206 protein-coding genes, 5 tRNA genes, 3 rRNA genes, 3 pseudogenes, 1 CRISPR repeat array and 3 riboswitches (2 of these 221 only partly in view) are annotated in these 228,857 nt (G+C 69.2%); of the genes and pseudogenes, 116 read left to right on the top strand and 101 right to left on the bottom strand.

Going from position 1 to position 228,857, the window contains the following annotated elements:
* Positions 1-930: the 3' portion of an O-succinylhomoserine sulfhydrylase gene (locus QM809_RS02050; RefSeq protein ID WP_415044183.1), read on the top strand. It extends 351 nt beyond the left edge of the window; 930 of the gene's 1,281 nt are visible here — the last part of the coding sequence; its start codon lies off the left edge, out of view; its stop codon occupies positions 928-930.
* Between the two features lie 240 nt (positions 931-1,170).
* Positions 1,171-1,284: riboswitch (SAM riboswitch) on the top strand.
* Positions 1,285-1,301: 17 nt separating this feature from the next.
* Positions 1,302-2,591, top strand: coding sequence for an aminotransferase class V-fold PLP-dependent enzyme (locus QM809_RS02045; RefSeq protein WP_415044182.1), 1,290 nt, complete (start codon positions 1,302-1,304; stop codon positions 2,589-2,591).
* A 532-nt stretch (positions 2,592-3,123) separates the two neighbouring features.
* Here the strand turns inward: QM809_RS02045 and QM809_RS02040 are convergent.
* On the bottom strand, positions 3,124-3,603 hold the full coding sequence (locus tag QM809_RS02040) for an inorganic diphosphatase (protein WP_415044181.1): 480 nt from the start codon (positions 3,601-3,603) through the stop codon (positions 3,124-3,126).
* A 70-nt stretch (positions 3,604-3,673) separates the two neighbouring features.
* Between QM809_RS02040 and dacB the strand changes: the two genes are divergently transcribed.
* The 3 genes from dacB (at position 3,674) to tilS (ending at position 7,394) form a co-directional block, all read left to right on the top strand.
* Positions 3,674-5,116, top strand: a complete 1,443-nt coding sequence (gene dacB / locus QM809_RS02035) for a D-alanyl-D-alanine carboxypeptidase/D-alanyl-D-alanine-endopeptidase (protein ID WP_415044180.1) — start codon at positions 3,674-3,676, stop codon at positions 5,114-5,116.
* A 90-nt stretch (positions 5,117-5,206) separates the two neighbouring features.
* Positions 5,207-6,334, top strand: a complete 1,128-nt coding sequence (locus tag QM809_RS02030; protein WP_415044179.1) for a zinc-dependent metalloprotease — start codon at positions 5,207-5,209, stop codon at positions 6,332-6,334.
* Positions 6,335-6,431: 97 nt separating this feature from the next.
* Positions 6,432-7,394 (top strand): tRNA lysidine(34) synthetase TilS, encoded by a 963-nt coding sequence (tilS, locus tag QM809_RS02025; RefSeq protein ID WP_415044178.1) that lies wholly within the window; start codon positions 6,432-6,434, stop codon positions 7,392-7,394.
* Between the two features lie 3 nt (positions 7,395-7,397).
* Here the strand turns inward: tilS and QM809_RS02020 are convergent, their stop codons facing one another.
* Complete coding sequence (locus tag QM809_RS02020; protein ID WP_415044177.1) at positions 7,398-8,096, bottom strand: hypothetical protein; 699 nt, start codon at positions 8,094-8,096, stop codon at positions 7,398-7,400.
* 332 nt (positions 8,097-8,428) lie between these two features.
* Here QM809_RS02020 and hpt point away from each other — a divergent pair, with 332 nt between their 5' ends.
* The 13 genes from hpt to QM809_RS01955 all read left to right on the top strand — a co-directional run bounded on the left by hpt (position 8,429) and on the right by QM809_RS01955 (position 19,868).
* A complete protein-coding gene (gene hpt / locus QM809_RS02015; RefSeq protein ID WP_415044176.1) occupies positions 8,429-8,989 on the top strand; it encodes a hypoxanthine phosphoribosyltransferase in 561 nt (186 codons plus the stop codon).
* Between the two features lie 159 nt (positions 8,990-9,148).
* Positions 9,149-11,617, top strand: coding sequence for an ATP-dependent zinc metalloprotease FtsH (ftsH, locus tag QM809_RS02010; protein ID WP_415044175.1), 2,469 nt, complete (start codon positions 9,149-9,151; stop codon positions 11,615-11,617).
* Positions 11,618-11,699: 82 nt separating this feature from the next.
* On the top strand, positions 11,700-12,302 hold the full coding sequence (gene folE, locus QM809_RS02005) for a GTP cyclohydrolase I FolE (protein WP_415044174.1): 603 nt from the start codon (positions 11,700-11,702) through the stop codon (positions 12,300-12,302).
* Positions 12,303-12,346: 44 nt separating this feature from the next.
* Positions 12,347-13,171, top strand: coding sequence for a dihydropteroate synthase (gene folP, locus QM809_RS02000; RefSeq protein ID WP_415044173.1), 825 nt, complete (start codon positions 12,347-12,349; stop codon positions 13,169-13,171).
* Positions 13,164-13,547 (top strand): dihydroneopterin aldolase, encoded by a 384-nt coding sequence (gene folB, locus QM809_RS01995; protein WP_415044172.1) that lies wholly within the window; start codon positions 13,164-13,166, stop codon positions 13,545-13,547. Before folP ends, folB begins: the two co-directional genes overlap by 8 nt.
* A gap of 35 nt (positions 13,548-13,582) precedes the next feature.
* The gene (gene folK / locus QM809_RS01990) at positions 13,583-14,095 is read left to right on the top strand and encodes a 2-amino-4-hydroxy-6-hydroxymethyldihydropteridine diphosphokinase (protein ID WP_415044171.1); all 513 of its coding nucleotides are present in this window, start codon (positions 13,583-13,585) and stop codon (positions 14,093-14,095) included.
* On the top strand, positions 14,095-14,628 hold the full coding sequence (locus tag QM809_RS01985) for a DUF3180 domain-containing protein (protein ID WP_415044170.1): 534 nt from the start codon (positions 14,095-14,097) through the stop codon (positions 14,626-14,628). Before folK ends, QM809_RS01985 begins: the two co-directional genes overlap by 1 nt.
* Before the next feature lie 80 nt (positions 14,629-14,708).
* Positions 14,709-15,977: a DUF6779 domain-containing protein gene (locus QM809_RS01980; RefSeq protein ID WP_415044169.1), complete on the top strand. Its 1,269-nt coding sequence runs from the start codon at positions 14,709-14,711 to the stop codon at positions 15,975-15,977.
* A 300-nt stretch (positions 15,978-16,277) separates the two neighbouring features.
* Positions 16,278-17,189, top strand: coding sequence for a Rossmann-like and DUF2520 domain-containing protein (locus QM809_RS01975; protein WP_415044168.1), 912 nt, complete (start codon positions 16,278-16,280; stop codon positions 17,187-17,189).
* Positions 17,186-18,133, top strand: coding sequence for a pantoate--beta-alanine ligase (gene panC, locus QM809_RS01970; protein WP_415044167.1), 948 nt, complete (start codon positions 17,186-17,188; stop codon positions 18,131-18,133). Before QM809_RS01975 ends, panC begins: the two co-directional genes overlap by 4 nt.
* A gap of 15 nt (positions 18,134-18,148) precedes the next feature.
* On the top strand, positions 18,149-18,610 hold the full coding sequence (gene panD, locus QM809_RS01965; RefSeq protein WP_415044166.1) for an aspartate 1-decarboxylase: 462 nt from the start codon (positions 18,149-18,151) through the stop codon (positions 18,608-18,610).
* Positions 18,610-19,440, top strand: coding sequence for a type III pantothenate kinase (locus QM809_RS01960; protein ID WP_415044165.1), 831 nt, complete (start codon positions 18,610-18,612; stop codon positions 19,438-19,440). Before panD ends, QM809_RS01960 begins: the two co-directional genes overlap by 1 nt.
* Positions 19,437-19,868: a MaoC/PaaZ C-terminal domain-containing protein gene (locus QM809_RS01955; RefSeq protein ID WP_415044164.1), complete on the top strand. Its 432-nt coding sequence runs from the start codon at positions 19,437-19,439 to the stop codon at positions 19,866-19,868. Before QM809_RS01960 ends, QM809_RS01955 begins: the two co-directional genes overlap by 4 nt.
* Positions 19,869-19,899: 31 nt before the next feature.
* Here the strand turns inward: QM809_RS01955 and QM809_RS01950 are convergent, their stop codons facing one another.
* From QM809_RS01950 to QM809_RS01930, 5 genes are all read right to left on the bottom strand, one after another.
* A complete protein-coding gene (locus QM809_RS01950) occupies positions 19,900-20,670 on the bottom strand; it encodes a glucose 1-dehydrogenase (RefSeq protein ID WP_415044163.1) in 771 nt (256 codons plus the stop codon).
* 840 nt (positions 20,671-21,510) lie between these two features.
* A complete protein-coding gene (locus QM809_RS01945; RefSeq protein WP_415044162.1) occupies positions 21,511-22,119 on the bottom strand; it encodes an MBL fold metallo-hydrolase in 609 nt (202 codons plus the stop codon).
* The gene (locus QM809_RS01940; protein WP_415044161.1) at positions 22,119-23,234 is read right to left on the bottom strand and encodes an S-(hydroxymethyl)mycothiol dehydrogenase; all 1,116 of its coding nucleotides are present in this window, start codon (positions 23,232-23,234) and stop codon (positions 22,119-22,121) included. The genes QM809_RS01945 and QM809_RS01940 overlap by 1 nt, the downstream gene beginning before the upstream one ends.
* Before the next feature lie 34 nt (positions 23,235-23,268).
* Entirely contained in the window at positions 23,269-24,036 is a 768-nt protein-coding gene (locus tag QM809_RS01935; RefSeq protein WP_415044160.1) for an SDR family NAD(P)-dependent oxidoreductase, read from the bottom strand.
* A 16-nt stretch (positions 24,037-24,052) separates the two neighbouring features.
* A complete protein-coding gene (locus tag QM809_RS01930; RefSeq protein WP_415044159.1) occupies positions 24,053-25,357 on the bottom strand; it encodes a flavin-containing monooxygenase in 1,305 nt (434 codons plus the stop codon).
* Positions 25,358-25,472: 115 nt separating this feature from the next.
* Between QM809_RS01930 and QM809_RS01925 the strand changes: the two genes are divergently transcribed.
* From QM809_RS01925 to QM809_RS01905, 5 genes are all read left to right on the top strand, one after another.
* Positions 25,473-26,414 (top strand): LysR family transcriptional regulator, encoded by a 942-nt coding sequence (locus QM809_RS01925; RefSeq protein ID WP_415044158.1) that lies wholly within the window; start codon positions 25,473-25,475, stop codon positions 26,412-26,414.
* A 187-nt stretch (positions 26,415-26,601) separates the two neighbouring features.
* Positions 26,602-28,527: an APC family permease gene (locus QM809_RS01920; protein WP_415044157.1), complete on the top strand. Its 1,926-nt coding sequence runs from the start codon at positions 26,602-26,604 to the stop codon at positions 28,525-28,527.
* Positions 28,524-29,222 (top strand): SDR family NAD(P)-dependent oxidoreductase, encoded by a 699-nt coding sequence (locus QM809_RS01915; protein WP_415044156.1) that lies wholly within the window; start codon positions 28,524-28,526, stop codon positions 29,220-29,222. Before QM809_RS01920 ends, QM809_RS01915 begins: the two co-directional genes overlap by 4 nt.
* Before the next feature lie 46 nt (positions 29,223-29,268).
* Complete coding sequence (locus tag QM809_RS01910) at positions 29,269-31,113, top strand: putative nucleotidyltransferase substrate binding domain-containing protein (protein WP_415044155.1); 1,845 nt, start codon at positions 29,269-29,271, stop codon at positions 31,111-31,113.
* A complete protein-coding gene (locus QM809_RS01905) occupies positions 31,110-31,907 on the top strand; it encodes a metallophosphoesterase (protein WP_415044154.1) in 798 nt (265 codons plus the stop codon). Before QM809_RS01910 ends, QM809_RS01905 begins: the two co-directional genes overlap by 4 nt.
* A 28-nt stretch (positions 31,908-31,935) precedes the next feature.
* Here the strand turns inward: QM809_RS01905 and QM809_RS01900 are convergent, their stop codons facing one another.
* Entirely contained in the window at positions 31,936-33,630 is a 1,695-nt protein-coding gene (locus tag QM809_RS01900) for a TIGR03767 family metallophosphoesterase (protein WP_415044153.1), read from the bottom strand.
* A 214-nt stretch (positions 33,631-33,844) separates the two neighbouring features.
* Between QM809_RS01900 and QM809_RS01895 the strand changes: the two genes are divergently transcribed.
* The 5 genes from QM809_RS01895 (at position 33,845) to rrf (ending at position 42,009) form a co-directional block, all read left to right on the top strand.
* The gene (locus QM809_RS01895; protein WP_415044152.1) at positions 33,845-34,267 is read left to right on the top strand and encodes a rhodanese-like domain-containing protein; all 423 of its coding nucleotides are present in this window, start codon (positions 33,845-33,847) and stop codon (positions 34,265-34,267) included.
* Positions 34,268-34,499: 232 nt separating this feature from the next.
* Positions 34,500-36,005 (top strand): lysine--tRNA ligase, encoded by a 1,506-nt coding sequence (lysS, locus tag QM809_RS01890; protein ID WP_415044151.1) that lies wholly within the window; start codon positions 34,500-34,502, stop codon positions 36,003-36,005.
* A gap of 585 nt (positions 36,006-36,590) precedes the next feature.
* Positions 36,591-38,113, top strand: a 16S ribosomal RNA gene (locus QM809_RS01885).
* 521 nt (positions 38,114-38,634) lie between these two features.
* Positions 38,635-41,777, top strand: a 23S ribosomal RNA gene (locus QM809_RS01880).
* A gap of 115 nt (positions 41,778-41,892) precedes the next feature.
* Positions 41,893-42,009: ribosomal RNA gene (gene rrf, locus QM809_RS01875) — 5S ribosomal RNA — on the top strand.
* Together the 16S, 23S and 5S rRNA genes form the textbook arrangement of a ribosomal RNA operon.
* 532 nt (positions 42,010-42,541) lie before the next feature.
* Here the strand turns inward: rrf and QM809_RS01870 are convergent.
* The 3 genes from QM809_RS01870 to QM809_RS01860 all read right to left on the bottom strand — a co-directional run bounded on the left by QM809_RS01870 (position 42,542) and on the right by QM809_RS01860 (position 44,620).
* Complete coding sequence (locus tag QM809_RS01870; protein WP_415044150.1) at positions 42,542-43,021, bottom strand: DoxX family protein; 480 nt, start codon at positions 43,019-43,021, stop codon at positions 42,542-42,544.
* Positions 43,022-43,112: 91 nt separating this feature from the next.
* The gene (locus tag QM809_RS01865; RefSeq protein WP_415044149.1) at positions 43,113-44,027 is read right to left on the bottom strand and encodes a DMT family transporter; all 915 of its coding nucleotides are present in this window, start codon (positions 44,025-44,027) and stop codon (positions 43,113-43,115) included.
* On the bottom strand, positions 44,024-44,620 hold the full coding sequence (locus tag QM809_RS01860) for a TetR/AcrR family transcriptional regulator (RefSeq protein WP_415044148.1): 597 nt from the start codon (positions 44,618-44,620) through the stop codon (positions 44,024-44,026). Before QM809_RS01860 ends, QM809_RS01865 begins: the two co-directional genes overlap by 4 nt.
* A 166-nt stretch (positions 44,621-44,786) precedes the next feature.
* Between QM809_RS01860 and QM809_RS01855 the strand changes: the two genes are divergently transcribed.
* The 4 genes from QM809_RS01855 (at position 44,787) to QM809_RS01840 (ending at position 48,994) form a co-directional block, all read left to right on the top strand.
* Entirely contained in the window at positions 44,787-46,295 is a 1,509-nt protein-coding gene (locus QM809_RS01855) for an aldehyde dehydrogenase family protein (protein WP_415044147.1), read from the top strand.
* A 120-nt stretch (positions 46,296-46,415) separates the two neighbouring features.
* Complete coding sequence (locus QM809_RS01850; RefSeq protein ID WP_415044146.1) at positions 46,416-46,916, top strand: hypothetical protein; 501 nt, start codon at positions 46,416-46,418, stop codon at positions 46,914-46,916.
* Positions 46,917-47,100: 184 nt separating this feature from the next.
* Positions 47,101-47,817: an ATP-binding cassette domain-containing protein gene (locus tag QM809_RS01845; protein ID WP_415044145.1), complete on the top strand. Its 717-nt coding sequence runs from the start codon at positions 47,101-47,103 to the stop codon at positions 47,815-47,817.
* A 43-nt stretch (positions 47,818-47,860) separates the two neighbouring features.
* Positions 47,861-48,994: a SufD family Fe-S cluster assembly protein gene (locus tag QM809_RS01840; protein WP_415044144.1), complete on the top strand. Its 1,134-nt coding sequence runs from the start codon at positions 47,861-47,863 to the stop codon at positions 48,992-48,994.
* Between the two features lie 31 nt (positions 48,995-49,025).
* Here the strand turns inward: QM809_RS01840 and QM809_RS01835 are convergent, their stop codons facing one another.
* Together QM809_RS01835 and QM809_RS01830 are read right to left on the bottom strand one after the other, a co-directional pair.
* Entirely contained in the window at positions 49,026-50,174 is a 1,149-nt protein-coding gene (locus QM809_RS01835) for a class I SAM-dependent methyltransferase (protein ID WP_415044143.1), read from the bottom strand.
* 242 nt (positions 50,175-50,416) lie between these two features.
* Positions 50,417-50,677 carry a hypothetical protein gene (locus QM809_RS01830; RefSeq protein WP_415044142.1) on the bottom strand — a complete coding sequence of 87 codons (261 nt, stop codon included), beginning with the start codon at positions 50,675-50,677 and terminating at the stop codon, positions 50,417-50,419.
* On the opposite strand from QM809_RS01830, the gene QM809_RS01825 reads away from it, so the two are divergent.
* Positions 50,676-50,855, top strand: a complete 180-nt coding sequence (locus QM809_RS01825; RefSeq protein ID WP_415044141.1) for a hypothetical protein — start codon at positions 50,676-50,678, stop codon at positions 50,853-50,855. The genes QM809_RS01830 and QM809_RS01825 overlap by 2 nt on opposite strands.
* Before the next feature lie 3 nt (positions 50,856-50,858).
* A complete protein-coding gene (locus tag QM809_RS01820) occupies positions 50,859-51,224 on the top strand; it encodes a hypothetical protein (protein WP_415044140.1) in 366 nt (121 codons plus the stop codon).
* A gap of 38 nt (positions 51,225-51,262) precedes the next feature.
* On the opposite strand, the gene QM809_RS01815 is transcribed toward QM809_RS01820, so the two are convergent.
* The 7 genes from QM809_RS01815 to QM809_RS01785 all read right to left on the bottom strand — a co-directional run bounded on the left by QM809_RS01815 (position 51,263) and on the right by QM809_RS01785 (position 58,653).
* Positions 51,263-52,336 carry a phosphomevalonate kinase gene (locus QM809_RS01815; RefSeq protein ID WP_415044139.1) on the bottom strand — a complete coding sequence of 358 codons (1,074 nt, stop codon included), beginning with the start codon at positions 52,334-52,336 and terminating at the stop codon, positions 51,263-51,265.
* Positions 52,333-53,310 (bottom strand): diphosphomevalonate decarboxylase, encoded by a 978-nt coding sequence (gene mvaD, locus QM809_RS01810; protein WP_415044138.1) that lies wholly within the window; start codon positions 53,308-53,310, stop codon positions 52,333-52,335. Before mvaD ends, QM809_RS01815 begins: the two co-directional genes overlap by 4 nt.
* Positions 53,307-54,302, bottom strand: coding sequence for a mevalonate kinase (mvk, locus tag QM809_RS01805; protein WP_415044137.1), 996 nt, complete (start codon positions 54,300-54,302; stop codon positions 53,307-53,309). Before mvk ends, mvaD begins: the two co-directional genes overlap by 4 nt.
* A complete protein-coding gene (locus QM809_RS01800) occupies positions 54,299-55,480 on the bottom strand; it encodes a hydroxymethylglutaryl-CoA synthase (RefSeq protein WP_415044136.1) in 1,182 nt (393 codons plus the stop codon). The genes mvk and QM809_RS01800 overlap by 4 nt, the downstream gene beginning before the upstream one ends.
* Positions 55,477-56,541 carry a hydroxymethylglutaryl-CoA reductase gene (locus QM809_RS01795; protein ID WP_415044135.1) on the bottom strand — a complete coding sequence of 355 codons (1,065 nt, stop codon included), beginning with the start codon at positions 56,539-56,541 and terminating at the stop codon, positions 55,477-55,479. The genes QM809_RS01800 and QM809_RS01795 overlap by 4 nt, the downstream gene beginning before the upstream one ends.
* Positions 56,542-56,763: 222 nt before the next feature.
* Positions 56,764-57,822 carry a type 2 isopentenyl-diphosphate Delta-isomerase gene (fni, locus tag QM809_RS01790; protein WP_415044134.1) on the bottom strand — a complete coding sequence of 353 codons (1,059 nt, stop codon included), beginning with the start codon at positions 57,820-57,822 and terminating at the stop codon, positions 56,764-56,766.
* Positions 57,823-57,996: 174 nt separating this feature from the next.
* Positions 57,997-58,653, bottom strand: a complete 657-nt coding sequence (locus QM809_RS01785; protein ID WP_415044133.1) for a GNAT family N-acetyltransferase — start codon at positions 58,651-58,653, stop codon at positions 57,997-57,999.
* A gap of 367 nt (positions 58,654-59,020) precedes the next feature.
* Between QM809_RS01785 and QM809_RS01780 the strand changes: the two genes are divergently transcribed.
* Positions 59,021-59,488 (top strand): SRPBCC family protein, encoded by a 468-nt coding sequence (locus QM809_RS01780; RefSeq protein WP_415044132.1) that lies wholly within the window; start codon positions 59,021-59,023, stop codon positions 59,486-59,488.
* A gap of 34 nt (positions 59,489-59,522) precedes the next feature.
* On the opposite strand, the gene QM809_RS01775 is transcribed toward QM809_RS01780, so the two are convergent.
* Positions 59,523-59,945: a DoxX family protein gene (locus tag QM809_RS01775; RefSeq protein WP_415044131.1), complete on the bottom strand. Its 423-nt coding sequence runs from the start codon at positions 59,943-59,945 to the stop codon at positions 59,523-59,525.
* 147 nt (positions 59,946-60,092) lie between these two features.
* On the opposite strand from QM809_RS01775, the gene QM809_RS01770 reads away from it, so the two are divergent.
* Entirely contained in the window at positions 60,093-60,713 is a 621-nt protein-coding gene (locus tag QM809_RS01770; RefSeq protein WP_415044130.1) for a hypothetical protein, read from the top strand.
* Between the two features lie 12 nt (positions 60,714-60,725).
* Here the strand turns inward: QM809_RS01770 and QM809_RS01765 are convergent, their stop codons facing one another.
* From QM809_RS01765 to mrf, 7 genes are all read right to left on the bottom strand, one after another.
* Positions 60,726-61,661, bottom strand: a complete 936-nt coding sequence (locus QM809_RS01765) for a ribonuclease HI (protein WP_415044129.1) — start codon at positions 61,659-61,661, stop codon at positions 60,726-60,728.
* A gap of 227 nt (positions 61,662-61,888) precedes the next feature.
* Positions 61,889-62,709: direct repeats of the CRISPR family, unit length 29 nt; unit sequence GGGACTACCTCCGCGTGCGCGGAGCGAAC.
* A 160-nt stretch (positions 62,710-62,869) separates the two neighbouring features.
* Positions 62,870-66,532, bottom strand: a complete 3,663-nt coding sequence (gene cas3u, locus QM809_RS01760; protein WP_415044128.1) for a type I-U CRISPR-associated helicase/endonuclease Cas3 — start codon at positions 66,530-66,532, stop codon at positions 62,870-62,872.
* A complete protein-coding gene (gene csb2 / locus QM809_RS01755) occupies positions 66,529-67,821 on the bottom strand; it encodes a type I-U CRISPR-associated protein Csb2 (protein WP_415044127.1) in 1,293 nt (430 codons plus the stop codon). Before csb2 ends, cas3u begins: the two co-directional genes overlap by 4 nt.
* A 2-nt stretch (positions 67,822-67,823) precedes the next feature.
* Entirely contained in the window at positions 67,824-69,137 is a 1,314-nt protein-coding gene (locus tag QM809_RS01750) for a type I-U CRISPR-associated protein Cas7 (RefSeq protein WP_415044126.1), read from the bottom strand.
* Between the two features lie 9 nt (positions 69,138-69,146).
* The gene (locus tag QM809_RS01745) at positions 69,147-69,563 is read right to left on the bottom strand and encodes a type I-E CRISPR-associated protein Cas6/Cse3/CasE (protein ID WP_415044125.1); all 417 of its coding nucleotides are present in this window, start codon (positions 69,561-69,563) and stop codon (positions 69,147-69,149) included.
* Between the two features lie 532 nt (positions 69,564-70,095).
* Positions 70,096-70,341 carry a type B 50S ribosomal protein L31 gene (locus QM809_RS01740; protein ID WP_415044124.1) on the bottom strand — a complete coding sequence of 82 codons (246 nt, stop codon included), beginning with the start codon at positions 70,339-70,341 and terminating at the stop codon, positions 70,096-70,098.
* Positions 70,338-71,654: a ribosome hibernation factor-recruiting GTPase MRF gene (gene mrf / locus QM809_RS01735; RefSeq protein ID WP_415044123.1), complete on the bottom strand. Its 1,317-nt coding sequence runs from the start codon at positions 71,652-71,654 to the stop codon at positions 70,338-70,340. The genes QM809_RS01740 and mrf overlap by 4 nt, the downstream gene beginning before the upstream one ends.
* Positions 71,655-71,751: 97 nt before the next feature.
* On the opposite strand from mrf, the gene rpmB reads away from it, so the two are divergent.
* From rpmB to QM809_RS01665, 14 genes are all read left to right on the top strand, one after another.
* Positions 71,752-71,988 carry a 50S ribosomal protein L28 gene (rpmB, locus tag QM809_RS01730; protein WP_415044122.1) on the top strand — a complete coding sequence of 79 codons (237 nt, stop codon included), beginning with the start codon at positions 71,752-71,754 and terminating at the stop codon, positions 71,986-71,988.
* On the top strand, positions 71,985-72,155 hold the full coding sequence (gene rpmG / locus QM809_RS01725; protein WP_415046986.1) for a 50S ribosomal protein L33: 171 nt from the start codon (positions 71,985-71,987) through the stop codon (positions 72,153-72,155). Before rpmB ends, rpmG begins: the two co-directional genes overlap by 4 nt.
* 9 nt (positions 72,156-72,164) lie before the next feature.
* Entirely contained in the window at positions 72,165-72,470 is a 306-nt protein-coding gene (rpsN, locus tag QM809_RS01720) for a 30S ribosomal protein S14 (RefSeq protein ID WP_415044121.1), read from the top strand.
* Positions 72,470-72,697, top strand: coding sequence for a 30S ribosomal protein S18 (rpsR, locus tag QM809_RS01715; RefSeq protein ID WP_415044120.1), 228 nt, complete (start codon positions 72,470-72,472; stop codon positions 72,695-72,697). The genes rpsN and rpsR overlap by 1 nt, the downstream gene beginning before the upstream one ends.
* 237 nt (positions 72,698-72,934) lie before the next feature.
* Entirely contained in the window at positions 72,935-73,699 is a 765-nt protein-coding gene (locus QM809_RS01710) for an MlaE family ABC transporter permease (RefSeq protein ID WP_415044119.1), read from the top strand.
* Entirely contained in the window at positions 73,699-74,550 is an 852-nt protein-coding gene (locus tag QM809_RS01705) for an MlaE family ABC transporter permease (RefSeq protein ID WP_415044118.1), read from the top strand. The genes QM809_RS01710 and QM809_RS01705 overlap by 1 nt, the downstream gene beginning before the upstream one ends.
* 4 nt (positions 74,551-74,554) lie before the next feature.
* Entirely contained in the window at positions 74,555-75,727 is a 1,173-nt protein-coding gene (locus QM809_RS01700; protein WP_415044117.1) for an MCE family protein, read from the top strand.
* Positions 75,720-76,817, top strand: coding sequence for an MCE family protein (locus QM809_RS01695; protein ID WP_415044116.1), 1,098 nt, complete (start codon positions 75,720-75,722; stop codon positions 76,815-76,817). Before QM809_RS01700 ends, QM809_RS01695 begins: the two co-directional genes overlap by 8 nt.
* 122 nt (positions 76,818-76,939) lie before the next feature.
* Positions 76,940-78,118 carry an MCE family protein gene (locus tag QM809_RS01690; protein ID WP_415046985.1) on the top strand — a complete coding sequence of 393 codons (1,179 nt, stop codon included), beginning with the start codon at positions 76,940-76,942 and terminating at the stop codon, positions 78,116-78,118.
* A 1-nt stretch (position 78,119) separates the two neighbouring features.
* Complete coding sequence (locus tag QM809_RS01685; RefSeq protein ID WP_415044115.1) at positions 78,120-79,421, top strand: MCE family protein; 1,302 nt, start codon at positions 78,120-78,122, stop codon at positions 79,419-79,421.
* Positions 79,421-80,728, top strand: coding sequence for an MlaD family protein (locus tag QM809_RS01680; RefSeq protein WP_415044114.1), 1,308 nt, complete (start codon positions 79,421-79,423; stop codon positions 80,726-80,728). Before QM809_RS01685 ends, QM809_RS01680 begins: the two co-directional genes overlap by 1 nt.
* The gene (locus QM809_RS01675) at positions 80,725-82,155 is read left to right on the top strand and encodes an MCE family protein (protein WP_415044113.1); all 1,431 of its coding nucleotides are present in this window, start codon (positions 80,725-80,727) and stop codon (positions 82,153-82,155) included. Before QM809_RS01680 ends, QM809_RS01675 begins: the two co-directional genes overlap by 4 nt.
* A gap of 71 nt (positions 82,156-82,226) precedes the next feature.
* A complete protein-coding gene (locus QM809_RS01670; protein WP_415044112.1) occupies positions 82,227-83,063 on the top strand; it encodes a hypothetical protein in 837 nt (278 codons plus the stop codon).
* Positions 83,064-83,065: 2 nt separating this feature from the next.
* A complete protein-coding gene (locus QM809_RS01665; RefSeq protein ID WP_415044111.1) occupies positions 83,066-83,662 on the top strand; it encodes a hypothetical protein in 597 nt (198 codons plus the stop codon).
* Positions 83,663-84,049: 387 nt separating this feature from the next.
* Here the strand turns inward: QM809_RS01665 and QM809_RS01660 are convergent, their stop codons facing one another.
* Positions 84,050-84,355 (bottom strand): antibiotic biosynthesis monooxygenase family protein, encoded by a 306-nt coding sequence (locus QM809_RS01660; RefSeq protein WP_415044110.1) that lies wholly within the window; start codon positions 84,353-84,355, stop codon positions 84,050-84,052.
* Positions 84,356-84,429: 74 nt separating this feature from the next.
* Between QM809_RS01660 and QM809_RS01655 the strand changes: the two genes are divergently transcribed.
* Positions 84,430-85,242, top strand: a complete 813-nt coding sequence (locus QM809_RS01655) for an alpha/beta fold hydrolase (RefSeq protein ID WP_415044109.1) — start codon at positions 84,430-84,432, stop codon at positions 85,240-85,242.
* A gap of 24 nt (positions 85,243-85,266) precedes the next feature.
* On the opposite strand, the gene QM809_RS01650 is transcribed toward QM809_RS01655, so the two are convergent.
* Both QM809_RS01650 and QM809_RS01645 read right to left on the bottom strand, forming a co-directional pair.
* The gene (locus QM809_RS01650; RefSeq protein WP_415044108.1) at positions 85,267-86,835 is read right to left on the bottom strand and encodes a DHA2 family efflux MFS transporter permease subunit; all 1,569 of its coding nucleotides are present in this window, start codon (positions 86,833-86,835) and stop codon (positions 85,267-85,269) included.
* Between the two features lie 29 nt (positions 86,836-86,864).
* Positions 86,865-87,362, bottom strand: a complete 498-nt coding sequence (locus tag QM809_RS01645) for a MarR family winged helix-turn-helix transcriptional regulator (RefSeq protein ID WP_415044107.1) — start codon at positions 87,360-87,362, stop codon at positions 86,865-86,867.
* Between the two features lie 83 nt (positions 87,363-87,445).
* Between QM809_RS01645 and QM809_RS01640 the strand changes: the two genes are divergently transcribed.
* From QM809_RS01640 to QM809_RS01625, 4 genes are read left to right on the top strand one after another with little or no spacing between them, the layout of a single operon-like run.
* Positions 87,446-87,943, top strand: coding sequence for a glutathione peroxidase (locus QM809_RS01640; RefSeq protein WP_415044106.1), 498 nt, complete (start codon positions 87,446-87,448; stop codon positions 87,941-87,943).
* A gap of 36 nt (positions 87,944-87,979) precedes the next feature.
* Positions 87,980-88,219, top strand: a complete 240-nt coding sequence (gene purS, locus QM809_RS01635; protein WP_415044105.1) for a phosphoribosylformylglycinamidine synthase subunit PurS — start codon at positions 87,980-87,982, stop codon at positions 88,217-88,219.
* A 2-nt stretch (positions 88,220-88,221) separates the two neighbouring features.
* Positions 88,222-88,902: a phosphoribosylformylglycinamidine synthase subunit PurQ gene (gene purQ / locus QM809_RS01630; RefSeq protein ID WP_415044104.1), complete on the top strand. Its 681-nt coding sequence runs from the start codon at positions 88,222-88,224 to the stop codon at positions 88,900-88,902.
* 40 nt (positions 88,903-88,942) lie between these two features.
* Positions 88,943-90,208 (top strand): M18 family aminopeptidase, encoded by a 1,266-nt coding sequence (locus QM809_RS01625; RefSeq protein WP_415044103.1) that lies wholly within the window; start codon positions 88,943-88,945, stop codon positions 90,206-90,208.
* Positions 90,209-90,293: 85 nt separating this feature from the next.
* Here QM809_RS01625 and QM809_RS01620 read toward each other — a convergent pair whose 3' ends face one another.
* The gene (locus tag QM809_RS01620) at positions 90,294-91,604 is read right to left on the bottom strand and encodes a hypothetical protein (RefSeq protein ID WP_415044102.1); all 1,311 of its coding nucleotides are present in this window, start codon (positions 91,602-91,604) and stop codon (positions 90,294-90,296) included.
* Positions 91,605-91,793: 189 nt separating this feature from the next.
* Here QM809_RS01620 and QM809_RS01615 point away from each other — a divergent pair, with 189 nt between their 5' ends.
* From QM809_RS01615 to QM809_RS01600, 4 genes are all read left to right on the top strand, one after another.
* Complete coding sequence (locus tag QM809_RS01615; RefSeq protein WP_415044101.1) at positions 91,794-94,337, top strand: ATP-dependent Clp protease ATP-binding subunit; 2,544 nt, start codon at positions 91,794-91,796, stop codon at positions 94,335-94,337.
* A 164-nt stretch (positions 94,338-94,501) separates the two neighbouring features.
* Positions 94,502-95,551, top strand: coding sequence for an alpha/beta hydrolase (locus tag QM809_RS01610; protein WP_415044100.1), 1,050 nt, complete (start codon positions 94,502-94,504; stop codon positions 95,549-95,551).
* A gap of 88 nt (positions 95,552-95,639) precedes the next feature.
* Positions 95,640-96,209, top strand: a complete 570-nt coding sequence (locus QM809_RS01605) for a hypothetical protein (RefSeq protein ID WP_415044099.1) — start codon at positions 95,640-95,642, stop codon at positions 96,207-96,209.
* 178 nt (positions 96,210-96,387) lie between these two features.
* Positions 96,388-97,293 (top strand): SGNH/GDSL hydrolase family protein, encoded by a 906-nt coding sequence (locus tag QM809_RS01600; protein ID WP_415044098.1) that lies wholly within the window; start codon positions 96,388-96,390, stop codon positions 97,291-97,293.
* Positions 97,294-97,613: 320 nt separating this feature from the next.
* Here QM809_RS01600 and QM809_RS01595 read toward each other — a convergent pair whose 3' ends face one another.
* Positions 97,614-99,044, bottom strand: coding sequence for an acyltransferase (locus tag QM809_RS01595; RefSeq protein WP_415044097.1), 1,431 nt, complete (start codon positions 99,042-99,044; stop codon positions 97,614-97,616).
* Between the two features lie 215 nt (positions 99,045-99,259).
* Between QM809_RS01595 and QM809_RS01590 the strand changes: the two genes are divergently transcribed.
* Complete coding sequence (locus QM809_RS01590) at positions 99,260-100,984, top strand: SulP family inorganic anion transporter (RefSeq protein WP_415044096.1); 1,725 nt, start codon at positions 99,260-99,262, stop codon at positions 100,982-100,984.
* Positions 100,985-101,007: 23 nt separating this feature from the next.
* Here QM809_RS01590 and QM809_RS01585 read toward each other — a convergent pair whose 3' ends face one another.
* Positions 101,008-101,901 carry a LysR substrate-binding domain-containing protein gene (locus QM809_RS01585; protein ID WP_415044095.1) on the bottom strand — a complete coding sequence of 298 codons (894 nt, stop codon included), beginning with the start codon at positions 101,899-101,901 and terminating at the stop codon, positions 101,008-101,010.
* Positions 101,902-102,028: 127 nt separating this feature from the next.
* Here QM809_RS01585 and QM809_RS01580 point away from each other — a divergent pair, with 127 nt between their 5' ends.
* Both QM809_RS01580 and QM809_RS01575 read left to right on the top strand, forming a co-directional pair.
* Complete coding sequence (locus QM809_RS01580) at positions 102,029-103,156, top strand: FUSC family protein (RefSeq protein ID WP_415044094.1); 1,128 nt, start codon at positions 102,029-102,031, stop codon at positions 103,154-103,156.
* A gap of 57 nt (positions 103,157-103,213) precedes the next feature.
* Positions 103,214-103,363 carry a hypothetical protein gene (locus QM809_RS01575; protein ID WP_415044092.1) on the top strand — a complete coding sequence of 50 codons (150 nt, stop codon included), beginning with the start codon at positions 103,214-103,216 and terminating at the stop codon, positions 103,361-103,363.
* A 176-nt stretch (positions 103,364-103,539) separates the two neighbouring features.
* Here QM809_RS01575 and QM809_RS01570 read toward each other — a convergent pair whose 3' ends face one another.
* From QM809_RS01570 to QM809_RS01560, 3 genes are all read right to left on the bottom strand, one after another.
* Positions 103,540-103,962 carry a DUF6918 family protein gene (locus QM809_RS01570; RefSeq protein ID WP_415044091.1) on the bottom strand — a complete coding sequence of 141 codons (423 nt, stop codon included), beginning with the start codon at positions 103,960-103,962 and terminating at the stop codon, positions 103,540-103,542.
* 108 nt (positions 103,963-104,070) lie between these two features.
* Complete coding sequence (locus tag QM809_RS01565) at positions 104,071-104,757, bottom strand: type 1 glutamine amidotransferase domain-containing protein (protein ID WP_415044090.1); 687 nt, start codon at positions 104,755-104,757, stop codon at positions 104,071-104,073.
* Between the two features lie 78 nt (positions 104,758-104,835).
* A complete protein-coding gene (locus tag QM809_RS01560; protein WP_415044089.1) occupies positions 104,836-105,456 on the bottom strand; it encodes a TetR/AcrR family transcriptional regulator in 621 nt (206 codons plus the stop codon).
* A gap of 65 nt (positions 105,457-105,521) precedes the next feature.
* Here QM809_RS01560 and QM809_RS01555 point away from each other — a divergent pair, with 65 nt between their 5' ends.
* On the top strand, positions 105,522-106,787 hold the full coding sequence (locus tag QM809_RS01555) for an NADH:flavin oxidoreductase/NADH oxidase family protein (protein ID WP_415044088.1): 1,266 nt from the start codon (positions 105,522-105,524) through the stop codon (positions 106,785-106,787).
* Positions 106,788-107,236: 449 nt separating this feature from the next.
* Here QM809_RS01555 and QM809_RS01550 read toward each other — a convergent pair whose 3' ends face one another.
* The 9 genes and pseudogenes from QM809_RS01550 to QM809_RS01510 form a co-directional block, all read right to left on the bottom strand.
* Entirely contained in the window at positions 107,237-108,025 is a 789-nt protein-coding gene (locus QM809_RS01550; RefSeq protein ID WP_415044087.1) for a VOC family protein, read from the bottom strand.
* 262 nt (positions 108,026-108,287) lie between these two features.
* On the bottom strand, positions 108,288-109,259 hold the full coding sequence (locus tag QM809_RS01545) for a transglutaminase family protein (RefSeq protein WP_415044086.1): 972 nt from the start codon (positions 109,257-109,259) through the stop codon (positions 108,288-108,290).
* A complete protein-coding gene (locus tag QM809_RS01540) occupies positions 109,256-111,856 on the bottom strand; it encodes a circularly permuted type 2 ATP-grasp protein (RefSeq protein ID WP_415044085.1) in 2,601 nt (866 codons plus the stop codon). Before QM809_RS01540 ends, QM809_RS01545 begins: the two co-directional genes overlap by 4 nt.
* Positions 111,853-115,301, bottom strand: a pseudogene (locus tag QM809_RS01535) (DUF2126 domain-containing protein). Before QM809_RS01535 ends, QM809_RS01540 begins: the two are co-directional and overlap by 4 nt.
* A 173-nt stretch (positions 115,302-115,474) precedes the next feature.
* Positions 115,475-116,260, bottom strand: a complete 786-nt coding sequence (locus tag QM809_RS01530) for an ABC transporter ATP-binding protein (protein WP_415044084.1) — start codon at positions 116,258-116,260, stop codon at positions 115,475-115,477.
* Positions 116,257-117,315 (bottom strand): FecCD family ABC transporter permease, encoded by a 1,059-nt coding sequence (locus tag QM809_RS01525; protein WP_415044083.1) that lies wholly within the window; start codon positions 117,313-117,315, stop codon positions 116,257-116,259. Before QM809_RS01525 ends, QM809_RS01530 begins: the two co-directional genes overlap by 4 nt.
* Positions 117,312-118,070, bottom strand: coding sequence for a class I SAM-dependent methyltransferase (locus tag QM809_RS01520; RefSeq protein ID WP_415044082.1), 759 nt, complete (start codon positions 118,068-118,070; stop codon positions 117,312-117,314). Before QM809_RS01520 ends, QM809_RS01525 begins: the two co-directional genes overlap by 4 nt.
* Complete coding sequence (locus QM809_RS01515) at positions 118,067-119,068, bottom strand: ABC transporter substrate-binding protein (RefSeq protein ID WP_415044081.1); 1,002 nt, start codon at positions 119,066-119,068, stop codon at positions 118,067-118,069. Before QM809_RS01515 ends, QM809_RS01520 begins: the two co-directional genes overlap by 4 nt.
* Positions 119,069-119,123: 55 nt before the next feature.
* Positions 119,124-119,308: riboswitch (cobalamin riboswitch) on the bottom strand.
* A gap of 412 nt (positions 119,309-119,720) precedes the next feature.
* Positions 119,721-120,605, bottom strand: a complete 885-nt coding sequence (locus tag QM809_RS01510; RefSeq protein ID WP_415044080.1) for an NAD-dependent epimerase/dehydratase family protein — start codon at positions 120,603-120,605, stop codon at positions 119,721-119,723.
* A gap of 94 nt (positions 120,606-120,699) precedes the next feature.
* Here QM809_RS01510 and QM809_RS01505 point away from each other — a divergent pair, with 94 nt between their 5' ends.
* A complete protein-coding gene (locus QM809_RS01505) occupies positions 120,700-121,404 on the top strand; it encodes a ScbR family autoregulator-binding transcription factor (RefSeq protein ID WP_415046984.1) in 705 nt (234 codons plus the stop codon).
* Here QM809_RS01505 and QM809_RS01500 read toward each other — a convergent pair.
* Positions 121,307-122,338 (bottom strand): ScbA/BarX family gamma-butyrolactone biosynthesis protein, encoded by a 1,032-nt coding sequence (locus QM809_RS01500; RefSeq protein ID WP_415044079.1) that lies wholly within the window; start codon positions 122,336-122,338, stop codon positions 121,307-121,309. The genes QM809_RS01505 and QM809_RS01500 overlap by 98 nt on opposite strands.
* Positions 122,339-122,570: 232 nt before the next feature.
* Between QM809_RS01500 and QM809_RS01495 the strand changes: the two genes are divergently transcribed.
* From QM809_RS01495 to QM809_RS01465, 7 genes are all read left to right on the top strand, one after another.
* Positions 122,571-123,206: an MspA family porin gene (locus QM809_RS01495; RefSeq protein ID WP_415044078.1), complete on the top strand. Its 636-nt coding sequence runs from the start codon at positions 122,571-122,573 to the stop codon at positions 123,204-123,206.
* A gap of 111 nt (positions 123,207-123,317) precedes the next feature.
* The gene (locus QM809_RS01490; RefSeq protein ID WP_415044077.1) at positions 123,318-123,449 is read left to right on the top strand and encodes a hypothetical protein; all 132 of its coding nucleotides are present in this window, start codon (positions 123,318-123,320) and stop codon (positions 123,447-123,449) included.
* Between the two features lie 10 nt (positions 123,450-123,459).
* Complete coding sequence (locus tag QM809_RS01485; RefSeq protein WP_415044076.1) at positions 123,460-123,669, top strand: hypothetical protein; 210 nt, start codon at positions 123,460-123,462, stop codon at positions 123,667-123,669.
* 1,383 nt (positions 123,670-125,052) lie between these two features.
* Positions 125,053-126,978, top strand: a complete 1,926-nt coding sequence (locus QM809_RS01480; RefSeq protein ID WP_415044075.1) for a hypothetical protein — start codon at positions 125,053-125,055, stop codon at positions 126,976-126,978.
* Between the two features lie 13 nt (positions 126,979-126,991).
* Positions 126,992-127,510, top strand: a complete 519-nt coding sequence (locus QM809_RS01475; RefSeq protein WP_415044074.1) for a hypothetical protein — start codon at positions 126,992-126,994, stop codon at positions 127,508-127,510.
* 230 nt (positions 127,511-127,740) lie between these two features.
* Complete coding sequence (locus QM809_RS01470) at positions 127,741-128,781, top strand: hypothetical protein (RefSeq protein ID WP_415044073.1); 1,041 nt, start codon at positions 127,741-127,743, stop codon at positions 128,779-128,781.
* Positions 128,778-129,230: a hypothetical protein gene (locus QM809_RS01465; protein ID WP_415044072.1), complete on the top strand. Its 453-nt coding sequence runs from the start codon at positions 128,778-128,780 to the stop codon at positions 129,228-129,230. Before QM809_RS01470 ends, QM809_RS01465 begins: the two co-directional genes overlap by 4 nt.
* A 944-nt stretch (positions 129,231-130,174) precedes the next feature.
* Here the strand turns inward: QM809_RS01465 and QM809_RS01460 are convergent.
* Both QM809_RS01460 and QM809_RS01455 read right to left on the bottom strand, forming a co-directional pair.
* Positions 130,175-130,903: a methyltransferase domain-containing protein gene (locus QM809_RS01460; protein ID WP_415044071.1), complete on the bottom strand. Its 729-nt coding sequence runs from the start codon at positions 130,901-130,903 to the stop codon at positions 130,175-130,177.
* The gene (locus QM809_RS01455; RefSeq protein WP_415044070.1) at positions 130,878-132,026 is read right to left on the bottom strand and encodes a GTP-binding protein; all 1,149 of its coding nucleotides are present in this window, start codon (positions 132,024-132,026) and stop codon (positions 130,878-130,880) included. Before QM809_RS01455 ends, QM809_RS01460 begins: the two co-directional genes overlap by 26 nt.
* Before the next feature lie 109 nt (positions 132,027-132,135).
* On the opposite strand from QM809_RS01455, the pseudogene cysD reads away from it, so the two are divergent.
* Both cysD and cysC read left to right on the top strand, forming a co-directional pair.
* Positions 132,136-133,092, top strand: a pseudogene (cysD, locus tag QM809_RS01450) (sulfate adenylyltransferase subunit CysD); the annotation flags it as partial.
* Positions 133,092-134,930: an adenylyl-sulfate kinase gene (cysC, locus tag QM809_RS01445; RefSeq protein ID WP_415044069.1), complete on the top strand. Its 1,839-nt coding sequence runs from the start codon at positions 133,092-133,094 to the stop codon at positions 134,928-134,930. The pseudogene cysD and the gene cysC, both read left to right, overlap by 1 nt.
* 182 nt (positions 134,931-135,112) lie before the next feature.
* Here the strand turns inward: cysC and QM809_RS01440 are convergent, their stop codons facing one another.
* The 3 genes from QM809_RS01440 to eccA form a co-directional block, all read right to left on the bottom strand.
* A complete protein-coding gene (locus QM809_RS01440; RefSeq protein WP_415044068.1) occupies positions 135,113-135,469 on the bottom strand; it encodes a hypothetical protein in 357 nt (118 codons plus the stop codon).
* A 2-nt stretch (positions 135,470-135,471) separates the two neighbouring features.
* Complete coding sequence (locus QM809_RS01435; protein ID WP_415044067.1) at positions 135,472-135,927, bottom strand: hypothetical protein; 456 nt, start codon at positions 135,925-135,927, stop codon at positions 135,472-135,474.
* Positions 135,928-136,054: 127 nt separating this feature from the next.
* The gene (gene eccA, locus QM809_RS01430) at positions 136,055-137,815 is read right to left on the bottom strand and encodes a type VII secretion AAA-ATPase EccA (RefSeq protein WP_415044066.1); all 1,761 of its coding nucleotides are present in this window, start codon (positions 137,813-137,815) and stop codon (positions 136,055-136,057) included.
* A gap of 621 nt (positions 137,816-138,436) precedes the next feature.
* On the opposite strand from eccA, the gene QM809_RS01425 reads away from it, so the two are divergent.
* The 3 genes from QM809_RS01425 to QM809_RS01415 all read left to right on the top strand — a co-directional run bounded on the left by QM809_RS01425 (position 138,437) and on the right by QM809_RS01415 (position 140,388).
* On the top strand, positions 138,437-139,243 hold the full coding sequence (locus QM809_RS01425) for a hypothetical protein (RefSeq protein WP_415044065.1): 807 nt from the start codon (positions 138,437-138,439) through the stop codon (positions 139,241-139,243).
* 378 nt (positions 139,244-139,621) lie between these two features.
* On the top strand, positions 139,622-140,020 hold the full coding sequence (locus QM809_RS01420) for a hypothetical protein (RefSeq protein ID WP_415044064.1): 399 nt from the start codon (positions 139,622-139,624) through the stop codon (positions 140,018-140,020).
* Between the two features lie 95 nt (positions 140,021-140,115).
* Positions 140,116-140,388: a hypothetical protein gene (locus QM809_RS01415; protein ID WP_415044063.1), complete on the top strand. Its 273-nt coding sequence runs from the start codon at positions 140,116-140,118 to the stop codon at positions 140,386-140,388.
* A gap of 15 nt (positions 140,389-140,403) precedes the next feature.
* On the opposite strand, the gene eutC is transcribed toward QM809_RS01415, so the two are convergent.
* Genes eutC through eat form a run of 3 tightly spaced genes read right to left on the bottom strand, consistent with a single transcriptional unit; the run spans position 140,404 to position 144,040 of the window.
* Positions 140,404-141,189: an ethanolamine ammonia-lyase subunit EutC gene (gene eutC / locus QM809_RS01410; RefSeq protein WP_415044062.1), complete on the bottom strand. Its 786-nt coding sequence runs from the start codon at positions 141,187-141,189 to the stop codon at positions 140,404-140,406.
* Positions 141,186-142,604, bottom strand: coding sequence for an ethanolamine ammonia-lyase subunit EutB (locus tag QM809_RS01405; protein ID WP_415044061.1), 1,419 nt, complete (start codon positions 142,602-142,604; stop codon positions 141,186-141,188). The genes eutC and QM809_RS01405 overlap by 4 nt, the downstream gene beginning before the upstream one ends.
* On the bottom strand, positions 142,601-144,040 hold the full coding sequence (gene eat / locus QM809_RS01400; protein WP_415044060.1) for an ethanolamine permease: 1,440 nt from the start codon (positions 144,038-144,040) through the stop codon (positions 142,601-142,603). Before eat ends, QM809_RS01405 begins: the two co-directional genes overlap by 4 nt.
* 128 nt (positions 144,041-144,168) lie before the next feature.
* On the opposite strand from eat, the gene purL reads away from it, so the two are divergent.
* From purL to QM809_RS01380, 4 genes are all read left to right on the top strand, one after another.
* The gene (purL, locus tag QM809_RS01395; RefSeq protein WP_415044059.1) at positions 144,169-146,454 is read left to right on the top strand and encodes a phosphoribosylformylglycinamidine synthase subunit PurL; all 2,286 of its coding nucleotides are present in this window, start codon (positions 144,169-144,171) and stop codon (positions 146,452-146,454) included.
* A 268-nt stretch (positions 146,455-146,722) separates the two neighbouring features.
* Entirely contained in the window at positions 146,723-147,082 is a 360-nt protein-coding gene (locus tag QM809_RS01390) for a CD225/dispanin family protein (RefSeq protein WP_415046983.1), read from the top strand.
* Between the two features lie 8 nt (positions 147,083-147,090).
* Positions 147,091-147,561: a DUF2752 domain-containing protein gene (locus QM809_RS01385; protein WP_415044058.1), complete on the top strand. Its 471-nt coding sequence runs from the start codon at positions 147,091-147,093 to the stop codon at positions 147,559-147,561.
* A gap of 1 nt (position 147,562) precedes the next feature.
* Entirely contained in the window at positions 147,563-148,381 is an 819-nt protein-coding gene (locus QM809_RS01380) for a CD225/dispanin family protein (protein ID WP_415044057.1), read from the top strand.
* Between the two features lie 179 nt (positions 148,382-148,560).
* On the opposite strand, the gene QM809_RS01375 is transcribed toward QM809_RS01380, so the two are convergent.
* The 6 genes from QM809_RS01375 to QM809_RS01350 all read right to left on the bottom strand — a co-directional run bounded on the left by QM809_RS01375 (position 148,561) and on the right by QM809_RS01350 (position 154,870).
* A complete protein-coding gene (locus QM809_RS01375; protein ID WP_415044056.1) occupies positions 148,561-148,806 on the bottom strand; it encodes a hypothetical protein in 246 nt (81 codons plus the stop codon).
* A gap of 57 nt (positions 148,807-148,863) precedes the next feature.
* Positions 148,864-149,883 (bottom strand): DUF4236 domain-containing protein, encoded by a 1,020-nt coding sequence (locus QM809_RS01370; RefSeq protein WP_415044055.1) that lies wholly within the window; start codon positions 149,881-149,883, stop codon positions 148,864-148,866.
* Positions 149,884-149,902: 19 nt separating this feature from the next.
* The gene (locus tag QM809_RS01365; RefSeq protein WP_415044054.1) at positions 149,903-150,895 is read right to left on the bottom strand and encodes a CD225/dispanin family protein; all 993 of its coding nucleotides are present in this window, start codon (positions 150,893-150,895) and stop codon (positions 149,903-149,905) included.
* A 459-nt stretch (positions 150,896-151,354) separates the two neighbouring features.
* Entirely contained in the window at positions 151,355-152,989 is a 1,635-nt protein-coding gene (locus QM809_RS01360; RefSeq protein ID WP_415044053.1) for an Hsp70 family protein, read from the bottom strand.
* Positions 152,986-153,624 (bottom strand): hypothetical protein, encoded by a 639-nt coding sequence (locus QM809_RS01355; protein ID WP_415044052.1) that lies wholly within the window; start codon positions 153,622-153,624, stop codon positions 152,986-152,988. The genes QM809_RS01360 and QM809_RS01355 overlap by 4 nt, the downstream gene beginning before the upstream one ends.
* A gap of 388 nt (positions 153,625-154,012) precedes the next feature.
* Entirely contained in the window at positions 154,013-154,870 is an 858-nt protein-coding gene (locus QM809_RS01350; protein ID WP_415044051.1) for a PHP domain-containing protein, read from the bottom strand.
* Positions 154,871-155,397: 527 nt separating this feature from the next.
* Between QM809_RS01350 and QM809_RS01345 the strand changes: the two genes are divergently transcribed.
* The 3 genes from QM809_RS01345 to purM all read left to right on the top strand — a co-directional run bounded on the left by QM809_RS01345 (position 155,398) and on the right by purM (position 158,848).
* Positions 155,398-155,748 (top strand): sterol carrier family protein, encoded by a 351-nt coding sequence (locus QM809_RS01345; protein ID WP_415046982.1) that lies wholly within the window; start codon positions 155,398-155,400, stop codon positions 155,746-155,748.
* 201 nt (positions 155,749-155,949) lie between these two features.
* On the top strand, positions 155,950-157,506 hold the full coding sequence (purF, locus tag QM809_RS01340) for an amidophosphoribosyltransferase (RefSeq protein WP_415044050.1): 1,557 nt from the start codon (positions 155,950-155,952) through the stop codon (positions 157,504-157,506).
* Positions 157,507-157,753: 247 nt separating this feature from the next.
* On the top strand, positions 157,754-158,848 hold the full coding sequence (gene purM, locus QM809_RS01335) for a phosphoribosylformylglycinamidine cyclo-ligase (RefSeq protein WP_415044049.1): 1,095 nt from the start codon (positions 157,754-157,756) through the stop codon (positions 158,846-158,848).
* Between the two features lie 432 nt (positions 158,849-159,280).
* Here the strand turns inward: purM and QM809_RS01330 are convergent, their stop codons facing one another.
* Both QM809_RS01330 and QM809_RS01325 read right to left on the bottom strand, forming a co-directional pair.
* Positions 159,281-159,466 (bottom strand): DUF3073 domain-containing protein, encoded by a 186-nt coding sequence (locus QM809_RS01330; protein ID WP_415044048.1) that lies wholly within the window; start codon positions 159,464-159,466, stop codon positions 159,281-159,283.
* A gap of 168 nt (positions 159,467-159,634) precedes the next feature.
* Positions 159,635-160,861, bottom strand: a complete 1,227-nt coding sequence (locus QM809_RS01325) for a YgfZ/GcvT domain-containing protein (protein ID WP_415044047.1) — start codon at positions 160,859-160,861, stop codon at positions 159,635-159,637.
* Between the two features lie 24 nt (positions 160,862-160,885).
* On the opposite strand from QM809_RS01325, the gene QM809_RS01320 reads away from it, so the two are divergent.
* The 9 genes from QM809_RS01320 to QM809_RS01280 all read left to right on the top strand — a co-directional run bounded on the left by QM809_RS01320 (position 160,886) and on the right by QM809_RS01280 (position 172,291).
* Entirely contained in the window at positions 160,886-161,764 is an 879-nt protein-coding gene (locus tag QM809_RS01320; protein WP_415044046.1) for an aminodeoxychorismate lyase, read from the top strand.
* Positions 161,765-162,284: 520 nt separating this feature from the next.
* Positions 162,285-163,841 carry a cytochrome ubiquinol oxidase subunit I gene (locus QM809_RS01315; RefSeq protein ID WP_415044045.1) on the top strand — a complete coding sequence of 519 codons (1,557 nt, stop codon included), beginning with the start codon at positions 162,285-162,287 and terminating at the stop codon, positions 163,839-163,841.
* A 13-nt stretch (positions 163,842-163,854) separates the two neighbouring features.
* On the top strand, positions 163,855-164,943 hold the full coding sequence (gene cydB / locus QM809_RS01310) for a cytochrome d ubiquinol oxidase subunit II (protein WP_415044043.1): 1,089 nt from the start codon (positions 163,855-163,857) through the stop codon (positions 164,941-164,943).
* Positions 164,940-166,664: a thiol reductant ABC exporter subunit CydD gene (gene cydD / locus QM809_RS01305; RefSeq protein WP_415044042.1), complete on the top strand. Its 1,725-nt coding sequence runs from the start codon at positions 164,940-164,942 to the stop codon at positions 166,662-166,664. Before cydB ends, cydD begins: the two co-directional genes overlap by 4 nt.
* A gap of 19 nt (positions 166,665-166,683) precedes the next feature.
* Positions 166,684-168,414: a thiol reductant ABC exporter subunit CydC gene (gene cydC, locus QM809_RS01300; protein WP_415046981.1), complete on the top strand. Its 1,731-nt coding sequence runs from the start codon at positions 166,684-166,686 to the stop codon at positions 168,412-168,414.
* Positions 168,415-168,418: 4 nt separating this feature from the next.
* Positions 168,419-169,828, top strand: a complete 1,410-nt coding sequence (locus tag QM809_RS01295; RefSeq protein WP_415044041.1) for an AAA family ATPase — start codon at positions 168,419-168,421, stop codon at positions 169,826-169,828.
* Entirely contained in the window at positions 169,825-170,337 is a 513-nt protein-coding gene (locus tag QM809_RS01290; protein WP_415044040.1) for a hypothetical protein, read from the top strand. Before QM809_RS01295 ends, QM809_RS01290 begins: the two co-directional genes overlap by 4 nt.
* Positions 170,334-171,017 (top strand): RNA ligase family protein, encoded by a 684-nt coding sequence (locus tag QM809_RS01285; protein WP_415044039.1) that lies wholly within the window; start codon positions 170,334-170,336, stop codon positions 171,015-171,017. The genes QM809_RS01290 and QM809_RS01285 overlap by 4 nt, the downstream gene beginning before the upstream one ends.
* Positions 171,018-171,322: 305 nt before the next feature.
* Complete coding sequence (locus tag QM809_RS01280) at positions 171,323-172,291, top strand: acyl-CoA thioesterase (RefSeq protein ID WP_415044038.1); 969 nt, start codon at positions 171,323-171,325, stop codon at positions 172,289-172,291.
* A gap of 528 nt (positions 172,292-172,819) precedes the next feature.
* Here QM809_RS01280 and QM809_RS01275 read toward each other — a convergent pair.
* Together QM809_RS01275 and QM809_RS01270 are read right to left on the bottom strand one after the other, a co-directional pair.
* A complete protein-coding gene (locus QM809_RS01275; RefSeq protein ID WP_415044037.1) occupies positions 172,820-173,440 on the bottom strand; it encodes an FABP family protein in 621 nt (206 codons plus the stop codon).
* Between the two features lie 160 nt (positions 173,441-173,600).
* Entirely contained in the window at positions 173,601-174,122 is a 522-nt protein-coding gene (locus tag QM809_RS01270; RefSeq protein WP_415044036.1) for a hypothetical protein, read from the bottom strand.
* Positions 174,123-174,198: 76 nt separating this feature from the next.
* Here QM809_RS01270 and QM809_RS01265 point away from each other — a divergent pair, with 76 nt between their 5' ends.
* Complete coding sequence (locus tag QM809_RS01265; RefSeq protein WP_415044035.1) at positions 174,199-174,786, top strand: flavin reductase family protein; 588 nt, start codon at positions 174,199-174,201, stop codon at positions 174,784-174,786.
* 137 nt (positions 174,787-174,923) lie between these two features.
* On the opposite strand, the gene QM809_RS01260 is transcribed toward QM809_RS01265, so the two are convergent.
* The 3 genes from QM809_RS01260 to QM809_RS01250 form a co-directional block, all read right to left on the bottom strand.
* On the bottom strand, positions 174,924-175,229 hold the full coding sequence (locus QM809_RS01260; protein ID WP_415044034.1) for a DUF1416 domain-containing protein: 306 nt from the start codon (positions 175,227-175,229) through the stop codon (positions 174,924-174,926).
* A 17-nt stretch (positions 175,230-175,246) separates the two neighbouring features.
* Positions 175,247-176,074 (bottom strand): sulfurtransferase, encoded by an 828-nt coding sequence (locus QM809_RS01255; protein WP_415044033.1) that lies wholly within the window; start codon positions 176,072-176,074, stop codon positions 175,247-175,249.
* A 99-nt stretch (positions 176,075-176,173) separates the two neighbouring features.
* The gene (locus QM809_RS01250; RefSeq protein ID WP_415044032.1) at positions 176,174-177,055 is read right to left on the bottom strand and encodes a DUF2993 domain-containing protein; all 882 of its coding nucleotides are present in this window, start codon (positions 177,053-177,055) and stop codon (positions 176,174-176,176) included.
* An 89-nt stretch (positions 177,056-177,144) separates the two neighbouring features.
* Here QM809_RS01250 and QM809_RS01245 point away from each other — a divergent pair, with 89 nt between their 5' ends.
* From QM809_RS01245 to pstB, 6 genes and pseudogenes are all read left to right on the top strand, one after another.
* Entirely contained in the window at positions 177,145-177,867 is a 723-nt protein-coding gene (locus QM809_RS01245; RefSeq protein WP_415044030.1) for a winged helix-turn-helix domain-containing protein, read from the top strand.
* Positions 177,868-177,997: 130 nt separating this feature from the next.
* Positions 177,998-178,908: pseudogene (gene mshD, locus QM809_RS01240) on the top strand (mycothiol synthase).
* Between the two features lie 165 nt (positions 178,909-179,073).
* Positions 179,074-180,144, top strand: coding sequence for a phosphate ABC transporter substrate-binding protein PstS (gene pstS, locus QM809_RS01235; protein ID WP_415044029.1), 1,071 nt, complete (start codon positions 179,074-179,076; stop codon positions 180,142-180,144).
* Between the two features lie 29 nt (positions 180,145-180,173).
* On the top strand, positions 180,174-181,181 hold the full coding sequence (gene pstC, locus QM809_RS01230) for a phosphate ABC transporter permease subunit PstC (protein ID WP_415044028.1): 1,008 nt from the start codon (positions 180,174-180,176) through the stop codon (positions 181,179-181,181).
* Between the two features lies 1 nt (position 181,182).
* Positions 181,183-182,079 (top strand): phosphate ABC transporter permease PstA, encoded by an 897-nt coding sequence (gene pstA, locus QM809_RS01225; protein ID WP_415044027.1) that lies wholly within the window; start codon positions 181,183-181,185, stop codon positions 182,077-182,079.
* Between the two features lie 30 nt (positions 182,080-182,109).
* Positions 182,110-182,886 carry a phosphate ABC transporter ATP-binding protein PstB gene (pstB, locus tag QM809_RS01220; protein ID WP_415044026.1) on the top strand — a complete coding sequence of 259 codons (777 nt, stop codon included), beginning with the start codon at positions 182,110-182,112 and terminating at the stop codon, positions 182,884-182,886.
* A 258-nt stretch (positions 182,887-183,144) separates the two neighbouring features.
* Here pstB and phoU read toward each other — a convergent pair whose 3' ends face one another.
* The 4 genes from phoU to QM809_RS01200 form a co-directional block, all read right to left on the bottom strand.
* Positions 183,145-183,807, bottom strand: a complete 663-nt coding sequence (phoU, locus tag QM809_RS01215; RefSeq protein WP_415044025.1) for a phosphate signaling complex protein PhoU — start codon at positions 183,805-183,807, stop codon at positions 183,145-183,147.
* Positions 183,808-183,893: 86 nt separating this feature from the next.
* Positions 183,894-186,773 carry an LCP family protein gene (locus QM809_RS01210; protein ID WP_415044024.1) on the bottom strand — a complete coding sequence of 960 codons (2,880 nt, stop codon included), beginning with the start codon at positions 186,771-186,773 and terminating at the stop codon, positions 183,894-183,896.
* A 73-nt stretch (positions 186,774-186,846) separates the two neighbouring features.
* Positions 186,847-188,040: a tRNA dihydrouridine synthase DusB gene (dusB, locus tag QM809_RS01205; protein ID WP_415044023.1), complete on the bottom strand. Its 1,194-nt coding sequence runs from the start codon at positions 188,038-188,040 to the stop codon at positions 186,847-186,849.
* A gap of 73 nt (positions 188,041-188,113) precedes the next feature.
* The gene (locus QM809_RS01200; RefSeq protein WP_415044022.1) at positions 188,114-189,112 is read right to left on the bottom strand and encodes an acyl-ACP desaturase; all 999 of its coding nucleotides are present in this window, start codon (positions 189,110-189,112) and stop codon (positions 188,114-188,116) included.
* Positions 189,113-189,444: 332 nt separating this feature from the next.
* Between QM809_RS01200 and QM809_RS01195 the strand changes: the two genes are divergently transcribed.
* The 3 genes from QM809_RS01195 to QM809_RS01185 are packed head-to-tail and all read left to right on the top strand — an operon-like array spanning position 189,445 to position 193,729.
* Positions 189,445-191,007, top strand: a complete 1,563-nt coding sequence (locus QM809_RS01195; protein WP_415044021.1) for a WS/DGAT/MGAT family O-acyltransferase — start codon at positions 189,445-189,447, stop codon at positions 191,005-191,007.
* Between the two features lie 48 nt (positions 191,008-191,055).
* Positions 191,056-192,720: an HsdM family class I SAM-dependent methyltransferase gene (locus tag QM809_RS01190; RefSeq protein ID WP_415044020.1), complete on the top strand. Its 1,665-nt coding sequence runs from the start codon at positions 191,056-191,058 to the stop codon at positions 192,718-192,720.
* Between the two features lie 7 nt (positions 192,721-192,727).
* A complete protein-coding gene (locus QM809_RS01185; protein ID WP_415046980.1) occupies positions 192,728-193,729 on the top strand; it encodes a hypothetical protein in 1,002 nt (333 codons plus the stop codon).
* Between the two features lies 1 nt (position 193,730).
* On the opposite strand, the gene QM809_RS01180 is transcribed toward QM809_RS01185, so the two are convergent.
* Positions 193,731-195,749 (bottom strand): NAD(+) synthase, encoded by a 2,019-nt coding sequence (locus QM809_RS01180; RefSeq protein ID WP_415044019.1) that lies wholly within the window; start codon positions 195,747-195,749, stop codon positions 193,731-193,733.
* 35 nt (positions 195,750-195,784) lie between these two features.
* On the opposite strand from QM809_RS01180, the gene QM809_RS01175 reads away from it, so the two are divergent.
* From QM809_RS01175 to QM809_RS01165, 3 genes are all read left to right on the top strand, one after another.
* Positions 195,785-196,321: a copper resistance CopC family protein gene (locus QM809_RS01175; RefSeq protein ID WP_415044018.1), complete on the top strand. Its 537-nt coding sequence runs from the start codon at positions 195,785-195,787 to the stop codon at positions 196,319-196,321.
* 10 nt (positions 196,322-196,331) lie between these two features.
* Positions 196,332-197,258 (top strand): CopD family protein, encoded by a 927-nt coding sequence (locus tag QM809_RS01170; RefSeq protein ID WP_415044017.1) that lies wholly within the window; start codon positions 196,332-196,334, stop codon positions 197,256-197,258.
* Positions 197,259-197,402: 144 nt separating this feature from the next.
* Positions 197,403-198,308 carry an alpha/beta fold hydrolase gene (locus QM809_RS01165; RefSeq protein WP_415044016.1) on the top strand — a complete coding sequence of 302 codons (906 nt, stop codon included), beginning with the start codon at positions 197,403-197,405 and terminating at the stop codon, positions 198,306-198,308.
* Positions 198,309-198,634: 326 nt separating this feature from the next.
* On the opposite strand, the gene QM809_RS01160 is transcribed toward QM809_RS01165, so the two are convergent.
* The 19 genes from QM809_RS01160 to QM809_RS01070 form a co-directional block, all read right to left on the bottom strand.
* Positions 198,635-198,916, bottom strand: coding sequence for a hypothetical protein (locus tag QM809_RS01160; RefSeq protein WP_415044015.1), 282 nt, complete (start codon positions 198,914-198,916; stop codon positions 198,635-198,637).
* A 247-nt stretch (positions 198,917-199,163) separates the two neighbouring features.
* Positions 199,164-199,718 carry a recombinase family protein gene (locus QM809_RS01155; protein WP_415044014.1) on the bottom strand — a complete coding sequence of 185 codons (555 nt, stop codon included), beginning with the start codon at positions 199,716-199,718 and terminating at the stop codon, positions 199,164-199,166.
* A 143-nt stretch (positions 199,719-199,861) separates the two neighbouring features.
* Entirely contained in the window at positions 199,862-200,053 is a 192-nt protein-coding gene (locus QM809_RS01150; RefSeq protein ID WP_415044013.1) for a hypothetical protein, read from the bottom strand.
* Between the two features lie 16 nt (positions 200,054-200,069).
* A complete protein-coding gene (locus QM809_RS01145; protein WP_415044012.1) occupies positions 200,070-200,360 on the bottom strand; it encodes a hypothetical protein in 291 nt (96 codons plus the stop codon).
* Between the two features lie 109 nt (positions 200,361-200,469).
* Positions 200,470-200,643 carry a hypothetical protein gene (locus QM809_RS01140; RefSeq protein WP_415044011.1) on the bottom strand — a complete coding sequence of 58 codons (174 nt, stop codon included), beginning with the start codon at positions 200,641-200,643 and terminating at the stop codon, positions 200,470-200,472.
* Positions 200,640-201,548, bottom strand: coding sequence for a hypothetical protein (locus QM809_RS01135; protein WP_415044010.1), 909 nt, complete (start codon positions 201,546-201,548; stop codon positions 200,640-200,642). The genes QM809_RS01140 and QM809_RS01135 overlap by 4 nt, the downstream gene beginning before the upstream one ends.
* The gene (locus QM809_RS01130) at positions 201,541-202,038 is read right to left on the bottom strand and encodes a hypothetical protein (RefSeq protein WP_415044008.1); all 498 of its coding nucleotides are present in this window, start codon (positions 202,036-202,038) and stop codon (positions 201,541-201,543) included. The genes QM809_RS01135 and QM809_RS01130 overlap by 8 nt, the downstream gene beginning before the upstream one ends.
* On the bottom strand, positions 202,035-202,310 hold the full coding sequence (locus tag QM809_RS01125; protein WP_415044007.1) for a hypothetical protein: 276 nt from the start codon (positions 202,308-202,310) through the stop codon (positions 202,035-202,037). Before QM809_RS01125 ends, QM809_RS01130 begins: the two co-directional genes overlap by 4 nt.
* Before the next feature lie 3 nt (positions 202,311-202,313).
* Positions 202,314-202,637: a hypothetical protein gene (locus tag QM809_RS01120; RefSeq protein WP_415044005.1), complete on the bottom strand. Its 324-nt coding sequence runs from the start codon at positions 202,635-202,637 to the stop codon at positions 202,314-202,316.
* Entirely contained in the window at positions 202,634-203,116 is a 483-nt protein-coding gene (locus QM809_RS01115; protein WP_415044004.1) for a hypothetical protein, read from the bottom strand. Before QM809_RS01115 ends, QM809_RS01120 begins: the two co-directional genes overlap by 4 nt.
* On the bottom strand, positions 203,113-203,553 hold the full coding sequence (locus QM809_RS01110) for a hypothetical protein (RefSeq protein WP_415044003.1): 441 nt from the start codon (positions 203,551-203,553) through the stop codon (positions 203,113-203,115). Before QM809_RS01110 ends, QM809_RS01115 begins: the two co-directional genes overlap by 4 nt.
* On the bottom strand, positions 203,550-203,900 hold the full coding sequence (locus QM809_RS01105) for a hypothetical protein (RefSeq protein WP_415044002.1): 351 nt from the start codon (positions 203,898-203,900) through the stop codon (positions 203,550-203,552). The genes QM809_RS01110 and QM809_RS01105 overlap by 4 nt, the downstream gene beginning before the upstream one ends.
* Positions 203,897-205,597 carry a hypothetical protein gene (locus QM809_RS01100; RefSeq protein ID WP_415044001.1) on the bottom strand — a complete coding sequence of 567 codons (1,701 nt, stop codon included), beginning with the start codon at positions 205,595-205,597 and terminating at the stop codon, positions 203,897-203,899. Before QM809_RS01100 ends, QM809_RS01105 begins: the two co-directional genes overlap by 4 nt.
* Complete coding sequence (locus QM809_RS01095) at positions 205,594-206,166, bottom strand: hypothetical protein (protein ID WP_415044000.1); 573 nt, start codon at positions 206,164-206,166, stop codon at positions 205,594-205,596. The genes QM809_RS01100 and QM809_RS01095 overlap by 4 nt, the downstream gene beginning before the upstream one ends.
* Positions 206,167-206,234: 68 nt before the next feature.
* Positions 206,235-206,450: a helix-turn-helix domain-containing protein gene (locus QM809_RS01090; protein ID WP_415043999.1), complete on the bottom strand. Its 216-nt coding sequence runs from the start codon at positions 206,448-206,450 to the stop codon at positions 206,235-206,237.
* 128 nt (positions 206,451-206,578) lie between these two features.
* Positions 206,579-207,502: a hypothetical protein gene (locus QM809_RS01085; RefSeq protein ID WP_415043998.1), complete on the bottom strand. Its 924-nt coding sequence runs from the start codon at positions 207,500-207,502 to the stop codon at positions 206,579-206,581.
* Positions 207,499-207,762, bottom strand: coding sequence for a hypothetical protein (locus QM809_RS01080; protein WP_415043997.1), 264 nt, complete (start codon positions 207,760-207,762; stop codon positions 207,499-207,501). The genes QM809_RS01085 and QM809_RS01080 overlap by 4 nt, the downstream gene beginning before the upstream one ends.
* The gene (locus QM809_RS01075; protein WP_415043996.1) at positions 207,762-207,884 is read right to left on the bottom strand and encodes a hypothetical protein; all 123 of its coding nucleotides are present in this window, start codon (positions 207,882-207,884) and stop codon (positions 207,762-207,764) included. Before QM809_RS01075 ends, QM809_RS01080 begins: the two co-directional genes overlap by 1 nt.
* A 29-nt stretch (positions 207,885-207,913) precedes the next feature.
* On the bottom strand, positions 207,914-208,132 hold the full coding sequence (locus tag QM809_RS01070; protein ID WP_415043995.1) for a helix-turn-helix transcriptional regulator: 219 nt from the start codon (positions 208,130-208,132) through the stop codon (positions 207,914-207,916).
* Between the two features lie 111 nt (positions 208,133-208,243).
* On the opposite strand from QM809_RS01070, the gene QM809_RS01065 reads away from it, so the two are divergent.
* Positions 208,244-208,894, top strand: a complete 651-nt coding sequence (locus QM809_RS01065; protein ID WP_415043994.1) for a helix-turn-helix domain-containing protein — start codon at positions 208,244-208,246, stop codon at positions 208,892-208,894.
* Positions 208,884-210,047, top strand: a complete 1,164-nt coding sequence (locus tag QM809_RS01060) for a tyrosine-type recombinase/integrase (protein ID WP_415043993.1) — start codon at positions 208,884-208,886, stop codon at positions 210,045-210,047. Before QM809_RS01065 ends, QM809_RS01060 begins: the two co-directional genes overlap by 11 nt.
* Positions 210,048-210,128: 81 nt before the next feature.
* Here the strand turns inward: QM809_RS01060 and QM809_RS01055 are convergent.
* A tRNA-Lys gene (locus QM809_RS01055) sits at positions 210,129-210,201 on the bottom strand.
* A 206-nt stretch (positions 210,202-210,407) separates the two neighbouring features.
* On the opposite strand from QM809_RS01055, the gene QM809_RS01050 reads away from it, so the two are divergent.
* The 7 genes from QM809_RS01050 (at position 210,408) to QM809_RS01020 (ending at position 219,244) form a co-directional block, all read left to right on the top strand.
* A tRNA-Glu gene (locus tag QM809_RS01050) sits at positions 210,408-210,480 on the top strand.
* 39 nt (positions 210,481-210,519) lie between these two features.
* Positions 210,520-210,596 (top strand) — tRNA-Asp (locus tag QM809_RS01045).
* Positions 210,597-210,646: 50 nt separating this feature from the next.
* Positions 210,647-210,720: transfer RNA gene (locus QM809_RS01040), tRNA-Phe, on the top strand.
* A 62-nt stretch (positions 210,721-210,782) separates the two neighbouring features.
* A tRNA-Asp gene (locus tag QM809_RS01035) sits at positions 210,783-210,859 on the top strand.
* A 221-nt stretch (positions 210,860-211,080) separates the two neighbouring features.
* A complete protein-coding gene (locus QM809_RS01030) occupies positions 211,081-214,839 on the top strand; it encodes a hypothetical protein (protein WP_415043992.1) in 3,759 nt (1,252 codons plus the stop codon).
* Positions 214,839-217,361 carry a hypothetical protein gene (locus tag QM809_RS01025; RefSeq protein ID WP_415043991.1) on the top strand — a complete coding sequence of 841 codons (2,523 nt, stop codon included), beginning with the start codon at positions 214,839-214,841 and terminating at the stop codon, positions 217,359-217,361. Before QM809_RS01030 ends, QM809_RS01025 begins: the two co-directional genes overlap by 1 nt.
* Positions 217,362-217,486: 125 nt before the next feature.
* On the top strand, positions 217,487-219,244 hold the full coding sequence (locus QM809_RS01020; RefSeq protein ID WP_415043990.1) for an adenylate/guanylate cyclase domain-containing protein: 1,758 nt from the start codon (positions 217,487-217,489) through the stop codon (positions 219,242-219,244).
* Between the two features lie 14 nt (positions 219,245-219,258).
* Here QM809_RS01020 and QM809_RS01015 read toward each other — a convergent pair whose 3' ends face one another.
* The 3 genes from QM809_RS01015 to QM809_RS01005 all read right to left on the bottom strand — a co-directional run bounded on the left by QM809_RS01015 (position 219,259) and on the right by QM809_RS01005 (position 224,641).
* Positions 219,259-220,554, bottom strand: coding sequence for a pyridoxal phosphate-dependent aminotransferase (locus QM809_RS01015; protein ID WP_415043989.1), 1,296 nt, complete (start codon positions 220,552-220,554; stop codon positions 219,259-219,261).
* Between the two features lie 7 nt (positions 220,555-220,561).
* Positions 220,562-222,208: a DNA repair helicase XPB gene (locus QM809_RS01010; RefSeq protein ID WP_415043988.1), complete on the bottom strand. Its 1,647-nt coding sequence runs from the start codon at positions 222,206-222,208 to the stop codon at positions 220,562-220,564.
* 90 nt (positions 222,209-222,298) lie between these two features.
* Positions 222,299-224,641: a helicase-associated domain-containing protein gene (locus QM809_RS01005; protein WP_415043987.1), complete on the bottom strand. Its 2,343-nt coding sequence runs from the start codon at positions 224,639-224,641 to the stop codon at positions 222,299-222,301.
* A gap of 52 nt (positions 224,642-224,693) precedes the next feature.
* Here QM809_RS01005 and QM809_RS01000 point away from each other — a divergent pair, with 52 nt between their 5' ends.
* Positions 224,694-224,885 (top strand): hypothetical protein, encoded by a 192-nt coding sequence (locus QM809_RS01000; RefSeq protein ID WP_415043986.1) that lies wholly within the window; start codon positions 224,694-224,696, stop codon positions 224,883-224,885.
* 365 nt (positions 224,886-225,250) lie between these two features.
* Here the strand turns inward: QM809_RS01000 and QM809_RS00995 are convergent, their stop codons facing one another.
* From QM809_RS00995 to QM809_RS00985, 3 genes are all read right to left on the bottom strand, one after another.
* Positions 225,251-225,859 carry a transglycosylase family protein gene (locus QM809_RS00995; protein ID WP_415043985.1) on the bottom strand — a complete coding sequence of 203 codons (609 nt, stop codon included), beginning with the start codon at positions 225,857-225,859 and terminating at the stop codon, positions 225,251-225,253.
* 7 nt (positions 225,860-225,866) lie between these two features.
* Positions 225,867-226,052, bottom strand: a riboswitch (cyclic di-AMP (ydaO/yuaA leader).
* 261 nt (positions 226,053-226,313) lie between these two features.
* Complete coding sequence (locus QM809_RS00990) at positions 226,314-226,865, bottom strand: flavin reductase family protein (RefSeq protein WP_415043984.1); 552 nt, start codon at positions 226,863-226,865, stop codon at positions 226,314-226,316.
* On the bottom strand, positions 226,862-227,071 hold the full coding sequence (locus QM809_RS00985) for a hypothetical protein (RefSeq protein WP_415043983.1): 210 nt from the start codon (positions 227,069-227,071) through the stop codon (positions 226,862-226,864). Before QM809_RS00985 ends, QM809_RS00990 begins: the two co-directional genes overlap by 4 nt.
* A gap of 141 nt (positions 227,072-227,212) precedes the next feature.
* On the opposite strand from QM809_RS00985, the gene QM809_RS00980 reads away from it, so the two are divergent.
* Entirely contained in the window at positions 227,213-227,626 is a 414-nt protein-coding gene (locus QM809_RS00980) for a cold-shock protein (RefSeq protein WP_415043982.1), read from the top strand.
* A 150-nt stretch (positions 227,627-227,776) separates the two neighbouring features.
* Here the strand turns inward: QM809_RS00980 and QM809_RS00975 are convergent, their stop codons facing one another.
* Both QM809_RS00975 and QM809_RS00970 read right to left on the bottom strand, forming a co-directional pair.
* Positions 227,777-228,388, bottom strand: coding sequence for a DUF2771 family protein (locus QM809_RS00975; protein WP_415043981.1), 612 nt, complete (start codon positions 228,386-228,388; stop codon positions 227,777-227,779).
* A 13-nt stretch (positions 228,389-228,401) separates the two neighbouring features.
* Positions 228,402-228,857, bottom strand: partial view of an MFS transporter gene (locus QM809_RS00970; protein WP_415043980.1) — the 3' end only. 1,470 nt of this gene lie beyond the right edge of the window; only the last 456 of its 1,926 coding nucleotides appear in the window; its start codon lies beyond the right edge, outside the window — the gene reads right to left on this strand; it ends in the stop codon at positions 228,402-228,404.

Here is a 228,857-nt window from a genome sequence, read left to right as displayed (position 1 = left end):
TTCGTGATCTGCAACGAGATCCTGCCCGCGTGGGGCGTGGAGACCGTGTTCGTCGACGGCGAGGACCTCACCCAGTGGGAGGAGGCGCTGTCGGTGCCGACCACCGCGGTGTTCTTCGAGACGCCGTCGAACCCGATGCAGACCCTGGTGGACGTGCGCAGGGTGTCCGAGCTGGCGCACGCGGCGGGTGCCCGGGTGGTGCTCGACAACGTGTTCGCGACACCGCTGCTGCAGCGCGGTCTGGACATGGGCGCCGACGTGATCGTCTACTCCGGCACCAAGCACATCGACGGCCAGGGCCGGGTGATGGGCGGCGCCGTGATGGGCACCGAGGAGTACATCACCGGTCCGGTGCGCGAACTGATGCGGCACACCGGACCGGCGCTCAGCCCGTTCAACGCCTGGGTGATGCTCAAGGGCCTGGAGACCATGAAGCTGCGGGTGGACCAGTCGGTCGCGACCGCGCTGAAGATCGCCGAGTTCCTCGACGCCGATCCGCGGGTGGCCCGGGCGATCTACCCGTTCCTGCCCTCGCATCCGCAGTACGAGCTGGCCAAGGCGCAGATGGCCGGCGGCGGCACGGTGATCACCTTCGAACTCGGCGCCGCAGACGGCGGCGGCTCCTCGAGCTCCCCGGACCGATCCCCGAGTTCCCCGGACCGCTCCATGGGTTCCCCGGATCGCTCCCTGAGCTCCGTCGAAGGGAAACAACGCGCCTTCGAGGTGCTCAACCGCCTCCAGGTGATCGACATCTCCAACAACCTGGGTGACGCCAAGAGTCTGATCACGCACCCGGCCACCACCACGCACCGTGCGATGGGTCCGGAGGGGCGTGCCGCGATCGGGCTCACCGACGCCATGGTGCGGCTGTCGGTGGGTCTGGAGAACGCCGACGACCTGATCCGGGATCTGGATCAGGCGCTGGGCTGACCGCGGGCCCTCGTCGGCTCGCCGCATTTTCTTTCCCGGCACCGGGCTCGGCTTTCTCACCCCGGCGTGTCGCGTCTCCTCTTCGGTGTCGCGTTCCATCGATGACGCGCGACACGGAAGAGGAGACGCGACACGCTGCGGGGGAGCGGGGACACGCTCGGCGGGGACCCCTCGCGGGGTTAAACCCGCGATGGTTTTATCTCTCGCGTCGCGGTGGGGGTCCCGTGCATAGTGGTCGCAGGTCACGAGCACCAGCGCTAAGCCCCGGCTAGCTGGTCGGCAACCCTCCTTCGCGGTGGGGTGCTCCGGGTGACGACCTGGCCGCCGGCCGACCGGTCGCGGCAAGCGCGGATTCGCTGAGGAGCATCGCCATGACTGCTGTCCTGGACACCACCGTCACCGTCACTGCCGACGTCGTCGCCGAGCAGGGCACCCCGATCTTCGACGAGGGGCACTGCCCGGGGACCACCTCCCTCGCCCCGGTCGTCGGCGGCACGCAGACCGTCCCGGTCTCGGGCGGTCGGGAGGTCCGGTACGCCAACTTCGACTACGCCGCCAGCGCCCCGGCCCTGACGGAGGTGGCCGAGGCGTTCACCGCGGCGCTCGGTCAGTACGCCAGCGTGCACCGCGGCGCCGGTCACCTCTCGCAGGTCACGACCGCTCGCTACGAGCAGGCCCGGGAGACGGTGCGCCGCTTCGTCGGCGGCCGCGCCGACGACACCGTCGTGTTCACCCGCAACACCACCGACTCGATCAACCTGGCCGCGCACATCCTGCCCGCCGACGGCGAGGTGGTGGTCCTCGACATCGAGCATCACGCCAACCTGCTGCCGTGGCAGCGGACGGGGCGGGCGCGTGTCGTCGTCGCCCGGTCGACGTTCGCCGAGACCCTGGCGGCGCTGGAGGCCGAACTGGCGGCCAGGCCCGCCGCGCTGCTGGCGATCACCGGTGCGTCGAACGTGACCGGTGAGGTGCTGCCGATCCGGACGCTCACCGCGCTCGCGCACCGGCACGGCGCCCGGATCCTGGTCGACGCCGCGCAGCTGGTGGCGCACCGGGCGGTGTCGCTGGCCAGCCACGGGATCGACTACCTGGTGTTCTCCGGCCACAAGGTCTACGCGCCGTTCGGCGCCGGGGTGCTGGTGGGCCGCAGCGACTGGCTCGACGCGGCGCAGCCGTACCTCGCCGGCGGCGGGGCCACGCAGAACGTGGCACTGGAGGAGACCACCTGGCACACGGGTCCCGCACGCCACGAGGCCGGCAGCCCGAACGTCCTGGGCGCCGTGGCGATCGCCGCAGCCGCGGACGCGATCGACCACCTCGGCTACGAGCTGATCGGTTACCACGAGCGTGACCTGCTGACCCGCCTCGACGCGGGCCTGGCCGGACTCGAGGGCGTGACCCCGCTGCGGATCTTCGACGACGTCGACGAGCGCGTCGGGATCGCGGGCTTCGTGGTGGACGGCCGCACCGCCCGCGAGGTAGCCGAACATCTGAGCGAGCACCACGGGATCGGCGTGCGCGACGGCAAGTTCTGCGCGCACCCGGTGCTGCGCCGCCTCGGTCACGCGGACGGCGCGGTGCGCGCCAGCTTCGGCCTGGGTACCAGCTCCGACGACGTCGACCGCCTGATCGCGGCGCTCGCCGAGCTCACGCGCTGAACCTGCGGGGTGTTCGAACCGGCTCTTCGAGCGGGGAGCCGGTTCGAACCGCTCGGGGAGGCTTCGACGGAGCTCAGCCGTCGGCTGGGAACTCAGCTGTCGGGCGGGAACTCAGTCGTCGGACAGGGCGCATCCTTTCCCGATTTCGAGTACCCCCGAACCGGGCGAACCGGAGTGCGGACTCGGCCTGCGGATGCGAGCGTGGCGCACAGGGTTGTCTCTGAGCCCTCCGCAGCCCTTTCCGGGGGCGAGTGCGCTATCTCGCGATAGCGGCGAGGACTGCCGAAGAGACGACCCTGTGCGCCACGCGCCCACGAGACGAGGGAAGAGCAGACGACGGAACTCAGCCGGCGGAGGGGCGTACTGGAGTGCGGACTCGGCCTGCGGATGCGAGCGTGGCGCACAGGGTTGTCTCTGAGCCCTCCGCAGCCCTTTCCGGGGGCGAGTGCGCTATCTCGCGATAGCGGCGAGGACTGCCGAAGAGACAACCGTGTGCGCCACGCGCCCACACAGAAGCGGGAAGAGCAGACGATCAGCCCTGGTAGCGCGCCACCGCAGCCTCGGCGACCTTGGCGGCCTCGTCCTTGCCGACCCAGCCGCCGGGGGTGACGGACTTGCCGGGCTCGAGGTCCTTGTAGCGCTCGAAGAAGTGCGAGATGGCCTTGAGCTCGAACTCGTTGACGTCGCCGACGTCCTGGATGTGATCCCAGCGGGGATCGCCGGCGGGGACGCAGAGCAGCTTGTCGTCGCCGCCGGCCTCGTCGGTCATGGTGTACATGCCGATGACGCGCGACTTGACGATGACGCCCGGGTACACCGACTCCGGGAGCAGCACCATCGCGTCCAGCGGGTCGCCGTCCTCACCCAGGGTGTGGTCGATGTAGCCGTAGTCGGCCGGGTATCCCATGGAGGTGTAGAGGTAGCGATCCAGGTAGACCTTGCCGGTCTCGTGGTCGACCTCGTACTTGTTGCGGGCTCCCTTGGGGATCTCGACGGTGACCTCGAACTCCATGCGTGTGTCTCCTCGTTGGTCGTGCGCAGTGGTCTCAGCCGTCAACGATACTGTGGATGTGGTCAGCGCCATGCGCGCAGCCCGATTTTTCGGGTGCCGAGCCGATCGACACGAAGGGGACCACGTGGCTTCGACGACGACGCCGGGACGAAGCAGGCGCCGGACCTGGATCGTTCTGGCGCTGAGTCTGCTCTTGATCGCGGCGCTCGTCGTCGGCGGTCTGTTCGCCTATCGCTGGTATCACCAGCGGCCCGAGCCCGTTCCCGCGGGCACGCCCGCCCGGCCGGCGGCCGCGACCGTGGATCCGAGTCTCCTCCCGGTGGAGCCGAACGCGCCGAAACCGACGAAGGCCGGTGTCGCGGCCGCGTTGCGGACGGGGTTGAAGGACAAGGCGCTGGGCAAGCTGACCGGCATGGTGTCCGATCCGTTGACCGGCGAGGTGTTGTGGTCCCGGAGTCCGGACACCCCGCGCACCCCGGCGTCGAACGCGAAGATCCTCACCGCGGCGGCGGTGCTCGCCCGGCTGGACCACGACATCCGGCTCAAGACCACCGTCGTGCAGGGGGCGGACGGTCAGGTGATCCTGGTGGGCGGTTTCGATCCGACGCTGTCGGCGCAGGATCCGAAGGACGACACCTTCTATACGGATGCGCCGCGCATCGCGTCCCTGGCCGATCAGATCCGCAAGTCCGGGGTGGAGGTCACGTCGGTGGCGGTGGCGCCCAGCGCCGTCGAGGGCCCGGCGATGGAGAAGTCGTGGGACGACGCCGACATCAAGGGCGGCGACATCGCGCCGATCACCTCTCTGATGCTCGACGGCGCCCGTGAGGATCCGCTCGACGAGTACTCGCCCCGGTCCGCGGAGTCCGCCCTCGATGCGGGGCGGGCGTTGGCCCGGGCGCTCGGGGTGAACAGCCGTGTGGTGGAGGCTCGGCCTCGGGCGTCCGCGCGGGAACTGGCGTCGGTGCAGTCGGCGCCGCTCTCGACCCGTGTCGGAGACATGATGCGGCTCAGCGACAACATCATGGCCGAGACCCTGGCGATCGAGCTGTCGACGGAGATGGGCGGTCCGGCCAGCATCGCCGGCGGCACGGAGGCCGTGGTGAAGGTGCTGCGGGAGAAGGGCTTCGACGTGAACGGCTTGACGTTGCACGACGGCTCCGGACTGTCGTCGTCGAACAAGGTTCCCGCGCGGCTGCTCGACGAGGTGGTGTCGGCGGCGGCCGGTGACAAGCAGCCGAAGCTGCGGCCGATGCTCGACACCTTCCCGGTGGCGGCGGGCACGGGCACCTTGGCGGAGCGTTTCCCGGTCGGCGAGAATCCCGGTGCCGGATGGGTTCGTGCCAAGACCGGCACCCTGACCGGTGTCAGTTCGCTGACCGGCATCGTGCAGACCGTCGACGGCCGGGTGCTGGCCTTCGCGCTGATGTCCGGCGGCACCTCGCCCGCGGACGCGCGTCCGGCGCTGGACGACCTGGCCGGGGCGTTGCGCGAGTGCGGTTGCCGCCGCTGACCGTAGTCTGGCGGAGAGAGATTTCGGCATCGGCCCCGACGCGGCGGTGCCCGTGAGACGTCCGGGCCGGGCGGGACGCCCGCCGGCGTGATGAGGGGAGCAGACCCGGTGACCACCGCGGACACGCACGACGACCGGACCCGGAACGATCCGGACCGGAACGACGCACCCGGCGACGAGACCGGCGCGCAGAAGCCGCTCGCCTCGATCGACTGGGGGCTGGCGGCCTCGCTCGGGGGCCGGATCGCCCGACCGGGGCCCCGGGTCACGCGGTACACGATGGATCTGGCGCACGCCGAGCTGATCGAGGCGTCGGCGCGCGCCGAGGGACCGGTGCGCGAGGTGACGATGCTGGCCGACGGTCTGCGGGTCCCGACCGCCCGGGTCCTCGACCGGTCCGGCTGGATCGAGGCCGCCGCGGCCTCCATGCCCGCCATGCTCGGCGACGACGTGGAGCGCACCGGCCACGGGATCGCGGGCAAGGTGGGCGGGGTCCAGGCCGCGGGCCTGCTGGCCTTCCTCTCCAGCGCGATCCTGGGCCAGTACGACCCGTTCTCCACGGATCCGGAGACCGGGGAGCCGGGCGTGCTGATGCTGGTGGCGCCCAACATCATCGGCGTCGAACGGCAGTTGCGCGTGGTGCCGTCGGACTTCCGCTACTGGGTCTGCCTGCACGAGGTGACGCATCGGGTCCAGTTCTCCGCGAATCCGTGGCTGGCCGACTACATGCGGACCAATGTCGGGCTGTTGACCGGCGATTCGGGCGAGTCGACCGCCGAACTGGTCGGCCGGATCGCCGAGACGCTGCGCAGCGGCCGCAAGAGGGAGAACGGCGTCCTCGGGCTGATGCAGCTGGTGCAGACCCCGGAGCAGTCGGAGGCGTTCGAGCGGGTGATGGTCCTCGGCACGCTCCTGGAGGGGCACGCCGACCACGTGATGGACGCGGTGGGTCCGGCGCACGTGCCGACCGTCGAACAGATCCGCTCGGCCTTCGATGCACGACGCTCCCGTCCGCAGAACCCGCTGCAGCGCCTGATCCGCGCCCTCATCGGCATGGATGCGAAGCTCGCCCAGTACGTGCGCGGCAAGGCCTTCGTCGACGCTGTGGTGGACCGGGTGGGGATGGCCGCCTTCAACACGGTGTGGACCTCCCCGGACACCATGCCGACGATGGCCGAGATCGACGATCCCGAGCAGTGGATCGCCCGCGTCCTCTGACCGGCGTCGTGCCCCGGGCCGCCTCTCCCCGCCGGCTGAGCCGGGCCGTGAACGAAGTGAGCGACCCGTGTCGAAGCCCCACGCGTCACGGACGACGGTGAGATCCCGCGCACAGCAGGAGCTGATCGGCGCGGTCGGCGGGTTCGCCCGCCGACATCTCGGCACCGGGAGGGGGATCCCGGTCTGCGTCGCCCTCTCCGGCGGCGCCGACTCGCTCGCCCTGACCGCCGCGTCGCTGCGGGCCGGTCTGCGGGTGCGCGCGCTCGTCGTCGACCACGGTCTGCAGGACGGTTCCGGCGAGGTCGCCGAGCGGGCCGCGGCCGCCGCCCGGGACCTCGGCGCCGCCGCGCGGGTGCTGACGGTGACGGTCGACGGCCCCGGCGGACCCGAGGCGGCCGCGCGCACGGCCAGGTACGCCGCGCTGGACGAGGCCCGGGAGGGGCTGCCGGTGCTCCTCGGACACACCCTCGACGACCAGGCCGAGACCGTGCTGCTCGGCCTCGGCCGCGGTTCGGGCGCCCGCTCACTGGCGGGCATGGCGGCCTGGAACGCCCCGTGGGGTCGCCCGCTGCTCGGCATCCGGCGGTCGCAGACCCGGCGGGCGTGCACCGAGTGGGGGTTGAGCGCGTGGGACGATCCGCACAACGCGGATCCGCGCTACACCCGGGTCCGCGTGCGCCGCGAGGCGCTCCCGCTGCTCGACGACGTGCTGGGCGGCGGCGTCCCGGAGGCGCTCGCCCGCACCGCGGAGCAGTTGTGTGACGACGCCGACGTGCTCGACGACCTCGCCGCCGAACTGCTGGCGCGGGCCCGGACGCCCGACGGGCTCGCCGCGTCGTCGCTGCGGCGGGCGCCGCGGGCGCTGCGGACCCGCGCGCTGCGGGCCTGGCTGGTCGAGATCGGGGCCGTCGAACCGTCGTCGAAGGTCGTCGCCCGGGTCGACGCGCTGGTCGCCGACTGGCGCGGCCAGGGCGGGGTGGCCGTCGGCGGAGACGACGAAGCCCGCCTCGTCGTGACGAGGCGGGCTTCGGTCGTGGTCGCGCTGCGGCAGCAGCGGTGACGATCAGTTCTTGTCGTCCTTCTTCTCCGAGGTCTTGCTCGGCTTCTTCTTGTCGTAGATGGAGCACTTGATCGGCTTGAACGGGGAACGGACCGTCCTGTTGTAGCGGTCGAAGGCTCCGGCGGACACCGCGCCGCCGAGGCCGAGGCCTGCGCCGACGAGTGCTCCGACCGCTGCGCCGATCGGAACCGTGACGATTCCGACGAGCCCGATGATCGCGCCGATGGCGGTGCCCACCAGTGCGCCGATGGTCACCGAGGTGCCGAGCTCGCTGTTCAGTCGGGCCTGTGCCTCGGAGTCGCGCTGAGCCCGGGTCATCGGGCCGCAGATGTCGTCGCGGCCGGCGTCCTTCTTGAGGGCGGTCTTCGACGGCACCAGGGTGGCGGTGTCGCCGTCGACGGTCGCGGCGACCGGGAACTCGCGCTTGTCCGGGGCGACGAAGGTGAGGTTGTGCTGGTAGACCACCTCGTCGGCCTCGTTCTTGAAGACCAGGTAGCCGTCGTCGACGGAGAGGCTGCCGTCCTTGATCCGGATCTTGATGTCCTTCTCGCTCCGCTGGATCGTCGTGGAGGGCTCGGCGGTCTTCGCCTTGGAGTCGGACGGCTCGGCGGCGGCCTTCCCCGCCATGAGGGGCAGGGCGGCGACGAAGGCCAGCAGGACGACGAGGACACGTTTCCAGGTCGCGTGGAAGGAGGGGTGCATGATCTTTTCCCTAAGGGTCGGTCCCGGCGGGCGCCGAGGGACGGATAGGGCCAGGTCAAGGCCCCTGTTCGGTCCTCATGCTAGGAGGATAGGGGGACCTATGTAATCCCGGATCGGGCTTCTCCGCAGGGTTCCGGAGAAGTTCAACCGAACGTTTGTCACCGGGTTCTCTGTCACCCGTTCGGGGGACAAGACGTGTGGTTCCGCCGCGGTGGTCGTCGTCGTGCATCGTCGATCTCCGGGGTGCGGACGGCCGGGTCGACGGGGCGGCGGGAGCGCGGACGAGGGGGCTGCCGTCCACGGGGCGCGCTCGGATGTGACAAGGTGAATTCGTGGCGTACGGGTATTCGCAAGACGACATCGAGAAGGTCCTCATCTCCGAGGAGCAGATCGCGGAGCGCACCGCCGAGATGGCGCAGGCCGCCGCGGAGCGGTACAAGGATTCGCCCGACGATCTGCTGCTCATCGGCGTGCTGAAGGGCGCGGTCATGTTCATGACCGATTTCGCGCGGGCGCTGCCGATCGCCAACCAGATGGAGTTCATGGCGGTCTCCAGCTACGGGTCGTCGACGTCGTCGTCGGGCGTGGTCCGGATCCTCAAGGACCTCGACCGCGACATCGCGGGCCGCGACGTGCTGATCGTCGAGGACATCATCGACTCCGGCCTCACCCTCACCTGGCTGATGAAGAACCTCGCGACGCGCAATCCGCGTTCACTCGAAGTGGTGACGCTGCTGCGCAAGCCGAAGGCAGTCCAGCTGCCGGTGGAGGTGGCCGACGTGGGTTTCGACATCGAGAACGAGTTCGTCGTCGGCTACGGCCTCGACTACGCCGAGCGTTACCGCGACCTGCCCTACATCGGTCGGCTGAACCCCAGCGTCTACAGCGACTGACGCCGCCCGGGTCGCTCCCGGGTTACGCCGTGCGGGAACAAAAGACGGGTCCCGCGCCGTTGAAAGGTAGCCTCGTTAATCGAGTGAGACGGGAAGGACAACGGCGCGCCCCGCACGCATCCCCGCCGGATGCGGTGTGTGGAGCCCGCGTGTAACAGCATGGATCGAAAGAAGCTGTACCGAAACCTGGCCATCGTGGCCGTGATCATCCTGGCCCTGTGGGGTTTCAGTGCGCTGCGCAGCGACGACGGCGAGTGGACCGGGGTTGACACCTCCGTCGCCATGACGCAGATGAACGTCAAGAACGCCGAGTTCATCCAGATCGACGACAAGGAGCAGCGGCTCCGGATCACGTTGAAGAAGCCGGTCAAGGTCGACGGCAAGAACGTCACCAAGATCGAGTCGCAGTACCCGTCCGGCGTCTCGGCCCGCATGTTCCAGGCGGCGACGACGACGGGTGCGCCCTATCAGACCAACATCACCCGCGAGTCCGGGATCTGGCAGACGCTGCTGATCTTCGTGCTGCCGATGGTGATCCTGTTCGGTCTGTTCTACTTCGTGATGAGCCGCATGCAGGGCGGCGGTCGCGGCGGGGTGATGGGCTTCGGCAAGTCCAAGGCCAAGCAGCTCAGCAAGGACATGCCCAAGACCACCTTCGCCGACGTCGCCGGCGCGGACGAGGCGGTCGAGGAGCTCGACGAGATCCGCGACTTCCTGCAGAACCCGGCCCGGTACCGGGCCCTGGGCGCCAAGATCCCCAAGGGCGTGCTGCTCTACGGTCCGCCCGGCACCGGTAAGACCCTGCTCGCGCGGGCCGTGGCCGGTGAGGCGGGGGTGCCGTTCTACACGATCTCCGGTTCGGACTTCGTCGAGATGTTCGTCGGTGTGGGCGCCTCGCGGGTCCGCGACCTGTTCGAGCAGGCCAAGGAGAACAGTCCCTGCATCATCTTCGTCGACGAGATCGACGCCGTCGGCCGCCAGCGCGGGGCGGGCATGGGCGGCGGTCACGACGAACGCGAGCAGACCCTGAACCAGCTGCTGGTGGAGATGGACGGCTTCGGCGAGCGTTCCGGGGTGATCGTCATGGCGGCCACCAACCGTCCCGACATCCTGGATCCGGCGCTGCTGCGTCCGGGACGCTTCGACCGGCAGATCCCGGTCACCAACCCGGACATCGCGGGTCGTCGCGCCATCCTCGCCGTGCACGCCAAGGGCAAGCCGATCGCCCAGGACGCCGACCTCGACGGTCTGGCCAAGCGCACCCCGGGCATGTCCGGCGCCGACCTGGCCAACGTGATCAACGAGGCCGCGCTGCTCACGGCCCGCGAGAACAAGAACGTGATCACCGGCGAGACCCTCGAAGAGGCCGTCGACCGCGTGGTCGGCGGTCCGCGCCGCAAGAGCCGCGTGATCAGCGAGCACGAGAAGAAGGTCGTCGCCTACCACGAGTCGGGTCACACCCTGGCGGCCTGGGCGTCGCCGGACCTGGATCCCATCTACAAGGTGACCATCCTGGCCCGCGGACGGACCGGCGGCCATGCGCTCGCCGTGCCGGAGCAGGACAAGGACATCATGACGCGGTCGGAGATGCTCGCGCGCCTGGTGATGGCGATGGGCGGTCGTGCGGCCGAGGAGCTGGTCTTCCACGAGCCGACCACCGGCGCCAGCTCGGACATCGACCAGGCGACCAACATCGCCCGCGCGATGGTCACCGAGTACGGCATGAGCGCCCGCCTCGGCGCGGTCCGCTACGGCCAGGAGCAGGGCGATCCGTTCCTGGGACGCGGCGGGATGGGGACCACCCCGGACTACTCGGTCGGCGTCGCCGCCGAGATCGACGAGGAGGTGCGGCGGCTGATCGAGGCGAGCCACACCGAGGCGTGGGCGATCCTGGACCAGCATCGCGACAAGCTCGACGAGCTCGCCGGGGCGCTGCTGGAGAAGGAGACCCTGGTCCGCAAGGATCTGGAGGAGATCCTGGGCGACGTCGAGAAGCGTCCCCGGATGACCGAGTTCAGCGAGTTCGGCGACCGCACGCCGAGCTCCAAGCCGCCGATCAAGACGCCGGGCGAGCTGGCGATCGAGCGCGGGGAGCCGTGGCCCCCCGTGCCGGAGCCGGTCGGTGCGGCGGCCGGCGGCCCGAACGGCGCGGTCCCGAACGGCGCGGTCCCGAACGGCGCGGTCCCGAACGGCGCCGTTCCGGTCGGTGGGGTCGCGACCGGTCCCGCGCAGTCGTACGAGGGCGATCCGCACGACACCGAGCCGAACGACACGCAGCCGAACGACACCCGGCCGCAGGCGGGGCAGCCTCCGGTGATGCAGCCCGGCTACGGCCCGTCCTACCCGGGAGCGCCCCAGAACTGGCAGCCGTACGCGCCGCCGCAGTACGGCCATCCGCAGCAGTACGGGATGCCTCCCGCGCACACGGGTGCGCATCCGGTGGTGCCGGGGACGCAGTACCCGGCCCCCGAAGGCGCTCCGGGCCAGACCCCCGGTCCGGTGCCGGGACCGTACGGCGGCCCCGCACAGCAGGCCGGTCAGCGAGGCGGGACCTGGCCCGACTACGGCGCCCCGCGGGACTGGCAGGCTCCCGGGTGGCCGCCGGCCGACGACCCGCGCAACCCCTGACCGGGGTCACCGACCAGGACGCACCGTCCAGTACCCATCGACCAGGCGCCAGCCGAGCCTTCCGGAAGGACTTCCACCAGTCATGAGCGACGACGAGCCGCTGATCACCGCAGACGGTCGCCCGTTCGACCAGGCACGGGCCGAGGCCGCGGTCCGTGAGCTGCTGCTCGCGGTCGGCGAGGACCCCGACCGCGAGGGCCTGCGCCGGACTCCGGAGCGGGTGGCGCGCGCCTACCGGGAGATGTTCGGCGGGCTCTACACCGAGCCGGACGAGGTGCTCGCGACCGTGTTCGACGAGGACCATCGCGAACTGGTGCTGGTCAAGGACATCCCGATGTACTCCACGTGCGAGCACCACCTGGTCTCGTTCCACGGGGTGGCGCACGTCGGATACATCCCCGGCGACAGCGGTCAGGTGACGGGCCTGAGCAAGCTGGCCCGACTGGTGGACCTGTACGCGCGGCGCCCGCAGGTGCAGGAGCGCCTCACCAGCCAGGTCGCGGACGCGCTGATGCGCAGGCTGGAGCCGCGCGGGGTGATCGTGGTGATCGAGGCCGAGCACCTCTGCATGGCGATGCGCGGCATCCGCAAGCCGGGCGCCAGCACCACCACCTCGGCGGTGCGCGGGATCTTCCAGACCAGCGCCGTCTCGCGCGGCGAAGCCCTCGACCTGATCGCACGCTGATGCGGGCGGGCGGGTCGGCCGGGCCCACCCCGCGCACGCTCGTCATGGGTGTCCTCAACGTCACCGCGGACTCGTTCTCCGACGGCGGGCGTTATCTCGACGTCGACCGGGCCGTCGCCCACGGGCGGGCGCTGGCCGACGACGGCGCCGACATCGTCGACGTCGGCGGCGAATCGACCCGGCCGGGGGCCGATCGGGTGGACCCGGAGATCGAGGCGCGAAGGGTCGCCCCGGTGATCTCCGCGCTGAGCGCCGAGGGCATCGCGGTCTCCGTCGACACCATGCGGGCGAGCGTCGCCGCGGCGGCGATCGAGGCCGGGGCGGTCTACGTCAACGACGTCTCGGGCGGTCGGGCGGATGCGGACATGGCGCGGGTCGTCGCCGACGCCGGACTGCCGTGGATCCTGATGCACTGGCGGCCGTCGAACGACGCCGGCGCGGGGGAGCGACACTTCACCCACCGGGCCGAGGACGCCGTCGAATACCGCGACGTGGTCGCCGAGGTCTCGGGCGAACTGCTCGGCCAGGTCGACGCCGCGGTGGCGGCCGGGGTGGATCCGGACCGGATCATCCTGGATCCGGGCCTGGGCTTCGCCAAGACCGCCGAGCACAACTGGGCGCTGCTGCACGCGCTGCCCACCCTGATCGGTCTGGGGCTCCCGGTGCTGGTCGGGGCCTCGCGCAAGCGCTTCCTCGGGTCGTTGCTCGACGACCGGGACCCGGCGGGCCGGGACGTCGCGACGGCCGCGATCTCCGCGCTCGCGGCGGCGGCCGGAGCCTGGGGCGTGCGCGTGCACCACGTCGCGGCGAATCGAGACGCCGTGGCGGTGGCCGCGGCCTGGCGAGAAGGCGGAGGCCGACATGGCTGATCGGATCGAACTGCGCGGCCTGCGGGTCCGCGGCAACCACGGGGTCTTCGACCACGAACGGCGGGACGGTCAGGAGTTCCTGATCGACCTCACGCTCTGGCTGGATCTGCGGCCGGCGGCGGTGAGCGACGACCTCGCCGACACCGTGGACTACGGGGCGCTGGCCCAGCTGGCCCACGACGTCGTCGCCGGCACCCCGCGCGACCTGATCGAGACCGTCGGCGCGGAGATCGCCGATCGGGTCATGACCGACGACCGCATCCACGCCTGCGAGGTGACCGTGCACAAGCCGTCGGCACCCATCCCGCTGACGTTCGACGACGTCGCCGTCGTGACCCGGCGTTCGGGCAAGAGCGGTCCCACGAGGCAGTCGTGACCCCCGCGGCGGTGACTCCTGCGGCGGTGGCTTCTGTGACGTCGACCAGCCGCGTCGTGCTCTCGGTCGGATCCAATCTCGGCGACAGCCGGGCGCGGCTCGCGGAGGTGGTCGACGCCCTCGGCGATCGACTGGTCGCGGCGTCGGGCGTGTTCCGCACCCCGCCGTGGGGCGGGGTGGAGCAGGACGACTTTCTGAATCAGACCCTGATCGCCGAGGCGGCTCTGACCCCGCGGGAGTGGCTCGGTTTCTGCCGCGAACGCGAGGCGGCCGCCGAACGCGTCCGCGAGGTCCGGTGGGGGCCGCGGAGTCTGGATGTCGACGTGGTGTCGGTGCAGGTGGACGGGGTCGAGGTGGTCGACGACGACCCCGAGCTGACGCTGCCGCATCCGCGGGCGGCGCTGCGGGCCTTCGTGCTGGCGCCGTGGCTCGACGTCGATCCCGAAGCGGAGCTGTGGACGCCCGACGGGGTGCGCCGCGTCGTCGATCTGCTCGCCGGACTGGCTCCGGACGAGCGGTCGGGTGTGGTCCGGGTGGAGGACTCCTGATGGTCGGCCGCACGCGGACACCGGGGGGACGGGGCGACGACGAACCGGCCCTGGGTCCGACGCGGGTCCGCGACCTGCTGGCGATCGCCGCGGTGACCGGTGTGCTGCTGTGGGTGGTGGCCCGCTACTACTACGGCGGGTTCCCGTCGCTGCCGTGGCCGGCGAGCCTGATCCTCTATCTCCTCGCCGGACTGGAGGTGATGATCGCGTTCCTGGTGCGCAGCCGGGTCGCGAATCGGAAGGTGGGGCCGGGGGAGGGACAGCTGCACCCGATCAACGTGGCGCGGTCGGCGGCGTTGGCGAAGGCCTCGGCGGTGCTCGGGGCGATCGCTCTCGGCGGCTGGTCGGGTCTGCTGGTGTTCCTGCTGTCGCGGCGGTACCTGGACGTGGCCGTCGCCGATCTGCCCGCAGCGGTCGTGGGGGCGGTGGGCGGTCTGCTGCTGGCCGCCGCGGCGCTGTGGCTGGAGTACTGCTGCCGGGCGCCGGACGATCCGGATCCCGAGATCACCGATACCTCACCGAATCCCGCATGATGCAGGGATTGGCCCTTTCGTGACCGACTTTTCGCGGCCGGTGCAGGTCCGAGGCCGCTCGGCCAGGTAAGTTGACTGTCATGGCCAGCACCAACAGCAACACCAGTAACACCCGTCGCGCGCCGCGCCGGAGAGCGACGAAGCCGGCCGGCCCCGACGAGTCGGATAAAAGCGATAAACGATCGGCGGTGCGCGCGGCCGCGTCGTCGACCGGGTCGACGCAGGTCGCCCAGTGGTTGCTCGGACTGTTCATCGTGCTGGCGGTGATCGCGAGCCTGCTGATGGTGTTCGGCGACGACATCTCGCTGACCGGTTCGATCGCCGTCGTCGCCGCGCTGTGGGCCGCGGTGATCGGTGCGATCCTGGTGACCAAGTACCGCCGCCAGGCCGATGTGGCCGAACTGCGCGGCCGGGACCAGCGCGACATGTACGAGCTGCAGCTGGAGAAGGAGATCTTCGCGCGGCGACAGTACGAGTCCGAGGTGGAGAACGCGATCCGCCACGAGGTGGCGGAGGAGACCAGCGAGGAGTTCGAGGCGCTGAAGGTCCAGGTGCTGGCGCTGCGTGCGAGCCTGGAGGAGCTGCTGGGCAAGCCGCTTCCGGAGGTGCCGCCGGCGTTGCGTCCGGAACGTCGTCGCGAACTGGGGTCGGGACTGTCGGGGGTCGGCTACGTTCCGGTGACCGACGATCGGGTGGCCGCCGATCTGGACTTCGAATACACCGCGCCGCCGGCGGACACCGGGCGGCACGCGCCGGAACCGGTCGAGGCGACCGGCGAACTGGAGGTGGAGGCGCCGGGCGACGTCGAGATGACCGAGATCATCCCGGTGGTGACCGGCGAGGAGCCCGCCGAGCGGGAGTACGCCCCCGAGTATCACGAGAGCGACTACTACGAGGTCCCGGCCGAGGTGCGCCCGTTGACGGGGTCGCCGGATCCGGCGGACTACACCGCCGACGACTACGACTACCCGTCCGGCGAGTACACCGAGGCGCCGGTGCCCCCCGCGCAGCAGTACGGGGGACGACGCCGGCACGACGACGGCGAGCAGTACACGCAGCAGCTGCCCCAGTACGACGACGACCCCCGGTACGAGGAGCAGCCGCAGGCGTACGACGCCGCGGCGTATCAGCCGCCCGCGGTGCCGGGCCGCCCGGCGTACACCAGGCCCGCGCCGCAGCCGCACCAGGTGCCGCAGGTCCCGGAGGTCCCGCCGATGCCGCAGCGGGGTCGGCGCGCCTCGACGCACGACGACGGCGCCCACACCGACGGCCTGTCGGTGAACGACCTCCTGGGTCGGCTGAACGAGGGGCGCGGCCGGCGCGGCGGCGGTCGCCGCCGCCGCGACTGAGCCCCTTCGACGCGCAGGCTCGCTGCGCTCGCATGCGGCTCAGGGAGCGGTTGGGCGTCGCCGGGAGTAGACGGTGGGGTGCTTGTTCATGCGCTGGCTGAGCCGCCGGAGGAACGAAGTGACGGAGGCGTGTCGAAACCACCCCTTCCCCGACCAGACGCCGCCGCGGTGAAGCCGCCCCGTCGATCGGTGAAGCGGGTCACAAGATCTGGTGCGACGTGTTAGGCGGGCCTACTCTTGCGGGGTGAAAGTCTGGTACCCGGCCCGTGCCGGGACTGGAACTGACCTTGGAGGACTCCGGTGACCGCATCCACCCCTGCTCCGCGCCTGAACGTCGGCATCGTGTCGGCGGGCCGCGTGGGCACCGCGCTCGGCGAGGCGCTCGCCGCCGCCGGACATCGGGTGGTCGCCGTCCACGCCCGTTCCGAGGCCTCCCGTGAGCGTGCCGAGCGCCGCCTCCCGTCCGCCCGTCCGGGCTCCGTCGACGACGTGGTCGCCGCCGCCGACCTGGTGCTGCTGGCCGTCCCCGACACCGAACTCCCCACCGTGATCGACCGGGTGGCCGTCTGCCTGCGGCCCGGCCAGATCGTGGTGCACACCGCGGGCGCGCACGGCACCGCGATCCTCGATCCCGTCGCGCGGCGCGGCGGCATGGTGCTGGCGATCCACCCGGCGATGACCTTCGTCGGCGGCGACGAGGACACGCCGCGCCTGGCGTCGTCGTGCTTCGGCATCACCTCCGCCGACCCCTTCGGCGACGCGGTCGCGGCCTCGCTGGTGCTGGAGATCGGCGGGACGCCGGTCCGGATCGACGAGTCGCAGCGCACGCTGTACCACGCCGCCCTCGCGCACGGCGCGAACAATCTGATCGCCCTGGTCACCGACGCCGTCACCGCGCTGCGGGCCGCGATCGACGGACCCCACCGCCTGGCCGAGCAGGCGACGGTCGACGGCGGTGCCGCCGGCCTTCCCGAGCAGATCCTCGGCCCGCTGGTCCGGGCCTCCCTGGAGAACGTGCTCGCACTCGGTCCCTCCGCCCTCACCGGTCCCGTCGCCCGAGGCGACCGCGCGACCGTGCAGCGGCATCGCACCGCACTGGAGGGTCTGCCCGACCCCGGTGTGGCACTCGGCTATCGCGTGCTCTCAGCCCGAGCCGCGACGCAGGCCGGCGCTCCCGCCGACCTGCTCGACTCCATCGAGGGGAATCCATGACAGAGATCATCGAGGCCGCGCAGGCCCCGTACACCCCCGGTGCGCTGACCGTGCACCGCGACCCGGCCGAACTCCACCGGGTCAGCAAGGCCCTGCGTGCCACCGGCAGGCGGGTCGCCCTGGTCCCGACCATGGGCGCACTGCACGAGGGACACCTCGAGCTGATCCGCGCCGCCGAGGGGTGGGGCAACACCGTCGTCATCGTCTCGATCTTCGTCAACCCGCTGCAGTTCGGCGCGGGCGAGGACCTCGACGCCTACCCGCGCACGTTCGACGAGGACTGCGCCAAGCTCGCCGCGCTCGGGGTCCCGCTGGTGTTCGCGCCGACCGTCGACACCGTGTACCCGAACGGGCCGCGGACGACGGTCCACCCCGGCCCGGCCGGGGTCGGCCTGGAGGCCGCCGCCCGCCCGACGCATTTCGCGGGCATGCTGACCGTGGTCAACAAGCTCCTCAACATCGCCGCCCCCCACGCCGCCTACTTCGGGGAGAAGGACTACCAGCAGCTGGTCCTGATCAACCAGATGGTCGCGGATCTGAACATGGACGTCGAGATCGTCGGCGTCCCCACGGTCCGCGAGGCCGACGGGCTGGCGATGAGTTCGCGCAACCGCTATCTCACGCCGGAGCAGCGTGAGCTGGCGACGACGCTCTCGGCCGCGCTGCTGGCCGGGACTCATGCGGGGGAGCACGGGCGCGACGCGGTGCTGGCCGCCGCGCGTGCGGTGCTCGAAACCGAGCCCGGCATCGACGTCGACTATCTGGAACTGCGCGGCCGCACGCTCGGCGATGCGCCGGAGCAGGGCGACGGTCGGCTGCTCGTCGCGGCCCGCATCGGCGACACCCGTCTGCTCGACAACGTCGGCGTCGACATCGGCGGCGTCCGCCGACAGTACGACGACGCCGCCAAGGAAGCGTTCTTCACCGACGGTGAAGACAACTAGAAAGAGGGGTACCCCATGTTCCGCACCATGATGACGTCCAAGATCCATCGCGCTCGCGTGACCCAGGCCGACCTGCACTACGTCGGCTCGGTGACCGTGGACCAGGATCTGCTCGACGCCGCGGGGCTGCTCGAAGGCGAGCAGGTCCACATCGTCGACATCGACAACGGCGCCCGCCTGGAGACCTACGTGATCGCCGGCGAGCGCGGGACCGGCGTGATCGGCATCAACGGTGCGGCCGCACACCTCGTGCACCCGGGCGATCTGGTGATCCTGATCGGCTACGGGATGCTGAACGAGGAGGAACTGAAGAGCTACTCGCCGAAGGTGGTCTTCGTCGACGAGCACAACCGGCAGATCTCGCTCACCGACGACCCCGCGGACGTGCCCGCCGATTCGGGTCTCAAGGACCCGCGTCAGCTCGCCGACGCCGGGAGCGAAGCGAGCGGGTCTGTTCTCGCCGACGCCGTCGTCTGATGCTCCTCACGGTCAGCGTCGGCAACACGAACATCCATCTCGGGGTGTTCGCGGGATTCGGCGACCATGCGGCGCTGGTGCGCGACTGGCGTATCCACACCGATCCGCATCTGACCGCTGACGAGCTCGCGCTGACCCTGCGCGGACTGCTCGGCGACGACATCGAGCGCGTGACGGCGGTGGCAGCCCTCTCCACCGTCCCGTCGCTCCTGCGTGAGATCCGAGTGATGCTGCCGCGCTACTTCGGCGCCGGGAGTCCGGGCGCGGGCCGATCGGAGACGAGCCCGCATGTGCTGCTGGAGCCCGGGGTGCGCACCGGGATCCCGCTGCTCGTGGACAATCCGAAAGAAGTCGGGACCGATCGCGTCGCCAACGCTCTGGCGGCGCACGCGAACTTCCCCGGCCGACCGTGCATCGTCGTCGCCTTCGGGACGGCGACGGTGGTGGACGCGGTCTCGGCCAAGGGAGAGTTCCTGGGCGGCGCGATCGCCCCCGGCGTCAACCTCGGGGTGCAGGCGTTGAGCGACCACACGGTGACGGTCCGCAAGGTGGAACTGCAGCCGCCGCGCAGCGTGCTCGGCAAGAACACCGTCGAAGCACTGCAGTCCGGCATCCTCTACGGTTTCGCCGGCCAGGTCGACGGCCTGGTGGAACGGATCAAAGCCGACGTGCCCGGCTTCGCGGGGCGCGACGTCGTCGTCGTGGCGACCGGTTATCAGGCGCCGATGATGTACGACGAATGCCGCACCCTCACCGACCACGCCCCGTTTCTGACGTTGGACGGTCTCCGCCGCGTCCACGAGCGCGCCAAAGCCGGGAGGAATCGATGACCGTCGGCGGGAAAGACCTGATCACAGGCACCACGTACACGTTCGGGGAGTACGCGTTGACTCTCGACGACGTGCTGTCGTTCGCGGAACGGTGGGATCCGCAGTACTTCCACACCGACGAGGCCGCGGCCGCCCGCGGGCTGTTCGGCGGGGTCATCGCCAGCGGCATCCAGACGATCGCGGTGATGCAGCGACTCACCGTCGACGCGGTCTACCGGCAGTGGCGGGTGATCGCCGGTCGGGATCTGCGCGAGGTGGTGTTCGTGCGGCCGGTGCGCCCCGGCGACGTGCTCACCGGGTGGGCGCGGATCGACGAGGTGCGGCTCGACGAGCGACGGGGTCGCGCGGACGTGGTCCTCACGAGTGCGTTGACGGTCGACGGCGAGTCGGTGCTGACGGCGGTCGCCGACGTCGTCGTGTTCGCCTGAGCACGACGACGTCGGAGAACGAGCCGGTCGTCTACAGAAGCGAGCCGACCATGCCGCCGTCGAGCACCAGGCTGCTGCCGGTGCACCACGACGACTCGCCGGAGGCGAAGAACAGCACTGCGGCGGCCACCTCCTCCGGCGTCCCGTAGCGGCCCTGCTTCTGCTCGATCAGTCCGTCGAAGCCGCCGGCGGGCAGGCCCAGAGCGGCCTCGAACTGCGGCGCCGCGGTGGTGACCAGCGCGGTGTCGACGAAGCCGGGAAGCACCGCGTTCACCCGGACGCCGGCCGGACGGAACTCGATGGCGGCGGTCTCGGTGAGGTTGCGCACGGCGGCCTTGGCCGCGGCGTACGGGGCGAGCAACGGGGAACCCGCGGTGGACGTGATGGAGCTGATCGTGACGACGGCGCCGCCGCCGCATTCGGCGATCACCGGCGCCGCGTAGCGGATGGACAGGAACACGCCGTCGAGGTTCACCGAGGTGGTCTTGCGCCAGTCGTCGTACGACATCGCCGCGATCGGTTGGACGAACCCGACCCCGGCGTTCGGCACCATGATGTGCAGGGCGCCGAAGTGCTCCCGCGCCTGCTCCACCAGTGCCTTCACCTCGGCCTCCGAGGTGACGTCGGTGGTGACCGCGAGGGCGTCGTCGAGCGAGTCCGCCACCGCCTGCGCGGCGGCGCCGTTGATGTCGGAGACGACGACCTTCGCGCCCTCGGCGGAGAGTCGTCGTGCGATGGCTTCGCCCAGACCCGCACCGGCTCCGGTGACGATCGCGACCTTGCCGTCCAACTGCTTGCTCATACCGTGTGTTCCCTCTCCGTCCGGACACGGGGATGTGTCGTGGGTCTCAGTCAACCCTGTGTCGGAAGGGTCGCACCATGGTCTGCGGGGACAACATCGGGCCGGATCGTTGTGCGCGCGGGCGGTCGCGCGTCTCGCGTTCGACGGTCGGTCGGGTGTGGGCGGGTCGTCGCGGGCGGGGGCTTCGACACGTACTCGTCACTTCGTTCCTCGCACGGCTCAGCCGGCGGAAAGGACGGTCGCCGACGTCGTCGTGTTCGCCTGAGCACGACGACGTCGGAGAGCGGCATTGTCGAGATATGTGATTTCCGGTGGTCGGGTGTTCTCAGCGCGGTGATCTCGCACCGGTCGTCGCCCGACAGCGCCGCGATCGGCTGGAGGAACTCTCCCTCGACGTCCGGAACCGGGCTGTACAGGGCACCGAACCGCTCTCTCGCACACTCGACCGGTGTCGTGGCCCGGCCTCCGAAACGGCGTCGACGTCGGAGACGACGACCGTCGCACCCTGGCCGTCCAACTGTTCACTCATACCGTGTGCTCCTTCTTCGTCCCGACACCGACGTGTCGTGGATCTCATTCAACTGCCGACGATTCGGTCACACCATGGCCTGTGGGGACAAGGATGCGCCGGGTCGTTGTGCGCGGGGATCGAGGGTCTCGGGTCGGTGAGGGGAGTCCGCCTCGTCTACGGCCGGTGTTCGGTGTGGCTTCGACGGAGCTCCGCCGGCGGAAACGAAATCCATTCGGCGGGAACAGATTTCACTTTCTGGGAGCGGATTTCAGCCGTCGGGGGACGATTCCCGCCGGTGGAGCCGGGTTCCCGCCGGTGGGAGTCGGTGTTCAGCCCAGGAGGGTCTTCTCCGCGGCGATCGTGGTGTCGGCGCCGTGACCGGTGTGCACCACCGTGTCGGCGGGCAGGTCGTACAGACGCGCCCGGATCGAGTCCTCCAGGACCTCGCGGCTGGAGAACGACCGTCCCGTCGCCCCCGGACCACCACAGAACAGGGTGTCACCGGTGAACACACACCCCAACTCCGGCGCATACAGACACACCCCACCCGGCGCGTGACCGGGCGTGTGCAACACCCTCAACACCGTCCCGCCCACCGTGATCTGTTGACCATCGGCCAGGTCCGCATCCCACCTGCGCCCCGGATGCGTCAGCTCCCACAGCGGGGCGTCGTCGGGGTGCAACCAGATCGGCGCCCCCGTGGCCTCGGCCAACTCCGGCGCGTACCGGACATGATCATCATGAGCGTGCGTACACACGATCGCTTTCACTTCCCGGCCGCCGACGACGTCCAGGATCGCTTCGACCGAGTGGGGGGCGTCGAGCACGACGCACTCGGTGTCGTCACCGATCACCCACACGTTGTTGTCCACGTCGAAGGTCTCCCCGTCCAGACTGAACGTCCCGGAAGTGACCGCGTGATCGACCCGCACCCCCATCACAACACCACCACGCTGCGCAGCACCTGGCCGTGGTGCATCTTCTCGAACGACGCCTCCACCTCGTCGATCCCGACCTCCTCGGTCACGAACGCATCCAGATCCAACTGACCATTGCGATACAAGTCCACCAGCATCGGGAAATCCTTCTCCGGCAGACAATCCCCATACCACGACGACTTCAACGCGCCGCCGCGTCCGAACACGTCCACCAGGGGGATCTCCGGGACCCTCATCTCCGGGTTCGGGACCCCGACCAGCACCACGGTGCCGGCCAGGTCCCGGGCGTAGAACGCCTGCTTCCACGTCTCCGGACGGCCCACGGCCTCGACCACCACATCGGCCCCCTCCGCACCCGGATAATACTGGTCGCAGATTTCGGCGACCGCAGTGACGGGATCGACCTGCGAGGAGTCGATGACGTGGGTGGCACCCATCTCCCGGGCCTTCTCTAGTTTCTTGGCGTCGATGTCGATCGCGATGATCGGCAACGCCCCGGCCAACTTCCCGCCCGCGATCGCCGCGACGCCGACGCCGCCGCACCCGATCACGGCCAGGGACTTGCCGCGGCCGGCCTGGCCGGTGTTGATGGCCGCGCCCAGGCCGGCCATCACCCCGCAGCCGAGGAGTCCGACCGCGGCCGGCCGCGCTCCCGGATCGACCTTGGTGCACTGTCCCGCGGCGACCAGGGTCTTCTCGGCGAACGCCCCGATCCCCAACGCCGGACTCAACTCCACACCCGCGTCCTCGCCGTCGGCGATGGTCATCTTCTGCGTCGCGTTATGGGTGTTGAAACAGTATTTGAGGTCGCCGCGTTTGCAGGCGCGGCACTGCCCGCACACCGCACGCCAGTTCAAGATCACGAAATCACCCGGGGCCACCGAGGTCACCCCCTCACCGACGGATTCGACGATCCCGGCGGCCTCGTGACCCAACAGGAACGGGAACTCGTCGTTGATCCCGCCCTCCCGGTAATGCAGATCGGTGTGACACACCCCGCACGACTGCACCTGCACCACCGCCTCCCCGGGTCCCGGATCCGGGATGACGATGTCCACCGTCTCCACCGGCGCCCCCTTCACCCGAGCGATGACTCCCTTGACGACCTGACTCATGAAGAACTCCTTGTCTCGTGATGGATTCGGGGGGTCATCGGGCGCGGAATCCGCCGTCGACCACCAGTTCGCTGCCGGTCATGAAGCGTGCGTCGTCGGACGCCAGGAAGGCGACCGCCGCGGCGAGCTCGGCCGGATCGGCGCGTCGTCCCAGCGGGGTCTCGGGGACCACGCCGGTGCCGGGCTCGTTCGCGTTCAGCGGCGTCGCGACACCGCCGGGGACCAGCGCGTTGACCCGGATGCCGTCGGCGGCGAACTCGAGGGCGGCGGTGCGGGTGAGCCCCAGCAGCCCCGACTTGCTCGCCGCGTAGGCGGCGTACCCGATCGCTCCCGACGGGCCGAAGATCGACGAGGTGTTGATCACCGAGGCGACCGACGACGCCCGCAGCAGCCCGAGCATGGTCCGGAGGCCGAGGAAGGCGCCGGTGAGGTTCACCGCCAGGAGACGGTTCCAGGCCTCGGCCGTCTCCTCTTCGAGCGGGGTGACGTGCACGATCCCGGCGTTGTTGACCAGGACGTCGAGGCGGCCGTGGTCGCCGGCGATGCGGTCGTGCGCGGCCGTCCACTGCTGCTGGTCGGTCACGTCGAGACGGAGGTAGGTCACGTCCGCGCCGGATTCGCGGAGCGCGGCGGCGGTCGCCTCGCCCTCGTCGTCGAGCACGTCGGCGAGGTAGACGGTCGCGCCCTCGGCGGACAGCCGCGCCCCGTGCGCGGCGCCCTGGCCGCGGGAGCCTCCGGTGATCAGTGCGATGCGCCCGTCCAGCCGACCGGGGCAGGGGGCGATGGTCGATGCGGAATTCATCTCGGCAGGTCTCCCGTCAGTTTCCGGCCGAACCGGCGGCGACCGGCGCGGGGGTGGCCGCGAGCGAACGGAGCAGCCGCTCGGTGTCGCGCATCTGCTCCTCCCAGATCGCGCGGACGATGTCGATGCGCAGCTCCGCCTCCTGCATCACCGAGAAGTAGTTGGCCAGGGCCATCCCGAGCGGACCCGCCTGCTCCTGGAGCGCGATCATGTCGAGGACCAGCTTGGACTGCACGCCGTAGATCGGGATCTGCGGTCCGCGCGGCGCGATGAGGCCGACGAAGTACAGCTTCTCGGCGCCCTCGGGCAGGATCCCGCCCGCGTACCGGCGGGGCACGCCGGCCTCGCCGGCGAGCAGGTCTGCGTCCAGGAAGGGCAGTGCGACGTCGAACCCGGTCGCGTAGACGATCGAGTCGTACTCGGCGCTCGTGCCGTCGGAGAAGTGGACGGTCTTGCCGTCGAAACGCTCGATGCCCGGCCGCACCGTGACGCGTCCGTGCTGGATCCAGTACAGGAGCAGGTCGTTGACGGTGGTCGCGCCGCCGGCGAGGTCGTGCGATTCGGGCTCCGGCAGACCCGGGTAGGCGCTGTTCGGTCCGATCGCCACCTTGGCGAGCAGGCGGGCGAGGAGGTCCTGCTCGGCGGCGGTGTACTCGCTCAGCCACGGCACCTGCTGGCGCGGCACGCCGAAGTACATCTTGGGCTGGAAGTGGATCCCCTTGCGCACCACCACATCGGCTTCGAGCCGATGCTGGGCGACGTCGACGGCGATGTCGCATCCGGAGTTGCCCGCACCGACCACCAGGACCCGGTTCCCCTCGAGGTCTCCGACGTTGTCGTACTCGCTGGAATGGAGTGCGGTGCCGGTGAACGTGCCGGGCACCTCGGGGATCCTGGGGCTCCACAGGTGCCCGTTCGCCACGACGAGGGCGTCGAAGACCCCTTCGTCACCGCGGCTGGTGACCACGCGCCATCCGGCGCTGCCGACGGGCGCGTCGCCCGCGGGGACCGGCTCGGCCGAGAGCACCTCGGTGGAGAAGGCGATGCTCCGGCGGAGGTCGGCGTGGTCGGCGTACGACTCGATGTACCGGCGGACCTGGTCGCGCCGGGGGAAGTGCGGGTAGTCCGCGGGCATCGGGAAGTCTTCGAAATGGGTGGCGTCCCGGGCCGTGATCAGGTGCAGCGCCTCGTAGTCGGTGTGCCAGTGGCCGCCGACCCGGTCGGTCTTCTCGAAGCATTCGACGTCGTGCCCCGCGGGACGGAGTTGAGCGATGGCGGACAAGCCGGCCGCGCCGGCGCCGATGATGCAGATACGAGCCATGTCGCGTCCTTTCGGATCTGGCGGATCCTCCGGTGGGATCCCTCGCCTCGATTGTTCGGTCGACCGGGTCATCGGGTCCATAACCATTAGCTGCACCCTCATCAAGGATTAACCTATGGTGATGTCGAGGACGCCGATCACGCTGCAGCAACTGACCTATTTCCTCTCGGCGGTGGAGCACGGTTCGCTCTCCGCCGCGGCCGAGGCGAACTACATCGCGCAGCCGAGCCTCTCCGACCAGATCCGCCGTCTGGAACGGGCGCTCGGGGTCTCGCTCTTCACCCGGACCAACCGCAGACTGATCCTCACCGAGGCGGCGCGGATGCTCGTCCCCTACGCCGAACGCACGCTCGCCGCGGCGGAGGAGGCGGTGACCGCGGTCGACCCGATCCGCAACCTCACCGGGGGCAGCGTCTCGTTCGGCACCTTCTCGAGCGCGCACGACCTGATCAACGTCGACCTGATCGCCGAGTTCCGTGCGCTGTACCCGGGGGTGTCGCTGCGGATCGAGGAGCTCAACTCGGTGCAGGTCGCCGAGGCGGTGCGCAGCGGCGATCTGGAGGCGGGCGTCGTGGCCCTTCCGGTGGACGATCGCGGTCTGGAGATCAGCCCGGTGATCTGGCGGTCGGAGGCGTGCTACTACACCGCTGCACCCGAGCGCGCCGCCGGACCGATCGGCATCGAGGCGATCGCCCGGGCGACCCTGATCCTGCCCGAAGCGCGCTGGGGCGACATGGACCCGACCCGGCTGCAGCTCAATGCGCGCGCCCAGGCCTCCGGCCACGTGATCCGGCCGGCCATCGAGGTGGAGTCGTACGCCGTCGCCCTCGAACTGGCGCGCCGCGGCGTGGGCGACACGATCGCCTCGCCGCCCGTCGCGGAACGACTGGGATTCACGCGCGGGCTGCGTTCGGTCTCGCTCGACCCGCCGCTGATCGAGCAGTACGGGTTCGTGTGGCGGCGGAACGCGGTGCTGTCCCCGGCGGCATCGGTCCTGGTCGGCCTCACTCGAGCGCTGCTGGAGGCGATCCCGATGCCGGCGGCCCCGGAGGTCTAGCCATAGCTTAAAACTTTGACCGATCATTTGATTCATGCCTTTACCTAGTCCTGCGAGGTGAATCACACTCGGAAAACGCTGATCGTCAACGTCGACGGTCGGTCCCGGTTCACCGACTGCTCTTGGAGGGGCCATGTCGACGTCACCACCTGTCACATACGAATCAAATGCGAAATTCCAACGCCGGATGTCGCTGCAAGCCGCGATGTTCATCGCGATCGGCGGCCAGATCGGCTCCGGATGGCTGTTCGCCGCGCTCTCCGCGGCCGGCGTCGCGGGTCCGTCCGCGGTGCTGTCCTGGGTGATCGGCGGCGCACTGACCCTGGTGATCGCCCTCGCCTGGATGGAAGTGGGAACCGCGCTGCCGTTCTCGGGCGCGATCGTGCGTTACCCGTACCTGTCGCACGGCGGCCTCACCGGCTGGATCCTCGGGCTCTCGTACTGGCTGGCGAACGTCTCGCTGCCGGCCATCGAGGCGATCGCCGCGATCACCTACGTCGGCGGCCTGTTCCCCGACCTCGGGCTGCTCACCACCGTCGACGGCGTCTCGATGCTGTCGTGGCCGCGCGGCATCCTGGTCGGCCTGGCGATGATGGTCTTCTTCCTGCTGATCAACCTCTTCGGCGTGAAGCTGCTCAGCGAGGCCAACCGCTGGGTCACCTGGTGGAAGATCATCATCCCGACGGTGACCTTCCTGATGCTGTTCTTCGTCTTCCGCGCCGGGAACTTCACCGACTACGGCTTCTTCGGCAACGGCGGGGGCAGTCACTCGGGCTTCTCGTCGACGCTCCAGGCGGTCGCGGTCTCCGGTATCGCCTTCGCGATGATGGGATTCCGCGGCGTGATCGACTTCGCCGGCGAGGTGAAGAACCCCAAACGCAACATCCCGCTCGGCACGGTCGGCTCCGTGCTGATCCCGCTCGGCATCTACATCGGACTCCAGGTGGCGCTGATCGGCGCCCTCGACTGGGCCGACGCCGGTGTCGCCGCCGGAGACTGGTCCGCCCTCGAAGGCAGCACCTGGGCGGACGGGCCGCTGAACTCGGCGCTGAAGGCCACCGGCATGGCGCTGCTCGGCGCGTTCGTGTCCGTGCTCCTGCTGGACGCCATCCTCTCGCCCAGCGCCGCCGGATACCTGTACCTCGGCGGCGGAGCGCGCGTCGGCTACGGCCTGGCCACCAACAAGTACTTCCCGCGGGCGCTGACCTCGATGAACAAGCACGGCATCCCGGTGGCGTCGGCGGTCGTCGCCTTCGTCGTCGGCTGTTCGTTCTTCGCTCCGGCGCCGAGCTGGTACCGGCTGGTCGGGTTCATCAGCTCCGCGCTGGTGCTCAGCACCCTCGCCGCCTCCGTCGCGCTGATGGTGTGGCGTCGGACGGCCCCGGATCTGGTGCGGCCGTACCGGCTGCCCGCCGCCCGGGTGCTCGCGCCGGCCGGCTTCCTCGCCGCCTCCCTGATCATCTACTGGTGCGGATTCGTCACCCTGGTCAACCTCATCACGATCCTGCTGGGTGCGCTGTGCGTCTACGCCGTGTGCTTCTCCACCTACAACGGCTGGGTCAAGCGCGGTCCGGCCGCCCTGCTGGCGACGCTCTTCCTGGTCGGCTGGATCTTCGTCGCCGGCCGGAGCGGGTTCGTCCTCGCCGCACCGGGCACCACGACCGATCTGTCGACCATGCTCGCCTACCTGGGCGGCACCATCGGGCTCTGCATCGTCTTCCTGGCGGTGCTGCGACTGCTGACCAGCGAACCGGGAGTCCCGCACCTGCGCGGCGGATACTGGCTGGTGTTCCAGCTCCTCGCCTTGCTGACGCTCGGCGGACTGGGATCGTACGGCCCCCTGGACGAGCCGATCCTCGCCTTCCCGTGGGACATCCTCGCGGCGATGATCGTGTCGCTCATCGCCTACTTCTGGGCGGTCGCCACCGGTTTCGCACCGCCCGAGATGACGATGCTCGAAGCCGAGTCGGTCGCGGCCGCCGAACTCGAAGCCGCGGGCGACACCGAGGGCGCCGAGGCGATGAAGGACGAGATCGTGCACACCGCGGTCGATCCGCTTCCCGATGCTCACCCCGAACCGAACCAGAACCCCGAACGAAAGGCAGATCTGTGAGAACCGCTGTCGTCACCGGCGCCGCGAGCGGCATGGGCCGCGCCACCGCCGAACTGTTGACCTCCTCCGGCTGGCAGGTGCTCGCGCTCGATCGCGTCGAGACCGAGTACCCCGTCGGCACCGAGACCGTCCGCACCGTCGCCGTCGACGTGACCGACCGCGAGGGCGTCGGCCGGGTGCTCGACGCGCACCTCGCCGCCGACGGCGCGCCGATCGCCCTCGTCGCGAACATCGCGGGCGTGTACCCGCCCACCACCCTGGAGACCTTCGACGAGGCGACCTATCGGCGGGTGTTCGACGTCAACGTCCTGGGCACCCTGAACGTGACGGCCGAGGCCGTGGCCCGGATGGACGGCGGCGCGGTGGTGAACTTCGCCTCGGTCGACGCCTTCACCGTCTCGCCCGGTCAGCTCCTCTACTGCGCCTCGAAGGCGGCCGTGGTGATGCTGACCAAATCGCTGGCGCTCGAACTCGCCGGCCGGGGGATCCGGGTCAACGCGATCGCCCCGGGCTGGGTGGACACCCCCGGCAACGCGGCCACCGGACGGATGGCCGAGGCCGCCGCGTCGGTACCGCTGGGCAGGGTCGCCCAGCCGGCGGAGATCGCGCGCTGGGTCGAGATCCTCGGCTCCGGCGACGCGGGCTTCATGACCGGTGAGACGATCGTCCTGTCCGGTGGCGACGTGATCCGGTGAGCACCCGGGTCGGTGCGGCAGAGGTGCGACGAACGGGAGTCCGACGATGAGCGACCTCGACCTGGAGACCTTCCTCGTCGAACAGCCGCCCTTCAGCGCGCTCTCCGACGAGACTCGCGCGCGGGCCGAGGAGTCCGCGGTGATCACGGCCTACCCGGCCGGGGCTCTCATCGTCGACGCCTTCGCCGCACCGACCCACGAGGTGTTCGTGGTGCTGACGGGCACCGTGGACCTGTGGTTCGACGCCGACCGGCTGCACCAGGGCGCGGCCCACCGCGCGGGGGCCGGGGAGATCTTCGGCTATTCCGCGCTGCTCGCGGCCCGTCCGATCGGGCCGCGAGCGGTCGCCGTCACCGAGACGACCGCGGCGCGGATCCCGCTCGACATCGTCGAGGAGGCGTTCGCGACGCGGGTCGGAGCCCGATTCCTCGCGGAGTACATCGGCACCGCGCACCGGAGCGACTCCACGCGGCCCGAGTTCGTGTCGGTGAGCGATCTGGTGCTCTCGTCTCCCGTACGGGTGTCTCCGGGCACCCCGATCGCCCGGACCGCCGCCCTGATGACCGAACGCGATCTGCCGTACGCGGTGGTGGATGCGACCGGCGGGTTCGGGCTGGTGACGGATGCCCGCCTGCGCAGCCGGGTGCTCGGTGCCGGACTGGCGGCGACGACCCCGGTGTCGGAGGTCATGACGTTCCCGGCGCCGGTGATCGCCTCGGACAGCCCGGTGTCCGAGGCGGTGCTGCGCCTCCTCGACCAGGAGGACGAGATCCTGCTGGTGACCGGTCCGGGCGGGGCCCTGCGCGGCGCCGTGAACAGCCGGGACTTCGTGTCGGCGCCGGTCTCGGCGGGCGTCGGTCTGCACGAGCAGCTGCGTCGTTCGGAGACCGCGGACGCGCTGGTCACCCGGGCACGGAAGATCCCGGGCGTCGTCGAGGAGAGCTGGCGCGGCGGCCTCACCGTCGACCGCGTCGTCTCGCTGTACTCCGCGATGGTCGACACGCTGATCCGGCGGGCGATCCGGTTGGTGTTCGAGCGTCACCCGGACCTCACCGCGGACCGGTTCGTCTGGCTGTCCCTGGGGAGCAACGGGCGCCGCGAGGCCCTGCTGTCGTCCGACGTCGACGCCGCGGTGGTCTTCGACGACGACGTCTCCGACGAGGAGGCGCATCGCTACCGGTCCGCGTTCGCCGAGGTGAACCGGATCCTCGCCGATTCCGGGATCCCGACCGACACGCACGGGGCGAGCACCGCCGCCCCCGCGTTCTCGCGCACCAACCGGCAGTGGCTCGCCGCCGCACGACGCTGGCTGGCCGAGCCGTACGCGGACAAGGGCATCCTGATGATCTCGCTGCTGCTCGACGGTCGGCCGATCCACGGCGACCCCGGGCTGTCCGACGTCGCCCGGACGCTCGGCCGGGTCCGCAGGCACCCGAAGACCCTGGAACTGCTCCTCGAGGAGGCCCTCGCGCATCCGGCCCGGCGCCCCGGCCTGCGCGGCCTCGTCTCGCCGACGGCGAGCGCGTTCGACGCCAAGACCCGGGGGCTGCTGCCGATCGTGAACATCGCGAGATGGGTGGCGCTCTCCGAGGCGTCGACCGATCTGCGGACCGTCGACCGGCTCCGGAACCGATCCGGCTCGGACCTGCTGACCCGCGTCGACGCGGAGCGACTGACCGAGGTCTTCGAACTGATGCAGCAGCTGCGGTTGCGGCACCAGCTGCATCAACTCGATCGGGGGGAGCCGCCCGGCGACCTCATCGAGCAGGACGAGCTGACGCCGATCGAACGCCGGATGATCGGTCAGGCGATCCGGGAGGTCGACGCGATCCGCCGCCGGATGGGCCGTCGTGCGGAGATCGGCGCCGCCGCCGGCAGCTGGACGCCGTGAGGATCGCGGTGCTCGGCGACGTCGCCGGCCACGCCGATCAGCTGCGGGCCGAGCTGGACCGGCTCGGCGTCCGCGACGGGCGCCTGCCCGACGACCTCGTCGTGATCCAGGTGGGCGACCTGATCCACCGCGGCCCGGATTCGGAGGCGGTGATCGAGTTGGTGGATCACCACCTGGAGCGGTCCGGGCGGCGCTGGGTGCAGTTGATCGGCAACCACGAGGCGCAGTACGTGCATCAGCCGGTGTTCGCCTGGCCGCAGAAGCTGAGCCGTCGTTCCGCGAAGACGCTGCGCCGATGGGTGGCCCGCGGCGATGCGCGGGTCGCGGCGGCGATCTCGACGCCGACGCGCGAATATCTGGTGACGCACGCCGGACTCACCGAACCGTTCTGGCGCCGGATCCTCGGCGGCCCGACGACGGCGGCGGACGCGGCGTCCGCACTGAACGGCCTGCTGCGCGGGCGGGATGCGTCGGTGTTCGCGGCCGGTGTCCTGCTGAACCGGAGCAGTCCGATCGTCGGACCGCTGTGGGCGCAGACCGCGACGGAGCTGGTTCCGGGCTGGCTCGCGACGCGGGTCCCGTTCAGCCAGATCTACGGCCACTCCACGATCACCGACTGGGCCGACCCGGTCGCGCCGCCGCCGACGCTCGCCGGACGTCTCGTCGTCGACCACGTGTTCAAGCACGAACGGATCGCCGTCGGGGACCAGGAACTCGTCGGCATCGACCCCGGTCACGGCAGTCACCCGGTGCTGCCGTGGCGGGCGTTCGAGGTGACCGGGACGGTGTCGTAGACGCGTCGGAGCGGACGTGTCGTGGGGGTCAGCGCAGCGGATGCGCCAGGAGCAGCTCGCAGTTCCGGTCCGTCATCTTGCCGAGCGCCTCGTCGTTGCGATGGATGTCGTTGTACGAGAGCTCGCGGTAGAGGCTGGCCAGCCCGGTGGGGGAGAGGTCGGACTCGTCCGCGGTGTACGGGCTCTCGGCCTCGATGAGCGGGGTGAAGATGCTCAGGGTGCCGTCGCCGTTGTCGGTCACCTCCAGGATCCGCGCCAGCTGCGGGAAGTCGATGTGGCTGGCGGTGTTGATCTCCCAGAAGCTGTGCTTCGGCGAGCTGCCGCGGTGGGGCGTCATCTCGTTCCGGTGGGTGTGCCCGTTGACCCAGGCGATCAGATTCGGGTGCTTCTTCAGCACCGACACCAGATGCTCGCCGCCGTACTGGGCCTGGCCGGGCGTCTCCGGGTTGGGCAGCTTGGCCGTCATCGTCGTGGACGTGTGGTGGCTGAACACGATCACCAACCGGTCGCGGTGGCGGCGCAGTTCACGTTCCATCCAGTCCAGCTGCACCCGGCTGATCGAGCCGTCGGCGATGCCGAGCGAATTACAGGTGTTCAAGGCGATGCCGCGCAGTCCCGGAGCGATCTCGAAGCCGTAGTAGGTGGGGCCGTCCGGCGCGCTGAACCCGTGGCCGACCGGACCGGGACCGGTGACGGACGGGTGGAAGTGCCTGCGCACGAACTCGGCGTTGCCGAACGGGCGTCGTCGTGCGTCGGGGGTCACCGGGTACGACGGCCCCGTGACCCGCAACTGCGCCAACTGCGGCCCCAGCGCCGCCGGATTCGACTGGAACGCGCTGCTGATCGCCGCCGCGGCCGGATGGTCCGCCGGCAGATCGAACTTCACCCCGGCCGTGTACATCCAGTCGATGACGTTGTTCGGGACGGTGCCGAGGAACTGGTCGTCGTGGTTGCCGAAGACCGCGAACCAGCGGGTGTCGAGGCCGGGACTGCGATGCGTGCGGATCGCCGCGCGCAGGAACCCGGGGATCTGCACGAAACCGCGGTCCTTGTAGATGTCGGCGCGGTCGGACTCCGGCTGCCAGTACAGCGACGACCCGAACGACTGGACGCCCTCGTAGCGGTCGCGGGCGCCGGTGTTCGGGGTGATGTCGCCGCCGGACATCACCCGCTGGAACCAGGTGAGCTCCACGTCCTCACGGTTGTCGGTGTTGTCGCCGGTGGTCACCACGGCGTCGAAGGCCCGGCCGGTGAACGGCCCGCACTTGAGCGCGTTGACCCGCTCGACCAGCGAGACCGCGCCCTGCGTGGTCAGCGTCTCGTGCGGCCGGAACGCCGAAGGCGCCTGCCGGTGGACGTACTCGAAACGCGCCGGGCTCTGCACGTCGGTGATGTGCATGTCGGTGAACTGCACGAACGATGCGACGGCCGTACGACGATCCGCCCGCGACCCCTTCGCCGCGGCCAGGTCCTGGCGGACGTACAACGGCCAGCCGGGCCCCGCGGTCAACTTGCGGTAGCCGCCCTTGCGGGCCTTGCCGGGCACCCCGACCCGGGCGAGCGTGGTCCCCTCGATCCGGGCGCCGCCGAGCGCCCCGGGATCGGCCCTGACCTCGCCGGCGCCCACGGCGAGCGCGCCTGCCGCCGCGGCACCCGCGGCCAGGAAGGAGCGGCGGGAGAGCGCCGTCCGTGCGTCATCGGACCCGGGACATGAACACGACATGGCCCTCACAGTAACGGCAGTCGCAGGCGATATGAACGAGACGGGTTCTGTGCGGCCGTGCACAAAACTCTTCGTCGGCGCTGCGGGCTGTGGCAGAATCGTCGTCGTGATCGAGAGCTGTCGGGAGTGTTGTCAGAGCTGAAACCGCCTTTCGCGGTCGGCTCCCTCGTTCGACTCTCCCCGCTCCACCCGATCATTCCTGAGGACCCTTGCGATGACCCTCGCCTTCGACGTTCCCGTCACCACCTCCTTCGGCACCCTCTCCGAGGAGCCGACCCCGCTGTCCGTGCAGACCGCGCAGTACCGGTCCCTGATCGACGACGGCGCCGTCGTCGTCGATCTCCGTTCGGCGCAGGCGCGTCATGCCGACGGCGCCCTGCTCGGGGCGATCGCGCTCGACCTCGACGACGCCCTCACGCTGCTCACACCCGGAGCCCCCGGGGCGCTGCGCTCGGCGTCGTACGAGGCGCGGTGGCTGCTGATCACCGAGGACGGGTACGACGCCGAGCAGCTCGCCTGGCATCTGCAGGCGCGCGGCGTGCGCGGTGCGCGGTTCCTGGTCGGCGGCCATCGCGCGCTGCGGGCCGCCGGGATCACCGGTGCCGTCGACGCCGCCGCCCACCACCTGTTCTCCTGAACGCCTCGGCCGTCCCCGTCTGCTTCGTCCCAGCCTGCCTCGTCCCCGTCTGTTCGTCCGGGAGTGCATTGCGCCGATGGCCGAGCCGGTCGTGGACCGCACTCCTACCGATGGCTGAGCCGGTCGAGGAACGCAGTGACGAGACCGTGTCGAAGCCTCCCGCCGTTCGGGGCCGTCGTGATTGGCGGGACCCGCGGGACCGGGCCTAATCTTGATCCTCGTGAATGAGCAGGTGGCAGAGACCGACGACCAGACCCCCGAACAGCTGCGAATCCGGCGTGAGAAGCGCGAGCGGATCCTGAGCGAGGGCCGCGAGGCCTACCCGGTGGGCGTCGGGCGGACGCACACCCTCGCCGAGCTCCGCGCGCAGTACGGCGACCTGGAGGCCGGCACCGAGACCGGTGTCGAGGCCGGGATCGCCGGGCGCGTGATCTTCCTGCGGAACAAGGGCAAGCTGTGCTTCGCGACCCTGCAGGAGGGCGACGGCACCAAGCTGCAGGCGATGGTCAGCTTCAACGGCGTCGGCGAAGAGGCCCTGGCGCGGTGGAAGGCCGACGTCGACCTGGGTGACATCGTGTTCGTGCACGGCCAGGTGATCAGCTCGCGGACCGGTGAGCTCTCGGTGATGGCCGACGGCTGGGAGATGGCGTCGAAGGCGCTGCGCCCGCTGCCCGTCGCCCACAAGGAGATGAGCGAGGAGTCGCGCGTTCGGCAGCGGTACGTCGACCTGATCGTGCGGCCGGAGGCCCGCGAGATCGCCCGCACCCGCATCAAGGTGATGGCCGAGCTGCGCAGGTACATGACCGACCGGGGCTTCCTCGAAGTGGAGACCCCCATGCTGCAGACGCTGCACGGCGGCGCCGCGGCTCGGCCGTTCGTGACCCGCTCGAACGCGTTCGACATGGACCTGTACCTGCGGATCGCGCCGGAGCTGTTCCTCAAGCGCTGCGTGGTGGGCGGGATCGACAAGGTCTTCGAGGTGAACCGCAACTTCCGTAACGAGGGCGCGGACTCCACGCACTCCCCGGAGTTCGCGATGATGGAGACCTACGAGGCCTACGGCGACTACAACACCTCGGCGACGATGATCCGCGAACTCATCCAGTCGGTGGCGATGGGGGCGCTCGGCACCCTGACCCCGACCATGCCGGACGGCTCGGAGTACGACCTGAGCGGGGAGTGGCTGAGCATCGAGATGTACCCGTCGCTGTCGGAGGCGCTGGGCCGGGAGATCGTTCCCGAGCAGACCTCGGTGGAGGAACTGCTCGCGATCGCCGACGAGGTGGGACTCGAGGTCCCCGAGGGCAAGGGTTACGGCCACGGCAAGCTCGTCGAGGAACTCTGGGAGCACATGGTCGGCGCGAAGCTCGACCAGCCGGTGTTCGTCCGGGACTTCCCGGTGGAGACCTCGCCGCTGGTGCGTGCGCACCGCAGCGTGCCCGGCGTGGTGGAGAAGTGGGACCTGTACGTTCGCGGCTTCGAACTGGCCACCGGCTACTCCGAGCTCGTCGACCCGATCATCCAGCGGGAGCGGTTCGTCGACCAGGCACGCCTCGCCGCCGCCGGTGACGACGAGGCGATGGTTCTGGACGAGGAGTTCCTCGCCGCGATGGAGTACGCGATGCCGCCGACCACCGGAACCGGCATGGGCATTGATCGTCTGCTGATGGCTCTGACCGGCCTCGGCATCCGTGAGACCGTGCTGTTCCCGCTGGTGAAGCCGCGTATCGACGGTTGATCGACCCGGCGCCGGCTGCGCGGCGGACGGTGACTCGTTCACTGGTCCGCAGTGCGGCCGGCGTGGGGGTTGTGTGCTTGTTCAGTGTGGTGACCTGCGGGTTTGTGTTCGTGTTGACGTGTGTGTAACTTAGTTCAGGTCGCCAGCGACGAACTTTCGAAAGAAAAACTTCTGCTGCTGGTTGCGAACAGGTTCTAGATTCTGCTAGAGTTTAGGGCCTGGGTGGTTGGACGCCGGATGTTTCACGCGGTTCCTGCTTCTCTCACTTCGTGAGGGCGCGGGACTGGGAGGAAAAATCCGGGTTTGACTTCCGACTGCCGGTCTGGTTAGGCTGGTGGAGTTGCCCGCGAGTCGGGCGGCAAGGCTCCGGTTCACCGAAGTTCGCATGCTGTTTTTACGGGGTGTGGTGTTGGTGGGTGTGTGTTTTTTGAGAACTCGATAGTGTGTGATGGATTTTCTTGTGCCAACTATTTTCGGCTGGCATTTGAGGGAGTCTGTCATGTTTTTGACAAGATGATTTTTTGCCAGTTGATTCTTTTGAATTTGGATTATTTTTTGGTCAGGTCTATTTCTCTGATTGGTTTTTTGTTGGAGAGTTTGATCCTGGCTCAGGACGAACGCTGGCGGCGTGCTTAACACATGCAAGTCGAACGGAAAGGCCCTGCTTGCAGGGTACTCGAGTGGCGAACGGGTGAGTAACACGTGGGTGATCTGCCTCACACTTTGGGATAAGCCTGGGAAACTGGGTCTAATACCGGATAGGACCACCGGCTGCATGGTCGGTGGTGGAAAGCCTTGTGCGGTGTGAGATGGGCCCGCGGCCTATCAGCTTGTTGGTGGGGTAACGGCCCACCAAGGCGACGACGGGTAGCCGACCTGAGAGGGTGATCGGCCACACTGGGACTGAGACACGGCCCAGACTCCTACGGGAGGCAGCAGTGGGGAATATTGCACAATGGGCGCAAGCCTGATGCAGCGACGCCGCGTGAGGGATGACGGCCTTCGGGTTGTAAACCTCTTTCGCCAGGGACGAAGCTTTTGTGACGGTACCTGGAGAAGAAGCACCGGCCAACTACGTGCCAGCAGCCGCGGTAATACGTAGGGTGCAAGCGTTGTCCGGAATTACTGGGCGTAAAGAGCTCGTAGGCGGTTTGTCGCGTCGTCTGTGAAATCCTGCAACTCAATTGCAGGCGTGCAGGCGATACGGGCAGACTTGAGTACTACAGGGGAGACTGGAATTCCTGGTGTAGCGGTGAAATGCGCAGATATCAGGAGGAACACCGGTGGCGAAGGCGGGTCTCTGGGTAGTAACTGACGCTGAGGAGCGAAAGCGTGGGGAGCGAACAGGATTAGATACCCTGGTAGTCCACGCCGTAAACGGTGGGTACTAGGTGTGGGGTCCATTTCACGGATTCTGTGCCGTAGCTAACGCATTAAGTACCCCGCCTGGGGAGTACGGCCGCAAGGCTAAAACTCAAAGGAATTGACGGGGGCCCGCACAAGCGGCGGAGCATGTGGATTAATTCGATGCAACGCGAAGAACCTTACCTGGGTTTGACATACACCAGACGACGGTAGAGATATCGTTTCCCTTGTGGTTGGTGTACAGGTGGTGCATGGCTGTCGTCAGCTCGTGTCGTGAGATGTTGGGTTAAGTCCCGCAACGAGCGCAACCCTTGTCCTGTATTGCCAGCGGGTTATGCCGGGGACTTGCAGGAGACTGCCGGGGTCAACTCGGAGGAAGGTGGGGATGACGTCAAGTCATCATGCCCCTTATGTCCAGGGCTTCACACATGCTACAATGGCGCGTACAGAGGGCTGCGATACCGTGAGGTGGAGCGAATCCCTTAAAGCGTGTCTCAGTTCGGATTGGGGTCTGCAACTCGACCCCATGAAGTCGGAGTCGCTAGTAATCGCAGATCAGCAACGCTGCGGTGAATACGTTCCCGGGCCTTGTACACACCGCCCGTCACGTCATGAAAGTCGGTAACACCCGAAGCCCATGGCCCAACCCCTCGGGGAGGGAGTGGTCGAAGGTGGGATCGGCGATTGGGACGAAGTCGTAACAAGGTAGCCGTACCGGAAGGTGCGGCTGGATCACCTCCTTTCTAAGGAGCAAACAACAACAAGTGGTTTCAGGTCTGTTCATGGCCGGCCGCGTGTTTGTTCGAGGGTGAAACACAAGAAAACCATCCGAGATACTGTTTCTGTCACTGTGACGGAAAACGGTGGGGTGGACTGATACCGGGTGACCGGGTCAGACGATGTCACACACTATCGGGGTTCTGAGAAAACACCCGCCGAACTCTTCCACTAGATGGAGGGGATTGGTTGTGGGGTTGACTCTAACTGTGCTCGCTGACTACCGCGCGCGATGTTTTCGTGTGTATGGGGTGGGTGGGTGTGTGTTGTTTGAGAAGTGCATAGTGGATGCGAAGCATCAATAATCAAGGCCCTGGAGATCAGGACTTCTGAGTTTTGGTGTTTGTACTGCAATTAAACATTTTGGTTTCTGTTGTTCAATTTTTTGGGCACAGTTTTTACTCATGTGTTTGTGGGACTCCACATTCGTATCCTTGTTGCTTGCTGGTTTTTGCTGGTGGGTGTGGGGGTGTGTTTGTGGGTGTTGTTGTAAGTGTTTTAGGGCGTTCGGTGGATGCCTTGGTACCAGGAGCCGATGAAGGACGTGGTAGGCCGCGATAGGCCTCGGGGAGTTGTCAAACGAGCTGTGATCCGAGGGTGTCCGAATGGGGAAACCCAGCACCAGTGATGTGGTGTTACCGCCCGGTGAATGTATAGCCGGTGCGGGGGGAACGTGGGGAAGTGAAACATCTCAGTACCCGCAGGAAGAGAAAACAATTGTGATTCCGTGAGTAGTGGCGAGCGAAAGTGGATGAGGCTAAACCGCGCGTATGTGATACTCGGCAGGGGTTGTGCGTGTGGTGTTGTGGGAGTGTCGTGGATCGGTCTGCCGGCTGGTCGGCCAGTTGAGAAAGTGTTGTGTTAGGTGAAGTGGCCTGGGATGGTCTGCCGTAGACGGTGAGAGTCCGGTAACTGAAAACGCAATGCCTGGTTTCGATGTTTCCCGAGTAGCAGCGGGCTCGTGGAATCTGCTGTGAATCTGCCGGGACCACCCGGTAAGCCTAAATACTTCCTGGTGACCGATAGCGGACGAGTACCGTGAGGGAAAGGTGAAAAGTACCCCGGGAGGGGAGTGAAATAGTACCTGAAACCGGACGCTTACAATCCGTCAAAGCCTGCGCAATCCTTGGGGTTGGTGGGTGATGGCGTGCCTTTTGAAGAATGAGCCTGCGAGTTAGTGCTCAGTGGCGAGGTTAACCCGTGGTGGGGTAGCCGTAGCGAAAGCGAGTCTGAATAGGGCGTTTTGAGTCGCTGGGTCTAGACCCGAAGCGGAGTGATCTACCCATGGCCAGGGTGAAGCCACAGTAAGATGTGGTGGAGGCCCGAACCCACTTCAGTTGAAAATGGAGGGGATGAGTTGTGGGTAGGGGTGAAAGGCCAATCAAACTCCGTGATAGCTGGTTCTCCCCGAAATGCATTTAGGTGCAGCGTCATGTGTTTCTTGCCGGAGGTAGAGCTACTGGATGGCCGATGGGCCCCACTAGGTTACTGACGTCAACCAAACTCCGAATGCCGGTAAGTGAGAGCATGGCAGTGAGACTGCGGGGGATAAGCTTCGTAGTCGAGAGGGAAACAGCCCAGATCGCCGGCTAAGGCCCCTAAGCGTGTACTAAGTGGAAAAGGATGTGGGATTGCTTAGACAACCAGGAGGTTGGCTTAGAAGCAGCCATCCTTGAAAGAGTGCGTAATAGCTCACTGGTCAAGTGGTCCTGCGCCGACAATGTAGCGGGGCTCAAGTACACCGCCGAAGCCGCGGCAATCACACAAAACATCCATGAGGATCTACGGGTTCTTGTGTAGTGGTGTGGTTGGGTAGGGGAGCGTCCTGCACTCTGGGAAGCAGCCTGGTGATGGGTTGTGGAGGGTGTGGGAGTGAGAATGCAGGCATGAGTAGCGAAAGACAAGTGAGAAACTTGTCCGCCGAATGACCAAGGGTTCCTGGGCCAGGTTAATCCGCCCAGGGTGAGTCGGGACCTAAGGCGAGGCCGACAGGCGTAGTCGATGGACAACGGGTTGATATTCCCGTACCCGTGTATCCGCGCCCAGTGGCGAGGCAGTTGTACTAACCACCCAAAAACTTCTTCTCAGTCCTTCGGGATTGTTTGGGGGTGGCTGCGTGGGACCTCGGCTGTAGTAGTCAAGCGATGGGGTGACGCAGGAAGGTAGCAGGGCCACGCGGTTGGTTGTCGTGGTGTAAGCCTGTAGCCCGGAATATAGGTAAATCCGTGTTCCTTGAGGGTGAGGGGTGATGCGTAGCCGTTGAGGTGAATTCTGTGATCCTATGCTGCCGAGAAAAGCCTCTAGTGAGTTGGTGCACGGCCCGTACCCCAAACCGACACAGGTGGTCAGGTAGAGAATACTAAGGCGATCGAGAGAACTGTGGTTAAGGAACTCGGCAAATTGCCCCCGTAACTTCGGGAGAAGGGGGACCACACCTGGTGACGACATTTACTGTTTGAGCTGGGGGTGGTCGCAGAGACCAGAGAGAAGCGACTGTTTACTAAAAACACAGGTCCGTGCGAAGTCGTAAGACGATGTATACGGACTGACGCCTGCCCGGTGCTGGAAGGTTAAGAGGACCGGTTAATCATCTTTTGGGTGGTGAAGCTGAGAATTTAAGCCCCAGTAAACGGCGGTGGTAACTATAACCATCCTAAGGTAGCGAAATTCCTTGTCGGGTAAGTTCCGACCTGCACGAATGGCGTAACGACTTCTCTGCTGTCTCAACCACAGACTCGGCGAAATTGCAGTACGAGTAAAGATGCTCGTTACGCGCGGCAGGACGAAAAGACCCCGGGACCTTCACTATAGCTTGGTATTGGTGTTCGGTACGGTTTGTGTAGGATAGGTGGGAGACTGTGAAGCGGGCACGCTAGTGTTGGTGGAGTCGTTGTTGAAATACCACTCTGATCGTATTGGGCTTCTAACCTCGGACCCTGATCGGGTTCAGGGACAGTGCCTGGTGGGTAGTTTAACTGGGGCGGTTGCCTCCTAAAGTGTAACGGAGGCGCCCAAAGGTTCCCTCAGCCTGGATGGCAATCAGGTGTTGAGTGTAAGTGCACAAGGGAGCTTGACTGTGAGACGTACATGTCGAGCAGGGACGAAAGTCGGGACTAGTGATCCGGCACCGGCAAGTGGAAGCGGTGTCGCTCAACGGATAAAAGGTACCCCGGGGATAACAGGCTGATCTTCCCCAAGAGTCCATATCGACGGGATGGTTTGGCACCTCGATGTCGGCTCGTCGCATCCTGGGGCTGGAGTAGGTCCCAAGGGTTGGGCTGTTCGCCCATTAAAGCGGCACGCGAGCTGGGTTTAGAACGTCGTGAGACAGTTCGGTCTCTATCCGCCGCGCGCGTCTAGAAACTTGAGGAAACCTGTCCCTAGTACGAGAGGACCGGGACGGACGAACCTCTGGTGTGCCAGTTGTTCCGCCAGGAGCACTGCTGGTTAGCTACGTTCGGAAGGGATAACCGCTGAAAGCATCTAAGCGGGAAGCCTGTTCCAAGATGAGGTTTCTCACCCACTTCGGTGGGGTAAGGCCCCCTACAGATGATGGGGTTGATAGGCCAGAACTGTAAGCGCAGTGATGTGTTCAGGTGACTGGTACTAATCGGCCGAGGACTTACAATAACACCCGAACACCAAAAATTTTTGGTGTGTCGCATCCACTATGTGCTTCTGAAACAACACACGAGCATTCGACCCCCCTTCTGGGGTGGTTGGGTGTGGTGTTGTTTCGTATTGTTTCGGTGGTTTTAGCGGAGGGGAAACGCCCGGTCCCATTCCGAACCCGGAAGCTAAGCCCTCCAGCGCCGATGGTACTGCACTTTAGTCAGTGTGGGAGAGTAGGACACCGCCGAACACAACATTATGGGGAGACCCTCGAGACCTCGTGTCTCGGGGGTCTTTCCGCATCCCCGGGGGTTTTTCTTACTGGTCGGGTCTTCTCGCTGTCCGGGCCGCTTTCTTCTTTTTTCTTTGTTGGTCGGGCCTCTCTCTTCTCCTGACCGGGCCTCTCTTCTTCGGTGGTTGAGCCCCTTCGGTGGTTGAGTCCTTCCGCGGGTTGATCCGGGCCTTCTTCGTTGGTTGAGCCGGGGTCGTGAACGGAGTGAACGACCCCGTGTCGAAACCACTCTTTCTCGGGACTGGGGGGCTTCGACGCGAGTGTCGTCACTGCGTTCCGCCACTCGGCTCAGCCAGCGGGGCGGGATGCCGTCACTGTGTTCCATCGCTCGGCTCAGCCGGCGAGGGCACGACTTCTTCTCATCTTCGCGGAGCCCGACAAGGTGAGCGTGAACGCAGTGAACGATCCCGAGTCGAAACCATCTGATTCCGAAACGAGAACCGACCGGTGCGCGAGATCGCGCACCGGTCGGCCCGGCAGGTGCAAGAGGTCAGGCGTTGACCGGCTCCGGTGCGTCCGGCTCGGTCTCCTTGGAGGAGTCTTTCGCTGTCGGCGGGGTGTCGGCGTCGTCGTTGCGATCGGAGATCAGCGACGAGAGCGCCAGTCGTCCGGGGCCGATGAAGACCAGCAGGAACAGAGCCCAGCAGAAGAGGGCGGCGCTGTCGCCGTCGTTCTGGATGGGAAGCAGGCCGTCGGTGTGCATCCAGAAGTAGGCGACGGCCATCGCGCCGGAACCGATGAAGGCCGCGATGCGCGTGCCGATGCCGAGCATGATCGCCAGACCGCCCACGAACTCGATGATGCCGGCCCACCACGACGGCCAGGCGCCGATCTCGGCGGTGCCGCCGCCGTAGGGTTCCTTGAACCAGGCGAACAGAGTGGACGCGCCGTGGCAGAAGAAGAGGAAGCCGACGACGATGCGGAACGCGGTGATGACCCACGGTTGGGCCCGATTAAGAAAGGGTAGCATTACCTAATAATTACGGCATACGACCCGATGTGCGAGGCTTCGTGTCTCAACTCACATCGAATGGGGTTGCGGCGGATCGAAGGATCGCGTCTCAGGATGTGGACATCGGCGTCGTCTGTGGCCTTAGTCGATCGCCGCCGGGTCTGGTCAAGACCGCGAGTGCGGCGACGAGGAGCGCCATGCCGACCCATCCGGCCGCGGGGAGGTGCTCGTGGAGGATCGTCACCGCCAGTACCGTCGCCACCGCGGGCTCGATCAGGGTGAGGGTGGTGGCCGTCGTCGCGTCAATGCCGCCGAGTCCCCGGCTGAACAGCACGTAGCCGAGGAACATCGGAACCACGGCCAGGTAGGCGAGCATCCACCACGAGAGCGGTGCGGCCTCGGCGAGCCGACCGCCGTGTGCGGCGATCACCGGGAGCAGTGCCACGCCGCCCGCGCCGAGGACGACGCCCGCAAATGCCGAACGCGGAACTCCCCGTCGCATGAGTCGGCGCAGCGCCCACGAGTAGCCGGCGTAGGTGCCGCCGGCGACCAGGCCGAGCGCGACCCCGAGGAGCACCGAGCCGTCGCCGTCGCCCCCGTGCGACAGGCTGAGCAGTGCGCTGCCGGCGATACCCAGCGCGCAGGCCGTGAGCCATCGTGCGCCGAGGCGTCGCCGATCGGTGAAGCGTTCGATCACGGCGGAGGCCAGCGGTGCGGACGCGAGCGACACGGTGGTGCCGAGTGCGACGCCGCCGATCCGCATGGACGTGTAGAAGGCCAGTGGATAGGCGAACACGCAGAGGGCGCCGAGGACGACGACGCCGAGGTTCGCCCGGATCTCCCGGCCGTGGCGTCGGAGGGCGGGTGCGTTCACGGCCGCCTGGAGCAGTCCGCCCACGCCCATGGCCACCGCGCCGACGGTCGGCGGGCTGACGTCGGGGGCGAACGCCGCGGCCGTCCCGGTGGTGCCCCACAGCGCGGCGGCGGCGAGCACCGAGGCGCTCGCGCCGCGCTCGGTCGTCACGGGGCGTCCTGGGGCAGAGCCGAGAGAAGGGTCTCGGCGAGTGTGCGCGCATGCGTCAGCCGGTCCGGTCCGCCCTCCAGTCCGGCCCGCGCCATCGCCCCCTCCAGCAGGAAGGAGAGGTGTTCGGCCAGGCGGGCGGCCTCGTCGTCGACGACGAGGTGCGCGAGCTCGTCGTGCATGATCTGCTCGACCTCCTCCTTGTGGCGCCGGACCGCCTCGCGGCCGGGATCGTCCGCGGGGAGTTCGGCGGCGGCGTTGAGCAGTCCGCAACCCCGGAATCCGTGGTCGTAGGCGAGTTCCGCGTGGTCCCGGTAGGCGTCGAACACGGCCAGGACGCGGGCGGTCGGTGAGTCGGCGTCGGCGCGTCGTCGTGCGTAGAGGGCGAGCCATTCGGCGTGCCGCTCGGTCAGGTAGGCGTGCACCAGATCGGCTTTGGACGAGAAGTTGTTGTAGAGGCTCATCTTGGCCACGCTCGCGTCGGCGACGATCGCATCGATGCCGGTCGCGGCGATTCCGTGCGCGTAGAAACGGGTCGCCGCGGCATCGAGGAGTCGGCGGCGGGCGGGCGACGGGCGTCGTCGGGAAGGGGTCATGATCACTCTCCACTTGATAGGTAGACCAGTCTACCTATCAATGACGATCGTCACGGTCCGGGGCGTGTGACCCCAGTCATGCCTGCGGTAGCATGGCGGCACGAAGGCGGGCGCGTGTCCCGGATCCTTCGGTCGAACGATCTCATCGAAGAATGTGGAGGGTCTGATGACCAAGCCTGCAGCGGCCGGCGTGCGTGCCGGGGACAAGGTGTCGTCGGAGGCGCATTCCCTGACCGAACTGCTGGAGATCCAGAAGGCCGCGTTCCTGCGCGACGGCGTCCCGGATGCCGAGACCCGGATCGATCGCATCAACCGGCTCGGTCAGCTGCTGCTCGACAACGCCGACGAGATCGTCGCCGCTCTGAACGAGGATTTCGGTACCCGCCCGCGCGAGGTCTCCATCGCCACCGACGTCGCCGGCTGCTTGATCGACCTGACCGATCAGCGGCGCCACGTGTCGTCGTGGATGGGCGACACCGCGGTGGGTCGGATCCAGGGTCTGCTCGGGCTGAAGCAGCGTCTGCGGCACGATCCGCTCGGCGTCGTGGGCATCATGGGGCCGTGGAACTTCCCGCTCCAGCTCACCTTCGTCCCCGCGGGATCGGCGTTCGCCGCCGGTAACCGCGTGCTGATGCGCCCGTCGTCGGTCACCGCCAAGACCACCGAGGTGATCGCGCGCGTCGCGCCGGACTACTTCTCGATCGAGGAGCTGGCCGTCGTCACCTCGGCGCACGGCGGCGGTTCGGACTTCGCCAAGCTGCCCGTCGACCACATGTTCTTCACCGGATCGCCCGAGGTGGGCGCCTCGGTGGCGCAGGAGGCCGCCAAGAACCTGGTTCCGGTGACCCTGGAACTCGGCGGCAAGAACCCGGCCATCGTCGACTACGACACCGACATCACCGCCGCGGCGAACTTCCTCGCCGACGCGCGCATGATCAACGGCGGCCAGGTGTGTCTGTGCCCGGACTACGTGTTCGTGCCCGAGGGCAAGGTCGGCGAGTTCACCGAGAAGGTGCTCGCGCGCTGGACCGAGTCGTTCCCGACGATCAAGGACAACCCGCAGTACACCTCGACGGTCAACGAGAAGAACTACACCCGCATCGTCGGCCTGATCGACGACGCCGTGGACATGGGCGCCACCAAGCACCAGGTGATCCCGGCCGGCGAGTCCCTGCCCGACGCCGAGGCGCGCAAGATCCCGCCGACCCTGCTCACCGGGGTCAAGGCGGGCATGAAGGTCGAGGAGGACGAGGTCTTCGGTCCGGTGCTCACGGTGTACCCGTACCGCGAGCAGTCCGAGGCCGTCGACAAGATCAACTCCGCCGGGCATCCGCTGACCATGTACTGGGTGGGCAAGGACAACGAGCGTCTGCAGTACATCGCCGACCACACCCGCAGCGGCTCGATCAGCGGCAACGACTTCGCCATGCACCTGCTCACCGGGCACCTGCCGTTCGGCGGCGTCGGCCGGTCGGGCATGGGCAACTACCACGGCAAGTTCGGTTTCGACACCTTCACGCACGACCGCGCGGTGTTCGTCTCCCGTCTGCCGATCACCTTCGCGGACATCGTCTCACCGCCGTTCGGCAAGTTCGATGCCCGACTCAGCGACATCCAGATGACGATGTGGCGCTTCCTGAACGGTCGTGCGCTGCGGAAGTCGTCCAAGCGCTGACCCGCTGACGGTTCCCTCGGTGCCCCGGTGCTGTGCGCGCCGGGGCACCGTTGCGTCGTTCGCCGGTGCCGGAGGTCGGCATGCCCTAGGCTCGTCCTGACTCAGACGAAGGGGGACGACATGGTCGCGGTCGAGGACGAGGTGCCCGAGATCCAGTACCGATACGAGTGCGTCGAGGGGGACGCCCGGCGATTCGTCCGGGACGGCATGGCGCTGTGGCCCCGGCGGAATCGGGCGCTGTGGACGGTGATGGCGTTCGAATCGGTGGTGTTCATCTTTCTGGCGTGGGCCACTCGGATGCCGTGGTTCCTGCTCGGGATACCCGCGCTGTTCCTGTTCTTCGCCGCCCTCTCGTACTGGAATCTGCTGCGGAACTTCCGGCGTGTCGTGGCGCCCGGCGAGATCTTGGCGAGCGGATACGGGGACCGCGCTTTTCGTCTCGCCGACGGCGGAGTCCAGTTGACTCTCTCCTACGACCGGGTGGAGAGCGTGGTCCGTCGTCCCGGTTGTCTGGTCGTGAGGCTGAAGAAGGGGCGGTGGCTCCTGATCCCCGCCGAGAACGCCCCGGCCGAGGCCGAAGCCAGGATCCGCGCCGGAATCGGCGGTGCCGCGGAGTCGTGATCTCGGTGCGGCCGGACGTGGCGGGGTCCAAGGTCCCGACCTTCCGGCGAACCATCGACTTAGGGGACCCTAATCAATAGTCTGGACGTGCAGGTTGTTTCTGAATCTACTTCAGAAACGGCTCGGACAGGCGGTGCCCGATGCGTGTCGGGTGTCGTTCCGCGACGATTGAAAGGGTTCGACGATGAGCCGTCCCCCGCTGCTGGATCTGGTGAACGTGACCGTCGAGGTGGACGGAAAGACCGTCTGCCGGGAGGTCTCCCTGGCCATCGGGGAGGGGGAGACGCACATCCTGCTCGGGCCGAACGGATCGGGTAAGTCGTCGCTGCTCAACGCGATCATGGGCACCGGTCCCGGCGCCGTCGTCGACGGCACCGTCACATTCGACGGCGTCGACGTGACCGACGCCGACGTGACCGAACGCGCTCGCCTCGGCCTCGGCATCTCCGCGCAGCACCCGCCTGCGCTGCCGGGGGTCACGGTGCGCAGGCTGGCCCACGCGATGGGCGCCGACGACCGGCTCGCGGAGGCCACCGAAGCCCTCGAACTCGACCGGATGATCCCGCGCGACGTCAACGTCGGTTTCTCCGGCGGCGAGGTGAAGCGCTGGGAGGTGTGCAAGCTCCTGCTGCAGCAGCCGCTGCTGAGCCTGTTCGACGAGCCCGAGTCCGGTGTCGATCTGGAGCACGTGGCCGTCGTCGGACGGGCGGTGGGGCGGCTGCTCGCGACGCCGACCCCGACCGGCCGCGCCCGGTCGGCGCTGATGATCACGCACACCGGCTTCGTCCTCGACCACGTGACCCCGACGCGGGGGCACCTGATGGTCGACGGACGACTCGTCGCCGACGGCGATGCGCGCGAGATGTTCGACGCGATCCGTCGTGACGGCTTCGCCGCCTGATCCCCGACCTCACCACCCTCCCCGCTCGGTAAGGAGCCCGACGATGACCACCACCGTCTCCGACCTCGTCCCGGTGTCCGGCCTCGGCCGCGAATCGGTGTCCGGCGACCTGCTCGCCGGCATCGGTTTCGTCCCCGAAGACCGGTGCGCCGCCACCAGCATCATGGTCGATCACCACTTCGAGAAGACCGTGAGTCACGACGGCCAGGTGGAGGTGATGCCGCTCGCCGACGCCGTCGTGACCTACCCCTGGCTGCAGGACCTGATGTTCTCGCTGATCGACCCCGACTCGGACGAGACCCTGCGGCGCGCCTTCGAATCGACGCTGCGCCCGCTGGGCACGTTCACCTGGGTCAAACCGGGTGCCGTGCTCGACAAGCCGCTGCAGTCGTTCAGCTTCATGACCGTGCCCCAGGAACGACAGTTCGTCCACGACGTCACCGTGATCGGTGAGGGCGCGGTGGTCGACAGCCTCAGCGGCAACGGGGTGACCCCGGCGCTGACCCACGGCAGACACGTCTCGGTCTCGGAGACCTTCGTCGGCAAGAACGCCCGGATCCGGTCGCTCGACGTCGAACGGTGGGGGCGGCGGATGGACGTGCGCAGCTACACCGCGACCCGGCTCGACGAGGGCGCCGTGAGCAGCAGCGTGTCGGTCGCGGTGTCCGGCGTCCGGAACCACGTCTCCACCTCGCGCAGCGAACTGGCCGCCGGCGCCAAGGAGTCGGTGCACAGCGTCGTCTTCGCGCCGGCCGGCACCCACCGCGAGATGATCACCTGGACCGACCTGCGAGGCGAGGGTGCCCGGTCGGAGCAGGTGGCGCGGATGGTCTCCGACGGCGGCGAGGTGCTCAACGAGTCCACGCTGATCGGTTCGGCCGCGGGCGTCAGCGGGTTCCTCGAGTGCGACGGACTGATGCTGTCGGACCGGGGGTACATCGATTCGGTGCCGGCGCTGAAGGCCCGGACCGACAAGGCCCAGCTCTCGCACGAGGCGAGCGTCGGCATGGTCGACGAGGCCAAGCTGGACTACCTGATGGCCGTCGGCCTGGAGGCGGACGCCGCCCGCGACCTGATCGTGCAGGGTTTCCTGGACCTGGAGGATCAGAGCCTCCCGGCGTCGCTGAAGTCGACGGTGGAAGACCTGGTCAGCGCTGCGCGCGCCGCCGAGATGTAGCCGGTCGGGCACCAGCGGTACGCGCGGGCCGTCAGCGTCTCCGCGAGGCGGTCACGGTGAACTTCCGGTTCCGGGCGATCTGGCGCGTCGGTCCGACGATCCGCTCCAGCGCGGGCCGATAGCGCAGGTGGGAGTTCCACACGCACCACAACTCCCCGGCCGACGGTTCGTCCGAGGAGCCGCCGGGGGAGCGCAGCGTCCGCGCCGCCTCGGCGAACAGGTGCTCGGCGATCCCGGTGCTCAGCGCCGCATCGCTGTGGAACGGCGGATTGAGCAGGATCAGTTCCTGCGAATCGTCGGGCAGGGTCTCGAGGCCGTCGGCCTGCACGACGACCACCCGGTCGGCGACCCCGTTCGCCTCGGCGGTGGCCAGCGCCGAGGCCGCCGCCGCGGCCGACCGGTCCGTCGCGGTGACCCGCAACGCGGGATCGCGCCGCGCCAGCGCCGCCGCGACCGCCCCGGAACCGCAGGCCAGATCGACGGCCGTCGCGGCCGGCGGGAGCGCGGCGGACTGCGCGAGGAGGAACCGGGTGCCGATGTCGAGCGCGGCGCCCGCGAACACCCCGCCGTGCGCCGCGACGGTGAGCCCGACGTCGTCGTGCGTCTCCGTGCGCGGCCACCGGACGAGGGCGGCCGCGGCCGCGGCGGGATCGGGTCCGGAGGCGATCAGAACGCGCGACTTCTGGCGCGCATGCGTCACGTCGACGGTGTCGAAGACGGTGCGCAGGACGTCGTTCATCGAGACCGACATGTGTTTGATCCGCCCGCCCGCGAACACCCGCACCGACGGGTCGGCGTGCGCGGCGATCCACGCGGCCACCTCGGCCAGGCGGTCGAGCGAACGGGGGAGCCGCAGGAGGACGGTCGTCGCGCCGGCGACGAGTTCGGCGCTCAGCGGCAGGGAGTCGAACGCGTCGGAGAGCGCGAGTGCTGCGGCGTTGGCGGCCAGGGCGCGCTCGCCGGTGAGCAGGTCCTGGTGAACGCGGATCCCGCGGGCTCCGCATCGCGCGGCGCCCAGCGTGAGGGCGCCGTAGGCGTCGTCGATCACGACGAGTCGCCCCGGCGGGGTCGTGCGGAGTGCTCCGGCGGCCTCGTCGAGCAGGAGCCGGTCGGCGGCATCGACCGCGGTCAGACCGGGGCCGTCGACGTCGGGGAAGCGCCGGAGCGCGGTGAGATCCACGGATTGCAAGATTACCGATCGTTTCCGATTCACCCGTCCGACGTGGTGCACTGAACACCGATGCCGTCGTTTCTTGCACGGTGCGCCGCGACGCGGCAAGGTGGTCGGGTCACGATCGATGACGGAGAGATCGATGGCGGAGGGAAGGTCATGCGGAATTCGAGGCGGATCCGGACGGCGTTGCTGGCCGGGGTGTGTGCCGGAGCCCTGGCGCTGAGCGGATGCTCGACCGACGGCGCGGCCTATCGCGACGACGACACACCGGCCGAGACGACGGTCGCCGCGACGACGACGAACGTGTCGAAGGCGTCGAAGACCGGGGTGGAGTCCACGCGCGCCAAGGCGCCCGGCTCGTCGGCGGCGAGCGTCACCCCGTCGGAGAGCTCGGCGCCGAGGTCGCCCAGACGGAGCGCGGCGGCGAGCACTGCGGCGAGCACGGTCGCCTCCACGTCGGACCGGCCCGCGTCCACCTCGGGGGCGCGGACGGGGAAGGCCTGGAACATGTCGTGCTCCACCTACAACCAGTTGAGCCCGGACGAGGCGAAAGAGGTCACCGCCGAGCTCGGCAGGCTGATGAACAAGAAGCAGCTCCGGGAGAACGAGCGTTCGTGGGCGATCGTCAAGGAGTTCTGCCGGGGCGGACTCGTGCGGGACAGCCGGGGCGTGCGGGACTCGGGATAGGCCGTGCCCTCCGACGACGCCCGGCTGATCGCGGCGGCCCGCGCCTACGTCGATGCGCTGGTGTCGCACGATCCGTCCGCGGTGCCGCTGCACCCGGCGTGCACACGCACCGAACTCGGGGTGACGACCGGTCGTGACGGCCGTCACATCGCCCGCAGTCTCGCCCACGGCCCGCAGTTCCGGCTCATCCACGCCGTCGGCGACTTCACCGCGACCGTCTCCGGGCGTCGTGTCGAGACGACCTTCGTCGTGCATGTGCGGCCGAAAGCCCTCGGACTCGGTGCGCGGGTGGTCGAGAGCTTCGAGTTCGACGACGAGGACCTGATCACCCGGATCGTCGCGCGGTTCTCGCCGCCCCGTCGCGTCTGAACCGCGCGACGATCCGGGGCGCGGCGGGAGACCGCCTGTCAGAGGACGTGCAGATCCAGCGGGGTGACGTCCGCGTCGCGCCAGCGACGGTGCAGGTCGGCGCGCACGGCCGGGTCCACGAGCGCGATGCCGCAGTCGCCGCCGCCGGCACCGGAGGTCTTCGCGACCGCGCCCAGGGACTCGGCGACCGTGCGCAGGCGGGTGAGCGGCGGCGTCTCGATCGGGACCCCGGCGTCGTCGCCGATCTCCCGGAGCAGCCGGCCCGCCTCCGTGACGGCGGTGTCGACGTCGGCGCGGACGTCGCCGCGCAGGGCGTCGACGAGCCGCTGGACACAGGCATCGCTGCGTCGACCGAACTCGGCGAACCGCGCAGGCGACACGGCCGAGCGCAGGGACCGGACGAGTTCGGTCGAACTCGCGGGGCGGCCGGTCCACCCGACCGCCACCTCGCGTCCGCGCGGCGCCGGAAGCGGAGCCGCCGTGAATCCCGGCCACTCGCGGTCGACGGTCTCGGCGATGCCGACGCTCTCGCGCCACCGCGTGAGCTGTTCGCGGTCGGGGGACCGGTACTCCACCCAGCCGGTCGGCCAATGCGGCGAAGCGTCGCTGCGCGAGTTGAGCAACGACGTCGCCACGTCGCCGCCCGAGCCGCGGGGGTCGGCCGCGAACACGGCGAGCAGTGCGAGCTTCAGCTGCGTGTCCCGGCTCAGGCCGTCGGGGTGCAGTGCGGCCAGCGCCTGGACGACCCCCGCCGTCACGGCTCCCGACGAGCCGAGGCCGTACTTGGTTCCCGTCTCCGGGTCGTCGAGTTCGGAGACGATCTCGATGTCGGCGCCGATCGGGCCCCGACCGGTCTCCCGCGCGTACTGGCGGACCGCGTCGGCGGCGGCCGACACGTAGGGCAGCGCCGTCGAAGGGGCGTCGAGGAGCACCGGGGAACCCCCGGTGTGATCGCTGGTCACGGTGATCTCCTCCCGGTCGTTCGCCCGGGCGTGCACGGTGACGAACCGATCGAGGGCGATGAGCACCGCCGCGCCGCCGGGAGCGAGCACCGCGTATTCACCGGCGATGTACAGCTTGCCCGGAGCGGCGACGGAACACCTGCGGGTCATCTCGCTTGGACGCCTTCTCCCGGGCGCGCGATCCGCGTCGACGTAACCCCGGCGACCTCGCTCAGCGCGGCGTCGACGTCGGCGGCGTCGCCGCGGGCGCAGAGCACCTTGACGTTCGGGCCCGCGTCCATCGTCGCGTAGGCCGCGATGCCGTCCGACCGGAGCTGCTGGACCCGGTCGAGGACCGCCACGGAGGCCGGCGCGAGGTACCGGATCGGCGGCCTGGCGCCCAGCATCGTCGCGTGCATGCCGAGTGCGTTGGACTCGGCGATCTCGCCGACCGTGACGAGGTCGCCGTCGGCGAGGGCCTGCCGGATGGCGACGAGATCGAGTGCGGACGAATCCACCCACGGTCGATACAGGGGCGACGTCGCCACGGTGGAGCGCATGGCGGTCCGGCTCGAGACGGTCTTCTCCCGTGCGTCGACCACCGCGACGACCATGGCGGCGTCGAGGGCGGAGTCGACCGGTTCCGCGTAGCTGCTGAGGTCGCCTTCGGCGCCGGTTCCCTCGCCCCGGTACCAGACCGCGAAACCGCCGAAGACGGAGCGGGACGCACTGCCCGAACCTCGGCGCGCGAGCCGGGACAGCGCGCGTCGGTCGAGGTCGAGGCCGTAGGCGTTCGACGCGGCGAGGGCGAGGGCCGCGAAGCCCGAGGCCGAGGAGGCGAGTCCGGCGGCGGTCGGGACGGAGTTCACCGTGTCCACCCGGGCCCGCCGGTCGTCGCCGGCCAGCGTGCGCACCACGTCGAGGAATCCGGAGACCTTGTCGGCGAACGGCCCGGGGGCCGCGGCGCCGTTCAACGTCGTCGCGTCCTCACCGGCGTCGAGGAGCGTCACCGTGGTCTCGGTGGGGAAGACGTCCAGCGTCATCGAGAGGCTGGTGGTGGTGGGCAGGTGCAGCGCCTCGTCCCGTTTGCCCCAGTATTTGATCAGCGCGATGTTCGGGTGCGCGACGGCGGTCGAGTTCGTCATGAGAGCCGGATCTCCTTCGTCCATGCGGCTCCGGCTTCGGCGAGTGCGGAGCGCAGTCGCTGCGCGGCCGCGTCGTCGGCGGCGAGGGCGATGATGCAACCGCCGAGCCCGCCGCCGGACAGCTTCGCCCCCAGGGCGTCCGCGTCGAGAGCCGCGGCCACCAGCCCGTCGATCTCCGGCGAGCTGACGCCGAGTTCGACGAGGATCGCCTGGGCCCGACTCATGCCTCGGCCGAGACCGGGGAGGTCGCCCCGGCCCAGATCGGCGGCGGCCGTCTCCGTGAGCGCTCCGGCGCGGTCGAGCAGCGCCGCGCCCTCGGCGCCGAGGACTTCGAGACGTCGTCCGGCCTCGGCGACCGCCTCGCGCGTGCTGCCCGCGCGACCGGTGTCGGCGACCACGAGGATCCCCGAGGCCGCGTCGGCGCCCACCGGCAGCGGCTCGCATTCCCCCGCGGAGAACCACAGGGGGCCGCCGGGCCACAGCGCGGTCCGCGCGTCGACGCCGCTGGCCCGCCCGTGCGCGAACGACTCGGACCGCTGGACCAGTGCGAAGGCCTCGTCGTCGGTGAGCGTCCGACCGTGCAGATCGGCGGTCGCACGGACCACGGCGCCCGCGAGCGCGGCGCTCGAACCGAGACCGCGCCCCTCCGGGATGGCGCTGTCGACGGTCACCTCGAGCCCGGCGGCCGACACCCCGAGGTGCTCGCACGTGGCGGTCAGGGACAGGTCGGTGATCGTCTGCGAGTCCGAGCGCGGCGCCCCGGCGTCGTCGGCCGCGCCGACCGCCGGATCGCCGGCCGTCGCACCGCTGCGGTGAACGTGCGCGGTCACCGAGAACTCGGGGACGGGCAGCGCGATCGCGGGGCGTCCGTACACCACGGTGTGTTCGCCGATCAGGATCACCTTGCCGTGGGCACGGCCGATGCCGGTGCGGGCCGCCTCGGACGCCGGGGGCGCGTCCTGCGGAAGCGGCCGCTCGCCGACGTCGTTCACGGTTGCTTCTCGATCGCTTCGTAGATGCGCGAATGCCCGTCGATCGCCGCGAGCCGGTACGGGCCGGTGCCGCTCGCCGGAAGTTCGGCCCGGGAACCGTCGGTCGGCAGCGTCGCCTCGCGGAGGCCGCGGTACGTCGCGTAGTCGATGGGTTCCCGGCCGAACACGGCTTCGCGGTCCCGCTCCAGATCCAGGGTGTCCCGGTAACCGGGCACCACCGTCAGCGAGAAGAACTCGGAGACGCACCCGGATCCGTAGCTGAACATCCCGATCGTCTCGCCCGTCAGGTCCTCCTGCTGGTCGAGCACCCCGAAGAGGGCGATGTACAACGCCGCCGAATAGCTGTTGCCGATGATCCTGCCGTACCTGGTGGTCTGTGCCAGATCCGCGTCGAGGCGTTCGCGCGACGCTTCGATCCCGTTGATCTCCAGCAGGCGGGCGTGCGCCTTGTAAGCCATCCGGGAGAACGGCTGGTGGTAGCAGAATCCGTGGAACTCGCCGATGCCGTGCCCGCCGCGCGCGGTGTAGTCCGCCCAGGCGTGTTCGAGCGCCGACAGGTAGGTGTCGATGGAGAGCTTGCCGTCGACGACCGGGGTGGACCGGTAGTTGGGGCGCCAGAAGTCCTGGACGTCGCTCGTGTGGAGCCCGGCGACGGTGTCCAGCACGGCGACCTTCGGGTTCGCGGAGATCAGCATGGCGACGGCGGCGGCGCCCTGGGTGGCCTCACCGCTGCTGTCCAGGTCGTACCAGGCCACGTCGGAGGTGATCACCAGCACCCGTTCCTCGGGGTTGCGGGCGACGATCCCCGCCGCGAACTGGAGCGCCGAGGTGCCCGAGTAACAGGCCTGTTTGAGTTCGACGGCCCGGACGTCGGCCGGCATCCCCAAGAGGCCGTGCACGTAGACGGCGGCGGATTTGGACTGGTCGATCCCGGTCTCGGTCGCGAGCATGATCGTCCGGATGCCGTCCGTCCCGTTCCGGTCCAGGACGGGTCGTGCCGCCGCGGCGGCCATCGTCACGATGTCCTCGTCGGCCGCGACGATGCTCTGCTTCTCCTGGCCCAGGCCGATGTAGTACTTGTCGACGTCGACGTTCCCGTGTTCGGCGAGTTCGGCCAGATCCAGCGAATACCTGCCCGTCGCGACGGCGAGATCGTGGATGCCGATCGGGGTGCTCACGGCTGTGCTCCCTGCTGTTCGGTGGTGCGTTCGAATCGAAGATGGGCAGCCATGAGCTCCCCGGGGTTGGTCTGTGCCGCGAGCAGCGAGAGCTCGCCGCACAGGACCGTCGCCGCGATGATCGCGGCGAGTCGCCGGGAGTTGGCTCCCGGTTCGCGCTCTTCTCTGCAGCCGAGTCGCGTGAGGTTCTCCTCGACGAAGTCCAGGCCCTTGCCGTTGCCGACGGTGCCGACGATGAGGTTGGGGAGGGTGGCGGAGAAGTACAGGTCGCCGTCGCGGTTCTCGACGTGCGTGATGCCCTGGGAGCCCTCGACGATGTTCGCCGCGTCCTGGCCGGTCGCGAGATAGAGCGCGAGCAGCATGTTGGCGTAGTGGGCGTTGGCCGAACGGATCCCGCCCGCCAGGAGGGTGCCGATCAGGTTCTTCCGGACGTTCAGGTCGACCATCTTCTGGGCGGTGGTGTGCAGTCGCTGCTCCACCACCTCGCGGGGGATCAGCAGCTCGGCGACGACGTTCTTGCCGCGCCCCAGGATGCCGTTGACCGCGGTCGCCTTCTTGTCGGTGCAGTAGTTGCCCGAGATCGAGCCGTAGCGGACACCCGGAACGGTCGAGGTGATGTGGGCGGTCAGGGCGTCCGCGGCGAGCGTCGTCATGTTGTGGCCGGAGGCGTCGCCGCTGGTGAACTCGAACCGGACGAAGAGCAGATTGCCCGCGATCTGGTGGTGGATGTCGATGAGCCGCGCGAATCGACTCTGCGCGGTGACGATCTCGTTGAGCTCGTCGAAGCCGGTCTGCAGCAGGCGGACGGCGGCCAGGGCGGCGGCGGCGTCGTCGGCTTCGAGGAGGATCGAGCGCGTCATGCGCTCGTCGAGGAGGGTGGCGGAGATCCCGTTCTCGCACAGGCGGGAGATCTTCGCACCCCGCCCGACCGACGGCCACAGCGGCGACTCGTAGGTGGCCAGCGGCACCTCGACCTCGTCGTTCAGTACGTTGCCGCTGATGCGGATGGGACCGATCCAGCGTGTGGGCACCACTGTCGGTTTGTCGTCACTGTTCACCATGTGATTCTCTCTGCTCGTCGTCGCGGTCCGAAAGGGTCTGACGATCTGTCGTGTCCAGTAGACCCGAGCGCCTGAGACTATCGAACCCGCCACCCTCTGTTATCTTCCCAGCCTTCCAGATCGCCCGGTACACCCCATCGTGAACCACCGGTTCCGGGGTGTGTGCCGAACCTGTGATCCGGCCCGCCCCGGACTCCGGTCGACGCGGGCGCCGGCGGCGGTTCACGGTGCATCGCTGCGCGACGAATACTTCCGCCAGTCGATCCCGCGGGACTCGCAGAACTCGCGGACCCGACCGGTGATCACGAGATCGCTTCTCCGCAGTTCGCAGACGTTCCGGGCGCCGAGAACCGTCATCAGTGCGGTCAGATGCGAGAGCCACGTGCCGACCAGGGAGATCACGGTCTCGGGGCCGTCGTCGACGACGGCGGTGAGGAACGGTCCCGAGGCGCCCGCGGCGACACCGCCGAGCGCCAGTCCGCGCGCGACGTCCAGGGGGTTCCGGATTCCACCGGAGGCGATCAGGGGGAGCCCGCATTCCGCGGCGTCCAGCAGGCTGACCGGAGCCGACTGCCCCCACGACGTCAGATAGGAGTAGTCGCCCTCGGCCCGGCGGGAGTTCTCGATCGCGGCGAAGTTGGTGCCGCCGCGGCCGGCGACGTCGGCCGCGGTGACACCCAGGTCGGCGAGAAGGGCGACGGTCTCGGCGCTCATCCCGAAACCGACCTCCTTGACGATCACCGGGACGTCGACCCCGGCGGCGATCCGCTCGATCTGCGCGGGCCAGGAGCGGAACGCCCGGTCGCCTTCGGGCATCACGATCTCCTGCACCGAGTTGACGTGCACCTGCAGGGCGTTCGCCTGGAGGAGGTCCACCGCGCGGCGCGCGTCGTCCACCGACGCGGTCGCGTTGACGTTCGCGAGGACGAAGCCGTGTGGATTCTCCTCGCGGATCACGGCGAACGACGGTGCGGTCGCCGGATCGGAGAGGTAGGCGCTGAGCGACCCGCTGGCCATCGCCACCCCGGTCTCGCGCGCCGCGATCGCGAGGTCGCGGTTGATCGCTCCCGTCTTCGGCGTCCCGCCGGTCATGGCGTTGATGAAGATCGGCAGGGGCCAGTCGATCTCGCCGATGCTCGTCGCCAGCGAGACGTCGGCGACGTCGATCGCCGCCAGCGCGTGGTGCACGAAGGTGACGTCGTCGAACTCGTTCTCGCCGGGTCGTGCCCGCTGATGTTCCTCGGCGAGCCGGACGTGGTCGTCTTTACGACTGTTGGTCAAAATGCCGTTCCTTCGTGTCTCTCCGAGCTGCCCCGGCCTTGCCTTCAGAGGCTAACCGCGCTCTCTCCCGAGGCGTCGGTCCGGTCGCGGAACGGTCTGCGTGCACGACTGCGCCCGACCATCTCGGGATGATCGGGCGCAGTGGTCGTCTCCGACGGTTCCGGTTCCAGAACTTCAGAAGTTGGGTGCGCGCACCACGAGCGGAACGCCCGGGAAGAGCGCGGCCAGCTCGGAACGGGACTTGCGCAGCGCGGCGGTGCCGTAGCCCTGCTTGCGCTTCTCCGGACGGATCCAGATGCGGACGTCCACCTCGCCCTCGTTCAGTTCGCCGAACACCAGGCCCACCTTGGAGTCGCCCTCGACGGCGACCAGCCAGACCGCGTCCTCGTCGTCGACGCGCTGGACGCCCTGGGCGATCTCGTCGGACAGGGCGCCGGCCTCGTCGCCCGAGCCGTCGGCGGCGAGCCCGACCTCGGCGGTCCGCTCGGACAGCAGGTCGGCGTCGTCGTCCGGGGTGAACGGGCGCAGTCCGAGGGTGTCGCCCGCGGCGGCCGGGCGGTCGGCGGCGGTGAACGTGATCGCGGCGTTGAGGTCGTCGAGCTCGGCCTGGTTCTTCCGGCGCTGATCCTTGGTCAGCTGATGGAACGACATGTTCAGGACGGCTTCGACGCCCAGCGGCGACGTGCCGAGGAGTTCGGCGACCGCCGCGACGGCGGCTTCGCGGTCCTCGGCCTCGACGATCGCGTCGAGGACTTCGTGTCGCCGCTCGAGGGCGGTGAGCAGTGCTTCGGTCATCTCGCGGCGGGCGGTCGCCTTGTCCACATCAGTCATGTTCCCGATGGTAGGCGCGTTGCCGAGGTTACGGATGGGTAGCAACGAGATGTTTACGGCGCCGGACGTCGGGGGTTCTCGACCGGTCGGGAACCGAGCGTTCGGGCGGCGGGGGTGACTCGCGAGTTGACTCGTGAGTAGCTGGGAACGGTCCGGATCCGGCGGTTCGGCGGGGGTGGATCCGGGGTGCGATGCCCTCGCGGCGGTGTGTGTCAGATCACCGTCGACGAACGATCGCAGACGGCGGAGTTCTGTCGACTCGGTCGATGGAACCCCGCCGGATCGCGGGCGTTCGGGCTGTCGTCGGCGGGGTGGATCGGTCCGGGGCGGCGTCGACGGGGATCGAGGTCGTGGCACAGTGGTCGCCATGACCGACACCGCACCGACCGTCTCCGCCGACATCGTCATCTCCGCCGACCCCGCGAAGGTCTACGCGCTGATCACCGATCTGGACGTGATGTCCGGGATCGCCGCCGAGACCACCTCGATGGCCTGGATCCGCGGGCGCGGGGCGGCGCCGGGGGCCAAGTTCAAGGGCCGCAACGCCAACGGCGGCAAGAAGTGGACCACCACCTGCACGGTGACCGCGGCCGAGCCGGGCCGGGCCTTCGAGTTCGAGGTGAAGAGCGCGGTCCTGCCGATCGCGCGTTGGCGCTACGACATCGAGGCGGTCGACGGCGGCTGCCGTGTCACCGAGAGCACGTGGGATCGGCGGCCCGGCTGGTTCGTGCCGATCGGCGGCAAGGCCACCGGGGTCGTCGACCGTGCGGGGGCCAACGCCGACCACATCCGGATGACGCTGGCCGGCCTCAAGGCGCGGGCCGAGGCGGTCTGACGGGGTCCGCGTCCGCGTCGGACCGCGGGCCGGATCAGTGCCTTCCGCGTGCGGCGAGGACGTTGCCGTCGACCGACAGCTTGCCCTGCGAGGCGAATCCGACGGCGACGAGTCCGGCGATCAGCGCGAGGCAGAACTCGTAGCCGCCGTCGCTCGCCCAGAACCCCTGGTCGACGTGGGCGGTCAGGATGGCGCCGATCATGTCGATGATCAGCACGACGGAGACCAGCGGCACCGCGACGCCGACGATCAGCGCGGCACCGCCGACCAGCTCGGCGAGGCCGGCGAACCAGGCGGAGAAGGTGGGCATGGGGACGCCCATGGCCTCGAATCCGGTGGCGACGTTGTCGATGCCGTTGGTGAAGAACTTCTGCCAGCCGTGTGCGATGAAGATGATGCCGAGGATCACTCGGGCGATCGTGGTGGCGACGGATTGACCTTGCTGCAGCCGGTTCATGGCGATTCCTTCACTCGTGGTGGGCGGGGTGACGTCCAGTGTAAACGGACTGTGGTCCGTTACTGATCGACGATAGCAGGATTCACCCGGTGTTCATCTAGGCACATCTCACCTGCCACAGGGGTCTCTGCCGTTACTCTCGTCACCATGCGAAGCACTTCTGTCCCGGCCGGTGCCCTGGCCGCCCTCGCGCTGACCCTGACCGCCTGCGGAGGCGATTCCTCGGAGGCCTCGAACGCGTCGGTCTCCCTGACCGGATCGGATCGTTCGACGGCGTCGGCCGCGCCGGTGTCGTCCTCCGTGGAGCGGTCCGTGGAGTCGTCGGCACCGGGGAGCCGGGCGGCGACCACGGAGGCGAGTCGCAGCGAGCGTCCCGCGCCGGCGGTGCGGGTGACGCCCGGCGCGCTCGTGAGCGGTGAGGGCTTCCTGAAACCGGGCGACTACTCCACCTACCAGTTCACCGCCGGCGGCGGCCGATGGACGTGCGTGGTGACGCAGAAGACGGCCGGGTGCACGGGGCCGCTGGGGCGCGGCGCACAGGCCGGCGCCGACGGCGTCCAGGTGACCGAGGCCGGGAAGGTGAGCTTCACCGGGACCGGCGCGAAGGACTTCGTCGCGAAGGGCGGAGCCAAGGAGCTTCCGGCGGGGCGTTCGCTGCCCAACGGCAAGTTCGTGTGCGCCGCGATCACCGGCGGCGTCCAGTGCGAGACGGCGTCGTCGTCGGCGGGCTTCAAGCTCACCGAGGGCGAGAGCGCGCGCTGGGGGTAGCCGACTCCGCGTTCAGGACGCGGCGGCCAGGGACGAACCCGGGGCGGAGAACGCGGCGGCGAGGTCGGCGGCCCGGCGCCGGTGCTCCCGTTCGGTGAGCGCCTCCGGATGGTCGGCGCGGCGGGTGGCGAGCCTGGCCAGCGAATCGGCGCCCTCGTTGAGCGGCTGTCCGCGGTGCCCGGGCACCCACTCGTAGGCGACCTGCGAGTGCTCGGCGGCGACGTCGTCGTGCAGGGTGTGCAGGGCGGCGGGCAGATGCTTCCACGCGTCGTAGCCGTGCGGGAGAGCGCGTTCGCCGGTTCGCCAACGGTCCAGGAGGGCGAGGGCGTTCCGGGAGTCGCTCAGGATCTTCAGACGGCGGCCCCGGTGGGCGTCGACGGCCGCGGCGACGGCGCGCAACTCGGCCACGACGATGCGGTCGCGGTGTCTGGTGAGCCCGGTGTCGGCGTAGGCGGTCGAACCGTGGTCGCCGTGCTCGGAGAGCCACCCGTAGCCCGAGTGCCGGCGGGTGACCGAGCCGTCGGCGCCGATCGTGAGGACCGGGAGCCGGTGCGCGGCGACACGGATCTCGTGGGTGAGCCGTCGTTGGATCCGATCGAGGTCGGGGGCGTCGCGACCGCGCTCGATCTCGATTCGCACGCCCGGAAAGTGCGCCTCGAGGGCGGTGGCGTGCGGGTGGGTGACCGGCGGGCCGGGGAAGCGGGCGACCACCCGGAGCCCGGTGTCGGTGTCGATCTCGCGACGCACCGCGACGACGACGTCGAGCAGCGCGACCCGGGCGAACCCGGCCTGGATCTCGCCGTGCCACTGCTGCCCGCCGGCCTGCGCCCGATACCGGAAGCGCCCGTGACCGAACCGCATGACCACGAGATGCACGTCGACGACCGGTCGGATCCGCGGGAAGACGATGCCTGCGGCGAGTGGGCGTGCGGTGGGAATCGCGGTCATGATCGTCCCCTTCGATCTCGTCCCGTCCGCCCCGGTCGACGGATGTGTGGTCACCCTAGACCCGGGGTCCGACAATTTCAGGCTGAGCGGCGAGGCCGGGTCTTCGCCCATGCGCTCGGGTGACCTCCGCGTGTGCGGAGCGAACTCGCGCATCGTCAACTCGCGGCCCTGCGCGTTCGGACTACCTCCGCGAACGCGGTGAGGATCCGCACGACCTCGGCCTCAGCCGGACTACCTCCGCGTGCGCGGAGCGAACCCCATCGGCAGCTGCATCGCCTCGGGCATGTCCGGACTACCTCCGCGTGCGCGGAGCGAACGGGATGACCCGCTCACGGCTCAGCGTGCAGCGGGGACTACCTCTGCGTGCGCGGAGCGAACTTCGAGCTGCAGGGACGTCCCGGATCGTGGAAGGGACTACCTCCGCGTGCGCGGAGCGAACTTCTTCTGCACTACCTCGGCGAAGTCGAACGTGGGACTACCTCCGCGTGCGCGGAGCGAACACCGAGCTGGTGGTCCTCGTCGGCCCACATCACGGACTACCTCCGCGTGCGCGGAGCGAACGAAGTACGCGCGGATGCGCGGGGTCCTTACGAGGGACTACCTCCGCGTGCGCGGAGCGAACATCCCCACCAGGTCGAATTCGGCGTCGCTGGTGGGACTACCTCCGCGTGCGCGGAGCGAACCCTGGCCGCCGAACAGGCCAAGACCGGTATCGGGGACTACCTCCGCGTGCGCGGAGCGAACATTCCCGCCCTCATGGATGGACCAAACGCTGCGGGACTACCTCCGCGTGCGCGGAGCGAACTTCATCAAGTTTCCGTCGAGCTACCTCGATTCGGGACTACCTCCGCGTGCGCGGAGCGAACGGGGCGAGCGTCACCGTGGAGAACGCCACCGCGGGACTACCTCCGCGTGCGCGGAGCGAACCGCACTAAACTTCGTCAGATCCGTCAGAGATAGGGACTACCTCCGCGTGCGCGGAGCGAACACGGGGGCGGCACCGTGGCCGGTGACGTCGTCGGACTACCTCCGCGTGCGCGGAGCGAACACTTCATGACCTGCGAGGATGTCTTGCTCAGAAGGGATTCTCCTTCACTTTGTCGTTCTCGGCGCAGTATCGGCGCACCGGTCGATGACCGTGTTGAGGTCGAGTCGAGTATGCGGTCTCGTGTTGAGCACTCCTTTGATCGGTACTGACCCGAGCGGCGTCAGCGAGGTCCGGTGCGCCTTACGAACTCGAGGTCCCAGAACTTCTCGTAGTCGGTCGGTTGAAGAAATGATCCGTGCAGCATCCAACCGCAGTCGATCGATGCCCAGTCCCATCGTCCTCCGCTCTCCTGATCTCCGATGAGTGTCAGTGCCCGCAGCGCTGCGAGCGTGGTGAACCGGCCTGGAAGCGGCAGTGTGAGTGTCCGGTGGGCGACTCCGTAGCCGGCGGTCGGCGGTGTTCCCAGCGCGGCGAACGCGTGAAGGATGAATGGGGTGAGCAGTCCGCGGCTCTGGCGTCTACCGTGATCACCGAGGCCGTCGACGAGCGGCCGGATCGTGGGCGACCGGTCGAGGCCGCCATCGAAGTTCGCTTCGACGAAGCCTTCTGCGGGATCGAGTAACGCGGCCAGTCCGGCGCTCGACGGTTTGGCGAGTGCCGCAGCGGTGACGGAGCCGAACGACGAGTTGTTGGCCGCCACGGGCATGGCCAGTTCGAGTTTGGCGGCAGCGGGGGCGGCGTCGTTGACGACCCCGGTGATCAGCGGAGATCCGGTGTCGGCCTGCTTCAGCAGATCCCGGACGTTCTCCACGCTGCCGAGCTTGTGCGACTTGGCGAACAGGTCCTGACCGAGCCGGGCGCGCGTGAGATCGTCCGCCGTAGTGATGAGATCCGACTCCCAGAGGGCACGAACGAGGTCGTCGAGATCGGCGTCGAGCCGGATGACCGGCAGCGCGGGCCGATCATCACCGGCCGACATCGCACGCCAGCAGGCAGAAGCGGAAACCCCTTGTGACTCGGCGAACCCGAGTAACCCGACGACGGTGAACCAGCCGGCAGTCGGGCTGACGGTCAGCCCGGTCAGCGGTACCTCGTCACCGGACACGGTGTCGAAGGGGAGGACCGAAGGCCGTGTGGAACTGTCCAGAGGAGTGAGTTCTGTCGGCACATGCTCCGTGTCGACGGATTCACTCGGATACTCGGACGCTCGTCGGTCCGCGAGGCGAAGGACGGCTTCGAGGTGAGCCAACCCCCACGGGCCGTACGTCACGTTCAGTTCGTCGAACCGATCGGCATAGTCTGCACCGTAGCGTTGGCACAGCCGTTCGGCGTCCGGCAGATCGACGGTCGCATCGAGAAGATGTTTCAGTGGTGGAGCGAATGGGCGGAACCACCCGTGGTGCGCGGCGATGAGGTGGCAAGTGAGGGGGGATTCGCCGCGCTGGACCGCCAGCAGGTAACTGAGTGCTTCATGGCGCCAGCCCGGAGGAAACCCGAAGGCGTCGGCGAGTGCCCTCCATCTTCCTCGTGGCACCTGATACGAGTATTTCGCGATCGCAGATTCGGGTATGAGCCCGCGATTCGCCAGTCGTTGCCACACGTCGGCCCGCTTGCCTTCGTCATGGCCGTATCCGGCTGCGGTGATCTGCTCGGTGAGGTCGTCCGGCAGCCCGATGGCCGAGGCATCCGCGCCGGCCCACATCGCCACTTGGGAAAGATGCTCGTCGAGTGATTGGACCCGGCCGTGCACTGTGCGATTGTTCGTCGAACTCGTGATTCGTGCGATGAGCGGACCGTCATCGGACTCGACGATGTCGTCGAGTCGAGCCCGCGAGGATCCTTGTGTCTCCGCGTCCGCGAGCGCGGCATTGAAATCGGAACGCAGGTCTTTTCGGGTCTGCGGGTCGAACCCGTCGGGGTCGGCGATCCTGCGCCGGAACTCTTCGGCGAATCCGGTATCGACCCATCGCACGGCGACGAGCGCAGCCAAGGCCTTCTCGGTGATCGGGAAGGACCGCGGCCGAGGATCGTTCGCGGTCGCGAGAGCGGCGATCGCCGACACGTCGGGAACCGGGCGACGGCTTTCCGGGTCCCAACCGTCCTCAGGCGTGTATCCGCCGTCGGACGCATCGATGACGACTTCGCACCCCGGACTCAGATTCGCCAGCCCGCCCCACTCGGAGCCGCCGCTGCGGATGAGGAAGCCGGGCGCCGTCGAACCGGGGCGAACCCGAACGTCTTCCCCTCCGGCACCCGAGTCGGAGAGATCGTCGGTGCGGTCTCGATGTCCGTTGAGCAGGCGCCGCACGTCTCCGATCGGCACACCGACCGACTCTCCGTCGAGCGGGGGACAGTCGGGCACCAGGCCGATGTCCGCACGCCACGCGACTCGCACATCGGATCGGGGCTTGGCGTCGGGGCCGGTGATGAACGCATCGACGGGGAAGTCGGACGGGAGCGTCGGACTGGTCATCGTGAGAAACGGAACGACGGCGGAGGTGAGGGTGGCGTGCCGATCCCGGCGCGGCCAGAACTCCTCGTGATTCGGCCAGCTTCGCTGGGCATGGACGGAGGCGTCGACGATCCCGTCATGCCCGCTCAGGTCTCTCAACGCGGCGACGGTCTCGCGGACCGGTTCTTCTCCGTACACGGCGGCGGTGCCGGCTCGGACGATGTCGGCGCCTTTGGCGCGGCCGAAGACGAGGTAGCCGCTGCCCGCCGACCTCGAATCGCCGAAACGATTGAGTCGTCCCACCCGCTGCCGGAAAGAAGGCATGGGACAGGCTTCGGTGACCAGGTGATCGAACGAGAGGTCCATGCCGACCTCGATGCACTGGGTCGAGACGATGATGGAACCACGGGCATCCAATGCCGTCTCAGCGATCGAGACCCGATCGAGTGGACGCATCCGCGAGGTGATGACGCGGACGGGGAAACCTGCTTTTCGGACCAGACGAGCGACACCGTGTGCCATCGCGATCGTGTTGACGACGACACCGATCGAAGCGTCCGGATCAGCGGTTCTCAGTTCGCGGACATGTGTGGCTATCCGTTTGGCGAAGGCCGTGTCGCTCTTACTCGAGACTTCCGACAGAGTGATGCTTCGTTCGGCGTGGACGCGGACGTTCGCACGGTCGTCGGACACGAATGCGAACTCGCCCCGATCCGGATGGACCAGATCGGCGCCGAGGGCAGGCCGTCGCGTCGCTCCCAACATCGTCACCTGCAGACGCGGAATCCCGAGATCGAGGCTCCGACTCTGCAGGTCGACGATGTCTGACAGCGCGGTGAGCGACGGTTCGCTCAGATGAGGTTCGTCGAACAGCACGAGGCTGTCGACTCCGGCCAACCCCGCGTCGATCGAGCGGTTCTTGGCCCCGACGCCGAACCCGCGGAAGAGGATCCGGGACATGAACTGGTGGGCGCTCATCGAAGTGATCGAGCAGCCGTGCACCCGTTGCGGATCACCGACGCGGAGGGTTCCGTCGTAGCGAGCGAACCCGACGACCGGGCCTGCCTCATACGGGGACAGCGCCAGGGCCAGCGCATCGTGTACTGCCCGGAGGTGCTCGTCGGAGGGTTCATTGATCGCCGCGGCGAGGTCGTGGACGTCGGAGTACGACTGTGCGACGACGGTGTTCCGGTCGATCACATGGTGGATCCGCAGCGGTGCCGTCCGTGATTCGCCGGTGTGTAGTTGCCTGGCCAGTTCGTAGACCGCGACATGGATGCACGAGGTCTTGCCGAGGCCGGTGGGCACGTCGATCGCCCCGGGCCACCGTCCCTCTGTGCGGATTCTGTCGGCGAGAGCCGACTGCCACGCAAACGGTTCGTTGCCGGTGGCGGAGTGGAAGAACTCGGTGAACGACGGGAATCCGATCATCGGGATCCTCCTGTGTGGACGGGGACACAGAGACCGAAGCCGAGGTCGGTGCGAGCACCGATCGACAACGGCCCATCGATTGCCTCCGGTGTGGTGAACCGGACGAACCACTGGCTCAATCCGTCGGTGAGATCGAGATCGGGGAACCGCTGCTGCCATGCGTCGAGTGGTCGGGTGGATGCCTCGACGTCGATCGCTCCGGTCGGCAGCACTGAGGTCAGTGCTCGTTCGAGCATGCGGGGGTGGCCGAATGCGCGGATCGGGGTCGCCGTGATCCAGCGTCGACCGGCAGCCATGTCGGTGTAGCGGTGGAAGAGGGGACTCTCGACCCCCACCTCCTCGGAGGCGAGAGGACCGATGCGGTCCCGAATCAGTGCGGCCGCGGTCAGCCGTGGTTGGAGGGCCCCGGAGACGGCGAAGCCGTAGCACTTCGCCCCGGGGCGGTTGAAGTTCACCAGCGGGATCGCTCGGACACCCTCGGGCAGGGCCCCGACGAGGCGCAGTTGTCGGGGGACATCGCTCAGCCGGATTCCCCGGGTGAACATCACCGGTGTCAGCGGGTCGCGGCTCGTGTCCGGAGGCGCTGTCGGATTCGAGGAGGATCTGCGGTCGTAGCGGAGGCGAGTGAACACGCCGACCTCGGCGGGAAGCGGTCGGCCGGGATCGAGCATGATCGCGTGATGTCGTGCTTCGAACCATGAGACGGATTCCGGGGTCCATCCGCGCTGCCTGCCGAGCGGATCGGGGTGCGGTTCGTAGACGACCTCGCCGGGAAGTGCTTCCGGATCCGATGTGCTCACGGTGACGATCGCGTGGTCCTGCGATCGTCCGAAATAGCCGATCGCATCTGCGGCCCGTTGCAGGAGGGACGCATCCTCGTCGGACATCGCCCCGACGTCGAACCGGATCGTCGGTGCTTCCAACAGCACTCCGTGGACGGGTTTCGCCGTGCGGGAGGACGTCGACATGCCTACGACGGTCAGGTCGAGGAACTTGTCCAGCACACCGGCTGTAGCGCCGGCGGTGCCGGGCGCGGTCTTCTCGGTGTAGGTGCGCGGATGCCGGAGGTGGAGGTGCCCCGGAGCATGAATCACCGGTGCGGCTCGGAATGTCAGGCGCTCGACGGCCCCAAGGACCGACCTCCTCTCGTCATCGGATTCGAGCGTGTGCGCTCCGGCGATCAGGGCACCGAGGAGCCGGAGCGGGCTCGGTGGCCAGTCCGGGTCGTCGTTGCGCCCGAGACCGTGATATTCACGCCGGTGCAGAAAGTCGATGCGGATGTGTGCCACGATTACTCGCTGGAACCGGTGGACTTCGTCACCTCGCGAGCCACGCGCTCGGCGACGACGGCGGCCTGGGCTCGAGACAACTGAACGGTGACCGGGGCAGCGAATCGCAGGCCGACGTCTTCGGCAGCAGCCACCGCGGAGACGAGAGCCGCCGCCGCGGTATCCGCGTCGGGGACGTCGAACTCCTCCACACCTGCACCGCCTCGTGCCGAGGTCTGACGCCATCCCCACCGGACCTCTTCCCGGATGAGGCTGCACTCCGAACGCAGGAAGCCGTCTTCCGCGGCGAGCTCATGGCCGGTGATCGCGAGCAGAGTGAACACCGTTGCTGCGGCATCGCGTTTGCGATGGTCGTCGTCGGCGGCGAAACGGAACGTGCGGAAGACCGGGAGGGAGATCGAGGACTGCTGCAGGATGGATCCGCACACGAACGCGGCCTCGTGCGGTGACGTCGGGATCTGGCCGAACCCGAGATCGGACGGCTTGTGGCCCTTCGCCTCGACGAGTTCTCCGTCGGCGACGTTCAGGGTGGTCTCCTTCGCCGCACCTCCGCCGACGTCGAGCTTGGTCGCCGCCCGCCGGACGGGCATCGCTTCGAAACCGACGATCTCCGAGCTGTACGCACGGGGGATCCGGTGGCGGCGAGAGACGCCGGACGACAGCCACATGCCGTACACGCCGGCGTTGACGAAGTGCGAGTACAACTCGTCGGCGTGTTGGGAGCTGGCCGTCGTGATCAGGTCTCGAATGCTCCCGCCCTGCCAGATCTGTTTTCCGTCCGGAGTCGCCGCGTACTTGATCCAGGCGTCTGCCTGCCGGTGAGCGGCGGTCCACGTCGAGACCTCGAAGTCGCCGAGGATGGCTCCGGCCTCCGCGCGGATCTTCTCGGCCGTGCCCGGCCCGGCCCCGACCTTCTTGATCGCGGCGGCCACGACCTGGTCGATCGTCTCGGTGTCGGGGCCGCCGACGACGATTCCGGGGAGCGTGAGATCGGCGCAGATCCGGCGTTGAGACAGCCAGAGGGACTCCTCGGCGCGACCTGTTTCTGCCGGAGTCGAATTCACGACCACCTGGGTGGCTGTCATCGGCCGACCTGCATCGTCGCGCTTGATCTCCGTGTGCCACCCGTGTGCGTCGATCTCCGGGATGTACGCGTCCGGCGTGTACGCGAACTCGGCGGAAACGTCGCCGGCGTAGGTGGGCGGTGCGATCGGCTTGGCCCGGCCTCCTGCTGGTGTGTACGTGGACTCGCTCACGAGTGCCGCGGCGCGGGGGTTGCAGACGATGGATCGTACGGTGTCGTACAGAGCTGACATGGGAGTCTCCTAGTCGGTGAGAGGGGAGGTCTGGATGAGGCCCAGGCCGAAGTTCTTGCCCTTGCCGATACCGCCGGCCAGGGCATCGTTGAAACGGTCCTGGTCGACGGCGACTCCGGTGGCCGTGATCTCGACGTAGGGGATGGCCCCGCCTCGTCGGCGGCCGAGGTGCGCTCGGTACAAGGGCGAGAGGGTGAGCGAGCCGTCGTCGACGGCGAAGCCCGCATGGTGCAGAAGGCGCTTTCGAACCCAGTCGGGGCGATCCGCCTCGGGGACGACGACCAGTTTCGAGCGGAACGCGCGACCCCGCCCCGCCGCCGCGTTCGCGGCGCGCAGTTCCTCCTGGAGTTCTCTGGGAATTCGCGTCGGTGGGGTCTTCTGAACGTTCATCGCGAAGGTGATCCGCAGACGGCCTTCGCGCTCCACCTCGCGAAGCCCCGTGACGATGCCCGAGGTGGGTGGTCCCCGCGGGGATCCTCGCGGAGGGGTAGCGGACCACGAGGCGTTCGCCTGCCCGGTCGACGTGCCAGAGCACGCCTGCTTCGTGTCGAGGATTCGATCCCAGGCCTCCCGGAAGCGTCGACATCACGTGTGTGTGGCCGAGTGAGCGGTCGGACTCGATTGATCGGAGCAGCGGTGCGCTGAGTACGACGTGGACATCTGTGACTGGCGTCATGGATCGGGCCTCCCTGATGGTCTCGCTACCGTATGGCCTGGGTGTGACAGAACGCTCCAGAATGAAAAAATATATTATTTTTATGAGTAGAAATCCAAATATTACTTTCATATAGAATGAAGAGGCCTGCTGAGAGTTGCGGGGTCGACCGGCCATATTTGGTTTTCTGCGGTGATGTGTCGGTGCTACGCGCACGCGTAGGTGTCCGCCGCACCTGCGGGCTGGAACACGGGACGGCCCGTCCGCAGGTGCGAACGGGCCGTCGGTGTGGGTCGTGAAGAACTACTTCCGGCCGTACTTCCGGTTGAACTTCTCCACGCGTCCGGCGGTGTCCATCAGGCGCTGTGCGCCAGTCCAGAACGGGTGTGAGTCCGAGCTCACCTCCACCGTGATCAGCGGGTAGGTGTTCCCGTCCTCCCATTCGACGGTGTCGGTGGAGGTGGCGGTGGACCGCGTCAGGAAGGCGTTGCCGGTGTTGGCGTCGCGGAAGACGACGGGGCCGTAGGCGGGGTGGATTCCGGGTTTCATCGGGTGGTCTCCTCGGTGGTGATTTCGCGAGTCCCTTCGACGGAGCTCGGGGAGCCGTCGGAGTCTTCGCAGGGGTCGATGTGGACGTCGCCGAACGGCGACGGGAGGGCGGCGAGGTGGTCGGCGCCCAGGGCGATCTCCTCGTCGGTGAGCAGCGCCTCGCGCAGGGCCTGCTCGATCTCGACGGGGTCGGCGCGGTGGGTCACCGCGACGATCGACGAGTGGCGGTCGCCGTGCTCGTCGTTCCAGTGCAGCGAGGCCATGGCGTGCATCTCGGGCGTGATCGAGTCCATCTCGTCCTCGCCGCGTGCGGCGATCCAGCGTGCGACCCGGCTGACGCCGAGTGATTCGCCCGCCGACTCCAGCCAGAGCACGTCGTCCGGGCTGGAGGTGAGCCACAGCCGCCCGCGGGCGGTGATGACGCCGTCGAGCAGCACGTCGAGGGCGTCGTGCAGGCGTTCGGGGTGGAAGGCGCGATCGGCCTCGAACGTGACGATCTCGATGCCGCAGTCGGCTTCCAGCGGCGGGCAGCCGTCCAGCAGCGGGTCGAAGGCGGTGTGCAGCCGGCCGCGCCGGGACTCGGGGCGTACCGCGGCGAGCGAGACCAGCAGTTCCCGCGTGCCGAACTCCTGGTCCGGGCGCACGACGGTCTGGATGGCGGCCGGGTTCACCCGGCGCAGCGCCGCCTGCAGCCGGGCCAGTTCGTAGCGGGTCTCGGCGTTGCCGGAGTCCTCGATCACCATGACGTCGGCGAACCGGGTCTGCGCGACGGCGACCTGCGCCAGACTGCGCTCGTCCTCGACCTCGGAGAGTCCGGCCTCGTAGAGGGTGAGGTCGCCGGTGGCGTCGTTGAGCCAGGAGTCGCCGGTGACGGCGGTGACCGTCGCCCGCACCACCACGTGGTCGCCGACCACGCCCTCGGTGCCGCCGGGGAACTCCACGATGGTGCCGAGGATCTCGGCGACCACCGGTTCCGGTTCGAACGCCGGATCCAGCACCACCACGATCCGTTCGACGGTCTCGTCGCGGTGCAGCTCCCACAGCATGGGCAGCAGGTCGAGGCGGAGCGTGCAGGTGGCGCAGCCGTGTTCCAGCTGGACGCCCTCGATGGAGAACCGGTCGCCGTCGCCGGTGATCTGGCGGGTCTGCCGCACGACGTAGCCGAGCGGCAGCGCGCGCAGATCGTGCGAGATGAACGCGGTGCCGGGCACGGCCAGGGCGTTCGCGATCCGGGCGTTGGCTTCCCGGTTGAGTCCGGTCACCAGGGTCACCGGGGTGCGCCGGTCCGTGCGCTGATCGGTGCGTGGATCCACTCGATCTCCTCCTCATGGGAACGATTGCCATTACGGTGCCACGTACGGTACCGTCGCCGAAGTCTTAACGCCAATCATTATCAATAAAGGAGGACGCATGAGTGCGCGCTGTCAGGTCACCGGCAAGGTGCCGGGCTTCGGCAAGCAGGTCTCCCATTCGCACCGTCGCACGTCCCGCCAGTGGCGGCCGAACGTGCAGCGGCGGACGTACTGGGTGCCGAGCCTGCGCCGGAAGGTGACCATGCGGGTCAGCACCGACGGGATCAAGATCATCGACCGCGACGGGATCGATGCCGTCGTCACCCGCCGGCTGGCCGCGGGGGAGAAGTTCTGATGGCCAAGAGCACGGACCTGCGTCCGATCGTCAAACTCAAGTCCACCGCGGGCACCGGCTACACGTACGTGACCCGCAAGAACCGGCGGAACGACCCGGACCGGATGGTGCTGCGCAAGTACGACCCGATCGTCCAGCGGCACGTCGAGTTCCGCGAAGAGCGCTGAGGAGCAGCCATGGCCAAGAAGTCCAAGATCGTCGCGAACGAACGACGACGAGAGGTCGTCGCCCGGTACGCCGAACGACGCGCCGAACTGAAGAGGATCATCCTCGACCCGGCGAGCACGATCGAGCAGCGCGATGCCGCGCAGCGGGAACTGATGCGGCAGCCGCGCGATGCCAGCCCGGTGCGGCTGCGCAACCGCGACTCGGTCGACGGCCGCCCGCGCGGCTACCTGCGCAAAGCCGGACTCTCGCGGATCCGATTCCGCGAGATGGCGCACAAGGGCGAACTGCCCGGGATCTCGAAAGCGAGCTGGTGATGGGAACCAAGAGGAAGCCGGCCGAGCGCAAGCGGCCGAAGAAGACGGCCGATCCGAACCTGACCTTCGACTACAAGGACACCGCCACCCTGCGGAAGTTCCTCAGCGATCGCGGTCGTATCCGGTCGCGTGCGGTGACCGGACTCTCGCCGCAGCAGCAGAAACAGCTCGCGACGGCGGTCCGCAACGCCCGTGAGATGGCTCTGCTGCCGTACAGCACCCGCTGATCTCGCGCGTCCGGATCCCACGCGTCCACGCATCGCCGGGCGCCGTCGCCGCTTCCGCGGGTCGACGGCGCCCGGCGTCGTGTCGTACGGGGTGCGGAAGAACGGACAGGGTACGTCGTCGCCACGAGGTGTGGGACGTTTTCTATCGAAAATCTCAGGCGACGGCCTGATCTCGGGCGCATCGAGGGTGACACCGGCTCGTGATAGCTTCAGCCCCTGTCGGGACAAGGAGGGGACTTGCTGCAGAGGCTTGCCGCCCCGATGGGAGGAGTCGGCGACTTCGTCGCACTGTCCGTCGAGACGGCGCGGGAACTCTTCCGTCGACCCTTTCAGGCGCGCGAGACGGTGGAACAGGCATGGGCGATCGCCCGTGTCTCGCTGGTCCCTACCCTCCTGGTCGCCATCCCGTTCACCGTGCTGGTGAGCTTCACCCTGAACATCCTGCTCCGCGAGATCGGCGCACAGGACCTGTCCGGCGCCGGGGCGGCGCTGGGCACCATCACCCAGATCGGCCCCATCGTCACCGTGCTGATCGTGGCCGGTGCGGGAGCCACCGCGATCTGCGCCGACCTCGGCGCCCGCACCATCCGCGAGGAGATCGACGCCATGCGGGTGCTCGGCATCAATCCGATGCACCGCCTGGTGGTCCCGCGGGTGATCGCGTCGACCCTGGTGGCGCTGCTGCTCAACAGCCTGGTCTGCACCATCGGCCTGGCCGGCGGCTTCGTCTTCTCGGTGTACCTGCAGGACGTGAACCCGGGGGCGTTCATCGCCAACCTCACCCTCCTCACCGGACTCCCCGAACTGATGATCTCGATGATCAAGGCCGCGCTCTTCGGGCTCTTCGCCGGGCTGGTGGCCTGCTACCGCGGGCTCAACGTCCGCGGCGGCGCCAAGGGCGTCGGCGACGCGGTGAACGAGACCGTCGTCTACTCGTTCATGGCGCTGTTCGTGATCAACGTCGTCGTCACCGCCGTCGGCCTGAAAGCGACGGCCGGCTGATGGCGGACCCCGGCGAGACCGCCCTGGAGCGGGCGGGCGACGCCGCCCGACGAGCAGGCCGCGACTGGAACCGGACCGGCGACCAGGCGCTGTTCTACTGGGACGCGGTGATCGCGATCCCGCGCGCCCTGCGCCAGTACAAGAAGGAGACGCTCCGGCTGATCGCCGAGATCTCGATGGGCACCGGCGCCCTGGCGATGATCGGCGGCACCGTGGTGATCGTCGGCTTCCTCACCCTCTTCACCGGCGGCACCATCGCCGTCCAGGGCTACAGTTCGCTGGCCAACATCGGCGTCGAGGCGCTCACCGGATTCTTCTCCGCGTTCATCAACGTGCGGATCGCGGTCCCGGTGATCTCCGGCATCGCGCTGGCCGCCACCATCGGCGCCGGGGCGACCGCACAGCTCGGCGCGATGCGGGTGAGCGAGGAGATCGACGCCCTGGAGGTGATGGCGGTCGCGTCCGTCCCGTACCTGGTGAGCACCCGCCTGGTGGCCGGAATGATCGCGATCGTCCCGCTCTACTCGTTGGCCGCGCTGGCGTCGTTCCTGGCCAGCCGCTTCGCGACGGTGGTGCTCTACGGCCAGTCCGGCGGCGTCTACGACCACTACTTCGACACCTTCCTGATCCCGTCGGACATCCTGTGGTCGTTCGTCCAGGCCATCACCATGGCGATCGCCGTGATGCTCATCCACACCTACTACGGCTACACCGCGTCCGGCGGCCCGGTCGGCGTCGGCGTGGCGGTCGGCAACGCCGTGCGCGCCTCGCTGGTGGTGGTCGTCGTGATCACCCTGCTCACCTCCCTCGCCATCTACGGCGCGGACGGCAACTTCAACCTGGCGGGCTGAGGCGATGCGCAGACACCGCCCGCACCAGGTCCGCAAACTCGCCGCCGTCGTGATGGTCGCGCTGCTGGCCGGCATCGTCGTGCTGGCCGCCGGACAGTTCCTCGGCTGGTTCGCCGACACCCAGCGGGTCACGCTGGTGTCGCCGCGCGCCGGACTGGTGATGAGTCCGTCCGCCAAGGTGAGACTGCGCGGCGTCGAGGTGGGGCGGGTGGCGTCGATCCGGGACTCCGGCCGCCAGGCGGTGCTCGAACTCGACATGAACACCCGCGACCTGCCCCGGATCCCGGCGAACGTGCGCGCCGACATCACGTCGAACACCGTGTTCGGCGCCAAGAACGTCAACCTGGTGGTCCCCGCCGAAGGGCCGCACGGCAGCCTGCGCGGCGGGGTCACCATCAGCGCCGAGCGGGTCGTCGTCGAACTGGGCACCGTCTACCAGAATCTGGTGAACGTGCTCGCGGCACTCCAGCCCGAGAAGCTGAACGTGACCGTGAGCACGGTCGTCGAGGCGCTGTCGGGCAACGGCGCCGACGTGGGGAAGGCGCTGGTGCAGCTCGACACGGTCCTGGGCCGGACCGAGCCGCACCTGCCCGAACTCGACCGGCTGATCTCCGAGGCGGCCGGGGCGACGAACGTCTACGCCGACGCGATGCCGAACCTGCTCCGCACCCTCGACGACGCCACCGAGGTCGGCGACCTGCTGGTGGCGAACACGGCCAACCTCGACGCGCTGCTGCTCAACGTCACGTCCATGGCCGGCACCGGCGACCGGGTGCTCTCCCGATCCCGGAACGACCTGATGGCGACCCTGGCCGACCTGAACCCGCTGATGTCGCTGCTCGGCTACCAGTCGCCGGGTCTGCGCTGCTTCATCGTCGCGGCGTCGAACGCGTCCGACGTCGCCTACCCGCTGCTCGGCGGCCGCAACGGTATGCTGCTGCTCGACGCCGGGCTGATCCCCGGCCAGAACCCGTACCGCTATCCGCAGGATCTGCCCGCGGTCCGCGGCGACGCCCCGCCCACCTGCGAGGGCGGCCTGTCGGACATCGACGCGAAGAAACCCGTCAAGTTCCACGTGATCGACAACGCCGCACAGCCCTATCAGCCCCGGACCACCGCCAAGGTGCAGCCGTTCATGCTGTTCAACCTGCTCTTCGGAGGGCCGGCGCGTGGCTGAGGGCGAGAAGAAGGCCGACGATCTGGTCCGCAAACGCCGACGCGCGTTCCAGGCCACCGTCATCAAACTCACGACCTTCACAGTGGTGATGCTGCTGGTGATGACGGCCCTGGTGATGGTGTTCAGCCGCTACCAGCCGGGCAGCGCCTCGAAGTACAGCGCGTTGTTCACCAGCGCCTCGCAGATCGAGGCGGGGAGCGACGTGCAGATCGCCGGGGTCGACGTCGGCGTGGTCGACGAGGTGGCGCTCACCCGCGACAACGTCGCCGAGATCACGTTCACCGTCCGCGACGAGTACCGGCTGCCGACGTCGGTGCAGGCCCGGATCCGCTACCAGAACCTGACCGGCGACCGCTACCTCGAACTGACGCAGGGCACCGGGCCGGTGGGGCGGTATCTGGCGCCGGGCGCGCAGATCCCGGTGACCCGGACCGAACCCGCCCTCGACCTCGACACCCTCCTCGGCGGATTCAAACCGCTCTTCCGCACCCTGAACAGCGACCAGGTGAACGAGCTCTCCCAGGCCCTGATCGCGGTGTTCCAGGGGCAGGGGCCCGCGCTGCAGCGACTGCTCGCGGCGACCGACTCGTTCACGAACACCCTCGCCGACCGCGACCGGCTGATCGGTTCGGTGATCGACAACCTCAACAAGACCCTGGGTCTGCTCGAAGACGGCCACGAAGGACTCGACCAGAGCGTGGACCGCCTCCAACAGCTGATCAGCGGCCTGTCCGGCGACCGCGACGTGATCGGCCGTTTCCTCACCCACACGGCGAAGGCCACCGACAGCCTGTCCGGTCTGCTCGCGACCACGCGCCCGGACCTCAAGGGCTCCCTCGCCGCGCTCGGCAAGACCTCCGGCCAGGCGCTGGAGGCCGAGCCCTTCCTCCGCGACCTGCTCGGGGACCTGCCGGGCGACTTCAAGACGCTCTCGAACCTGGGCAGTTACGGCGCCTGGCTGCAGATCTACTTCTGCCGGATCCGCCTCCAACTGCCGGGCCCGGGCGACACCCAGTACTACTTCACCGCGATCGACGCGATGGGCGACACCACCAAGGCCGGGGGGAGGTGTGACGGATCGACACCGTGAACGAGGAACTCGGAAACAGCGGTCCCGGGAGCAGCGGTCCAGGAAACGACGACACCGGGAACGGGGCCCCGGCCGAGCGGCCCGCGCCCGCCCGGCCGCACCGCGGCGGCCGGCGCTCGCGCGTGTCCACGGGCACCATCGGCGTCGTGCTCACCGCGATGCTGGTGATCGTCGCACTGCAGATGGACCGCCTGCCCTACCTGGCTCAGGTGAGCACGTACGACGTCTACTTCGACGACGCCGGCGGACTGGTCACCGGCGACCAGGTGACCGTGGCGGGCATCGGCGTGGGGCAGGTGACCGCCATCGAGCTGGCGGCGACCCCGGACGGGACCAAGGCCAAGGCGACCTTCCGGCTCGACGACACCGTGGTGATCGGCGACCGCACCCGGGCCGCGATCAAGACCGAGACCGTCCTCGGCCGACGAAACCTGACGATCATGCCGCTGGGCGACCACCGGCTCCGCCCCGGAGGGTCGATCCCGGTGGACCGGACCCTCGCCCCGTACTCGCTGTCCGACGCGCTCGAAGACTCCGTCTCCACTCTCACCGAGACCGACACCGATCAGCTGAACACCGCGCTGCAGACGGTGACCGAGGCCTTCGCGGACACCCCGCCCGCCGTGCGCGGCGCGGTGGAGGGCGTCGGTCGACTGTCCCAGGTGATCGCCGGGCGCGACAACGCCCTCAACGAGCTGATGGAGCGGGCGCGCGGCGTCTCGTCGATCGTCGGCGCCCGCAGCGAGCAGATCCAGCGGATGCTGATCGACGCCAACCTGCTCCTGGGCGAGTTGAACCTGCGCCGCGACGCGATCCGGCGGATCATCGCCGGCACCGAAGCCCTGACCGCCCAGCTGATCGGCTTCGTCGACGACAACGAGGCCCAGCTCACCCCGGTCCTGCAGAAGTTCAACCGGGTCCTGGACATCCTCAACGACAACGCCCGCAACTTCACCGAGGCCATCGACAACCTGGGCCCGTACGCGAACATCCTCGGCGAGGCGGTGAGCAACGGACCGTACTTCTCGTCGCTCGTCGGACTCCCCACCTGGGGCGATTACACGGGCACGTTCCTGCGCATCCTGGGACAGAAGTATCCCGAGGCCGCCGAGTACTTCTTCAAGTTCTCCGGTTTCCCGCTGCTCCCGAACACGTGGAGCCAGGCGCCGTCGCGCACCGCACCGGACGTGCGCCGGCCGACGCCGTCGAACGAGCCCCCGCGCCCGCGGAGTCGCGGCGCCGCGCCGGCCGACACGACACCGACGGGTACGACACCGGCGCCGACGACGGGAGGCCGCTGACATGACCGCATCCGACCGCTTCCCCGGGCTCTCCCTGCCGCGCCGCGTGATCGCGTCGGCCGCGCTGATCCTGGTCGCCGTCCTGATCGCGCTGCTCGTCGTGCTGGGCAGGCAGCACGCCACCACCCGGCTGGTCACCGCCTACTTCCCGTCGGTCACCGGCCTGTACCAGGGCGACTCGGTCCGGGTGATCGGCGTCCCGGTGGGGAAGGTGGAGAAGATCGAGCCGCGCAGCCGCGACGTCCGCATCGTGATGCGGATCGACGACGACGTGTCCCTCCCCGCCGACGTGCGCGCGGTGATCGTCGCGCAGTCCCTGGTCTCCGGCCGGTTCGTGCAGCTGACCCCGACCTACGAGGGCGGGCCGAAGCTCGCCGCCGGCGCGAGCGACATCCCGATGGAGCGCACCGCCGTGCCGATGGAGTGGGACGACGTCAAGAAACAGCTCGACGAGCTGAGCGCGGTGCTCGGGCCGGCGACGAGCGAGGACGGACCGGTCGACCGGGGGACCGCCGCGAAGGCGGTCGACGTGGCCGCGGCCAACCTGGACGGCAACGGCCGATCGATGGCGCTCGCGATCCGGGAGCTGTCCGCCGTGACGGGGACGCTGGCGGAGAACCGCGACGACCTGTTCGCGACGGTGAAGAACCTGCAGAAACTCACCGAACTGCTGTCGAAGAACCAGCAGCAACTGGTGCAGTTCAACGGCCGGATGGCCTCGGTGAGCTCGGTGCTCGCCGACAGCGACGAGGCGCTCGGCGACGCGCTGAGCGGCCTCGACGAGGCGCTCGGCGACCTGAGACGGTTCCTGGATGCCAACACTGCCACGATGTCGGCGACCATGGCGAGACTGGCCCCGTTCACCACGACCCTGCGGAAGAACGACGAGGGGCTGCGCGGCCTGCTGCACTCGGCGCCGAACCAGCTCGCCAACTTCTACAACATCTACAACCCGCTGACCGGTTCGCTCGACGGCGTCTTCGGCCTCGGCATGGGCAACAACCTGATCACGCTGCTCTGCGGCTCGCTGGCCGCGACCGAACGCCCCCTGGACACCGAGGACGGGGTGGAGAAGTGCGTGGACCTGCTGGCGCCGATCCTCAAGGACCTCGCGGTGAACTTCCCGCCGTTCGTCGCCAATCCGCTGATCGGGCGGGCCGCGACCCCGGACATGATCACCTACCAGAACGAGAGCGTGAGACAGCGCGCCCGGACCGGTGTCGCCGAACGGGACGCCGCGAGCACCGAGCCGAACCCGCCCGACCCGATGCTCAAACTGCTCCTGCCGTTCGGGGGCAACTGATGGGCGCCGTCCGGAGGATCCCGGCCGTCGTCGTCGCGGCGACCCTGCTGCTGCCCCTCGCCGCCTGCGGCGACCACGTCGACGCGCTGTCGTCGATCGGCGCCCGCGGCACCGGCGAGGGCGCCTACCGGGTCACCGCGATCATCCCGTCGGCCGCCGACCTGGTGCGCAACGCCCCGGTGATGATGCGGGACACCACCGTCGGCAGCGTCGCCCGCATCGAGGTGGTGAACTGGTCGGCGAAGGTGACCGTCCGCCTGGAGAAGGACGTGAAGGTCCCCCGCGGCTCGCACGCGATGGTCTCGATGACGAGCGTGCTGGGATCGTCGCACTTGGAGATCGTGCCGCCGGAGCATCCGAGCGGCGAGCTCGTGGCGCCCGGCGGCGCCCTGGCCGCCACCGACTGCCCGGAAGCGGACGACCTGGCGCAGCCGCAGGGGAGACCGATCCCGGGCGTCACGCTGGCGCAGCACATCGATCCGTGCCGCTACCCGACCACCGAACAGGTCCTCAGCTCGCTGTCGGTGGTGCTCAACGGCGGTGGCCTGGGCCGGCTGGGCGACGTGGTGGCCGAACTCAGCGACGCGCTGGGCGGCCGCGGCGACGAACTCTCCTCCCTGATCCCGCGGCTCGACACGCTGATGACCGACCTGGAGAAGCAGACCGGCGACATCATCACCGCCACCCGCGGACTGGATCGTCTCACCGCGCGGATCGATGCGCAGGGACCGGTCGTCGCCCGAGCCCTCGACTCCGGTCCGCAGATCCTCCAGCTGCTGGTGGACCAGCGGAAGAACCTGATCGCCTCGCTCGACGCGGTGGGCAGGCTCTCGGCGACGGCGAATCAGATCATGGACCGCAGCACCGACGACATCGAGGTGATCGTGCCGAACATGCGGGCCCTGCTGGACCAGCTCTCCCAGACCGGTCCGGCGCTGACCAACTCGCTGCGGATCCTGCTGACCTTCCCGTTCCTGCAGGAACAGATCTCCACCCTCGTCAAAGGCGACTACGTCAACTCCGATCTGGTGCTCGACCTGACCTTCGACCGGTTGAACCGCACGATGCTCACCTCGGTCGGACTCACCGGGCCCGAAGGGCTGCTCGGCACGTCGGCCGGCAACGCACGACGTTCCACGGACCCGCTGACCGCGCCGTTCGGCCGGAACCGGCAGACCCCGCGCGGGCAGACCCCGAACAGCCGGGCGCCGGGTGCACCGCGGTCGTCGACGCCCGCGCGCACCGCACCGCACAGCAGCACGTCGACCGGCCCGACACCGACGAGCACCGGGGGAGGCCACCGATGAAGATCACGTCGTTCATCCGCGGCCAGCTGACGATCTTCGCGATCGTCGCGGTGGTCGCGATGCTCGCGGTGGCGGTGTTCTACGTCCGGATCCCGGCGATGTTCGGGATCGGCAGCTACCGGGTGACCCTGCAGATGCCCGCGACCGGCGGGCTGTACCAGAACGCGAACGTGAGCTTCCGCGGCGTGGACGTCGGCAAGGTGACCGGGGTCTGGCTCACCGCCGACGGCGTCGAGGCCGAACTCACCATCGGCAACGGCGCGGCCATCCCGAAGAACTCGAACGCCACGGTGCGCAGCATGTCCGCCGTCGGCGAGCAGTTCGTCACGTTCACCCCGCCGTCGAACCCGAGCGGGGACCTGCTGCACGACGGCGACCGGGTGGCCGTGCACGACGCCGACATGCCGGTCGAGATCTCCTCGATGCTCGACCAGGCCGACGCACTGCTGACCGCCGTCGACGACACCCGGCTGCGGCAGGTGCTCGACGAGACGTTCCTGGCGTTCAACGGCACCGGCCCGGAGCTCCGCCGACTGCTCGACTCGATGATCCTCTTCGTCGGCGCGGCCGAGGAGAACATCGGCGCGGTGACCGATCTGATCGACGAGGCCGGGCCGATCCTGGGCACCCAGAACCGCACCGCGGGCGAGATCCGGGAGTGGACCCGGAACCTGCAGATCACCGCCGACACCCTCCGCGAACACCGGACCAACATCAGCGGAGTGCTGCGGAAGGGGCCGGGGACCGCCGCCGCGGCGACCAGACTGTTCGACGACGTCGCCGAGACCTTCCCCGTCGCGATCGGGAACCTGCGGGTCAACGCGCGCACGATGGCCGTCTACCTGCCGAATCTGAAACAGACGGTGGTGCTGTACCCGCGGGTGCTCTCCGCGCTCATCACGGCCATCAACAACGGATCCAACCGGCACGGCCCGAACGTGAACTTCACCCTCGGCTTCCAGGATCCGCCGACCTGCACCGTCGGGTTCGTCCCGCCGTCGGACTGGCGGTTCCCGAACGCGCAGACCCCGCAGGACGTCCCACCCGGCACCCTGTGCCGGCTCCCGCAGAACGCGCAGACCTCGGTCCGCGGCGCGCGGAACTTCCCGTGCGTGCAGCAGCCGGGTCGTCGGGCGCCGACCCCGGCCGAATGCCGGACCGGTTACCGGCCGTCGCCGCGCGACAACGTGGCCTTCCCGAACGGGCTGCCCGGGACGGGCCTGCCGAGGCAGCCCGCCGGACATCTGGTGCCGGGGACCCCGACGACGCACGACCCCGCGCCCGCCGTCTACGCGACGACGTACGATCCTGACACGGGAGAGTTCATCGGTCCGGACGGCCGGGTCTACGACGCAGGACTGGGCGAGCAGGCGGGGTCGAAGAAGACGAAATGGTACGAACTGATCACGAAGACGGTGGAGTCCTGAACCCCGACGACCCAGGCCCCGACACCACAGACCGGGACACGGCAGACCCGGAGGACCGGGAGCCGAACGACGTGAACCGGGACGACGCGGACCGGGACGGCGCGGCCGCCCCGGGCCCGGCACCGGAGAAGCCGGCCGCACCTGTGGTCCGCAGGAGCAGCCCGCTGGACCGGGTGAAGAAGACCGCCCCCGCAGGCAAGCGCAAATCGGCGGAGTCCACCGCGGCGAAGAACTCTGCGGTGAAGAGTTCGGGGACGAAGAACTCCGGAATGAAGAGCGCTGCGAAGAAGGACGCCGAGAAGAAGCGCACCGCGGCAGCGCGGCCGGCGGTGCCCCGCACCACCACCCGCGTGCTCGTGTCGAGCGCGGGTGCGGTGGTCCTGGTGATCGGCACGGTGCTCTCGGTGTTCTTCGGCATGCGTTACGCGCAGCTCGCCGACCAGCGCGATCTGCGTGCCGAATACGCCGGTTTCGCCCGCGAGGTGGTGGTGCAGATGACCACGCTCGACGCCGACAACGCCGACAACATGTACAAGCTGGCCATGGAGAAGACGAGCGGCCGCGCGCAGCAGGTGTTCCGGGACAACATGAAGACCGTCGCGGAACTGATCCGCAAGGGCGATGCGGTCACGCGGACCACCGTCCTGACCGAGGCGGTGAGCAAGGCGACGCCGGAGGAGGGCGAGGTCCTGATGGTGGTCGGCTGGGAGCACCGCAGCAAGAAGACCGGTGGGAAGGCCGCAGAAGGGAAGAGCGCGGAAGGGACGAGCGCAGAAGAGAAGAGCGCGGAAGGGACGAGCGCGGAAGGGGCGAGCGAGGCTCCGCTGTTCCAGACCTTCCGCTACCAGGTGGGGATGACCCGGCTGAACGGCGAACTGAAGGTGACCGATCTGGAGTTCGTGTGGTGACGATGCGCAGGATCTCGACCGCGGTGTTCGCAGCGCTGGTGACGGCGGCGGTGGTCGTCGCCGTCGTGCTCGGCGTGCTGTACGGGCAGGCCCGGTCGGTGGAGAACGCCCGGACCAGTGCACTGGACGCCGCTCGTGAGTACGTCCAGAAGATGTACGCGTGGACCCCGGAGAACATCTCCGACAACATCACCTTCATGATGGGCGTGCTCACCGGTGCGGCCAAGGAGGAGTACGAGCGGAACGTCCTCGGGGAGCGGATCGCCGAGCAGGTCAAGGAGCAGAAGGTGGTCGCGACGGTCACCGACCAGGGGTCCGGCGTCGTCGAGAACACCCGGGACACCGCGAAGGTGCTGCTGTTCATCAACCAGTCGGCCTCGCGGTCGGGCACCGACGACATCCAGGTGAACCCCAGCCGGGTGCTCTACACGATGGAGCGGCGCGGCGAGAGATGGATGATCACCGAGGCGGAGATCATCACCGACGAGACGCTCGCCGACCTGGTGGCCGAACGCGACGGGACGCCGCAGGAGACGACGATGCGGGTCACCCCGCCGTCGACGACCGCCGAGACCCCGTCACCGGCCCCGACTCCGTGACTCGCGGCCCCGCTCCCCGAGCCGCGAACGCCTTTCTCGTCGGTCGAGTTCCCCTCTCGCCGGCCGAGTCCTCTTCGTTGGTCGAGTCCTCTTCGCCGGTCGAGTCCTCTTCGCCGGTTGAGTCCCCTTTGTCGGTCGAGCCTCCTTCGTTGGTCGAGCGAAGTCGAGACCATGGAGAGGGGGATCTCGACTTCGCTCGATCAGCGGGTTGAGACCGCGGAGAGGGAGGTCTCGACTTCGCTCGATCAGCGGGTTGAGGCCGCGGAGAGGGAGGTCTCGACTCCGCTCGATCAGCGGGCGGACGCTTTCTCGACACCGGTCGCGTGGCGAGGATCCGGTGAGACCGAAGATCGTCGTCCGGCCCCGCCCCGCACGGAGCCGGGCGCGTCAGACTCGAGGAGAGACGTCCAACACGACCTCGAACTCCAGCAGGTCGGCGCCGCTGGCGACCGGCTTGCGGTCGCTCTTGTGGGCGGCGCGGGCGTCGCCGCCGGCCCACGCCTGGAAGCTCTCCTCGTCCTCCCACTGGGTGACGACGAAGTAGCGGTCGTCGCCCTTGACCGGGCGCAGCAGCTGGAATCCGAGGAAGCCGGCCGACCCCTCGACCACACCGGCGCGCGCGGCGAAGCGCTTCTCCAGTTCCGGGCCCTGCCCTTCGGGGACATGAATCGCATTGATCTTCACAACAGCCATGCCCCGACACTACTCGGCCGCCACCGGCACCTCCGGTGAGGCGAAGAGCACATCCGGTGGTTACTCTCGGTGCCGTGGAATGCTCTGGGGGACTGCTCGATCACGGTGGCGACGACGACGGTTTCGGCGCGATCGTCCTGCTCCACGGATTGATGGGCCGGGGCCGCACCTGGCGGCGGCAGATCCCCTGGCTGCGCGATTACGGGCGGGTCTTCACCTTCGACGCCGCATTCCACCAGGGCGCGGACCGGGTGGGCGACCCGACCCCGGAGGAGCTGTCCACCGAGCGTTTCGTGGGCGACGTCGCCGAGATCCTCACCTGGATCGACCGCGGTCCGGCGGTGCTGATCGGCCATTCGATGGGCGGCCTGCACGCGTGGTGCACCGCGGCGGAGTTCCCCGAGCTGGTGTCCGCCGTCGTCGTCGAGGACATGGCGCCGGACTTCCGGGGGCAGACCACCGGGTCGTGGGCGCCGTGGTTCGAGTCCTGGCCCGAGCGGTTCGCGAGCCTGGACGAGGCCGTCGCGCACTTCGGGCCGGTCGCCGGACGTTACTTCTACGAGGCGTTCGACGACGGGCGGCTGCACGGCCGGATCCCGGTGTGGGCGGCGCTGGCCGAGGAGTGGGGCGGCCGGGACTTCTGGGATCGGTGGGAGCGGGTGGAGGCGCCGTCGTTGCTGTTGGAGGCCGAGTACTCGGTCACCCCGGCCGGGCAGATGGCCGAGATGGCGCGGCGCAATCCGCTCTCGACGCTGCTGCGCGTCCCGGGTGCCGGGCACCTGATACACGACGACGCCCCGGAGATGTTCCGGGGCGCCGTCGAAGCGTTCCTGTCGATGCACGCGAGCCTGGGGAAGGCGTCGGGCGAGAAGGCCCTGAGCCGCTGAGCCGCCCGCGTGCGGTCGCCGGGATCAGTGCATGATCACCGGGGCGGCGGGGCCGCCGTCGCCGTCGAGGTCGACGTCCTCGGAGTGTGCGGCGACGATCTTCTTGCGGGGCAGGAAGAAGGCCGGGACGAAGGTGATCGCGATGAGCACCACGGCGATGATGAAGGTGTCGGCGAACGCCGAGGCGGCTTCGTCCAGACCGGCCGCGATGGCCTGCTCCTGCGCCGGTGCGGGCAGCGAGGTGAACTGCTTCGGGAGCAGCGCGGGCATGGTGTTGGAGAGCTGGGCGAGCATGGCCGGCGCGGTCAGCAGGCCGGTGTAGATCACGGTGATCACGGCGGTGCCGATGGACGAGCTGGTCTGCTGGATCACGTTCACCAGCGTGGAACCGTCGGGCACCTGCGCGCCCTTCAGCGAGGCCAGCGCCGACGACATGATCGGCATCATCGTCATGCCCATGCCGAGGCCCTGGACGAACAGCGCCAGGCAGATGATCCAGTACGGGGTGTCCGCGGTGAGCTGGGTGAAGGTCGAGACGCCGATCAGGATCAGCACCAGGCCGCCGAGCACGAACTTGCCCGGTCCGATCTTGTCGGTCATCTTGCCGGCGATCGGCATGGTGAGCATGGCGCCGATGCCCTGCGGCGCCAGCAGCAGGCCGGCGATCAGCGTCGACTCGCCGCGCACGGTGATGAAGTACTGCGGGTACAGCAGCGATGCGCCGAAGAACGCGACCATGAAGGTGACCATGGTGATCACCGAGATGGCCAGGGTGCGGTTCTTGAACAGCCGCAGGTCCAGCAGCGGCTTCTTGCTGCGGAGCGCGTGCGCCACGAAGCCGACGATGAGGACGGCGCCGATGATCATCGGGATGTAGACGCCGGTGTGGTTGAAGGTCTTGTGCTCGGCGCTCGAGGAGACGCCGAACAGGAACAGCGCCAGACCGGGCGAGAGCAGGGCGAGGCCGAGGAAGTCGATGGACGACTTGGTCTTCTCGTCGTCGTCCTTCAGGGCGAACCACGCGTAGATCACGGCGACGACGCCGATCGGGATGTTGATCAGGAACACCCAGTGCCAGCTGGCGATCTCGATCAGCCAGCCGCCGAGGATCGGGCCGGCGATGGGGCCGAGCAGCATCGGGATGCCGAGCACGGCCATCACCGAACCGACCCGCTCGGGGCCGGCGGCGCGGGTCATGATCATCATGCCGACGGGCATCAGGAGGCCGCCGCCGAGGCCCTGGATCATGCGGAAGGCGACCAGCGTGCCGATGCTGGTGGCCATGGCGCACAGGATCGAGCCGATCACGAACAGCACCAGCGAGGTCATGTAGACCTTCTTGGCGCCGAAGCGGCCGACCGCCCAGCTGGCGATCGGGATCACGGCGGCCAGCGCGAGGGTGTAGCCGGTCATGGACCAGGCGGCGCCCGCGGCGGTGGTGCCGAAGTCGTTGATGAAGGTCGGTTGCGCCACCGCGACGACGGTGACGTCCAGGATGGACATGATGGCGCCGAGCACCACGACGCCGGCCACGACGAAGACGTCGCGTCCGAGCTTGTCGGGTGCCGCAGCGGCCGGAGTGGCCTGAGACATGGGATTCCTTCTCTGTGGAGGGCTGACGGTCAGCAGGTCGGAGGTCGGGGACCGCGGCAGATGCCGTGGTCGGGCAGGTAGGCGACGGCTGCGGCGAGCACGTCGCGGAGCCGACTGCGGAGGTCGGTGGGCAGCGGTTCGAGGAGCACTCGGACGTCCTCGTCGCGGAGCCGGACGTGATTGGCCATCAGGTCGCTGCCCGATTCGCTCAGCGAGAGCCGCTTCACGCGGCGGTCGCGCGGATCCTCGCGCCGGTCCACGAGACCGACCGCGACCAGGCGGTCGGCGGCGCGGCCGGTGGCGGCCAGCGAGAGGTTCACCTGTTCGGCCACCTCGTGGGTGGGGAGCCCGTCGTCGTTCTGCATCAGGACGAAGAGGACGCGTACCTGCGAGAACGTGAGGTCGGTGGACGCCAGCGTCTCGGCGGTCGCCGCCCGGGTCGCCGCGAGCACCCGTCCGACGAAGTCCGCCACGGCGGCGGCGGTGTGATCGTCGACGGGGGCGTCGAGTTCGGTAGGCGAAGGCACCGAGCAATGATCGCGTCCACGCAACTATTGTTGCAACACAATTATCGGTGACCTTGGTCACTGATCGTTCTAGGCTGAAGGTCATGACTGACACCGCACACGGCATCAAGGACATTCCGGTCGAGGCCCTCGACGGCTCCGACTTCTCGCTGGCCGATCTGCCCGGTCCGCTGCTGATCGTGAACGTGGCATCCCGGTGCGGACTGACGCCGCAGTACTCGACGCTGGTGGAACTGGCGAAGGGCTACCGGGATCGCGGCCTGACCGTGGTCGGGGTGCCCTGCAACCAGTTCATGGGACAGGAGCCCGGCACGGCCGAGGAGATCGCCGAGTTCTGCTCGACGACCTACGGCGTCGACTTCCCGCTGCTGGCGAAGGCCGACGTGAACGGCGAGGGGCGGCATCCGCTGTACGCCGCGCTCACCGAGAAGGCCGACGCGGAGGGGGCCGCGGGCGACGTCCAGTGGAACTTCGAGAAGTTCCTGGTCTCCGCCGACGGAGAGGTGCTGGCGCGCTTCCGGCCGCGGACCGCTCCGGACGCTCCCGAGGTGATCGCCGCGATCGAAGCCGCGGTAGGGTAGAGGCCGACATTCCAGCGTGTGAGGAGCGATGCCGAGATGGCGCGTGTAGTGGTCGATGTGATGCCCAAGGCCGAGATCCTGGACCCGCAGGGGCAGGCCATCGTCGGCGCCCTCGGGCGACTCGGTTTCGCCGGGGTCGCCGACGTCCGTCAGGGCAAGCGGTTCGAGCTCGAGGTGGACGACACCGTCGACGATGCCGCGCTCGAGCGGATCGCCGAGGAACTGCTCACCAACACGGTGATCGAGAACTTCGCCGTCCACCGCGTCTCGGAGTGACGATGAGCGCCAAGATCGGAGTCATCACCTTCCCCGGCACCCTCGACGACGTCGACGCGGCCCGCGCCGCGACACTGGCCGGCGCCGAGGCCGTGAGCCTCTGGCACGGCGACGCGGACCTGAAGGGCGTCGACGCCGTCGTCGTCCCCGGCGGCTTCAGCTACGGCGACTACCTGCGCTGCGGCGCGATCGCCAAGTTCGCGCCGGTGATGTCCGAGGTGATCGCGGCGGCCGAACGCGGCATGCCGGTCCTGGGCATCTGCAACGGCTTCCAGATCATCTGCGAGGCCGGACTGCTCCCGGGTGCCCTGGCCCGCAACGAGGGCCTGCACTTCCTCTGCCGGGACCAGTGGCTGCGCGTGGAGAACAACCAGACCGCGTGGACCACCCGGTACGACGAGGGCGCCGAGATCCTGATCCCGCTCAAGTCGGGCGAGGGCCGCTACGTGGCCTCCGACTACGAGCTGGAGAAGCTCGAAGGCGAGGGACGCATCGTGTTCACCTACGCCGGCGGTAACCCGAACGGCAGTCGTCTGGACATCGCGGGCATCACCAGCGAGAACGGCCGCGTCGTCGGTCTGATGCCGCACCCGGAGCACGCGGTGGAACCGCTGACCGGTCCGAGCGACGACGGCCTGGGCCTGTTCTACTCGGCGATCGACGCGGTGCTCGCGTCGGTCTGACACCCGTCTCCGTCGCCCCTCGGGCTCGTCGAAAGGCGCCATGATCACCACCTCCGCCACCGCCGAGGGGCTCGGCGCCTTCGTCGACGCGTCTCCGTCGCCCTTCCACGTCTGCGCGACGGTCGCGGCTGAACTGGAGGCCGCCGGCTACTCCCGACTGCACGAGACCGACGAATGGACGCAGGCGGCGGGCCGCCGCTATGTGATCCGCGGCGGCTCGCTCATCGCCTGGAACGGCGACGGCGCCGCCCTCGGGGCGGCGCTGCGGATCGTCGGCGGGCACACCGACAGCCCGAACCTGCGACTCAAACAGCATCCCGACCGGCGCAGCGCGGGTCTGGCGACCGTCGCCCTGGAGCCCTACGGCGGGGCCTGGCTGAACTCGTGGCTCGACCGCGACCTCGGCCTGTCCGGTCGGCTGGCCTACGAGGGGCCGAGCGGAGTCGAGTACGCGCTGGTGACGATCGACGAACCGGTGCTGCGGGTGCCGCAGCTGGCGATCCACCTGTCCGAGGACCGCAAGGGCGTGCACCTGGATCCGCAGCGGCACGTCGATGCGCTCCGCGGCGTGGAATCGGCCGAGCCGATCGTCGACTGGGTCGCCGCGCGCGCCGGTCTGGCGCCGGGCGGCGTGCTGGGCTGGGAACTGATGACGCACGACCTGGCGCCGTCCCGGCTGATCGGCACCGACGCCGAATTCCTCAGCGCACCCCGGCTGGACAACCAGGGCACCTGCTACGCGGGGCTGCGCGCCCTGCTCGATGCGGCGGCCGGCGACGCGGTCCCGATGCTGGCGCTCTTCGATCACGAGGAGGTCGGCTCCGGTTCGGAGCGCGGCGCGTCGTCGGACTTCCTGGTGACGGTGTGCGAGCGCCTGGTGGCCGGACTCGGCGGCGGTCGCGAGGACTTCCTGCGGACCATGGCGGCGAGCATCTGCGTCTCCGGCGACATGGCGCACGCCACCCACCCCAACTACCCGGACCGGCACGAGCCCGGTCACCTGATCGCCGTCGGCGGGGGACCGGTCCTCAAGGTGAATCAGAACCTGCGGTACGCCTCCGACGCGGTCGGCGAAGCCGAGTTCGCGTTGGCCTGTCGGGCCGCGGGGGTGCCGCTGCAGCGCTACGTCCACCGCGCCGACCTGCCCTGCGGTTCCACCATCGGCCCGCTCACGGCCACCCGCACGGGGCTGCGGACCGTCGACGTCGGGGCGCCGCAGCTGGCCATGCACAGCAGTCGTGAACTGATGGGCGCCGCGGACGTGCCCATGTACTCGGCGGCGCTGCAGGCGTTCCTCGCCGGCTGACCGGCCCCGGCGCCGCCCCGGCACGGCCGCCGATCGAGGCGGTCGCCGGGCGGTGCGGTCGTCGGGCAGGGGCGCCCGAGACGGGTCAGCTGGGCGCGAGCATCGTGATCGAGCGGCCCTGCGTGAGCACCACGTAACCGTTCACGGCGGCGGCGGTGCCGTTGATGTCCATCGTCCAGGCGGGCTTGCCGGTCTCGGCGTCGAACGCGGTCAGCCTGTCGCGGCTGGCGAACAGCGACGTCGTGCGCGACCGGCCGTCGCCGCTGGTGCCCACGCATTCCAGCAGGTCGAGGTTCTGGTCCGGGTCCAGGTACGACGGCGGAGCCATCGACCCGAGCGCGCGGCCGTCGGCCAGGGTGTAGAAGACCCGCGAGCGGTCCTTCTTGGCCAGCGCGACCACCGAGCCGCACGGCCGGGTGTTGCTCTTGGAGAGCTGCGCGTCGGCCACCTTCCACAGGCCGTGCCCGGTGGCCGGGTCGATCACCTCGTACCGGCCGACGGTCTCCATGATCTGACCCGAGCCGGTGCCGGTGAGGATCGGCAGGTTCGACGGTCCGGGCACCACGGTCAGGCCCTCCGCCTGTCCGGCGGGGGTCGACGAGATCTCCAGGCCCTGGCGTCGGTACACGGTGATCTCGCGGGCGTCGCCGGCCCCGCTCTGGGTCAGCACGCCCCCGGCGTAGACCAGGACGTCGCACGACTCGCATTCGACGATCGACGAGCCGGTGTCGGGGTCGAGGACGAAGCCGCGGCCGTCGGAGGTGTCGACCACCAGGGTGCCGAAGCTCATGCGCGGGGAGGCGGTGCCGGCGAAACTGCGGCTCCAGCGGACCACGCCCTCGGGGGTGCGCAGACTGGCCTGGCGGCCGAACTGGTTCACCCGCAGGAAGTCGCGGCCCACCGCGGTCACCGAGACCGAGTCGTCGAGCGGCCCGGCGTGCTTCGGGGCGCCCTCGTCGTCGATCATGTAGAAACCGTCGGGCACCGTGCCGTTCTTGATCGCGCAGCCCACCCGGTGGTCGACGTCGATGGCGCAGTCGCCGAGGCCCACGTGCACCGGCTCCTCCCAGCGGAACGTGCCGGTCGCGGCGTCGATCAGGAGGAACGCGCGGCCGTAGGCGGAGGGGTAGGCGACCAGCCAGTCCCGTTCCTGATGGTCGTCGACGGTGATCTGGCCCGATCCGGAGATCCCGGGCAGGTTCTCGTCGCTGAGGGTCCAGGCCGGCTGCGGCGTCGACGTGTAGACGCGCAGCTGGCCGTCGGAGGCGGTGTAGGCGGGCTCCGCCGGTCCCCACAGCACCGCGCCCGCGGTCAGCACCAGCACCAGCGAACCGAGCAGGCCCACGGCGGCGATCCCCAACGGACGACGACGGCCTCGGCTTTCCACACGCGACATGGCGACCAGTCTTTCACGACGTTCGCTCACGGCGTATCGGCCCGTGGAACATCGCTCCCGCGTGCGTCGTTGAGATCAGCAGAACCCCCGAGCGGCCGCAGGTACGACGTCGACCGGCGCACTTGTCGTGACGACCACTACAGTGGAGACAAGTGGCTCGCTGCCGGGGCCAGCTATGTGAGGAGAACAATGTTCGAACGGTTCACCGACCGCGCGCGTCGAGTCGTCGTCCTGGCGCAAGAAGAAGCGCGGATGCTCAACCACAATTACATCGGCACCGAGCACATCCTCCTGGGTCTGATCCACGAGGGCGAGGGTGTCGCCGCCAAGGCGCTCGAGTCGCTGGGGATCTCCCTGGAGGCCGTGCGCAGTCAGGTCGAGGAGATCATCGGGCAGGGCCAGCAGGCTCCGTCCGGGCACATCCCCTTCACCCCGCGGGCCAAGAAGGTCCTGGAGCTGAGCCTGCGCGAGGCGCTGCAGCTGGGCCACAACTACATCGGCACCGAGCACATCCTGCTCGGCCTGATCCGCGAGGGCGAGGGCGTCGCCGCCCAGGTCCTGGTGAAGCTGGGCGCCGACCTCAACCGCGTGCGCCAGCAGGTGATCCAGTTGCTCTCGGGCTACCAGGGCAAGGAGCCGGAGGCCGCGGGCACCGGCGGTCGTTCCTCGGAGTCGTCGGGCACCCCGTCGACGTCGCTGGTCCTCGACCAGTTCGGCCGGAACCTGACCGCGGCCGCGGGCGAGGGCAAGCTCGACCCGGTGATCGGGCGCGAGAAGGAGATCGAGCGGGTCATGCAGGTGCTGTCCCGCCGCACCAAGAACAACCCGGTGCTGATCGGCGAGCCCGGCGTCGGCAAGACCGCCGTCGTCGAGGGCCTGGCGCAGGCGATCGTGTCCGGCAACGTCCCGGAGACCCTCAAGGACAAGCAGCTCTACACCCTGGACCTCGGTTCACTGGTGGCCGGCAGCCGCTACCGCGGCGACTTCGAGGAGCGCCTGAAGAAGGTGCTCAAGGAGATCAACACCCGCGGCGACATCATCCTGTTCATCGACGAGCTGCACCAGCTGGTCGGGGCGGGCGCCGCCGAGGGCGCGATCGACGCCGCCAGCATCCTGAAGCCGAAGCTGGCCCGCGGCGAGCTGCAGACCATCGGCGCCACCACGCTCGACGAGTACCGCAAGTACATCGAGAAGGATGCCGCGCTGGAACGTCGTTTCCAGCCGGTCCAGGTGGGCGAGCCCTCGGTGGAGCACACCATCGAGATCCTCAAGGGTCTGCGCGACCGTTACGAGCAGCACCACCGCGTGTCCATCACCGACGGGGCGCTGGCCGCGGCGGCGACCCTGGCCGACCGCTACATCAACGACCGGTTCCTGCCGGACAAGGCGATCGACCTGATCGACGAGGCCGGGGCGCGCATGCGCATCCGCCGGATGACCGCTCCGCCGGACCTGCGCGAGTTCGACGACCGCATCGCCGACGCCCGCAAGGAGAAGGAGTCCGCGATCGACGCGCAGGACTTCGAGAAGGCCGCCAGCCTCCGCGACAAGGAGAAGCAGTTGATCTCTGAGCGCGCCGAGCGGGAGAAGCAGTGGCGGGCGGGCGACCTGGACGTGGTGTCCGAGGTCAGCGACGAGGAGATCGCCGAGGTCCTGGGCAACTGGACCGGCATCCCGGTGTTCAAGCTCACCGAGGAGGAGACCACCCGGCTGCTCCGTATGGAGGACGAGCTGCACAAGCGGATCATCGGCCAGGAGGACGCCGTCAAGGCGGTCTCGCGGGCGATCCGTCGTACCCGCGCCGGTCTGAAGGACCCCAAGCGTCCGTCGGGCTCGTTCATCTTCGCCGGCCCGTCCGGCGTCGGCAAGACCGAGCTCTCCAAGGCGCTGGCGAACTTCCTGTTCGGCGAGGACGATGCGCTCATCCAGATCGACATGGGCGAGTTCCACGACCGCTTCACCGCGTCGCGGCTGTTCGGCGCCCCTCCCGGGTACGTCGGCTACGACGAGGGCGGCCAGCTCACCGAGAAGGTGCGCCGCAAGCCGTTCTCGGTGGTCCTGTTCGACGAGATCGAGAAGGCTCACCCGGAGATCTACAACACCCTGCTGCAGGTCCTCGAGGACGGTCGTCTCACCGACGGTCAGGGTCGTACGGTCGACTTCAAGAACACCGTGCTGATCTTCACCTCGAACCTGGGCACGTCGGACATCTCCAAGGCCGTCGGCATCGGCTTCAGCAAGAGCGACGGCAGCGGCTCGAACTACGACCGGATGAAGCAGAAGGTCAACGACGAGCTGAAGAAGCACTTCCGTCCGGAGTTCCTGAACCGCATCGACGACGTGATCGTCTTCCACCAGCTCACGCAGGACGAGATCATCCAGATGGTCGACCTGATGATCGGCCGCGTCGAGGCGCAGCTGAAGGTGAAGGACATCGATCTCGAGCTCACCGACAAGGCCAAGAACCTGCTGGCCAAGCGCGGTTTCGATCCGGTGCTGGGGGCGCGGCCGCTGCGTCGCACCATCCAGCGCGAGATCGAGGACCAGCTCTCGGAGAAGATCCTCTTCAACGAGATCGGCGCCGGCCAGATCGTCCTGGTCGACGTCGAGGGCTGGGACGGCGAGGGCGACGGCGAAGACGCCACGTTCACCTTCGTCGGTACCGAGCGTCCGCGCGCGGTGCCGGACGCGCCGGTCGAGCTGACCAAGGCCGCCGAGGGCGAGGCCGGCTGAGCCCGATTCCGCCGGTCGGGTGACCGACCGGCGACCGGACGCAGGACCTGAACGCCGGGGTCCGACAGAACGCTCTGTCGGACCCCGGCGTTCTGCTGTTTCCGCGGACTGCCGCGAGGGCTGTTACCCTTGTGACTGTTGTTACTTGTGTGACGGGAGTCTTCATGCGTGCGAGGGCTGGTGACAGGCGCGGCCGGATCGGGATCAGGATCGCGCTCGCCGTGGCGGCGGTCCTGGGCGTGGTCCTCACCGTGCCCGAGTACGTCGGCGCGGGATTCGGACCCGCGCTGAAGGCCGATCGGACGGCGGCGTCCCGGATCGTCTCCGAACAGGTCATCGGTCCGCAGGAGCACTGGATCGTCGTCTATTCGGCGTCGATGGACCGGAACATCCCGCTCACCGTGCTGCGGCCGCGTGACCGTCGTCCGGCGCCGACGCTGTACCTGCTCAACGGCGCGGGCGGCGGCGAGGACGACGCCACCTGGCGGGCCAAGACCGGGTACGTGCAGTTCTTCGCCGACAAGCACGTCAACGTGGTGACCCCGATCGGCGGTGCGTTCTCGTACTACACCGACTGGATGCGTGACGACCCGGTGCTCGGCCGGAACAAATGGCAGACGTTCCTCACCGAGGAGCTCCCGCCGCTGCTCGACAAGCGGCTCCGGACCACCCGGGTCAACGCGATCGCGGGCATCTCGATGTCGGGCACGTCGGTGCTCAACCTCGCCATCGCCGCCCCGAATCTGTACCGGGTCGCGGCGTCGTACAGCGGTTGCGGCCGGACCAGCGACGGACTGGGGCAGGGCTACATCCGGACCGTCGTCGAGGACCGGGGCAAGGGCGACGTGACCAACATGTGGGGGCCGCTCGACGGTCCCGAGTGGAAGGCCAACGACCCCTACCTGCACGCGGCGAAACTGCGCCGGACCAAGGTGTACTTGACCACCGGCACCGGGCTGCCCGGCGAGTTCGACGTCCCCACCGCCCGCCTCATCGGCGGCGACCTGGAGGTGCTCGCCGACCAGATCATCACCGGCGGCGCCATCGAGGCGACCGTGAACGCGTGCACCCACCAGGTCCGGGATGCGCTGGTCCGGGCCAAGGTGCGGACCCGGCTGACGGCCCGCCCGAACGGCACGCACTCGTGGCAGTACTGGGAGCAGGATCTGTATCGCACCTGGCCGGCCATCGCCCGCGACCTGCGGCGGCGCTGACCCGGAGCCGACCGCCCTGACACCGGCCTCCGGCGCCCGGTGGCCTATCCTGCTCAAGCGAGGATTCTCGACCAGCGAAGGGTGATTCATGAGCGACCGTCGAACAGCGACCGAGGCGCCGGCGAAGGACCAGAGGCGGTTCGCCGCCGCGGTCGCCGCCGTCGCGGGGGTGCTGACGGTGGCCTTCAGCTTCCTGCCGTGGATGCACTACGCGCCCTTCGGCGAGAACGCGAAGTCGGGGCCCGCGTACCTGCGCGGCTGGCCCGGCACGCTGCCGGACGGACTGCCGTACGGCGGGGTGAGCCCGGCGGCCTGGACCGCGGTGCTCGGCGCGATCGTGGCCGTCTGCGGAGGACTGCTGTTGACCGTCGCCGGCCGGAATCGCCGGGTCGGCCGCATCGTCTCGGGGACGGCCGTCGTCGCGGCCGTCGCCGGATTCGGGGCGCTGTGCTTCTTCCTCTCCGATCCGCAGACCGCGTTCGACCTGCAGGCCGGCCGGATCGGCCTGAACGTCTTCCTCACCGCGGCCTGGGGGATGTGGCTCGAGTTCCTCTGCCTGAGTCTCGCGGTGGTCGCCTCGATCACCGCGGCGGTGCTGGCGATCCGCGGCGACGCCCCCGACGACACCTCCGACGACGACACCTCCGCCGACGCCTGAGCATCCGTCCTGAGCGTCGTCGTACGAGGCCTGCCGGGAGCACCGGAGCGGTCCCCGCAGAGGTCCGCGCACGATGTTCGACGACGCTCCCGATCCGGGTCGCCGCCGCGGCGAGATGTGAGCGACGACGCCGTGGCGCTTACGGAATTCACACGGGGTTCATGCGAAACTGGACGTCATGCGCGCAATCCCTTCCGGCCGCCTGGCGGTCGCCGTCATCGCTGCCCTGGTAGTGGTGGCGGTGGTGATCTCGGGCGTCCTGCTCGGTGGTTCGGACTCGAAGCCGACGACGGCCGATCCGGTCAAGAAGTCCAATCAGGTGAAGCAGCCCAAGTACGTGGCGCTGGGCAGTTCGTTCGCCTCCGGAGTCGGCGAAGGCAAGCCGGTCGGGTTCTGCGGCCAGACCCAGGACAACTACCCGCGGCAGGTCGCGCAGGAACTCGACATGAAGCTGGTGGACGCCAGCTGCGCGGGCGCGGTGATCGCCGACGTCCTCAACCCGAGCGTCAAACGACCGAAGCGGGTCGCCCAGATCGAGTCGGTGACTCCCGACACGTCGCTGGTGACCCTGACGATCGGCGGCAACGACCTCTCGTACATCGGGCGGCTGGTGACCTCGGTGTGCGCCAACCTCGCGGCCGGGCTCTACCTGCCTCCGCTGGGCAAGTACTGCCAGACCGCGAACTGGCCGACCCCCATCCCCGATCCGACGCGGTACGCGTCGGTGGAGAGTTCGCTGGTGCAGACCGTCGAGGCGATCCGGGCGCGCGCCCCCAAGGCGCGCGTGGTGCTGGTGAACTATCTTCCGGTGGTCTCGATGACGGAGCCGCCGTGCGAAGGACTGCCCCTGGAGCCGTGGCAGGTGATCGAGACGCACACCGTGGCGACCGAGCTCGCGGCCGCCACCGCGCGTGCCGCCAAGGCGACGAACGCGCAGTACGTCGACACGCAGGCGCTCGGCGCCGCACACACCACCTGCTCCCCGAAGCCGTGGATCATCAGCTACGGCAAGAGCATGCCGTTCCATCCGAACGCGGAGGGCAAGGCCGCCGTCGCCGACGCCGTGGTGGGCGCTCTGCGCTGAGCGCGGACGTCCGTCGGCGCGGACTGCGATGCCGGGCGTTCACGTCGTTCGCGGTCGGATCCGGCCGGCGGAAGGGGCCTCGCCGATCCCCGTAGTCGTCGGCTGAGGCGGCACCCGTCGGCGTCGGGCGGCGGCCGTCCCGGGCGCGCTCACCTCGTCCGCAGCCCCGGGCCGGGGTCGGCGGATCTTCGGGCGGCAGAAAGTGGATCTTCGGGCGGCGGAGGTGGAGCTCTGGGTGCCGACGAACACCGGCCGCCGACGCGGAGCGGACGGCGACATGCCCTCGGCGGTGCGTCGGCGGCCGGTGTGCGGCCGAACTCTCAGGCGGAGGCCTTCGATTCGAGGGGCTCGTAGGGTTCGGTGCGCTGCTTGCGCAGCACCGCGGAGGCGCCGATCAGCAGGATCAGGCCGCACCCGGCGAGGAAGGCTCCGGCGCCCTGGCCGGTCAGCCACTGGATGCCGACGCCGACGACGATCGCCGCCGCGGCCACCGCCGACTGTTTGCGCGGATTCTGGGTGCGCCAGTCGATGCGGTTGCGTCCCGTGGTGATCAGGCTGAACGGGCTCAGGCGCAGGATCTCGACCAGGAACACCGTGAGGACGCAGACCAGCAGGTACATGACGAAGACCTGCCAGCCGATGCCGATGCCCGAGCTCTTGAACATCGGGGTGACGGCGAAGATCGCGGTGACGTGCGCCAGATAGATGCCGAACGAGCGGTCGGAGGCCTTGGCCATCAACTGGTCCGGGATCGACTTGGGCGTGCGGCGGTTCTGCCAGGCGACGCCGCCGATCCACAGCAGCACGATGATGCCGAGGAACGCGAACATGTTGTGCGGCATGAACACGTTGGTCGCGCGGAAGACCTCCTCGCCGCGGCCCACCAGGACGTCGTAGTAGACCAGGGTGGCGACGATGGCGACCACCGAGGCGATGCCGAGCGGCCAGCGCCAGCGCTTCATGAAGGCGGTGAACGCCTCGAAGTGGAACGCCGCGAGACAGCCCGCGAGGATGAAGAACTGGTACGGCATCAGGGTGATGCCGATGTTGCGCCACACGAAGTTGGGGATGCCGTCGGCGAACAGCTCCAGCGGCGGGCGGACCCGGTGGTAGAGCAGCCACAGGTGGATCGTGAGCGAGGCCGCGAGCAGGTAGCGGTGGTAGCCCACGGTGCGGCGCAGCAGCCACAGCACGAACGGGAACACCAGGTAGATCTGCATGCTCACCGACAGGAAGTACAGGTGGTAGGTGGCGTTGCCGGTGAGCAGGTCGTAGGCGATGCTCTTGAACGATTCGGCGATGGCGGCGAGGTCGGAGAAGGCGGCGGTGATCGCTCCCCAACTGCCGTGGCGCCACCGGTTGAAGAACCAGTAGAAGAGCGACCAGGTGAGGAACGGCAGGCCGATCAGCTTGAAGCGGCGCCGCCAGAAGGTCGGCGCGTCGAGTTCGCGATGTCGGTACTGGTAGGTGAGCACGAAACCGGTGAGCGCGAAGAAGCAGTAGCGCGTGTACCTCAGCAGCAGACCGATGCCCTGGGCCACGATCTCGGCGTTGGTGGTGATCGCCAGGATCACGTGGTCCAGCACGACGCCGGCGAACGTGACCAGCCGGATGAGGTCGATCTGGTAGAGGTGCTTGTCCTTCTTGGGCGGCCGGGCCTGCGGCGGGGCGGCCTCGGTCTTCGCAGCGTTCTCAGCGGGCTGCGGCGCGGACACCCGAGCTTCGGTGCGCGAGTCGGCAGACGAATCCATGATCGCACACGTTACCGGTGATGCGCTCCATCTCTGCATTCGGCGATGGAGACGTCCCGCACGTTCGGCGGTCGAGCGGCGGGTCGGACACCGTCGTCGGACGGTCGGGTCCGGTCGCTCCGGATCACCGGCAGGGCGGACTCGCGGGCGGGCATTCGGTCCGCGGTCCGGCCGGACGGGCCCCGGTCGCGGCCGGGCTGCTGCATAATCGCCTGATGAACGGCGGGCGACGAGATCGCGAACACGCGGTGTCGCGCCGGCTGCCGGGGGTGCGGACCGCGCGGATGTACCGCCTCGGCTGGCTGCGCGGCGATCTGGTCGCCGGCGTCGCGGTGGCGGCGCTGATGATCCCGGCGGGTCTGGGCTACGCGGAGGTCGCCGGGTTGCCGCCGGTCACCGGGCTGTACGCCACGATCATCCCGATCGTCGTCTACGCGCTGGTGGGGCCGTCGCGCATCCTGGTGATGGGCCCCGACTCGGCGCTGGCGCCGATCATCGCCGCGGCGATCATCCCGCTGGCGATCACCGACGTCGACCGGCGCGTGGAGCTCGCCGGTGTGCTGGCGATCGAGGTGGGCGTGATCCTGCTGCTGGCGTCGGTGCTCCGGCTGGGTTTCGTCACGACGCTGCTGGCCAAACCCATCCGCATCGGCTATCTGAACGGGATCGCGCTGGTGGTGGTCCTCGGTCAGCTGCCGGGGCTGCTCGGCTTCCACGCCGACGGCGCGTCGATCGTCACGGTGGTGACCGAGGACGTGCGCGGGATCGCCGAGGGGCGGGTCGATCCGAAGGCGGCCGGGATCGGCATCACCTGTCTGGCGGTGATCCTGCTGATCAAATGGTGGCGCCGGGCGGTGCCCGGGGTGCTCGTCGCGGTGACGGGGGCGATGGTCTTCCTCGCGGTGAGCGGCTGGAAGGACGACGTCCCCGCGGTGGGCGCCATGCCCGCGGGGTTCCCGGCGCCCGCCCTGCCGTCGGTCGCGTTCGCCGACTGGGCGTCGTTGCTGGTTCCGGCGGTCGGCATCGCGTTGATCGCGTTCGCCGACACCAGCGTGCTCTCGCGCACCTTCGCCGCCCGCGCCGGTCACACGGTCGACGGGAACCAGGAGATGGGCGCGGTGGGGGTCGCGAACGTGGCGACCGGGTTCTTCGGCGGTTTCCCGGTGACCGTGTCGAGCACGCGCACCGCGGTGGCGGCGGCCACCGGCGCCCGGACGCAGCTGACGCCGGTGATCGCCGCGGCGGTGCTGCTGGTGGCGTTGCTGGCGCTGCCCGGGGTCACGGCGTATCTGCCGTCGGCGGCGCTGGCCGCGGTGGTGATGACGGCGGCGCTCTCCCTGGTGGACGTCAGCTCGGTGGTCGAGTTGTTCCGGACCGACCGCGTGGAGGGGCTGATCAGCATCGTCGCCTTCCTCGGCGTGGCCGTGCTCGGCGTGCTCGAGGGCATCCTGGTGGCGATCGGCCTGGCCTTCGTCGCGTTCATCTACTCGGTGTCGCGGCCGTACCGGACGGAGCTGGGCGACGTCCCCGGCCTGCGCGGCTACCACGACGTGACCGCGTACCCGCACGCGCGACTGATTCCCGGGACGCTGATCCTGCGGTTCGACGCCCCGCTGTTCTTCGCCAACGGCGCGATGTTCGCCAACTGGGTGCGCGACCAGGTGAAGCAGGCGCGGTCGGCGGGTCGGACGATCCACGTCGTGGTGCTCGCCTGCGAGCCGATCACCCACATCGACTCCACCGCGATCGACGAACTCGTCGAACTCGACGACTACCTCTCCAGTCACGGCATCGACCTGGTGTTCGCCGAGATGAAGGACCCGGTACGACGGCAACTGGAACGCTATCGGCTCAAGGTCGACGGCAAGCCGCGTTTCGGGCCGGGACACTTCGCCCCGACGGTGGGTTCGATGGTCGACGAGATCCTGGACGAGAGCTGACGCGTCGAGGCGAGGACGGCGGCCTATCCGTCGCCGTGGCTCAGCGCCTCCCGTTCGAAGGCCGCGGTCAGGACCGGTGCGGGTTCGACGTCGGCGCGCACCAGCGCGACATGCGTGCGGGCGGCGCCCAGCACCGTCGACTCGACCCTCGCGGATCCGGTCTCCGCGGAGACGACGGCGGGGAGCCACGTGCTCGGCACGATCGCCGCCCAGTTCCCGGTGCCGACCAGCGCGATCAGGCTGGCGATCGAGTCGGCCTCGATCCGCGGATCGAGCCGGACGCCGTGTTCGGCGGCGGCCTCGTCGATCAGCTCCCGTCCGCGCATGCCGGGCCGGAGCAGGCACAGCGGCAGGTCGGCGAGCGTGTCCCAGGGCGGCGGGCCCTCGCCGTCGACCATGCCGCGGGCCCCGATCAGGACCAGTTCCTCGGTGTAGAGCGGGGTCACGACGAGTCCTGCGGTGTCCAGGCCGCGCGGATAGACCAGGCCCGCGTCGAGTTCGAAGCGGCGGATGCGGTCGAGCACGTCGGCGGACTGCAGCCCGGTGGTCAGGCTCACCCGTACCGCGGGCCGGTCGGCGCAGAACCGGTCGGCCAGCGCGGCGACCGTCGTGACCGCTCCGGGGACGACGCCGAGGCGCAGTTCGCCGGAGAGTCCTTCGCGGAGCGTGGCGGCCTCGGTCCGCATCGAGGCGCGGTCGGCCAGCAGACGCCGCGCCCACCGCACCAGCTGTTCGCCCTCCGGGGTGAGTCCCTGGAAGCTCTGCGCGCGCCGGATCAGCGGCACCCCGAGCTCGTGCTCCAGCTTCCGGATCGCTTCGGACAGCGCGGGCTGCGACACGTAACAGGCCGCTGCGGCGCGCGCGAAGTGCCGTTCCTGGGCGACGGCGACGAAGTATTCGAGCTGACGGAACAGCATGATGACATGTCTACCAGTACTGATAGGCCGCACCGATCGGATGGTCGAAGACATGTCTTGGACGCCGAACAGCGCCCCGGCGACCATGGCGGGAGACGACCCGCGACGACCCCGAACGGAGCCACCGGTGACCGACGACCACGCGCACGCCCTCCGCGTCTCGGCGGCACTGGCGATCCCGGGGGCGGCGCTGATCGTCGTCGGCCGTCCGGAACTGCTGGTCTATGCGGTCTTCGGCTCGTTCGCCGGGATGTACGGGCGTGCGTACGGCGGCCGGGTCCGCAGCGTTCAGCAGGCGCGCGGCGCGCTGCTGCTCGTCGCGGGCGTGACCGTCGGGGTGACGCTGGCGCATCTGGAAGCGTCGCCCGCGGTGCTGGTGGCGACGGAGGTGGTGTTCGCGGCGGTCGCCTCGCTGTGGGCGGACCGGTGGCGGCTGCGGCCCGCGGGACCGTTCTTCCCGATCTTCGGGCTCGGGGCGACGGCGCTGGTCCCCCCGGCGATCGCGTCGCCGCAGGCCGGGATCGGGCTCTGTGCGGTCACCGCGCTCCTGGCGATCGGTCTCGGCCGGGTCGGCAGCGGGGGACTCCCCGGAGAGTTCACGACGCCGAGGGTGTCGCACCGGGCCGTGGTGATCCACGCGTCACGCTACGCACTCGCGGTGGGCGGGGCGGGCGGGTGCGCGGTGGCGTTCGGTTTCGCGAATCCGAACTGGGCGATGGCGGCGGCCGCGGTGCCGCTCGCGGCGATCGACGTCGGTCGGGCCGAGGGCTGGGAGATGCGGTCGGTGCTGGTGCGCGCCGGTCATCGGATCGCCGGTACCTATGCGGGCCTGGCGGTCACGGCGGCGATCCTCCCGATGCATCTCGCTCCGGGCGTCATGGCCGCGGTGACCATGGCGTTCCTGTTTCCGACGGAGCTGTTCATGACGCGCAACTACGCGATCGCGATCGGTTTCTTCACCCCGCTGATCATGCTGATGACCCAGCTCGGCGCACCGATGGACCCGGTCGAGATGCTGGTGATGCGCGGCCTGGACACCCTCATCGGGGTGGCCGCGGGGGTGGTCGTCGCCGGGGTGATCCGAAGGCGGAATCCGAGGATCGCGTCGTCGTCGGCGCGGGTCGCCGCCCCGCTAGGCCCGGTCGGGGAGGAGCGGCCGATGTCGCGCCGTCGTGCAGGCCCGGAGACGGAGGTCCCGGGTCCAGGGGCCCGGTCGGTCGGGCGCGATCATGCGATCTCCCACACGACCCCGTAACCTGACTCATAGCAACTCCTCAGGTGCGCGTAGAGCACCACCGAAAGTGATCCCGTCATGACTTCTCACAACATCACTCCCGCCCAGGTCGCCGTCGCCGACACGGCGCCGACCCGAGCCCGCGCCGCAGTGCTGCGCATGCTGGCGCTGCTGGCCGTGCTGGCAGGCCTGCTCACCCTCATCCTGCTCATCGCCACCGCGGCCTGAGCCGCCCGCGCGTCGCTGCGGTATGGCCGCGGCGTCGTCGTCGGGGCGGCGTCGTCGGGGCCTGGGCCGAACGACCCGAGCCCCGTGCGACCCGAGCCGGAAACCGACCGAGCCACCACCGCCCAGGGCGGTGGTGGCTCGGTTCCGGAGCAGATCCCGAAGGGTCGGGAAGGGGCTCAGGCGTGGCGCTCGATCGCGTCGCCGACCGGCTGCAGGGCCTCGGTCACGTAGTTCTTCGCCTTGCCGCGGAGGCTCTTGTAGGCCTTGTTGAGTGCGGACGGGGCCGACTCGGCGTGGCGGTCGGACACGGTGAGCAGCGCCTCGCTGGCGGCGTCGGAGTTGGCGGCCAGGTGCGCGCCGAACGAGGTGCCGGCCGGCTTGGTGTCCCACAGCGGCGAGAGCGCGTCGAGGAACTCCGGCAGCATCTTGTCGGTCGCGTGCACGACGATGCCCGGCTTGAACTTGTTGGCGGCGGCGTAGGCGGCCTTGACGGCGGCGCCGGACATGCCGGACTGAGCCTTCACCTGCTGGTCGATCACCTCGGCGAGGTCCTCGGACAGGGCGGCGCGATTGTTCAGCAGGGGGGCGAGTGACGACATTGGTGTTCTGTTCTCTTTCCTTAGACGACGTCTGGTCGTCATCCATCTTCCCAGGTCTGCGTCGGAGATGCCGCATGGGCTCACCCGGGTCCGCGTGTCAGACCCCCGTCAGCGCAGCAGTTCGGCGACCTTTTTCGCCGTCTCCTCGGCCGATCCGGGGTTCTGGCCGGTGACGAGGTTCCCATCGACCACGACGTGTGAAGTGAACGGCAGTAGTGCTTTTCGGTACTTCGCGCCGTGTTCGACGGCGCGGCTCTCGGCGTCGTAGGGGACCAGTTTCGCGACCCCGGCGAGTTGTTCCTCACGCCAGGAGAACCCGGTCATCTCGCGGCCCTCGATCAGGTATCGACCGTCGGACAGGCGGGTGTCGAGCAGCCCGCAGTAGCCGTGGCAGACCGACGAGACGATCTTGCCGCTCTCGAACAGTTCGCGGGTGATCCGCTGGAGCCCTTCGCTGCCGGGGAAGTCGTACATCACCGCGTGCCCGCCGGTGAAGTAGATCGCGTCGTAGTCGGCGGCGTCGATCGCGTCGGGGCTCGCGGTGTCCTCCAGCAGCGCCATCGCGGCGGGGTCGCGGTGCCACGACTTCGCCGACCTGTCGTAGTTCGGGAACTTCAGCGACCGCGGTTCCAGCGGCACCGCGCCGCCGGCCGGGCTGACCAGCGTCTGCTCCAGGCCGAGGGCGGCGAACCGGTGCCACGCGTGGGTCAGCTCGGACAGCCAGAGTCCGGTGGGGTGGGCGGGGTCGTCGTAGTGGGCGACGTTGGTGACGACGTGCAGGACGCGTTTGGGCATGGCGGGCTCCCGGGTCGGGCGACAGTGGATGTTGACGACGTTTACATACCCGAGGGTAGGGGATTCATGTAAACGATGTCAACACCCCGTTCGGGGTGAATCCTCGCTCGCGTGCTCCGGTGCGGGCGGCCGAATCGACAGCATGGCGGAGAACGCGGAGCGGACGTGGGCGGCGATCGCCTCGTCGGAGTCGGCGCGGAGCTTGCCGTCGAGGTACAGGCTCGCCATCCCGTGTGCGAAGGCCCAGCCCGCATCGGCCAGCGCGCCCGCCTCGGCGGCGGGGAAGGCCTGGGCGACGGCGGCCTCGAGGAGTCCGTGGATCCGGTCGGCGGCGGCGACGCGCTCGTCGTTCTCGGTGTCGCACGGTTTGCCGAACATCACTCGGAACAGGGCGGGTCGGCGCAGGGCGAAGGCGACGTAGGCGACGGCGAGGTCGGCGAGGTCGGCGGCGGTGGCCATGGGCTGCCGATCGGTGGCGAGGTCGGTCAGCAGGTCGCGCAGGCCCTCCGCGGCGAGCGCCGACTCCAGGGCGTCCCGGTCGGCGAAGTGGCGATAGAGCGCGGGGGCGGAGACGCCGACGTCGCGGGCGACCGCGCGCAGCGAGAACGGCTCGCCGGCTTCGAGCATCGCCATGGCGCTGGTGAGCGCGGAGGCTCGGAGGTCGCCGTGGTGGTAGCCGCTCCGCGAAGAAGTTGACACTGTTTACTTCCTTCCTTACGCTTTGATGTTATCAACGTAAACATGCTCGTCTCGAGGAGTTCCCCATGACATCCGCGCAAGCCGCACAGACCGCCTCCCCCGTCTTCGAGCCGTTCACCCTGCCCAACGGCACGGTGCTCGGCAACCGTATCGCCAAAGCGGCGATGGAGGAGAACATGGCGATCGCGGGACAACTGCCCGGTCGGGCCCTGTTTCGGCTCTACGAGCGCTGGAGTCGCGGCGGGGCCGGACTGCTGATCACCGGCAACGTGATGGTGCACGCGCAGGCGCTGACCGGTCCGGCCGGCGTGGTCCTGGACCGGCAGGCGCCGCTGGAACCGTTCCGGGAGTGGGCGCGCGCCGCCAAGAGCGGGGGAGCGCGCGTCTGGATGCAGATCAACCATCCCGGCAGGCAGGTCGGTTCCGACATGCCCGGCGTGGCCTGGGCGCCGTCGGCGATCGGGGTGGACGTGGGCCGCAACAGCGGACGTTTCGCGACGCCGGTCGCCATGACCGCCGCCCAGATCGAGGAGACCGTCGAGCGGTTCGCCACCACGGCCCGACGCGCCGAGGAGGCCGGATTCGACGGCGTCGAGATCCACGCCGCGCACGGGTACCTGCTGTCGCAGTTCCTCTCGCCGCGGGCCAACCGGCGCGACGACGAGTGGGGCGGGGACCTGGCCGGACGGGCGCGGCTGCTCCTGGAGACGGTGCGGGCGGTACGACGCTCCGTCGCCCCGGAGTTCGCCGTCGCCGTGAAACTCAACTCCGCCGACTTCCAGCGCGGTGGCTTCGGCGCCGACGACGCCGCGGCGGTGATCGAGATGCTCGCGCCGCTGGGCGTCGACGTCGTGGAACTGTCCGGCGGCAGCTACGAGGCGCCGGCGATGACCGGGCAGGCCGGCGACGAGCGGACCCGGGCGCGGGAGGCGTACTTCCTGACCCTCGCCGAGGAACTCGCCGCGACCAGTCCGCTGCCGCTGATGCTCACCGGCGGGGTCGTCCGGCGCCCGGTGGCCGAGGAGGTCCTGGCCGGCGGCATCGCGCTGGTCGGTATGGGCAGTGCGCTGGCCGTCGACCCGGAACTGCCGAACCGGTGGCGCTCGGACGCCGACGCCGCGGTGCGGCTGCGGCCGGTGACGCTGAAGGACAAGGCCGTCGCCTCGGCGGCGGGCATGGCCCGGATCCGGCGGCAGCTGCGCCGCCTGGGCCGGGGCCGGGCGACCCGGCCGGGGATCGATCCGCGGATAGCCCTGGCCCTGGAGACGCTGCGGCAGAAGGTCGCGCTGCGCCGGTACCGCCGGTGGCTGTCGGCGCGGAACTCTCGATGATTGAGTCTTCCCTCGATGATCGAGGCCTCCTTCGGTGATCGAGTCTTCCCTCGGTGATCGAGGCCTCCTTCGGTGATCGAGGCTTCCTTCGGTGATCGAGCGGAGTCGAGATCGTTCGGTGCTCGGAGCGCGGGCGGTGGTCTCGACTTCGCTCGACCAGCGTGAGGGGGCTCGACCAGAGTGAGGGGGCTCGACCAGCGAGGAGGGTATCGACCAGAGCGGAGGGGTCTCGACTCCGCTCGACCAGCGAGGAAGAAGCGTCTTGACCAGCGAGGAGGAAGGGGCTCGATCAGGGAGGAGGAAGGGGATCCACCTGCGAGACGGCGTGTCGAAGCCCACCGCCTCGGCGCCGCCGACTTGATGGTCGGCCGTTGCGAGATGACGGCTCACGAGGGCATATCTCCCTCGTACCCCTCTCCTGGCGCAACGGCCGACATCGGCCCGTCCGGCTATCCGGTGGGCGGGGCCGGTTCGTGGCCGAGACCGAACATCGCGCCCATCGGATCGGTGACCGCGGCCAGGGTTCCGTAGGGGCCGCTGTCCGGGCCCATCCGAAGGGCGCCGCCGAGTTCGACGGCCTTCGCCGCGGTGGCCGCGACGTCGTCCGCGCACAGGTAGATGCTCCACGACGAGCCCACCTCGGCGGGGATCATCGGCATCGCGTTCGCGTCGAGCACCCCGGCCCGAGCGGTGTCGCCGTAGAACAGCTGCGTGTAGTCCCCGGGTGCCCCGGGCACCGGTTCGGGCCGGGCGCCGAAGACGTCACGATAGAAGTTCAGCACCGCGGCGTGGTCGCGGCTCACGCCCTCGAACCAGTACGGCGCGCCGGGCACGTTCCACTCGGCGAAGCCGGTATGCGCACCGGACTGCCAGTAGCCGAACGCGGCCCCGGCCGGGTCGACGGCGTATCCGACCACTCCCATGTCGCCGACGGCCATCGGCGGAAACTGTTCCGCGCCGCCGAATCCGACGATCCTCGCCGCGGTGGCCTGCGCGTCGTCGGTCCGGAAGTACACGGTCCAGACGTTCGACGGTCCGCCGGCCTCGGCCATGTGCGGAACCAGTCCCGCCACGCGTCTGCCGTGCCGCAGGAAGTTCCGGTAGCCGGCGAAACCGGGATCGGGATCCTCCACCTCCCATCCGAACAGCTCGCCGTAGAACGCGGCGGCCCGATCAGGGTCGGAACTGGTGAGATCGAACCAGACGGGGGCGCCGTCGGGCGCGGAGTAGGAGGCCATGCGCTCGATTGTGCTCCGGCCGGGTCGTGCGGGGAAGGGTCGGCGCGGAGTCGAAACCTCTCTTCGGTGATCGAGCGTCCCTTCGGTGATCGAGCGGAGTCGAGATCTCTTGGTGCTCGACAGGCGGTGGTCTCGACTTCGCTCGACCAGCGAGGGGGCTCGATCTGCGAGGGGACTCGATTAGCGAGGGGGCTCGACCTGCGAGGGGGGTCGACCAGCGAAGGGGTGGTCGAGCGGAGTCGAGACCCGGCGTCGGGTCCGATCAGTCGAGGGGGGCGACGTCCACGGAGACGTCGATCGTCGAGCTCGTCGAATCGGTGTAGATCACGCCGCGCAGCGGGGCGACGTCGTCGTAGTCGCGGCCCCACGCCACGGTGACGTGCCGTTCGTCGACGAACTTGTTGTTGGTCGGGTCGAACGGCAGCCACAGGTCGCCGGGCATCCAGACCGCGGCCCAGGCGTGGGTCGCGCCGGCGCCGATCACCCGGTCTTGTCCGGGCGGCGGCTCGGTGGCCAGGTAACCGGAGACGTACCGGGCGGCGAGGCCCTTGGAGCGCAGGCAGGCGATCGCGACCCGCGCGAAGTCCTGGCAGACGCCCTCGCGGCGCTCCATGACGTCGGCCACCCGGGTGGCCACCGAGGTGGAGCCCGACCGGTAGGCGAAATCGGTGTAGATGGCGGTGGTGAGCTCCTCGACGGCGGTGACCAGGGGTTTCCCCGGCGTCAGGATCTCGTCGGCGTAGCGTCGGACGGCTTCGCCGATCTCCGGCGGCCGCAGATCGAGGACGTACTGGCAGGCCATCTCGTCGCCGAGCCCGGCCTGCCCCAGCGGGCGGGCGTCCTCCCACGGGGCGAGGGCGGCCGGGCAGCCGGTGATCTCCTCGTCGAGCGGATCCACCTCCACCAGCGACGAGGCGTTCACCGTCAGCTGGGTGTGCCGGGTGGTCACGTGGAAGAAGGTGTCGAGGTTCCCGAACGCGTCGGTGCCCTCGGACCGGTCGGTCGGCTCGGGGTCGATCATGATCTGCTGCTCCAGCACCCGCTGCCCGGGCAGATCGCGCGGGGTGAGGAAGCACCGCCCGTACGACGACGACACCGAATCGTCGTAGGTGTAGGTGGTGGTGTGCGTGACCCGGTAGGTGACGGTGTGCGACGCCGCGGTCCGCGCGCTGAACGCGAGCGGCGGCAGCGGCGCCGGGGTCTCCACCGGGTTCTCGACGGGTGTCTCGGTCATCGGGGTCCTCCCGGGACGGTGCCGGCCCACAGCGGACGCGCGGCGACCGGCGGGGCGAAGCGGGTGCGTTCGAGCACGTCGGACACCTCGTGCAGGCCGTCGCGCAGCGTGTCGAGCAGGCGCTCCAGTTCGGCGCGGCGGTCGTCGTCGACCACGTCGACGTCGTCGGTGTCGAAACGCCGCAGCGCGGTGATGAGTTCTTCGACGATCCGTTCGGCCGGGCCCGAGCGGAGCTCGTCGGGGAGCCCGGACAGGCTGGTGCGGAGCGCGGTGAGCTGGAAGACCGCCGAGCGCGGGTTGGTGTCGTCGAACAGCATGAGCGCCATCGCGGTGCGCGGCCGGGCCGGGCCCGGGTACAGCCTGCGGTAGGTCACCGACGACTCGCCCGCCACCAGGTAGGCGTCGACCAGGGCCGACTCGGTGTCCGGGTCGGACACCGGCACGACGGTCCCGCGGGTCATCTCGGCCAGCCCGAGGGTGCGCTCGATCCGGCGTCCGACGTCCATCATCAGCCAGCCCGCGTCGCGGACCAGCGCCTCGTGCGCCAGACCGGCGAAGGCGAGCAGCGAGACCAGCAGTTCGGTGAGCGTCTCGTCGAGCCGGACGCCGTCGTCGTCCTCGGTCGCCGCGAGCGCCGCGAGGGCGCGTTCACCGCCGCTGAGCACGCTCCAGGTGGTCACCGACATCTGGTCGCGCACCGCGCGGGCCGCTTCGGCGAGCGCCGCGACGGCGTACCCGACCGTGCCGGCGACGTGCGTGTCGGCGGTGAGCGAGGTGAGCCCGGCGAGCACGTCGGTGGCGTTCGGTCCCTCGGCGCGCAGCGGCGCGATCGCGGTCGGCGCACCGGCGACGGAGTACACCGTGTCGAGCAGCGGCTGCAGCGCCCGCGAACCGAGCTGCCACGGACGGTTCCGGTAGAACTCGTCGCGTTCGCGGGCCACCGCCAGCAGCCGCACCAGCACCTCGGCGCGGTCGGCGTAGCGGCCCATCCAGAACATGTTCGAGAGCATGCGCGGGGTGACGGCGGGGACGGCCGCCGACACGGTGCGCCGCGACGGCACGGTCGACACCCGCACACCGCTGCGCACCTCCTCGGACACCGGGACCCAGACGTCCTTGGCCGCCGACGAGTGCAGCAGCCGACCGGCGAGGCCGCCGGCCAGGACGTGGCCGAGGCCGCCGCTGAGCACCTTGTATCCCGACTCCTGCGCCACGGTGAAGGCGCGCAGGGAGAATCCGCGGGCGGTCACCACGCGGTCCCCGGGCACCATCGACGGCACCTGCGACACCTCGACGAGGCGCCGGGCGCACCACGACGCGGGGTCGGCGTCGATCCGGGCCCGGACCTGCTCCCGTTCGGGCGCGGTCAGCCGCGGTCCGACGACGCGTTCCCCGCTGGGGAGGTGGGTCAGCACCAGGTCGTCGAGGTCGTCGAGCGCGGCCCGGCCGCGGGCGGTCCCGAAGTGGTACGACGGCGCCGACGGCAGCAGCAGATCCTCGTCGAGCAGGGCCCGGCACAGATCCGGCAGGTAGGCGTGCAGCGCCGGGTTCTCCAGCAGTCCGGAGCCGAGGGTGTTGACCACGCCGACCGCGCCGCGCGTCATCAGTTCCACGAGGCCGGGCACGCCCAGCCGGGAGTCGGCGCGCAGATCGAGCGGATCGGTGTATTCGGCGTCGACCCGGCGCAGGACGACGTCGACGCGTTTCATCCGGCCGAGGGAGCGCATGTACAGGCCGCCGCTGCGCATGGTGAGGTCGTCGGCCTCCACCAGCGGCAGACCGAGCGCCGAGGCCAGGGTGGCCTGGTCGAACGCGGTCTCCGAGGCGGCGCCCGGACTCATCAGGACCAGGGTGGGGTCGCCGGCGTCCGGTGGGGCCGCGTCGAGCAGCGCCAGCCGCAGGTTCTGGGCGAACGACGACAGCGACCGGGGGGCGACGCCGCGATACATGATCGGGAGGGCCCGCGACATCACGCGACGCCCGGCCAGCGCGTACCCGATGCCCGAGGGCGCCTGGGTGTGGTCGGCGAACGCCGCGAACGAGCCGTCGGCGAGCCGTCCGACGTCGGTGGCGTGCAGGAAGAGCGATCGTGCGCCGGGGACCCGGACGCCGACCGCGCGCCGCACGAAACCGGGGTGCCCGAAGACCAGTTCGGGCGGGACCAGCTGTTCCCGCAGGGTGCGCTGCGCGCCGTAGAAGTCCTTCAACAGCATGTCGAGCAGCAGGGAGCGCTGGGCGAGCGCCCGGGCGAGCCGATCCCACTCCTCCGGTGAGATCACCATCGGCAGCGCGTCGAGCCGCCAGCGGACGGTGCGATGCGGCGGGGCGTCCGGATCGTCGTCGTCGGTGGGCACGTTGTAGGTGAGGTCGTCGTCGTCGACCAGTTCGCCGACGCGGGTGCCCAGACGCCGGGCGCCGGACTCGCCGAGTTCCCGGAGACGGTCGACGACGGGATCCCACTGCGGGCGGACGGCGCCCGCATCGTCGTACAGCTCGTCGTAACGGTCGCCCGTCCGGCCGGCGGGCGGGTATCCGGAGAACACGCTGCGGCCGGTCGACGCGTCGGCGTGACCTGCTGTCGGAGGCGCGGAGGTCATTCGAGCACTGTACGTGCCCGACGCAGGTCCAGGATGCCCGGCGACCCGTTGTCGGTGGCCAGCCGCGCGGCGAGCTCGCGGAGACGGCCGACGGCGACGGGCCCCGGGGTGTGTCCGAGCGCCTCGAACCGGCCGCCGCGACGCGATTCGGCCTCCACCGCGTTGACCGGCGGGACGTCGTAGGCGCGGCCGCCCGGATGCACCACGTGGTAGGTGGCGCCCCCGACGGAACGACCGTGCGCCAGGTCGACCAGATCGAAGCGCAGCGGCGAGTCGACGGTGAGCGTCGGGTGCAGCGCGCTCGGCGGCTGCCAGGCGCGGAACCGGACGCCGGCCACCGAGACGCCGGGCTGCCCGGCCGGGACGAAGGGCACCGGGTACCCGTTGCAGGTCAGCATGTGGCGGGCCGGGTCGAGGCCGCGGGCCAGCAGCTGCACGCGCTCGATCGACGAGTCGACGTAGCGGGCGGTGCCGCCGAGTGCGGACTCCTCGCCGAGCACGTTCCACGGCTCGATCGCACCGCGCAGCTCCACGTCGACCCCGGCGAGTTCGACGGTCCCCAGCCGCGGGAAGCGGAACTCGGTGAACGGGGCCAGCCACGCGGTGTCGAAGGGCAGACCCGCCTCGCGCAGGTCGGCCGCGACCTGGGCGATGTCGTGTTCGATGAAGTGCGGGAGCAGCCATTTGCCGTGCAGGTCGGCGCCGTGCCGGGCCAGCGGCCGCCGGTACGGCTCCCGCCAGAACCAGTCGACCAGGCAGCGGACCAGCAGCGACTGGACCATCGCCATCTGAGTGTGCGGCGGCATCTCCGAAGCCGCGCAGCTCCAGGATGCCCCAGGCGGCCGCGCGGCGAGTCCGGGCTGTAGAGCTTGTCGATGCAGAACTCGGCGCGGTGGGTGTTGCCGGTGATGTCGGTGAGCAGATGCCGCAGCGCGCGGTCGGCCACCCACGGGGGGACGTACGCGTCGGGATCGCCGTCCTTCCGGGCTTCGGCGGCCTCGCGGGTGAGGCGATCGATCTCGGCGAAGGCGATCTCCATCTCGTACAACGACGATTCGCGGCCCTCGTCGGCGCGCGGCGCCTGGCTGGTGGTGCCGATGAACTTGCCGGAGAACAGGTACGAGAGCGCCGGATGGCACTGCCAGTAGGTCAGCATGGACACCAGCAGGTCCGGGCGGCGCAGCAGCGGCGAATCGGCGGGGGTGGGCCCGCCGAGGGTCACGTGGTTGCCGCCGCCGGTGCCGCCGTGCGCGCCGTCGTGGTCGAAGGTCTCGGTGCCCAGCCGGGTGAGGCGGGCGTCGGCGTACAGGCCGTCGAGCACCTCGTTCTGTTCGGCGAAGGTGCGGGTGGGCTGCAGATTCACCTCGATCACACCCGGATCGGGGGTCACCGTCAGCGACCGGATCCGTGCATCCGACGGCGGCCCGTACCCTTCGACGACGATCGCCTCCCCGGTCTCCCGCGCCGCGGACTCGACGGCCGCCACGAGTTCGGTGAAGTGCGCGGCGTCGACGGTCGGCGGCAGGAACACGTGCACGACGTCGCCGCGCACCTCGACGACGACGGCGGTGCGCGGCAGCCACTCGTCGCGCTCGTCGTCGACCTCCGGCATGGCCTCCTCGGCGGCGCGCGGGGTGGTGGGCGGAACGGTCGGGGTCTCGTCTCGGGATCCGGGGGAGCCCAGGGGTTCGGCCGGGCGCAGCGGATCGGCGGGGAACTCGTGGGGCGGCGTACCCCAGGAGATGGAGTCCAGCGGGAGCCGCAGCCCGGCGGGGGAGGTGCCCTCGGTGAGGACCAGGCGGCCGCGGCGGGTGGCCCAGCGGTTGCCGGTCCAGTGCTGCTCGTCCTCGGTCCGGGACACCGGGAGCACGTGCGCGGTGGCGGCGGTGACCGACGCCTCCAGGCGCGCGAGCAGCGCGGCGCGGGTGTCGGGGGCGTCGTCGGCGAGGTCGTCGTCGAATCCGGCGGGGACGGGCGGATCGCCGACCGGCTGGGCGAGCCAGCCCGCGTACGCCGCGACCGGGTCCTCGAAGGCGGGCAGCACCAGGTCGGTCTCCAACGTCAGCGCCTGCGCCACCGCGGCGGTGAAGACGGCGCTGCGTTCGGCGTTCCGGGCCTGCTCGGCAGGGCCGTACACGGGGGTCGACAGGCTCGCCTCGGCGAGTTCGGCGTCGGCCCACGGGTCGGCGAGCAGCGTCGGATCCGACCACAGCGCCTCCCCGTCGGTGCGCCAGAGCAGGTCGATCTGCCAGCGCGGCAGCGGCTCGCCCGGATACCACTTGCCCTGGGCGCGGCGGACCAGCCCGCCCGGGGCGAACCGGTCGGCCAGGCGGTGCGCCAGCGCGGAGGCGAGGCGGCGCTTGTCGGGGCCGTCGGCGTCGGTGGTCCACTCGTCGGCGGTCTGGTCGTCGATCGAGACGAACGTCGGTTCGCCGCCCATCGTCAGGCGGACGTCGCCGTCGGCCATGCTCGCGTCGACGCGGGCGCCCAACGCCAGGATCGAGGCCCACTGGTCGTCGGTGTAGGGCAGGGTGACGCGCGGGTCCTCGTGGATCCGGGACACCGCGTTCCGGAAGTCCATGGTGGCGTGGCAGGGGGCGACGGCCCCGGTGATCGGCGCCGAACCGGACGGGTCGGGGGTGGCCGAGAGCGGGATGTGCCCCTCACCGGCGAACAGCCCGGAGGTGGCGTCCATACCCACCCAGCCCGCGCCGGGCAGGTACACCTCGGCCCAGGCGTGCAGGTCGGTGAAGTCGTTCTCCGGTCCGTCGGGGCCGTCGAGGGACTTGACGTCGGAGGTGAGCTGGACCAGGTAGCCGGAGACGAACCGGGCCGCGAGCCCGAGCCGGCGGAGCACCGAGATCAGCAGCCACGCCGAGTCCCGGCACGACCCGATCGCGCTGGTGAGCGTGTGTTCCGGAGTCTGGACGCCGGCCTCCAGGCGGACCGAGTAACCGACGGCCTGCTGGATCGCGGTGTTGATCCGGACCAGGTAGTCGATGGTGCGCTCGTCGACGGGGTCGCGGAACCGGTCGGCGAACTCCACGACGACGGGGGCGGGGCCTTTCCCCTCGTGGTCGTCGACCGGCCGCAGATACGGGGCGAGATCGGCGCGCAGCTCCTCCGGGTACTCGAAGCCGGCGTACTCGGCGTCGTCGTCGATGAAGAAGTCGAACGGGTTGACGGCGGTCATGTCCGCGACCAGGCCGACGGTGATGCTCAGGTGGTCGGTCGGCTCGGGGAACACGACGCGGGCCAGGAAGTTCCCGTAGATGTCCTGCTGCCAGTTGAGGAAGTGCTCGGCCGGTTCGATCCGCAGCGAGTAGGCCTCGATCGGGGTCCTCGAATGCGGTGCCGGGCGCAGCCTGATCACGTGGGGGAAGACCTTCACCGCGCGATCGAAGCTGTAGCCGGTGTGATGTTCGAGGGCCACTTTGATCGTCATCCGATCATCCCATCACGACGGCGGAGATCTCGCCGGGTGAGGGAGGTTCTTCGCCGTCCCGCCGATCCCTGAGCCGCACGCGAGCGTAGCGAGCCTGCGTGTCGAAGGGGCTCGGTGATCGTTCTCGGTGAGCCCCCTTCGACTTCGAGTCTCGGCTGACGCCTCGAATCGGCTCAGGGAGCGGAGGGGGTCCCGCTGGTCTCCGGCGGGAGGAACAGGATCGTCGGACGTCCGTCGCGGAGCCGGACCTCGGCGCGCACCCGGTAGACGCGGGCGATCAGGTCGGCGGTGAGGACCTCCGCCGGGGTGCCGGCGGCCACCACCCGGCCGCGGTCGAGGACCACGACGGCATCGCAGAACATCGCGGCCAGGTTGAGGTCGTGCAGGGCGACGACGGTGGTGGTCGGGAGCCTGCGGACCAGTGCGAGCAGGTCCAGCTGGTGGCTGATGTCGAGGTGGTTCGTCGGCTCGTCCAGCAGCAGTTCCCGGGGTTCCTGGGCGAGGGCCCGGGCGATCTGGACGCGTTGGCGTTCGCCGCCGGAGAGGGTGCGCCACGACCTGTCGAGCAGGTCGTGGAGGTCGGTGCGGGCCACCGCCGCCGCGATCGCGGACCGATCGTCGTCGGTCTCCCCGCCCCACACACCGCGATGCGGGGTGCGGCCCAGCGCGACGACGTCGGCGACGCGCAGGTCCACCTCGGTGTCGCTGTGCTGCTCCACCTGCGCCACCCGGCGGGCGACGTCCCGGCGGCGCAGCTTCTCCAGCGGGACGTCGTCGAGCGTGACGATGCCCGCCGTCGGCCGTCGGATGCCGGCCAGCAGTGTGAGCAGCGTCGACTTCCCGGAGCCGTTCGGGCCCAGCAGTCCGACCGTCGCGCCCGGTGCCGGGGTGAGGTCGACGCCGTCGACGATCAGGGACTCGCCCGCCCGCCAACTGACCGAGGCCGCATGCAGTGTCATCGGCCGGCCTTTCTTCTCCAGAGGATCACCGCGAAGGCGGGCACGCCGACCAGTGCGGTCACCACGCCGACCGGGAGCTCCTGCGGGGCCAGCGCGGTCCGCGCGACGGCGTCCACCCACACCAGGAAGATCGCACCGATCAGTGCGGTGGCCGGAAGCAGCCTGCGGTGGCCGGGTCCGACGATGGCGCGGGCCGCGTGCGGCAGCACCAGGCCGACGAAACCGATCGCGCCGGCGACGCTGACGACCGCCGCCGTCATCAGCGCGGTGGCGACGAACAGGCTCGCGCGCACCCGCCGGACGTCCACGCCGAGACCGGCGGCGGACTTCTCGCCGAAGGCGAAGGCGTCCATGGCGCGCGCGTGGATCAGGCAGACGGCGAAACCGGCGGAGAGGACGCCCAGCACCATCGCCACGTCGAACCAGTCGGCGCCGCCGAGCGAGCCGAGCAGCCAGAACAGGACGCCCCGCGTCTGTTCAGGGTCGGCGGCGGTGATGACGATGAACGAGGTGAGCGCCGAGAACAGCTGGGTGGCGGCGACGCCGGCGAGGATCACGTGCGCCGGGGCGCCGCCGGCCACGTGGGCGAGCAGCAGCACCAGGACGAAGGCGACGAGTGCGCCGACGAACGCGCCGCCGGACAGTCCGACGACCCCGGACCCGATGCCGAGGATCACGATCAGCACGGCGCCGGTGGAGGCTCCGGAGGAGACGCCGAGCACGTAGGGGTCGGCCAGCGGGTTGCGCAGCAGCGATTGCAGGATCGCTCCGCACAGGCCCAGTCCCGCGCCGCAGAGCGCGGCGAGGAGCGTCTGGGGCAGCCGCAGGTTCCACACGATGCCGTCGCGGATGTCGGTGGTGCCGGACGGCGGTCCGCCGAGGTGGTCGTAGACGACGGCCACGACCTCCCGCACCGACAGTCCCGCCGGGCCGAGGGTGATCGCGACCGCCACCGAGGCCGTGAGCAGCACCGCTCCGCCGATCCACAGGAGGACGACGGCGGGCAGCCGGGAGAGCGGGGGACGGGCGCCGGATCGGAGGGGCGCCCGGGTCACCGGACTCCGTAGACCACGTAGTCGTCGAGGAACTGCCATGCGGTGCCCGACTCGGCGAATCCGGCCTGCGCCAGCGCCGCGAGCTGGAAGTCGACCGCGGTGGGCGGGGAGGCGAGACGTTCGGCGAACCGCCGGTCGCGTTCGGCGGCCGCGGCGGCCATGCCGGGCGCCTCGCGCAGCCGCTGCCACCAGGAGTCCCAGGTGGGTGCGCCCGCGGCGAAGGCGTCGCGCTGCGTCCGCGCGTCGTGCCGGGCCGCCCAGTCGGCGATCACCGGGGTGCGGGAGTCGAACCGGAAGTGGTCGCCGTTGACCAGCAGGCCGCCGTCGGCCAGCAGGTCGCGGGTCTGCGCGTAGAGCGCGACCAGCTCGTGCGGGGCCGTCCAGTGCAGGGCCGTGGTCGACACCGCGGCGTGGACCGGCCCGCCGGCGCGTTCGGCGACCTCGCTCGTCCACGCGGGATCGAGCAGGTCGGCGTCGACGAGCCGGAGCCGGACACCGTGATGCGGCGACGTCCGCCGGGCCAGTTCGAGGAGGGTCGGGTCGTGGTCGACGCCGATCGCCGACGCCGCGTCGAACCGGTCCAGGATCCGGTTCGACAGCGATCCGGGACCGCACCCGAGGTCGACGACGGTGAACGGGGCGTCGCCGAAACGCAGCTCGAGCAGGTCGAGCATCGCCGCGAAACGCAGTTCGCGGTGGGCGATGTAGGCGCTCTGCTGCGCGTCCCAGTCGGCCAGGAGACGCGGAAACGTCACTTCACCACTCCGAGTCTGCGCAGCCCCGCCGCGACCTCCTCGGTGCCGGCGACGTTGCGGATCGACGGGTCCATCGTGGTGCCGTTGAGGATGATGTAGCGCTTGTTCTTCACCGCGGTCAGCCGGCTGGCCACCGGATCGGATTCGAGGAACTCGATCTTCGCGGCGGCGCTGTCGCCGTCGTCGCCGCGATCGAGGTCGGCGAGGATCAGGACGGTCGGGTCGCGGTCGAGCACGCTCTCCCAGCTGACCTCCGGCCAGTACTGCTTGCTGTCGGCGAAGGCGTTCTTCGCACCGAGCGCGGTGGTCATCAGGCCGGGAGCGCCGCAGCAGCCGGCGAAGTAGGGCGTCTTGGTCGAGGCGTACCACCAGCCGAGGGTCACGTCGTCGGCGTTCAGGTTCGACGTCGCGGCGTTCGCGCGGGACCGCAGGCTCTCGGTGAGCTCCTCGCCCTTCTCCGGCACCTGGAAGAGGGTGGCGATGTCGGAGACCTCGGAGTACAGGTCGTCGAGGGTCCACATGCGTTCGCGGTCGGCGTCCTGGCCGCCGCATTCGCTCGGCGACTGGTAGGTGGCCACGCCCATCTCGCCGAACTTCTCGCGGTCGGCGATGCCCTCGGAGGTGAACGCGTAGTCGAAGGTGGCGTACACGAAGTCGGGTTCGCGTTCCAGCACCGACTCGAAGGAGGGGAACTCGGTGTCGAACGGCTTCACCTCGCCGCGTGCGGCTTCGAGGTGCGGGAGCACGCCGTCGTCGCTCTGCGCGTAACCGACCATGCGGTCCTGCAGGCCGAGGGAGAGGAGGAGTTCGACGGCCGGCTGGTTCACGGCGATCGCCCGCTCGATCGGTGCGGAGACGGAGACTCTCTGGTCGCAGTTCTCGACCGAGGCCACCGCGTTCGACGAGTCGGAGTCGTCTCCGGAGGAGCACGCCGTGGTGGACAGCGTCAGGGCACAGGTCAGGGCGACCGCGGACAGTGCGGTCTTGGGGAATCGCATTGGTTCTCTTTTCGCCGGGACTCGTTCGCGGAGTCCGCACCGTCGGGGACGGCACCTTCTCGGTGCCGCTGCCAGCCGGTATTCGGACTCGAGATCGCTCCGCCGAGACGCCTTCCCGGATTCGTGTCCAGTGGCGTGGTGCCCCGGCGGTCCCTCTCACCGCTGCGCGTCAGTTCCGGATTCGCACCGGATTCCCCTGCCTCCCGGTGAGGGAGGCGCGCTGGCGCGAGTGAGCGTAACACGCGATATCGGAGGTCAGCGGAGTATCGGGCCGGGGACTCGGTCGGACGACGACGGGCGGTCGGCGACAGCGGTACGACGACGCCGAGTCGTCTCCTCCGCACCTTCGGGATGCGTTTCCCGCGGTGCGGACGGGTGTCGTCACGGCTCGGTTGGTCTCCGGGGCGGTGCGCGCATCATCGTGGGCGCGCATCACGGCGGGGATCACGATGTCCGGGCCGGGTCAGGCCCCTCGTCCTGACCCGGCAGCGGGGATGAGCGCAGTGCCTGCGCAAAACAAAACCATTCTACCGGTTACCTGAAAGAACTGTGGCACCCGAGCCCTGGATCCCGTAAGACGGCGGCCGTCCCGTCGGTGGGGCTTCGGCTTCCGAGGGGGCGGGTGAGCGTCTACGAAGGTCCAGGCTCCGCGTCATTTCCGTTTCAGGTCTTCCAGGACGGCCCTGATCCGGCGGGTGTCGAGGGTGTGATCGGCGGCGACGAGGTCGATGTGTCGCGGGGTGAGACCGAGTCCGGCGGCACGGTCGAGCGCCTCCGCGTATGAGATGCTCGGCAGCGGTCCGCCGGGGACGTCTGCATCGGAGGTGCGCCGCCACAGGTCTCGGATGGTCTGCGGGGTGTCGTCGGCGACGTTGACGACGGTTCCTCGCAGGTGGTCGGGAATCGGCGCCCCGGCCAGAGTGGTGGTGATCGCGGCGAGGTCGGCGGTGGAGACGATCGATTGGCGGGCGGCACCGTCGTCGACCAGGGCGCCGAGGGCCGTGATGATCCTCGCCAGTCCGGTCAAGAAGCTCTGCGGTCCTGGTCCGTGGACGAATCCGGGGCGCAGAACCAGCCCGCCGGTGCCTTGGACGATCTCTTCTCCGGCTCGTCGGCTTCGGCTGAGGTCGGTCACGGGGCGGGGCGCGTCGCGTTCGGTCCGCTCACGGAAAGGCCCGGCTCCGTAGACGCCGATGGTGCTCAGATGGATCAGGCTGTCGATACCCAGTGCTTGGACGGCCTCGGCGATTCGTGCGGTGCCGTGCTCGTTCGTCTCACGGGCGAGCGCGTGTTCGGTGCCGGTGTAGGAGGCGGCGTGGATCACCACGTCGGCGCCGTCGAGAGCGGGGGCGAGGGTTTCAGGGGCGGTGATGTCGGCGGCGATCGCGGTGACGGCGTCGTGATGCGCGGGCGCGGGATGTCGCGAGACGGCGCGTACGCGGTGTCCTCGTGCCAGGCAACGGTCGACGATACCGCTGCCGCAGAATCCGGTGGCGCCGATCACGGCGACGGTGCGGGGCGGTGGGGAGTCGTTCATGGATGAGGGGCCTTCTGCTGATGGGGTGGTTCTGGGAGTGCGTCTACGGTGGGAGACGACGAGAACTCGTCTCGAACGTGTGGAGGGAGTGCCGGTGGCCAAGCAGGCTCGCGCTGTGGTGACCTATGAGCAGATTCTGCGCGGTGCGGCGCAGGCGTTCGGCGAAGCGGGCTACGAGCGCGCGAAACTGAACGACATCGTCGAGGCGACCGGAGTGACGCGCGGTGCCCTGTACTTCCATTTCGAATCCAAGGAGGCGCTTTCCGCCGCCGTGATCGAGCGGCAACACGAGTTGTCGATGCGCACGGTGGCGGCGATCGCCGAGTCCGGTGCGCCGGCGCTGGCGCAGATCGTGATGCTGTGTCATGAGATGGGTCGGCAGATCGTCACCGACCCGATCGTGCACGCCGGAATCCGGTTGACGCTGGAATTGAACGCCGCGCAGGGCCCGAAGAGCCCGTACGAGGACTGGATCGAGGTGTGCCGCGCCTTGGCGGAGCGGGCGATCGAGGAAGGCGACCTGCTGTCGACGGTGTCGGCGGCCGAGCTCGGGGATTTCGTCATCTCGTCGTTCACCGGAGTACAGATGGTGGCGAACGTGCTGACCGGGAGGTCGGACCTGGAACAGCGCGTCGATCGCATGTGGGGTCTGCTGCTGCCGGCGGTCATGCGCCCGGACAGCACGCATCCGCTCGACGAGATCAGGCGGGCCCGCTGGACGTCGCCGGACGATCCGGCCACTCCGGTCCCCTCGAATACTCCGATTCCTGCTGCCGGCCCGACGGATTCTGCCGACTGACGCTGAGTCGGACGTCCGCGTCGGCGACGGGGTGGCCGTCCTGGACGCAGGTCACGGTGAACTCGTCGTCTGAGTCTGATCTCCGTTTCACGGTGACCGTCACCTCCGCATCGAGTTCGGCGAAACGCATGAATCGCGCATCGATCGAAGTCAGGATGGCTTGCGGGTCTTCTACGGCGAGTCGGACGGCCTGGCGGATGCCTTCCAGGATCAGCATTCCCGGTACATGGTCGCAGCTGTGGTCGAACAGCACCGGATGCGTCGGATCGATGCGCAGCGGCCACGAGTCTTCTCCGCGGCGCCGGCCGAGGACGACATCCTCCCGGTCGACCACGCCGACCGCATCCGGATCCACCGGAATCGGCATCGACGGCGATCCGGGAGTTCGGGGTTCGGCTCCGCCCCAGCGAACCTTCTGGTAGCCGGAGTCATCGAAGATCCGTGCGTCCCCGGTCCCGGTGGCCACGATCTTCCCGTCCCGCACGAATTCGAGGTCGACCTGGAGCGCGGCGACACGCGACTGCCGACGGTGGACGTTTCGGACGACGATGCGTACACGCAACTGTGCCGGAGCATCGTCGACGATCAAACCGGATGACCGCTCCGGCACGGCGATCCCGAGCAGCTGCATCGTGAACCGCGAGTTCAGAGGCACGTCGTAGAACGAGTGCGCGACCGCGATCACCGACTGCCGCAGCACTTCGGCCAACAGGAGCGTGTCGTGTCGGCCGTCGGTCGAACGATAGAACCCGTGCCGTCGGGGCAACTGCACACCGACGACGAACACGTCGTCGCGACCGGAGGCCACGACATCGGTCACGAACACTTCGGCCACGGCGGCGCGGTGGACGAGTGTGCGGTCGATGGTGCGGTCGTATCGGACTTCTGGAACCGGATGTTCGGCATGGTTGAGCGTGCTGAGGGTGGGCGTCACGGGGTAGATGCGTACCACATCGCCGGCCTCGACAGAGGGTGTGCACATCATGGTGGTCGGCTTCTGGCTGTCCTGCTGCCGCAGCGTTCCTGCCTGGTGGTTTGGGGTTCTTCGAGGTGGAGCGAGGGGCTTCGATGGTGGTGATGGTCACGTTGTGCGGCGTGCAGTGCGGTGTGTCATGATTCTGTTCAATAACCGGACAAACGGTTTTATTTGAGGTGGAGGATGTGTGATGGTGTCTCGCTGGTGGTGTGCGGGGGTGTGTGCCGTGGTCGGGGTGTTGGTCTCGGGGCCGGTGGTGGCTGCCGAGCCGGCCAAAGCCGATTCGTTCGCTGACCGGGCGGTGTCGAAGACGACTGCCGACGGGTGGCGGGTGTCGGCGGTCAAGGCGAGGGAACGGGTCCGTAGTGTGCCTCCGCTGAATCAGTCACCCTGGTCGCGGGAGGGGTTTTTGAGTCTGCGGGGTGAGGGGCGGATTGCGGGGACGAGCACGCTGCCGGTGAACGCGGGCACGGTCGCGACGGGTTTCCAGTTGGGGTGCAACACCGATGTGACTTCCGGGGCGACGGTGGGGGTGACCGGTGGTCCGACGGCGCAGATGTCGATCTCGTATCCGCCGGCGATGGTGATCGGTGGTCAGTTGATGCCGAGTATCTCGACGACGTTGCGGCCCGGGACGATCGCCGATGTGCCGTTCGGGACCAAGCAGATGGCCGGTGCTCTGGCGGGGATCGAGCTCGACGGCGTGCATGTGAAGGTCGACGGGTGTCTGGGTCCGGTGGCGGTGCGCGCGTATACCCGGGTGGCGATCTCGACCGCGGCCAATGACACCACGGTGCACGTGTACGGCGAACCCCACTACCTGTAGACCGCCGTCGGCGAGCAGCAGATCACCGCTGAGTAGCAGAACAGCAAGGTAGACGACGAGTTTCTCGGTGTCGGCGGTAGTCGGTGCTGAAGGGGCTGATGAGGAGGATTCATGACCACGAATACGACGACGGGCACCGATACGGCCGAGGCGGAGGCGGTGACGGCGGTGCTGGATACCGGTGCCGGCCGAACCGCGGCACGCCTCGGCCGAGCCGAGGTACTCGCCGGCGGGCGGGGGTGAGGGTCGGTCGGTGCCGGTGACGACGGTGTTGTTGTTCCTGGCCGGGTGCGCGGTCATGGTGGCCGCGGCGGCGAATCTGGCGAATCTGTCGGCCTGGGCCGAGCGGTGGGGTCAGATCCCGGTGTTTCTGGTGTTCTTCCTCATCATGGCGCTCGGTGGTCGGTGGTTCTGGGCCGGTGTGGACGCGTTCCTGGCCGCGTTGAAGGGCAAAGACCAGTAGCGATGGGTGAGTTGAGAAGAACCTTCCGATGGTCGTCTCTGGCGGCCACCGGTGCGGCGGCGGTAGTGGTCGCTGGTGGGGCCTCGTTCGGGTTCGGGTTGGTCGGTGCGGGTGTGGCGGGTGCGGATGCGTTGTGTGATCGAGATGCGGGCTCAGCACGGCCCGAACTGGCCGTGTATCAATGTGCCGACGTATACGCCGCCGCCGACGCAGAACAGTCCGGCGCCGATCGTCCCGGGTCAGACTCAGGCGCCGGGGTCGGGTCCGGGGGTCGGTGGGGCTCCGGGCAGTGGTCCGGGGGTCGGGAACGGTACTCCGATCGTCCCGGCACCGGGTCGAGGTCAGGCACCGGGTCAGGACGAGGGGTCTGATCCGGCACCGGCATCGCAGGTACCGGCTCGGCGGCCGGGGCGGACGACCGCTCCGGCTGTTTCTCCGACCCCGTCGGAGCGGTCGCAGCCGTCTCGGTCGCGGGGGTCGGTGTCGAAGCCGGCGGTGTCGTCGGTGCGGCCGGTTCCGAAGCCGGTTCCGGTCACCGAACCCGGAGATACGCCTTCGGTGGAGAAGACCGGTGAGGGTCCTGCCGGTGGTGTCCCGACCGGTGCGTGGTTGATCGGTGCGGTGGCCGCGCTCGCGGTCGGCTACCGCCGCCCCGCGGCGCGGCGGAGTGGCGGGGCGAGCTCGGGCGCGGTGGTCGAGTCGCCGTCGATGGCGCGGTCGTTGTTGGAGCGGGGTGGATCCACTCGTGGGGAGATCGGTCCTTCTCGGATGGTTCTCATCCATGATGAGAGCAGTCCGGAGACGTATCGGTTCGACATGGACGTTCCCGAAGGCGGGGAGACGAGGGTCAATCCGGATGGGTCGGCCACCGTGTACGACAAGAACGGGAACCCGATCCGACACGTCGCGCGGCCCTGGGCCTTCGACGCGGCCGGTCGGCCGCAGAAGACCTGGTACGAGGTCGACGACAACGGTGACCTCGTTCAACACGTCGAACCCGCCGATGACGCCCTCTACCCCATCCTCGCCGACCCGGCTGTCGTACCGACGTCACCAGACAGTGATATCCCATGGGGCCCCGACCATCCCGGTTGGGACCCGCAGTACGACCTTGGTCGCCCAGACGTCGATCCCGACGCCCCGTACCACGGAATACCGCCGCAGGATTTCGATCCGGGACCACCTGCCGAGCAGTCTCCTCCGCCGGTGGAACCGCCGCCGCCCCCACCCATCGAACAAACTCCCCCACCCCCGGTCTATGAGCAGCCTCCGGTATACCAGCAGCCTCCGGTGTACGAGCAGCCGTCTCCACCCATGGAGTCATCCCCAGCCGTACCGATACAACCTGCGGATCCGGCTCCATTTCAACCATCTGTTCCACAGGTGCCAATCGCACCAGAATCGGATGACATACCAATTGAGCCTGCACCTGAAGGCAACGAATATCTGCCAGCAGATGCCGGAACTGCAAATCCGGGTGATTTGGATATTGAATTTCTACCTGCTCCGCTGATAATTTTGCTCTCTCTTCTTGCTCTGATGGGTTCACTGGTCGGGGCGATTTGGGGAGGTCTTGAATGGCTGTTCTCGAACATGATGGAGCTTCTTCAATCTCCAGGGAAAACCAGGGAAGAAACTGTCGAAGAGGCTCTTCGAAAGCATATAGAGGAGTTGGAGAATAATCCGGAGGCGCTAGATAAGGCAATTCGAGATACTGTTCGAACGGCCACGCCGGAACAGATCGAGGAAATCCGCAAAAAATTGCAGGAATCGAATAGGAACCTTGACCAGATTCCAGACGAGGACTTGCGGGAGAGGCTTCGGCGTATCAATCGGAGAAGCCTTGATGTTTTTGAAGAAGCATTGGAGGAGCGAGACAGGATTGAATCAAAACCGAAGGAAAATCCTGAATCCAACCCGAAGCAAAATCCGGGTAGGCAACCTGGTAAACCCCAGTATCCAGGTGAAGCAGACCCTAACAGGGAAGATCTCCCAACGAACCCTGGTGAGAATCCCCAACCTGTCAATCCCTACCCGCCTACGCCTGATCGGGCCCCTCCTACCATCGGTGATCGTCCTGAACAAGCTCCCATAATCGAAGATCCCGGAACTCTCCCCACTCAGCCAGGGGAAAACCCGGAAACGCCTCCATTGTCGCCCGGAGACCCTGGAAGTCTTCCTGATATCGATACTCCACCCTCGGGGCACGATCATAGAGGGCGTCCCATCGCTCCGGAACTACCGGAATGGACGCGTGGCCTGCCTCCGGAACTAGTCGAATTCATGCCGCCAAATTGGTGGACTGCAATCGATTTGGTCCTGGGAAGATTGAATAGGATGGATCGGATAATTCCAGAACCTCTGGATCGAGACAATCCTCCCTCGAATAACGGGGGTGAAGAATCTGGCATGGAGATTGGTGAAGCGGTCACCTGGATTCTTGATATCCTGGGAGTAGACCAGAAGAGATTTCCGGACGACGGGGACCAGGGCATCGTTCCGGACTGGGCTATCAAATCCCCCCACGATTTCCAGAAGGAAATTCCGCCCGAGTTCCGGAAATCAATTTGGGAATTCACGTATGAAGAACGCGAGCAACTCATGCGGTGGATTTTAGAGTGGCTCGACTTCTCTGGGGGTGGGGATTTTGGTAAAAAGCCCCAGGGGATCACCCCGTTTCCTCTCGACAGGTCGGATCAAAACTGGAACTATATGGTGTCGCAGTTGCAGGGGATTCATCGAGTACTGTACTGGCTCCTTTTCGGAGAGAGTCCGGATGGTAAGGATATCCACCATAATATAGAACAGCAAATATTCGAGAAACTCCCTGATCTATTTTCTGCAATACTGCGAGATTCTCCGTGGTTCCTTCGGGGAATTTGGCTTCAGGCCGCCCCGATATGGCATCAAGGGGCGATTAGGAGATTCTGGAATGCTATCTATAGTTACCTTGAGGAGGAGGGGGTTCTCCCGGGTGGGTGGCGCAGTAAGAAGGGGCCTACTAGGATGGGGGAGTCTGATATCGAAAGAGCGCAAGAGGCACTTATGGCTGGAATGTGGATAATTGACATCCTTGTGGGTGAGCACATGGTGCCACGTCCAAGAATATTGGAACTTCCTCAGATGCCAGGGATTCTAGAATGGATGGGATTCGCTGAAGGGACGACCATCGAAGAAATTTCTAAGATGAAGTCAGAAGAGCTCGAAATTTACCTTAAGAAAATGCTGGGAACTTCTTGGAAGGGCGGTCCATGGCCGTTTGACCTTCCCAGGCCAGTTAAAATGGAAACATATTCACCTTGGGGATGAGGATTCTGCTGAAATGACTTTCTATGAAGTGTCGCCCAACGTTCCGGCCGATGTGCTCTGCGAAGAGGAAGATCTCGTTGTTTTCCATCCTGAGATTATAAATGTGCCCATCGCCACTCACTCGAAGTATATGTTTGTGCTCCCTATGGGTGAATCGAAAATAATTTGCTGTAGTGCTTCGATTGGAGTGACGGAAGATCTTGCTGACGCAATTCGTAATTCTGGGCTGACGGGTGTGCGTGTGGGTCCGGAAGCGGAAGTGGAAATGGCGAGTGGATGCGATCCGGAGCGGATCGGAGAGCTCCCTACATTGTTTTCACTGATTCCGGACGGAGTGCCCATGGTTGATGATTTCGGGGTGGGTGGACCAATTGGTGGGAGTATTTATGTGTCGCAGCCGGCATATGATCTGCTGCTAGCTCATGAGCCAACCCTGGCGGCCTGGGAAGTGGGACCGGATGGCAGGCCATTGCCCCGGGACGAGGCGGAGTTTCTCCGTAGGGTGCGTGCGCGAAAAAAGCGGGATGACTGAATCTTCTCCACCTCAGTCGAGGACCATCGTGTCTCATCTTTAGTTGAATTCGATAGCGTATCGGAATTATGTGGCGGCAGTGGTCCGTGCGATGCGCTAGCGTCGCCGCAATGATCGTTCTTTCTGATGTGTGAGGATGTGCCGACCGCAAGAGTGCAGCGACTGTAGTGAGAGGGGTCTGGCGTGTGGAACATACGCGGTGTCGTCACGGGTACGTGAGAGGACGTGGCATGAGCATCGAACTGACGGATGTACAGGAGAAGATCTTGTGGCAGGCGATGGCGGAGGGATCCGCGGCCAGGGTGCCGATGGTCTCGATATATCGCGCCGGCCGCTACTTCCTCGGCGCCGACGACTACGACGCCGTCGCAATCCTGGGCGACGTCGTCGGACGGATCGCGCGAGACGGGATCGCACTCGCCGGGGAACTGGGTGACGAAGGGTTCATCCCGTGGCCGGTGAGCGGGAAGGAGCAGGAATCACGTCTTCGCGAGTACATCGCCGAGAATCCGTCTCCACCGGTCGACACCTACGAGATCTGGTTTCTCCTCACCGCGAAGGGGCAGATCGAGCTCGAAGAATTCTGGTCGGCCAAGGGGCTGCTGCCCGGACAGGTGATCCCCGACATCGGGGACGAAGAGGCGGCGACGGGCGCCTACGAAATTCCCGATTGGGTGGATCGGCGGTTGATCGTCGACGTCGACGACGCGAAGCCCGGTACCAGTGTCATCGATCACAACCCGCATACCTTCCGTGGACTGGTGGGCCTGTACGACCTGACGGACGGCCTGAGTTTCTCGAAGAATGCGAAGGACATCTCGGCGCGGACGGAGTACGGCGAAGGTTGGCTCGCCGGCTACCTCACAGGTAACGAGCCGCCGCTGGACCCGGACGGAGTGTTGCCGAAAAGCCGATGGCAGAGAGAGCGGGACTACTTCCACGACAGTGGTCGGGAGCTTTCTCCCGAAGGGCGGGGCGCGATCGTGTTCTCGGTGAAGTCTCATGTCCCCGATACGGACCCGTCGCCCTTCGCGCTGGTCGAGGAGACGTTGGCCCGGCTCCGGTCGACCTCTCCCCGGTGGTCCGAATGCGTTGGACACCCATCGGCCCGGACGGCGCACATCTGGATCCGGTTCCGGTGGGCGACGGCGGCACGGTGGAGAAGATGTTCTGGCGGCTCAATCCTCCGTACACACTGGAATCGGGTGTCGGTGCCGGGCCGCGAATCCGCCTGGTCTCCGCTGAGCCGCATCTCGGGGAGGTGGAGTTGATCGTCGAACTCGACGGTGAGGTGGGCGGGGAGTTCACCGTCCTGGATCTGCTTCTGAACGTCGAGAGTGTCGAGCCGTTCGGTCTGGAGTCGGAAGACGAGCGCTCCGCCGAGGCGTCGGAGTGGATGCGGTGCACGTTCCTCGTCCTCGTCGAAGGACTGTCCGCCGATCTGGCCTCGGTGTCGTTCGGTTCGGCGTTGCGGGAAGGCGACGCATTCGGTCGGGACATCGGGGGCGGGAGGCTCCAGTACTGCGTCCCCGGATGGTTGACCTATGTCACCGGTGACAATGCACGAGAGATCGATGTCTCCGGATGGGAAGGCGCACCGCTGGGGCATGGGACCGTCTTCGAATGCGTCGGCGGCACCTCGCAATTCGGGATGCTGCGCTCCGACGACCTCGCGGCAGTCCTGGATCGGGGATGGGCATGGGATCGAGCATGCCGGTAGGTCTGAATGCCGCGGATCCGAAGGTGGTTCTCGGAGGAGTTCGAGATCTCGATCAGGGGCCGCCCGCCGAGCAGTCTCCTCCACCGGTGGAACCGCCGCCGCCTCTACCCGTCGAGCCGAATGGAAAAGGAAATAGGGTGTTGAGTATGAGGTTAACCAACCTGCAGGAGAAGATTTTATGGAGAGCGATGGCGGAAGGTGAGGATGACTGAGTTCCATTACCGTCGCTGTACTACGCAACCAGGTACTACATAGGGGCAGATAAATACCATGCCAGCCCGATTCTGGGGAATGTGGCCAGGGTGATTCTGCGAGAGGGAATTGCGATCCCGGGGAGTATAATTGATTCAGACTTTGAGAGATGGTCAATCGACAAAGAGGAGCAGGAGCTTCGAATCTGCGGGTTTATCGAAGGGCATGATTCTCCATTGGAGAATGGGGATGGTTATGGAATTTGGTTCGAAGTCGCCGAGAAAGGGTTGCGACTGTGTGACGAGTACTGGTTGGCTCACGGATGGAAGCCTGGAGAATTCCTTCCCGGGGATTCCGCGTTCTGGAATTAGTTGATTTCATTTTCAACTATAGCTGGTTTCGGGGCGTTCCGGATCCCGGGGGTCGTGAAATGGGTGGGGTTCCCGGAGTGAAACCCTTGAAGATGTATGGGATGGCGGGCCGTGACCCTTCGCTCCGTTTGATTCGGTAAAAATGCAAATACACCACCACTTCTCCGGAAGTCGGGATCTGGGTTATGCAATTCCATAAGGTGCTGCCGGAGGTTCCGGTCAGAGCTTACGGAAGATCTTGCCGAAGCAATTCGAGATTCCGGACTGACGGGTGTGCGTATCGGTCCGTAGGTGGAGGTCGGTGTCGAGGACGGGTGCGATCTGGACCGGATGGCAGGTCGTCACCGAGCCCCGTTCTCCGTAGAAGCAGATCTGGGACGATCAGGCGCCGGGCCGGACGAACCCGACACACGATCCGACGGCCCCGACGCGAGTCAGGCCGTGCGCGGTCGCCTCGTCGGACAACTCCTCGACGCCGAGCGCCCGCCACGAATGGGCGGAGGTGCGTCGTTCCACGACGTGTCCGTCGGCGTCGGTGAGCGTCCACTCCATCGTCCACTCGACGGTGTGCTCGTCGAGCGGTTCGGCCCTGCCTCGGCTGTGCACCCGGTCGTCGCCGATCGGCACGGTCCCGAAATCCGTCCAGGGGATCGAGGTCGCGCGTTCCGGCGGTTGCAGGGCGACGACGAATCGTCCGCCCGGCACCAGGCGTTCGGCCAGCGTCTCCCACAGCCGGAGCCGGGCGTCGTCGGTCAGGTGGCCGACGGCGTTGAGCATCACGGCCGCACTCCACCTGTCGGGGAGCCGCCGCAGTGCCGCCGGCCAGGCATCCGGCACCACGGTGGTGCGGTTCAGCAGACCCGGATGGGCGGCGAGGGTCGCGACGAGCCCGGCGCGCATCGACCGGGACGGCTCCACGGCCACCAGACGTTCGGCGCCCGAGCCGTCGAGCAGCGGCAGACAGGTCCCGGTCCCGGCGCCGAGATCCACGGCGATGCCGCCGGGGATCTCGCCGAGCAGTTCGCCGACGGCGGCCTCGGTCGCCTCCTGCCAGGGCGCGCTCAGCGCGCCGTACCACTCGGCGTTAGCGGTGTAGAGGTCCGTGTCCATGGTGATGCTCCTCGTGACGGGGGCCGCCGACGGTGGCGGGGACGGCGCGGGCGGCGACCAGGGCGCGGGCCTCGTCGTCGTTCAGCATGGCCTCGCCGAACGCGGCCAGCGCGGCGGCGCCGTCGAAGTTCACCCCGATCAGCACCACCTCGTTCGACGGCGTCACCTCGGTGTCGTTCCAGTAGGCGGCCGGCTGGATGGAGAGGTTCGGTCCGGCCTGGCTCCAGAGCTGGGCGAGGTCGGGCTGGTCGGCGATCCAGCAGTGGCCCTTGGAGCGGATCAGACCCCGGGTGCCGCGGAGCGCGGCGATCAGCCGGTCGCGGTGGAAGGGGCGGTCGCCGCGGAACACCACCGACGAGATCCCGTACTCCTCGGTCTCCGGGGTGTGCGGATTCGTGAGCTCCTCGGCGTAGTCGGGGCGCTGGGCGGCGGCCTCGGGATCGTACAGGGCCGCGTCGAGCACGGCGTCGGCGGCGATCCTCCCGTGCGTCACGGTCACGATCTTCGCGTGCGGGTTCATCGCGCGGACCGCGCTCTCGGTGGCCTGGGCGACGGCCGGCCGGACGAGATCGGTCTTGGTCAGCAGGATCAGGTCGGCGAACTCCACCTGGTCGACGAGGAGGTCGGCGACGGTGCGCTCGTCGTCGGGTCCGGCGCCGCGGTCGGCCTCGGCGAGTGACCGGTTCTTGGCCATCTGCTCCAGGAACTGGGAGGCGTCGACCAGGGAGACCATCGTGTCGATGGGGGCGACGTCGGCCAGGCGGCTGCCGTCGTCGAACCGCCATTCGAAGGTGGCCGCGACCGGCATCGGCTCGGAGATCCCGGTCGATTCGATGACGATCTGGTCGTACCTCCCCGAGCGGGCCAGCTTGCCGACGCTCTCCACCAGGTCTTCCCGCAGCGTGCAGCAGATGCAGCCGTTGGACAGTTCCACCAGCCGGTCCTCGCCGCGTTCCACGTGGCCGCCCGCGGCGATCAGCTCGGCGTCGATGTTCACCTCGGAGAAGTCGTTGACGATCACCGCCAGGCGGCGGCCGTCGCGGTTGGCGAGCAGGTGGTTCAGCAGGGTCGTCTTACCGCTTCCGAGGAAGCCGGAGAGCACGGTCACGGGGGTCGAGGGCATGCGCCCACCCTACACTAATGAAAATCATTATCAATAAAGGTGGGGCCGGCGCGACGACCTTCCACGGCCGTGCGGGTTCGGAGCGCCGCGAGCATTACCCTTTGAACAGGGAGCCGCACCGGCGGCTCGCTGCTCGTCGGTAGGGAGAGGGATGGACAAGCAGGGGTACGAACTGTCGGACCTGGAGGCCCTGGAGGCCGAGTCCGTCCACATCTTCCGCGAGGTCGCGGCCACCTTCGAGCGCCCGGGCATGCTGTTCTCCGGCGGCAAGGACTCGGTCGTGATGTTCCACCTGGCACGCAAGGCCTTCTGGCCCGCGCCCATGCCGTTCCCGCTGATGCACGTCGACACCGGGCACAACTTCGACGAGGTGATCGAATACCGCGATCGCGTCGTCGAGCAGACCGGAGTCCAACTGCTGGTCTCCCACGTGCAGGACGACATCGACGCCGGCCGCGTCGTGGAGCAGACCGGGATCGGCGCCTCCCGCAACCGGCTGCAGACCGCGGCGCTGCTGCGCGGGATCACCGAGAACCGGTTCGACGCCGTGTTCGGCGGCGCCCGCCGCGACGAGGAGAAGGCCCGCGCCAAGGAACGCGTCTTCAGCTTCCGCGACGCCTTCGGCTCGTGGGATCCACGCAACCAGCGGCCCGAGCTCTGGAACCTCTACAACGGCCGCCACCACCGGGGCGAGCACATCCGGGTGTTCCCGCTGAGCAACTGGACCGAACTCGACATCTGGCGCTACATCGAGGCCGAGGACATCGAACTGCCGCCGATCTACTACGCGCACGATCGCGAGGTGGTCCCGCGCGACGGCATGCTGCTGGCCAAGACCCGATTCCTGACGACCGGCCCCGACGAGGAGTCGTACACCGAGCGCGTGCGGTTCCGGACCGTCGGCGACGCCACCTGCACCGGCTGCGTGGAGAGCGACGCGGACACGCCCGCGAAGGTGATCGTCGAGGTCTCGGCGACCCGCGTGACCGAGCGCGGCGCCACCCGCGCCGACGACCGCATCTCCGAAGCCGGAATGGAAGACCGCAAGAAGGAGGGCTACTTCTGATGGCCGGAGAACTGTTGCGGATCGCCACCGCCGGCAGCGTCGACGACGGCAAGTCCACCCTGATCGGACGCCTGCTCTACGACTCGAAGTCGATCTTCACCGATCAGCTCGAAGCCATCGAGCGGACCAGCGCGAGCCGAGGCGACGAGTTCGCCGATCTCTCGCTGCTCACCGACGGCCTGCGCGCCGAACGCGAACAGGGCATCACGATCGACGTCGCCTACCGGTACTTCTCGACGCCGGAGCGCAAGTTCATCATCGCCGACTCGCCCGGTCACGTGCAGTACACGCGCAACATGGTGACCGGCGCGTCCACCGCCGACCTGGCGATCATCCTGATCGACGCGCGCAAGGGCGTCCTGGAGCAGACCCGCCGGCACGCGTTCCTCTCGTCGCTGCTCGGGATCCCGCACCTGACGATCTGCGTCAACAAGATGGACCTGGTCGACTACTCGCAGGAGCGTTTCGAGGAGATCCGCGACGAGTTCGTCGCCTTCGCGGCGAAGCTCAACGTCACCGATCTGACGTTCATCCCGCTGTCGGCGCTCAAGGGCGACAACGTCGTCGAGCACTCCGAGGCGATGTCTTGGTACGACGGCCGACCGCTGCTCGGGCACCTGGAGAACGTCTACATCGCCTCCGACCGGAACCTCATCGACGCACGCTTCGGCGTGCAGTACGTGATCCGGCCGCAGCGCAGCGACGGCTTCGACCACCGCGCGTACGCCGGCACCGTCGGCGGCGGCGTGTTCGCCGTCGGCGACAAGGTGACGGTGCTCCCCGGCGGCTTCGGGACGACGATCGAGAAGATCTGGGGGCCGGGCGGCGCCGAGCTCACCGAGGCGTTCGCGCCGATGGCCGTCTCGATGGAGCTGGCCGACGAGATCGACATCGTGCGCGGCGACATGATCGTCCGCCCGAACAACCGGCCGCACGTCGACCGCGACGTCGACGCGATGGTGTGCTGGTTCTCCGAGAGCAGCAGGCTGCAGACGGGGTCGTCGTACCTGATCAACTGCGGGACGCGCCAGACCCGGGTGACCGTCTCGGGCATCAACTACCGGCTCGACGTGAACACGCTGCACCGCGACGAGACCGCGACCGCCCTGGAGCTCAACGAGATCGGCCGGCTGCACCTGCACGCGCAGCAGCCGCTGCTGTTCGACTCCTACCGGCGCAACCGCGACACCGGCAGCTTCATCCTGATCGACGAGGCCACCAACGCCACCGTCGCCGCGGGCATGATCACCGGTCCCGTCGCGCACGACGCCAACGTGGTGTGGCAGGAGGCCAAGGTGACCCGCGAGCAGCGGTCGCACCGGGGCGCGACGATCTGGATGACCGGTCTCTCCGGTGCCGGGAAGTCCTCGCTCGCCACCGAACTGGAACGACGACTCGTCGCCGAGGGCCGCCCGGCCTACCTGCTCGACGGCGACAACCTCCGCCACGGACTGAACTCCGACCTCGGTTTCAGCGACGACGACCGACGCGAGAACATCCGCCGCACCGCCGAGGTGGCCGCGCTGTTCGCCGACTCGGGCGCCATCGTGGTGGTGGCGTTGATCAGCCCGTTCGCGGCCGAACGCGAGCGCGCCCGGGAGATCCACGAGGCGCAGGGGCTGGCGTTCCACGAGGTGTTCCTGGACACCCCGTTCGACGAGTGCGAGGCCCGCGACCCCAAGGGGCTGTACGCCAAGGCGCGTGCGGGGGAGATCCGGCAGTTCACCGGGATCGACTCGCCGTACGAGCGCCCGGAGAACCCGGACATCGTTGTGACCCCGGCCGACGGATCGCCGGCGGAGACCGCCGCGGGAATCCTGCGCGACCTGGGACTGTAGGGACGTTCACGCGCAGGGGGTGGTGAGCGCCGCACCGATCGGTGTCTTCGAGGCGTTCGCGCCTCGGCGAGAGACTCCGTCCTGCCCTGGATCACGGACGCCCTCGGGCGACTGCCCATCCTCGCGGTCCGGCTCGCGCTGAGCGAGTACGCCAGGATCCTGCTGGGGCGAGACGGCGCCGCTCAGACGATCGGCACCCCCGCGGCCTGAACGACGACCAGCGCGGCGAACCACAGCGCCACCTGGACGCCGAAGCCGACGGCGACGACCGGGAACCCGGGTCTGCCGCCGAGGAACCGGGCGAGCGCCCAGACCGCGGTGACGAGCAGCGCGCCCGCCGCGAGGACCGCGGCGACGTCGGCGACGTCCTCGACCAGGCGCAGGTTCGCATCGGTCGGGAAGAGCGCCGCACCGACGTGGATCAGTATCCAGGCGGCGACCGCGCAGACGGCCTGGACCGCCCAGAGGACCAGGGAGCCGATCACGTCGAAGACCACCGAGAGCGGCTCGCGGTGAGTCGGCGGGCGTCCGCCGGTCACGATCACCAGCCGATCACGAGCGCGACCAGCACGCACAGCGCCGACAGCGCGAACTGCAACAGCACCCCGAGAAGAGCGACACGGGACGCGAGGCCGCCGCGTGCGACCCGGACGACGATCCCGACCGCGACGCCGACGGCGAGCAGCACCGAACCGGCGAGCGCGACCTGCGCGGTGGCGACGACCAGCGCCTGAGTGTCGCAGGCCTGCGGGTCGCCGGTGCGGATCACCCCGCAGTGGGCGCCGGCGTAGACGAAGAACCCGACGACGAAGACCCCCGCGACACCGAGGGCGCACTGCAGCAGCCACAGCATCGCGGCGCCGACGACGTCGGAGGCGCGGTAGGCGGGATCGTGGTCGCGCGCGGACGCGGAGGAGGCGGCGGGGTGACGCGGGGGACGGTGAGACGCGGCCGGATCGTCGTCGACCGGGACGCCGGAATCAGCGAGTGCGTTCATATCGTCCAGTCTCGACCCGGCCCGGCGGCGGGGATAAGCGTAGAACTACCTGGATTCGACCTCGGGCGCCCCCGGACCGGGTCGTCGGCGACGGCGTGGAGCCGCCCGGCGCCGAACCCTCCGGTGTTCACCGGTGCGGGAGCGGGGCGACGGTCGCGAGGGCCCGTCGCACGTCGGCGTCGGTGAGCGTCATCAGGTCCGCTTCGGTGAGGTCGTCGAGAGCATCCGACTCGGCCAGCCGGTGCTCGCGTTCCTCCTCCGCGGCCTCGATCACGTTCCGGGCGAAGCGACCGTTCCCGGCGGCGTCGGTGCCGCGCCGCGGACCGTCGGGAGTGTCGTCCACCCGGTCGTACAGTTCGGTGAAGACCTCGGTGAGGGTCGCCGAGGCGGCGGCGGTGAGCCGGGCGTCGCGGCGGCCGGCGATCACCTCGGCGATCCGGGTGAGCTCGTCCGGCAGGTACGACGGGAACCGGATCCGGCGAGCGAACCGGGAGGCCAGCCCCTCGTTCGCGGCCAGCAGACGGTCGATCTCGTCGTCGTATCCGGCGATGATCACCACCAGCCGGTCGCGGTCGGCCTCCATGCGTTGCAGGAGCGTGTCGAGGGCCTCCCGGCCGAAGGCGTCACCGCCGGTCAGCCCCTCCTGGATCAGGGTGTAGGCCTCGTCGAGGAAGAGGACGCCGTCGAGCGCGGAGTCGATCACCCGGGCCGTCTTGGGGGCGGTGCTGCCCAGGTGTTCGCCGACGAGGTCGCGGCGCGTCACCTCCACCACCCGATCGGTGGCGAGCAGCCCCAGGGCGCAGTAGAGCTCGGCGACGATCCGCGCGATCGTCGTCTTGCCGGTGCCGGGCGGACCGGTGAACGCCGAATGCAGGCTGCGTTCCCCCGTCCGCAGGCCGCGTTCGGCACGCAGTCGTGCCAGCCGGGCCGTCGACTGCAACCTGGCCACCTGCTGTTTCACCGCGCCGAGCCCCACCTGGTCGTCGAGTTCCCGGGCCAGCTCGGCCAACCGGTCGGCGTGCGGTTCGGGAGCGTCGAGGGAGTCGTGGGCCCGGCCGTCACGCGTCGTGTCGGCGGACTCGGGGGCGTCGATCGTCAGTCGGTACCGCGGATCGGCCAGCGCGCGTTCGGCATCGGTCATCCGCGGATCCAGTGCGAAGGCCTCCTGCAGGGGGGCGTGCGCGGCGGCCTCGTCGCCCCGGGCGCGATGCGCCATGCCGACGGTGAAGGCCACCTGCGCGCGACAGTGGGTCAGCGGGCCGGTGCGCGCCTGCTCCAGGCGGCGGAACCCTTCGTCGAACATGCCGAGGTGCACGCACGCGGTGCCGGCCATCAGAGCGCCGGCGCAGACCAGGTACTCGTCGTCCCACGTGTCGATCCGGGAGAGCGCGCCGAGCACCTGCGACCAGTCCCGGCCGCGCAGGTGCAGGATCGCCCAGCAGAATCCGACGATGGGCGCGGCGTCGGGCGTGGACCCGCCGGGGAGGGCATCGAGGACCTCCCGGGCCCCGGCCGGGTCGTTTCCGGCGAGCAGCGATGCCGCGTAGGCCAGGGCGGCCTGCGTCGCATCGGCGACCGGATAGTCGACGTACATGCCCGTCGGCGCGCGTCCGCACAGCAGCCCGGCCGGCAGGCCGAGCCTGCGCTGCTGGAGGCCGAGGGAGTCGCGGGCGGAGTAGAGGCCCAGCAGCGTCTCGCCGGAGGCATCGCCCGCGGCGAGTCTGCCCAGCCAGGCATCGCCCATGCCCGGATCGGCTTCGGTGGCGCGGGTGAACGCCAGGAGCGCCTCGTCGGGCCGCGGATCGGGATCCTGGCCGTCGATCGGAACACCGAGCCGGACGATCCCGGCGTCGAAGTAGTCGCGTGCAAGGCGATGCAGATCAGTCATGGTCCCCCCGAACCCCAGAGCTGTTGCCTGCGACCTTAGCGCGGGATGTCGTGGCGTGCAGTCGATTTCGGACGGAGTCGTTCCGCGGGGGGGATCGGGTCTCTCCGGGGTGATCTGACTTCTCTCCGAGGTGATGCGACTTCTCTCCGGGGTGATCTGACTTCCTTCCGCGGTGGTCTGACTTCTCTTCGAGTGGTCGGGCCTCTCCTCGGCGATCGAGCGGAGTCGAGATCCCCCGGGGCTCTGGTCTCGACTCCGCTCGACCAGCGAAAGGTGCTGATCAGAGAAAGGTGATGACCAGCGAAAGGACGCTGACTCGCCTCGCCAGGGAAGCCGATTCGCGAGGGGAACCGACCTGCGAGGGACACCGACCTGGAGGGGGCGCCGACCGGTCCACCCGACGGAGGCCCCGATGGTCGGCCGTTGCGAAATGACGGCGTACGAGGGAAATATGCCCTCGTGGCCCGATATTTCGCAACGGCCGACACGCCGACGATCCTTCGAGGGAACCGGACACCCGCCGATCGCGTCTAATCCTGTGTGGAGAACAGAGATCAGGTCCTCGTCGGTTGTGACACCGGGCAGGGCGGCACGGTCCACGGGGTATACAGCCGCGCCGAATTGGAGTCACTCGGCTTCGGTGCGCGGGAGATCCGCAGAAGACTGCGGGTCGGAGACCTGATCACGGTCCGGCGCGGCTGGTACGCGGCTCCCCGGCACGACCCGGACGTCGTCGCGGCGGTCAGAGCCGGAGGCGTCCTCTCGTGCGTCAGCGCCCTGGCGAGGTACGGCTTCTGGGTTCCACCCGGGTACACCGGAGACCATGCCCGGATCGGGCGCGGAGTGGCGTCGAAGTCCCGCGCCTGCCGGGGGTTCTCGGAGACGGCGGCCGGGACGCTGGGGGTGGACCCGATGACGGTCGCACTCGAATGCGCCGCCCGCTGCATGCGCCCGGAGGACTGGATCGCGACCTGTGACTCGGTGCAGAACTCGCTGGGTCGTTCCGCGGCCGAGATCCGCGGTGCCATGGGCCATCTCCCCGAACACGTGCTGGCGTTGTTCGACAAGACCGACGCCCGCGCGCAGTCGGGCACCGAATCCCTCTGCCGGGTGAGGTTGCGGGCGTTGCGCTACAAGGTGGTCGTGCAGCCGCAGATCCCCGAGGTCGGACGGGCCGATCTCCGGATCGGCCGGCTGATCATCGAATGCGACGGTCGGCGGTATCACTCGGACGAGGCCGCCTACCGGAACGACCGGATCCGGGACCGCAGAGCGACGGTCGGCAAGTGGCTCACGTTCCGGGTCACGCTCGACGACGTGATCTACCCGTGCGGCTGGAACGAGGTGGTCGAGGACATACGGGCGATCACCGCCGCGGATCGTCATCGCTTCCGGGCCGAGGAGCCGAGCCGCCGACCCCCGAGGTGAGCGGGGTGAGTCGCTCGTCGTCTGGCTCCCGTTCGGGCGACGGTGAGAGTAAGGAACTGAAACCTTCATCGCGGGGGCACCGGAGAACCGGTGGTCGGCCGTTGCGAAATATCGATTCGCGAGGGCATATATCCCTCGTACGCCGCCATTTCGCAACGGCCGACCGAACACCCGGTGCGAGAGTCCGCCGGACCCCGAGTCGGGCCGAGGCGTCGGCCGAGGACCGCGGAGAAGAGGCCTCCAACGGCGTGGCACCCGTGCGTCCACGGTCACGATGCGGAACGAGAACACCCGACCGTCGGACATCGCTCGTCTAGGATTCGGGAACGAACATCGTCGTCCCGGATGTCGGGGCGATCGGCAGGGAGGAGTCGTCACATGCCAGGTCCCACCGGACTCGACATCTTCTTGTCGGTCTTCATCGTGGTGCTCGCCTTGGTGCCGCCCTTCTTCATGGTCCGTGCTCGACTGCGTCAGAAGCGCCGCCGCTTCGGGAATACGTACCGCGGGGGATACGGGACCGTAGCGGGAGCCGAAGCGGGCCGACGCTGGGACGAACTCTCGCTTTCGCTTCCCCCATCCACTTCGGATGGCTCGGGCACCGGTCACGCAGGATCCAGCGGATACGGCAGCGGTCGTAAGAGCTGCGAGGGCGACGGTGACTCGGGCGGGTGCGATGCTCATGGCGGTGGCGGCCATGACAGCGGTCACAGCGACTTCGGCGGTTACAGCGACTTCGGTGGTTACAGCGACTCAGGCGGCTCCTCCGGTCACTGACGATTCCGGTGCTCCCGTCCGGTGAGCATCGATCCGGCGTCGGTCGGTGCGGGACGGTCTCGACTTCGCTCGATCGGCGAGGTTAGGCTCCCGGCATGGATCTCGGTTCCGTTCTCACAATGCTGCTCTTCTGCGTACTGCTGGCCATGCTCCCGGTGATTCTGATCGTGGGTCGTCGCAAACAGAAGCGTCGCCGGTTCCCGGACATCGACATGGGGCCGCGGCGCTGGGACGGGGCGGCGGTCACCCACACCTCGTACGATTCGCCGACGCACACCACCTCCGCGGGTTTCGGCGGTGGTGCGGGTTCCGGTGACAACGACTGCGGGAGCGGTTCCGGCGACTCCGGGAGCTGCGGCGGCGACTGACGCCGTCGGAAGCCTTCACGACAGGGCGTCGACGGTGGGGGAGTCGAGTTCGGCGCGGGAGGTGTCCTTGAGGTCCACCCCGGACCGGCCGAGACGACGCGCCCCGGTCACCAGCCCCGCCGCGACCGTGGCGGCGGTCGCGTAATCGAGGCCGTCCGGCGGATGGATGTTGGAGATGCAGTTGCGGTCGGCGTCGGTGATGCCGCCGGCGTAGTCGGCGGGGTCGCCGCGATGCGTCAGATCAATGCCGACGCTGTCGGCCACCGACAGGCCGGGCCGCTCACCGATCAGGACCAGGACGGTGCGGACGCCGAGGGCGTGCGCGATGTGATCGCCCAGCGCGACCCGCGCCTGCAGCGCGACGACCGGCGGGGCGACGACGACGTCGGCCGGGAGCCGGTCCAGCAGCGCCTCCAGCAGCGCCGCGCCGTGCTCGGCGAGCGCCCGCGACGACAGTCCGTCGGCGAGCACGATCGCCAGGTCGGCGGGGGCGTCGAGCGCCTCCAGCGCACTCAGATCGGCGGGCCGCCGGCCGAGGTCGGGCCGCCGGAGGTACTGCGCCCGGTCGGTCGCCAGCGAATGCACGACGACGGGCGCCCCGAGTCCGAGGCCCTCGAGCCGCGCGGTGAGCGGCGCGACGTCGAGCGCCTGGTGCACGGCGTCGCGGGCGGCGGCGTGCGCGGCCCCGAACTCCAGCAGGCGCGCGGTGGTGAGCGCATCGCCTGCGCGCCCGAGACCGATGCGGGCCTGCGTCGTCGTGCGGAGCTCCCGCCACACCGCGTCCGATTCCGCCGCGGTCACAGCGCCTCCCCGGCCGAGGTGAGGGCCCGCAGCGGCGAGGCGTCGACGGTGATGTCGCGGAGACCGCCGGCGTCGTCGAGCATGCCCTGGGCGCCGAGCCAGGTCTCGAACTCCGGGGCGGGGCGCAGGCCGAGGGCGCGGCGGATGTAGAGCGCGTCGTGGTAGGCGAGCGACTGGTAGCCGAGCATCACGTCGTCCGCACCGGGAACGGTGATGACGAAACCGACCCCGGCGACGCCGAGCAGGGTGAGCAGACCGTCCATGTCGTCCTGGTCGGCTTCGGCGTGGTTGGTGTAGCAGACGTCCACGCCCATCGGCAGGCCGAGGAGTTTGCCGCAGAAGTGGTCCTCCAGGCCGGCTCGGGTGATCTGCTTGCCGTCGTACAGGTACTCCGGTCCGATGAAGCCGACGACGGTGTTCACCAGCAGGGGATCGAGGTGTTTGGCGACGGCGTAGGCCCTGGTCTCCAGGGTCTGCTGGTCCACCGGCCGGCCGCCGGTGCCCAGGTGGGTACCCGAGGAGAGCGCCGACCCCTGCCCGGTCTCCAGGTACATGACGTTGTCGCCGACGGTGCCGCGGCCCAGCTCCCGGGCGGCGGCGTTCGCCTCCTCCAGCAGGGCGACGTCGACTCCGAAGGCCCGGTTCGCGCCCTCGGTCCCGGCGATGGACTGGAAGACCAGGTCCACCGGGGCGCCCTTCTCGATCAGCCCGAGCGTGGTGGTCACGTGGCTCAGCACGCACGACTGGGTGGGGATCTCGAAGCGGACGCGGATGTCGTCGAGCAGATGCAGCAGGTCGGCGGTGGCGTGCGGCGAGTCGGTCGCCGGGTTGATGCCGATCACCGCGTCGCCGCAGCCCAGCAGCAGTCCGTCGAGGGTCGCCGCGGCAATGCCGCGCGGGTCGTCGGTCGGGTGGTTGGGCTGCAGGCGGGTGGCCAGGGTGCCGGGGGTGCCGATCGTGGTGCGGAACGCCGCGCGGACCTCGACCGCCCGGGCCACGGCGATCAGATCCTGGTTGCGCATCAGCTTGCTCACCGCGGCCACCATCTCCGGGGTGAGCCCGGCGGAGATCGCGGCCAGTCGGCCGGCGGCGTCGGGGGCGGCGGTGACGGTCAGCAGCAGGTCGCGCAGGCCTCCGACGGTGAGTCCGGACAGCGGGGTGAAGGCGGCGCGGTCGTGGGTGTCGAGGATCAGCCGGGTCACCTCGTCGGTCTCGTACGGCACCACCGGCTGTTCCAGGAACACCGTCAGCGGCAGATCGGCCAGGACCCACCGGGCCGCGGCGCGTTCGGCGTCCGACTCGGCCGCGCACCCGGCGAGTTCGTCGCCGCTGCGCAGCGGCGACGCCTTCGCGAGCACCTCGATCAGCGAGGTGAAGGTGTGGGTGCGGCCGTGCAGCGTCTGGCTCGCGATCATGTGACGTCACGCTCGGCGTCGGCGAGGGCGGCGAACTCCTCGTCGGGGGAGTTCGCGACCAGACGGTGGCGGCTGTAGACCCCGAAGTAGACCAGGAACGCGGCGAAGGCGGCCAGTGTCAGACCCGCCGCGAGCGGATCCACCAGGAATGTGGCGATCACCGCGAGACAGGCGACGACCAGCGCGAACGACGTCGTCGCGATGCCGCCCGGCGTCCGGTACGGGCGCGGCATGTCCGGTTCCCGGCGGCGCAGGACGATGTGGCTGACCATCATCAACACATAGCTCACGGCGGCGCCGAAGACGGCCATGTTCAGCAGGGTCGCACCCTGGCCGGTCAGCGACAGGGCGAAGCCGATCACGCCGGGCACGATCAGCGCGAGCGTCGGCGACTTCCGCGAGTTCGTCACCGACAGGCTCTTGGGCAGGTAGCCGGCGCGGGAGAGCGCGAACGTCTGCCGCGAGTAGGCGTACATGATGGAGAAGAAGCTGGCGACCAGCCCGGCCAGACCGATGTAGTTGACCACCTTGGCCACCCCGGTGTCGCCGAGCGCCTCCACCAGCGGATTCCCGGACCCGGCCATCGCCGCCGACCCGGCCGCCCCCGGCGCCAGGAGCAGCACCATCGCGCCGGTCACGATCAGGATCGACATCGACACGATGATGCCGCGCGGGACGTTCCTCGCCGGGTCGCGGGCCTCCTCGGCGGCCAGCGGCACGCCCTCGACGGCGAGGAAGAACCAGATCGCGAACGGCACCGCCGCCCAGATCCCGAGATAGCCGTAGGGTAGGAACGACGACGCGCCCACCGCGTCGGTCGCCGGGATGTCGAGCAGGTTTCCCGCGTCGAACCGGCCGGCGGCCGCGACGGCGAAGATCAGCAGTCCGACGAGCGCGATCGCGGTGATCACGAACATCGCCTTGAGCGCCTCGCCCGCGCCGGTCAGGTGGATGCCGATGAACACCGCGTACACGACCAGATAGATCCACCACCCGTCGACGATCCCGAACAGGTTCAACGACTCGACGTAGGCGCCGATGAACGTCGCGATGGCGGCCGGGGCGATCGCGTACTCGATCAGGATCGCGGTGCCGGTGGCGTAGCCGCCCCACGGGCCCAGCGCCCGCCGGGCGAAGGTGTAGCCGCCGCCCGCGGCGGGCAGCGCCGACGACATCTCGGCCATGCCGAGGACCATCGCGAAGTACATGGCGGCGATCACCGCTCCGGCGATCACCAGACCGCCCCAGCCGCCCTCGCCGAGGCCGCTGTTCCAGCCCGCGTAGTCGCCGGAGATCACGTAGCTCACCCCGAGTCCGGCCAGCAGGACCCAGCCCGCCGTCCCCGACCGGAGCGTGCGTCTGGCCAGGTAGTCGGCGCTTTCCGGAGCCTCGTCGACGCCCTGTGCGTGCGTGGCCACCGGTTCGGTGATGCTCATGGAGATCTCCTTCGATGGAATCAGCCCAGTGAACGAGAACCGTGTGTCGGATCTGTTTCGGCGACGTCAACTCCGGGCGCGAGTTCCCAGGCGAATCGGAGCGTCGGCGCTGGCATAGACTGGTCCGCGTGAGCGCCCAGGTAGATACCGTTTCCCACGCCGCCGAGACCCCCGAGCATCCGCAGCCCTTCGCCGAGCTGGGTCTGAAGGACGACGAGTACGCGCGGATCCGCGAGATCCTCGGCCGTCGGCCGACCGACGCCGAGCTGGCCATGTACTCGGTGATGTGGTCCGAGCACTGCAGCTACAAGTCGTCGAAGGTGCACCTGCGCTACTTCGGGGAGACCACCACCGACGAGATGCGGGCGGGCATGCTGGCCGGCATCGGCGAGAACGCCGGCGTGGTGGACGTCGGCGACGGCTGGGCCGTGACCTTCAAGGTGGAGAGCCACAACCACCCGAGCTACGTGGAGCCCTACCAGGGCGCGGCGACCGGCGTGGGCGGCATCGTCCGCGACATCATGGCGATGGGCGCGCGCCCGATCGCCGTCATGGACCAGCTGCGTTTCGGCGCGGCCGACCATCCCGACACCCGGCGCGTCGTCGACGGCGTGGTGCGCGGCGTCGGCGGCTACGGCAACTCGCTGGGTCTGCCGAACATCGGCGGCGAGACCGTCTTCGACGCCTCCTACCAGGGCAACCCGCTGGTCAACGCGCTGTGTGCGGGCCTGCTCCGCAAAGAAGACCTGCACCTGGCGTTCGCCTCGGGCGCGGGCAACAAGATCATCCTGTTCGGCGCCCGCACCGGCCTGGACGGCATCGGCGGCGTCTCGGTGCTCGCCTCGGAGACGTTCGACGACGATTCCGACTCCGGGCCCAACCGGAAGAAGCTGCCCAGCGTCCAGGTGGGCGATCCGTTCACCGAGAAGGTGCTCATCGAGTGCTGTCTGGACCTGTACCGCGAGCACCTCGTGGTCGGCATCCAGGACCTCGGCGGCGCGGGTCTCTCGTGTGCCACCTCCGAGCTGGCCGCGGCCGGTGACGGCGGCATGCACATCGACCTGGAGAAGGTGCCGATGCGCGCCGTCGGCATGACCCCGGCCGAGGTGCTCTCGTCCGAGTCGCAGGAGCGCATGTGCGCCGTCGTGACCCCGGAGAACGTCGACGCCTTCATGGAGGTGTGCCGCAAGTGGGACGTGCTGGCCACCGTGATCGGCGAGGTCACCGACGGCGACCACCTGCAGATCACCTGGCACGGTGAGACCGTCGTCGACGTTCCGCCGCGCACCGTCGCCCACGACGGCCCCGTCTACGAGCGCCCCGTCGCCCGGCCGGACGGTCAGGACGACGTCATCGCGTCGACCACCGCGGGCCTGGCCCGCCCGCAGACCGGCGACGAGTTGCGCGAGACCTTCCTGACGCTGCTCGCCAGCCCCGCGCTGTGCAGCCGCCGGTTCATCACCGAGCAGTACGACCGCTACGTGCGCGGCAACACCGTGCTCGCCGAGCACGCCGATTCGGGCATGATCCGGATCGACGAGGAGACCGGCCGCGGCATCGCGATCGCCACCGACGCGTCGGGCCGCTACACCTTCCTCGACCCGTACCGCGGTGCTCAGCTGGCGTTGGCCGAGGCGTACCGCAACGTCGCCGCCTCGGGGTCGTCGCCGCGCGCGGTGACCAACTGCCTCAACTTCGGTTCGCCGGAGGATCCGGCCGTGATGTGGCAGTTCCAGCAGGCCGTCCGCGGTCTGGCCGACGGCTGCGCTCAGCTCGGCATCCCGGTGACCGGCGGCAACGTCAGCTTCTACAACCAGACCGGGGCGACGGCCATCCTCCCGACCCCGGTGGTCGGCGTGCTCGGCGTGATCGACGACGTCGACCGCCGCATCCCCACCGGGTTCGGCACCGAGCCGGGCGAGAACCTGATCCTGGTCGGCGACACCCGCGACGAGTTCGACGGCTCGATCTGGGCGCAGGTGGTGCACGACCACCTCGGCGGCGTGCCGCCGCAGGTCGACCTGGACCGGGAACGGGAACTGGCCGAGATCATGGTCGCCGCCTCCCGCGACGGACTGGTCTCCGCCGCGCACGACCTCTCCGAGGGCGGTCTGATCCAGGCCGTCGCCGAGGCCGCGCTGGCCGGGGAGACCGGCTGCCGCCTGGTCCTGCCGGAGGACGCCGATCCGTTCGTGACCCTGTTCTCCGAGTCGGCCGGCCGCATGCTGGTGTCCGTGCCGCGCACCGAGGAGTCGCGGTTCTGCGGCATGCTCGACGCGCGCGAGGTGCCGTGGGTGCGTATCGGCGTCGCCGACGCGGGGATCGACGGCCTGGAGATCCAGGACCAGTTCTCGGTGTCGCTGGACGAACTGCGTGAGGTGCACGAGGGCACGCTGCCCGCGCTCTTCGGCTGAGCCCGCCGTCCCGCGTCTGGTACGGGCGATATGGGGAATCTGAGGGCGTCGTGTGGTGTGGCGTCGGTTACGATCACCCTGCTGATTCATCCTGAGAGGAACACACGCGATGACGAACCCGTTCGATCCGGAGAAGCCGGACCTGTCCAAGAATCCGAGCACCCCGGACCAGCCGCAGCAGCCGTACGGCACGCCGCAGCCCGGTCAGGATCAGTACGGTGCGCCGCAACCGGGGCAGGATCCGTACGGGGCTCCGCAGTTCGGTCAGGTGCCGCCGTACGGTGCTCAGCCGGGGCAGGATCCGTTCGGTGCGCCGCAGCCGGGGCAGCAGTTCGGTGCGCCGATGGGGCAGCCCTACGGTGCTCCGGGACCGGAGCCCGACAACAACCTGGTGTGGGCCATCCTGTGCACCGTCCTCTGCTGCCTCCCGCTGGGCATCGTGTCGATCATCAAGTCGACCTCGGTGAGCAAGCTGTGGGCCCAGGGTGACTTCGCCGGTGCGCAGAAGGCCGCCGACGACGCCAAGAAGTTCGCCATGTGGGGTGCGATCGCCTCGGTGGTCGTCGTGATCCTCTACGTCATCTTCATGGTGGTGGTCGGCATCGGCGCCTCGTCGAGCGGATACTGACGGTCACGTTGACCGGTACCGATATGCCGCCGGGCCGCGCGGAGGACGTCGTCCTCGGCGCGGTCCGTCGTGTATCGCAGAACAGATGTCTCGGTCCCGCGGCCGTCCTCGTCGGGGCCGCCGGGGTCGGCGCCCTCGTCTGGTTCGCCGATCCGACCACCCCGGGCGGCATCATTCCGCCCTGTCCCACCAACACCCTGCTGCACATCAACTGCCCGGGGTGCGGGGCCTCACGCTGCCTGTACTCGCTGATGCACGGTGACCTCGCCGGTGCGCTGCACTACAACGCGCTCGCCGTCGTCGCCCTCGTGCTCCTGGCCGTCGCTTTTGTGACCTACACGGTAGGGCTGTGGCGTGGCCGCAGGGTGCGCAGCTGGCAGAATCTGCGCTATACCCCGGTGGTCGTCCTCGTCGTCACGATGATCTGGTTCGTGATCCGGAACATCCCGATGGCGCCGTTCGACAGTCTGAAAGTGTGAGATGACAGATCCGCAGAACCCCGATGAGAAGGCCGACGACGCGATGACGAGCGCACCGGCCGACGACACGCTCGCCGCGGCGCCCGCGGAGCCGGATCCGGCGGTGAACCTCTCGAAACAGCCGAGCTCGGCGGAACCGGGCGCGTACGACGAGACGCAGATCGGTGCCGCGTACACGCCGCCCACCTATGAGTCGCCGTCGTACGAGTCGCCCTCCTACGAGAGCCCGTCCTATCAGTCGCCGTCGTACGAGACACCGGGCTACGTTCCGCCGGTGTACGGCGGCCCGGCGACCGGGCCGGACGCCCCGGTCCCGGGTCCCCCGGCCGTCCCGCCGACTCCGGAGGGACCGCCTCCGCCCGCCGCCGACCCGTACGCGTTCTCGCCGATGCCCGATCCGTTCGCCGCCCCGCAGCAGGCCGTCCCTCCGCAGGCCATGCCGTATCAGCCGCCGGCACAGAACCCGTACAGCGTTCCGGCTCCGCCCTACAGCCCGTACGGCGGTTACCAGGTGCCGGGCGCCATCCCGCCGGCCACCGGCCAGGTGTCGGCGATCATCTGCGTGGTCGTCAGCGCGTTGATGACGGTCAGCTGCTACTTCACGCTCATCGGGCTCGCCCCGCTGATCGTCGGCATCGTCGCCCTGGTGCGGTCGAACTCGGTCGAGACGCTGTGGCGCACGGGTCAGGCCGAGGCCGCGCAGCGGGCGGCCGAATCCTCCAAGACGCTGGCGATGTGGGCGTGGCTCAGCATGGTGATCGGCGTCATCGTGGTGGTGTTGATCGGCATCATCGTGCTGGTCGCAGTCGGCACCGGATAGTTCGGTCGACGAGGATCACCCTTCGCCTGGTGCGTCGTCGGTCTGGTGTCGGCCAGGCGTGCACCGGCTCGCCCGGATGCATCAGCTCGATGTGATCGGTGAGCATCCGTGCAGTGTGCTCGATCGGGCGTCGCCGGCCGCAGGGGCAGCTCGTCGGGGCCGATCCAGCCGCTATCCGGTCAGTACGGTCTTCGCCCGAAACCCCGCCGCGCGCCGAGGACGAGGTTCTCCCGGGCGGCGTCGATCAGGTCGAGTTCCACCTCCATCCCACGCAGCGGCTCGGGTGGCCTGCTCTGGTCGGTGGAGCGGTCTTCGGTGAGTATTCGTGAGACGGCCTCGGTACCCCGCGCGACCTGTGACCGGAACCGGACCGGTCGGCCCCGGTGGAAGTGCTGACGGTCGACGTCTTCGCCTATGGAGGCCATGGTGCAGGACCGGAGAATGATCGGCGAGTGGCCTCAGGTGGTCCCGCTGGGGCCGAATCAGCTGTTCTGGCCGATTGCCGCGGCGAGCCGGACACACCGGGAGCCGTCGTATTCGCTGCGCTGCAGCATCTCCAGATCACGTCGGGCGGCACGAGGTCTTCCACTGTGGAGGTTCGCCCAAGCTCTGAGCTCGAGTGCGTACTTGCGGTGCTCGCCGTGTGCCACAGCGAGAGCCTGCTGCGTTCTTTCCACGGCATCGGGTGTGTTTCCCGACACCGCGGCTTCGGCGGCGATCATTCTGGCGGCGAAGGTCGCGTCGGTGTCGTCGTCGACGAGTTCGAGCCAGTCGATCGCAGCAGAGGGCTCCCCGAGCACCAGACTCAATTCTGCACCAAGAATCAGGTGTGCTTCGGTGAGAAACGGGGAGTTCCGACTGTGGTCCTGCAGTACGTCGAGTGCTGATGATGCGTATTCGGGCAGGTTGAGAGCGTACTCGCCGTAAACGAGTGGAAGGCTGCCTTCGCTCAGCGGGAGGTTCACATCGAGGTATCTGCTGACGACCACGGGGATCGGCGGGTCGGGGAATCCGGGTCGCGAGGCGGAGGCTTCGACGGCGGTTCCGAAACGCACGGCATTCTGCAGCATGGCGCCGGCATAGGGCATTCGAGCCCAGTCGGCCAACAATGCGAACACGGTGACGGCGAGCGGATCGGCAGGGGCCTGACGGTAGGCGATCTCTGCCGAAGCGAGATCGCCAGTGGTGAGAACACGACCGAGATCTACGGAAGCATAATTCGGTGGAGCCGCGGGTGATCGGACGACATGGTTCTCGTTTCCGCCCCGCTCATATGATTGTCTGGCGGGTGCCTGCCCGGGTTTGTTTCCAGATTTCGTGCGAATGGTTTTGTGGTGACTCAGGCCCTTGACTGGAAGGTTGATGGAGCGACTCACACCGCCGCCTGCATGCTTCGTCATTCGCACGCGTTTGCTTCCGACGGAGAATCCGATGCCGCTTTTGGCGAGAGTCACACGGGTGCCCGGCAGGACTTTCCACGTACGGCGATAACGGAACCCCATGGCTTCACATCTCCCGAAATCAGTAGGACTGGGTGCTGCTGATCATGATCATGAGAAAATAGAATGCCCATAGAACCAGACCCAAGCCGATGGCCAGATAAGAGAGCTGTTTGGCGGTCCGGGCAGACTGCTCGGCACCCGCGTAGTTTCCCGCGGCCCACTTCTTGTTGACCTGCGTAGCTTTTATGATCGCAGCGATTCCGACCGGAAGGCAGCAGCAGAGTGTGCTGACGATTGCCATGGCCAGGCCGCTGTCGGGAATCGGTGGCCGTTGCTGCTGGTAATCGTAGGGAGATCCAGGCGCCTGCTGATGGACGGGCATCGGGCCCGGGGGCTGGTTCCATTGGGAGGGTTGCGGCGGCTGAACGGGTTGTGGTGGAGGCGCGGTGCGGGTGGGAGGCGCCACAGGTGGTCGTTCGAATTGCGGACGATGCTGCGGGCCGGTGTGCGGCGGAGTCGGAGAGGGAGGTTTCCGAGGTGAAGGCTTCGGCGGTGTGGGGGCAGTCGTCACATCACGCGGGGTTATCGGATATGAAGCCAGCGACGAACTCATCGTGAGCAGTTCGGCGCTGGCGTCGTCGAACCGTTCGGTCTTCAGATAGCGGATTCCTTCTACGACGGCCTCTGCGCCCGGGGACGTCGAGACCGAGTTCTGCACACTGCTGGCAGCTTGAAACCACACGAGCAGAGAGAACTCAGGTCTGCCCACGAAAGGCTTCACAGCGCGCAGTGCATTGCGGGCCGAGCGGTTTGCCGGAGTGGCCGCTTTGCTGTCCAGTCGAACCAGTGCTTCGTCGACGGTGCTGTCGGTCACGGCACGTCCGGCGATCGAGACATGTGCGGGAACGGTGGTCAGGGAGATCGGTTCGCGTTCATCGACCCGTAAGAGGTGCGCCACGGTGGGAACTCCGGCTTGCGCGACGTCGGAGTTCAGTGACGTCACCTTGCTCGAAGTGCCGAATGCGGCATCGACCATCGACCGGTCCGGGGCCTGCACGACGATCAGTCCCACGGACTTGAATGCTGCGGAGAGGTCTGTGTTGTCGGGAACCGGGACCCGCGCGGCGCGGAGGAGTCCTTGTGCGGTAGCGCGGTTGATCATTCCTGATTTCGCCGACAGCACGTCGTGCTGTCGGCATTGTACGGGCCCACTGGACCACGTCGGAAAGCGCATCGAGGTCGGGTTGCCGCTCGGGCTCAGAGGTGCGGGACGACGGCTGCGTCGATGTCAGTCCGGCGATCGCATCCGCGCCGTTCTCGTCGTCCCACGCTGCGAAGCGCTTGCACGCCTCGCCCACGGGTCCGTGTCGGTCTGCTTGGAGATTCCAGTATTGGCGAACAGCTTTGAAATGGGCAGCCGGATCCGCCGCCGCAGCAGGCGACCATTGGTACAGTTCGGTCGGCGAGGGTATCTCGCCGCTCTTGCGATATTCGGCGATGACCGCCGTCTTGTAGCGGGCGGGGTCGAATGTCACGATGCGCTCACCTTGAGCAAGGACACCCGCGTCGCCTGCTGAGCGATGTCTTCTTCGGAAAGCACCGCGACGCGGACCTGGACGTGTGCGGTCAGCCCAGTGGCGACGTGAGTCGCGTTCATGCTGATGGCGCCCTCGGCGTCTACGTTGTATTCGACCTGGATCTCATCGCCGGCCGGTCGGGGAGGGAAGCCGGTGATGGTGCCGGTGCCTCGGTCGATGAGCTCATTCGCCTCGACGTCTTCGGACGGTACGGCACTGGCCTGCTGGAAAAGTTTGAGGGCGACCTGGGTCTGGTTGTTCTGGGCCGTGCCGTAGCTTCGATACACCGGTTCGGCAAGCGGGATCTCGGTGTTCTGGTCGATCACGCAATCGATGTAAGGCTTGTGATCGGCGCCCCTGACCAGCTGTACGCCGATGGCCTTCGGCAAGACGTTGCGGGTCTCCTTGTTCGCGATGGCCGCCACGGCATCGAAGTCGAGTCCGGCCGCTGCGGCGACTCCGGCGATGGCCGCGGTGGTGTTCGCACCGGTCGATCCCCCCGCGGATTCGGCGTTCTCCATCCACTCATGGACCTGGCGGCCGAGAGCGAAGATCGCGGCCCCCTTCGCCACTGCGAGATCGGGGTCGTGAACGCGTGGTTCCCAACCGAATTCGTTGCGGAGTGCCTCGGTGATGGCGGGCATCCGGGTGGAACCTCCGACCAGGATGACGTCATCGATCCTCGTCGACCCGTGCTTCGCCTCAAGTGTGCGTAGCGCGCGCCGAGTGATGGTCACGGTGTCGTCGACGAGGTGGCGGGTCAGACCGTTGAACTCGTCTCGGGTGATCTCCACGGTTGCGGAGTTTCCGTCGTGACGCAAGGGGAGCTTCTTGCTCGCTGCGGTCGACAGGTTCTTCTTCGCCTGTTCGGCTTTCGTCGCGATCTCTTGAAGGAAGGCATCGTCGAGTTCGGCATCGGTGTCTCCGGTTGCAGCGACATAGCGCTCCAGGATCAGATTCACCAGCTCCCTGTCCCAATCGGCACCGCCCAGTTCTTGATCGCCGTCGGTGACCAGGACTCGGAACTTTCCGTTGTCGACCGTCATCACCGATATGTCGAAGGTGCCGCCTCCGAGGTCGAAAACCAGGATGGTGCGTCCGTCGGTGTCGTTGGTGACGTCGTAGTGCAGAGCAGCGGCCACGGGTTCGGGGATGATCGAGAGCACGTTGAGCCCGGCGATCTGTCCTGCCGCTTTGGTCGCTTCGCGTTCCAGCTGGCCGAAGTATGCGGGGACCGTGATGACGACGTCGTTGGTCTCGCTGCCCAATGTCGCGTTGGCGCCGTCGACGAGGTTGCGGAGGATCAGTGACGAGATGGTCTCCGGTGTATACGTTTGGCCGAAGAAGTCCTGCGACCAGTTGGTGCCCATCTGGCGCTTGATGAGGGACAACACCGAGTCCGGGTTGACGACGGCGTTCTCCTTTGCCGTCGACCCGACCACGACATTGGTCTCGTCTTCGAACCACACGACGCTCGGTGTGGTCTCCTCGCCGTTCTCATTACGTGCGATGATCGGGGTGCCCGCATCGTCGAGTGTCGCGACGGCCGAGTAGGTGGTGCCGAGGTCGATTCCAAGCGGACGGCTCACTGGAGTTCTTCTTTCTCTTCGAACTTGTAGATCTTCACGCGTGCGAGTCCGGTGGTCTTACCGCTTTCCCTGTTCGTGTAGAGGCGGCCACGGGCTTCGGCGACGGTGCGATCTCTGGTCGAGTCGTCTGTCGGGACGCGCCCGACGACCCGATGCCGGCGAGCATCGAACGGTTCTCCCTCCTCGACCACGGAAGCGGTGATCCCCTCGTCTGCGAGGAGTTCTTCGATCTCCACCGCATACGTCTCGAATCTGGACGCGACGTCTCCGTCGGAGGCCGCGGCATCGTCGATGAGATCGTCGTGAAGGCTCTGGAGTCGAGTGGTGACCTGCTGTACCGCCGTACGGGCCAACTGATCGAGAAGGAGGCGATTCTGTTCCGCGAGGTCCTTCAGAACTGCCTCACGAGCTGCGGAGCGTGTATTGAACTGCTCCACGGTGGTGCTCAATTCGGTGAGACGCCTGCTCTGATCGGTGAGTGCGGAGTGGAGCACGATGAAGTCGTCGACATCGCTCTTCGCTGTCGGCTCTGCTGAGCCGGTGGCGGGGGTGTCTGCCAGCGGACCCGCTTCCGGTCTCTCCGCGTCAACGGGCGACTCGGCACGCGGTTGCGGAGAAGTGGATTCCGGAGTCAACGGGGAAGGCGGTGCGGGAGCATCGGATTCGGTGGGAACCGGCCACGGAGCGTGGGGTGTCGTAGGCGTCGCGAGGCCGCCGGGAAGCGCCCACGGGTTCGGTTCTGTCGGTGCCTCGGAGGAGTATTCGGCAGGAGTTCCGCTAACGGGCGCAGGGTCTGAAGGAACAGGTACTGTGGTCTCGGTCGGTGCGTAGGCATCGGCTTCTGCGGCTGTAGACGTGCCGCGGTCGGATCGGCCGTGTCTTCCGAGTATCCCCATAGCGTTTCTGTCCCCCCGTCAAGATCGAAAGCTCGTATTCGAGTTATGGTGCAAACCTAGCATTGCCCTACGACAACGTATCGATCTCGTCGGCGTCGTGTGTTTGCGATCGGCACTTCAGGCGGACTCACTCGAACGGTGCGATCAGCCCCAGATCGATGATCTGCTCCACGACCTCGTCGGACGTCCTCTCCTGCCCGATCCGCAGGGTCTTGTTGGTGCCGTGGTAGTCGCTCGATCCGGTCTGCAGCAGACCCAGATCGGCGGCGATCCCGGACAGTTCGGCGCGCGCGGCGTCGTCGTGGTCGGGGTGCTCCACTTCCAGGCCGCGTAGACCCAGCGGGATCAGCGTCTCGATCAGCTCCGGGGTCAGGACCGCTCCCGCGCCGCGGGCCCGGCCGTGCGCGATCACCGGGACACCGCCCGCCGCGGCCACCAGTGCGACGCCCTCGGTCAGCGGCAGCGCCCGCAGCGGCGCGTAATACGGGCCCTTCTCGTTGAGCAGTTCGGCGAACGCCTCCGTCACGGAGTCGACCGCGCCGATCTCCATCAGCGCGCGGCCGATGTGCGGGCGGCTGATCGAGCTGTTCCCGGCGATCTCGGTGACCCGTTCCAGCGAGATGTCGTAGCCCGCGGCGATCAGGTTCTCCACGATCCGGGTGCCGCGGCCCGACCGCTCGGCCCGCATCCGCTCCCACTCGGACACGACCCCCGGGTTCTCCCGGTCGAACAGATAGCCGAGCAGGTGGATCGAGATCAACCTGCCGTCGTCGTCGGGGTGTTTGGTGGAGAACTCGGTCGCCGGCAGCACGCGCATGCTGGCGGGCAGGAGATCGCGTGCCTCGTCCCAGTGGTCGGCGGTGTCGTGGTCGGTGATGCCGAGCGTGGCGAGCCCGGCGGCCTGCGCCGCGGCGAACAACTCGGCGACGCTGTCGGTCCCATCGGACCAGGTGGTGTGGACGTGGAGATCGGCGGTACGGGTCACGTCTTCGAGGTTAGCCCTCGTGTTCCCTCCGTTCCCCGAGCTGAGGAGGAACGCAGTGACGCGTCGAGTCGAAGGGGGTCTCGACTCCGCTCGACCAGCGAGGAGTGCTCGCTCGACCACCGAGACGGGCTCACTGCCTCGACCTCCGAGACGGGCTCACTGCCTCGACCTCCGAGACGGGCTCACTGCCTCGACCTCCGAGACGGGCTCGCTGCACTGTCGTGATTCTTGTCGGGAACAGAGGATCGGCGTCGCGGTTCTTGTCGGGAGCGGGGCGAGAATCGCGACGCAGGGGTCCGGGCTTCGACACGGTCTCGTCACTTCGTTCCTCGACCGGCTCAGCCGGCGGCATGTCCGAGGCGGGAGGCTGCGACGTGTCGGCATTCCGGCGGGGGACGGGGCCGCGGCCTGTCGGCGTGATAGGCGGCCGGGGTAGTGCGCCGACTATCCTCGCCGCAGTGACCCCTGGGGAAGGAGCGCGCCGCGTGGCGACGAAGAAGGTGGATCCGGCCGAACTGCGTGCGGCGATGCTCGCGGTGGCCGACTGGTTGCACGACGACTCCCGGCCCGCCCCGTCCCGCCCCGCGCTGGCCGCCGCGGTCCGACTGTCCGCCCGCGCGCTGGCCCAGGACGCGCCCGGCAACGCCGTCGAGGTGCGGGTGCCGCCCTTCGTCGCCGTCCAATGCCTGGAAGGGGTCCGGCACACCCGCGGGACGCCGCCCAACGTCGTCGAGACCACGCCCCGGCAGTGGCTGCTGCTGGCGGCCGGGCTGGCCGACCTCGACGAGGCGATCGCCGACCACCGGGTGAGCGCTTCGGGCCACCGGGCCGCCGACGTCGCCGGACACCTGCCGCTGGTTCCGCTCCGTCGAACATGACGCCACCGGCACGTCGGCACGGGTCACCCGGGATACGAACCGGGGTTCTCCGGCGTGTCGCGGAGTGCGTCCGGTGTGTCGACCACCACGTCACATCTGCCGATCGTGTCTGTTCACGCAGCGATCCGACACGTAAACTCGCGGGTACGTACGCCCGCAACAGCCCACCTCGGTGCGTCGAGAAAGAACCGGAGAGTCCTGGTGACCGAGCTGTCCGTCCACTCGTCCAATCTGCTGAACCTCGAAGAGCCCGAGAACGAACCCCGTGAAGAATGCGGTGTGTTCGGTGTCTGGGCGCCCGGCGAGGACGTCGCGAAACTGGCCTACTACGGCCTCTACGCCCTGCAGCACCGCGGCCAGGAGGCCGCGGGCATCGCCGTCGGCGACGGCGCGCAGGTCCTGGTGTTCAAGGACCTCGGCCTGGTGAGCCAGGTGTTCGACGAGCAGACGCTCGGCTCGATGCACGGGCACGTCGCCGTCGGACACTGTCGGTACTCGACGACCGGCTCCACCACCTGGGAGAACTCCCAGCCGATCTTCCGGCACACCGCCGCAGGCAACGGCGTGGCGCTCGGGCACAACGGCAACCTGGTGAACACCGCCGCGCTCGCGCAGCGGGCCCGGGACCTGGGCATCTACGGTTCGAGCGAATCGGCCACCTCCGACTCGGACGTGATCGGCGCGCTCCTGGCCCACGAGGCCGCCGACAAGACGCTGGAGCAGGCCGCCCTCGAACTGCTGCCGACCCTGCGCGGCGCGTTCTGCCTCACCTTCCAGGACGAGAACACCCTGTACGCGGCCCGTGACCCGCACGGCATCCGTCCGCTCGCTCTCGGCCGCCTCGACCGCGGCTGGGTGGTGGCCTCGGAGACCGCGGCCCTGGACATCGTGGGTGCGTCGTACGTCCGGGAGATCGAACCCGGCGAGATGCTCGCGATCGACGCCGACGGCGTCCGCAGCAGCCGGTTCGCCGAGCCGACGCCGAAGGGCTGCATCTTCGAGTACGTGTACCTGGCCCGCCCGGACAGCGTGATCAACGGCCGTTCGGTGCACTCGGCCCGCGTGGACATCGGCCGCCGTCTGGCCCGGGAGTTCCCGGCCGACGGCGACCTGGTGATCCCGGTCCCCGAGTCGGGCACCCCCGCCGCCGTCGGCTACGCCCAGGAATCGGGGATACCGTACGGCCAGGGCCTGATGAAGAACGCCTACGTGGGCCGCACCTTCATCCAGCCCAGCCAGACCATCCGGCAGCTCGGCATCCGCCTCAAACTCAACCCGCTCAAAGAGGTGATCCGCGGGAAGCGCCTGGTGGTGGTCGACGACTCGATCGTCCGCGGCAACACCCAGCGCGCGCTGATCCGCATGCTGCGGGAGGCCGGCGCCGCCGAGGTGCACGTGCGCATCGCGTCGTCGCCCGTGCGCTGGCCGTGCTTCTACGGCATCGACTTCGCCTCGCCGGCCGAGCTCATCGCCAACGGCATGGAGTCCGAGGAGCATCTGGTGGACGGCGTCTGCCAGGCGATCGGCGCGGATTCGCTGGGGTACGTCAGCGTCGACGAGATGGTCGCCGCCACCCAGCAGCCCGGTGACGCGCTGTGCGCGGCGTGCTTCGACGGCAAGTACCCGATCGAGCTGCCTCGGGAGACCTCGATGGGCAAGGCCGTGCTGGAGACCATGCGGAAGAACCCGAACGCCGCCGAGGCGATCGATCCGCTCACCACGGCCAACGACAACGTCAGCGCCGTAATGCGCCCGTAGCGTCCCTCGCGCCTCTCCTCGCCGGTCGAGAGATCTCGACTCCGCTCGATCCGCGGGTCGGGGCTCGATCCGCGGTTCCGTCGAGAGCGTTCGCCGGATCCCCAGCGGGACCGCTCCCCGGATCTCCGGCGAGACCGTCCGTCGACGGGTACACGGCGTGGTCCGACTGCGGGCTCTCCGGTACCCTGGTCACGGCGCTGAGACGCATTCGCGGTGCGCCCTTCTCACCGGTCAACCAAGGAGAGCCATGAACGACGGCCCCGTCGCCAATCCCGTCGAGAACGGAGCCGCCTCGTATGCGGCCGCCGGCGTCGACATCGATGCGGGTGAACGCGCCGTCGAACTCTTCGCGCCGCACGCCAAGCGAGCCACCCGCCCCGAGGTGATGGGCGGCCTGGGCGGCTTCGCCGGGCTCTTCTCCCTCAAGGGCGACTACCGCGAGCCGGTGCTCGCCGCCTCCAGCGACGGCGTCGGCACCAAGCTGGCCGTCGCGCAGGCGCTGGGCATCCACCACACCGTCGGCCGCGACCTGGTCGCCATGGTCGTCGACGACCTCGTGGTCTGCGGCGCCGAACCGCTGTTCCTGCAGGACTACATCGCCATCGGCAAGGTGGTCCCGGAGATGGTCGCCGACATCGTGCGCGGCATCGCCGACGGCTGCTACGACGCCGGCTGCGCCCTGCTGGGCGGCGAGACCGCCGAGCACCCGGGCCTGATGGAGGACGGCCACTACGACATCTCCGCCACCGGCGTGGGCGTGGTGGAAGCCGATTCGATCCTCGGCCCGGACCGTGTGCGCCCCGGCGACGTCGTGATCGCGATGGGCTCGTCCGGTCTGCACTCCAACGGCTACTCGCTGGCCCGCAAGGTCCTGCTCGAATGGGGCCACATGGACCTCGAAGGTCACGTGGAGGAGCTCGACCGCACCCTCGGCGAGGAACTCCTGGAGCCGACGCGCATCTACGCCAAGGACTGCCTGGCGCTGGCCGCCGAGACCGAGGTGCGCACCTTCGCGCACGTCACCGGCGGCGGACTCGCCGACAACCTCGCGCGCGTGTTGCCCTCCGGGCTCTCGGCGCAGCTCGAGCGCGGCTCGTGGACGCCGGCCCCGATCTTCTCGCTGATCGCGCAGCGCGGTCGGGTGGAGCGGGCCGAGATGGAGCGCACCTTCAACATGGGCGTCGGCATGGTCGCCGTCGTCGCCCCGGAGGACACCGACCGCGCCCAGGCCATCCTGACCGCACGGCACCTGGACAACTGGGTTCTCGGTTCCATCGTCCGGAACGACGAAGCCGGTGCCGCCGGACACGCGGAACTGCTCGGCGAGTACGCGCGCTTCTGAACGACTGATCGCCGCCCGACGACACCAATTGGGCGGCACGACGACTCGGGCTCGACCGGCGGGGTGAACCCCCGCGCCGGTCGAGCCCGAGTCGTCTGCGAGGCTTCCGGCGATCGACCGACCGATCGCGGTGTTCGATCGATCACGGTGATGCCGACACCCGACCGCCGTCGTACCGGCCGCCTCGATCGAGACAGCCGCCGGTACGGTGCGCGGGCACGTTGATCCGTCGTGAGCGACGCCGTGAGGAATAAGGGGCACGGTCGTCGACGGAGGCTCGTGCGGCGAACGCGAGGTTCACCCGGGAACCGCCCGGTCGGACGAGGCCGACTCGAGCGGAGAATGCCAAGCCCTGGAAGAGAATGACCGGAAAACCCGGCCGCCACACGACGTGGGGCCGGGTTCCTCCAGCGTTGGTGAGAAGCAGGCGCGTCAGGCGCGCCGCCACTCCTCTTCGGAGTAGCGGTCCACGTCGGCCCAGTCGTCGACCGGACTGTGGGACTGGCCTGCACTGCCCGACAGCTCGCGTTGCAGGCTGTCGAGATCGGTGTTCGGCGTCGAGTACTTCAGCTGACGAGCAACCTTCGTCTGCTTAGCTTTTGCCCGGCCACGGCCCATAGGGGACCCCCTCGCACAATGACGGGGCGGCCACGTGGTGGCGGCCCCGTTCTACTCGTTAGTTATATTCCTGGTGCACAGTCTACCCCGCTTCCGCGGATTATGTAGCCGCCGGGTGTTGTCCGCGCGGCGCAGGGTCTGACCTGGGGTTTTCCGAAGAGGGCTGGGTCAGCCGCGGCCGCGGAGCCGAGATTGGGCCGCACGACCGGCGGGCACGGCGTCGTCGTCGACGTAGTGGTCCGGATCGATCCGGGCGGCGACGCCGTCGCCCTCCCCGGCGCTCAGCTCGGCATCCACGGGGACGTTGCGCTTCACCAGGGCCAGCGCGATCGGGCCCAGATCGCAGTGGTCGACGACGGTGCCCACCCGGCCGACCGTCCGGCCCGCCAGGGTCACCGGGTCGCCGGTGGCCGGACGCCCGTCGGCGCTGCCGTCGAGGTGCAGCAGCACCAGCCGCCGCGGGGGACGACCGAGATTGTGCACGCGGGCGACGGTCTCCTGCCCGCGGTAGCAGCCCTTCTCCAGGTGGACGGCGCCGGTGAGATTCGGCCCGCTCGCTCCGCTCCCGGCGCCGGTGAGATTCGGCCCGCTCCCGGTCCCGGTGAGACCGCCGTCGCCGATCCAGTCGGCCTCGTGGGCGATGGTGCGCTCATCGGTGTCCAGGCCCAGGCGGGGACGCACGGCCGCCACCCGCAGCGCCTCCTGCGCCCACACCCCGCCCGGCGTCGCACCGGCCGCGGTGATCTCCCGCCACCACATCTCCACCTCGGTGTCGGGCACCACCAGATCCACCACCGGCAGCGAACGGCCCTCGCCGATCGACGGCATGATCCGCCAGAACCCCAGCGGTTCGTCCTCGTGGTGCATCTCGGGCAGATCGCCCGCGTCGTAGACTCGGGAGTGGTCGTGGATCTCGAGCATCTCCGCGAGCGGCCCCGAGCGGGCGGCCGGGCCGATCAGGGTGAGCACGTGCATGTCCGGGCGCGGCGTCACCGCCACCGCGGCGCGGAAGACCATGCGGCCGAGATAGTCGGCGAGCGCGGTGCCGCGGCCGTGCTCGGTGTCGAGCCAGGTCACCAGGTCGACGTCGGTGAGGGTGAAATGGTCCTCGACGCGGCCGTTGACGTCCAGGGAGAGGCTCTCGGCGCTCTTGCGGTCACCGAGGCCGGCCACGGACTGGGAGACGATCGAGTGGAGCCACGTGAGACGGTCGCCGTCGGCGAGTTCGATCACCGCGCGATCGCTGCGGTCGACGATGATCGCGCCGCGGGCGGCGGCGCGCTGCTCCCCGAGCGGGTCGCCGTAGTGCCAGGCGACGCCGGGACTCGGGTCTCCGTCCGGCGTCGGCACCGCAGCAGGGTGATGGAGCAGGATCGGCGAACGCGCGTCGGTCATGGATGGCAGTCTACGGTGGCAACCATGTCGATGATCGTGGTCTCCGGTGACGGCCGGCTGCTGGACCCGGATGTTCCCCTGCTCCATGCCGACGACCTGGCGGCTCTCCGCGGCGACGGCGTCTTCGAGACGCTGCTGGTCCGCGACGCGCGGGCGCTGCTCGTCGAACCGCATCTGGACCGGCTCGCGGAGGGCGCCGCCGCCCTCGCGCTGCCCGCGCCGGACGTCGCGGCGCTGGCGCACGCGATCGACGTCGCGGCGCGGGAGTGGGCCGACGCCGGCGAATCCCGGATCGGCGGGGCGGGGGAGGGGATGCTGCGCGTCGCCTACTCGCGGGGCCGGGAGAGCGCACCGGACGGTCCGCCGACCGCGTATGTGACCGTCGGGCCGGTGGCCGCGCGGGTGGCGCAGGTGCGCCGTGCGGGGATCTCGGCGATCACCCTGGACCGCGGGTTCGACGTGACCGCGGCCGCCGCCGCGCCCTGGCTGCTGGCCGGGATCAAGGCGCTCGCGTACGCCGGGAACGCCGCCGCACTCCGGCACGCCGTCGCGCTCGGCGCCGACGACGCGCTCTTCCTCGGCGCCGACGGCACGGTGCTGGAGGGGCCGCGCTCCTCGGTGGTGATCGAACGCGACGGCGCACTGCTGACGCCGCCCCGCAGCCTGCCGATCCTGCCCGGGACCACGGTGGCGGCGCTCTTCGCACACGCCGCCGCGGCGGGCATCGAGACGGCCGAGGAGAGGTTCACCGTCGACGAACTGCACGACGCCGACGGCGTGTGGCTGCTCTCGTCGGTGACGCTGGCCGCACATGTGAACACCCTCGACGGGGCGGCGCTGGCGTCGTCGTCGACGGTGGACGTGCCGGGGCTGGTGGAGGCCGCGGTGTCGGTGGCGGACTGAGCGACCTCCGGCTCGGGTGCCGCCCCGCAGATCCCCGAGCCGGTGCGGAACGCGGTGACGAACCGAGTCGAAGGGGCTCGGCGTCGCCGATCGCGGGTGTCGGGGCGGTGCGGCTTCGACTCACGCTCCGTCACTGCGTTCCTCCGCGTGGCTCAGCCGGCGGAGGAAGACGCTCGTCGGTGCGAAGGAGTGCACAGTCGGCGGCGGGAGGTATTCGTCGGCGAGAAGAGGTCTCGACGGGCGGAGGAAGGCTCTCGGCGGCGGGCGGCGACGAGCACGGGTGGGGGACGAGTTTGCGGCAACCCCTGCGCGGCGGGGTGGACGGGGTCATGATGACACCGGGTGAACACGGTGTGAAAACCCCCACACGCAGGGTGTTCGAGCGGGGCCTTAGGTCCCGCACGGGTGGATCCGACTGCGTCGGGACGTTACGTTCTCCGTGTATCACTACGTTCCGTAGTAGGACGGTACGCAGCGGTCCGGCAGCCCCCGGGTCCGCTTTCGGGGAAGGGAGTCCTGCGTGGACCTCGTAGACATCTCACGGTGGCAGTTCGGCATCACCACCGTGTACCACTTCGTTCTGGTGCCGCTGACCATCGGTCTGGCGCCGATGATCGCCGTCATGCAGACCGTCTGGCTGCGCACGGGGAACGAGGCCTGGCTGCGTGCCACCAAGTTCTTCGGCAAGGTCTTCCTGATCAACTTCGCCCTCGGCGTGGCCACCGGCATCGTGCAGGAGTTCCAGTTCGGCATGAACTGGAGCCAGTACAGCCGCTTCGTCGCCGACGTCTTCGGCGCGCCGCTGGCCTTCGAGGCCCTCGTCGCGTTCTTCCTGGAGTCGACCTTCCTCGGCCTGTGGTTCTTCGGCTGGAAGAAGCTGCCCAAAGCCGTGCACCTGACCTGCATCTGGCTGGTGGCCATCGGCGTCACCGCCTCGGCGTACTTCATCATCGCGGCGAACTCGTTCATGCAGCACCCGGTGGGCGTCGAGTGGAACGAGACGCTGCAGCGTCCGCAGATGAACAACTTCATCGCCGTGCTCACCAACAACACGACGCTGGTCGCGTTCCCGCACGTCGTCCTGGGCGCCTGGCTCACCGCCGCGACCGTCGTCGCCGCGGTCTGCATCTGGTGGATGGCCCGCAACAGCCACCGCGCCAAGCAGCTCGAGGCCGGTGACGCCCCCGTCACCACCGCACCCAGCCAGCTGGGCGCCGACGCCGAGACCCTGCGCGGCGAGAACGACACGCTGTGGCGTCCGGTCGCCAAGTTCGCGCTGTGGACCACCATCGTCGCCGGTGTCGGCCTGATCATCACCGGTGACATGCAGGCCAAGCTGATGTTCGAGCAGCAGCCGATCAAGATGGCCGCCGCCGAATCGCTCTGCGAGACCGAGGAGGGCGCCGGCTTCTCGGTGCTCGCCATCGGCCGTCAGAACAACTGCGACAACATCGAGCACATCGTCACCGTCCCGAACATGCTCTCGTTCCTCGCCGACAGCGACTTCAACAGCGAGGTGAAGGGCGTCAAGCAACTCCAGGCCGAGTACGAGAAGGCGTTCGCCGACGCCGGGATCGACATGTCGGGCCAGAACTTCGCGCCCAACCTGTTCATCACGTACTGGACCTTCCGCGCCATGATCTTCTGGGGTCTGGGCTCGGTGATCATCGCCCTCGGCGGCCTCTGGTACCTGCGCAAGGGCCGGATCGAGGTGCCCAAGCGGTTCGGCACCGTCGCGCTGTGGATGATGCCGACCCCGTTCCTGGCGAACTCCTCGGGCTGGGTCTTCACCGAGATGGGCCGCCAGCCGTGGGTCGTGGTCCCGAACTGGGCCGACCCGACCGAGGCCGATCCGTTCAAGATCCACATGCTGGTGCAGGACGGCGTCTCGCTCTCCAACTCGGCGGGCGCGGTGCTGACCACCCTGATCGGTTTCACGCTGCTCTACGGCGCGCTCGGCGTCGTCTGGTTCATGCTGGAGCGCCGCTACGTCCGCGAGGGCCCGGACGCTCCGGCCGACCCGCACGCGCCGGCCGCCGACCCCGAAGAGAGCGAAAAGCTCTCCTTCCAGTACTAAGAGGAGGACTTCGATGACTCTCGAGACTTTCTGGTTCATCCTGATCGCGGTCCTGTTCATCGGATACTTCGTCCTCGAAGGCTTCGATTTCGGCGTCGGCATGCTGATGCCCTTCCTCGGCCGCAGCCGTGAGGACGAGACCGATCCGCTGGCCGGCGACAAACGCCGTCGCCTGGTGATCAACACCATCGGCCCGGTGTGGGACGGCAACGAGGTGTGGCTGCTCACCGCGGGCGGCGCCATGTTCGCGGCGTTCGGCGGCTGGTACGCCACCCTGTTCTCCGGCTTCTACCTCCCGCTGTTCCTGATCCTGGTGGCGCTGATCATCCGCATCTGCGCGATAGAATGGCGGCCCAAGATCAACGACCCGCAGTGGCGCAAGTGGTGCGACGTCGGGATCGGCATCGGTTCGTGGGTCCCGGCGATCCTGTGGGGGGTCGCGTTCGCCAACATCGTGCGCGGCGTCCCGATCGAGATGCAGGGTCCCAACCACGTCTACGTCGGCGGTTTCTTCAACCTGCTGAACCCGTACGCGCTGCTCGGCGGCGCCACCGTGACCCTGGCGTTCCTGACGCACGGCGCGATCTTCGTCGCGCTCAAGACCAAGGGCGCCATGCACGACGACGCCGCGCGCCTCGCGGCCCTGCTCGCGATCCCGACCCTGGTGGTGGCCGGAGCCTTCGTCCTGTGGACGCAGCTCGCCTACGGCAAGGGCTGGACCTGGATCGTCTTCGTCGTCACCGTGATCGCCGCGCTGGCCATGGTCGCCATGACCCGGCTGCGTCGTGAGGGCTGGGCGTTCGTCGCCAACGCGCTCGCCATCGCCGGCGTCGTGGCGCTGCTGTTCGGTTCGCTGTTCCCGAACGTGATGCCGTCGAGCCTCGACGAGGCGTTCAACCTGACGACCACCAACTCGTCGTCGAGCCACTACACGCTCGTCATCATGAGCTGGGCGGCTGTCGTGATGACGCCGGTCGTGATCGGATACCAGGCATGGAGTTACTGGGTGTTCCGGAAGCGCCTCTCCCTGGAGGACGTGCCGGAGGTGGCGGCGGGCCTCTCGCCGACGGACGCGCCGAGCGAGGCGACCGCCGGGAAGTGAACCGCCCCGACGTCGTCGACGACGCGGATCCGGCGGGCGCCGGAAGGCCCCCGCTGGATCCGCGTCTGCTGCGGTACTCGCCGACCGCGCGCCGGTACATCGCCGTCACGGCGGTGTTCACCGCGGCCACCGTCGGCGCGATGATCGTGGCGGCGGTCGCGATCGCCGGACTGCTGTCGGAGATCATCGTCGACCCGTCCGCCCGCACCTTCGCGGCGCAGGCGGTGCACCTGTGGGTGCTCGCCGCGGCGCTGACCGTGCGGGTCGCGCTGAGCTATCTGTCCGGGCGTTACGCGCACCGCGCCGCCCTCGACACCATCGCCGAACTCCGCGCCCGGGCCCTCGACACGCTCACCGATCCGGCGCGCACCTCGCCGCGGGAACTGCTGTCGGCGCGGGAACGCGCGCTCACCGTCGCTCTGCGCGGCCTGGACAGCCTGGTCGACTACTTCGCCGGGTACCTGCCCGCGCTGCTCTCCACGGTCCTCATCACCCCGATCGTGGTGGGCGTGATCACCTGGGCCGACTGGCCGTCGGGCCTGGTCGTGCTCATCACGCTGCCGCTGATCCCGCTCTTCATGATCCTCATCGGGCTGGTCACCCGCGACCGCACCGAACGCAAACTCGAGTCGATGGCCGCGCTGACCGCCAGTCTGATGGACCTGCTCACCGGGCTGCCGACGCTCCGCGCCCTCGGCCGGGCCCAGGCGCCCGCCGCGCAGGTCGCCCGGCTCGGCCAGAACCTGCGCCGGAGCAGCATGTCCGCGCTGCGGATCGCGTTCCTCTCCGGCACGGCCCTGGAACTGATCGCCACGCTGAGCGTCGCGGTGGTCGCGGTGGGGATCGGCATGCGCCTGGTGTACGGGGAGATGGGTCTGTACGCGGGCATCCTGGCGCTGGTCCTGGCGCCGGAGGCCTACCTCCCGCTGCGCCAGGTGGGCGCGCAGTTCCACAACTCCGAGGACGGGATGACCGCCGCCCGCGAGGTCCTGGCCTTCATCGACGTCCCCGACGCCGTCGTGCCCGCGGCGGAGCGCACCCCGGTGGTCGTGGCCGGTGCGACCCTCACCCTGACCGGGGTCGGCGTCCACGGCCGCGACGGCTGGGCGCCCCGCGGACTCACTGCGGAACTGCGCCCCGGTCGCCTCACGGTGCTCACCGGCCCCAACGGGAGCGGCAAATCGTCGGTGCTCTCGGTGATCCTGGGTCTGCTGCGCCCCGACGAGGGCGAGGTCCGGATCGCCGGACGGCCGCTGGGCGACGTCGACCCGGACTCGTACCGCAGCCGGATCGCCTGGCTGCCGCAGCAGCCCGTCGTCGTCCCCGGCACCGTCCGCGAGAACCTGGAGCTCTTCGGCGTCCCCGACCCGCGGCGGCTCGACGAGGCGTGCGCGGCCACCGGGTTCGACGCCGTGCTGGCCGACCTCCCGCACGGCTACGACACCCCGCTCGGCACCGGCGGCGCGGGACTCTCCGCAGGCCAGCGGCAGCGCATGGCGCTCACCCGGGTGCTCGCCGCCCCGGCCGACCTGCTCCTGCTCGACGAGCCCACCGCCCACCTCGACGAGGCGAGCGAGGCCGCGGTGCTGGCGGCGATCGCCCGGCGCTCCGGCGACGGCGCCACCGTGGTGATGGTGGCCCACCATGCGAGCGCCGTCGGGATCGGCGACGTCGTCGTCGATCTGGGGGCGCCCGGCGCGGGGGTGGACCGTGCGGAGTGACCTCGCCTCCCGCGACCCGATGCTGCGGGCGCTGCGGTTCGTCGGGCTGGGAGCCCGGCCGGTGCTCGTCTCGGTGTTCCTCGGCGCGGCCGGGGCGCTGTGCGCGCTCGGTCTCGCCGCCGTCTCGGCGTGGCTCATCACCCGGGCCTGGCAGATGCCGCCGGTGCTGTACCTGTCGGTCGCGGTGACGTCGACGCGCGCCTTCGGCATCTCGCGGGCGCTGTTCCGCTACGCCGAACGACTCGCCACCCACGACACCGCGCTCGATGCGATGGCCGTCGCGCGGGAGAAGATCTACCGGGTGCTGGCCTCCGGGCCGCCCGCCTACTCGGTGGGACTGAGCCGGAGCAGGCTGCTGGCCCGCACCGCCGACGACGTCGACGAGATCGGCAACGCCCTGATCCGCGGGCTGATCCCGATGACCGTCGGGGCGATCACCTCCGTCGCGGCCGTCGCGGTCACGGCGTTCGTCTCGCCGCTGTCCGCGGTGATCCTGGCGGTCGCGCTGATCGTCAGCGGCGGCCTGGCCCCGTGGCTCGCCGCGCGCGGCGCGGCGCTGGCCTTCGAGCAGAGCGCCCGCGCCCGCGAGGACGTCGCCCAGGAGACCACCGCGCTGCTGTGGCACGGCCCCGAACTGGTGATCGCCGGACGACGACGGGCCGCCCTGGACCGGCTGCACGCCGCGGACCGCCGGGTGGCGGCCGCGACCGACCGCGGTCTGCGCCGACAGGTGGCCGCCACCGCCGCGACACCGTTCGCGCTGGCCGTCAGCGTGACGGCGGCGGCGCTGATCGCCGTCGACCTGGCCACCGGCGTGTCCGGGTCGCTCGCCGAGGTGTCGTCGACGGACACCCGGTTCACCCCGATGCTGTTCGGCGTCCTGGTGCTGCTGCCGCTGTCGTCGTTCGAGACCACCGGGCCGCTCACCGAGGCCGGGATCGCCTGGCTCAAGGGCAGGCAGGCGGCCGCGCGGGTGATGGACCTGGTCGACGGCGCGCACCGCCCCGACCGCGCGCCCGGCTCCGGACCGGACACCGCAGAATCGGACGCCGATCCCGTCGTCGACCCGGCCCCCGCGGTGCTGACCGCGGACCGGCTGGAGTGGGGACGGGACCGGCCGCTCGGGCCGTCGTCCGGCCTGGATCTGCGGCTGGCGCCGGGGGAACGGGTCGTCGTGACGGGGCCGAGCGGCTGCGGCAAGTCGACGCTGCTGCTCACCCTCGGCGGACTGCTCGACCCGCTGTCCGGCACGGTCACCGCGACCCGCGCCGACGACGGCGCGGTCGTGCCCCCGACGCGGGCCGCCTGCTACTTCGCCGAGGAGGCGCACCTGTTCTCCACGTCGGTGCGGGAGAACCTGCTGGTCGCCCGCGGCGACGCATCCGACAAGCAGATCCGGGCGGCGCTGGCCGAGGTGGGCCTGACCGAGTGGGTCGACGGCCTGCCCGAAGGTCTCGACACTGACCTGACCGGCGGCGGTTCGGCGCTCTCCGGCGGGCAGCGACGTCGTCTGCTGCTGGCCCGGGCCCTGCTGCACCCGGCGCCGATCGTGCTGCTCGACGAGCCCGCCGAGCACCTCGACGCCGGGGACGCCCGGCAGATGATCGAACGGATCTGTGCCGCCGGCCCGGACTCGCTGTTCGGCCCCGACCGCGCCGTGGTGCTGGTGACCCACCAGCACGGCGACGCCGGACACGACGCCGGCGCGCGACTGCTGCCGCTGGCGCCCGAGTCGGCCGGGGACCGGTGAGCCCGTGCTGACCGGACTGCGGATCCGGAACTTCAAGGCCTGGCGCGACACCGGCGAGGTTCCGCTCGCCCCGCTCACCGTGTTCTTCGGCGCCAACTCGTCGGGCAAGTCGAGCCTGCACCAGCTCCCGATGCTGCTGCGGCAGACCGTGGAGTCGGCGGATCGACGACGCGTGCTCCACACCGGCGACCGGCACACCCCCGTCGACCTCGGCGGTTTCGCCGACCTCGTGCGCGACCCCGCCGAGCCGCTCTCCTTCGAACTCGGCTGGCGCCGAGAGGAGCCGCTCACCGTCGTCGACCCGGGGTCGCGGCGGGCGCTGTCCGGCCGGGACCTGCGATTCGGTGCGACGATCTCCGCCGACGGCGGTCTGCCGCCCCGGATCGCCGTCGACGAGTACGCGTACACCCTGACCGGTGACGACGGCGCCGTCTCGCTGGGCGGTCGTCGTACCGGGCCGGGCGACTACACCCTGACCGCCGCCGGGATGACGCTGCAGCCGGTGCCGGGTCGCACCGGCACGGTCTCGCCGCCCGGGCACTTCCACGCCTTCCCCGACGACGTGACGACGCACTTCGCACACCTCGACTTCGTGCCGGACCTCACCTACGCGCTGGAGAAGCAGCTCACCGCGCTGGACTACCTGGGGCCGCTCCGGGAACCGCCGGGCCGCCTCCACCGCTGGTCGGGGGAGGAGGTCGGCGGCGTCGGCCGACGCGGGGAACAGGCGGTGGAGGCGCTGCTGGCCGGTGCCGGGCGCCGATACGGGCGCACCCCGGACGGGCCGACCGCACCGCTGGGCGCGGCGGTCGCGCGGCGGCTGCAGACGCTCGGCGTGATCGACGAGTTCACCGTCGCCCCGATCGCGCCGGGCCGCGACGAGTACGAGGTCCGGGTCCGCACCCCGGACGGCACCCGCGAGGTGCTGCTCACCGACGTCGGATTCGGCGTCTCGCAGGTGCTGCCCGTCGTCGTCGAATGCCTGTACGCGCCGCCGGGATCCACCGTGATCATGGAGCAGCCGGAGATCCACCTGCACCCGTCGGTGCAGTCCGGGCTGGCCGACGTGCTGATCGACGCGATCGGGACGTACGAGGAGGGCAGACCCCGGAACGTGCAGCTGGTGGTCGAATCGCATTCCGAGCACCTGCTCCGGCGGCTGCTGCGGCGCATCGCCGAGGAGGCGATCGACCCCGCGACGGTGGCCTGCTACGTGGTGACCCCGGGGCGCGACGGCTCGCGCATCGAACCCCTCGACGTCGACGCGTACGGGGCGGTCCGGAACTGGCCCGCCGACTTCTTCGGCGACCCCGCCGAAGACCTGGTGGCCCGCTCGCGCAGCGCGCGGCAGCGGCGCAGGCGGGCGGAGGAGCGCAGACCGGCGGAGGAGCACAGGCGGGTGGAGGAGCGATGACCAAGGTGGTCGACACCAATGTCGCACTGGTCGTCAAGTTCCCCGACGAGCACCCGCCCGCCCTGGTCGACGCGTGTGAGGAGTTCCTGGAAGAGGTCCTGACCCGGCGGCTCACCGTGGTGACCGACGAGGGCGGCGAGATCGTCGAGGAGTACTTCCACCAGCTCAGCCGCAGCGGCGGGCCGTCGTTGGGTGACGCGTTCGCCCGCTACGTCCACGACCACCGCTACGGATGGGACCCGGAGCTGCGGCCCGACATCGTGCCCGCCGCCGGCCTGGAGAACATCTACCGGGTGCTCGACGGCGACGACGCGGAGATCGACCCCTCGGACCGCAAGTTCGTGGCCGCGGCGAAGGTCGCCGGCGTGCCGGTGGTGGAGAGCACCGACACCAAATGGCTCGACTGGGGACCGGTGCTCGCGCGGCACGGCGTCGTCGTCGAGTGGATCGACGAGCGGGCGATCCGCATCGCGTACCGGGAGAAGTTCGGGCGGAAGGCACCCAGATGAGCGAGTTCTTCAGATTCCCGTCGACCACCTACCTGTTTCAGCCCGACGGCGTGGACGTCCGGGACGACAAGGTGCTCACCGAGTCCGAGCGCGCCGCGTTCCTGGCCCGGCCGCTGCACGTCGAGGAGAAGCTCGACGGGCAGAACCTCGGCATCTCGGTGGGCCCGGACGGGCTGCGCTTCCAGGCGCGCGGCAGTTACGTGGAGACCGGCGGACGGTACTTCCGCGGCCTGGAGAACTGGGTCGCCGCGCGCCGCACCCGGCTCGAAGAGGGGCTCGGCGACGACCTGATCCTGTTCGGCGAGTGGTGCGCGGTGGAGCACAGCGTCTCCTACGACGCGCTGCCCGACTGGTTCCTGGTGTTCGACGTCTACGACCGCGGCCTCGGCGCGTTCTGGGAGATCCCGCTGCGCGACGAACTCGCCGCCGACCTCGGCCTGCACACCGTGCCCTTCCTCGGGGAGGGGCGTTTCGAGGAGGACCGGCTGGTCCGGCTGATGGACACCACCAGCGCGGCCGGCGCCCACCCGATGGAGGGCCTGGTCGCGCGGACCGTCGACGACGGTCCCCCCGAGCGCGCCAAGGTGGTGCGTTCGAACTTCGTGCAGCAGATCGAGCAGCACTGGATGACCGGGCCGCAGACCATGAACCGCCTCGACACCGGCTCCGGCGGCGACTGAGTCCGCCCGGGTGCGGCGCCCTCGCCGCCGGCGACCCCGCCCCGCCGTCCTCAGCTTCGTCCGGCCGTCGAAATCCCTGTCCCGATGGCTGAGCCCGGCCGCGAACGGAGTGAGCGACCGGTGTCGAAACCTCTCGTTCCCGCGTCGAGCGCCGGTTCGTGCAGGGCTTCGACACGGCCTCGTCGTGTTACCCGGCGATGCCGTCGTATTACCGGTTCGTAACCACATCTGCACCGGTCGGGGCCGGTGTCGCGTGCGGTCCGGGACGGGTACAGCATGGGTGGAACCCGAGAGTGGAGGTCCCCATGCCCGTCACCGATCGTCAGATCACCCTGCGCTTCCTGGCCGCGCCCACCGACGTCGCCTCGATCGGGGGAGGTGTGCGGGGCGGCCGGATCCTGGAGTGGGTCGACAAGGCCGCGTACGCGTGCGCCGCGGCGTGGTCGGGCGGCTACAGCGTCACCGCGTACGTGGGGAACACCAGCTTCGGCCGCGACATCTCCTCCGGCGACCTGGTGGAGGTCACCGCGACCGTCATCCACACCGGCCGCACGTCCATGCACATCCAGTGCGAGGTCTCCTCGGCCGATCCGCGGGTGGGCATCTTCCGCCCCGCCAGCTCCTGTCTGCTGGTGTTCGTCGCGATGGATGCGGACGGGCGACCCACCCCGGTGCGTCGGTGGGAGCCGGTGCACGCCGACGACGTCGCCCGCGCGGAGTACGCGCGGGTCCGCACCGAGGTACGACGACGGATCGCCGCCGCGATGGAGGGCGCCGACTACCGTCGTGCCACCGCGGCCTGCGAGGTGGACACCCGTTTCCTCGCCTCGCCCACCGACGTCAACTGGGGCGGCAAGGCGCACGGCGGCCGGGTGATGGCCTGGATCGACGACGCCGCTTACCTGTGCGGCGTGCGCTGGAACTCCGGTGAGGTGGCGACCGCGTACATGGGCGGGGTGCGCTTCTACCGGCCCATCCACATCGGGCAGGTGGCCGAGGTGTCGGCCCGGCTCATCCACACCGGCAGGCAGACGATGCACGTGGCGGTGCACGTCCGGACCTACTGGCCGCGGGAGGGCCGGGAGACCGCGCGGCTCGCCGCCCACGGTCTCACCGTGCTGGCCGCGCTCGACGCCGCCGGCGACGCGACCGATGTGACGCAGTGGGCGCCGCAGCTCCCCGGGGACGTCGCGCTCGACCTGCACGCGCGGGAACTGATCGCGATCCGCGGTCGACGCGACCCGGACCGCGCCCACCGCATGGTCGCGATCTAGATGAACGAGCCCCGGTGCGCTCGCGCAGAGCATTCGGGACTCCCTCGGTGGTCAAGCCCCTCTCGGCGTTCGAGTATCGCCTCGGCGGTCGAGCCCCTCCTCGGTGATCGAGCGGAGTCGAGATCCGGTGCGAGCCGGACGGTGCTCCCGACGGAGACCCTGGTCGGACTCCGCAGGTCGCTTCCTCCGCTCCCTGAGCCGGACCGAGGCGTCAGCCGAGGACCGAGTCGAAGGGGCTCCGGAGCGCGATCACCGAGAGATGAACGACCACCGGGCCCCTTCGACGCGTCGGTTCACTTCGTTCGCCGACGGCTCGGGGAGCGTGACCGGAGCACCCAGCCGATCTCCGATCCGGGAGGAACGCGGTGACGAGCCGCGGGACGGGGCGTGCGGCGCGGGGTGGCGGTTCGCTGTGTTCGGGAGCGGTGGGGAGTGTCCGGATGTACACGAAAACGGGGGTGCCTCGGGCAGATCGCCCGTGGCACCCCCGGATTTCGGTACATTCTGCCGCGCCCCGGCGGACGAGGGTCAGCCGATGACGCGCTTGAGCTTCGCGGAGAGGCGCGGGGTCAGGTCGCCGTCGGTGTCCAGGCGTTCTTCGACGTAGGCCAGGTCGCCGTCGGGGACCAGCCCGTAGAGACGCTTGGCCGCACCGGTGTGCGTGCCGGTCTCGGTCCGGATGTTCACGTCGGTGGTGAGGTTCCACGACGTCTGGTTCAGCGGACGGCCGTAGTACAGCTCGATGGATCCCTCGGCATGGGTGAGCAGCAGTTCGACGGTGTCGTCCTCGCCGATCCGCCAGAAACCGGACTCGCGGAGGTCGGGCTTCACATAGGCGCCGTCCTCGTCGAGGACCCACGAACGCGACTCCCAGCAGAGGTAGTTCCCGCCGTCGTGGCTCACGATGATCTGCTGCCCGAACGGGTAGTCCTCGCCGGTGATCGGGTCGTGGCCCTCGCCTTCGCCCTCCCACACGCCCACCAGGGGCAGCAGGCCGAGCAGGCCCGGGTGCAGATCGGGGCCCAGCCGTAGGTTCGCCGTGTTCTCGGGCAGCGGAAGATCACCGACGGCGGGGATGTTCTTGTCCCCGGTCTCGGCGGCGCGCTGCTCGGCGTCGGCGATCGCCTCGTTACCCGAGCGGGTCGTCATGACTCGTCGGTGACCAGGCGGTAGACGACGTACAGGGCGAACCAGATGATCAGCAGGGAAGCGAGACCCAGCAGTACCTCGAAGAAAATGACCACGGCCTGATGATACCGCGTAGCTGAGAATCCTCAGAGTCGGTCCCCTGAGCTATGGCTCATCCCACTCACGTCCACCAGATGATCGACAACTCGACGGCGGCACGCCCGAGCTGGGCGAGGAAACCGGGTCCTCCGCACCCGACAGCGGCGGCGAGGGCGACGGCGAGCGCGCATTCGAGGTCGGAAGTGGTGTCGGCGTGGGGATCGCGGAACCGGACACGCCCGTCGCCCGGGGGCCGTCGTAGTCGCGTCAACGCCGTCTCGCCCTTGTACAGCACTGATTCGATCATGGTGCGCGGTACGAAGGTGTACTCCACCTCCTCGACTCGTACCGCGTACCCCCGTGCCCTACGGAACGGATTCCGCTTTCCGCGCCGCCGCAGCGACACCTCGGCACCGTCGAACGTGATGGTCGGTGCGGTCGTGTCCGAGGAGCCGATCGGCGCGTCGCCGCGGCCCGACTGCTTCCCGATCCGGGTCACGACTGCGACGGTGCCGTCGACGTCGACCCTGATCGAGTCCTCGAAATCCGTCACCGTCACGCTCCGGCCCGGTCGAGCGTCGACCGAGTAGGTGCGCATCCGCATGTCGCCGAACGTACCGGGGAGGAGCCGGGGTCATGCAGGGAATCGGGAACGACCCTCCCCGGGTACGGTGGCCGGCGTGAGTGGACGACGGGTGCTGCGGCCGGGCGACGACGATGTGAACTCCTACGCCCTGCTGACGGCGCTCGTGGTGCCGCGGCCGATCGCCTGGGTCGCGACGGTGGACGCCGACGGAGTGGGGAACCTGGCGCCGCACTCGTTCTTCACGGTGGCCTCGGTGCGGCCGCCTGTCCTCGCGTTCACCTCGATCGGAGTCAAGGACACGCTGCGCAACATCCGGGCCACCGGGGAGTTCACGGTGAGTCTGGTCGACGAGGAGTCGGTCGACGCGGCCAATGCGACGAGTGCGACGTTCGGGCCCGAGGTCGACGAGGCGGAGCGGGCCGGGGTCGTCATGGCGCCCGGCGTCGTCGTGAATCCGGGGTACGTCGCCGAGGCCCCGGCCGCCCTGGAATGCCGATTGCACGACACCGTGGAGTTCGCCGGGTCGACCGTGGTGTTCGGCGAGGTGGTGGCCTTCTCGATCGACGAGGACGTCCTGGACGGCGGGCATCCCGTGTTCGAGCGGCTCCGCCCGGTCGCGCGGCTCGGGCGCGACGAGTGGGCGCTGCCGCCCGAGGTGATCCGGCGGGCGCGGCCCGACTGAGCAGGCCCGGAGATGCGGAGAACCCCGACCCGCGGGGTGCGGATCGGGGTTCTCGGGTCTCGACTTCGCTCGACCGGCGAGGAGGGCTCGACCGGCGAGAGCAACACTCGACCGGCGAGGAGTTCAGCCGGTGAAGGTCACTTGGCGACGGTCACCGTGTACTCGTGGACGCCGGGGGCCTCCGGAGCGGCCTCGGTCTGGCCGTTGCCCTGCGAGCTGAGCGCGCGGAGCGTCCAGCTGCCGGGAGCGGCGAAGAACCGGAAGTCGCCGGTGGCCGAGGCGACCACCTCGGCGGTGAACTCGCCGGAGGCGTCGAGCAGGCGCACGAAGGCGCCGGCCACCGGGGTGCCCTCGCCGTCGACGACCTGACCGGTCAGCACCGTCTCCTTCTCGACGTCGACGCCGGCCGGAATGGTCTGACCCTGCTTGGGGGCTGCACACATGGTGGTTACTTCCTCACTCAGATCTCGATCGGAACGCCGACCAGCGAGCCGTACTCGACCCAGCTGCCGTCGTAGTTCTTGACGTTCTTCTTACCCAGGATCTCCTGCAGCACGAACCAGGTGTGGCTCGAACGCTCGCCGATACGGCAGTAGGCGATGGTCTCCTTGTCGTCGTCGAAGCCCTTCTCCGCGTACAGCGCGGTGAGCTCGTCGTCGCTCTTGAAGGTGCCGTCCTCGTTGGCGGTGGTCGACCACGGGATGTTGATCGCGCCGGGGACGTGGCCGCGCTGCTGCGCCTGCTCCTGCGGGAGGTGCGCCGGGGCCGAGATGCGGCCGGCGAACTCGTCGGGGCTGCGGACGTCGACCAGGTTCTTGTTGCCGATCGCGTCGACGACCTCGTCGCGGAACGCGCGGATCGAGGTGTCGGCGGGCTGGGCGACGTAGGTGGTGGCCTCGCGGGTCACGGTCTCGCCGTTCAGCGGGCGGCCGTCGAGCTCCCACTTCTTGCGGCCGCCGTCGAGCAGCTTCACGTCGGCGTGGCCGTAGGTCTTGAAGTACCAGTAGGCGTACGCGGCGAACCAGTTGTTGTTGCCGCCGTAGAGGATCACGGTGTCGTCGTTGGCGATGCCGCGCTCGCTGAGCAGCTTGCCGAAAGCGTCCTGGTCCAGGAAGTCGCGGCGCACCGGATCCTGCAGGTCCTTGCGCCAGTCCAGGCGCACGGCGCCCGGGATGTGGTTCAGATCGTAGATCGAGGTGTCTTCGTCGACCTCGACGAACACCACCTTGTCGGCGTTCAGGTTCTGCTCAGCCCATTCGGCGCTGACCAGCACATCCTCACGTGCCATGTGTGTAGATCCTTTCGGTGATCCCTCACGCCTGGCGGGTACCCCATGTACCCCGGCCGGGAACTGGTGACGACGCTACCGCCGCGGAGGAGGGCCGGATCAGAACGCGCGCGGCTCCACGGTGCCGCCGGGTCGCTCACCGATCAGCACCAGGTCGCTTCCCCGGGACAACGCGCTGGTCACCGGGGTGTCCCAGGCCGTCGGCAGCGGCGGCAGAGTGATTGAGAAGAGTTTAAATACGTGTGATCGAAACTCCTCCGGCACGTCGTCGGAGAAGTGTTCCTCGGGTCCGGTGTAGAGGTCGACGGCGTCGATCCGGACGCGGCCGTCGACCACCGAGACCCGCGCCGAGACGCTCACCTTGACCTTCGGATGGCGGTATTCCGACGCCGACGGCGGATACTTTCCGTCGCGGGCGGGGGAACCGGGCAGCGGCACGGTGCCGCTCAGCATGATCCCCTCGGTGCGTTCGAGCAGTCCGTCGCCGGGTCCGCCGCCGCCGATCCTCCCCTCGGGCGCGGGGGTGTTGATGTAGAGGTCGACGATGTTCATCAGCCGCCCGAGGTTCACCGAGTCGACGCGGGTCTGCGCCTCCAGCCGCTGAAACCGTATCGGCGACGACGGGGTCGTGGACCAGACGTCACCGAGCTCGGCGTCGTACAGGCGCGCGTCGACGTCGACGGTGCAGCGGCCGCGATCGGCGCAGCCCGGCGCGGTGACGCCGCGGGCGCTGAGATGGATCATCGGGAAGTCGCCGCGGCCGGCGCGCGTGAGGAACGGGAAGCCGTTGAGCATCACCTCGGGTTCGTAGGTGACCGAGGGGGAGGCCTGCACGGCGTGAGCAAGTCGACTCTCCGCACGAGATGCCGTGACGAGATCCGTGAGCAACGCGACGACCAGCATCGATGCGACGACGGCGACCGTCACGGCCAGCGGCCGCCGGATCCGGGTTACATCTGCGATGCGGGTGGATGACGTCATTGACGCTATTCTGTCATTCACGTGCAAGGAGCTGCGACCAGCGTCGATCGGCAGCCCATCTTGGCCACCTCTACGATGAGGAGTGCTCAGTGGACCTGTTGTTGTTGACCGCTGAAGAATCCGCAGACGCCGTTCTCCCTTCTCTCTCCCTGCTGCCGCACCGCGTGCGCACGCTGCCGGCCGAGACGTCCTCGCTGACCGAACTGGGCGACGCCGAGGTGATCCTGGTCGACGCCCGCCGTGACCTCGCGGGGGCCCGCGGCCTGTGCCGACTGCTCACCGGGGGGCGTGCACGACTCTCGGCGGTGCTCACCGAGGGCGGACTGGTGGCCATCACCGCCGACTGGGGGATCGACGATTTCCTGCTTCCCGAGACCGGACCCGCCGAGCTCGATGCCCGGCTGCGTCTGCTGGTCGCCCGCGGTGCGTCGGGCAACGACGAGCCGGACGACCGCGTGACCCTCGGCGAGCTGGTGATCGACGAGGCCACCTACACCGCCCGGCTCCGCGGCAAGCCCATCGACCTGACCTACAAGGAGTTCGAGCTCCTCAAGTTCCTGGCCCAGAACGCCGGCCGCGTCTTCACTCGCGCTCAGCTCCTGCACGAGGTCTGGGGTTACGACTTCTTCGGCGGCACCCGCACGGTCGACGTCCACGTCCGACGACTCCGCGCCAAACTCGGCAGCGACCACGAGGCCCTGATCGGCACCGTCCGCAACGTCGGCTACAAGGCCGTCCGGCCGGCCCGTTCGCGTGACGGCGGCTCCGACCACCCCGACGACGACGGCGACCTCACCGAGACCGCGGGCTGAACACGACTCCGTCGACCGCCCGATCGGCGGGTTTCGCCCGAGGTGATACGGGGGCTCACCGAGACCGGGCCCGGAGACTAGCCTGGATCGGGTGACCGCTACTTCCGCTCTCCGCACCGTCCGCGGCGCTCTGCCCGCCGACGACCTCGCCGCCGTTCTGGCCCTCGTCGCCCGCGCCGAACAGTACGACGAGGTGTCGCCGCTCTCCGAACAGTTCCGGCTCGCCCTCACCGCGCCGGACTCGCTGCACGTCCTCTCCGCGCACGGGTACGCCGGGATCGTCGTACCGCCCGCCGGGGGAGCGGCGTCGGTGGAGGCCGCGGTGGACCCGGAGCATCGCGGGCGCGGCGAGGGCGCACGACTCGTCGCGGCCGCCCTGGCCGCGGGCCGGGAGGCGGGCGAGGGCGCGCCGTCGCTCTGGGCGCACGGCGACCTGGCGGGGGCCGCCGGACTGGCCGCCAACCTCGAACTCGAACGGGTCCGGGAACTGCTGCAGCTGCGGCGAGCCCTGGCCCCGACCGCGCCGGCCGCGATCCCGCTGCCGCCGGTGCCCGCGCGCGACGACGTCGTCGTCCGGACGTACGCCGGACCGGCCGACGACGCGGAGATCCTGCGCGTGAACAACGCCGCCTTCGCGTGGCATCCGGAACAGGGCGGCTGGACGCAGCAGCAGATCGACGACCGCACCGGCGCGGACTGGTTCGACCCGGCGGGCCTGATCCTCGCGTTCGACGCCTCGGCGGCCGCCGCGGGCGACGGTTCGGCGGACGGGGGCGGCTCCTCGGTTTCCACTGGACCAAGGTGCACCCGGAGGCCGAGACCGGCGGGGCGCCGCTCGGCGAGGTGTACGTGGTGGCCGTCGATCCGGCGGCGCAGGGCCGCGGGCTCGGGAACCTCCTCACCCTCGCCGGACTGCATCACCTGGCCGACACCGGTCTCGGCCGGGTGCAGTTGTACGTGGAGGGCGACAACGCCGCCGCGCTCGCGACCTACCGTCGTCTCGGATTCACCCGGTACGCGGTGGACGCCGCCTATCGCTGATCCCGGACATACCGGGCCGACCCCCCAGGTGTGACACGTCCCACCTGGGGGTTTGTCTCTGTGCTGGACGTTGTTCGCATTCGCGTCATCTCGCGGCCGATTCGGGCTCATCGGACATCGATAGCTTCGCCTTGTTGACGAAGCAATCGAAAGGCCTTCACTCGCATGTCCGCGACTCTCTCCTCCGCCGCCCGCCGCACGACCTTCGCGGCCACCGCGGTCGTCACCGCAGGTCTGGTGCTGTCCGCCTGCGGTTCCGGTTCCTCCTCCACCACGATCACCGGTGAGGGCTCGACCGCCCAGCAGAAGGCGATGACCCACTTCGCCGACATCCTGACCGACGACGGCGGCGCCGTCCTGGACTACACCGGCTCCGGCTCGGGTGCGGGCGTCAAGAAGTTCCTGCAGGGCGACGTCGACTTCGCCGGCACCGACTCCCCGCTGAAGGGCGAGGAGATCGCTCAGGCCAAGGAGCGCTGCGGCGGCAACGACGCCTGGCACCTCCCGATGGTGATCGGCCCGGTCGCCGTCGCCTACAACCTCCCCGGTGTGGCGAAGCTGAACCTGAACGCCGCCACCCTCGCCCAGATCTTCGACTCGAAGATCGCCAAGTGGAACGATCCGAAGATCGCCGCGCAGAACCCGGGCGTCAAGCTGCCGGACACCGCGATCGTGCCGGTCCACCGCTCGGACAGCTCGGGCACCACCGACAACTTCACCAAATTCCTCAAGAACGCCGCCCCGAAGGACTGGCCGTACGAGCCGAGCAAGGAGTGGGCGGGCAAGGGCGGTTCCGGCGCCACCAAGTCGACCGGCGTCGGTGACACCGTGAAGAAGACCGCGGGCGCGATCACCTACGTCGAGTGGGGCTTCGCCACCGAGAACAAGCTGGGTGTGGCGAACATCGACTTCGGTGCCGGGCCCGTGGAACTCACCGCGGCCTCCGCGGCCGGTGCGCTCGACGGCGTCAAGTTCAAGACCCCGGGCAGCAAGGACCTCGTCGTCGACACCGACGCGCTGTACTCGCTCTCCAAGCCCGGCGCCTACCCGCTGCTGCTGACCCCCTACTCGGTGGTCTGCTCGGCCGGCTACTCCGACGAGAAGACCGCCGAGGCCGTCAAGACGTCGTTCGGCACGATCCTCGACAAGGGTCAGGAAGGCCTCGACGCCCTCGGCTTCGTCCCGCTGCCCGCCGCCTACGCCACCACGCTCCGAAGCACGATCGACGCGTTGTGAGCACCCCGGATACGACGACGGGACCGCCGGTGAGCACGACGGCCGACACCGCACCGCGCCCGGAGCGGACTCCGGGCACCCCCGCGACGCCGGAGTCCGGCGCACTGAGATCGGTGTCGCGCCTGGGCGACCAGGTGATGCACGGCCTCGCCACCGGATCGGGACTGCTGGTCTCGGCGGCGATCGGCCTGATCGCGGTGTTCCTGCTGATCACGGCGATCCCGTCGTTGCTGAAGAACAATGCGAACTTCTTCACCTACACCGGCACCTGGGTGGTGTCCGGCGGGGAACTGAAGTTCGGCGTCCCGGCCCAGTTCTACGCCACGGTGCTGGTCTCGGTGATCGCACTGGTCATCGCCATGCCGGTGGCCCTGGGCATCGCGATCTTCGTGACCGAGTACGCCAAGCCGCGGATCGCCGGTCCGATCACCTACGTGGTGGATCTGCTGGCCGCGGTGCCGTCGATCGTCTACGGCCTGTGGGGCATCCTGGTCCTCGGCCCGGCGATGGTCGGCATCAACCAGTGGCTGGTGGACCACTTCGGCTGGCTGCCGTTCTTCCGGCCGCCGGAGAACGCCGCGAACATGTCCACCGGCGGCACCCTGCTGACGGCGGGCATCGTGCTCGCGGTGATGATCCTCCCGGTGATCACCGCGGTGACCCGCGAGGTGTTCTCCAAGACCCCGGTCGCCCAGCGCGAGGCCGCACTGGCCCTCGGCGCCACCAAGTGGGAAGTGGTCAAGACCGCGGTGATGCCCTTCGGCTTCTCCGGCTACATCAGCGGTTCCATGCTCGGCCTGGGACGCGCCCTCGGCGAGACGATGGCGCTGCTGCTCATCATCTCGACCGTCGGACCGATCAACTTCAACCTCATGGAGAGCGGGCAGACCTTCGCGACCGTCATCGCGAACAACGCCTCCGAGTTCGACACCCCGGCCAAGACCGGCGCGTACATCTCGGCCGGCCTGGTGCTCTTCGTCCTCACCTTCATCGTGAACGCCGCGGCGCGTGCGGTGATCGCCCGGAAGGGGGCCTGAGATGACCTCGACGACCACTGAACCGGCCGCACCGAGCGGACTGGAACATCTCACGACGGCTTCGCCGCGTCGCAAGCTCGCCGACGGCACCGCACGGGTGCTGGTCACCGCGTCGGTGGCCCTGGCCGTCCTGCCGCTCGGCTGGCTGGTCTGGACCCTGGTGGCCCGCGGTATCGGGCCGATCCTGGATCCGGACTGGTGGCTGTCGGCCGAACGCTTCGGCGGCGCGGCCAACGCCATCATCGGCACGCTGATCCAGACCGCCGTCGCGGCCGTGATCTCGGTGCCGCTGGGCGTCCTGGTGGCGATCCTGCTGATCGAGTACGCCGACCAGAACAGCCGACTGGTCAAGATCACCACCTTCATGGTGGACGTCCTGTCCGGCGTCCCGTCGATCGTGGCGGCGCTGTTCGTCTTCGCGGTGTGGCGGACCACGCTCGACCTGCCCCGTTCGGGTTTCGTCGTCGCCCTCGCCCTGGTGCTGCTGATGGTGCCGCTGGTGGTGCGGTCCACCGAGGAGATGCTCAAGATCGTGCCGCACGAGCTGCGCGAGGCGTCGTACGCGCTGGGCGTCCCGAAATGGAAGACGATCCTGCGCGTGGTGCTGCCGACCGCGATGGGCGGCATCATCACCGGCGTCATGCTGGCGGTGGCCCGCGTGATGGGCGAGTCCGCTCCGGTGCTGATCCTGGTGGGCGCCACCCGCGCCACCAACTGGAACCCCTTCGAGGGCAACCAGCAGACCCTGCCGCTGATGATGCTCCAGAACTACAACAGCGGCCCCTCCGGCTACGACACCGTCTGGGGTGCGGCGCTCACGCTCGTCGTCCTGGTGGCCGTGGTCTACGTCGGGGCGCGGATCCTGGCCCGGTTCACCGGCACCAAGACCGACCGCTAGCCGACAGCACCGAGAAGAAAGACTCGAACCATGGCCAAGAGCCTCACCCTGAACGATCTGAACATCTTCTACGGCGACTTCCACGCCGTGAAGGACGTCTCGCTGAACATCGCCCCGAAGACGGTCACCGCCTTCATCGGCCCGTCCGGCTGCGGCAAGTCCACCGTGCTGCGCACCCTCAACCGCATGCACGAGGTGACCCCCGGCGCGTACACCACCGGGCAGGTCCTGCTCGACGACCTCGACCTGTACGGCAAGAACGTCGACCCGGTCGGCGTCCGCACCACGGTCGGCATGGTCTTCCAGCGCCCGAACCCGTTCCCGACCATGTCGATCCGCGACAACGTCGTCGCCGGTCTCAAGCTGGCCGGCGTCCGCGACAAGGCCAGGCTCGACGAGGTGGCCGAGACCAGCCTGCGCGGCGCCAACCTGTGGGACGAGGTGAAGGACCGCCTCAACAAGCCCGGCGCGGCGCTGTCCGGCGGTCAGCAGCAGCGACTGTGCATCGCCCGCGCCATCGCGGTGTCGCCGCAGGTGCTGCTGATGGACGAGCCCTGCTCGGCGCTCGACCCGATCTCGACCCTGGCGATCGAGGACCTGATCAACGAGCTGAAGTCGCAGTACACGATCGTGATCGTCACCCACAACATGCAGCAGGCCGCGCGAGTGAGCGACCAGACGGCGTTCTTCAACCTGGCCGCCACCGGCAAGCCCGGCGAACTGATCGAGGTCGGCGCCACCGCCGACATCTTCCAGAACCCGACGCGCAAGGAGACCGAGGACTACATCTCGGGGCGCTTCGGCTGAGACCACGGTTCCCCTCGCACGGCGGGGGGACTGCGAAGGCGAAGGCCTCGACGGAGCACCGTCGAGGCCTTCTGCATCGGCGTCGTCCCCGGCCTCCGGCGGCACTCGGCACACGGTTCGGAGAGGATCCCCGCCCCGCCGACCGAGCCGGGTGGGGAACGACGTGACGAGGCCGTGTCGAAGCCGCACCGGCCAGACACGAGACGCCCGCCGGATCGCGATGATCCGACGGGCGTCCTTCAGCGCTCAGCGTGCGTGTCAGCCGGCTTCCTGGAGCTGTTCGGGGGTCTTGCCGGTGGCCTGGAACACGACCCGGCGGCCGATCGAGACGGCGTGGTCGGCGTAGCGCTCGTAGTATCGGCCGAGCAGGGTGACGTCGACGGCGGAGGCGACGCCGTGCTCCCAGTCGCGATCCATCATGACGGTGAACAGGTGACGGTGGAGGTCGTCCATGGCGTCGTCGTCGTCCATGAGGGCGAGGGCGTCCTCGTGGTTCTGGCTCGCCAGGACGCGGCGTGCGTTGCCCGCGAGTTCGACGGCCAGGCGGCCCATCTCGACGAAATAGCCGGCCACCTCGTCCGGCAGCACCCGGAAGGGGTGACGACGGCGCGCGATCTTGGCGACGTGCAGGGCCAGCGCCCCCATCCGGTCGATCTCGGCGACCAGCTGGAATCCGCCGACAATGCTGCGCAGATCACCGGCGACGGGAGCCTGCAGGGCGAGGAGCTCGAAGGCCATCTCCTCGGCCTCGGCGGAACGCTGGGTGAGCGAGTCGTGGTCGGAGATCACCTGCTCGGCCAGTTCGAGATCGGCTTCGAGAAGGGCGTGGGTGGCCCGTTCCATCTCGTGTCCGACGGTTTCACACATTTCCCCGAGCAGCGAGTTCAGCGCTGCCATCTGCTCCTGGTAAGCGTCACGCATGGAGCTAATCGTACGTTCGACCAGGGCCCTCGAACCGACCTCCGGGTGAAGCCGGTGTGAACAGTGTCCGACCGTACTCGTGCAGGTCAGCTGCAGGTCGTGTCGCCGGCGTTGGTCACCGCGAGATCGTTCGGGAGATCGGTGTTGGTGTTGGCCTTGGGGAGCTGCCCGACGGTCAGGGTGCTGCCCGGCGACGGGGCGTCGGCGATCGACGACATGCCGCCGAAGTCCGAGCCGAGGATGATCTCCACGCCGGCCTTCACGTTGCGGTCCTGCTGGATCCGCGCACCCGGGAACATCTTGGCGATGGTGGCCGCCGAATCCTTCTCCCCGGGGCCGTAGCGGACGACGGTGTCGACACGCTTGTTCGAGGCGTCGGCGACACCGGGAACGGTGAACTCGTCGCCGATCAGCGCGTTCATCACCTCGGTGGCCACCCCGGACTCGCCGGAACCGTTGAGGACGCGCACGGTCACGTTCGACGGGTGCTGTGCGGTGGCCTCGGTCTGGCCGGGGGTGGCCGGTTCCTTCGGCTCGGGGGGCGCCGGGCTCGGATCGGGAGCGTCGTCGGCCTTCGGCTTCGGCTTCTCCTTCTTCTCACCGGGCAACGGCTTGTCGTCGATGATGGCGGTGAAGAGCGCGTCGACGTCGTCGGTGCGCGGGAGCTCGTTGTTCAAGCCGTCGGTCGAGGTGCCCGCGGTCGGGATGGTGACGAAGGTGACGCGGCCCGCGTCCACCTCCTGCATCGACTCGGCGAGTTCGATCAGCGAGTTGGTGTCGACCCGGTCGACGGTGCTGTATTCGATGAAGGTCTTGACGATCCGGTTCAGCTTGGCCGGATTGGACATCACGTCGCTCGAGAGCGCCGACCGCAGCAGCGACGACATGAACAACTGCTGTCGCTTGATGCGGCCGTAGTCGCCGTTGCCCTCCGTCGAGATGTTCCGGGCGCGCACGTAGTTGAGGGCCTTCCGGCCGGTCAGATTCTTGCTTCCGGGCTTCTTCAGGATGTAGCCGAGTTCGTAGTCGTAGAGCGGCACCTTGGAGCACACCTGGACGCCGCCGATCTGGTTGACGACCTTCTCGAAACCCTCGAAGTCCATCGCGATGAAGTGGTTGATCTCCAGGCCGCTCATCTGAGTCAGGGTCTTCACCAGGCACTGCGGTCCGCCCTCGGCGTACACGCCGTTGAGTTTGACCCCGGAGGCGCCGGCCAGATCGGTGCCGTACTCGCCGGTTCCGAAATCCCACTCCTTGCAGTCGGGCCGGTCCACCGCGAGGTCGCGCGGCCACGACACGGCCACCACGCGACTGCGGTCGGCGGGGATGCTGACCATGAGGATCGTGTCGGCGCGGGCGCCTTCGATCGTCGTCGAATCACCGCCGCCGATCTTGCCGTTCTTGCCGGAGCGGGAGTCGGTGCCGACGATCAGGTAGGTCTCGTCACCGTGCTGGGCTGCGCGATCGCGGACGTTCGGATCGTTCTTGTCGATGGCGACGGTGGTGGTCCAACTGGCGTTCCAGCTGCGCTGGATGCTCCAGGCGTAGCCGGTGCCGACCAGCGTCAGGACGCAGACCAGCGCGACGATGACGCGGCCCGCGTTCTGCGCGGCGACCTGCTTGAACTGCTTGCCGCCGGTGGTGATCTTGCGCTTGCGCTCGGCCTTGACCAGTTCGAGGGCGCCGGTGAGGTCGGGCGTCGGCTCCAGCGGACGATTCAACCGCCGGAGACGGTCGCCGACCGAGGGCGCGGACGTCTCGGCAGGGGGGATCTCGTCGAGGAGGCTCTCCACCGCGGACTCGGTCGGAGCAGCGGGTGCCGCCGGAGCGCGGTACTCGTCCTGCGGGAGGCGTTCGATCCCCGGTACCGACAGGTCGACGGTGGGGTCGCTCGGCGGGAAATGCGGCATCGCCGTCGTCGGACCGGCGGGCCCCGCCGCGTCCGGGCCCTGCGGACCGGCTGCCTGCGGTCCCTGGTTCTGGGGTCCCTGGTTCTGCGGACCGGGACCCGGGGTGCCCGGCGCTCCCGGAGCCTGGGGCCCGGGGGCGGAGGTCTGCGGTCCGGGTGCCTGCGGACCGGGCGTCTGCTGTCCCGGTGCGGGAGCGCCCGAGGTCTGGGCGGGGCCCGGAGCCGGTGCGGGCCGGGTGTGTGCTCCGGTGTCGCCTCGTCCCGGACGGGTGCTCGGAGGCTGCGGGACGGGCGGCAGCACCGGACGAGGGGGTCGAGGAGGTCGACCCGGCTCGCGCTTGGCGGTCTGTCCCGGCTGGGGCTGACTCTGCGGAGCCGCACCCTGCGGAGCCTGACCTTGAGGAGCCCCGCCTTGGGGAGCCTGACTCTGCGGAGCCCCGCTCTGCGGGGTCTGCGGGGGAGTCGACGGTGCGGGGCTCGACGGCGGGGAGACCTGCGTCTGGGGAGCCGATGGGACCGGTGCGGTCGGGGTGGTCCGCGGGGACGCCTGAGGAGCCTGCGGCGCCGGGGGCGTCGTCGGCTGCTGCGGAGCCTGCGGTTGCGGAGCCTGCTGCTGCGGGGGCTTCGGCGCGGGGGCGTCCTGCGTCGACGACGGAGCCGACTGCTGTTCCATGACCCGCGTGGGTGCGGCCTGCGGAGAGGGAGCCTGCGGGGGTGCAGGAGCGGGGGGAGCGGCCGGTGCCTGCTGCTTCGCGGCAGGCGGCACGGCGGGCTTCTGCGGCGGGGCCTGGTGTGCAGGCGGCGCCGTGCTCCCCGGGTGCGAGCTGCCGGTGGCGACCTGCTCCATGAGTTCGCGGACGGTCAGCCGTTCCCGGCCCGGAACCTTCTTCTCACGGCGGGCGGGCTCGTGGAGTCCGTCGTGCCGTTCGGAGACCTCGGGATCGCCGAACCGGGACCGGAAGTCGTACGACTCCGACGTCCGCCCGGCGCGCCGAGACCGCCGGACAGGCCCGGACGGGCCGTCCGGCTGCGTCGCACCGGGCTGGTCTGAAGTCACGTGGTCTGCACCTTTGCTCGAACTGGGAACATCCTAGTCTCTCAGAACTGAGAGCTTTCTCAGTGACTCGGGATCATCCGCCGGAATGCATGATCTCGGCGCCGTCGGGAACGATGTCCTCCTCGGGATCGTCGAGCCACCCCTCGGGCAGTGCGACCTGTGCGGGGGTGCCCTGCCTGCCCCGCGGGCCGTGGCCGTCCCGGGGGAACGGGGCGTCGGCCGGCAGCCCGGAGAGCAGCGCGCGCAGGTCGGCGAGTGTCTCGACCAGCGAGAGCTGCGACCGGATGTCCGACCCGGCGGGGAATCCGCGGAGATACCAGGCGACGTGCTTGCGGATCTCCCGCATGCCCTTGCCCTCGCCGTGGTGTGCGCTGAGGAGTTCTCCGTGGCGGTACATGATCTGCACCACCTCGCCCAGATTCGGGGAGGGGGGAGCGGGCAGGCCGCGGAGCTTCGCGGAGAGTTCGGCGAACAGCCAGGGACGTCCCAGGCACCCGCGGCCGATCACCACGCCGTCGCACCCGGTCCGCGCCATCATGGCGACGGCGTCGTCGGGTTCGAAGATGTCGCCGTTGCCCAGGACCGGCACCTCGGTCACGTGTTCCTTGAGCCGGGCGATCTCGTCCCACTGCGCGGTGCCGGAGTAGCGCTGCGAAGCCGTGCGCGCGTGCAGCGCGACGGCCGCCGCGCCCTCCCCGGCGGCGATCCGGCCGGCGTCCAGGTGGGTGTGGTGCTCGTCGTCGATCCCGATCCGGAACTTGACGGTCACCGGGATGTCGGTGCCCTCGGTGGCCTTGACCGCGGCGGCGACGATGTTGCGGAACAGGCGCCGCTTGTAGGGGATCGCCGAGCCGCCGCCGCGCCGGGTCACCTTGGGGACCGGGCAGCCGAAGTTCATGTCGATGTGGTCGGCCAGACCCTCGTCGACGATCATCTTCGCGGCCTTGTAGGTGTACTCCGGGTCCACGGTGTACAGCTGCATCGAGCGCGGCGTCTCCGACGGGTCGAAGGTGGTCATGTGCATGGTGACCGGGTGCCGCTCGTAGAGGGCGCGGGCGGTGACCATCTCGCACACGTAGAGACCGGACACCGTGCCGGTGCGGGCCAATTCCTGCTCGCGGCACAGCATCCGGAAGGCGACGTTGGTGACGCCGGCCATCGGCGCCAGGACCACGGGACTGGCCAGTTCGAGGGAACCGATCCGGAGCGCGGCGGAGGCGCCGAGCGGGGCGGAGGCCGGTTCGGGAGGTACGGATTCTGGATGCACGGAACCGGCGCCCCCGGTGGTCGGGGGCGCCGGCGACGCGGTGGTGTCGAGCGTCAGCGGGATCTCGCTCGGCTCAGGAGGCCTGCTTGGCCTTGGCGGCCTTGGCTGCTTCACGGGCCAGGGCGCGGTCGCGCATCTCCTCGAAGCGGGACGCGTCCTTGTCGAGCTGCTCCAGGAAGGCGGCCAGCTCGTCGCGGGTCTTCTCGCCCTCGGGGCTGAAGTCGTCGCGGCCGAAGATGTTCCACTTCTTCAGGACCGGCATGACGACCTCGTCGAGGTGCTGACGCAGGTCGTAGATGCCGTGCTTGGCCATCAGCACGCCGTGGCGGCGGAAGTTCGGCATGCCGGCGCCGGGCATCTGGAAGTTGGTGACGATGTCGGTCACGGCCCGCAGGGTCTGGTCGGGAGCCAGGTCGAGGCCCGCGCCGCAGATGTTGCGGTAGAACATCATGTGCAGGTTCTCGTCGGCCGCGATGCGCTGCAGCATCTTGTCGGCGATCGGGTCGCCGCAGGCCTTGCCGGTGTTCCGGTGGCTGACGCGGGTGGCCAGCTCCTGGAAGGTCACGTACGCGACCGAGTGCAGGATGCCCAGCTCGTCGGCGTACTCCTCGAGCTCGTCGGTGCGGCCGGCCGCGGCGAGCATCGGGTCGTAGCCGTTGGTCATGTGGATCATCCGGGCCTCTTCGAGGGCCACCGGATCCACGCCGCGGGTCACCACCAGGTAGTCGCGCATCACGATGCCGTGGCGGTTCTCCTCGGCGGTCCAGCGACCGACCCAGTGGCCCCACGCCGAGTCCATCGAGAAGTTGTCGGCGATCACCCGGTGGTACGAGGGCAGGTTGTCCTCGGTCAGCAGGTTGGTGATCATGGCGGCCTTGGCGACGTCGCTGAGCTGCGACTGCTCCGGCTCGTAGTCCTTGCCGCCCAGTTCGGCGTAGTCGCGGCCCTCGTCCCACGGCACGTAGTCGTGCGGATTCCAGTCGCGTGCCACCTTCAGATGCCGGTTGACCTCCCGCTCAGCGGCAGGCTCCAGCTCCTGCAGAAGCTCGAGTTGCGTGAGTGCACGTGCCATCGGTGATTCCTCTTGGTTATCGGGGCTCTCCCGCCGGCGCCGGGTCAGGGTCAGCAGGGCTTACTGTCTCCAGGCTACGTGAACCTCGGGGTGCTCCCAAGTCCCTCGGCCAGGATTGGCGACCTTAGTCACGGGTCGCTGTCATCGGGTTCATCGTCGGATCCCCGGCCGACGTTACGGAGGCGTAGGTTCGGCTCCGGATCACCTCCGGCGACGCCGGGGTCGTCGGACGCTTGTCCCTCGGGGGCCTCCGTCCCAGGTCTAGAGTGAATCGAGGGGCGTGTGCCGCGGGGTGTGCGAGGGATCGGGCCCGAACAGAGGGAGAGTGTCGGATGGAACGTCTGAGCGGACTGGACGCGTCGTTTCTCTATCTGGAGACCTCGTCGCAGGTGATGAACGTCGCGACGATCCTGCAGGCCGATCCGTCGACGATCCCGGGCGGCTACTCGTTCGAGAAGGTGCGCGCCGAGATGGCGCGCCGGGTCGTGGGCCTGCCGTATCTGCGCCGCCGGATCACGAACTCGCTCACCAACGTCGACCACCCGGTCTGGGTGGAGGACGACGACTTCCGCATCGAGCGGCACGTCCACCGGATCGCGGTGCCGTCGCCGGGCCGGATCGAAGAGGTGTCGCAGATGTGCAGTCACCTGATCGGTCAGCAGCTCGACCGCAAGAAGCCGCTCTGGGACCTGTGGGTGATGGAGGGCATGGCCGGCGGCCGCATCGCCTTCATGCTCCGAATGCACCACGCCCTGGTCGACGGCGCGACGGTCGCCGACCTCCTCGGCGACCTGGCCACCGAGAGCGCGGACCCGCCGCCGCTCGACCCCGAGCAGGCGGCGATCACGGCGGGTGCGGCGCCGCGCGCGGAGATGGCCGTCGGCGGCGCGTTCAACTTCTTCGTCCAGCGGCCGATCGCCGCGCTCAAACTGATCCCCAAGACGCTGCCGGTGCCGGTGGAGTGGATCAAGCGGATCCGGGCGGGCGACGGCATGCCCGCGCCCTTCGACGCGCCGCGGACGCGGTTCAACGCCCCGCTGACGCCGCGCCGGTCCATCGCGCTCACGCAGCTTCCGCTGGCCGAGGTGAAGCGGGTCAAGGACCACTACGGGGTCAAGATGAACGACGTCGTGCTCGCGATGACCGGCGGTGCGCTCCGCGACTATCTCGCCGTGCGCGACGAACTCCCGGACCGGCCGCTGGTGGGCCTGGTGCCGGTCTCGGTGCGCGGGTCCGACGAGACCGATCTCATCGTCACCGGAACCAACAAGGTGACCGGCATGTTCACCCGGCTGCCCACGCCGGTGGAGGACCCGGTGCAGCGGATCCGGGTCGCGCAGGTCTACGCGAATCAGGCCAAGAAGCACCACGAGGACGTCGAGCCGAACCTGTTGCGCGCGTTCGCCGAGTTCGCCCCCGGGCATTCGCTGGGCGCCCTGATGCGGCTGTACGCCGACCGCAGGCTCTCGGTGCTGCACCCGCCGATCTTCAACACGGTGATCTCGAACGTGGCCGGCCCCCGGTTCGACATGTACTTCCTGGGCGCGAAGGTGGAGGCGGTCTACCCGCTGGCGCCGATCTTCCACGGCCTGGGCCTGAACATCACCGTGTTCTCGGCCGGCGACAAGTTGAACGTCGGCCTGCTGACCTGCGCCGACCTGACCCCGGACATCTTCGATCTGTGTCACGCCTTCGAGGCGCAGCTCGGCGAGCTGTCCCGCGCGGTGGACGCGGACGAGTCCGCCGCCGAGACGGCGGCGGCGATGGATGCGGCGATCCGCGAGGCGGTCGCGCAGGCCGCGATCAAGGAGTTCCCGATCGACCTCGGTCGCAGGACCGACGACGGGGACTCCGGCGACGGCGGCGATGACGCTGTCTCCGAATCAGGCCCCTGACCTGCGGATTTACCGGATCTGTCGGTGGTGCGTGTGATCATCGACGGCATGACCGCGATCGGAGAAGAGTCGGTGCCTGTCGACACCGCGACGCGCCGCAAGACGAGGGGTGCGTTCTTCACCCCCGCCGAGGTGGCGGATTTCATCGTCGACTGGGCCGTGCGGAATCCGGCCGACCTGGTTCTCGAGCCCTCGGCCGGGGAGGCCGCCTTCCTGGTTCCGGCGGCGCAGCGGCTCCGGTCGCTGGATCCGGGACGCGGACACCCCGAGGTGCACGGCGTGGAGATCCACGCGCCCAGCGCCGAGACCGCGATCGCGCGGGTGCGGGGTGCCGGGGCCGTCCCGGTGATCACCGTCGACGACTTCTTCGCCGTCGAACCGACCGCCGGATACGACGCCGTGGTCGGGAACCCGCCGTACATCCGATTCCAGGACTTCACCGGGGAGTCCCGGGCCCGTGCGAAGCGAGCGGCTCTGCACGCCGGTGTCGCGTTGTCCGGGCTGGCGTCGAGCTGGGCCGCGTTCACGGTGCACGCGACCCGGTTCCTGCGGCCGGGTGGACGGTTGGGGCTGGTGCTGCCGGGGGAGTTGATGTCGGTCAACTACGCCGGACCGGTCCGGCGGTACCTCTTCGATCGCTTCGCCTCTGTCGAGCTGGTGTTGTTCGACGAGCAGGTGTTCCCCGACGCGGAGACCGAGGTGGTGCTGGTGCTGGCCGACGGCTTCGGTCTGGGGCCGACGGACCATGCGGTGCTCCGGTCGGTGCGCAACACGGAGGCGCTCGCGCAGTCCGGGGGCGGCCGTCCGTGGGTGCCGGCGGATCCCGCTGGGAAGTGGACCGGTGGTCTGGTGGATCCGAAGGCGCTCGCCGCGTTGTCCTCGGTCGAGGCGGCCGGTGCCTTCGGACCGTTGACGGAGTGGGGCGAGACCACGCTGGGCATGGTCACCGGCAACAACCGGTATTTCACGATGTCCCCGGAACGTGCGGCCGCACAGGGACTCGTCGAGGAGGACCTGCTCGTGGTCTCCCCACCGGGGAGCGCTCATCTCCGCGGACTGGCGCTCACCGCCGAGGGGCTGGACGAGCTCGGTCGGGCGGGGAAGTCCACTCGACTCTTCGCCCCCGGCCCGGACCCCTCACCGGCCGCGGAACGATACATCGATACGGGTGAGGCGCTGGGTGTCGACTCGGCGTACAAATGTCGGGTGCGCAGTCCGTGGTACCGCGTACCGCTGCTTCCTCCGGCAGATCTGCTGCTCACCTGTATGAACGCCGACACACCACGCCTCACGACCAATGCGGCCGGGGCGAGGCACCTCAACTCCGTGCACGGGGTCTACCTGCACGACGGTGCTCGGGACCTGGGGCGGCGGGTCCTGCCGCTGGCGAGTCTGAACTCGCTGACCCTGCTGCACGCGGAGCTGGTCGGGCGCTCATACGGCGGGGGCGTCTTGAAGATGGAACCGCGGGAGGCGGATCTGTGGCTGCTGCCGTCGATGACGACGGCCGAGGCGTCTGCGGAACGTCTCGGCGCCGTCCGGAAGCGAGTGAGTGCCGCGCTGAAAGCGCGAGACCTCGGTCGTGCGGTCGACCTGGTGGACGAGGTCCTGTTCGACGACGCGATGATCGGTTCGGACGAGTTGAGCACGGTGCGGAGCGCACGCCGCGCGATGGCGGAGAGGCGGACGGAACGGGGACGAAGTCGTGGCTGAACTCAGCATGAAACAGCTCGCGTGGATCGGGTTCGATCGGATCGTCGCCGATGCGGCACCGGACGGTCGACACACCGATCCGTGGTCGAAGGTGGCCGGCAGGCTGGAGTATCAGCCCGATTACACGACGTTGTGCCGTCTCCTCGGTGTGCCGTTGGCGCTCAAGGTCAAGTCTCAGTCGGGTGTGCCGGCTCTGGCCATCGACGTGTGGATCAGCTACGAACTGCGCCGAGCCGGATTCGACCCCGATTCGACCTGGCCGCGTGCCGCTGAGCCGCGAGTCCTCCCCGCGGCCGTCTCGAACCTGCTCGCAGCACTGCCGAAGCAGGAGCGCGAGGCGCTCCGGGCTCGGCTGGCACGCAAGTCGATCGCGGGGGTGACCGCGTCGAGTGCCAACATCCTGGGCAAGAACTACACGAAACAGGTCGATGTGGTGATGTCGGATTGGGCCACCGGTCCCGAACTGCTCGTCTCGACCAAGCGCATGGACTCGTCGTACGGGAAGAACGCGGCGAACCGGGTCGAGGAATCGTACGGCGACGCGAAGAATCTCCGCCTCCGGCATCCGCTCGCGGCGCTGGGTTTCGTCTTCGGGCTCCGGTCGGACATCCTCACCAAGGAGCCGGACACCGCGGAATGGCTCATCGATCTACTCCAGAAACTGGGCCGTGAAGACGACGCCTACCATGCGACCTGTTTGTTGATGATCTCGTACGACGATGCACTGGCGACTGTGCCGGACGCCTCGGACAGCGGAGAGGGACCGATCGTCGAGGCCGGTCCTGCGAAGGAGACGGAAGCAGTCGACGTCGAGGCCTTCTCCGGTATCGAGCAGGAGATGCTGGGGCTCTTCACGGACTCGCCCCCGGTGATCCTGCGACATGACGTGGTCCCGGCGGCGCTCGATCCCGCCCGGTTCCTGCAGACGATGGTCGAACGGATCCTGGATACGACACCGGTCGACCGGCATAAAGAGGCGCGCAGGCGTCGTCGTGCGGCGCAGGGCTGACTCAATCCAGGGCGTCGAGCCAGGCGGTCGACGGCGCGTCCGAGGGCGCCCGCCAGTCGCCGCGCGGCGAGAGCGAGCCGCCCGAACCGATCTTCGGGCCGTTGGGCATCGCGGTGCGCTTGAACTGGCTCGACATGAACCGCTTGAGGAACACCTCGAGCCAGTGCCGGATGGTGGCGGCGTCGTACTCGTGGCGCTCGTCGTCGGACATCATCGCGGGCCACAGTCCGGTGCTCCTGTCACGCCAGGCCTGTTCGGCGAGGTAGGCGATCTTGCTCGGCCGGTAGCCGAACCGGGTGAGGTGGTAGAGGAAGAAGTCGTGCAGCTCGTACGGGCCGACGGCGTCCTCGGTGGACTGGACCGCGCCGTCCGCGCCGGCGGGCACCAGTTCGGGACTGATCACGTCGTCGAGGATCTCGCGGAGCGCGGCGGTGGTGTCGTCCCGGTACGAACCGGCCGAGATCATCCACCGGATCTGGTGCTGGATCAGCGACTTGGGCACCGAACCGTTGACATTGTAGTGCGACATCTGGTCGCCGACGCCGTACGTGCACCAGCCGAGCGCCAGCTCGGACAGGTCGCCGGTGCCCAGCACGATGCCGCCGCGCTGGTTGGCCAGCCGGAACAGGTGCGACGTGCGCTCGCCGGCCTGCACGTTCTCGAAGGTGACGTCGTAGACCGGCTCGCCGTCGGCGAACGGGTGGCCCAGGTCGGTGAGCATCTGCAGGCACGACGGCCGGATGTCGAGCTCGGTGCCGGTGACGCCGAGCGAATCCATCAGGACGTGGCTGCGCGCGAGCGTCGCGGTGCCGGTCGCGAACCCCGGCATGGTGTAGGCGAGGATGTCGGTCCGCGGCAGACCGAGCCGGTCGAAGGTCTCCACCGCCACCAGCAGCGCCAGGGTGGAGTCGAGGCCGCCCGAGACGCCGATGACGATGCGTTCGAGTCCGGTCGCGCGCAGTCGCTGCGCCAGCCCCTGGACCTGGATGTTCATCACCTCGCGGCAGCGTCGTTCGCGGTCGGCGTCGGACGCCGGGACGAACGGGAAGCGGGGGACCAGTCGTCGCAGATCCGAGTCCGGTTCGTCGAGGCCGCCGAGGGTGAACTCGATGCGGCGGAACCGGCGGGCCCGCTCGGCGTGGTCGCCGACCTGGTCGCGCAGGCTGATCATGCGGGCGCGTTCCTGGCGCAGCCGGTCGAGGTCGACGTCGGCGGTGATCGTCTGCGCCTCCATCGAGAAGGCCTCGCTGCGCTGCAGCAGCGTGCCGTTCTCGGCGATCAGCGCATCGCCGTCCCACGCCAGATCGGTGGTCGACTCGCCGAACCCGGACGCCACGTACACCTGGGCGGCGACACAGCGGGCCGACGTCCCCGTCACCAGCGCTTCGCGGTACCCCTCCTTGCCGATCGTCACCGGGCTGCCCGACAGGTTCAGCAGGACCGTCGCACCGGCCAGCGACGCCCAGGTGCTCGGCGGGATCGGCACCCAGCCGTCCTCGCAGACCTCGGCGTGCACGCGGAGACCGGGGAGGTCGGTCGCGGTGAAGATCAGGTCGGGCCCGAACGGCACCTCGCGGCCGCCGAGCACGATCGTGTCGACCACCGCGTCGCGGGCGGCGGCGAAGTACCGCTGCTCGTAGAACTCGCGGTAGTTCGGCAGATAGCTCTTCGGGGTCACGCCGAGGATCTGGCCGTTCTGGATCAGCACGGCGCAGTTGAACAGGGCGTCGTCGACGCGCAGGGGCGCGCCGACCGCCACCAGCGGCCGCAGTCCGGCGGTGTCCGCCGTCACCTCCTCGAGCGCCTCCCGCACGGCGTCGAGCAGGGCGTCCTGCTGCACCAGGTCGTCGACGCTGTAACCGCACAGGCCGAGCTCGGGGAACGCGACCACCGCCGAACCGGCGTCGTGGGCTCGGCGGATCAGCTCGACGGTGCGTTCGGCGTTGCGCCGGGGATCGGCGAGCGCGAGCAGGGGGACAGCGGCAGAGATCCGGGCGAAGCCGTGGGAGTAGACCGACACGGCTCTACGGTAGCCGCACCTGGCACGATGGGCGCATGACCCTTCGCCCGTCCGTACGACTGCTCGCCGCCGCCCTGACCGGGGCGCTCCTGCTGCTCGGCACCTTCTTCGGCGGTGTCGCCGCGGCGCACTCGGGAGCCACCGGCTCCAGCCCCGAAGACGGCGCGAAGGTCGACAGGTCGCCCGGCGTGGTCTCGGTGACCTTCAACGAGAACCTGCGGTCCGAGTTCGCCTACCTCACGGTGGTGGGCCCCGACGGCCGCCTCTACCAGCAGGGCGAGCCGACCGTCGAGGGAAGCAAGGTCTCGGTGCCGGTCAACGGGCTCGGACCGGCCGGGACCTACGAGATCAACTTCCGCGTCACCTCGGCCGACGGCCACCCGGTCACCGGGCAGCGGAGGTTCGAACTCACCGTCGCCGGCGACGGGCAGCCGGGGGAGCTCGCCGAGCCCGACGCGGCCTTCGCCGACGACTCGTCGACGCCGGTGTGGGCGGTGGTGCTGATCGGCGTCGCACTGGTGCTGGCCGTGACCGGTGCGGTGGTCGCGGTGATCCGTCGCCGCGGAGCCTGAGCGCGGGTCGGTGAGGTCCGGGACGGCCTCCGGCCCGGAGCGCACCCGGTGGCCGGTGGCGGCCGGGGCCGGCGGCGTGCTCGCCGGACTGGCGCTGTGCACCGTCCTCGTCGCGCTGCCGGGAACCGGCGGGCGCGGCACCGAGCTCTCGGCGTGGCCGTCCGGGGTGGCGCTCGCGGCGGCGTGCCTGCTGCTCGGCCTGGGATCGCTCGAACCGATGCGGGCCCGGCCCTCGCGGGCGGTGATCGCGGTGACGGCCGGGGTGTGGGCGTCGTCGTCGTTGATCGCGGCGTGGCTGCAGCTGGCCGAGCGGGCCGGGACGGGGCCGTTCCGGCTGTCCTCGGCGGCGCTGGGGCCCGGACTGGCCTCCGGGCTCGGCCCGCTGGTGTGCGTGGCGGGGGCCCTCGCGGTGCTCGCCTGGACGGTGCGGCCGTTCGCCCCCGAGATCGCGGTGGCCGCGGTCGCCGCGCTGGGCATCGTCGCGGTGAGCACCGCCGGACACGCCGCCGCGGGGGCCTGGGCTCCGCTGCTGGTCGGGGTGCACGCGCTCGCCGCGGCCTGGTGGGCCGGGACGCTCGCCGCGCTCGCGTTGAGCGTGCGGGGCCGACGCGGATGGGCGGAGAGCCTCCCGGCGTACTCGCGGTACGCGCTCCTGGCCGCCGCGCTCGTGGTGGCGACCGGACTGCCCGCCGCGATCGGGGAACTCGGCCTGAGCGATCGCTGGATCGTCACCGGATACGGGCGGGTGGTGCTCGCGAAGATCGCCGCCCTGGCGGTGCTGGCGGCGCTCGGCGCGGCGCATCGTCGTACGTGGGTGCCGGCCGCCGCCCGGCACGCCGTTCCGGAACAGACCTCGCTCCGGCGGGCCGTGGTGGAGACCGCGCTCCTCTCGACGGTGCTCGGCCTGGCCGCCGGACTCGCCGCCACCGCACCGTGAGGGGTGCGGCCCGCATCGAGTCCGGCGGGATGCCGCGGACCCGGCCGCAGCGTGCGGGTCGGCGCGGAGAACCTGAACAGAACCTCAGTGAACAGGGCCGATGTTCTCAGGCGGCCATGATCACGGAAGGGTAACGTCGAGGTCGTGGTGAAGAAGCAGTTCGAGTTCGGAGCGGTGAGACGGGCGGTGGGACACGTCGTCCGGCCCTACCCGGTGAGGGAGTTGCCCACCGGGCGGTATCTGGAACTGCCCGGCCGCGGCACCACCTTCGTCACCGACTCCGGTCCGCGGGAGGCGCCGGTCCTGTTCCTGCTGCACTCGGTGGCCACCACGGGCCTGCTGTGCTGGTACCCGGTGCTCCCGGAGATGAGCCGCGACTTCCGCGTCGTCACCATCGATCATCGCTGGCACGGCCGCGGGATCAGGTCCGCGGACTTCTCCCTCGAGGCCTGTGCCGACGACGCGGTCGCGGTGGCCGACGCCCTGGGCATCGATCGTTTCACGGCGGCCGGCTTCTCGATGGGCGGCGGGATCGCTCAGCTGGCCTGGCGCAGGCACGCGGGTCGGGTCGACGGTCTGGTCCTGTGCTCCACCGGCCCGTACTTCTCCAGCATCGACCCGGCGGAACTCGCGCGCGACGTCAAGATGGGGTCCATCGCGGCCCGACTCGACCGTTTTCTCCCGGTGCCCTCCGACGCACGCCTGAACGACTGGAACAGGCACCCCGCCACGTGGGGGATCAGCCAGTTCCTCTCGACCCCGATGAGCAAGATGGGTGCCTTCAGCGAGGCGATGGCGGACTTCGACTCGCGCGACTGGCTCGGTGAGATCGACGTGCCCACGTCGGTGGTGATCTCCGTCAAGGACAAGACCGTCCCGCCCGAGCGGCAGTCGATCCTGGAGGAGCGCATCACCGACTCGCGGGCGTTCCCGGTGGACGGCGGTCACGCGTGCTGCGTGATCGGTGCCGAGCGTTTCATCCCCGCGTTCGGCGACGCGGTGCGGTCGGTGCACGCCCGCGGCCGGGCGTCGGCCGCGCTGCTGTCCTGAACGCCTCCTCCCGACCCCTACGACTCGGCCCAGGCGGCGGCGCGGAATGCGCTGCGACCTGGGCCGGAGAGGTGCCCCCTGTCGGGCTCGAACCGACGACCTATGGATTAAAAGAAGGCGAATCAGTGTCGACCAGGGGGTTTGCCTATCCTCGTGTGTGTCGCGACCAGGCGAAACGACGACCACGGACGACAGTGAACATGGGTGGCCTGTACCGAGTTGAGGCACCGATGAGGCACTGAGGCGAGGCGGAACCAGTCAGGCGCTCGGAGTCGGTCGGCCTGGCCGGGGCCTTGCTGAGCTACTGCGGACGGATACCGTGGCGGCTACTCTGGCCGAGCGATTCCAACTTGCGCTTCGGCTTCGGCGTCGGATTCGGCGAAGTACTCGTCCTCGGTGATCGCGTTGAACCCAGCCGCGACGGCCTTCGCCCGCAACGCCGCCTCCACCGCCACCACATCCACATGGTCAGCGGTCTGAATACGCACGACCACGCACTCGTCACCGTCCCACCCGGTATACGGATCGGCGAGGATCCCCACGAGCTTCCAGTCCAGACCGTCGGCGACGACCTCAGCCACGCGCGGCGCAGTCGCGCGGGGGGTCATCACGTAGAAGTTAGCCGTCCTGGACACGCTGCCAGTATTCCACCGCGCCGTGAGTTGGTCGCCTGGCTGGCGGGGGAGGGCATGTCCACCCGCGCCATCGCCGACGTGACCGGAGTCAACGATCGGACTGTCCGGCGTGATCTCGATTCAGGTGCGGCAAATGCCGCACCTGCCACAGTCACCGGGCTGGATGGGAAGACGTACACGCCGCCGGTCTCGCCGCCGCCATGTCGGACGCAGTGTGTGGTCAGGCGGCGTTCTTGTAGTTGTAGACGCTCTGCCGGGAGATCCCGTATTCCTTGGCCAGGGCGGTGGCGGATTCTCCGGCGGTCAGGCGTGCGCGGAGTTGGTCGGCTTGGTCGGGGGTCAGGGAGGCTTTGCGGCCGGTGTACTTGCCGGCGGCCTTGGCGATCGCGACGCCTTCACGCTGACGTTCCAGGATCAGGGAGCGTTCGAACTCGGCGACGGCGCCGAGCATGGAGAGCAGGAGGGTGTTCATCGGGGAGTCGTCGCCGGTGAAGGTCAGGCCTTCTTTGACGAATTGGACGGTGACGCCGCCGCCGGTGTGTTCCCGGACGATCCGGCGGAGGTCTTCGAGGTTGCGGGCCAGGCGGTCCATGGAGTGGACGATGAGGGTGTCGCCGTCGCGGAGGTAGTCGAGGGCTTGGGTGAGTGCGGGCCGGTCGGTGCTCTTGCCGCTGACCTTGTCGGTGAACGTCTTGTCGACGTCGATGCCGTCGAGTTGGCGGCCGGTGTTCTGGTCGGTGGTGCTGACTCGGATGTAGCCGATGGTCTCGCTCATGGTGTCTCTCCCCGCTCGATGTCTAAATAGACTCTAAGGGTTGACTAGACGAGTGTCAAACAATGGTGTTCGTCGGTCTAGTTATACGGGTTGACCGGGGAGGGCCGGTTGTCGAGTTGGGGTATACCCCAGATATACGGGTGTCACTTCGGGGTGAGCAGGCGCAGCATGTCCGCGGCGCCGTCGAGGTAGGCGCGCGTATGGTCTCCGTGCGCGACCTCGCGCATGCCGTCGAGCAGCGCGAGCAGTGGTGCGGCGGTCTCGGCCGGCAACCGGAGTCCGTCGGGGAGTTCGGTGGTGATCTCGGACAGGCGTCGGGTGCTCGTGTCGTTCATGCCGTCCATCATCCGCTCAGGGCGTGACGTCGGCCAGGCGGTTGTCGACGATCTTCCGCAGGCGTGCCAGGTCGGTGCGGGGCGGCACCATGCCGGGAATGATCAGGCACTCCCAGGCCTCACGCACATCGCCGGCCGGTAGTAGGACGTCGTTCTGTTCAGCGACGACGAGGGCACGCTCAAGCACCATGCCCATCTCGCCCGCGTCGTAGTCCTGTCGCAGGCACTCTGCATCGCAATGGTCACGAACCACCGACAACAGCCGGTCGGCTACCGCCGTCGCACGGCGCTGATCATCAGGAGTCATAGGGGCGACCATAACGCTCCTCGTGCGCGTGCGGCCCGAGACACGACGACGGCCGGGCTCCCCTGGTGAAGGGCGGCCCGGCCGTCGCGGTCGTGGTCGTGGAGGGTGGTCAGGCGACGAACCGCCACAGAGTGAACTCGCCGGGCCGTCGGTACCGATAGAACTCGTGGCCGGCCGTGGTCAGGAAGTCCGCGAGCCGGTCCGCGGCCTGGCTGGTGAGGGGATCGACCTCGGCCGCTACCTGGTCCTGGTCGATGATGACGATCCGGTGTTCCTCGTTCACTGGTGGTTCCTTCCGTAGTGGCGGGCCTGGTCGGCTTCGACCTTGGCGATCGCGCGCGCCAGATCGTAGGCGGCGACCTCGGACGGGTCGGTCGGCCACCGGTCCCCGTGGTAGGCGATCGCGGCGCGGGCCTCTCCGGCCATACCGGCCGCCGCGGGTCCGGCCCAGTCGTTGAGGTGCGCGTTGAACCAGTCGTCATCACCGCGTACCTGTTCCCATCCGGGGTGCGGCGATGACGGGGCGTCGGCCTGGTCGGGGCGCCAGGCGTAGACGTTGCCCTGGTAGGCGATGATCCATCGGCCGCCGTCGCCGTAGCAGTGTGTGCCGACCCATGCGTGGATGTCGACCGTCCGGCCCATGTCGTCGGTGACGTAGGGGCTGGTCGGCCAGTTCTTCGGCGGCAGACCGGGCCGGGTCGGGGTGCAGCACGCGACGGGATCGACGGAGGGAAGTTGATCTTCGGGGATTCGTCGAGTGACCCGGTCGAGGGCCGCGGCGGCCGCGTCCACGCGCGGGGCGAGCATGCGATGCCCGGCCAGGATTCCGGCCATCGAGAGTTCCCGGCGGATCTCGGTGTCTGGCACCTGACGCCAGGTTCCGGCGTGCTGGTCGGGTCGGACGAACCCGGTGCCGTAGCGGCTCATGTCGCGGGCGTCTCCGTAGCGGCGGGTCTGTTCACGGTCGGGCATGATCGTGGACCGGCCGTCGCCGTCGGTGTAGGCGGCGGCGTGTGCGGCGCGTGCGATCGTCTCGGGGTCGAACCGTGCCGGGCCCTGCTCGACGACGTCGCCGCCGGTGTCGCGGCCCGGGGTCTCGCCGACTGCCGGGTCCGCGTCGTCACTGTGGGCCGACCACCGGGCGCGGCGTCGTGCCCGGCGTTCCTTCCTCGTCAACTGCTCACTCATCATCGTCTCCTTCATCATCGTGGTGGTCGGGTGCCGGTAGCGGCCGCGGGTGCGGGCCTTCGAGGAGGTCGAGGATCTGGGCCTGTAGTTCCCGGATGTCGGTGCTCGTCGTCTCCGGCGGGGTCAGGTGGACCTCGGCCGGGGCGTCCAGGCCGAGGAGTCGAGCGCGCCGCTCGGAGACCCGGACCGCCGCGGTGATCGCCGCCGGCGACCGATCCGCGGACAGGGTGGCGAGCGCTTGGCGCCACAGGGTGTCCAGGCGGGCCGATTCCACCGCGCGTAGCTCTTCGACGGCGGTGGCTTCGCGGCGGGCCAGCAGGCGCCGGACCGCGGACCGGGCGGCCTCCCCCGTCGGGTAACCCAGTCGGGCGGCGATCTCGTCGAATCCGGCGCCCCCGACCCGCAGTTTGACCGCTTCGGTGTCGCGGGTCCGGGTCGCGATCCGGTCGGGTGCGGTGGCGCCGCCGGAGATCCCGGGCCGGGTGGTCACTGCTGGTCTCCCGGTCGGTTTCTGCCGGTCGCTTCCCGTTCCTCGTCGGCGAGTTCGGCGGCGGAGAAGGAGACCAGGTTGGAGCGCAGGATCAGGAGCGCGCGGGTCTCGCTGACGCCTTCGTGTCCGAGCCGGTCGAGGGCCCGACGGACTTCGAGGCGGGCCTGATCGACGGTGATGCCGAGGTGGTTGGCGACTGACTCGTAGGGTGCGTCGGCGATCCGTAGGACGAGTGCGAGGGCGACGGCCTCGGTCTTGGGTTCGGTGGTCATCGGTTAGTCCTCCAGGAGGGTGCGGCGGCCGTAGATGGCCGCGAGGTGGATACAGCGGTCGAGGGTTCGTTCGGTCTGTGAGCGTTGCGCGTAGCTGGATTGTTCGGTGAGCAGGTGTGCGGCCTGGCGGGCTGCGGCGGTGAGGTCTTCCACCGCGCGGGGCATGGCGGTGTTGGTGGCGCAGTTCGCGGCGCGTCGCAGGTCGGCGGCGAGCGCGGCGCGTTCCCGGTCGTTGGCGGGCCGGCGGGCGGGGTCGGCGAGGGCGTGCTGTGCGGCGCGGGCGGCGGCGATCAGGGCGGCGACGTCAGCGCCGAGCGGCCCCATCACCGGATGTCCTGACCGGTGGCGGCCTCGATGTCGTGTGCTCCGGCGGTTTGCTCACGCGACGAGTCGCCTAAGTGTTCAGATATTTCCGATTCCTCTACTGCCTGAACACTTAGACAGACGGGGCATCGTGCGGCCGCCGCGGGTGGTTCGGGGAGCGGCACCAGACGGCTCACGCATCTGCCGTCGACGTCGACCAGGCCGGCCCTCACGAGGGATCGGGCCGCACGCATGATCGCGGAATACTCCGGCGACGAGGTGCCGTCCACGTAGTCGCCGGGATCGACGAACCGCTTTCCGGAGGCGGTCATGCGGCAGTGATTCGCCGACCAGACCCGCCGCTGAACCCAGACCTCGGGCGACGGCTCGTAGGTCCCGAACCTCTGGTTGACCTCACCCGGCGTGAGGTATTCGACCTGTTCGGTCGCGTGGTAGACGGCGTGCAACAGCAGTCGCTGCCAGCGGCCCGGGCCCCGGCTCACCGGTTGAACCTTCCGACGATGACGTTCCCGGGGAGCAGGTCGACGCGGAGCGTGCCGGCGTGGTCGTCGGCGTAGATCACGGCCTGGCCGGGTGAGGGCATGCCCTCATCGAACGGGGCGAGGGCGAAGCGGGTCAGTTCCCGTTCCCCTGGCACGGGGTCGGCGGCGGGGAACGTGTAGGCGAACGTGCGGCCGTGCTGGTATTCGACGGTGCCGGAGATCGGGCGGCCGTCGCTGTACCGGTCGAAGCGGGAGAGGACGACGTCGAGGCTGCCGGCGGCGCGGGAGAGCCAGTCGAGGCGGTCGCAGGTGTCGCAGTCGTCTCCGCATTCGTGGTCGAGGTCGACGGGAAGGTTCTCGGCGGCGATCGCGGCGGTGATGATCTCGTGGGCCTCGTGGATGAGGTAGTCGACCGTGCGGCTGGGTGAGCGGGTCATGGCTGGTTCTCCTGGCTGGTGGTGTCGATGGTGGACGGGTAGGCGTCGACCCCGAATGATTCGAGGAGACGGTGTAGGGCGACGATGTCGCTGATCGTCCCGGTGACGGTGATCTGGTGGTCGGGGATGTGGAGTCGGTTCGAGGGTGGCCGGATGTCGTCGTGGGCCGGGGTCGGGTTCCCGGTGTCTCCGTCGGCGCCGAGCTGGTCGAGGTCGATGACGAAGAACGTGGTGGTGCCGTCGATGTCGATGGTTTCGGCGGCGGCCAGTCCGGGTGCCCCGGCGTCGGTGAGGTCGACCAGGTCGGCGCGGTTGGGGCAGATCCACCGCGGGCCGTCCTCGCTCATCGGATGGTCTCCGGTTCGCCGAGTCGGTACGTTTTGCCGTCGTCGTCGAGGTGGAGGCGGCCGGTGGCGGTCAGGTAGTCCAGGGCCGGGTCGACTCGGCCGCGGTCCGGGCTGGTGCTGGAGTACCCGTGTTGGATGTCTCGGCGGCGCGCGGGTCCGTGGCGGGTGATCTTCCGGATGATCGCGGCGCCGACCCGGGTGGTGTCGTCGTCGATGACGGGGAGCGCGCGGCCGTCGAGGTCGAGTTGAACGGGCTCGACTGGGCGGGGGACGCCTCGCATTGCGAAGTCCACCCGTCCACCCGTTCCACCCGTCTCTGACCTGCGGTTATGGGTGTCCACCCGTCGGTCCACCCGTCCACCCGTGAGGCTGTGGGAAGGTCCACCCGTGGACCCCTCAGGTCCACCCGTCAAACTGTCTCTGACCTGCGGAGATTCCAACGGGTGGACGGGTGGACGGGTGGACCCTGCAAGGCGATAGCGCTTACCTCCCTGCTTCGCCTCGAACTCGGCGACGATGCCGGCGTCAACAAGTTCAGCGACCGCAGCAGCGACGTCGTCCCGACGGTCACCGCGAGCCCGACGACGGAGAGCGGCCATGCCCATTCCTTTCTCGTCCTCGCCCTCCTTCGGGGTGAGCCAGCGGACGACGGACGCTTTCGCGTTGTCGAGCTTGCGGGCCGCGACCTCCTCGTCGTGCTCGACTGTCGCGCGGGCTTTCGCCTTGGCCGTACGGCGGGCGGCGTCGGCAAGGTCCCGTTCGATCCGCGCGCGGGTCCGGTCGGAGACGTGGATCAGCCACCCGGCCAGTTCCCAATCGTCGATAGAGACCTCCCCGAGGCGGCTGTCGAGGAGCATGAACGCGGCGGCGAGCTTCGCCCTCGTGAGCATCTTGTGTCCGTCGAGCGGGTCGACGTCCTCGCCGCGGAGCACCGCGAGCCGGTGCGCCTGCATCGCCGCGACCGCGTCGCCGGGTAGGTCCAGGACCAGGCGGCCGCCGTTCGGTGCCAGGGGTCGGCGGACAGTGGCCGGGGCCGGGCATGCGGGAGCGACGTCCGGGGCGTCGGGGTCGCCGACGGGGAGCCACAGCATGCGCTGTGCGGTGCCGGCGGTGTCGCCGAGGAGACCGGCGGCCCGCTCGGGTTGCACGCCGATCGTCATGCACGCGCGGTAGGAGTGCGCCGGGATGTTCAGGCGGGTGTGTGCTTGGGAGTTCGCGGCGCCGAGTGTCTCCCCGGACCACATCGAGCGGAGGGTCGGCAGGAGCGTCGACCCTTTCCGGCCAGCGACTGCGGCGACGGTGTCGACTTCGGCGGCGGTGAAGATCGCCCGCGTGACCGGCTCGGTCACCGGCTCGCCATCCTTCCCGGCAGGTGGCGGCGCGAATGTGCGCGCGATGCCCTCACCGGAACCGATCGGCAACTCCGGGACCTGTGGCAGGTTCGTGGCGCGCCGGGCCGCGGCTTCGGTGGCGCCCTTGCCCGCGCCGGACGGGCCGACGAACCCCAACAGCAGATTCAGGGAGGCGTGATCGCCGACCACCGCGGGCAGCACCACGGTCGGTTCGGTGGCCGCGACAGCGCGGACGAGGAGCGCGCCGAGCAGCGGGAGCGGCCCGACGCGGCGAGCGCGCGCGAAGTCGCGTGTGTGACGCAGGATCGGCCGGGACTCCCAGACGTCGAAGTCTTCGCCGGTCATGCGGCACCTCCGGCGCGGAGTCGGAGACGGACCTCGGCGAGGTCATCGAGGTGTGCCTCACCCCGGGTCCGGATCGCGGTCCGGTCGTCTTCGTGTCCGAACACCGATTCGCGTAGGGCCGCGGCGTAGGCGATGATCGCGGCCGCTTCGACGTCGGCGGCCAGATCAGCGGCGAGCCACCGGAACGAGGCGCCGGGCACTGCGGGGGACGCCGCGGCCTCTATCCGGCCCCTGAGCAGGCGGCCCTGGTGGTCGTCGGTGAACAGGCCGGTCCGGCGCAGCTCGCCGACGACGAGGGTCTCGATCGGGTCCAGGCCGCGTTCGGCGACGGCCAGGACCGCGCTCAGGGCGGTAGCCGACGGCGGATCGAGGGGCCGGATCATCTCGGGTGTGAGGATCGTCAGGACCTCGACGACGGTCCCGGCGAGGGAATGCATGGCGGCCGACAGCAGCGGTAGGGCGTGTCCCCGGCCTGCGATACCCTGCGGGTCGAGAGTCGTCGGAAGCTCTTCTTCGGGGCCGGTCCTGGTGTGCTGCTGGGGCCGGCCTTCTGTTGTGTTGGTGGTCATCGACCTGTCTTTCCGATGGTGTGCCCGGCCCAACCGCCAGCGGCGCTGCATGTGTTGTTGAGGTGTGCTCAGAGTCCGAGTTGCGCGCGGACCGCGGTGCTCGGGATCCGGATCGACCGGCCGACCCGGAACGACGGGATCACTCCGTCCCGGACCGCGCGGTAGGCGCTGGTGCGGTGTAGTCCGGTGAGGGCCTGGTAGTCCGGGACGGTGATCGAGCCCTGTTCGGTCAGGCGCCGGTAGGCGGCCTCGTAATCGCTGTTGGTGGTTCGGGTCGTAGTCATGGTTCGGGTCTCCTCCGTGTCGGGTGTGCACACACTGGCAGAGAGGGGTGACCGGAGGCGGCCGCTGCGGAACGGCGGGGTACGCCGTTGCCGGGGCCGGATACGGGATCCGACCCCGGCAGAGGGCTCTACGCGCTGGTCTCGGACTCGGCGAGATCGGCGGCCGCGCACAGGACGGCGGCGAGTTGCCGGGCCTCGGCCGGGGACGCCAGGGCCGTGCACGCCTCATCTCCGTCCCGCGTCGGCTGGGCGACCACGATGCCGACTCGCAGACCCCACGCCGTCGACAACTGCGCGGACACCTCGACCGTGGTCCTGGTCAAGCCTCGGCCCCGATTGATCGACCGATCGCGCTTGAACGCGACTCCGGCCGGCGCCGACGAGTAGTAGGCGAGACCGTGACCGATGTGGTCGTAGTCCGGGTCGGACCAGGACGGGCGGGCCAGGTCGGTCACGCTCGACGTGTCGCCGTAGTGGCAGATCGTCGGCCGATCACCGTTGCCGACCAGCGTCAGCCAGGCCTGGCGGACCGGCGCGAGCGGTGCGCCCGGGCACGCCTTCTCGTGGTCGTCGACGATCTTCTCGACTCGGGTGAGGTTCAGTGCCCACCCGTTCGGCGCCTTCGGTGCCGGGTCGAGTTCGACCGTGATGATCTCCGAGCAGTCCGGGCAGATCACCTCGTGCAGCGGCGTCACGGCCACGGCTGCGGGCTCGCTACCGCAGGCGCGGTGATCGTCGGCCCACTGGTCGGCGAACTCGTCGACCTCTCCCGGGTCGTCGCAGGAGATCCCGGCCTCGCCGCCGCACCCGACGCAGGTGAACATCTCGTGGCGGACCGGCGCGGTGTCGTCCTCGGAGACCGACTCCGCGGCGGCACCCCGGTAGTGGCCGGCCTTCTCGTAGTGCGCGTCCAGCGCGGCCAGGTAGCCGGTCTTGTCGACGTCGCTGCTGGGGAAGATCGGCGCGTCGCACACCGGGCACAGGGACGGCACAGACGGGTCACCGATCGGGAAACCGGAGCCGTCGAGGCGCTGATCGTCGCTGCCGCTCATCGGGCACCTCCGACCACGTCGGCCAGTTCGAGGAGTTCGGTCAGGTCCGCGGGCCGGCGGACCGCGGCCAGTACCGCGTCCAGGCGCGCCGGGCAGTGCCGGGCCGCGACGGTGATGAGCTGCTCGAGTGCCCCGGACCGGGCGAGGGCGGTGAGCAGGTGCGGCGGCTCGACCGAACCCGCAGGCTCGTGGGTTCGGTCGGCCTGGTTCGGGCAGGGTGTCGCCGCCGCGGACGGGCGACGGATACGATCGTGGTTCATCACTGATTCTCCTGGTGAGTGTTGGTGGTGGTCACCTCGACGACGCGGCTGTTCTTGGTCGGATGGACCGTGTCGTCGAGGTTTTTCTGTGCGGTGGGGATGGTCGAGGCGGACCCGCTCACGCGCCCCCTCAGGGCTGAGGGGGTCGTCGTCACGCGCATGCTCCGTCTGCCTCGTCGGTGTCGACGACGAGCTTCTCGACGTACTCGGCGATGAACGCGTCGGTGGTGAACCGGCGGCGCCCGACCTTCACGCTCTTCAAGCGCCCGGCATTCATCTCCTTGTAGATCGTCGACCGGGACACTCCGATCTCGGAGCACGCCGACGGCTTCCCGTCCGGCGCTTCGATGGGGATGAGTTTCGAGGACATCGGATCTCCTATTCGTAAAAACAACTCGCGTACATGGCTGGTGCGCGTTGTCTCTACGAGTATTACTCTGTGCGTGGAGATCGCGCAAGCGGTCCCGTAGCGTGCGTGAATATGGCGTGGACGAAGCCTCCTGAAGGCTGGAATCAGCAGACGACCGAGCGCATCGCGAGTTCAGTGCAAGCGAGGAGGAAGGCGAAGAAGATGACCGCGGCTCAACTGGCGGACCGGACGGCCGAGCTTGGGCATCCGCTGTCGCGCTCAGTCATTTCGGACATCGAGACAGGTCGGAAGCGGAGCCTTGAGGTCGGGGAGTTGATCGTGCTTGCGGCTGCGTTGGGGGTTCCGCCGATCGTGCTCATCTACCCAGACATCCCAGACGGCGAGGTCGAAGCGCTCCCCGGTTGGCAAGTCCCCAGCGGTGCAGCACTCGACTGGTTCAGCGGAGACGGGGCCCTTAGCCGAACTCGGACGGCGGACGACATTACCCACTTCGAGACACTGCCAGTAGATCGCGACCAGCAGGAACTAGTCAGGGCGGTGCGGGCCTACCGGCGCACCAAGCGAGCCCTGATGCGGATGATCGCCGACGAGATGATCGCCGACGATTCTCGTACTCCGGCCGAGATTGAAGCGGGCCGGCGGATCCAGAGGCAACTCAGCGAGGAAGTGGAGCGATTGAGGGAGAGGATCGGAGAACTCGGCGGCGTCATTGACGAGGATCCCCTGGGGATTCAGGAGGAGTCGGGGCGCGATGGCGCGTAAGCAGCTCCCGACCGGCATCGCGAAGATCACGGTCACGAACCGGCGCACAGGCAAACCAGAACCACGCTGGCGAGTCCAGCTCAACGTCGGCACCGGCGACGACCGGCACCAGGTCCGCCGATCGTTCCGGAGCGAGGCCGAAGCGCGAGCCTTCCACGCCGAAACCCTCGGCGCCGTCCAGGCCGGCAGCTACGTCCGGGTCAGCACTCGCACCGTCGAGCAGGCATGCGCGGACTGGCTCGCCTCGAAACACAGCCTGAAGTCGTCGACCCTGCGCGGCTACATCGCAGCCCTGCAACCCGTGCGGGACGAGCTCGGCGACACCGCTATCCAGAAACTCACCAAGCGGCACCTCGACGACCTCGTGGCACGACTGCGCGCCGGCGACGTCGAACGCACCACCGACGACGGACGAACCGTGACGCGCAAGGCGTACGCGCCGGCCACGATCAACCAGACGATCGGCCGACTCTCCCAAGTCCTCGACTCCGAACAGGCGCAGGGGAACGTCGTGCGGAACGTCGCCGCGCTGGTCGACAGGATCCCCTCGGACAAACAGACGTTCCGCACCCTGACTCATTCTGAAATGCGGAGAGTCCTCGAACACCGCTGCCGCGACCGGCACCTGTGGACACTCGCGCTCTACGGGCTCCGCCGCGGCGAGATCGCCGGGCTCCGCTGGTCCGACGTCGACATGAAGGCCGGGACCGTAACCATCACGGAGACCAGGGTCGACGGAGTCGGCGGAATCGTCGTCGACACCCCGAAGTCCCGAACCTCGGCGCGGACGCTCCCCATGCCCGAGGACGTCGTCAAGGTGCTGAAGGCGGCGCGGAAACAGCAGCGACGCGAGCGGCTGGTACTGGGGGAGGCGTACGCGGGCGGCGAATACGTCGCGTGCGACGAGGCAGGGCGGCCGCTGAACACCTGGCAGGTGTCGGCCGGATGGGACCGCATGCTCGGCGACCTCGGCATCGAGCGTGTCCGACTGCACGATGCACGTCACACCTGCGGGACACTCATGCACCTGCGCGGGGTGCCGATAGCGGTGATCGCGCAGTGGTTGGGGCACAGCTCGGCGGCTTTCACGATGTCGACGTACGCGCACAGTCAGGACGAAGCACTGAAGGCGGCGGGGCGGAGTTTCGCCTGAGTTGAGGCAACGTGAGGCACCGAGCCCTACGACTCGGCCCAGGCGGCGGCGCGGAATGCGCTGCGACCTGGGCCGGAGAGGTGCCCCCTGTCGGGCTCGAACCGACGACCTATGGATTAAAAGTCCACAGCTCTACCAACTGAGCTAAAGGGGCATCGAAGAGTCTAACCGGTGCGTCTGCGGACCGGTGGACCGGGGCCGCAGGAGGTCGACGGCGGCCGCGGTTCGCGGCCTCGGCGGACCGGGCGGTCGGCGTCGTCTCCGGGGCGGGAGAAAGCCCTGTTTCAGTGCTCGGACCAGCCGATTTGTGATTCACCATGGATGTGCCATACGCTGATGAAGCTCCCAGCGAGGACGCGGGCCCCCTTCGTCTAGCGGCCTAGGACGCCGCCCTTTCAAGGCGGTAGCGCGGGTTCGAATCCCGTAGGGGGTACGCTTCGCGGCTCGCGTCGTGAAGACAATTGAATAGCAAGGCCCTGTGGCGCAGTTGGTTAGCGCGCCGCCCTGTCACGGCGGAGGTCGCGGGTTCGAGTCCCGTCAGGGTCGCCAGAGATGGCGTCGGTCAGGCTGTGCGCCCATGTGCACGGTCGCCGATATCTGGCCAGGTAGCTCAGTTGGTACGAGCGTCCGCCTGAAAAGCGGAAGGTCGCCGGTTCGATCCCGGCCCTGGCCACGTGGTCCTCGGTGAAACGAGGACTTCAACACCCCGTGTGAACGGGAACAATCGAATAGCAAGGCCCTGTGGCGCAGTTGGTTAGCGCGCCGCCCTGTCACGGCGGAGGTCGCGGGTTCGAGTCCCGTCAGGGTCGCCATGGTGCGACACCGAAGGTCCCCTGGAAGAATGGAACTGCTTGAGGCAGTGCGATTCTTCCAGGGGATTCTTCGTTTCTCAGCTTCTCGACGGTGTGGCGCGTCGCCACCGTGTTGATATCTTGGGACACTACGCATCAGACTGGAAATCGCTGAAGTCGGGGGCGGTAGTACGCCCGTGCGGTCGTCGTCAACCGATCGGCGACCGGTAAAGGGAGGCATAGTGGCTAAGAACGACCGTAAGGATTCGAGTCCGAAGGTCGTCGACAACGTCGTGGATCACGACCTGGTCGTCGAGCGGTTGGTGGAGAACCCGGTCGAGCGCGTCGTGGATAAGCCCGTGACCCTCGAACGGATCGTCGAACGACTCGTCGTCGAGACCGTGGACATGGTGGTCGACAAGCCCACCACCGTCAGCCGGCTCGTCGAGCGCCCCGTCGTCACCGTCGTCGACACCGTCGAAGACCGCCCCGTCCAGGTGAGCCGGCTCGTCGAGCGTCCCATCGTCAGTGTCCGCGACGACGTGCAGGACGTTCCGGTGGACGTCAGCCGGCTCGTGGAGAAGCCCGTCGTCACGATCGTCGACGACGTCGTCGACGCGCCCGTCGACGTCACGCGCATGGTGGAGAACCCCGTCGTCACGATCGTCGACGACGTCGTGGACAAGCCGGTCGACGTGACCCGCATGGTCGAGAAGCCGATCGTCACCGTGCTCGACGACATCGTCGAGCGCCCGAAGCCGGTCTCCCGCATGGTGGAGAAGCCGATCGTCACCGTCGTCGACGAGGTGGTCGACAAGGAGATCGACGTCCCGCGGCTGGTGGAGAAGCCGGTCGTCACCGTCGTCGACGACGTCGTGGACAAGCCGGTCAACATCCAGCGCATGGTGGAGAAGCCGATCGTCTCGATCGTCGACGACGTCGTCGAACGGCCGGTCGACGTGCCTCGGATGGTGGAGCGTCCGGTGGTGACGATCGTCGACGAGGAGGTCGACGCCCCGGTCGACGTGCCGCGTCTGGTCGACAAGCCGATCGTGACGATCGTCGACGAAGTGGTCGACGCCCCGGTCGACGTGTCCCGTCTGGTGGAGCGTCCGGTGGTGACGATCGTCGACGAGGAGGTCGACGCGCCGGTCGACGTGCCGCGTCTGGTCGACAAGCCGATCGTGACGATCGTCGACGAAGTGGTCGACGCGCCGGTCGACGTGTCCCGTCTGGTGGAGCGTCCGGTGGTGACGATCGTCGACGAGGAGGTCGACGCGCCGGTCGACGTGCCGCGTCTGGTCGACAAGCCGATCGTGACGATCGTCGACGAAGTGGTCGACGCCCCGATGGACGTGCCGCGGGTGATCGAACAGCCGGTCGTGACGATCGTCGACGAGGTCGTCGACGCGCCGATGGACGTCGCCCGCCTGGTCGAGAACCTCGTCGTCACCCTGGTCGACGAGGTGGTCGAACGCCAGATCGACGTCCCGCGCCTGGTTGAGAAGCTGGTCGTGACCGTCGTCGACGAGGTCGTGGAGGCCCCGGTCGAGGTCGACCGCCTGGTGGAGAAGCTCATCGTCGACATCCGCGACCGGATCGTCGAGAAAGAGGTGACCGTCGAGCGGATCGTCGAGAAGCCGGTCGTGACCGTCGTCGAACGCGAGGTCGAGGTCCCGGTCGAGAAGATCGTCGAGAAGGTCGTCGAGGTCCCCGTCGAGAAGATCGTCGAGGTCCAGGTGGAGAAGCCGGTCGAGACCATCGTCGAGAAGGTCGTCGAGGTGCCGGTGGAGAAGATCGTCTACCAGATGGTCGAGGTCCCGATCGAGAAGGTCGTGGAGAAGGTCGTCGAGGTCCCCGTCGAGAAGATCGTCGAGGTCCGGGTGGAGAAGCTGGTCGAGACCATCGTGGAGAAGGTCGTCGAGGTGCCGGTGGAGAAGGTCGTCTACAAGATGGTCGAGAAAGAGGTCGAGAAGGTCGTCGAACTCGTCGCCGAGAGGCCGATCATCAAGCACGTCGAGGTGCCGCGCGAACTGATCGTCGAGAAGATCGTCGAGAAGCCGGTGGAGAAGCCCGTCGACCACATCGTGGAGCGGGTGGTCGAGACGCCGAATGTGATCGAGAAGGTGGTCGAGACCCCGGTCGATCGCGAGGTGGAGCGGGTCGTCGAGATCCCGAACATCATCGAGAAGGTGGTCGAGCAGCCCGTCGATCGAGTGGTCGAGCGGATGGTCGAGGTTCCGAACATTCTTGAGGAGATCGTCGAGAAGCCGGTTGATCGGACCGTGCCGAAGGTGGTCGAGGTTCCGAACATTCTTGAGGAGATCGTCGAGAAGCCGGTTGATCGGACCGTGCCGAAGGTGGTCGAGGTTCCGAACATTCTTGAGGAGATCGTCGAGAAGCCGGTTGATCGGACCGTGCCGAAGGTGGTCGAGGTTCCGAACATTCTTGAGGAGATCGTCGAGAAGCCGGTTGATCGGACCGTGCCGAAGGTGGTCGAGGTTCCGAACATTCTTGAGGAGATCGTCGAGAAGCCGGTTGATCGGACCGTGCCGAAGGTGGTCGAGGTTCCCAATATTCTTGAGGAGATCGTCGAGAAGCCGGTTGATCGGACCGTGCCGAAGGTGGTCGAGGTTCCGAACATTCTTGAGGAGATCGTCGAGAAGCCGGTTGATCGGACCGTGCCGAAGGTGGTCGAGGTTCCGAACATTCTTGAGGAGATCGTCGAGAAGCCGGTTGATCGGACCGTGCCGAAGGTGGTCGAGGTCCCCAACATCCTCGAAGAGGTCGTGGAGAAGTCCGTCGACCACGTCGTGGAGCGGGTGGTCGAGGAGCCGAACCTCGTCGAGAAGGTGATCGAGAAGTCCGTCGACCGTGAGGTGGAGCGGGTCGTCGAGGTCCCGAACATCATCGAGAAGGTCGTCGACAAGCCGGTCGACCGCGAGGTCGAGAAGGTCGTCGAGGTCCCGAACATCATCGAGCAGGTGGTGGAGAAGCCCGTCGACCGGGTGATCGAGCGCGTCATCGAGGAGCCGAACCTGATCGAGAAGGTGATCGAGAAGTCCGTCGACCGCGAGGTGGAGCGGGTCGTCGAGGTCCCGAACATCATCGAGAAGGTGATCGAGCAGCCCGTCGACCGGACGGTCGAGAAGATCGTCGAGAAGCCGAACGTGATCGAGAAGATCGTCGAGAAGCCCGTCGAGCGGATCGTCGAGCGGGTCGTAGAGAAGCCCGAGGTGGTCGAGAAGATCGTCGACAAGCCTGTCGAGCACATCGTCGAGAAGATCGTCGAGCGCCCGGAGATCACCGAGAAGCTGGTCGAGAAGCCGGTCACCCGCGAGTTCGAGAAGATCGTGGAGAAGCCGGTCCTCGTCGAGAAGCTGGTGGAGAAGGACATCAACCAGATCGTCGAGCGCGTGGTGGAGAAGCCCGTCTTCATCGATGTGGAGAAGGTGGTCGAGCGCCCCGTCTACGTCGAGGTGGAGAAGGTGGTCGAGAAGCCCGTCGAGAAGATCATCGAGGTCGAGAAGATCGTCGAGATCCCGGTCGAGAAGATCGTCGAGAAGGTGATCGAGAAGCCCGTCGAGAAGATCGTCGAGGTGGAGAAGATCATCGAGGTGGAGAAGATCGTCGAGAAACCGGTGGAGAAGATCGTCGAGAAGGTGATCGAGAAGCCGGTGGAGAAGGTGATCGAGGTGGTCGTGGAGAAGCCGGTCTTCGTCCGCAAGGTGGTCGAGAAGCCGGTGGAGCGCGTGATCGAGGACACGTCCACGCAGCGCACCGTGACCCACGACGCCATCGGCGGCGACGTAGTGGCCGCCCAGTTCCTGGACTCCGGTGACCCGGTCGACTCCGACTGGCTGGACGCCCGCACCGGCGCGCACCCCGAGGACGGCGTCGCCGGCGCCACGTCGCCGGAGCTCAACGTCAAGGGCCTGATCGACGCGCGGTACGCGATCGCCGACGACGACGATCCGAAGTCGAAGGGCCGCCGGTCCTGATGTCCGAGCGGCTTCGTCGAGGTTCCATCGCGCTCATCGTGGCCGGCGTGTTGCTGGCCGCCTTCGGTGTCCCGGTCGCCCGGGCCGATCTGATGACGGACGCGGTCGTTGCCATCAGTGGTTACGTCGCCGAACCCGCCGTCGCCGAGAAACTCGGTCCGCGCCGCAGCGAGGTGCGGCCCGAGACGGGCGGTGCCTCGCAGGTGTTCGAGGGCGGCATCGTGTACTTCTCGCCGGCCACCGGCGCCCACGCGGTGCTCGGTGCCATCGTCGACCGCTATCGTGCGGTCGGCGGACCCGCCGCGATCGGTTTTCCGACCGCGGACGAACAGGCGGCCGGTGCTGGACGGTTCAGTTCGTTCGGCGATCCGGACGGCGCCGCGATCTATTGGAGCCCCGGCACACGCGCCTCGCTGCTGACCGGCGAGGTGCTGCGCGCCTGGGTCGCCTCGGGCGCCCAGGACGGGCCGTTCGGATTCCCGATCACCGACACCGCCAACGTCGGGCGGGCCGACGAATCGCGGTTCGCGGGGCCGGAGGGCCGAGTGATCCGGTGGTCGTCCACCGCCGGACTGGAGACGGTTCCGGCCGAACTCATCGAACTGGTGCCCGGTATGGGCGTGGAGCCCCCCGCGACCACGACGAGTCCGGTGACGATGGCCGAGGAGACCGCCGAACCGGAGGTCGCGAAACGGGCCTGGTGGAGGGAACCGCGGGTATGGCTGGGGCTGCTGGCCGTGCAGATCCTGCTGGTGATCCTGATCGGTGCGTTCCTGTGGTGGCGTCGTCGACGAAGCGGCTCGGGGACCGTGCACGAGGCTGTGGTGGCGTCGACGGACGCCCCGCCGACCCCGGCAGAAGCGGCGCCCGCAGGTGCGGTCGCGGCGCCGACGGCCGATTCGACGCCGTCGCCTGAGCGCACGGAGCCCTCGCTCGAGAGGGCCCGGCCGAATTTCGCGGCCGGGCGGCCGATGGCCGGTGGCAGGCCGCCGATGCCGGGTGCCTCCGGGATGCCGCCGCTGGCGCCGATGAACCTGGCGAAGACCCCGAGCAGGCCGGGACCCATGGTCCCGCCGAACCCGGGCGGGCCGGACAGGGAACGACCGGGTGCGGAACGACCGGACGGGAGATCTCCCGAGCGGGATCGACCCGGCACGGAACTGCCTGGCACGGAGCCGTTCGGTACCGCGCCACCCGGAGCAGAGCGGCCGGTCGCCGGATCGCCGGAGGGCGGAGCCGATGCGTCGGGCGCCCTCGGACCGGTCGGACTGTTCGGTGCTGCGCCCGGGGCCCCGGTTCCGGGCACCATGCCCGCACCGGGACTCGGAACCGCACCGGAACTCGGAGCCGAATCGGAACTCGGAGCCGAACCGGAGCCGGTGGTCGAACCCGAGGCGGAGCCCGAGCCCGAACCGGTGGTCGAGCCGGAACCCGAGCCGGAACCGGAACCGGAACCCGAGCCGATTCTGAGCGAGGAGACGGCCCAGGCCTCGGCGCTGGTGGTCACCTACGCCACCGTCGACACCGATTCGACCGTCGACACCGGTTTACAGGTGGCATATGAGAACAACGCGCTCGGTGACGACCAAGCGGGCACCGACGATGTGACGCACGCCTGGCTGCACGGGGTGGAGTCGATGGACGACACCGGGGCGGACACGCCCGAATCGGATGCGCCGGCGCCGGCGTCGGCGGAGCCCGAGGCCGTCGCACTCGCGGGGAGCGATCCCGCCGAGAACGAGACCGCTGTGCCTGCGGAGGCAGAACTCGACGCACCCGCCGACGCGCCCGTGGAGACCGAGGACGCGGAGACCGAGTCCGCGGAGTCCGGTGCCGACGAGAACGTCGAGACGAAGGTCGAGACCCCGGAGGCGGAGACGGCAGAGGTAGAGACGGCGGAGGCGGAGACGGCGGCGACCGACGGTCCGGAGGCGGACGAGTCGGGTGCGTCCGAGGCCGATACGCCGCAGGAGGACGAGATCGCGGCGAGCGACTCGGCAGCCGTCGAGCCGAGCCCCGATGAACCGAACACCGATGCGCAGAACCCCGATGAGCCGGGCACCAACGAGTCGGCGGGAGACGATCCGGCCGCCGGCACCGAGGTGAATGCGCTGGTCGATGCCGGGACGGAGCCGGCGGAGACCACGGCGAGCGAACCCGACGCAGAGATCCCGACGACCGGCGTCACCGAGGAGTCCGGCGACGCCGAGGAACCCGGAGACGCCGAGCGAGCGACGACCGCGGGGGAACCGGTGGACGTCGGGGCGACCGGTGAGGGCGTCGAACCCGAGGCCGATCCGGACGCCGCAGACAGGTCCGAGCCCGCCGGAGCAGCCGCCCCGGAGGCGAAGCCGACTGCGCAGGACGACCCCGAACCGGCGGAGACCCCGATCGAGGAACCGGCACCGGACGAACGGCCGGAGCCGAACACGACGACCGACGACCGCCGGGCTGTCCCGGAGGGCCGATCCCGGCGTCTGCACGGGACGCCGCGGCGCCGGATGCATCGTCGTCGTCGATAGACCGGCTCGTGCGGAGGACCGGTACCCGGGTCTGATGCGCGACCGGAGACCCGCGCTCGACGATGATCGTCGGTGGGCTTGGGTACTCTCGATCCATTGTCCGTCGAGCTACCGGGGGTGACCGCGTGGAGATCCAGCGATCCCGCGAATCCCTGCATCGTCTGGTCGACCAGATCGATGAGCGCTGGCGGCTGCGCCGCTGGATCTTCGACGTGTTCGACGGGCCCCGGGACGCGGACGTGCCGAACGAGCACCTCGCCGCCGTATGGCCCTCGGTGGAACCGCGCTTCAAGCGTGCGGTGACCCGGCGGGCCGCCGCGGTGAGCGTCACCATCGGGGTGGGCTCCAAGTTCCTGATCGGCATCGAGACCTTCGTCCTGGTGATCCTGGCGTTCAACGGCGGGTCTTTCACCCTGCGCACCGAGTCGATGAACCCGGGCTACTGGGAGATGTTGATCGCCCTCGTGATCGGCGCCGGCGCCAGCACGGTGATCTCGTTGCTGCTTCTGCAACCCCACATCCGCTGGTTCATCGAGAACGGCGGCACCGACAGTCTGCGGCGCCGGTCGGTGGCCGGGATCCCGATCCGGCAGAGCGGCGCCGACGTGGCCGGCTGGCTGGTCAGCTACGTGATCTACATGCTGATCTCGGACGTGAGCCGGCAGTTCCTGGCGACGGTCGGCGGCGCCTTCGTCCTCTCCGCCGTGACCTCCGGCAGTCTCATCTACCTGTTCGCGGAGGTCTCGGCCCGTCCGCTGGCCATCCTCGCGCTCAGCGGCGCCTCGGAGCCGCGGGTGGTGCACGGAGTCCGGGAACGGATGGTCGTGGTCTGGCTGGTCTCGTCGGCGGTGCCGATGGTCGGGCTGATCACCATCAACATCGGGCGCTGGATCGGCTGGCTGCCGCCCGCCGTCGGGCCGCTGGACTGGACGTCGGTGTTCCTCGCCGTGGTGGCGCTGAGTTCGGGGCTGCTGGTGGTGATGCTGGTCGGCAGGACGCTCGCCGATCCGCTCAACGAGATGCGGGAGGTGGTCGAGTCGGCCTCCGCCGGCGACTTCGACCGCCGGGTGGCCGTGTACGACGTCTCCGAGCTCGGTGTGCTGCAGACGGGGCTGAACCACATGCTCGACGGTCTCGCCGAGCGGGAGCGGATCCGGGACGAACGCGAACGGATCCGGTCGCTCTTCTCCAAACACGTCGGCGACCGGGTGGCCGAGCTGGCGATCGAGCAGGGCGGCGAGATGTCCGGGGCCAACACCGACGTGGGCGTGGTCTTCGTCGACCTGACCGGTTCGACGAGCTTCGCCGCCGAACGCGATCCGCGGGAGACCGCGGTGGTGCTGAACGTCTTCTTCTCGGTGGTCGCCGAGGTGGTGGAGCGGCACGACGGGCTCATCAACAAGTTCGAGGGCGATGCCGCGCTCATCATCTTCGGGGCACCGGCCGCGCTGCCCGACCCGGCCGGATCGGCGCTGCGGGCCGCCCGGGAACTCGGTGAGGCGCTCGGCGAACGAGTCCCCCTGGAGTGGGGCATGGGCGTGGGCTACGGGCGGGTGTTCGCCGGCAACATCGGTGCCGCGAGCCGCTACGAGTACACCGTGATCGGTGATCCGGTGAACGAGTCGGCCCGGCTCTCGGACTGGGCCAAGGAGTCCGGCTCCCCGGTCTGTGCGAGCGGCGACACCGTGGACGCCGCCGACCCCGGAGAGGCGGAGCTGTGGAGCGAGACGGGGGAGGTCCACCTGCGCGGCCGCGCCGCGAAGACCGCGATCTTCGTCCCGACGACGATGGTCCACAGTGAACCGCCGACCCTGGGCAGCGTGCTCTCCGACCTCGTCAAACGGACGGGACGACGCGGCAGGCAGACCCCGGACCGACGGTAGCGCCGCCGGCTCGACTACAGCGTGCTCAGGCGGCGGGCCGCCTCGGCGATCACGTCGTCGCGTTTGCTGAACGCGAAGCGCACCAGATGATTCCAGCCGCCCGCGCCGTGCGAAGCCGGCGGGTCGACGAAGGCGCTCACCGGGACCGCCGCGACACCGATCCGCTCCGGCAGGGCCCGGCAGAAGGCGGCGCCGTCGTCGTACCCGAGAGGCCGGGGGTCGGCGAGGACGAAGTAGGTGCCGTCGGTGCGATGGACGCCGAACCCGGCGTCGGCCAGGGCCGCCGACAGCACGCCCTGTTTGCGTTCGAGGTCGCGGGCCATCGCCGCGACCCAGTCCGACTCGGTGCGCAGCGCCAGTGCGACGGCGGGCTGGAACGGGCCGCTGCCGACGTAGGTGAGGTACTGTTTGGCGCCGCGCGCCGCGGCCACCAGCGCGGGCGGACCGCACACCCAGCCGACCTTCCAGCCGGTCACGTTGAACGTCTTGGCGGCGCTGGAGATCCGCAGGGTGCGCTCGCGCATGCCGTCGAAGGTCGCGAGCGGCCGGTGCCGCAGCCCCCGGAAAGTGAGGAACTCGTAGACCTCGTCGGCGATCGCCACCACGTCGTGCTCCACGCAGAGCCGGGCGATCTCGGCGAGCTCGTCGTCGTTCAGGACGGTGCCGGTCGGGTTGTGCGGGGTGTTCACCAGGATCGCCGCCGTATTCGGTCCGAACGCGGCGCGCAGGGCGTCGAGGTCGAGCCGGAAGCCGTCGCCCTCCGACACCAACGGCACCGTACGACGGACCGCCCCGGCGAGGGCGACGGTGGCCGCGTACGAGTCGTAGTACGGCTCGATCATGATCACCTCGCGACCCGGTTCCACCAGCCCCAGCACGGCCCCGGCGACGGCCTCGGTGGCGCCGACCGTCACCAGGACCTCGGTGTCGGGGTCGTAGTGCAGGGCGTAGTCGCGGGCGTGCTGCTCGCCGATCGCGTGCCGCAGCTCCGGGATCCCGATCCCCGGCGGGTACTGGTTGCGGCCGTCGGCGATCGCCTGCTGCGCGGCGGCGAGCATCGCGGCGGGGCCGTCGGTGTCCGGGAACCCCTGACCGAGGTTCACCGCATCGTGGGCGACGGCCAGGGCGGACATCTCGGCGAAGATCGTCTCCGCGAACGGCCGCAGTCGGGCGACGAGGCGCCGGGGGTCTCGACTCCGCTCGACCACCGAGGAGGAGGGCTCGACCACCGAGGACGGGGACTCGACCACCGAGGAGGAGGGCTCGACCAGCGAGGAGGGGGGATCGGTCGTGGGGGAGGGCTCGGGCATCACCGGATCAGTCCACCATCGGCAGGTCGCCGGCATCGACGATCCGGTAGGCGTACCCCTGTTCGGCCAGGAAACGCTGCCGGTGCGCGGCGTAATCGGCGTCCAGGCTGTCCCGGGAGACGACGGAGTAGAAGTGCGCCTGCCCGCCGTCGGCCTTGGGCCGCAGCAGTCGGCCGAGGCGCTGGGCCTCCTCCTGACGCGAACCGAACGTCCCCGACACCTGCACCGCGACGCTGGCCTCGGGCAGGTCGATGGAGAAGTTCGCGACCTTCGACACCACCAGGGTGGAGAGCTCGCCGCGGCGGAAGGCGTCGAACAGCTTCTCCCGCTCGGCGTTCCGGGTGGCCCCTTGGATCACCGGGGCGTCCAGCTCGCGGCCGAGCTCTTCGAGCTGGTCGATGTAGGCGCCGATTACCAGGGTCTGGGACCCCCTGTGCTGTTCCAGGATCGAGCGCACCACGCGCAGCTTCGAATGCGCGGTGGAACAGAGCTTGTACTTGGTGTCGGCCTCGGCGACGGCGTACTGGAGACGTTCGTCGTCGGACATCGTCACGCGGACCTCGACGCACTCGGCCGGGGCGATCCAGCCCTGCGCCTCGATGTCCTTCCAGGGGGCGTCGTACCGTTTGGGGCCGATCAGGCTGAACACGTCGCCCTCGCGGCCGTCCTCGCGCACCAGCGTGGCGGTGAGACCGAGGCGGCGGCGCGACTGCAGGTCGGCGGTCATCCGGAACACCGGGGCGGGCAGCAGGTGCACCTCGTCGTAGACGATCAGGCCCCAGTCCCGCGAGTCGAACAGGTCCAGGTTCTTGTACTCGCCCTTCGATCTGCGCGTCATCACCTGGTACGTCGCGATGGTGACCGGGCGGATCTCCTTGCGCTCACCCGAGTACTCGCCGATCTCGTCCTCGGTGAGCGACGTGCGGGCGATCAGTTCGCGCTTCCACTGCCGTCCGGCGACGGTGTTGGTCACCAGGATCAGCGTCGTGGCCTGGGCTCTGGCCATCGCGGCGGCGCCGACCATCGTCTTGCCGGCACCGCACGGCAGCACGACGACGCCGGAGCCGCCCGCCCAGAACGAGTCCGCGGCCAGCTGCTGGTAGTCGCGCAGCTCCCAGTCGTCCTGCTCCAGGGCGATGGGGTGCGCCTCGCCGTCGACGTAACCGGCGAGGTCCTCGGCGGGCCAGCCGATCTTCAGCAGCATCTGTTTGAGGCGGCCGCGTTCGGACGGATGCACGACGACGGTGTCGTCGTCGATCCGGGCGCCGAGCATCGGCGCGATCTTCTTGTTGCGCATCACCTCTTCGAGCACCGCGCGGTCGAGCGAGACCAGGCTCAGCCCGTGCGCCGGGTTCTTCACCAGCTGCAGGCGCCCGAAGCGGCCCATGGTGTCGACGATGTCGACCAGCAGCGGCTGCGGGACGGGGTAGCGCGAGTGGGTGACGAGGGCGTCGACCACCTGCTCGGCGTCGTGCCCGGCGGCCCGGGCGTTCCACAGGGCCAGCGGCGTGATGCGGTAGGTGTGCACGTGTTCGGGGGCGCGTTCGAGCTCGGCGAACGGAGCGATCGCGGCACGCGCCGCACCGGCCAGGGGATGGTCGATCTCCAGCAGCACGGTCTTGTCGGATTGGACGATGAGGGGTCCGTCAGTCACCCGATCCATTGTCCCCGGTGGCCGTCGACGCTGCCAGTAGGGGTGCTCACCGTGCCGCCGGCGGGACGCCCGCCAGGCCGTCGGGGGCGGTCACAGGACTTCGAGATGGGTGATCCGGTGCAGGGAGAAGCTGACGTCCGCCTCGTCGTCGGTGGCGCCGAGCAGATGGCCGGCGTGCAGTGCGCGCGGGCGCACCACGTGTCGGCTCGCGGCGCCGTGGGCGTCGACGTAGCCCAGGCGGACCGGTCGCCCGGTGCGCAGCGCCAGCTGGATCAGCGCCGACGCGCTCTCCCCGCCGCCCGCGGCCCGCACCGATCCGGTCGGCGGCGCGTCGGCGCGGTCGGCGGCCCGGAGCCGGTCGACGACGGTCTGCACCTGCCCGGGCGCGATCCGGGCGCGGCGCGGGCGGGGACGCGGCGAGGCCGCGCGGGCGGGCACCCGGCTGCCGCGGCTGCGCAGATCCACCAGGGCTCCGGTCGAGTCCTCCCCGGCCGGGGCGAAACCGTGTCTGCGCAGGGCGTCGACCACCTCGCGGAGCGACGCCGCCGACACCGCGACGGTGGAGGCCAGCGCACGCAGCGAGACCTCGGCGGCGGCCTCGCTGGTGAGGACCGCGGCGAGCAGCGCCGGATCCTCGCAGCGGACGAACGACGACGCCACGCCCACCCGCAGGCTGCCGTGCCGCCGGGCGACGTCCTCCACCAGATAGGTCAACGACTGCGGCACCGGCGTCCGGGACCGGCTCTCCAGGAGGGTGACGATCTCCGAACCCGACCGGCCGGTGTCCAGGGCGCGCCGCAGACTGTCCTCGCTGATGCGGTACACCGACGCCGCGCCGCCGGACTCCAGGTCGGCGATCGCCTGCACCTGCTCGGCCAGCTCCACCGTCATCGGTCCGGGCACCATCAGGGTCAGGTCGGCCTGCACCAGGAAGTGGTCGACGGGCTCCGGGAGCGCCCGATCCATGGCCGCCAGGACCTCGGCGGCGCCCTCGTCGTCCTCGGTGGACGCGGTCAGCAGCATGCGGCCGGGGCCGGTGAGGCAGCCGTGCGCCACCAGCCCGAGTTCGCGGGCCTCGCGCAGCGTCTCGCCCACGAACCGCCGGGTCCAGCGACGCAACTGCCGCGGGTGCCGCCAGCACAGGGTGTCCACGAGCGCCTCCGTCTCCACCGGGGCGGCGGGCGGAACGTCGAGCAGCGGCGCCAGGATCTGGCGGCGGGTGAGCGGCGCGGAGGCGTCGAACAGCTCGCTCGACAGCGCGGCGAGGGTGTTGCCGTCGCGGTCGGTGTCGCCGATCTGCCAGGGGCGGCGCGGGAGCTCCAGCCAGGCGGCGGCGAGCGCGTGCCATCGTCGTTCCGGGCCGAGGTGCAGCCACGGGTCGACGGCGACGGTCGGCGCGAACGCCTCGTCGCCGCTCCAGTCGGCGGGCTCGGGGTCGGGGAGACCGGCGTCGAGCAGGCGCGCCGCGGCCAGCACCTCCGTCAGCAGTCCCACGCGCGCCACGGGGAGACCGGTCGCCTTGGCCAGCCGCCGCAGCTCCCGGATGCCCAGGCCGCCGGACTTCAGGATGGTCGCCGGGGTGCGGCCCACGACGTCGACGAGGTCCCCGGCGTGGCGCAGCAGCTCCAGCGCCTCCCCGGCGCCGGCCGCGTCGACGTCGTCCGCCCCGAACCGGCCGGGGCCCGCGGTCGGTTCCGGGGTGCCGAGCGTCGCCGTGGTGAGCGGCGGCTCGCCGCGCAGCAGCCGGCCGACCATCGGCGGGAGTTCGACGGTCTGCTCGTCGATCCGCAGCAGCAGCCCGGCCGCGATCAGTCGGGAGACCGGCGCGGCCGGGTCGGCGTCCGGCGCGGCATCGCGGCTGCGGCCGAGGGCCGGGCCGGCGGCGAGGGTGTCGAGCAGTTCGCGCGGGCGGTCGTCGAGGTCGTCGAGCAGCGCCCGGATCTCGTCCGGCGGGACCGTCGCGAGCGGACCGAGCAGCTGGTGCCCGCGCCAGGGGAGGGCGGCGGCCAGATGGATCCCGCCGACCCAGGCGGTCTTCTTCGGGTCCGTCCGCTTCGGGGCGCCGGCCCCGGAGTCCCAGATCAGGCACTGGGCCTCGAGGGCGCGCAGTCGGGCGTCCACCTCGGCGCGGCGGAGCCTGCGCCCGAGACGGGAGACCACGTCGTCACGGGTCACCGGACCGATCAGGTCGTGCCGGTCGGTCCCGGCGGCGGCGTCGAGGAACGCTTCGAGGACGGCGACCCCGGCCAGGTCGAGGGCGTCGCCGGCCAACGCCAGGGACGACGCCGAGAGCGCGCGCTGGGCGAGCACCGCCGAACCGCGGGGCGGGGGAGAGGCCAGGTCCGGGCGTGCGGTCAGGAGCTGCGCCAGCTGCTCGTCGGAACGGTCGGCCAGAGTCTCGGCCAGGCCGCGCTGGGGGCGGTCCGGGTTCATCCGGCACAGTTTACTTGCCCACCCGGCGCGCGACCGGTGCAGGCATGGCAGAATGGCGCACGTGGCTAACAAGAACACGTACGTGGACAACGGATGGCCGGAAGTCCCGGCCGATGAGCATGCGGTGACCGAGCTCGTCTCGCACCTGGCCGGCGCACTGTCGCCGTTCGGTAACGAGACCGTGTTCCCGGTTCCGGCCGATCAGCTCTCCTTCATTCAACCGAACGCCGTCATCAACCCCTGACGCTCCGGCCGGTCCCCGGCCTCCGCGTGCTCGGGCTCGTGCCCGGCGGCTGACCTCTTCGGCCCCGTCTCCCCCGTGGAGACGGGGCCGAACGCATCGGCGGACGGGGATCTCGACTCCGCTCGATCAGCGAGGGGGAGACTCGATCAGCGAGGGGGGAGCTCGATCAGCGAAGAGAGGCCTGATCGGGGAGGGGGAGGCTCGATCAGCGGGGGCCCGATCGGGGAGGCGGAGGCTCTTCGATCGGCGCGGGGAGGTGTGATCGGCGAAGCGGGGGCTCGATCAACGCTGGACGGGGTGCGGATACGCGACGTCCCCGTACCTGGCGCGGTACGGGGACGTCGTGCAGCGTGTGGCAGCGGGAGTCAGTTGACGCCCAGCTTGTCCTTGTTCTGGTTGAACAGGTTCAGCTGGCCCTGGTCCAGCTTGAAGCCGGCCTTCTCGGCCTCGCGGGCGGCCGCCGCGACCTCGGGCATGCTGCTCGTCTTGGCCTGGTCGATGGCCTCGTCGGTGTTCGCCGCCGAGCCGTTGCCGCGGGGGTTGATGAGCTTGTCGAACGGGTTCGGGATGCTCGGGGTGCTGCCCGGACGCTGACGCTCGGTCGGGCCCGAGAGGTGGGTGCCGCAGGTGGGCCATGCGCCCTTGCCCTGGCTCTTCAGCACCTTCTCGGCGACGTAGATCTGCTGCTGCTTGGTGGCCTTGTCCGCGGTCGGGGCGAACTGGGTGCCGCCGTGGCCGGCCCAGGTGCTCGGCGAGAACTGCAGGCCGCCGTGGTAGCCGTTGCCGGTGTTGATCGCCCAGTTGCCGCCGGACTCGCACTGGGCCACCCGCTCCCACTCGGCGTCGGACGCGGCCGAGGCGCCGCCGGCGCCCGCGCTCATCATGGCGGCGCCGCCGCCGATGACGGCAGAGGTCAGGGCGACCTTGGCGAAGGTCTTGGTGTTGCTGTTCGACGGCTTGGCGTGACGTGCCATGGGAATTCTTTCCTCTCTCCACGCGCCTGCGAAGTAAGCTGTCGGGTTCGAGCGAGAGGTGCTCGGTCCGGCGTCGGACTGGAGGTCCGATCGAAGGACTTAACCCCAAGGCGGCGAGCCGGGGCTCGTCGCCGTTATCCGGTGGGATGGTGGGTCCCCCGCCCTCGTTCCTGAACTGTGTCGTTCGGTGTTCCCGGCGGCGGAACGAGGTTGGGCGCGACCGTCGGGGTATTGATTTGTCGGTGCCGGTGAGGGCGACCGACATGAAGACTACGTAATCCGATCGGGGGAGTCACCTCCCTGAAGAGGTCGATTTCTCAGGGTCGATCAGTACTCGAGGTCGAGCATCGGCGTCACCGCAGGTCTCGGCGTTGACGGTCGTCTCGTGCCCTGTTCGTTACCGTCCCGTTATGTGATTAAGGTCACAGTGTCGTTCGGGTGGACGACACGCCGATCACCGATCGTCGAGCGCGCGCCGCGCCTCGAGGGCGCGGAAGGTGCTCGCGTGGAAGACCAGGGGTTCGACGCCGGGGTCGCTGCGCAGCGCGTCGATCCGCAGCAGCACGACGGTGTGGTCGCCCGCGGGGAACTCCCCGGCCAGCGAACAGGCCAGATGTGCGGTGGCGCCGGGGACGAACACCGCGCCCCCCGGCTGCACGAGGGGGACGAAACCGGTGAACCGCTCGGCGGGCGGGCCGGCGAGCCGTCGGCACAGATCGCCCTGGTCGGCGGCGAACACGCTCACCCCGAGCTCTCCGGCGTCGCGCAGCTGCGGCCAGGTCTCGGAGGCGTCCCGGACGCAGAGCGACACCAGCGGAGGGTCCAGGGAGACGGTGGTGAACGCGCTCGCCGACATCCCGACGAGCCCGCCGTCGGCAGAGGCGCGGCAGACCGCCACCACCCCGGACGGGAAGCAGCTGTAGGCCTGCTTCAGTGCGGCCGCGTCGCCGGCGGGGGCGAGCGGTGCGGCGAGCCGGTCGGCGGGGAGTCGATCGGCGGGGCTCATCTGCTGCGACGACCCGACAGCAGGGCGAAGACGACGGCCAGCAGCATGCCGAGCGGCGCCAGCATGGCCAGGAGGTAGGTGATCACGACGATCACCTGATTGGATTCGCGCACCGCAGGGATGATCAGGGCGACACTGGCGACGGCGCCGATCAGGACCATGATGACGGCCGCGGGGAGCAGGGCCGACGACTTCTGGGTCTGCATGGCCACCACGGTAGTCGGGCGCGTACCATCGGGCGAAGTGCGCCTGATCTCCCCCGCGAGTTCCTCCGGGCCGGGGCCGGGCGCTTTCCCATGGGCTGATCGGCCCGCGGGTGTCGACGAGCAGTGCGAAGGTGAACGACAGTGCCGACCGGTCGGGTGAAGTGGTACGACTCCGAGAAGGGCTTCGGCTTCCTCTCTCAGGAGGAGGGCGAGGACGTCTACGTGCGATCCTCCGCGCTGTCGGAGGGCACCGAGGGCCTCAAGGCCGGCCAGCGCGTCGAGTTCGACATGGCCGCCGGCCGCCGTGGACCGCAGGCGCTGCGGGTCGTCGTGCTCGACGACGCCCCGCGCGTGGAGCGGAACGTGCGGGAGCACCAGCGGGCCGCCGCCAAGCGGCACACCCCGGACGAGTTACACGGCCTGATCGCCGATCTGATCACCCTGCTCGAAGGCAAGGTGCAGCCGGATCTGCGCAACGGCCGCTACCCGGACCGCAAGACGGCGCGGCGGATCTCCGAGGTGGTCCGTGCCGTGACCCGCGAGCTCGACCGCTGAGGGCCTGAACCGCCGAGGGCCGGAACCGCCGAGAGCTGGAGCGGGCTCGGCGACCGACACGCGAAGAACCGCCGTCGTCCCGGAGAGGGACGACGGCGGTTCTCGTTTCGCTGCGGGCTGCGGGCCGTGGGAGGGGCCGTCGGGAGGGGGTCAGCCCCGCTCGGCGGGCAGCTCCTTCGGGTTCGGCGGACCGGCGTACCCGCGGGGCGCCGTCGCCACCGAGTAGTGGCCGCGGAACAGGATGTCGCCCTGACCGGCCTCCAGGCCGTCGGCCCCGTCGGGGGCATCGACGACGACGGTCGACACCGGCTTGATCTCGATGCCGAGCAGCGTGCGGTCGGCGGTGGAGGCGAGCACCTGCGTGGAGGTGGCGCCCGACCGATGCCACCACAGCACCGGCACGATCCCGGCGGGCGTGGCGTAGACCGCGGTGAGCTGCCACGGCGCCTCGGCGACCTCGGTGGGGACCGAGAGCGTCAGCGAGCGGCCGGTCTCGACCGGGAACGACGCCTGCGGCAGCCGCGCGATCTCCTCGTTGCTCAGCGGGCGCGGACGGCACTCCTCCATCTTCAGATCGCAGAAGAACGTCGGTGCGACGCGCTCGTAGTCGCGGTCGGCGGCCAGCGAGATCCGCGGATCGTCGTGGTGATCGGCGCCGCGCACCACCAGCAGGGTGGTCACCAGGGCGATGACCGCGGCGACGGCCACGGCCCCGGCGGTCACGAGCGCCAGGGCTTTCTTGTCGGACGGTTGAAGAGACACGGGTGCGGGCTCGCTATCGGTGACGGGGACGGCGGGGCGGATTCGCCGGGGACTGGGAGGTGGGCAGAGGTCTGGTGCCGGTGGTGCCGGTGCGCGGAGGTCGTCGCGGCCGCCTCGACGACGGGGCGTCGGCGCGGGCGGTCTCGGGCTCGGCGGCCTCGGTGCGGCGCGTCGGCTCGACCACCGTGAGCGGCGAGGTGGGCGCCGGATCGGTCGGTCGTCGTCCACCGATCCCGGGGATCAGGGTGGAGCCGCGACTGGTCAGGACGGTCTGGGCCAGACCGAAGGCCATCAGCGCCGCGATCACGGTGAAGCCGATCCAGAGGGTGGTCGGCAGCACGACGCCGAGGCTCGCGCCGAGCACCCAGCAGAGCTGTAGGACGGTCTCCGAGCGCCCGAACGCGGAGGCCCGGGACGCCTCGGGGAGGCCGTCCTGGATGGTCGAGTCGAGGCAGACCTTGGAGACCGC

The organism is Gordonia sp. (in: high G+C Gram-positive bacteria), from assembly GCF_047600385.1.
Classification (GTDB): domain Bacteria; phylum Actinomycetota; class Actinomycetes; order Mycobacteriales; family Mycobacteriaceae; genus Gordonia.
The sequence above is the reverse complement of the archived record's forward strand: the minus strand, read 5'-3'. Positions and strand labels throughout refer to the sequence as shown.

Bases quoted from the DNA above. Each gene is read 5' to 3' on its own strand.
- QM809_RS02045 (WP_415044182.1), top strand. From the start codon at position 1,302: ATGACTGCTGTCCTGGACACCACCGTCACCGTCACTGCCGACGTCGTC.
- QM809_RS02040 (WP_415044181.1), bottom strand. From the start codon at position 3,603: ATGGAGTTCGAGGTCACCGTCGAGATCCCCAAGGGAGCCCGCAACAAG.
- dacB (WP_415044180.1), top strand. From the start codon at position 3,674: ATGCGCGCAGCCCGATTTTTCGGGTGCCGAGCCGATCGACACGAAGGG.
- QM809_RS02030 (WP_415044179.1), top strand. From the start codon at position 5,207: ATGAGGGGAGCAGACCCGGTGACCACCGCGGACACGCACGACGACCGG.
- QM809_RS02020 (WP_415044177.1), bottom strand. From the start codon at position 8,096: ATGCACCCCTCCTTCCACGCGACCTGGAAACGTGTCCTCGTCGTCCTG.
- ftsH (WP_415044175.1), top strand. From the start codon at position 9,149: ATGGATCGAAAGAAGCTGTACCGAAACCTGGCCATCGTGGCCGTGATC.
- folE (WP_415044174.1), top strand. From the start codon at position 11,700: ATGAGCGACGACGAGCCGCTGATCACCGCAGACGGTCGCCCGTTCGAC.
- folP (WP_415044173.1), top strand. From the start codon at position 12,347: ATGGGTGTCCTCAACGTCACCGCGGACTCGTTCTCCGACGGCGGGCGT.
- folB (WP_415044172.1), top strand. From the start codon at position 13,164: ATGGCTGATCGGATCGAACTGCGCGGCCTGCGGGTCCGCGGCAACCAC.
- QM809_RS01985 (WP_415044170.1), top strand. From the start codon at position 14,095: ATGGTCGGCCGCACGCGGACACCGGGGGGACGGGGCGACGACGAACCG.
- QM809_RS01980 (WP_415044169.1), top strand. From the start codon at position 14,709: ATGGCCAGCACCAACAGCAACACCAGTAACACCCGTCGCGCGCCGCGC.
- panC (WP_415044167.1), top strand. From the start codon at position 17,186: ATGACAGAGATCATCGAGGCCGCGCAGGCCCCGTACACCCCCGGTGCG.
- panD (WP_415044166.1), top strand. From the start codon at position 18,149: ATGTTCCGCACCATGATGACGTCCAAGATCCATCGCGCTCGCGTGACC.
- QM809_RS01960 (WP_415044165.1), top strand. From the start codon at position 18,610: ATGCTCCTCACGGTCAGCGTCGGCAACACGAACATCCATCTCGGGGTG.
- QM809_RS01955 (WP_415044164.1), top strand. From the start codon at position 19,437: ATGACCGTCGGCGGGAAAGACCTGATCACAGGCACCACGTACACGTTC.
- QM809_RS01950 (WP_415044163.1), bottom strand. From the start codon at position 20,670: ATGAGCAAGCAGTTGGACGGCAAGGTCGCGATCGTCACCGGAGCCGGT.
- QM809_RS01945 (WP_415044162.1), bottom strand. From the start codon at position 22,119: ATGGGGGTGCGGGTCGATCACGCGGTCACTTCCGGGACGTTCAGTCTG.
- QM809_RS01940 (WP_415044161.1), bottom strand. From the start codon at position 23,234: ATGAGTCAGGTCGTCAAGGGAGTCATCGCTCGGGTGAAGGGGGCGCCG.
- QM809_RS01935 (WP_415044160.1), bottom strand. From the start codon at position 24,036: ATGAATTCCGCATCGACCATCGCCCCCTGCCCCGGTCGGCTGGACGGG.
- QM809_RS01930 (WP_415044159.1), bottom strand. From the start codon at position 25,357: ATGGCTCGTATCTGCATCATCGGCGCCGGCGCGGCCGGCTTGTCCGCC.
- QM809_RS01925 (WP_415044158.1), top strand. From the start codon at position 25,473: ATGGTGATGTCGAGGACGCCGATCACGCTGCAGCAACTGACCTATTTC.
- QM809_RS01920 (WP_415044157.1), top strand. From the start codon at position 26,602: ATGTCGCTGCAAGCCGCGATGTTCATCGCGATCGGCGGCCAGATCGGC.
- QM809_RS01910 (WP_415044155.1), top strand. From the start codon at position 29,269: ATGAGCGACCTCGACCTGGAGACCTTCCTCGTCGAACAGCCGCCCTTC.
- QM809_RS01900 (WP_415044153.1), bottom strand. From the start codon at position 33,630: ATGTCGTGTTCATGTCCCGGGTCCGATGACGCACGGACGGCGCTCTCC.
- QM809_RS01895 (WP_415044152.1), top strand. From the start codon at position 33,845: ATGACCCTCGCCTTCGACGTTCCCGTCACCACCTCCTTCGGCACCCTC.
- QM809_RS01870 (WP_415044150.1), bottom strand. From the start codon at position 43,021: ATGCTACCCTTTCTTAATCGGGCCCAACCGTGGGTCATCACCGCGTTC.
- QM809_RS01860 (WP_415044148.1), bottom strand. From the start codon at position 44,620: ATGACCCCTTCCCGACGACGCCCGTCGCCCGCCCGCCGCCGACTCCTC.
- QM809_RS01855 (WP_415044147.1), top strand. From the start codon at position 44,787: ATGACCAAGCCTGCAGCGGCCGGCGTGCGTGCCGGGGACAAGGTGTCG.
- QM809_RS01850 (WP_415044146.1), top strand. From the start codon at position 46,416: ATGGTCGCGGTCGAGGACGAGGTGCCCGAGATCCAGTACCGATACGAG.
- QM809_RS01845 (WP_415044145.1), top strand. From the start codon at position 47,101: ATGAGCCGTCCCCCGCTGCTGGATCTGGTGAACGTGACCGTCGAGGTG.
- QM809_RS01840 (WP_415044144.1), top strand. From the start codon at position 47,861: ATGACCACCACCGTCTCCGACCTCGTCCCGGTGTCCGGCCTCGGCCGC.
- QM809_RS01825 (WP_415044141.1), top strand. From the start codon at position 50,676: ATGTCGTGCTCCACCTACAACCAGTTGAGCCCGGACGAGGCGAAAGAG.
- QM809_RS01830 (WP_415044142.1), bottom strand. From the start codon at position 50,677: ATGTTCCAGGCCTTCCCCGTCCGCGCCCCCGAGGTGGACGCGGGCCGG.
- QM809_RS01815 (WP_415044139.1), bottom strand. From the start codon at position 52,336: ATGACCCGCAGGTGTTCCGTCGCCGCTCCGGGCAAGCTGTACATCGCC.
- mvaD (WP_415044138.1), bottom strand. From the start codon at position 53,310: ATGACGAACTCGACCGCCGTCGCGCACCCGAACATCGCGCTGATCAAA.
- QM809_RS01795 (WP_415044135.1), bottom strand. From the start codon at position 56,541: ATGGTGAACAGTGACGACAAACCGACAGTGGTGCCCACACGCTGGATC.
- QM809_RS01785 (WP_415044133.1), bottom strand. From the start codon at position 58,653: ATGACTGATGTGGACAAGGCGACCGCCCGCCGCGAGATGACCGAAGCA.
- QM809_RS01780 (WP_415044132.1), top strand. From the start codon at position 59,021: ATGACCGACACCGCACCGACCGTCTCCGCCGACATCGTCATCTCCGCC.
- QM809_RS01775 (WP_415044131.1), bottom strand. From the start codon at position 59,945: ATGAACCGGCTGCAGCAAGGTCAATCCGTCGCCACCACGATCGCCCGA.
- QM809_RS01770 (WP_415044130.1), top strand. From the start codon at position 60,093: ATGCGAAGCACTTCTGTCCCGGCCGGTGCCCTGGCCGCCCTCGCGCTG.
- QM809_RS01765 (WP_415044129.1), bottom strand. From the start codon at position 61,661: ATGACCGCGATTCCCACCGCACGCCCACTCGCCGCAGGCATCGTCTTC.
- cas3u (WP_415044128.1), bottom strand. From the start codon at position 66,532: ATGATCGGATTCCCGTCGTTCACCGAGTTCTTCCACTCCGCCACCGGC.
- QM809_RS01750 (WP_415044126.1), bottom strand. From the start codon at position 69,137: ATGTCAGCTCTGTACGACACCGTACGATCCATCGTCTGCAACCCCCGC.
- QM809_RS01740 (WP_415044124.1), bottom strand. From the start codon at position 70,341: ATGAAACCCGGAATCCACCCCGCCTACGGCCCCGTCGTCTTCCGCGAC.
- rpmB (WP_415044122.1), top strand. From the start codon at position 71,752: ATGAGTGCGCGCTGTCAGGTCACCGGCAAGGTGCCGGGCTTCGGCAAG.
- rpsN (WP_415044121.1), top strand. From the start codon at position 72,165: ATGGCCAAGAAGTCCAAGATCGTCGCGAACGAACGACGACGAGAGGTC.
- rpsR (WP_415044120.1), top strand. From the start codon at position 72,470: ATGGGAACCAAGAGGAAGCCGGCCGAGCGCAAGCGGCCGAAGAAGACG.
- QM809_RS01705 (WP_415044118.1), top strand. From the start codon at position 73,699: ATGGCGGACCCCGGCGAGACCGCCCTGGAGCGGGCGGGCGACGCCGCC.
- QM809_RS01700 (WP_415044117.1), top strand. From the start codon at position 74,555: ATGCGCAGACACCGCCCGCACCAGGTCCGCAAACTCGCCGCCGTCGTG.
- QM809_RS01685 (WP_415044115.1), top strand. From the start codon at position 78,120: ATGACCGCATCCGACCGCTTCCCCGGGCTCTCCCTGCCGCGCCGCGTG.
- QM809_RS01680 (WP_415044114.1), top strand. From the start codon at position 79,421: ATGGGCGCCGTCCGGAGGATCCCGGCCGTCGTCGTCGCGGCGACCCTG.
- QM809_RS01675 (WP_415044113.1), top strand. From the start codon at position 80,725: ATGAAGATCACGTCGTTCATCCGCGGCCAGCTGACGATCTTCGCGATC.
- QM809_RS01665 (WP_415044111.1), top strand. From the start codon at position 83,066: ATGCGCAGGATCTCGACCGCGGTGTTCGCAGCGCTGGTGACGGCGGCG.
- QM809_RS01660 (WP_415044110.1), bottom strand. From the start codon at position 84,355: ATGGCTGTTGTGAAGATCAATGCGATTCATGTCCCCGAAGGGCAGGGC.
- QM809_RS01650 (WP_415044108.1), bottom strand. From the start codon at position 86,835: ATGTCTCAGGCCACTCCGGCCGCTGCGGCACCCGACAAGCTCGGACGC.
- QM809_RS01640 (WP_415044106.1), top strand. From the start codon at position 87,446: ATGACTGACACCGCACACGGCATCAAGGACATTCCGGTCGAGGCCCTC.
- purS (WP_415044105.1), top strand. From the start codon at position 87,980: ATGGCGCGTGTAGTGGTCGATGTGATGCCCAAGGCCGAGATCCTGGAC.
- purQ (WP_415044104.1), top strand. From the start codon at position 88,222: ATGAGCGCCAAGATCGGAGTCATCACCTTCCCCGGCACCCTCGACGAC.
- QM809_RS01625 (WP_415044103.1), top strand. From the start codon at position 88,943: ATGATCACCACCTCCGCCACCGCCGAGGGGCTCGGCGCCTTCGTCGAC.
- QM809_RS01620 (WP_415044102.1), bottom strand. From the start codon at position 91,604: ATGTCGCGTGTGGAAAGCCGAGGCCGTCGTCGTCCGTTGGGGATCGCC.
- QM809_RS01615 (WP_415044101.1), top strand. From the start codon at position 91,794: ATGTTCGAACGGTTCACCGACCGCGCGCGTCGAGTCGTCGTCCTGGCG.
- QM809_RS01610 (WP_415044100.1), top strand. From the start codon at position 94,502: ATGCGTGCGAGGGCTGGTGACAGGCGCGGCCGGATCGGGATCAGGATC.
- QM809_RS01605 (WP_415044099.1), top strand. From the start codon at position 95,640: ATGAGCGACCGTCGAACAGCGACCGAGGCGCCGGCGAAGGACCAGAGG.
- QM809_RS01600 (WP_415044098.1), top strand. From the start codon at position 96,388: ATGCGCGCAATCCCTTCCGGCCGCCTGGCGGTCGCCGTCATCGCTGCC.
- QM809_RS01595 (WP_415044097.1), bottom strand. From the start codon at position 99,044: ATGGATTCGTCTGCCGACTCGCGCACCGAAGCTCGGGTGTCCGCGCCG.
- QM809_RS01590 (WP_415044096.1), top strand. From the start codon at position 99,260: ATGAACGGCGGGCGACGAGATCGCGAACACGCGGTGTCGCGCCGGCTG.
- QM809_RS01585 (WP_415044095.1), bottom strand. From the start codon at position 101,901: ATGCTGTTCCGTCAGCTCGAATACTTCGTCGCCGTCGCCCAGGAACGG.
- QM809_RS01575 (WP_415044092.1), top strand. From the start codon at position 103,214: ATGACTTCTCACAACATCACTCCCGCCCAGGTCGCCGTCGCCGACACG.
- QM809_RS01570 (WP_415044091.1), bottom strand. From the start codon at position 103,962: ATGTCGTCACTCGCCCCCCTGCTGAACAATCGCGCCGCCCTGTCCGAG.
- QM809_RS01565 (WP_415044090.1), bottom strand. From the start codon at position 104,757: ATGCCCAAACGCGTCCTGCACGTCGTCACCAACGTCGCCCACTACGAC.
- QM809_RS01555 (WP_415044088.1), top strand. From the start codon at position 105,522: ATGACATCCGCGCAAGCCGCACAGACCGCCTCCCCCGTCTTCGAGCCG.
- QM809_RS01550 (WP_415044087.1), bottom strand. From the start codon at position 108,025: ATGGCCTCCTACTCCGCGCCCGACGGCGCCCCCGTCTGGTTCGATCTC.
- QM809_RS01545 (WP_415044086.1), bottom strand. From the start codon at position 109,259: ATGACCGAGACACCCGTCGAGAACCCGGTGGAGACCCCGGCGCCGCTG.
- QM809_RS01540 (WP_415044085.1), bottom strand. From the start codon at position 111,856: ATGACCTCCGCGCCTCCGACAGCAGGTCACGCCGACGCGTCGACCGGC.
- QM809_RS01530 (WP_415044084.1), bottom strand. From the start codon at position 116,260: ATGACACTGCATGCGGCCTCGGTCAGTTGGCGGGCGGGCGAGTCCCTG.
- QM809_RS01515 (WP_415044081.1), bottom strand. From the start codon at position 119,068: ATGCGATTCCCCAAGACCGCACTGTCCGCGGTCGCCCTGACCTGTGCC.
- QM809_RS01510 (WP_415044080.1), bottom strand. From the start codon at position 120,605: ATGAACGACTCCCCACCGCCCCGCACCGTCGCCGTGATCGGCGCCACC.
- QM809_RS01495 (WP_415044078.1), top strand. From the start codon at position 122,571: ATGGTGTCTCGCTGGTGGTGTGCGGGGGTGTGTGCCGTGGTCGGGGTG.
- QM809_RS01490 (WP_415044077.1), top strand. From the start codon at position 123,318: ATGACCACGAATACGACGACGGGCACCGATACGGCCGAGGCGGAGGCG.
- QM809_RS01475 (WP_415044074.1), top strand. From the start codon at position 126,992: ATGACTTTCTATGAAGTGTCGCCCAACGTTCCGGCCGATGTGCTCTGC.
- QM809_RS01470 (WP_415044073.1), top strand. From the start codon at position 127,741: ATGAGCATCGAACTGACGGATGTACAGGAGAAGATCTTGTGGCAGGCG.
- QM809_RS01460 (WP_415044071.1), bottom strand. From the start codon at position 130,903: ATGGACACGGACCTCTACACCGCTAACGCCGAGTGGTACGGCGCGCTG.
- QM809_RS01455 (WP_415044070.1), bottom strand. From the start codon at position 132,026: ATGCCCTCGACCCCCGTGACCGTGCTCTCCGGCTTCCTCGGAAGCGGT.
- cysC (WP_415044069.1), top strand. From the start codon at position 133,092: ATGGCCGGAGAACTGTTGCGGATCGCCACCGCCGGCAGCGTCGACGAC.
- QM809_RS01435 (WP_415044067.1), bottom strand. From the start codon at position 135,927: ATGAACGCACTCGCTGATTCCGGCGTCCCGGTCGACGACGATCCGGCC.
- eccA (WP_415044066.1), bottom strand. From the start codon at position 137,815: ATGACTGATCTGCATCGCCTTGCACGCGACTACTTCGACGCCGGGATC.
- QM809_RS01420 (WP_415044064.1), top strand. From the start codon at position 139,622: ATGCCAGGTCCCACCGGACTCGACATCTTCTTGTCGGTCTTCATCGTG.
- QM809_RS01415 (WP_415044063.1), top strand. From the start codon at position 140,116: ATGGATCTCGGTTCCGTTCTCACAATGCTGCTCTTCTGCGTACTGCTG.
- QM809_RS01405 (WP_415044061.1), bottom strand. From the start codon at position 142,604: ATGATCGCGAGCCAGACGCTGCACGGCCGCACCCACACCTTCACCTCG.
- eat (WP_415044060.1), bottom strand. From the start codon at position 144,040: ATGAGCATCACCGAACCGGTGGCCACGCACGCACAGGGCGTCGACGAG.
- QM809_RS01380 (WP_415044057.1), top strand. From the start codon at position 147,563: ATGACAGATCCGCAGAACCCCGATGAGAAGGCCGACGACGCGATGACG.
- QM809_RS01375 (WP_415044056.1), bottom strand. From the start codon at position 148,806: ATGGCCTCCATAGGCGAAGACGTCGACCGTCAGCACTTCCACCGGGGC.
- QM809_RS01370 (WP_415044055.1), bottom strand. From the start codon at position 149,883: ATGGGGTTCCGTTATCGCCGTACGTGGAAAGTCCTGCCGGGCACCCGT.
- QM809_RS01345 (WP_415046982.1), top strand. From the start codon at position 155,398: ATGCTCGCGGTGGCCGACTGGTTGCACGACGACTCCCGGCCCGCCCCG.
- purM (WP_415044049.1), top strand. From the start codon at position 157,754: ATGAACGACGGCCCCGTCGCCAATCCCGTCGAGAACGGAGCCGCCTCG.
- QM809_RS01330 (WP_415044048.1), bottom strand. From the start codon at position 159,466: ATGGGCCGTGGCCGGGCAAAAGCTAAGCAGACGAAGGTTGCTCGTCAG.
- QM809_RS01325 (WP_415044047.1), bottom strand. From the start codon at position 160,861: ATGACCGACGCGCGTTCGCCGATCCTGCTCCATCACCCTGCTGCGGTG.
- QM809_RS01320 (WP_415044046.1), top strand. From the start codon at position 160,886: ATGTCGATGATCGTGGTCTCCGGTGACGGCCGGCTGCTGGACCCGGAT.
- cydB (WP_415044043.1), top strand. From the start codon at position 163,855: ATGACTCTCGAGACTTTCTGGTTCATCCTGATCGCGGTCCTGTTCATC.
- cydC (WP_415046981.1), top strand. From the start codon at position 166,684: ATGCTGCGGGCGCTGCGGTTCGTCGGGCTGGGAGCCCGGCCGGTGCTC.
- QM809_RS01290 (WP_415044040.1), top strand. From the start codon at position 169,825: ATGACCAAGGTGGTCGACACCAATGTCGCACTGGTCGTCAAGTTCCCC.
- QM809_RS01285 (WP_415044039.1), top strand. From the start codon at position 170,334: ATGAGCGAGTTCTTCAGATTCCCGTCGACCACCTACCTGTTTCAGCCC.
- QM809_RS01280 (WP_415044038.1), top strand. From the start codon at position 171,323: ATGCCCGTCACCGATCGTCAGATCACCCTGCGCTTCCTGGCCGCGCCC.
- QM809_RS01275 (WP_415044037.1), bottom strand. From the start codon at position 173,440: ATGACGACCCGCTCGGGTAACGAGGCGATCGCCGACGCCGAGCAGCGC.
- QM809_RS01270 (WP_415044036.1), bottom strand. From the start codon at position 174,122: ATGCGGATGCGCACCTACTCGGTCGACGCTCGACCGGGCCGGAGCGTG.
- QM809_RS01260 (WP_415044034.1), bottom strand. From the start codon at position 175,229: ATGTGTGCAGCCCCCAAGCAGGGTCAGACCATTCCGGCCGGCGTCGAC.
- QM809_RS01255 (WP_415044033.1), bottom strand. From the start codon at position 176,074: ATGGCACGTGAGGATGTGCTGGTCAGCGCCGAATGGGCTGAGCAGAAC.
- QM809_RS01250 (WP_415044032.1), bottom strand. From the start codon at position 177,055: ATGACGTCATCCACCCGCATCGCAGATGTAACCCGGATCCGGCGGCCG.
- pstS (WP_415044029.1), top strand. From the start codon at position 179,074: ATGTCCGCGACTCTCTCCTCCGCCGCCCGCCGCACGACCTTCGCGGCC.
- pstA (WP_415044027.1), top strand. From the start codon at position 181,183: ATGACCTCGACGACCACTGAACCGGCCGCACCGAGCGGACTGGAACAT.
- pstB (WP_415044026.1), top strand. From the start codon at position 182,110: ATGGCCAAGAGCCTCACCCTGAACGATCTGAACATCTTCTACGGCGAC.
- phoU (WP_415044025.1), bottom strand. From the start codon at position 183,807: ATGCGTGACGCTTACCAGGAGCAGATGGCAGCGCTGAACTCGCTGCTC.
- QM809_RS01200 (WP_415044022.1), bottom strand. From the start codon at position 189,112: ATGGCACGTGCACTCACGCAACTCGAGCTTCTGCAGGAGCTGGAGCCT.
- QM809_RS01195 (WP_415044021.1), top strand. From the start codon at position 189,445: ATGGAACGTCTGAGCGGACTGGACGCGTCGTTTCTCTATCTGGAGACC.
- QM809_RS01190 (WP_415044020.1), top strand. From the start codon at position 191,056: ATGACCGCGATCGGAGAAGAGTCGGTGCCTGTCGACACCGCGACGCGC.
- QM809_RS01185 (WP_415046980.1), top strand. From the start codon at position 192,728: ATGAAACAGCTCGCGTGGATCGGGTTCGATCGGATCGTCGCCGATGCG.
- QM809_RS01175 (WP_415044018.1), top strand. From the start codon at position 195,785: ATGACCCTTCGCCCGTCCGTACGACTGCTCGCCGCCGCCCTGACCGGG.
- QM809_RS01160 (WP_415044015.1), bottom strand. From the start codon at position 198,916: ATGACCCCCCGCGCGACTGCGCCGCGCGTGGCTGAGGTCGTCGCCGAC.
- QM809_RS01155 (WP_415044014.1), bottom strand. From the start codon at position 199,718: ATGAGCGAGACCATCGGCTACATCCGAGTCAGCACCACCGACCAGAAC.
- QM809_RS01150 (WP_415044013.1), bottom strand. From the start codon at position 200,053: ATGAACGACACGAGCACCCGACGCCTGTCCGAGATCACCACCGAACTC.
- QM809_RS01145 (WP_415044012.1), bottom strand. From the start codon at position 200,360: ATGACTCCTGATGATCAGCGCCGTGCGACGGCGGTAGCCGACCGGCTG.
- QM809_RS01135 (WP_415044010.1), bottom strand. From the start codon at position 201,548: ATGAGTGAGCAGTTGACGAGGAAGGAACGCCGGGCACGACGCCGCGCC.
- QM809_RS01125 (WP_415044007.1), bottom strand. From the start codon at position 202,310: ATGACCACCGAACCCAAGACCGAGGCCGTCGCCCTCGCACTCGTCCTA.
- QM809_RS01110 (WP_415044003.1), bottom strand. From the start codon at position 203,553: ATGACCCGCTCACCCAGCCGCACGGTCGACTACCTCATCCACGAGGCC.
- QM809_RS01105 (WP_415044002.1), bottom strand. From the start codon at position 203,900: ATGAGCGAGGACGGCCCGCGGTGGATCTGCCCCAACCGCGCCGACCTG.
- QM809_RS01100 (WP_415044001.1), bottom strand. From the start codon at position 205,597: ATGACCGGCGAAGACTTCGACGTCTGGGAGTCCCGGCCGATCCTGCGT.
- QM809_RS01095 (WP_415044000.1), bottom strand. From the start codon at position 206,166: ATGACCACCAACACAACAGAAGGCCGGCCCCAGCAGCACACCAGGACC.
- QM809_RS01090 (WP_415043999.1), bottom strand. From the start codon at position 206,450: ATGACTACGACCCGAACCACCAACAGCGATTACGAGGCCGCCTACCGG.
- QM809_RS01085 (WP_415043998.1), bottom strand. From the start codon at position 207,502: ATGAGCGGCAGCGACGATCAGCGCCTCGACGGCTCCGGTTTCCCGATC.
- QM809_RS01080 (WP_415043997.1), bottom strand. From the start codon at position 207,762: ATGAACCACGATCGTATCCGTCGCCCGTCCGCGGCGGCGACACCCTGC.
- QM809_RS01070 (WP_415043995.1), bottom strand. From the start codon at position 208,132: ATGTCCTCGAAACTCATCCCCATCGAAGCGCCGGACGGGAAGCCGTCG.
- QM809_RS01065 (WP_415043994.1), top strand. From the start codon at position 208,244: ATGGCGTGGACGAAGCCTCCTGAAGGCTGGAATCAGCAGACGACCGAG.
- QM809_RS01060 (WP_415043993.1), top strand. From the start codon at position 208,884: ATGGCGCGTAAGCAGCTCCCGACCGGCATCGCGAAGATCACGGTCACG.
- QM809_RS01025 (WP_415043991.1), top strand. From the start codon at position 214,839: ATGTCCGAGCGGCTTCGTCGAGGTTCCATCGCGCTCATCGTGGCCGGC.
- QM809_RS01015 (WP_415043989.1), bottom strand. From the start codon at position 220,554: ATGCCCGAGCCCTCCCCCACGACCGATCCCCCCTCCTCGCTGGTCGAG.
- QM809_RS01005 (WP_415043987.1), bottom strand. From the start codon at position 224,641: ATGAACCCGGACCGCCCCCAGCGCGGCCTGGCCGAGACTCTGGCCGAC.
- QM809_RS01000 (WP_415043986.1), top strand. From the start codon at position 224,694: ATGGCGCACGTGGCTAACAAGAACACGTACGTGGACAACGGATGGCCG.
- QM809_RS00995 (WP_415043985.1), bottom strand. From the start codon at position 225,859: ATGGCACGTCACGCCAAGCCGTCGAACAGCAACACCAAGACCTTCGCC.
- QM809_RS00990 (WP_415043984.1), bottom strand. From the start codon at position 226,865: ATGAGCCCCGCCGATCGACTCCCCGCCGACCGGCTCGCCGCACCGCTC.
- QM809_RS00985 (WP_415043983.1), bottom strand. From the start codon at position 227,071: ATGCAGACCCAGAAGTCGTCGGCCCTGCTCCCCGCGGCCGTCATCATG.